At 72.6% G+C, this 230,686-nt stretch carries 185 protein-coding genes, 5 tRNA genes and 3 pseudogenes (1 of these 193 only partly in view); 120 read left to right on the forward strand and 73 right to left on the reverse strand.

Going from position 1 to position 230,686, the window contains the following annotated elements; genetic code table 11:
• Positions 1-700 carry the beginning of an acetyl/propionyl/methylcrotonyl-CoA carboxylase subunit alpha gene (locus ACZ4TG_RS11995; RefSeq protein WP_468161831.1) on the reverse strand. It extends 1,454 nt beyond the left edge of the window, so 700 of the gene's 2,154 nt are visible here — the first part of the coding sequence; its start codon is at positions 698-700; its stop codon lies beyond the left edge, outside the window.
• Between the two features lie 16 nt (positions 701-716).
• Positions 717-2,333 carry a carboxyl transferase domain-containing protein gene (locus tag ACZ4TG_RS12000; RefSeq protein WP_468161833.1) on the reverse strand — a complete coding sequence of 539 codons (1,617 nt, stop codon included), beginning with the start codon at positions 2,331-2,333 and terminating at the stop codon, positions 717-719.
• 99 nt (positions 2,334-2,432) lie between these two features.
• Between ACZ4TG_RS12000 and ACZ4TG_RS12005 the strand changes: the two genes are divergently transcribed.
• The gene (locus ACZ4TG_RS12005; RefSeq protein WP_468161834.1) at positions 2,433-3,011 is read left to right on the forward strand and encodes an SACE_7040 family transcriptional regulator; all 579 of its coding nucleotides are present in this window, start codon (positions 2,433-2,435) and stop codon (positions 3,009-3,011) included.
• A gap of 65 nt (positions 3,012-3,076) precedes the next feature.
• Positions 3,077-3,889: a phosphatase gene (locus ACZ4TG_RS12010; RefSeq protein WP_468161835.1), complete on the forward strand. Its 813-nt coding sequence runs from the start codon at positions 3,077-3,079 to the stop codon at positions 3,887-3,889.
• A 20-nt stretch (positions 3,890-3,909) separates the two neighbouring features.
• On the opposite strand, the gene ACZ4TG_RS12015 is transcribed toward ACZ4TG_RS12010, so the two are convergent.
• Positions 3,910-4,761, reverse strand: coding sequence for an SDR family NAD(P)-dependent oxidoreductase (locus ACZ4TG_RS12015; RefSeq protein ID WP_468161836.1), 852 nt, complete (start codon positions 4,759-4,761; stop codon positions 3,910-3,912).
• A gap of 85 nt (positions 4,762-4,846) precedes the next feature.
• Between ACZ4TG_RS12015 and ACZ4TG_RS12020 the strand changes: the two genes are divergently transcribed.
• Positions 4,847-5,296: a MarR family winged helix-turn-helix transcriptional regulator gene (locus ACZ4TG_RS12020; protein WP_468161837.1), complete on the forward strand. Its 450-nt coding sequence runs from the start codon at positions 4,847-4,849 to the stop codon at positions 5,294-5,296.
• 9 nt (positions 5,297-5,305) lie between these two features.
• Here the strand turns inward: ACZ4TG_RS12020 and ACZ4TG_RS12025 are convergent.
• From ACZ4TG_RS12025 to ACZ4TG_RS12045, 5 genes and pseudogenes are all read right to left on the reverse strand, one after another.
• A pseudogene (locus ACZ4TG_RS12025) lies at positions 5,306-6,024 on the reverse strand (cation diffusion facilitator family transporter).
• Between the two features lie 67 nt (positions 6,025-6,091).
• A complete protein-coding gene (gene tesB / locus ACZ4TG_RS12030; protein WP_468161838.1) occupies positions 6,092-6,970 on the reverse strand; it encodes an acyl-CoA thioesterase II in 879 nt (292 codons plus the stop codon).
• 35 nt (positions 6,971-7,005) lie between these two features.
• Positions 7,006-8,163: an acyl-CoA dehydrogenase family protein gene (locus ACZ4TG_RS12035; protein WP_468161839.1), complete on the reverse strand. Its 1,158-nt coding sequence runs from the start codon at positions 8,161-8,163 to the stop codon at positions 7,006-7,008.
• A gap of 165 nt (positions 8,164-8,328) precedes the next feature.
• Positions 8,329-8,652 (reverse strand): hypothetical protein, encoded by a 324-nt coding sequence (locus ACZ4TG_RS12040; protein WP_468161840.1) that lies wholly within the window; start codon positions 8,650-8,652, stop codon positions 8,329-8,331.
• A gap of 127 nt (positions 8,653-8,779) precedes the next feature.
• Positions 8,780-10,192 carry a PucR family transcriptional regulator ligand-binding domain-containing protein gene (locus ACZ4TG_RS12045; RefSeq protein WP_468161841.1) on the reverse strand — a complete coding sequence of 471 codons (1,413 nt, stop codon included), beginning with the start codon at positions 10,190-10,192 and terminating at the stop codon, positions 8,780-8,782.
• A gap of 111 nt (positions 10,193-10,303) precedes the next feature.
• On the opposite strand from ACZ4TG_RS12045, the gene speB reads away from it, so the two are divergent.
• The 6 genes from speB to ACZ4TG_RS12075 all read left to right on the forward strand — a co-directional run bounded on the left by speB (position 10,304) and on the right by ACZ4TG_RS12075 (position 19,392).
• The gene (gene speB, locus ACZ4TG_RS12050; protein WP_468161842.1) at positions 10,304-11,266 is read left to right on the forward strand and encodes an agmatinase; all 963 of its coding nucleotides are present in this window, start codon (positions 10,304-10,306) and stop codon (positions 11,264-11,266) included.
• Positions 11,267-11,271: 5 nt separating this feature from the next.
• Complete coding sequence (locus ACZ4TG_RS12055; RefSeq protein WP_468161843.1) at positions 11,272-12,939, forward strand: thiamine pyrophosphate-binding protein; 1,668 nt, start codon at positions 11,272-11,274, stop codon at positions 12,937-12,939.
• Between the two features lie 197 nt (positions 12,940-13,136).
• Complete coding sequence (locus ACZ4TG_RS12060; protein ID WP_468162106.1) at positions 13,137-13,343, forward strand: UTRA domain-containing protein; 207 nt, start codon at positions 13,137-13,139, stop codon at positions 13,341-13,343.
• A 108-nt stretch (positions 13,344-13,451) separates the two neighbouring features.
• Positions 13,452-17,285 carry an ABC transporter ATP-binding protein gene (locus tag ACZ4TG_RS12065; RefSeq protein WP_468161844.1) on the forward strand — a complete coding sequence of 1,278 codons (3,834 nt, stop codon included), beginning with the start codon at positions 13,452-13,454 and terminating at the stop codon, positions 17,283-17,285.
• Between the two features lie 198 nt (positions 17,286-17,483).
• Positions 17,484-17,849, forward strand: a complete 366-nt coding sequence (locus tag ACZ4TG_RS12070; protein ID WP_468161845.1) for a hypothetical protein — start codon at positions 17,484-17,486, stop codon at positions 17,847-17,849.
• 109 nt (positions 17,850-17,958) lie between these two features.
• Positions 17,959-19,392, forward strand: coding sequence for an aminopeptidase (locus tag ACZ4TG_RS12075; protein ID WP_468161846.1), 1,434 nt, complete (start codon positions 17,959-17,961; stop codon positions 19,390-19,392).
• A 26-nt stretch (positions 19,393-19,418) separates the two neighbouring features.
• Here the strand turns inward: ACZ4TG_RS12075 and ACZ4TG_RS12080 are convergent, their stop codons facing one another.
• Positions 19,419-21,242 (reverse strand): glycoside hydrolase family 3 protein, encoded by a 1,824-nt coding sequence (locus ACZ4TG_RS12080; RefSeq protein ID WP_468161847.1) that lies wholly within the window; start codon positions 21,240-21,242, stop codon positions 19,419-19,421.
• A gap of 140 nt (positions 21,243-21,382) precedes the next feature.
• Positions 21,383-22,300, reverse strand: coding sequence for a LysR family transcriptional regulator (locus ACZ4TG_RS12085; RefSeq protein ID WP_468161848.1), 918 nt, complete (start codon positions 22,298-22,300; stop codon positions 21,383-21,385).
• Between the two features lie 105 nt (positions 22,301-22,405).
• Here ACZ4TG_RS12085 and ACZ4TG_RS12090 point away from each other — a divergent pair, with 105 nt between their 5' ends.
• On the forward strand, positions 22,406-23,332 hold the full coding sequence (locus tag ACZ4TG_RS12090; RefSeq protein WP_468161849.1) for an EamA family transporter: 927 nt from the start codon (positions 22,406-22,408) through the stop codon (positions 23,330-23,332).
• Here ACZ4TG_RS12090 and ACZ4TG_RS12095 read toward each other — a convergent pair.
• Positions 23,283-23,795, reverse strand: a pseudogene (locus tag ACZ4TG_RS12095) (GNAT family N-acetyltransferase); the annotation flags it as partial. The gene ACZ4TG_RS12090 and the pseudogene ACZ4TG_RS12095 sit on opposite strands and share 50 nt — an antisense overlap.
• 158 nt (positions 23,796-23,953) lie before the next feature.
• Positions 23,954-24,469, reverse strand: a complete 516-nt coding sequence (locus tag ACZ4TG_RS12100; RefSeq protein ID WP_468161850.1) for a DUF937 domain-containing protein — start codon at positions 24,467-24,469, stop codon at positions 23,954-23,956.
• A 276-nt stretch (positions 24,470-24,745) separates the two neighbouring features.
• Here ACZ4TG_RS12100 and recD2 point away from each other — a divergent pair, with 276 nt between their 5' ends.
• The gene (gene recD2 / locus ACZ4TG_RS12105; RefSeq protein WP_468161851.1) at positions 24,746-26,989 is read left to right on the forward strand and encodes an SF1B family DNA helicase RecD2; all 2,244 of its coding nucleotides are present in this window, start codon (positions 24,746-24,748) and stop codon (positions 26,987-26,989) included.
• A 182-nt stretch (positions 26,990-27,171) separates the two neighbouring features.
• Positions 27,172-28,461, forward strand: coding sequence for a citrate synthase (locus ACZ4TG_RS12110; RefSeq protein ID WP_048479416.1), 1,290 nt, complete (start codon positions 27,172-27,174; stop codon positions 28,459-28,461).
• A 426-nt stretch (positions 28,462-28,887) separates the two neighbouring features.
• Here ACZ4TG_RS12110 and ACZ4TG_RS12115 read toward each other — a convergent pair whose 3' ends face one another.
• The 5 genes from ACZ4TG_RS12115 to ACZ4TG_RS12135 form a co-directional block, all read right to left on the reverse strand.
• On the reverse strand, positions 28,888-31,203 hold the full coding sequence (locus tag ACZ4TG_RS12115) for a heavy metal translocating P-type ATPase (protein WP_468161852.1): 2,316 nt from the start codon (positions 31,201-31,203) through the stop codon (positions 28,888-28,890).
• A gap of 147 nt (positions 31,204-31,350) precedes the next feature.
• Positions 31,351-31,584, reverse strand: coding sequence for a heavy-metal-associated domain-containing protein (locus tag ACZ4TG_RS12120; RefSeq protein WP_468161853.1), 234 nt, complete (start codon positions 31,582-31,584; stop codon positions 31,351-31,353).
• A gap of 244 nt (positions 31,585-31,828) precedes the next feature.
• Positions 31,829-32,029 (reverse strand): helix-turn-helix transcriptional regulator, encoded by a 201-nt coding sequence (locus ACZ4TG_RS12125; RefSeq protein WP_468161854.1) that lies wholly within the window; start codon positions 32,027-32,029, stop codon positions 31,829-31,831.
• A gap of 231 nt (positions 32,030-32,260) precedes the next feature.
• Entirely contained in the window at positions 32,261-33,274 is a 1,014-nt protein-coding gene (locus tag ACZ4TG_RS12130) for a Gfo/Idh/MocA family protein (protein ID WP_468161855.1), read from the reverse strand.
• A 22-nt stretch (positions 33,275-33,296) separates the two neighbouring features.
• Complete coding sequence (locus ACZ4TG_RS12135; RefSeq protein ID WP_468161856.1) at positions 33,297-34,211, reverse strand: sugar phosphate isomerase/epimerase family protein; 915 nt, start codon at positions 34,209-34,211, stop codon at positions 33,297-33,299.
• A gap of 118 nt (positions 34,212-34,329) precedes the next feature.
• Here ACZ4TG_RS12135 and iolC point away from each other — a divergent pair, with 118 nt between their 5' ends.
• The 4 genes from iolC to ACZ4TG_RS12155 are packed head-to-tail and all read left to right on the forward strand — an operon-like array spanning position 34,330 to position 39,574.
• Positions 34,330-35,241: a 5-dehydro-2-deoxygluconokinase gene (iolC, locus tag ACZ4TG_RS12140; RefSeq protein WP_468162107.1), complete on the forward strand. Its 912-nt coding sequence runs from the start codon at positions 34,330-34,332 to the stop codon at positions 35,239-35,241.
• Positions 35,242-35,243: 2 nt separating this feature from the next.
• Positions 35,244-36,095, forward strand: coding sequence for a 5-deoxy-glucuronate isomerase (iolB, locus tag ACZ4TG_RS12145; RefSeq protein ID WP_468161857.1), 852 nt, complete (start codon positions 35,244-35,246; stop codon positions 36,093-36,095).
• Between the two features lie 14 nt (positions 36,096-36,109).
• On the forward strand, positions 36,110-38,062 hold the full coding sequence (gene iolD, locus ACZ4TG_RS12150; protein WP_468161858.1) for a 3D-(3,5/4)-trihydroxycyclohexane-1,2-dione acylhydrolase (decyclizing): 1,953 nt from the start codon (positions 36,110-36,112) through the stop codon (positions 38,060-38,062).
• Positions 38,063-38,074: 12 nt separating this feature from the next.
• On the forward strand, positions 38,075-39,574 hold the full coding sequence (locus ACZ4TG_RS12155) for a CoA-acylating methylmalonate-semialdehyde dehydrogenase (RefSeq protein WP_468161859.1): 1,500 nt from the start codon (positions 38,075-38,077) through the stop codon (positions 39,572-39,574).
• Positions 39,575-39,708: 134 nt separating this feature from the next.
• On the opposite strand, the gene ACZ4TG_RS12160 is transcribed toward ACZ4TG_RS12155, so the two are convergent.
• Positions 39,709-40,368: a hypothetical protein gene (locus ACZ4TG_RS12160; protein WP_468161860.1), complete on the reverse strand. Its 660-nt coding sequence runs from the start codon at positions 40,366-40,368 to the stop codon at positions 39,709-39,711.
• Between the two features lie 212 nt (positions 40,369-40,580).
• On the opposite strand from ACZ4TG_RS12160, the gene ACZ4TG_RS12165 reads away from it, so the two are divergent.
• The gene (locus ACZ4TG_RS12165) at positions 40,581-40,757 is read left to right on the forward strand and encodes a hypothetical protein (protein ID WP_468161861.1); all 177 of its coding nucleotides are present in this window, start codon (positions 40,581-40,583) and stop codon (positions 40,755-40,757) included.
• Between the two features lie 142 nt (positions 40,758-40,899).
• Here ACZ4TG_RS12165 and ACZ4TG_RS12170 read toward each other — a convergent pair whose 3' ends face one another.
• The 5 genes from ACZ4TG_RS12170 to ACZ4TG_RS12190 form a co-directional block, all read right to left on the reverse strand.
• Positions 40,900-42,081 (reverse strand): hypothetical protein, encoded by a 1,182-nt coding sequence (locus tag ACZ4TG_RS12170; RefSeq protein WP_468161862.1) that lies wholly within the window; start codon positions 42,079-42,081, stop codon positions 40,900-40,902.
• A 68-nt stretch (positions 42,082-42,149) separates the two neighbouring features.
• Positions 42,150-43,181 (reverse strand): WxL protein peptidoglycan domain-containing protein, encoded by a 1,032-nt coding sequence (locus ACZ4TG_RS12175; protein ID WP_468161863.1) that lies wholly within the window; start codon positions 43,179-43,181, stop codon positions 42,150-42,152.
• Between the two features lie 178 nt (positions 43,182-43,359).
• Positions 43,360-44,652: a hypothetical protein gene (locus ACZ4TG_RS12180; RefSeq protein WP_468161864.1), complete on the reverse strand. Its 1,293-nt coding sequence runs from the start codon at positions 44,650-44,652 to the stop codon at positions 43,360-43,362.
• Positions 44,653-44,930: 278 nt separating this feature from the next.
• On the reverse strand, positions 44,931-46,121 hold the full coding sequence (locus tag ACZ4TG_RS12185) for a S8 family peptidase (protein ID WP_468161865.1): 1,191 nt from the start codon (positions 46,119-46,121) through the stop codon (positions 44,931-44,933).
• Between the two features lie 788 nt (positions 46,122-46,909).
• Entirely contained in the window at positions 46,910-47,647 is a 738-nt protein-coding gene (locus ACZ4TG_RS12190) for a 4'-phosphopantetheinyl transferase family protein (protein WP_468161866.1), read from the reverse strand.
• Between the two features lie 83 nt (positions 47,648-47,730).
• On the opposite strand from ACZ4TG_RS12190, the gene ACZ4TG_RS12195 reads away from it, so the two are divergent.
• A complete protein-coding gene (locus ACZ4TG_RS12195) occupies positions 47,731-48,504 on the forward strand; it encodes an alpha/beta fold hydrolase (protein ID WP_468161867.1) in 774 nt (257 codons plus the stop codon).
• A gap of 28 nt (positions 48,505-48,532) precedes the next feature.
• Here the strand turns inward: ACZ4TG_RS12195 and ACZ4TG_RS12200 are convergent, their stop codons facing one another.
• Positions 48,533-49,057, reverse strand: a complete 525-nt coding sequence (locus tag ACZ4TG_RS12200; protein WP_468161868.1) for a hypothetical protein — start codon at positions 49,055-49,057, stop codon at positions 48,533-48,535.
• A 302-nt stretch (positions 49,058-49,359) separates the two neighbouring features.
• Here ACZ4TG_RS12200 and ACZ4TG_RS12205 point away from each other — a divergent pair, with 302 nt between their 5' ends.
• From ACZ4TG_RS12205 to ACZ4TG_RS12215, 3 genes are all read left to right on the forward strand, one after another.
• On the forward strand, positions 49,360-49,761 hold the full coding sequence (locus tag ACZ4TG_RS12205) for a DnaJ family domain-containing protein (RefSeq protein ID WP_468161869.1): 402 nt from the start codon (positions 49,360-49,362) through the stop codon (positions 49,759-49,761).
• A gap of 146 nt (positions 49,762-49,907) precedes the next feature.
• Entirely contained in the window at positions 49,908-50,378 is a 471-nt protein-coding gene (locus tag ACZ4TG_RS12210; protein ID WP_468162108.1) for a phospholipase, read from the forward strand.
• A 111-nt stretch (positions 50,379-50,489) separates the two neighbouring features.
• Positions 50,490-52,067 carry an alpha/beta hydrolase gene (locus tag ACZ4TG_RS12215; protein ID WP_468161870.1) on the forward strand — a complete coding sequence of 526 codons (1,578 nt, stop codon included), beginning with the start codon at positions 50,490-50,492 and terminating at the stop codon, positions 52,065-52,067.
• A gap of 13 nt (positions 52,068-52,080) precedes the next feature.
• Here the strand turns inward: ACZ4TG_RS12215 and ACZ4TG_RS12220 are convergent, their stop codons facing one another.
• Positions 52,081-52,395 carry a hypothetical protein gene (locus ACZ4TG_RS12220; protein ID WP_468161871.1) on the reverse strand — a complete coding sequence of 105 codons (315 nt, stop codon included), beginning with the start codon at positions 52,393-52,395 and terminating at the stop codon, positions 52,081-52,083.
• A gap of 94 nt (positions 52,396-52,489) precedes the next feature.
• Between ACZ4TG_RS12220 and ACZ4TG_RS12225 the strand changes: the two genes are divergently transcribed.
• Positions 52,490-54,010 carry a NaeI family type II restriction endonuclease gene (locus tag ACZ4TG_RS12225; RefSeq protein WP_468161872.1) on the forward strand — a complete coding sequence of 507 codons (1,521 nt, stop codon included), beginning with the start codon at positions 52,490-52,492 and terminating at the stop codon, positions 54,008-54,010.
• Positions 54,011-54,533: 523 nt separating this feature from the next.
• Here the strand turns inward: ACZ4TG_RS12225 and ACZ4TG_RS12230 are convergent.
• Positions 54,534-54,606, reverse strand: a tRNA-Arg gene (locus tag ACZ4TG_RS12230).
• Between the two features lie 323 nt (positions 54,607-54,929).
• Here ACZ4TG_RS12230 and ACZ4TG_RS12235 point away from each other — a divergent pair.
• The 9 genes from ACZ4TG_RS12235 (at position 54,930) to ACZ4TG_RS12275 (ending at position 66,571) form a co-directional block, all read left to right on the forward strand.
• Entirely contained in the window at positions 54,930-56,546 is a 1,617-nt protein-coding gene (locus tag ACZ4TG_RS12235) for a dynamin family protein (protein ID WP_468161873.1), read from the forward strand.
• Positions 56,547-56,550: 4 nt separating this feature from the next.
• Complete coding sequence (locus ACZ4TG_RS12240) at positions 56,551-58,371, forward strand: GTPase (protein WP_468161874.1); 1,821 nt, start codon at positions 56,551-56,553, stop codon at positions 58,369-58,371.
• A gap of 99 nt (positions 58,372-58,470) precedes the next feature.
• Positions 58,471-58,878 carry a single-stranded DNA-binding protein gene (locus tag ACZ4TG_RS12245; RefSeq protein WP_468161875.1) on the forward strand — a complete coding sequence of 136 codons (408 nt, stop codon included), beginning with the start codon at positions 58,471-58,473 and terminating at the stop codon, positions 58,876-58,878.
• Positions 58,879-59,051: 173 nt separating this feature from the next.
• Positions 59,052-60,197 (forward strand): TQXA domain-containing protein, encoded by a 1,146-nt coding sequence (locus ACZ4TG_RS12250; RefSeq protein WP_468161876.1) that lies wholly within the window; start codon positions 59,052-59,054, stop codon positions 60,195-60,197.
• Between the two features lie 64 nt (positions 60,198-60,261).
• The gene (locus ACZ4TG_RS12255; RefSeq protein WP_468161877.1) at positions 60,262-61,890 is read left to right on the forward strand and encodes a phosphatase PAP2 family protein; all 1,629 of its coding nucleotides are present in this window, start codon (positions 60,262-60,264) and stop codon (positions 61,888-61,890) included.
• A 112-nt stretch (positions 61,891-62,002) separates the two neighbouring features.
• Entirely contained in the window at positions 62,003-63,274 is a 1,272-nt protein-coding gene (locus tag ACZ4TG_RS12260) for an ALF repeat-containing protein (RefSeq protein ID WP_468161878.1), read from the forward strand.
• Between the two features lie 431 nt (positions 63,275-63,705).
• The gene (gene ettA / locus ACZ4TG_RS12265; protein WP_468161879.1) at positions 63,706-65,370 is read left to right on the forward strand and encodes an energy-dependent translational throttle protein EttA; all 1,665 of its coding nucleotides are present in this window, start codon (positions 63,706-63,708) and stop codon (positions 65,368-65,370) included.
• Positions 65,371-65,381: 11 nt separating this feature from the next.
• A complete protein-coding gene (locus tag ACZ4TG_RS12270; RefSeq protein ID WP_468161880.1) occupies positions 65,382-65,855 on the forward strand; it encodes an acyl-CoA thioesterase in 474 nt (157 codons plus the stop codon).
• Positions 65,852-66,571 (forward strand): DUF8010 domain-containing protein, encoded by a 720-nt coding sequence (locus tag ACZ4TG_RS12275; protein ID WP_468161881.1) that lies wholly within the window; start codon positions 65,852-65,854, stop codon positions 66,569-66,571. The genes ACZ4TG_RS12270 and ACZ4TG_RS12275 overlap by 4 nt, the downstream gene beginning before the upstream one ends.
• 161 nt (positions 66,572-66,732) lie before the next feature.
• Here the strand turns inward: ACZ4TG_RS12275 and ACZ4TG_RS12280 are convergent, their stop codons facing one another.
• Positions 66,733-67,137 (reverse strand): globin, encoded by a 405-nt coding sequence (locus ACZ4TG_RS12280; protein ID WP_468161882.1) that lies wholly within the window; start codon positions 67,135-67,137, stop codon positions 66,733-66,735.
• A 148-nt stretch (positions 67,138-67,285) separates the two neighbouring features.
• Here ACZ4TG_RS12280 and ACZ4TG_RS12285 point away from each other — a divergent pair, with 148 nt between their 5' ends.
• Complete coding sequence (locus ACZ4TG_RS12285; protein WP_468161883.1) at positions 67,286-68,290, forward strand: methyltransferase domain-containing protein; 1,005 nt, start codon at positions 67,286-67,288, stop codon at positions 68,288-68,290.
• Here ACZ4TG_RS12285 and ACZ4TG_RS12290 read toward each other — a convergent pair.
• The 14 genes from ACZ4TG_RS12290 to ACZ4TG_RS12355 form a co-directional block, all read right to left on the reverse strand.
• Positions 68,271-69,341, reverse strand: a complete 1,071-nt coding sequence (locus ACZ4TG_RS12290) for an FHA domain-containing protein (RefSeq protein WP_468162109.1) — start codon at positions 69,339-69,341, stop codon at positions 68,271-68,273. The two genes, ACZ4TG_RS12285 and ACZ4TG_RS12290, sit on opposite strands and share 20 nt — an antisense overlap.
• A 47-nt stretch (positions 69,342-69,388) precedes the next feature.
• A complete protein-coding gene (locus ACZ4TG_RS12295; protein WP_468161884.1) occupies positions 69,389-70,717 on the reverse strand; it encodes a vWA domain-containing protein in 1,329 nt (442 codons plus the stop codon).
• A gap of 30 nt (positions 70,718-70,747) precedes the next feature.
• Positions 70,748-72,484, reverse strand: a complete 1,737-nt coding sequence (locus ACZ4TG_RS12300) for a protein phosphatase 2C domain-containing protein (protein WP_468161885.1) — start codon at positions 72,482-72,484, stop codon at positions 70,748-70,750.
• Positions 72,485-72,487: 3 nt separating this feature from the next.
• Complete coding sequence (locus tag ACZ4TG_RS12305) at positions 72,488-75,265, reverse strand: serine/threonine-protein kinase (RefSeq protein WP_468161886.1); 2,778 nt, start codon at positions 75,263-75,265, stop codon at positions 72,488-72,490.
• A complete protein-coding gene (locus tag ACZ4TG_RS12310) occupies positions 75,262-76,575 on the reverse strand; it encodes a hypothetical protein (RefSeq protein ID WP_468162110.1) in 1,314 nt (437 codons plus the stop codon). Before ACZ4TG_RS12310 ends, ACZ4TG_RS12305 begins: the two co-directional genes overlap by 4 nt.
• Before the next feature lie 35 nt (positions 76,576-76,610).
• On the reverse strand, positions 76,611-77,546 hold the full coding sequence (locus ACZ4TG_RS12315) for a glutamate ABC transporter substrate-binding protein (RefSeq protein WP_468162111.1): 936 nt from the start codon (positions 77,544-77,546) through the stop codon (positions 76,611-76,613).
• Positions 77,547-77,734: 188 nt separating this feature from the next.
• Positions 77,735-79,126 carry a hypothetical protein gene (locus ACZ4TG_RS12320; RefSeq protein WP_468161887.1) on the reverse strand — a complete coding sequence of 464 codons (1,392 nt, stop codon included), beginning with the start codon at positions 79,124-79,126 and terminating at the stop codon, positions 77,735-77,737.
• Positions 79,127-79,367: 241 nt separating this feature from the next.
• Positions 79,368-80,369, reverse strand: coding sequence for an N-acetylglucosamine kinase (locus ACZ4TG_RS12325; protein ID WP_468161888.1), 1,002 nt, complete (start codon positions 80,367-80,369; stop codon positions 79,368-79,370).
• Positions 80,360-81,634, reverse strand: coding sequence for a 6-phospho-beta-glucosidase (locus ACZ4TG_RS12330; protein ID WP_468161889.1), 1,275 nt, complete (start codon positions 81,632-81,634; stop codon positions 80,360-80,362). Before ACZ4TG_RS12330 ends, ACZ4TG_RS12325 begins: the two co-directional genes overlap by 10 nt.
• 5 nt (positions 81,635-81,639) lie before the next feature.
• Positions 81,640-82,575 carry a carbohydrate ABC transporter permease gene (locus tag ACZ4TG_RS12335; protein WP_468161890.1) on the reverse strand — a complete coding sequence of 312 codons (936 nt, stop codon included), beginning with the start codon at positions 82,573-82,575 and terminating at the stop codon, positions 81,640-81,642.
• Position 82,576: 1 nt separating this feature from the next.
• On the reverse strand, positions 82,577-83,518 hold the full coding sequence (locus ACZ4TG_RS12340) for a carbohydrate ABC transporter permease (RefSeq protein ID WP_468161892.1): 942 nt from the start codon (positions 83,516-83,518) through the stop codon (positions 82,577-82,579).
• Between the two features lie 6 nt (positions 83,519-83,524).
• Positions 83,525-84,859, reverse strand: coding sequence for an ABC transporter substrate-binding protein (locus ACZ4TG_RS12345; RefSeq protein ID WP_468161893.1), 1,335 nt, complete (start codon positions 84,857-84,859; stop codon positions 83,525-83,527).
• Between the two features lie 79 nt (positions 84,860-84,938).
• Positions 84,939-86,132, reverse strand: a complete 1,194-nt coding sequence (locus ACZ4TG_RS12350) for an ROK family transcriptional regulator (RefSeq protein WP_468161894.1) — start codon at positions 86,130-86,132, stop codon at positions 84,939-84,941.
• Between the two features lie 159 nt (positions 86,133-86,291).
• The gene (locus ACZ4TG_RS12355) at positions 86,292-87,359 is read right to left on the reverse strand and encodes a mechanosensitive ion channel family protein (RefSeq protein ID WP_468161895.1); all 1,068 of its coding nucleotides are present in this window, start codon (positions 87,357-87,359) and stop codon (positions 86,292-86,294) included.
• A 259-nt stretch (positions 87,360-87,618) separates the two neighbouring features.
• Here ACZ4TG_RS12355 and ACZ4TG_RS12360 point away from each other — a divergent pair, with 259 nt between their 5' ends.
• The gene (locus tag ACZ4TG_RS12360) at positions 87,619-88,161 is read left to right on the forward strand and encodes an HNH endonuclease (protein ID WP_468161896.1); all 543 of its coding nucleotides are present in this window, start codon (positions 87,619-87,621) and stop codon (positions 88,159-88,161) included.
• 127 nt (positions 88,162-88,288) lie between these two features.
• Here ACZ4TG_RS12360 and ACZ4TG_RS12365 read toward each other — a convergent pair whose 3' ends face one another.
• A complete protein-coding gene (locus ACZ4TG_RS12365) occupies positions 88,289-91,303 on the reverse strand; it encodes a beta-N-acetylglucosaminidase domain-containing protein (protein WP_468161897.1) in 3,015 nt (1,004 codons plus the stop codon).
• Positions 91,304-91,501: 198 nt separating this feature from the next.
• Here ACZ4TG_RS12365 and ACZ4TG_RS12370 point away from each other — a divergent pair, with 198 nt between their 5' ends.
• From ACZ4TG_RS12370 to ACZ4TG_RS12380, 3 genes are read left to right on the forward strand one after another with little or no spacing between them, the layout of a single operon-like run.
• Positions 91,502-91,720: a hypothetical protein gene (locus ACZ4TG_RS12370; protein ID WP_468161898.1), complete on the forward strand. Its 219-nt coding sequence runs from the start codon at positions 91,502-91,504 to the stop codon at positions 91,718-91,720.
• Between the two features lie 14 nt (positions 91,721-91,734).
• Positions 91,735-93,762 carry a 4-alpha-glucanotransferase gene (gene malQ, locus ACZ4TG_RS12375; RefSeq protein ID WP_468161899.1) on the forward strand — a complete coding sequence of 676 codons (2,028 nt, stop codon included), beginning with the start codon at positions 91,735-91,737 and terminating at the stop codon, positions 93,760-93,762.
• A gap of 20 nt (positions 93,763-93,782) precedes the next feature.
• Positions 93,783-94,022 carry a hypothetical protein gene (locus tag ACZ4TG_RS12380; RefSeq protein WP_468161900.1) on the forward strand — a complete coding sequence of 80 codons (240 nt, stop codon included), beginning with the start codon at positions 93,783-93,785 and terminating at the stop codon, positions 94,020-94,022.
• A gap of 176 nt (positions 94,023-94,198) precedes the next feature.
• On the opposite strand, the gene ACZ4TG_RS12385 is transcribed toward ACZ4TG_RS12380, so the two are convergent.
• Positions 94,199-94,696: a MarR family winged helix-turn-helix transcriptional regulator gene (locus ACZ4TG_RS12385; RefSeq protein WP_468161901.1), complete on the reverse strand. Its 498-nt coding sequence runs from the start codon at positions 94,694-94,696 to the stop codon at positions 94,199-94,201.
• 172 nt (positions 94,697-94,868) lie between these two features.
• Between ACZ4TG_RS12385 and ACZ4TG_RS12390 the strand changes: the two genes are divergently transcribed.
• From ACZ4TG_RS12390 to ACZ4TG_RS12405, 4 genes are read left to right on the forward strand one after another with little or no spacing between them, the layout of a single operon-like run.
• Positions 94,869-96,143 carry an MFS transporter gene (locus ACZ4TG_RS12390; protein ID WP_468161902.1) on the forward strand — a complete coding sequence of 425 codons (1,275 nt, stop codon included), beginning with the start codon at positions 94,869-94,871 and terminating at the stop codon, positions 96,141-96,143.
• Positions 96,144-96,195: 52 nt separating this feature from the next.
• Positions 96,196-97,158, forward strand: coding sequence for an EamA family transporter (locus ACZ4TG_RS12395; protein WP_468161903.1), 963 nt, complete (start codon positions 96,196-96,198; stop codon positions 97,156-97,158).
• 41 nt (positions 97,159-97,199) lie between these two features.
• Positions 97,200-98,129, forward strand: coding sequence for a DMT family transporter (locus ACZ4TG_RS12400; RefSeq protein ID WP_468161904.1), 930 nt, complete (start codon positions 97,200-97,202; stop codon positions 98,127-98,129).
• Positions 98,130-98,139: 10 nt separating this feature from the next.
• Positions 98,140-99,081: a LysR family transcriptional regulator gene (locus ACZ4TG_RS12405; protein WP_468161905.1), complete on the forward strand. Its 942-nt coding sequence runs from the start codon at positions 98,140-98,142 to the stop codon at positions 99,079-99,081.
• Positions 99,082-99,224: 143 nt separating this feature from the next.
• Here the strand turns inward: ACZ4TG_RS12405 and pepN (ACZ4TG_RS12410) are convergent, their stop codons facing one another.
• Positions 99,225-101,807: an aminopeptidase N gene (gene pepN, locus ACZ4TG_RS12410; RefSeq protein ID WP_468161906.1), complete on the reverse strand. Its 2,583-nt coding sequence runs from the start codon at positions 101,805-101,807 to the stop codon at positions 99,225-99,227.
• A 138-nt stretch (positions 101,808-101,945) separates the two neighbouring features.
• Here pepN (ACZ4TG_RS12410) and ACZ4TG_RS12415 point away from each other — a divergent pair, with 138 nt between their 5' ends.
• The gene (locus ACZ4TG_RS12415; RefSeq protein WP_468161907.1) at positions 101,946-102,452 is read left to right on the forward strand and encodes a DUF1203 domain-containing protein; all 507 of its coding nucleotides are present in this window, start codon (positions 101,946-101,948) and stop codon (positions 102,450-102,452) included.
• A 67-nt stretch (positions 102,453-102,519) separates the two neighbouring features.
• On the opposite strand, the gene ACZ4TG_RS12420 is transcribed toward ACZ4TG_RS12415, so the two are convergent.
• A complete protein-coding gene (locus tag ACZ4TG_RS12420) occupies positions 102,520-103,548 on the reverse strand; it encodes an aspartate-semialdehyde dehydrogenase (protein WP_468161908.1) in 1,029 nt (342 codons plus the stop codon).
• Between the two features lie 261 nt (positions 103,549-103,809).
• Here ACZ4TG_RS12420 and ACZ4TG_RS12425 point away from each other — a divergent pair, with 261 nt between their 5' ends.
• Positions 103,810-105,297 carry a M28 family metallopeptidase gene (locus ACZ4TG_RS12425; RefSeq protein ID WP_468161909.1) on the forward strand — a complete coding sequence of 496 codons (1,488 nt, stop codon included), beginning with the start codon at positions 103,810-103,812 and terminating at the stop codon, positions 105,295-105,297.
• A 92-nt stretch (positions 105,298-105,389) separates the two neighbouring features.
• On the opposite strand, the gene ACZ4TG_RS12430 is transcribed toward ACZ4TG_RS12425, so the two are convergent.
• From ACZ4TG_RS12430 to pepN (ACZ4TG_RS12445), 4 genes are all read right to left on the reverse strand, one after another.
• Positions 105,390-108,719 carry a S8 family serine peptidase gene (locus tag ACZ4TG_RS12430; RefSeq protein WP_468161910.1) on the reverse strand — a complete coding sequence of 1,110 codons (3,330 nt, stop codon included), beginning with the start codon at positions 108,717-108,719 and terminating at the stop codon, positions 105,390-105,392.
• Between the two features lie 274 nt (positions 108,720-108,993).
• The gene (locus ACZ4TG_RS12435) at positions 108,994-109,563 is read right to left on the reverse strand and encodes a CGNR zinc finger domain-containing protein (RefSeq protein ID WP_468161911.1); all 570 of its coding nucleotides are present in this window, start codon (positions 109,561-109,563) and stop codon (positions 108,994-108,996) included.
• A gap of 85 nt (positions 109,564-109,648) precedes the next feature.
• On the reverse strand, positions 109,649-110,611 hold the full coding sequence (locus tag ACZ4TG_RS12440) for a hypothetical protein (protein ID WP_468161912.1): 963 nt from the start codon (positions 110,609-110,611) through the stop codon (positions 109,649-109,651).
• 162 nt (positions 110,612-110,773) lie between these two features.
• Entirely contained in the window at positions 110,774-113,329 is a 2,556-nt protein-coding gene (gene pepN, locus ACZ4TG_RS12445) for an aminopeptidase N (RefSeq protein WP_468161913.1), read from the reverse strand.
• Positions 113,330-113,455: 126 nt separating this feature from the next.
• Here pepN (ACZ4TG_RS12445) and ACZ4TG_RS12450 point away from each other — a divergent pair, with 126 nt between their 5' ends.
• Positions 113,456-114,103, forward strand: coding sequence for a mycothiol-dependent nitroreductase Rv2466c family protein (locus ACZ4TG_RS12450; protein WP_468161914.1), 648 nt, complete (start codon positions 113,456-113,458; stop codon positions 114,101-114,103).
• 144 nt (positions 114,104-114,247) lie between these two features.
• Here the strand turns inward: ACZ4TG_RS12450 and ACZ4TG_RS12455 are convergent, their stop codons facing one another.
• The 3 genes from ACZ4TG_RS12455 to ACZ4TG_RS12465 all read right to left on the reverse strand — a co-directional run bounded on the left by ACZ4TG_RS12455 (position 114,248) and on the right by ACZ4TG_RS12465 (position 118,099).
• Positions 114,248-114,904, reverse strand: coding sequence for a superoxide dismutase (locus ACZ4TG_RS12455; protein ID WP_468161915.1), 657 nt, complete (start codon positions 114,902-114,904; stop codon positions 114,248-114,250).
• Between the two features lie 160 nt (positions 114,905-115,064).
• Positions 115,065-116,495: an amino acid permease gene (locus ACZ4TG_RS12460; protein WP_468161916.1), complete on the reverse strand. Its 1,431-nt coding sequence runs from the start codon at positions 116,493-116,495 to the stop codon at positions 115,065-115,067.
• Positions 116,496-116,701: 206 nt separating this feature from the next.
• A complete protein-coding gene (locus ACZ4TG_RS12465) occupies positions 116,702-118,099 on the reverse strand; it encodes an amino acid permease (protein WP_468161917.1) in 1,398 nt (465 codons plus the stop codon).
• A 286-nt stretch (positions 118,100-118,385) separates the two neighbouring features.
• Between ACZ4TG_RS12465 and ACZ4TG_RS12470 the strand changes: the two genes are divergently transcribed.
• Positions 118,386-118,970 (forward strand): biotin transporter BioY, encoded by a 585-nt coding sequence (locus ACZ4TG_RS12470; protein ID WP_468161918.1) that lies wholly within the window; start codon positions 118,386-118,388, stop codon positions 118,968-118,970.
• An 83-nt stretch (positions 118,971-119,053) separates the two neighbouring features.
• On the opposite strand, the gene ACZ4TG_RS12475 is transcribed toward ACZ4TG_RS12470, so the two are convergent.
• Positions 119,054-120,487: an amino acid permease gene (locus ACZ4TG_RS12475; RefSeq protein ID WP_468161919.1), complete on the reverse strand. Its 1,434-nt coding sequence runs from the start codon at positions 120,485-120,487 to the stop codon at positions 119,054-119,056.
• A gap of 219 nt (positions 120,488-120,706) precedes the next feature.
• On the opposite strand from ACZ4TG_RS12475, the gene ACZ4TG_RS12480 reads away from it, so the two are divergent.
• Positions 120,707-121,195, forward strand: a complete 489-nt coding sequence (locus ACZ4TG_RS12480; RefSeq protein ID WP_468161920.1) for a ribose-5-phosphate isomerase — start codon at positions 120,707-120,709, stop codon at positions 121,193-121,195.
• Positions 121,196-121,266: 71 nt separating this feature from the next.
• On the forward strand, positions 121,267-122,073 hold the full coding sequence (locus ACZ4TG_RS12485; protein ID WP_468161921.1) for an Fpg/Nei family DNA glycosylase: 807 nt from the start codon (positions 121,267-121,269) through the stop codon (positions 122,071-122,073).
• 21 nt (positions 122,074-122,094) lie between these two features.
• Here ACZ4TG_RS12485 and ACZ4TG_RS12490 read toward each other — a convergent pair whose 3' ends face one another.
• Positions 122,095-123,330 carry a GNAT family N-acetyltransferase gene (locus ACZ4TG_RS12490; RefSeq protein WP_468161922.1) on the reverse strand — a complete coding sequence of 412 codons (1,236 nt, stop codon included), beginning with the start codon at positions 123,328-123,330 and terminating at the stop codon, positions 122,095-122,097.
• A gap of 117 nt (positions 123,331-123,447) precedes the next feature.
• Here ACZ4TG_RS12490 and ACZ4TG_RS12495 point away from each other — a divergent pair, with 117 nt between their 5' ends.
• From ACZ4TG_RS12495 to ACZ4TG_RS12525, 7 genes are all read left to right on the forward strand, one after another.
• Positions 123,448-124,590 (forward strand): SpoIIE family protein phosphatase, encoded by a 1,143-nt coding sequence (locus ACZ4TG_RS12495; protein WP_468161923.1) that lies wholly within the window; start codon positions 123,448-123,450, stop codon positions 124,588-124,590.
• A 140-nt stretch (positions 124,591-124,730) separates the two neighbouring features.
• Positions 124,731-125,678 (forward strand): ABC transporter ATP-binding protein, encoded by a 948-nt coding sequence (locus ACZ4TG_RS12500; protein WP_468161925.1) that lies wholly within the window; start codon positions 124,731-124,733, stop codon positions 125,676-125,678.
• Positions 125,678-128,074 (forward strand): FtsX-like permease family protein, encoded by a 2,397-nt coding sequence (locus tag ACZ4TG_RS12505; RefSeq protein WP_468161926.1) that lies wholly within the window; start codon positions 125,678-125,680, stop codon positions 128,072-128,074. The genes ACZ4TG_RS12500 and ACZ4TG_RS12505 overlap by 1 nt, the downstream gene beginning before the upstream one ends.
• 540 nt (positions 128,075-128,614) lie before the next feature.
• The gene (locus ACZ4TG_RS12510; RefSeq protein WP_468161927.1) at positions 128,615-130,030 is read left to right on the forward strand and encodes a pyridoxal phosphate-dependent decarboxylase family protein; all 1,416 of its coding nucleotides are present in this window, start codon (positions 128,615-128,617) and stop codon (positions 130,028-130,030) included.
• Positions 130,027-130,482: an HD domain-containing protein gene (locus ACZ4TG_RS12515; RefSeq protein ID WP_468161928.1), complete on the forward strand. Its 456-nt coding sequence runs from the start codon at positions 130,027-130,029 to the stop codon at positions 130,480-130,482. The genes ACZ4TG_RS12510 and ACZ4TG_RS12515 overlap by 4 nt, the downstream gene beginning before the upstream one ends.
• Positions 130,483-130,649: 167 nt before the next feature.
• The gene (locus ACZ4TG_RS12520) at positions 130,650-130,844 is read left to right on the forward strand and encodes a hypothetical protein (protein ID WP_030159386.1); all 195 of its coding nucleotides are present in this window, start codon (positions 130,650-130,652) and stop codon (positions 130,842-130,844) included.
• 330 nt (positions 130,845-131,174) lie between these two features.
• The gene (locus tag ACZ4TG_RS12525) at positions 131,175-131,639 is read left to right on the forward strand and encodes a hypothetical protein (protein ID WP_468161929.1); all 465 of its coding nucleotides are present in this window, start codon (positions 131,175-131,177) and stop codon (positions 131,637-131,639) included.
• Between the two features lie 91 nt (positions 131,640-131,730).
• Here the strand turns inward: ACZ4TG_RS12525 and ACZ4TG_RS12530 are convergent.
• Positions 131,731-131,801 (reverse strand) — tRNA-Gly (locus ACZ4TG_RS12530).
• A 178-nt stretch (positions 131,802-131,979) separates the two neighbouring features.
• On the opposite strand from ACZ4TG_RS12530, the gene ACZ4TG_RS12535 reads away from it, so the two are divergent.
• From ACZ4TG_RS12535 to ACZ4TG_RS12560, 6 genes are all read left to right on the forward strand, one after another.
• A tRNA-Pro gene (locus ACZ4TG_RS12535) sits at positions 131,980-132,056 on the forward strand.
• 165 nt (positions 132,057-132,221) lie between these two features.
• Positions 132,222-133,610 carry a trigger factor gene (gene tig, locus ACZ4TG_RS12540; protein ID WP_468161930.1) on the forward strand — a complete coding sequence of 463 codons (1,389 nt, stop codon included), beginning with the start codon at positions 132,222-132,224 and terminating at the stop codon, positions 133,608-133,610.
• Positions 133,611-133,896: 286 nt separating this feature from the next.
• Entirely contained in the window at positions 133,897-134,514 is a 618-nt protein-coding gene (locus ACZ4TG_RS12545) for an ATP-dependent Clp protease proteolytic subunit (protein ID WP_468161931.1), read from the forward strand.
• Between the two features lie 120 nt (positions 134,515-134,634).
• Positions 134,635-135,288 carry an ATP-dependent Clp protease proteolytic subunit gene (locus ACZ4TG_RS12550; protein WP_468161932.1) on the forward strand — a complete coding sequence of 218 codons (654 nt, stop codon included), beginning with the start codon at positions 134,635-134,637 and terminating at the stop codon, positions 135,286-135,288.
• A 153-nt stretch (positions 135,289-135,441) separates the two neighbouring features.
• The gene (clpX, locus tag ACZ4TG_RS12555; protein ID WP_376661031.1) at positions 135,442-136,728 is read left to right on the forward strand and encodes an ATP-dependent Clp protease ATP-binding subunit ClpX; all 1,287 of its coding nucleotides are present in this window, start codon (positions 135,442-135,444) and stop codon (positions 136,726-136,728) included.
• Positions 136,729-136,915: 187 nt separating this feature from the next.
• On the forward strand, positions 136,916-137,191 hold the full coding sequence (locus ACZ4TG_RS12560) for a hypothetical protein (protein ID WP_468161933.1): 276 nt from the start codon (positions 136,916-136,918) through the stop codon (positions 137,189-137,191).
• Between the two features lie 47 nt (positions 137,192-137,238).
• On the opposite strand, the gene ACZ4TG_RS12565 is transcribed toward ACZ4TG_RS12560, so the two are convergent.
• Positions 137,239-137,970: a hypothetical protein gene (locus ACZ4TG_RS12565; protein ID WP_468161934.1), complete on the reverse strand. Its 732-nt coding sequence runs from the start codon at positions 137,968-137,970 to the stop codon at positions 137,239-137,241.
• A 344-nt stretch (positions 137,971-138,314) separates the two neighbouring features.
• Here ACZ4TG_RS12565 and ACZ4TG_RS12570 point away from each other — a divergent pair, with 344 nt between their 5' ends.
• Together ACZ4TG_RS12570 and ACZ4TG_RS12575 are read left to right on the forward strand one after the other, a co-directional pair.
• Positions 138,315-140,936, forward strand: a complete 2,622-nt coding sequence (locus ACZ4TG_RS12570; protein WP_468161935.1) for a valine--tRNA ligase — start codon at positions 138,315-138,317, stop codon at positions 140,934-140,936.
• Between the two features lie 293 nt (positions 140,937-141,229).
• A complete protein-coding gene (locus ACZ4TG_RS12575; protein ID WP_468161936.1) occupies positions 141,230-142,378 on the forward strand; it encodes a sensor histidine kinase in 1,149 nt (382 codons plus the stop codon).
• A 16-nt stretch (positions 142,379-142,394) separates the two neighbouring features.
• On the opposite strand, the gene ACZ4TG_RS12580 is transcribed toward ACZ4TG_RS12575, so the two are convergent.
• Positions 142,395-143,444 (reverse strand): rod shape-determining protein, encoded by a 1,050-nt coding sequence (locus ACZ4TG_RS12580; protein WP_468161937.1) that lies wholly within the window; start codon positions 143,442-143,444, stop codon positions 142,395-142,397.
• A 117-nt stretch (positions 143,445-143,561) separates the two neighbouring features.
• Between ACZ4TG_RS12580 and folC the strand changes: the two genes are divergently transcribed.
• The 10 genes from folC (at position 143,562) to ACZ4TG_RS12630 (ending at position 156,210) form a co-directional block, all read left to right on the forward strand.
• Complete coding sequence (gene folC / locus ACZ4TG_RS12585; RefSeq protein ID WP_468161939.1) at positions 143,562-145,100, forward strand: bifunctional tetrahydrofolate synthase/dihydrofolate synthase; 1,539 nt, start codon at positions 143,562-143,564, stop codon at positions 145,098-145,100.
• Positions 145,101-145,104: 4 nt separating this feature from the next.
• The gene (locus ACZ4TG_RS12590) at positions 145,105-145,458 is read left to right on the forward strand and encodes a DUF4233 domain-containing protein (RefSeq protein WP_468161940.1); all 354 of its coding nucleotides are present in this window, start codon (positions 145,105-145,107) and stop codon (positions 145,456-145,458) included.
• A gap of 55 nt (positions 145,459-145,513) precedes the next feature.
• The gene (ndk, locus tag ACZ4TG_RS12595) at positions 145,514-145,924 is read left to right on the forward strand and encodes a nucleoside-diphosphate kinase (RefSeq protein ID WP_468161941.1); all 411 of its coding nucleotides are present in this window, start codon (positions 145,514-145,516) and stop codon (positions 145,922-145,924) included.
• A gap of 365 nt (positions 145,925-146,289) precedes the next feature.
• Complete coding sequence (locus tag ACZ4TG_RS12600) at positions 146,290-147,309, forward strand: rod shape-determining protein (protein WP_008738981.1); 1,020 nt, start codon at positions 146,290-146,292, stop codon at positions 147,307-147,309.
• 174 nt (positions 147,310-147,483) lie between these two features.
• Entirely contained in the window at positions 147,484-148,425 is a 942-nt protein-coding gene (gene mreC / locus ACZ4TG_RS12605; protein ID WP_468161942.1) for a rod shape-determining protein MreC, read from the forward strand.
• Positions 148,426-148,437: 12 nt separating this feature from the next.
• Positions 148,438-149,133: a rod shape-determining protein MreD gene (gene mreD / locus ACZ4TG_RS12610; protein ID WP_468161943.1), complete on the forward strand. Its 696-nt coding sequence runs from the start codon at positions 148,438-148,440 to the stop codon at positions 149,131-149,133.
• Positions 149,134-149,146: 13 nt separating this feature from the next.
• Positions 149,147-151,321: a penicillin-binding protein 2 gene (mrdA, locus tag ACZ4TG_RS12615; protein WP_468161944.1), complete on the forward strand. Its 2,175-nt coding sequence runs from the start codon at positions 149,147-149,149 to the stop codon at positions 151,319-151,321.
• The gene (gene rodA, locus ACZ4TG_RS12620; protein ID WP_468161945.1) at positions 151,321-152,520 is read left to right on the forward strand and encodes a rod shape-determining protein RodA; all 1,200 of its coding nucleotides are present in this window, start codon (positions 151,321-151,323) and stop codon (positions 152,518-152,520) included. Before mrdA ends, rodA begins: the two co-directional genes overlap by 1 nt.
• A gap of 70 nt (positions 152,521-152,590) precedes the next feature.
• Positions 152,591-154,162: a CYTH and CHAD domain-containing protein gene (locus ACZ4TG_RS12625; protein ID WP_468161946.1), complete on the forward strand. Its 1,572-nt coding sequence runs from the start codon at positions 152,591-152,593 to the stop codon at positions 154,160-154,162.
• A 119-nt stretch (positions 154,163-154,281) separates the two neighbouring features.
• Positions 154,282-156,210, forward strand: a complete 1,929-nt coding sequence (locus tag ACZ4TG_RS12630) for a TIGR03960 family B12-binding radical SAM protein (protein ID WP_468161947.1) — start codon at positions 154,282-154,284, stop codon at positions 156,208-156,210.
• Between the two features lie 45 nt (positions 156,211-156,255).
• Here the strand turns inward: ACZ4TG_RS12630 and ACZ4TG_RS12635 are convergent, their stop codons facing one another.
• Entirely contained in the window at positions 156,256-157,416 is a 1,161-nt protein-coding gene (locus ACZ4TG_RS12635) for a recombinase family protein (RefSeq protein WP_468162112.1), read from the reverse strand.
• A gap of 396 nt (positions 157,417-157,812) precedes the next feature.
• Here ACZ4TG_RS12635 and ACZ4TG_RS12640 point away from each other — a divergent pair, with 396 nt between their 5' ends.
• The 8 genes from ACZ4TG_RS12640 (at position 157,813) to galE (ending at position 169,332) form a co-directional block, all read left to right on the forward strand.
• Positions 157,813-158,874 (forward strand): hypothetical protein, encoded by a 1,062-nt coding sequence (locus tag ACZ4TG_RS12640; protein WP_468161948.1) that lies wholly within the window; start codon positions 157,813-157,815, stop codon positions 158,872-158,874.
• Between the two features lie 127 nt (positions 158,875-159,001).
• On the forward strand, positions 159,002-159,781 hold the full coding sequence (locus tag ACZ4TG_RS12645) for a TIGR03936 family radical SAM-associated protein (protein WP_468161949.1): 780 nt from the start codon (positions 159,002-159,004) through the stop codon (positions 159,779-159,781).
• A 234-nt stretch (positions 159,782-160,015) separates the two neighbouring features.
• Positions 160,016-164,026: an Rne/Rng family ribonuclease gene (locus ACZ4TG_RS12650; protein WP_468161950.1), complete on the forward strand. Its 4,011-nt coding sequence runs from the start codon at positions 160,016-160,018 to the stop codon at positions 164,024-164,026.
• Positions 164,027-164,318: 292 nt separating this feature from the next.
• Positions 164,319-164,639 carry a 50S ribosomal protein L21 gene (gene rplU, locus ACZ4TG_RS12655; protein ID WP_030159347.1) on the forward strand — a complete coding sequence of 107 codons (321 nt, stop codon included), beginning with the start codon at positions 164,319-164,321 and terminating at the stop codon, positions 164,637-164,639.
• Positions 164,640-164,652: 13 nt separating this feature from the next.
• Positions 164,653-164,907, forward strand: a complete 255-nt coding sequence (gene rpmA / locus ACZ4TG_RS12660) for a 50S ribosomal protein L27 (RefSeq protein WP_030027134.1) — start codon at positions 164,653-164,655, stop codon at positions 164,905-164,907.
• Positions 164,908-165,076: 169 nt separating this feature from the next.
• Positions 165,077-166,522, forward strand: coding sequence for a GTPase ObgE (obgE, locus tag ACZ4TG_RS12665; RefSeq protein ID WP_468161951.1), 1,446 nt, complete (start codon positions 165,077-165,079; stop codon positions 166,520-166,522).
• Positions 166,523-166,652: 130 nt separating this feature from the next.
• Entirely contained in the window at positions 166,653-168,272 is a 1,620-nt protein-coding gene (locus tag ACZ4TG_RS12670; RefSeq protein ID WP_468161952.1) for a glycosyltransferase family 2 protein, read from the forward strand.
• Between the two features lie 58 nt (positions 168,273-168,330).
• Positions 168,331-169,332, forward strand: coding sequence for a UDP-glucose 4-epimerase GalE (gene galE, locus ACZ4TG_RS12675; RefSeq protein ID WP_468161953.1), 1,002 nt, complete (start codon positions 168,331-168,333; stop codon positions 169,330-169,332).
• A 90-nt stretch (positions 169,333-169,422) separates the two neighbouring features.
• Here the strand turns inward: galE and ACZ4TG_RS12680 are convergent, their stop codons facing one another.
• On the reverse strand, positions 169,423-170,616 hold the full coding sequence (locus ACZ4TG_RS12680) for a glycosyltransferase (protein WP_468161954.1): 1,194 nt from the start codon (positions 170,614-170,616) through the stop codon (positions 169,423-169,425).
• Complete coding sequence (locus tag ACZ4TG_RS12685) at positions 170,613-173,498, reverse strand: bifunctional glycosyltransferase/CDP-glycerol:glycerophosphate glycerophosphotransferase (RefSeq protein WP_468161955.1); 2,886 nt, start codon at positions 173,496-173,498, stop codon at positions 170,613-170,615. Before ACZ4TG_RS12685 ends, ACZ4TG_RS12680 begins: the two co-directional genes overlap by 4 nt.
• Before the next feature lie 158 nt (positions 173,499-173,656).
• Here ACZ4TG_RS12685 and ACZ4TG_RS12690 point away from each other — a divergent pair, with 158 nt between their 5' ends.
• From ACZ4TG_RS12690 to ACZ4TG_RS12720, 7 genes are all read left to right on the forward strand, one after another.
• Positions 173,657-174,634 carry a glycosyltransferase family 2 protein gene (locus ACZ4TG_RS12690; RefSeq protein ID WP_468161957.1) on the forward strand — a complete coding sequence of 326 codons (978 nt, stop codon included), beginning with the start codon at positions 173,657-173,659 and terminating at the stop codon, positions 174,632-174,634.
• A 104-nt stretch (positions 174,635-174,738) separates the two neighbouring features.
• Complete coding sequence (locus ACZ4TG_RS12695; RefSeq protein WP_468162113.1) at positions 174,739-175,191, forward strand: GtrA family protein; 453 nt, start codon at positions 174,739-174,741, stop codon at positions 175,189-175,191.
• A 100-nt stretch (positions 175,192-175,291) separates the two neighbouring features.
• On the forward strand, positions 175,292-176,419 hold the full coding sequence (proB, locus tag ACZ4TG_RS12700; RefSeq protein ID WP_468161958.1) for a glutamate 5-kinase: 1,128 nt from the start codon (positions 175,292-175,294) through the stop codon (positions 176,417-176,419).
• An 81-nt stretch (positions 176,420-176,500) separates the two neighbouring features.
• A complete protein-coding gene (locus ACZ4TG_RS12705) occupies positions 176,501-176,926 on the forward strand; it encodes a hypothetical protein (RefSeq protein WP_468162114.1) in 426 nt (141 codons plus the stop codon).
• Positions 176,927-177,158: 232 nt separating this feature from the next.
• Positions 177,159-178,442 carry a glutamate-5-semialdehyde dehydrogenase gene (locus ACZ4TG_RS12710; RefSeq protein ID WP_468161959.1) on the forward strand — a complete coding sequence of 428 codons (1,284 nt, stop codon included), beginning with the start codon at positions 177,159-177,161 and terminating at the stop codon, positions 178,440-178,442.
• Positions 178,443-178,519: 77 nt separating this feature from the next.
• A complete protein-coding gene (locus ACZ4TG_RS12715; protein WP_468161960.1) occupies positions 178,520-179,074 on the forward strand; it encodes an SCO2584 family spore wall biosynthesis protein in 555 nt (184 codons plus the stop codon).
• Between the two features lie 68 nt (positions 179,075-179,142).
• Positions 179,143-180,351 carry an SCO2583 family membrane protein gene (locus ACZ4TG_RS12720; protein WP_468161961.1) on the forward strand — a complete coding sequence of 403 codons (1,209 nt, stop codon included), beginning with the start codon at positions 179,143-179,145 and terminating at the stop codon, positions 180,349-180,351.
• Here the strand turns inward: ACZ4TG_RS12720 and ACZ4TG_RS12725 are convergent.
• Positions 180,332-181,438, reverse strand: coding sequence for a M48 family metallopeptidase (locus ACZ4TG_RS12725; RefSeq protein WP_468161962.1), 1,107 nt, complete (start codon positions 181,436-181,438; stop codon positions 180,332-180,334). The two genes, ACZ4TG_RS12720 and ACZ4TG_RS12725, sit on opposite strands and share 20 nt — an antisense overlap.
• Before the next feature lie 141 nt (positions 181,439-181,579).
• Between ACZ4TG_RS12725 and ACZ4TG_RS12730 the strand changes: the two genes are divergently transcribed.
• The 14 genes and pseudogenes from ACZ4TG_RS12730 (at position 181,580) to ACZ4TG_RS12795 (ending at position 196,037) form a co-directional block, all read left to right on the forward strand.
• Positions 181,580-181,747, forward strand: coding sequence for a hypothetical protein (locus ACZ4TG_RS12730; RefSeq protein ID WP_168724275.1), 168 nt, complete (start codon positions 181,580-181,582; stop codon positions 181,745-181,747).
• A gap of 65 nt (positions 181,748-181,812) precedes the next feature.
• Entirely contained in the window at positions 181,813-182,430 is a 618-nt protein-coding gene (nadD, locus tag ACZ4TG_RS12735; RefSeq protein WP_468161963.1) for a nicotinate-nucleotide adenylyltransferase, read from the forward strand.
• A gap of 29 nt (positions 182,431-182,459) precedes the next feature.
• On the forward strand, positions 182,460-184,205 hold the full coding sequence (locus ACZ4TG_RS12740; protein WP_468161964.1) for an LCP family protein: 1,746 nt from the start codon (positions 182,460-182,462) through the stop codon (positions 184,203-184,205).
• A 128-nt stretch (positions 184,206-184,333) separates the two neighbouring features.
• Positions 184,334-184,780: a ribosome silencing factor gene (gene rsfS, locus ACZ4TG_RS12745; RefSeq protein ID WP_468161965.1), complete on the forward strand. Its 447-nt coding sequence runs from the start codon at positions 184,334-184,336 to the stop codon at positions 184,778-184,780.
• A gap of 74 nt (positions 184,781-184,854) precedes the next feature.
• On the forward strand, positions 184,855-185,475 hold the full coding sequence (locus tag ACZ4TG_RS12750) for a histidine phosphatase family protein (RefSeq protein ID WP_468162115.1): 621 nt from the start codon (positions 184,855-184,857) through the stop codon (positions 185,473-185,475).
• 112 nt (positions 185,476-185,587) lie between these two features.
• Positions 185,588-185,660, forward strand: a tRNA-Ala gene (locus tag ACZ4TG_RS12755).
• A gap of 143 nt (positions 185,661-185,803) precedes the next feature.
• Positions 185,804-186,037 carry a hypothetical protein gene (locus tag ACZ4TG_RS12760; protein WP_008738908.1) on the forward strand — a complete coding sequence of 78 codons (234 nt, stop codon included), beginning with the start codon at positions 185,804-185,806 and terminating at the stop codon, positions 186,035-186,037.
• Positions 186,038-186,203: 166 nt separating this feature from the next.
• Positions 186,204-186,276, forward strand: a tRNA-Ala gene (locus ACZ4TG_RS12765).
• 256 nt (positions 186,277-186,532) lie between these two features.
• Positions 186,533-189,403 carry a leucine--tRNA ligase gene (gene leuS / locus ACZ4TG_RS12770; RefSeq protein ID WP_468161966.1) on the forward strand — a complete coding sequence of 957 codons (2,871 nt, stop codon included), beginning with the start codon at positions 186,533-186,535 and terminating at the stop codon, positions 189,401-189,403.
• Positions 189,404-189,548: 145 nt separating this feature from the next.
• The gene (locus ACZ4TG_RS12775; protein ID WP_468161967.1) at positions 189,549-190,346 is read left to right on the forward strand and encodes a hypothetical protein; all 798 of its coding nucleotides are present in this window, start codon (positions 189,549-189,551) and stop codon (positions 190,344-190,346) included.
• Positions 190,347-190,491: 145 nt separating this feature from the next.
• The gene (locus tag ACZ4TG_RS12780; RefSeq protein WP_468161968.1) at positions 190,492-191,337 is read left to right on the forward strand and encodes a DegV family protein; all 846 of its coding nucleotides are present in this window, start codon (positions 190,492-190,494) and stop codon (positions 191,335-191,337) included.
• Positions 191,338-191,828: 491 nt separating this feature from the next.
• Positions 191,829-192,527, forward strand: a complete 699-nt coding sequence (locus ACZ4TG_RS12785; RefSeq protein ID WP_468161970.1) for a ComEA family DNA-binding protein — start codon at positions 191,829-191,831, stop codon at positions 192,525-192,527.
• Positions 192,528-192,625: 98 nt separating this feature from the next.
• Positions 192,626-195,034: pseudogene (locus ACZ4TG_RS12790) on the forward strand (ComEC/Rec2 family competence protein); the annotation flags it as partial.
• A 121-nt stretch (positions 195,035-195,155) separates the two neighbouring features.
• On the forward strand, positions 195,156-196,037 hold the full coding sequence (locus ACZ4TG_RS12795; RefSeq protein WP_468161971.1) for a YceI family protein: 882 nt from the start codon (positions 195,156-195,158) through the stop codon (positions 196,035-196,037).
• Between the two features lie 17 nt (positions 196,038-196,054).
• Here ACZ4TG_RS12795 and ACZ4TG_RS12800 read toward each other — a convergent pair whose 3' ends face one another.
• Positions 196,055-196,297: a hypothetical protein gene (locus ACZ4TG_RS12800; protein WP_468161972.1), complete on the reverse strand. Its 243-nt coding sequence runs from the start codon at positions 196,295-196,297 to the stop codon at positions 196,055-196,057.
• A 121-nt stretch (positions 196,298-196,418) separates the two neighbouring features.
• Between ACZ4TG_RS12800 and holA the strand changes: the two genes are divergently transcribed.
• Complete coding sequence (holA, locus tag ACZ4TG_RS12805) at positions 196,419-197,411, forward strand: DNA polymerase III subunit delta (RefSeq protein WP_468161973.1); 993 nt, start codon at positions 196,419-196,421, stop codon at positions 197,409-197,411.
• A gap of 333 nt (positions 197,412-197,744) precedes the next feature.
• Here holA and ACZ4TG_RS12810 read toward each other — a convergent pair whose 3' ends face one another.
• Both ACZ4TG_RS12810 and ACZ4TG_RS12815 read right to left on the reverse strand, forming a co-directional pair.
• Complete coding sequence (locus ACZ4TG_RS12810) at positions 197,745-198,194, reverse strand: protein-tyrosine phosphatase family protein (protein WP_468161974.1); 450 nt, start codon at positions 198,192-198,194, stop codon at positions 197,745-197,747.
• Positions 198,195-198,218: 24 nt separating this feature from the next.
• A complete protein-coding gene (locus ACZ4TG_RS12815) occupies positions 198,219-199,667 on the reverse strand; it encodes an MFS transporter (RefSeq protein WP_468161975.1) in 1,449 nt (482 codons plus the stop codon).
• A 93-nt stretch (positions 199,668-199,760) separates the two neighbouring features.
• Here ACZ4TG_RS12815 and ACZ4TG_RS12820 point away from each other — a divergent pair, with 93 nt between their 5' ends.
• Complete coding sequence (locus ACZ4TG_RS12820; RefSeq protein ID WP_468161976.1) at positions 199,761-200,348, forward strand: TetR/AcrR family transcriptional regulator; 588 nt, start codon at positions 199,761-199,763, stop codon at positions 200,346-200,348.
• Between the two features lie 250 nt (positions 200,349-200,598).
• Here the strand turns inward: ACZ4TG_RS12820 and rpsT are convergent, their stop codons facing one another.
• Positions 200,599-200,865 (reverse strand): 30S ribosomal protein S20, encoded by a 267-nt coding sequence (gene rpsT / locus ACZ4TG_RS12825; protein ID WP_327161927.1) that lies wholly within the window; start codon positions 200,863-200,865, stop codon positions 200,599-200,601.
• Positions 200,866-201,065: 200 nt separating this feature from the next.
• Between rpsT and lepA the strand changes: the two genes are divergently transcribed.
• The 3 genes from lepA (at position 201,066) to hemW (ending at position 206,418) form a co-directional block, all read left to right on the forward strand.
• Positions 201,066-202,928 carry a translation elongation factor 4 gene (gene lepA / locus ACZ4TG_RS12830; RefSeq protein ID WP_468161977.1) on the forward strand — a complete coding sequence of 621 codons (1,863 nt, stop codon included), beginning with the start codon at positions 201,066-201,068 and terminating at the stop codon, positions 202,926-202,928.
• 285 nt (positions 202,929-203,213) lie between these two features.
• A complete protein-coding gene (locus tag ACZ4TG_RS12835; RefSeq protein WP_468161978.1) occupies positions 203,214-205,106 on the forward strand; it encodes an AMP-dependent synthetase/ligase in 1,893 nt (630 codons plus the stop codon).
• A gap of 79 nt (positions 205,107-205,185) precedes the next feature.
• A complete protein-coding gene (gene hemW, locus ACZ4TG_RS12840; RefSeq protein ID WP_468161979.1) occupies positions 205,186-206,418 on the forward strand; it encodes a radical SAM family heme chaperone HemW in 1,233 nt (410 codons plus the stop codon).
• Positions 206,419-206,539: 121 nt separating this feature from the next.
• Here hemW and ACZ4TG_RS12845 read toward each other — a convergent pair whose 3' ends face one another.
• Together ACZ4TG_RS12845 and ACZ4TG_RS12850 are read right to left on the reverse strand one after the other, a co-directional pair.
• Positions 206,540-207,337, reverse strand: a complete 798-nt coding sequence (locus ACZ4TG_RS12845) for a DUF3097 domain-containing protein (protein WP_468161981.1) — start codon at positions 207,335-207,337, stop codon at positions 206,540-206,542.
• Positions 207,338-207,365: 28 nt separating this feature from the next.
• A complete protein-coding gene (locus tag ACZ4TG_RS12850) occupies positions 207,366-208,091 on the reverse strand; it encodes an MBL fold metallo-hydrolase (RefSeq protein ID WP_468161982.1) in 726 nt (241 codons plus the stop codon).
• 174 nt (positions 208,092-208,265) lie between these two features.
• Between ACZ4TG_RS12850 and hrcA the strand changes: the two genes are divergently transcribed.
• The 6 genes from hrcA to ACZ4TG_RS12880 all read left to right on the forward strand — a co-directional run bounded on the left by hrcA (position 208,266) and on the right by ACZ4TG_RS12880 (position 213,822).
• Positions 208,266-209,282 (forward strand): heat-inducible transcriptional repressor HrcA, encoded by a 1,017-nt coding sequence (gene hrcA / locus ACZ4TG_RS12855; protein ID WP_468161983.1) that lies wholly within the window; start codon positions 208,266-208,268, stop codon positions 209,280-209,282.
• Positions 209,283-210,422: a molecular chaperone DnaJ gene (gene dnaJ, locus ACZ4TG_RS12860; protein ID WP_463411792.1), complete on the forward strand. Its 1,140-nt coding sequence runs from the start codon at positions 209,283-209,285 to the stop codon at positions 210,420-210,422.
• Between the two features lie 237 nt (positions 210,423-210,659).
• A complete protein-coding gene (locus ACZ4TG_RS12865; protein WP_468161984.1) occupies positions 210,660-211,751 on the forward strand; it encodes a nitronate monooxygenase in 1,092 nt (363 codons plus the stop codon).
• Positions 211,748-212,491 carry a 16S rRNA (uracil(1498)-N(3))-methyltransferase gene (locus ACZ4TG_RS12870; RefSeq protein ID WP_468161985.1) on the forward strand — a complete coding sequence of 248 codons (744 nt, stop codon included), beginning with the start codon at positions 211,748-211,750 and terminating at the stop codon, positions 212,489-212,491. The genes ACZ4TG_RS12865 and ACZ4TG_RS12870 overlap by 4 nt, the downstream gene beginning before the upstream one ends.
• Before the next feature lie 62 nt (positions 212,492-212,553).
• A complete protein-coding gene (locus tag ACZ4TG_RS12875; protein WP_468161986.1) occupies positions 212,554-212,913 on the forward strand; it encodes a histidine triad nucleotide-binding protein in 360 nt (119 codons plus the stop codon).
• A 3-nt stretch (positions 212,914-212,916) separates the two neighbouring features.
• A complete protein-coding gene (locus ACZ4TG_RS12880; RefSeq protein ID WP_468161987.1) occupies positions 212,917-213,822 on the forward strand; it encodes a ribonuclease Z in 906 nt (301 codons plus the stop codon).
• 9 nt (positions 213,823-213,831) lie between these two features.
• Here ACZ4TG_RS12880 and ACZ4TG_RS12885 read toward each other — a convergent pair whose 3' ends face one another.
• The gene (locus ACZ4TG_RS12885) at positions 213,832-215,199 is read right to left on the reverse strand and encodes an MFS transporter (protein ID WP_468161988.1); all 1,368 of its coding nucleotides are present in this window, start codon (positions 215,197-215,199) and stop codon (positions 213,832-213,834) included.
• 243 nt (positions 215,200-215,442) lie between these two features.
• On the opposite strand from ACZ4TG_RS12885, the gene ACZ4TG_RS12890 reads away from it, so the two are divergent.
• The 6 genes from ACZ4TG_RS12890 (at position 215,443) to ACZ4TG_RS12915 (ending at position 221,351) form a co-directional block, all read left to right on the forward strand.
• A complete protein-coding gene (locus ACZ4TG_RS12890; protein WP_468161989.1) occupies positions 215,443-216,537 on the forward strand; it encodes a carbohydrate kinase family protein in 1,095 nt (364 codons plus the stop codon).
• A 986-nt stretch (positions 216,538-217,523) separates the two neighbouring features.
• On the forward strand, positions 217,524-218,570 hold the full coding sequence (locus ACZ4TG_RS12895; RefSeq protein WP_468161990.1) for a PhoH family protein: 1,047 nt from the start codon (positions 217,524-217,526) through the stop codon (positions 218,568-218,570).
• Between the two features lie 13 nt (positions 218,571-218,583).
• Positions 218,584-219,081 carry an rRNA maturation RNase YbeY gene (ybeY, locus tag ACZ4TG_RS12900; RefSeq protein ID WP_468161991.1) on the forward strand — a complete coding sequence of 166 codons (498 nt, stop codon included), beginning with the start codon at positions 218,584-218,586 and terminating at the stop codon, positions 219,079-219,081.
• Positions 219,078-220,385 carry a hemolysin family protein gene (locus ACZ4TG_RS12905; protein WP_468161992.1) on the forward strand — a complete coding sequence of 436 codons (1,308 nt, stop codon included), beginning with the start codon at positions 219,078-219,080 and terminating at the stop codon, positions 220,383-220,385. The genes ybeY and ACZ4TG_RS12905 overlap by 4 nt, the downstream gene beginning before the upstream one ends.
• Positions 220,382-220,735, forward strand: coding sequence for an MmcQ/YjbR family DNA-binding protein (locus tag ACZ4TG_RS12910; RefSeq protein ID WP_468161993.1), 354 nt, complete (start codon positions 220,382-220,384; stop codon positions 220,733-220,735). Before ACZ4TG_RS12905 ends, ACZ4TG_RS12910 begins: the two co-directional genes overlap by 4 nt.
• Positions 220,736-220,997: 262 nt before the next feature.
• On the forward strand, positions 220,998-221,351 hold the full coding sequence (locus ACZ4TG_RS12915; protein ID WP_468161994.1) for a cytidine deaminase: 354 nt from the start codon (positions 220,998-221,000) through the stop codon (positions 221,349-221,351).
• 20 nt (positions 221,352-221,371) lie between these two features.
• Here the strand turns inward: ACZ4TG_RS12915 and ACZ4TG_RS12920 are convergent, their stop codons facing one another.
• On the reverse strand, positions 221,372-222,637 hold the full coding sequence (locus ACZ4TG_RS12920) for an MFS transporter (protein WP_468162116.1): 1,266 nt from the start codon (positions 222,635-222,637) through the stop codon (positions 221,372-221,374).
• A 143-nt stretch (positions 222,638-222,780) separates the two neighbouring features.
• Between ACZ4TG_RS12920 and ACZ4TG_RS12925 the strand changes: the two genes are divergently transcribed.
• From ACZ4TG_RS12925 to era, 3 genes are all read left to right on the forward strand, one after another.
• Entirely contained in the window at positions 222,781-223,803 is a 1,023-nt protein-coding gene (locus ACZ4TG_RS12925; protein ID WP_468161995.1) for a GlxA family transcriptional regulator, read from the forward strand.
• A gap of 138 nt (positions 223,804-223,941) precedes the next feature.
• On the forward strand, positions 223,942-225,225 hold the full coding sequence (locus ACZ4TG_RS12930; protein WP_468161996.1) for a WxL domain-containing protein: 1,284 nt from the start codon (positions 223,942-223,944) through the stop codon (positions 225,223-225,225).
• Positions 225,226-226,286: 1,061 nt separating this feature from the next.
• Positions 226,287-227,237: a GTPase Era gene (gene era, locus ACZ4TG_RS12935; protein WP_468162117.1), complete on the forward strand. Its 951-nt coding sequence runs from the start codon at positions 226,287-226,289 to the stop codon at positions 227,235-227,237.
• 58 nt (positions 227,238-227,295) lie between these two features.
• Here the strand turns inward: era and ACZ4TG_RS12940 are convergent, their stop codons facing one another.
• The 4 genes from ACZ4TG_RS12940 to ACZ4TG_RS12955 all read right to left on the reverse strand — a co-directional run bounded on the left by ACZ4TG_RS12940 (position 227,296) and on the right by ACZ4TG_RS12955 (position 230,454).
• Complete coding sequence (locus ACZ4TG_RS12940; RefSeq protein ID WP_468161997.1) at positions 227,296-228,015, reverse strand: SAM-dependent methyltransferase; 720 nt, start codon at positions 228,013-228,015, stop codon at positions 227,296-227,298.
• 197 nt (positions 228,016-228,212) lie between these two features.
• Positions 228,213-229,025, reverse strand: a complete 813-nt coding sequence (locus ACZ4TG_RS12945) for a GNAT family N-acetyltransferase (RefSeq protein WP_468161998.1) — start codon at positions 229,023-229,025, stop codon at positions 228,213-228,215.
• A 65-nt stretch (positions 229,026-229,090) separates the two neighbouring features.
• Positions 229,091-229,360: a protealysin inhibitor emfourin gene (locus ACZ4TG_RS12950; RefSeq protein WP_468161999.1), complete on the reverse strand. Its 270-nt coding sequence runs from the start codon at positions 229,358-229,360 to the stop codon at positions 229,091-229,093.
• Between the two features lie 29 nt (positions 229,361-229,389).
• The gene (locus ACZ4TG_RS12955; protein ID WP_468162000.1) at positions 229,390-230,454 is read right to left on the reverse strand and encodes a M4 family metallopeptidase; all 1,065 of its coding nucleotides are present in this window, start codon (positions 230,452-230,454) and stop codon (positions 229,390-229,392) included.
• Between the last annotated feature and the right edge of the window lie 232 nt (positions 230,455-230,686).

The raw sequence follows: 230,686 nt of genomic DNA on the forward strand, positions 1-230,686 counted from the left end.
GCCGCTGGAGGGAGCACTCGCGCTCGCCCAGGTGCACCACGTTGCCGTGGGCGTCGGCCAGCACCTGGATCTCGATGTGCCGGGGCCGGTCCACCCACCGCTCCACGAGCAGCGTGTCGTCGCCGAAGGAGGACTTCGCCTCGCGCCGGGCCGCCGCGATCTCCTCGGCCAGCACCGCCGTGTCACGGACCAGCCGCATGCCCTTGCCGCCGCCGCCCGCCGAGGGCTTGAGCAGGACCGGCATGCCGATCTCCGCGGCGGCGGCGACCAGTTCGGCGTCGGACAGCCCGCTGCCGGAGGAGCCGGGGACGACCGGGACCCCCGCCGCCTTCACCGTCTCCTTCGCGCGGATCTTGTCGCCCATGAGGGAGATCGCGCTCGCCGGAGGCCCGATGAAGGCCAGCCCGGCGTCGGCGCAGGCCTGGGCGAAGGCGGCGTTCTCCGCGAGGAAGCCGTAGCCCGGGTGGACCGCCTCGGCCCCGGTGCGGCGGGCCGCGTCCAGGAGCCGCTCCACCGACAGGTAGCTCTCGGCGGCCGCCGCCGGGCCGATGCGGACGGCGGTGTCGGCCTCCCGCACGTGCCGGGCGTCGGCGTCCGCGTCGCTGAAGACGGCCACGGAGCGGATGCCGAGCTCCCGCAGGGTACGGATGACGCGTACCGCGATCTCGCCCCGGTTCGCGACCAGAACAGTGCTGAACATCGAAGAGGTCCTCACGTCACATACGGAAGATGCCGAAAGCGGAGTCGCCCAGCGGGGCGTTCGCGCACGCGGTCAGGGCCAGCCCCAGCACCTGCCGGGTCTCCATCGGGTCGATGACCCCGTCGTCCCACAGCCGCGCGGTGGCGTAGTAGGCGTTGCCCTGCTCCTCGTACTGGGCGCGGACCGGGGCCTTGAAGGCCTCCTCGTCCTCGGCCGGCCATTCCTGGCCCGCGCCCTCGATCTGGTCCCGCTTGACGGTCGCCAGTACCGAGGCCGCCTGCTCGCCGCCCATGACGGAGATCTTGGCGTTGGGCCACATCCACAGGAAGCGCGGCGAGTACGCCCGCCCGCACATCGAGTAGTTGCCCGCGCCGTAGGAACCGCCCACGACCACCGTCAGCTTGGGGACGCGGGTGCAGGCCACCGCCGTCACCATCTTCGCGCCGTGCTTGGCGATGCCGCCCGCCTCGTAATCGCGGCCGACCATGAAGCCCGAGATGTTCTGGAGGAAGAGGAGCGGGATCCCGCGCTGGTCGCACAGCTCGATGAAGTGCGCGCCCTTCTGGGCGGATTCGGCGAAGAGGATGCCGTTGTTGGCGATGATCCCGACCGGGTGGCCGTGGATCCGGGCGAAGCCGGTGACCAGCGTCTGCCCGAACTCCGCCTTGAACTCCTGGAAGCGCGAGCCGTCCACGATCCGGGCGATGATCTCGCGGGCGTCGTAGGGGGTGCGGGAGTCGACGGGAACCGCGCCGTAGAGCCCGTACGGGTCCACCTTCGGCTCCTCGGGAGCCTCGACGGTCCACGGCAGGTCCCCGCGCCCGGGCAGGGTCGCCACGATGTTCCGTACGATCCGCAGCGCGTGCGCGTCGTCCTCCGCGAGGTGGTCGGTCACCCCGGAGATCCGGGAGTGGACCTCGCCGCCGCCCAGCTCCTCGGCCGTGACCACCTCGCCGGTGGCGGCCTTCACCAGCGGCGGGCCGCCGAGGAAGATCGTGCCCTGGTTGCGGACGATGACCGCCTCGTCGCTCATCGCCGGGACGTAGGCCCCGCCCGCGGTGCAGGAGCCTAGGACGGCGGCGATCTGCGGGATGCCGGCCCCCGACATGCGCGCCTGGTTGTAGAAGATGCGGCCGAAGTGCTCCCGGTCCGGGAAGACCTCGTCCTGCATCGGGAGGAAGGCGCCGCCGGAGTCGACCAGGTAGAGGCAGGGGAGACGGTTCTCCAGGGCCACCTCCTGGGCGCGCAGGTGCTTCTTGACGGTCATCGGGTAGTACGTGCCGCCCTTGACGGTGGCGTCGTTCGCGACGATCACGCACTCGCGGCCGCTGACCCGGCCGATGCCGGCGATCACCCCGGCGGCGGGGGCCGCGCCCCCGTACATGCCCTCGGCGGCCAGCGGGGCCAGCTCCAGGAAGGGGGACCCGGGGTCGAGGAGGGCGTCCACGCGGTCGCGGGGGAGCAGTTTTCCGCGGGCGGTGTGGCGGGCGCGGGCCTTCTCGCCGCCGCCGAGCCGGGCCGCGTCGAGCCGGGCGCGCAGGCCCTCGGCGAGCTCGCGGTGGGCGGCCTCGTTGGTCCGCCAGGCCTCGGACGCCGGGTCCGCGGCGCTCGTCAGCACTGGTGCCTGCTGCATCGGTCGAGCTCCCTTGCTCGGTCCACGCTGTTAATGAGCGTTAACGCTTGTGCGCCTTAGGTTAACGAGCGCTAACGGCCCTGTCTAGAATGGATTCCCATGAGCACCAGAGCGGCCGCCCCGACCCGTCGCGAGCAGATCCTCAGTGAGGCCGCTCGTCTTTTCGCCGAGCGCGGCTTCCACGGCGTCGGCGTGGACGAGATAGGGGCCGCGGTGGGCATCAGCGGCCCCGGCCTGTACCGCCATTTCGCGGGCAAGGACGCCATGCTCGCCGAGCTGCTGGTGGGGATCAGCGAGCGGCTGCTGACCGGCGGCCGCCGCCGGGCCGAGGAGGCCGGCGGCGACCCGGCCGCGGTGCTCGCCTCCCTCGTCGAGGGTCACATCGACTTCGCCCTCGACGACCGGGCGCTGATCACCCTGCACGACCGGGAGCTGGACCGGCTGCGGGACGCCGACCGCAAGCTCGTCCGGCAGCTCCAGCGCCAGTACGTCGAACTGTGGGTGGAGGTCGTGCGCCAGCTGCACCCGGGGGTGGGGGAGGCGGAGGTACGGGTCTGCGTGCACGCGGTGTTCGGCCTGCTGAACTCCACGCCGCACCTGGCGGCGCCGGGCCGCGAGGCGACCGAGTCCCTGCTGCGCCGCCTGGCGGACGGGGCGTTCGGGGCGCTGTCGGGGTGACGCCGGGTGTCCGCGGGTCGAAATGGTTCCGGCGTCGGAACGCGCGCGACGGCACAATGGTCGCCATGCCGAAGCCGATAGAGACGCCTGCCCAGTCCGTTGGAACCCCGAGCCGCGCCGAACTCATCGACCACCTGGTCCGCACGCGCATCGCGGGGGACGTCGCGACCCCGCGCGAGAACAACCTGTCCCACTACCGCAAGCTCGCCAACGGGGACCGGCACTACTGGCTGGGCCTGGAGCTCGGCGACCGCTGGACGGACGAGCAGGACGTGCTCGCCGTGATGGCCGAGCGCTGCGGGGTCGTGGACGACGCCGCCTACCGCTTCGGCCAGGACACCATCGACCCGGAGCTGACCGTGGCCGGCCTGGACCGGCTCGCCGCCCGGCTGCGCAAGGCGGTGCTGGACCGGCAGAGCGTGCTGCTGGCCACCGGGCACCCGGGCGGCCTGCTGGACGTCCACCGGGCGACCGGCGAGGCGCTGCGGGCGGCCGGCTGCGAGATCGTGGTCATCCCGCAGGGGCTGGTCGCGGACGAGGGCTCGGTGTGGCAGTTCGGGGACGTCGCCGTGCTGGAGCGGGGTGCCACCCTCTGGCACACCCACTCGCCGGAGCCGATGGCCGCGATCCTGGACGGCCTCGCGGCCGGGAACCGGCCGCAGCCGGACCTGGTCCTGGCCGACCACGGCTGGGCGGGCTGTGCGGCCCAGCGGGGCCTGGACGCCGTCGGCTACGCGGACTGCAACGACCCGGCGCTGTTCCTCGCCGAGGCGGAGGGCACCCTCCAGGTGGCGATCCCGCTGGACGACCACGTCCGCGACCCGCGGTACTACGACCCGATGGTGGCGTACCTGCTGGACGCCGCCGGCCTGCGCTGACCCGGGGGAGTCCCGCGGGCCTACCGCACCCAGCCGGTCGTGAACTCCTGTACGGCCGAGCCGTCGAGGTCGGCCAGCTTGGAGCCGACGAACTCCCGCGCCCAGTCCGAGGTCTGCACCCGGAACGGCATCCGCTCGGCGGTCAGCGCCGCGATGACGGGGGCCGCCGCCTCGGCGGGGGTCTGGGCGCCGGTGAAGGACTGCGTGGCGTGTTCGATGTACGCCTTCAGCGCCGGGGCGTACGGTCCGGCCTCGGTGAGCATGGTCGGGATGTCGAGCCGCAGGCTGGTCACGAACTCGCTGGCCACGGCGCCCGGTTCGACGACGGCCACCTGGACGCCGGTGGTCGCGGCGACCGGCGCGAGCGACTCCATGAAGCCCTCGACGGCGAACTTGGCCGCGCAGTAGGCCTCGTTGAACGGCTGGCCGACCACACCGCCGACGCTCGTCACCGTGATGACCCGGCCGCCCGAGGCGCGCAGGTGGGGCAGGGCGGCCCGGGTGAGCTCGACGACGCCGAAGTAGTTGACCTCCATGGCGGTCCGGACCGGCTCCATGCCCTGCTGCTCCACGGTGCCGACGGACCCGGCGCCCGCGTTGTTCACCACCGCGTCGAGGCGCCCGTGCTCGGCGACGACCTCCGCCACGCAGTCGGCCACGGAGCCGGCGTCCGTCACGTCCAGCCGCTTGACCTGGACGAGGTCGGACACGCCCGCTTCGGCGGCGGCCTCGCGCAGGGCGTCGGCGCGGCCGGTGTCCCGCATGGTGGCGACGGCGTGCCAGCCCGCCCGGGCGGCGGCTACGGCCGCGGCGAGGCCGATGCCGGTGGAGGTTCCGGTGATGAGGACGGTCCTGGTGGCGGGGGTGGTCATGAGGGCTCCCGTGAGGTGATTATTTGTGCGTGCACACACACATTAGCTTTGTGTGCGTGTGCACGCAACGGGGTACCCTGCGGGCATGGCGCACAACGACCTCACCCTGGGCGAGATGACCCCTCGCGACCACGCGTTCTACGGCCTCGTCTGGGCCGGGACCACCCTCAGCGCCCGGGTCGACCAGGCCCTCGCGCGCCGCCACGACCTTCCGCTGTCCTGGTTCGAGGTCATGCTCTGGCTCCACGGGCAGCAGGAGCCGGTCGCCGCCTCCGAGCTGGGGGCCAGGACCCTGCTCAGCCGCAGCCAGGTCTCCCGCGTCGCCGACTCCCTCCAGGCCCGCGGCCTCGTCGAGCGCATACCCTCCCCGACGGACGCCCGCTCCGTCCGGATCGCCCTCACCCCGGCGGGCCGCCGCACCTTCCGGGAGGCCGACGCCACCCGCCGCGAGGCCCTCGCCGAGGCCTTCGACGACCGGCTCGACGACGCCGACATCGCGGCCCTGGAGAGGGTCTGGGCCAAGCTCAAGGCCTAGGGAGCGCCGTCAAAGCGGCGGCGGGGTCGGCGGCGTCGGGGTCGGGTCCAGGTACACGCGCCGGACCGCCGGGAAGCGCTCGCGCAGCTGCGCCTCGGCCAGCTCGCACGCGGTCTCCACCTGCCGGGCCGAGGCCAGGTCGTGGAAGTCCACCTTCGCCGCGATCAGGACCTCGTCGGGCCCCTGCACCAGGGTGGTCAGCTCCAGCACCCCCTCGATGTGGAGCACCGACGGCAGTTCCTCGCGCACCTGCGCCCGCGTCGCGGCCGGCAGCGGACGCCCGATCAGGTACTGGGCGTTCGAGCGCCCCAGCTCCCAGGCCACCCACACCAGCAGCAGCCCGATCAGCAGCGACGCCACCCCGTCGTACACCCCGGACCCCGTCAGCTGCGCCCCCAGCAGCCCGCCCGCCGCGAGCCCGAGTGGATCCCGTCGTAGACGGCGAAGACCGCGCCGCCGACGAAGGTGGCGACGGAGGCGAGGAGCGCCCAGATGTACCGCTCGGGCCCGTAGCCCAGCGGATGCGCCTCGTCGGCCGGCCGGGCGCTGCGCTTGAGGGAGGTCGGCAGCAGGACCTCGGTGACGGTGTCGGCGACGGAGTGCGCGGCCTCGGAGAGCATCGCGCTGGACCCGCTGACCACCCCGCCGACCGCCTTCGCGGCGGCGATGCCGAGGTTGGTGACCACGGCGACGACGACCGTACCGACGCTCTCGGATTCTTCGGACATGCTGCGACGGTATGTCCGGTTTTCGGGCCGCGGGGTCAGTGACACCCGCCCCCGCGCCGCGGGCCGCTCAGGCGCGCGGTACGCGGACGACGCCCTCCTGGATGACGGTGACGGCCAGCCGACCGTCCTGGGTCCAGATGCGGGCCTGCCCCAGCCCCCGGCCGGCGGCCGCCGAGGGGGATTCCTGGTCGTACAGCAGCCACTCGTCGGCGCGGAACGGCCGGTGGAACCACATGGCGTGGTCCAGGGAGGCTCCCACCACGTCCCCGACCGCCCAGCCGCCCCGGCCGTGCGCGAGCAGCACCGAGTCGAGCAGGGTCATGTCCGAGACGTAGGTGGCCAGGCAGGTGTGCAGCAGCGGGTCGTCGCTGTCGAGCTTGCCGGCGGTACGGAACCACACCTGCGAGCGCGGTTCGACCGGTTCCCCGACGCTGCCCCACGGCGGGACCGTCGCGTACCGCAGGTCCACCGCCCCGCGCGCCTCGATCAGCCGCTCCACCGTGCCCGGGTCGCGGAAGATCTCCCGGTACGCGGGCAGGGACTCGGCGGCCGTCGGCAGGGTCTCCGGGTCCGGGGCGGAGGGCATGGCGGCCTGGTGGTCGAGGCCTTCCTCGTACGTCTGGAAGGACGCGGAGAGGTGGAAGATCGGCTGGCCGTGCTGGACCGCGACGACCCGGCGCGTGGTGAAGGAGCGCCCGTCGCGGATCCGGTCCACCGAGTACACGATGGGCGCGCCGGGGTCGCCCGCGCGCAGGAAGTACGAGTGCAGCGAGTGCGCCGTGCGGTCATCGGGCACGGTCCGGCCGGCCGCGACCAGGGCCTGGGCCGCGACCTGACCGCCGAACACCCGCGGTACCAGCGCCGAACGGCTGGTACCGCGGAAGATGTTCTCCTCGATCTGCTCCAGGTCGAGCAGATCGAGGAGCGTCGTCAGTGCCTCGTTCATGGTCGGTGCGCGGCCGTCCCGGTTCCCTCTGGTGGTTACAGGCCCATCGACTTGGCGATGATGGACTTCATGACCTCGCTGGTGCCGCCGTAGATGCGGTTCACGCGGTTGTCGGCGTACAGGCGGGCGATCGGGTACTCGTTCATGTAGCCGTAGCCGCCGTGCAGCTGGAGGCACTTGTCGATGACGCGGTGCGCGACCTCGGTGCAGAACAGCTTCGCGGACGCGGCCTCGGCGGCGGTCAGCTCACCGGCGTCGAGGGCCTCCAGGGCGCGGTCGGCGACGGCCTCGGCGGCGTCCACCTCGGCCTGGCAGGCGGCCAGCTCGAACTTGGTGTTCTGGAAGTGCGCGACCGGCTTGCCGAAGACGGTGCGCTCGGTCACGTACTGCTGGGCGAACCGGATGGCGGCCTTGGCCTGCGCGTACGCGCCGAAGGCGATGCCCCAGCGCTCGGAGGGCAGGTTGGCGCCGAGGTAGTAGAAGCCCTTGTTCTCCTCGCCCAGCAGGTCCTCGACCGGGACCTTGACGTCGACGAACGCCAGCTCGGCGGTGTCGGAGGTGCGCAGGCCCAGCTTGTCGAGCTTGCGGCCGATCGAGTAGCCCTCGGACTTGGTGTCCACGGCGAAGAGGGAGATGCCGAAGCGGCGGTCGTCCTCGCGCGGGGCGGAGGTGCGGGCGCAGACGATCACGCGGTCGGCGTGGACGCCACCGGTGATGAAGGTCTTGGAGCCGTTGAGGACGTAGTGCGAGCCGTCCTCGGAGAGCTTGGCGGTGGTCTTCATGCCCGCGACGTCGGAGCCGGTGCCCGGCTCGGTCATCGCCAGCGCCCACATCTCCTCGCCGGAGACGAACTTCGGCAGGTAGCGCTTCTTCTGCTCGTCGCCGGCCAGCATCTTGATGTAGGGCAGGGCGAGCAGCACGTGCACGCCGGAGCCGCCGAAGTTGACGCCCGCGCGCGAGGTCTCCTCGTACAGGACGGCCTCGAACTTGTGCGTGTCCAGGCCCGCGCCGCCGAACTCCTCGGGGACGTTGATGCCGAAGACGCCCAGCTCACCGAGCTTGTAGTAGAAGTCGCGCGGCGCCTGGCCGGCGGCGAACCATTCGTCGTAGACCGGGACGACCTCGGCCTCGATGAAGGCGCGGATGGTCTCGCGGAACGCCTCGTGGTCCTCGTTGAAAACGGTACGGCGCACAGCCGCCTCCTCGATCCTGTCGCCCGTCGCGCTGTCGCGCCGTGTCTAAGCGCTTGCTCAGACTATTAAGTTACCGGTGGGTTGGGCGAGCTGTCCAGAGTCGGGGGGTGTGCGGCGGGTGCCGCCGCCGGTTCGGGCCGCCGGCGGCACCCCGCGCCGCGGGTCCTACTTGCCGAGGACCGTGCCGGCCCACTGGCCGGCGGCGCGCTGCGTGAGGGCGTCGTTGCTCATGATCTGGGTGCCGGGCATGGACGCCATGCCGATGTCGCCGGCCGGCGCCGCGCCGTTGTGGGAGCCGACCGTGTTGTCGCGGCCGGCGTTGAACACGTCGTCGCCCGCCACCTGGCTCAGGTCGCCGAAGACGATCGAGTACGTGTTGCTGATCGGCGCGTACACGGTGAAGGTGTCGTCGGCGGCCGCGGCGGACGCACCGGCCAGGATCATGGTGCCGGCGGCGAGGGCGGTCAGGGCGCAACGGATCGAACGCACGAGCAGGCCTTTCGTGGTGGGGTGGGGGCACTGAGAAAGTAGGCCGCTTCGCGCCCCGAGGCCCCCCACCCGCCGCCGCGCCGCCCGAGTCCATCCGTACGGCGCAGCCGACCCGGGACCGGCCCGGTCAGGCCCCGGTGTCCCGGGCCAGCGCGAACCACAGCTCCATCCGGGTGTCCGGGTCGTCCAGGTCCCGCTCCAGCAGGGCGGCGCAGCGGGCGACCCGCTGGCGGACGGTGTTGCGGTGGACCCCGAGGGCGGCGGCCGTCCGGTCCCAGCTGCCGTGGTGCCCCAGCCAGACGCGCAGGGTCTCCCGGTGGGCCGGGGTCAGCGGGCCGAGCAGGGCCTCGGCGTGCGCGCGGGCCTCGGCGGGGTCGAGCAGGCCGGCCAGGCCGCCCGGGGTGTGCCGGGCCAGCGGGGTGCGGGCCGCCTCGGCGCGCTGGAGGGCGCGGCGGGCCTGCGCCTCGGCGGCGCGGAGTTCCTCGGGCCGGGCCGGGGCGCTCACCCCGAGGCGCCACCCGGGCTGCGGACCGGGCTCCCGGTCCGCGAGGAGACGTACCTCGGACCCGCGGGCGTCCAGCAGTACGGTGCCCAGCGCTGCCGCGAGGGCCTGCGGGTCGGCGGTGCCCCGGGCGTGGACGGCGTACCAGGGCCCCGGCCCCAGCGCCTCGGCCGGGGAACCGCCCAGCAGCAGCCGGGCCAGCGCCGCGGCCTCGCTCCCGGCGGGCCGTTCGGCGGTGAGCAGGCTCAGCAGGACCGCGGCGATGGAGGCGATGGCGTGGTCCCCCGGCGCCCGGCCCGGGGTGGCGAGGGCCAGCACCCGGCCGCCGCCGACGGCGTGGACGGCGAGGTGGGTCCCGCCGAGCGAGTCGGTGGCGGTGGCCGCCGCCCCGGCCGCCACCCGCCGCGCGAGCACCTCCACGGCATCGAGCGCCCCCTCGCCGGGCGCGGCCCCGGCCTCCCGGATCACACCCCGCCCGGACGGATCCGGGCCGCCCGGGGCCAGCAGGGCCGCCCAGCCGGCCAGGCTCGCCGCCAGGCGGGCGAGTACCGCCGCGGCCGGGTCCGGCCGGGCGGCGGCCGCGGCCAGGGACTGCTGCGCCTCTGTGACCCGGCGCAGCTCGCGGGTCCGGGCCTCGGCCATCAGCCGCCAGACCGTACGGGCCACCGCGGTGAAGGGGGTGCGCTGCGGCACCTCCAGCAGCGGCAGCCCGTGCCGCGCACAGGCGGCGGCCAGCTCCGGCGGCACCTCCTCGTACACCGGCGCCACGCCGAACCCGAGCGCGGCCGCGCCCGCCTCGACGAGCCGCGCCACGTACCCGTCGGCGTCCGCCCCCAGCTGCCCGCCCGCGGTGAGCAGCAGCTCGCCACCGAGCAGGTACGGCGACGGGTCGGCCATCTCGGAGGCGTGCACGGCGTGCACGGCCACCCCCTCGCCCCCGGGGACGAGCGCGCGCAGGCCCAGCTCCCGGTCGGCGAGCAGGGCCGCCAGGTCGACGCCGGGGGTGGGCGGCTGCTGCTCCTGGGGTACGCGCGGCATGGATACTCCGTACACATCGAGAGAGCGGGGTGGATGAAACGTACACTGCGCGACCCCCGGGTGTCCGTCTACGCTCGAAGGACCGCACACCCCCCTCCGGAAGGCCCCCTCATGAGCACGCAGCCGCGCGGACCCGTCGACTCCTCCCGCATCCCGCGCTACGCGGGCCCGGCGACCTTCGCCCGGCTGCCCCGCCTCGACGAGGTCGGCTCCGCCGACGTGGCCGTCGTCGGCGTGCCCTTCGACTCCGGCGTCTCCTACCGCCCCGGCGCCCGCTTCGGCGGCAACGCCATCCGCGAGGCCTCGCGCCTGCTGCGCCCGTACAACCCGGCGCAGGACGCCTCCCCCTTCGCGCTCGCCCAGGTCGCCGACGCCGGTGACATCGCGGTGAACCCCTTCAACATCAACGAGGCCGTCGAGACGGTCGAGGCCGCCGCCGACGAGCTCCTCGGCGCCGGCTCCCGCCTGATGACCCTCGGCGGCGACCACACCATCGCGCTCCCGCTGCTGCGCTCGGTCGCCAAGAAGCACGGCCCGGTCGCGCTGCTGCACTTCGACGCGCACCTGGACACCTGGGACACCTACTTCGGTGCCGAGTACACCCACGGCACCCCGTTCCGCCGCGCCGTCGAGGAGGGCATCCTCGACACCGAGGCGCTCTCGCACGTCGGTACGCGCGGCCCGCTGTACGGCAAGCAGGACCTGGACGACGACGCCAAGATGGGCTTCGGCATCGTCACCTCGGCCGACGTCTACCGCCGCGGCGCCGACGAGGTCGCGGACCAGCTGCGCCAGCGCATCGGCGACCGTCCGCTGTACATCTCGATCGACATCGACGTGCTCGACCCGGCGCACGCGCCCGGCACCGGCACCCCCGAGGCGGGCGGCATGACCTCCCGCGAGCTCCTGGAGATCGTCCGGGGCCTGTCCTCCTGCAACCTCGTCTCCGCCGACGTGGTCGAGGTCGCCCCGGCGTACGATCACGCCGAGATCACCTCGGTCGCGGCCTCGCACACCGCGTACGAGCTGACCACGATCATGAGCCGTCAGATCGCGCAGGCGAAGGGCAAGTAAGCACCGTGACGCACGACCACGACCTGGTACTCCGTCCGACCGAAGCCCAGACGGCGGCCGCGCTCGCGCCGCCGCCGGGGCGGACGGGCGGGGACCTGGTCGTGGAGACGCTGCGTTCGCTGGGCGCCACCACCGTGTTCGGGCTGCCCGGCCAGCACGCGCTCGGCGTCTTCGACGCGGTGGGCCGCTCCGACCTGCGGCTGATCGGCCTCCGTACGGAGAACAACGCCGGCTTCGCCGCCGACGCGTACGGCCGCGTCACGGGCGAGGCCGTCCCGCTGCTCCTCTCCACCGGTCCGGGCGCGCTGATGGCGCTCCCCGCCCTGGCGGAGGCGGCGGCCGCGTCCGCGCCGGTGCTGGCGATCTCCTCCCAGGTGCCGGTGGCGGGCCTGGGCGGCGGCCGCCGGGGTCATCTGCACGAGCTGCGCGAGCAGTCCGCCTCCTTCCGGGACGTGGTCAAGTCCGTCCACGAGGCCCGCACCCCGTCCCAGATCCCGTCGGTCATCGCGCAGGCCTGGGAATCGGCGCTCACCGCTCCGCACGGCCCGGTCTGGGTGGAGATCCCCGAGGACGTCCTGCGGGCCGAGACCCTGGTCCCGCAGGTCACCGGCGTGGACGCGACCCCGCACGAGCTCGCCCCGCGCCCCGAGCTCACTGCGCTGGCCGCGCACTGGCTGGAGAACGCCGCCCGGCCCGTGATCATCGCGGGCGGAGGTGTCGTACGCGCGGACGCGGCGGGCAAGCTCAGGCGGCTCGCGGAACGCCTCAACGCCCCCGTCGTCACCACCTTCGGCGGCAAGGGCGCCTTTCCCTGGACGCACCCGCTGTCCCTCCAGTCCTGGCTGGAGGACCGTCACATGACGGACTTCCTGGAGGACGCGGACGTCGTCCTGGTCGTCGGCTCCGGCCTCGGGGAACTCTCCTCGAACTACCACACGTTCTTCCCCGAGGGCCGGGTGGTCCAGATCGAGGCCGACCTCGGGAAGCTGGAGTCCAACCACGCGGGCCTCGGCATCCACGCGGACGCCCGCCTCGCCCTCCAGGCCCTGCTGGAGACGGTGTCCGAGCGCCAGGACCCGACGGCGCCCGAGCGCGTCCGTGCGCTCCTCGACGCGGTCGCGGCCCGGCTCTCCTCGCAGGACGTCGCCCTGGAGCAGCAGCTGCTGGCCTCGGTCCGCGCGGCCCTGCCCGCCCGCTCGCCGTCGTTCTGGGACATGACGATCCTGTCCTACTGGGCGTGGTCGGCCTTCGACCCGAAGCACCCCAACACCATGCACTCGGCCCAGGGCGCGGGCGGTCTCGGCTACGCCTTCCCGGCGGCCCTCGGTGCGTGCGTCGCGGAACCGGGCACCCCGGTGCTGGCCGTCTCGGGCGACGGCGGCGCGATGTACTCGATCGCGGAACTGGCCACCGCCAAGCAGCACGACCTGGACGTGACCTGGCTGATCGTGGACGACGCCGGCTACGGCATCCTGCGCGAGTACGGCTGCTCGACGGGTACGGACCTCCCGGGCCCCGACTTCGTGGCCCTGGCCGCCTCCTTCGGCATCCCGGCGGCGACCACCACCCCGGACACCCTCCGCGAGGACCTCGCCAAGTCCCTGGCCACCCCGGGCCCCTCGCTCCTGGTCCTCCCGGCCACCCTCAAGATGTTCGCCCCGACCCACCTCTGACCCGACGGCTGCTCAGGCGGCCTCGTGGTCCCGTGCCGTGAAGACCACCGTGGAGGTCTCAGAGCCCCCGAGCGACCTTCCGGTCCCGGGCGAGCCTTCACCGCGCGCGAGCGGGACGGGTACGCGTTGCCATGGCGCCTCACTTATCTAGATACCTTCGTCCAGCCCAGTGAAGCGGGCCGCGGGGGTTCGCCGCAATATTCCGGTCGCGGATGCCCGCGCCGGAGGAGGCCGACCGGCTCGGGCTGGCCGCCGGGACGCCGGTCGTCCTGGTCTGCCGTACGGCCCTCGCCGCCGACGGGCGCGTGGTCGAGGTCAACGAGATGGTGCTCGACGCCTCCGCGTACGTACTGGAGTACGAGTTCGAGGCCCCCTGGAGCGGCGCCGGACACCCGCTCGGGTGAAGCTCGCGCGCCGTCCCCGTACGGCAGTGCGATTGTTGCAGCGGGATGAAATCCGCCGGTCGGCGCGTTGGGGGAGGCGGCAGGACAGGACCGACGGGGAGGCACCACGTGGCGGCGGCAGAGACGGCGACAGGCGGGAAACAGGGCTGGGGCAGGAGGCTGGCCGCCTACACCTGGCGGTACAAGCTCAATGTGCTGCTCGCGCTCGGGTCCTCACTGGCCGGGATGGCCGTCATGGCACTCGTGCCGCTGGTCACCCGGGTCATCCTCGACGACGTCATCGGGGACAAGACCAAGCCCATGGGTCCCTGGGCCGGGATGCTCATAGGCGCGGCCCTGCTCGTGTACGTGCTGACCTACATACGCAGGTACTACGGCGGCCGGCTCGCGCTCGACGTGCAGCACGACCTGCGCACCGACATGTACGACTCCATAGCCCGCCTCGACGGGCGCCGGCAGGACGAGCTGTCCACCGGTCAGGTCGTCGGCCGGGCCACCAGTGACCTCCAGCTCATCCAGGGCCTGCTGTTCATGCTGCCCATGACCATCGGGAACTTCCTGCTCTTCGGGATATCCCTGGGGATCATGCTGTGGCTGTCGCCGCTGCTGACCCTGGTCGCGCTGCTCATGGCCCCGGCGCTGTGGTTCATCGCCAAGCGCAGCCGCAAGAAGCTCTTCCCCGCCACCTGGTACGCCCAGGCCCAGGCGGCCGCCGTCGCCACCGTCGTCGACGGGGCCGTGACCGGCGTACGCGTCGTCAAGGGCTTCGGCCAGGAGGAGCAGGAGACCGGCAAGCTCCGCGAGGCCGGCCGCCGGCTCTTCGGCGGACGGATGCGCGCCATCCGGCTCAACTCGCGCTACACCCCGGCCCTCCAGGCCGTACCCGCCCTCGGGCAGGTCGCCATGCTGGCCCTCGGCGGCTGGATGGCCACCAGGGGGCAGGTGACCCTCGGCACCTTCGTCGCCTTCTCCACCTACCTCGCCCAGCTCGTCGGCCCGGTCCGCATGCTCGCCATGGTGCTGACCGTCGGCCAGCAGGCCCGCGCCGGCGTCGAGCGGGTCTTCGAGCTCATCGACACCGAGCCCGTCATCAAGGAGGGCGGGCACGAGCTCCCCGCCGACGCGCCCGCCACCGTGGAGTTCGAGGACGTCCGCTTCGGGTACGACCCCGAGCGGCCCGTGCTCGACGGGTTCTCGCTGCGCATCGCGGAGGGCGAGACCGTCGCCCTGGTCGGCGCCTCCGGAAGCGGGAAGTCCACCGTCTCGCTGCTGCTGCCCCGTTTCTACGACGCCGACCGCGGCGCCGTCCGCGTCGGCGGGCACGACATCCGCGAGCTGACGTACGCCTCGCTGCGCGGCGCCATCGGCCTCGTGCCGGAGGACTCGTTCCTCTTCTCCGACACCATCCGCGCCAACATCGCCTACGGGCACCCCGGGGCCACCGACGAGCAGATCGAGGCCGCCGCCCGCGCCGCCCAGGCCGAAGGGTTCATCCAGGACCTCCCCGCCGGGTACGACACCAAGGTCGGCGAACAGGGCCTGACCCTCTCCGGCGGCCAGCGCCAGCGCATCGCGCTCGCCCGCGCCATCCTCACCGACCCCCGGCTGCTGCTCCTCGACGACGCCACCTCCGCCGTCGACGCCCGGGTCGAGCACGAGATCCACGAGGCGCTGCGCACCGTCATGGCCGGCCGGACCACCCTGCTCATCGCACACCGCCGCTCCACGCTGGCGCTGGCCGACCGGATCGCCGTACTCGACCACGGGCGGCTCTCCGACATCGGCACGCACGAGGAGCTGGAACGCCGCTCCCCGCTCTACCGCAGGCTGCTGACCGACCCGGACGCGCTGGCGGCCGGCTCGCCGCGCACCCCCGACGCGCCCGCCATGGCCGAGTTCGAGCGGGACATCGAGCGGGACATCGAGCTCGAAGCCGAGATCGACTGCGAGCCCGTCAACGCCAAGCGCCGCGTCGCCGGCGGGATCACGCCCGAGCTGTGGCAGCGCCGGGAGGACACCAAGGCCGCCGGCCCCGCCGCCGTCGGCGACCGCGCCCCCGGAGCCGCGCATTCCATGGCCGGGGCCGTCGCCGGGACGCCCGCCACCCCCGAGCTGCTCGCGCAGGTGGCCGCGCTGCCGCCCGCCGACGACCTGCCCGAGGTGGACGAGACCCGGGCCGCATCCGCCGAGGAGAGCTACGGCCTGCGCCGGCTGCTCCGCGGCTTCTGGGCGCCGCTCGCCGTCAGCCTCGGCCTGGTCGCCGTCGACGCGGGCTCCGGGCTGCTGCTGCCGATCCTCATCCGGCACGGCATCGACAAGGGTGTCGAACAGGCCGCGCTGGGCGCGGTGTGGGCCGCATCGGTGCTCGCCCTCGTCGTCGTCATCGGGCAGTGGGCCGCGCAGTTCGCCGAGACCCGGATGACCGGACGGACCGGCGAGCGGGTGCTGTACGCCCTGCGCGTCAAGATCTTCGCCCAGCTCCAGCGCCTCGGCCTCGACTACTACGAGCGCGAGCTGACCGGCAAGATCATGACCCGGATGACCACCGACGTGGACGCCCTCTCCAGCTTCCTCCAGACCGGGCTCGTCACCGCCGTCGTCTCCGTCTTCACCTTCTTCGGGATCCTGGTCGCCCTGCTCGTCCTCGACGTCGAGCTCGCGCTGATCGTCTTCGCCACCCTGCCCCTGCTGGTCGTGGGCACGGTGATCTTCCGCCGCAAGTCGGTCGCCGCGTACGAGCTCGCCCGCGACCGGGTCAGCACCGTCAACGCCGACCTCCAGGAGTCCGTGGCCGGGCTGCGCATCGTCCAGGCCTTCGGCCGCGAGCGCGACGGCGCGGCCCGGTTCGCGGAGCGCAGCGACTCGTACCGCCAGGCCCGGGTCCGCGGGCAGTGGCTGATATCCGTCTACTTCCCGTTCGTGCAGCTGCTCTCCTCGGGCGCGGCGGCGGCCGTGCTGATCGTCGGCGCGGGCCGGGTGGAGGCGGCGACCCTCACCACCGGTGCGCTGGTGGCGTACCTGCTCTACATCGACCTGTTCTTCGCCCCCGTCCAGCAGCTCTCCCAGGTCTTCGACGGCTACCAGCAGGCCACCGTCTCCCTCGGCCGGATCCAGGACCTGCTGCGCGAGCCCACCACCACCCCGCGCCCCGCTCAGCCGCGCGAGGTGGGGCGGCTGCGCGGCGAGGTCGCCTTCGAGGGCGTCCACTTCGGCTACGGCACCGCGCAGGAGCGGGGCGAGAAGGGCGACGCGCTGGCCGGGATCAGCCTGCGGATACCCGCCGGGCAGACCGTCGCGTTCGTCGGCGAGACCGGGGCGGGCAAGTCCACGCTGGTCAAGCTCGTGGCCCGGTTCTACGATCCGACCTCCGGCCGGGTCACCGCCGACGGAGCCGACCTGCGGGAGCTCGATCTGACGGGGTACCGCCACCGGCTGGGGGTCGTCCCCCAGGAGTCGTACCTCTTCCCGGGGACGGTCCGCGACGCCATCGCCTACGGGCAGCCCGAGGCGAGCGACGCCGAGGTGGAGGCGGCCGCCCGCGCGGTCGGCGCCCACGACATGATCGCCACCCTCGACGGCGGCTACCTGCACACGGTCGCCGAGCGCGGCCGCAACCTCTCGGCCGGCCAGCGCCAGCTGATCGCGCTGGCCCGCGCCGAGCTCGTCGACCCGGACGTGCTGCTGCTCGACGAGGCCACCGCCGCCCTCGACCTGGCCACCGAGGCCCAGGTCAACCTGGCCACCGAACGGCTCGCCGGGAAGCGCACCACCCTGGTCGTGGCCCACCGGCTGACCACCGCCGCCCGCGCCGACCGGGTGGTGGTCATGGACCGCGGCCGGGTCGTGGAGGACGGCACCCACGCCGAACTCCTGGCGCGAGGCGGCCGGTACGCCGAGCTGTGGCGCACCTTCGCGGGGGAGGACGAACGGGCCGCGGCCTGACCGCGCGCCCCGCCCGTTCCCGACCGGAGCCCTTCTCCACCCCCGCTCGACCGCTGGACCGGACCCCCCCCGGATGAACTTGCCCGGTGCAACCATCCGGGGGGTCCGCGCGTCGTACGTACGCGCGTGCGTATGACGTACGACCGATCGGGGGCCAGGGTGTTGCAGGGGTCGAGGGGGCGCGGCCGGGGGCGGACCGTGAGCCTCGGGGTGTTCGGGGCGGCGCTGTGGCTGGGGGTCGGCGGGCTGTTCGCCGCGCCGCCCGCGCAGGCCGCGACCGGAGGGTGCGGGGGCCGGCTGGTCAAGACGCTGCCGCTCGCGTCGGGCGAGGTGCGCGTCTACAAGAGCCGCACGCAGGCCTGCGCGACGACGGTCGCCCTGAACCCGGGCGAGCGCCGCCGGATGGCGGTGAGCATTCAGCCGCGTGGCGGTGTCCCCGTCCGCGACGCGGGTCAATTCACCCGGTACGCGGGCCCCGTCACCGTCGGCGCGATCAACCGCTGCGTGTATGTAAAGGGGAACGTGGCGGCCGGATCGGCCGATTCCGGCTGGATCCTGTGCTGACCGTGGCTTGATCCGTTCGGAGCGTGCCGCGGTCCCAACCAGGTCTGTTCAGCGGCGTGTTGACCCCGCTAGGTTCACGGCGACCGAAGTGAACTCAAGGGGAGGGTGAATGCGCAAGACGCTCGGATGGCTGCTGTCGCTCGTGGTGCTCATCGGCACCATGGGCGCGGCCGGCGCCACGGCACAAGCGGCCACCGCCGCGGGGCCGACCGCCGCCACGGACATCAAGGACCAGATCCTCGGCATTCCCGGGATGAGCCTGATCGAGGAGAAGCCGTACCCGGGGTACCGGTTCTTCGTGCTCAACTACGAGCAGCCGGTCGATCACCGGCAGCCCACGAAGGGCACCTTCAAGCAGCGCCTGACCCTGCTGCACAAGGACACCTCCCGGCCCACGGTCTTCTACACCTCCGGCTACAACGTCAACACCAGCCCGCGGCGCAGTGAGCCGACGACCATCGTCGACGGCAACCAGGTGTCCCTGGAGTATCGATTCTTCACGCCCTCCCGGCCCGACCCGGCCAACTGGGGCAACCTGGACATCTGGCAGGCCGCCAGCGACCAGCACCGCGTCTTCACCGCCCTCAAGAAGATCTACAGCAAGAACTGGATCGCCACGGGCGGCAGCAAGGGCGGCATGACGGCGACCTACTACGAGCGCTTCTACTCGCGCGACATGGACGGGGTCGTCGCGTACGTCGCCCCGAACGACGTCAACAACAAGGAGGACTCGGCCTACGACCGGTTCTTCGCGAAGGTCGGCACCAAGGAGTGCCGCGACAAGGTGAACGCGGTGCAGCGCGAGGCGCTGGTCCGCCGCGCGCCGCTGGAGGCCAAGTACCAGGCCGCCGCCGCCGAGAACGGCTGGACCTTCACCACGGTCGGCAACCTCGACAAGGCCTACGAGGCCGTCGTGCTCGACTACGCCTGGGCCTTCTGGCAGTACAGCCTGCTCTCCGACTGCCCGGCGATCCCGGTCGCCGCGACCGCCTCCGACCAGGAGATCTGGGACTCCGTCGACGCGATCTCCGGGTTCTCGGCCTACGCCGACCAGGGACTTCAGACGTACACGCCGTACTACTACCAGGCGGGTACCCAGCTCGGCTCTCCCGACATCAAGCAGCCGCACCTCAAGGGACTGAGCCGCTACGGCTACCAGCCGCCGCGCAACTTCGTGCCCCGCGAGATCCCGATGACCTTCCAGCCGGGGGTCATGACGGACGTGGACAACTGGGTGCGCGACAACGCCAACCAGATGCTGTTCGTGTACGGGCAGAACGACCCGTGGGGCGCCGAGCCCTTCCACCTCGGGTACGGGGTGAAGGACAGCTACGTGATGATCGCGCCGGGCGCCAACCACGGGGCCAACGTCGCGCAGCTCCAGGAGGGCGAGAAGGCCCTCGCGACCGCTCGGATCCTCAAGTGGGCCGGGGTGGCCCCGGCCGCCGCGCTCGCCGACTCCGCCAAGGCGGCGCCGCTGGCCTCGCCGGACGCGCAGCTCGACCAGCGGGACCTGGAGCGCGAGCCGCAGCTGCGGCCGTAGCCCGGGCGGGCCGCGGGAGGACGTACCTACGGGTACGTCAGCCCGTGGCCCAGCGGGTAGCGGCCCGGCACCGGGACGGGGAGGCGGCCTTCGGGCCGCCGCCCGCCGGTGATCACCCGGGCCGCCGCCCGCAGTTCCACGTCCGTCCAGGAGTACGTCGCCACCTCGGCGGCGCACCGCGGCAGCCGGGCCGGGTCGTAGGGGTTGCGGATCGCCACCACGACCACCGGCACCCCGGTGGCGATCAGGCCGGCGACCAGGGTGCGCTGCGGGCTCTCGCCCTCCGGGACGTTGTACGTGCACACGAGCACCGCGGCGTTGCCCGGCGCGGCCTGCACGGCCCGGCCGGGCGGCACCGCCGTGGCCCGGCAGCCCAGGGCGGTCAGCTCCCGCGCCAGTACGGCCGTAGGGGGCCCCGTGGTACCGGAGGGGGAGTCCGGGTCCGCCCCGGTCACCAGCAGCCGTGGTCCGGCCCCCGGATCGATCGGCAGCAGCCGCACCGGGTTGGCCAGCAGGGTCGTCGTGCCCGCCGCGATGTCGTCGGCGGCGGCCAGGTGCGCGGGCGAGCCGACGGCGGCGTCCACCGCCGCGGGCGTGGTGTACGGATCGTCGAACAGGCCCCGGCGCGCCTTGAGTTCCAGGATCCGCAGCACCGACTCCTCGATCCGGGCCTCCGTCAGTTCGCCCGACTCGACGGCCGCCACCACGCTGCGGTGGGCGAGGCCCAGGTCCGGCGGGTTCAGCAGTTGGTCGCAGCCGGCCTTGAGCGCCAGCACCGGGACCCTGTCGTTCCCGTACTTCTGGCGGACCCCGGCCATGTCGAGGGCGTCGGTGACCACCACCCCCTGGAAGCCGAGGCGTTCGCGCAGGATGCCGGTCACGATCGGCCGCGAGAGGGTGGCCGGATCGCCCGAGGGATCGAGCGCGGGAAAGACGATGTGGGCCGTCATGACGGCGTCGACCCCCGCCTCCACCGCCGCCCGGAACGGCGGCTCGTCCAGCTTCTCCCAGACGGCGCGGGTGTGCCGCATCACCGGGAGCCCGACGTGGCTGTCCGTCTCGGTGTCCCCGTGCCCCGGGAAGTGCTTCGCCGTGGCGGCCACCCCGGCCGCCTGGTACCCGCGGACCTGCGCGGCGGCCAGACCCGCCACCGCGCGCGGGTCGGAGCCGAAGGACCGTACGCCGATCACCGGATTGGCCGGGTTCACGTTCACGTCGGCCACCGGCGCGTAGTCCTGCCGGATGCCCATGGCGGCCAGCTCGGTACCCGCGATCCGCGCGGCCCGGCGGGCCTCGGCGGGCGAACCGCCCGCGCCGAGCGCCATCGCCCCCGGCAGCAGGGCCGCCGGTCTGCCGATGCGGGCGACGGCCCCGTGCTCCTGGTCGGTGGAGAGCAGCAGCGGGATGCCCGGACCGCTGTCCGCGGCGGCCCGCTGGAGGCCGTTGGACAGGGCGGCGATCTGCTGCGGGGTACGGGTGTTGTGGGCCCAGGCGAAGTAGATGATCCCGCCGAGGTGGTAGCGGGAGACCAGCTCGGCGGCGGTGCGCACCCCGAACAGCTCCAGGTTCTTCGCCGCGTCCGCCGGGTCGGGGTCGGTCGCGGAATGCCCGTAGGCCCGGGACACCAGCAGCTGCCCGACCTTCTCGGCGAGGCTCATCCCGGCCACCAGCCCGCGCAGCCGGGCCCGGTCGGGGTAGCGCCCCAGCGGCCCTCCCGGGGCCTGCCCGGGGGCGCGCGGGTCGTCGGGGGCGCGGTGGGCCCCCGAGGCGGTCGAGCAGGCCCCGGCGGCCGTGACGGCGGCCAGGGCGGCAGCGGCGAGCAGGGACCGGCGGGAGGCTTGGTACGGCACCCGCCGGACCCTACTGCCGGGCTACGCCCCGGGAGCCGCGGACACTCTCGGAGTCCCCCGGAAGGGCTGCACCCCGGGCGGTACTCCCGGTACTCCCGCCGGTGCACCGGTGTGCTGGTGCAGCGGCCGCCGGCGCCGGCTCAGGCGAGGGAGCCGCCACCGGCCCCGTCCCAGTGCTCCTGGAGGGTGCGCACCGCCTCGGTGATCGCGGGCCGCCGGGCGGCGCCGGTCCGCCACAAGGCGTACAGCCTGCGTACCGGGCCCGGTTCCAGCCGGACGGCCACCGCCCCCGGCGGCAGCGCCCCGGTCCCCAGGCGCGGCACCACGGCCACCCCGAGGCCGGCGGCGACGAGCGCGACGATCGTGTGGTTCTCCTCGGCGACGTGCGCGATGTCGGGCTCGAACCCCGCCGTGCGCATCGTCCGCACCAGCCAGTCGTGGCAGACCCGCCCGGGCGGCTGGCACACCCACCGCAGCCCGCCCAGATCGGAGCGCCGGACCACGGCCCGCGCGGTGAACGGGTGCCCGGCCGGCACCACCAGGTCGCAGCGGTCGTCCCCGATCACCGCCTGCTCGACGCCCTCGGGGGCCGGCAGCGGGGCGATGTCCCAGTCGTGGGCCACCGCCAGATCGGTGACGCCGCGGGCCACCAGGTCCACCGAGAGGTGCGGGTCCACCTCCGTGAGGCGGACGTCCAGCGCCGGATGCCGGGCGGCCAGATCGGCCAGCACCCCCGGCAGCAGCCCGCGCGCCGCCGACGCGAACGCGGCCACCGTCAGCAGCCCGCTCGGCCGGCCGCGGCGCTCCTCCAGCGTGGTCTCGGCACGCTCCACGATCGTCAGCAACTCCTGGGCGGTGTCCGCGAGGTGCCGGGCCTCCTCGGTGAGCGCGACCCCGCGCCCGCGCCGCTCCAGCAGCGTGGTGCGGGTCTCCCGCTCCAGCTTGGCGATCTGCTGGGAGACGGCCGAGGGGGTGTAGCCGAGTGCGGCCGCCGCGCCCGCGACCGAGCCGTGGACGGAGACGGCGTGCAGGGCGCGCAGCCGGGCCAGATCGAGCATGCGGCCATGGTAGCCCCGGCGGGCGGGGACACGTAAGCAGTGCTTTATCCATCACGGAAGAGATTCGCGCTGGTGCTACATGGTCCGGGGGTCGATGCTCGGACCATGCGTCCCGTACACACCGCACTCGCCGTGCTCGTCGCCGCCGTCTGGGGCTTCAACTTCGTCGTCATCGAGATCGGCCTGGGCCACTTCCCGCCGCTGCTGCTGTCCGCCCTGCGCTTCCTCGTCGCCGCGCTGCCCGCCGTCTTCTTCATCGGACGGCCCAAGGTCGCCTGGAAGTGGATCATCGGCGTCGGAGTGGCCCTCGGGATCGCCAAGTTCGGCCTCCTCTTCACCGGCATGGCCGCCGGGATGCCGGCCGGGCTCTCCTCCCTCGTCCTGCAGATCCAGGCCGTCTTCACCGCCGTCCTCGCCGCCCTGGCGCTGGGCGAGCGGCCCGGCCGGGTGCGGCTGTTCGGCATGGCCGTCGCGCTCGCCGGGATCGTCGTCGCCGCCGTGGACGGGGGCACTTCCGGGCCGGTGCTCGGCTTCTCCCTGGTCGTCGCGGCCGCCGCCTGCTGGGGCGTGTCCAACGTGCTGACCCGCAAGGCCGCCCCGCCCGACGCGCTGAACTTCATGGTCTGGGTGTGCACCGTCCCGGTACTGCCGCTGTTCGCGCTCTCGCTGCTGCTGGAGGGGCCCGACCGGGACCTGGCCGCGCTGCGCGCCCTGGACTGGTCCGGGGTGGCCGTCATCGGCTACGTCGCCTGGGTGTCGACCGTGTTCGGCTTCGGCGCCTGGGGCTACCTGCTGCGCCGCTACCCGGCCTCGTCGGTCGCGCCGTTCTCGCTGCTGGTGCCGGTGTTCGGGATGTCCTGCGCCGCGCTGGTGCTCGGCGAGGGGATCTCGGGGCTGCGCTGGGTGGCTGCGGTGCTGCTCGTGGGCGGGGTGGGGCTCACCTCGCTGGCCCCCGCGCGCGGGGCGGCCCGTACGGCGGCCGTCAGTGCGGGGAGCCCTCCTGAAGCGGCAGTCGCCAGTCCTGCCCGGTGAGGGTGACGCCGTACGAGCGGTGCGGGCGCTCGGCCACCAGGGTGAACCCGGCGCGCTGGTAGAGGGAACGGGCGGAATCCAGCACGTCGTTGGTCCACAGCACCAGCTCGCGGTAGCCGACCGAACGGGCGAAGCCGACGACGGTGTCCACGAGCAGGGCGCCGATGCCGTGGCCGCGGCCCCGGGGATCCACCAGGAGCAGCCGCAGCCGCGCGGTGCCGCTCTGGCCGTCCTCCCGTACGCACATCACCGAGCCGACCGGACGCCCGTCGAGCTCTGCGATCCAGACCCGCTCCAGATAGGGGTCGTGGTCCTCCGCGAAGTCCGCGACGATCCGGGCCACCAGACCCTCGAACTCCTGGTTCCAGCCGTACTCGGCGGCGTAGAGCGCGCCGTGCCGTTCCACGATCCAGCCCAGCTCGCCGGGCCCCGGATCCCGCAGCCGTACCGGCGGCGGAGCGGTGTCGTCAGGGGGCTTCATGGCGCCCGAGGATAGCGCCCGGGCGGGCCGAGGGGGCGGCCCGCGCCGCCGGGGAACGCGGACCGGGGCCTGCCCGGTCCGCCCCGCGCCGCAGGGGTCGCTCTCGCCGCCCTACTGCCCGCGGCCCACTTCGTGCGGGCTCACTTCTTGGCGCCGCCCAGGATCTGGCCCAGGAGGTCGCCCAGGCCGCCGCCGGCCGGGGCTGAGCCGGGGGCGGAGCCCGCGGTGGCCGCGCCCGCGCCCTTGCCGGCCGCGCGCTTGGCGAAGACAGCCAGCAGCACGGGGATCAGCAGCTCGATGACCCGGGAGATGGTGGGCGCCGGGATGCCGGTCTTCTTCGAGACCGCGTTGGCCACGGGCCCGCTCACTTTGGCGAGCACCCCCGCCAGCAGGCCGCCGCCCAGCAGACCGCCGCCGAGCGTGGCAACGCCCTCCAGCGGGGGCTCGGACACCTCCGCGAAGGCCTGGCGGACCTCGTGGCCGTCGTCGTCATCGGCGTCGGCCTTCTGCTGGAGGTCACCGGTCATGGCGCCGACCGTGGCGGCGACCGTGTCGCGCGCACCGTCGGCGTCGGTACCGAGCAGACCGGCGATCTCGGTCAGCCGGTCGTCGCCGAGCTCATGGAGCACGTCGTCCTGGAATGAGGGTTCGCTCATGCCTGAAACGCTACGTCCGTGGTCTTTTGGCGGCATCTCGGATCGTACTCGCGTGCGGCTCGGGTAACGGAAGGGTAAAGCTGTGCATCGGCGTGCAACCCCCGGCCGTTGTGGCGGGTCGTACTTTGCGTCGGCACTTCCGGGAGGGGATCTGGGGGGATCGGGAAGTCCGACGAGGGAGGGGTAACCGTGAGGGGGTCCGGCCGGAAGGCCGGACCCCCTTCCGGTTTTCCACAGGCCGGACGGCCTGTCGGCGGCGACCGGTAGTTTCAGCGCATGACTACCAACGGAGCGGTGCAACTGGCAGTGGTCGAGGGGGTGCTGGAGCGCATCACCTACGCCAACGAGGAGAGCGGCTACACGGTCGCCCGGGTCGACACCGGACGCGGCTCGGGCGACCTGCTGACCGTCGTCGGATCGCTCCTCGGGGCGCAGCCGGGCGAATCGCTGCGCATGGAGGGCCGCTGGGGCTCGCACCCCCAGTACGGCAGGCAGTTCAGCGTGGAGAACTACTCGACGGTCCTCCCCGCGACCATCCAGGGCATCCGCCGCTATCTCGGCTCCGGCCTGATCAAGGGCATCGGACCGAAGATCGCCGACCGGATCGTGGAGCACTTCGGCACGGACACCCTGGACGTCATCGAGGACGAGCCGAAGCGGCTGATCGAGGTGCCGGGGCTCGGGCCCAAGCGGACGAAGCTGATCGGCGCCGCCTGGGAGGAGCAGAAGGCCATCAAAGAGGTCATGGTCTTCCTCCAGGGCGTCGGGGTCTCCACCTCCATCGCGGTGCGGATCTACAAGAAGTACGGCGACGCCTCCATCTCGGTGGTGCGCAACCAGCCCTACCGGCTCGCCGCCGACGTCTGGGGCATCGGCTTCCTCACCGCCGACCGCATCGCCCAGGCCGTCGGGATCCCGCACGACAGCCCGGAGCGGGTCAAGGCCGGACTCCAGTACGCCCTGTCCCAGTCCACCGACCAGGGCCACTGCTTCCTCCCCGAGGAGCGGCTGATCGCCGACGGGGTCAAGCTCCTCCAGGTGGACACCGGGCTGGTCATCGAGTGCCTCGCGGAGCTGGCTGCGGACCCGGAGGGAGTCGTACGGGAACCCGTGCCCGACCCCCAGGGCGGCCCGCCCGTCACCGCGGTCTACCTGGTGCCCTTCCACCGGGCCGAGCTCTCGCTGGTCGGCCAGGTCCGGCGGCTGCTGCACGCCGAGGAGGACCGGATGCCCGGCTTCCAGGACGTGGACTGGGCCAAGGCCCTGGAGTGGCTGGCCGGGCGGACGGGGGCCACCCTCGCCCCCGAGCAGCGGGAGGCGGTCCAGCTGGCCCTCACCCGCCGGGTCGCCGTCCTCACCGGCGGCCCGGGCTGCGGCAAGTCCTTCACGGTCCGCTCGATCGTCGAGCTGGCCCGGGCCAAGAAGGCCAAGGTGGTGCTCGCCGCGCCCACCGGCCGGGCCGCGAAGCGGCTTTCGGAGCTCACGGGGGCCGAAGCCTCGACCGTGCACCGGCTGCTGGAGCTGAAACCGGGCGGGGACGCCGCCTACGACCGGGACCGGCCCTTGGACGCCGACCTCGTCGTGGTCGACGAGGCCTCGATGCTGGACCTGCTGCTGGCCAACAAGCTCGTCAAGGCCGTGGCGCCCGGAGCGCACCTGCTGTTCGTCGGGGACGTGGACCAGCTCCCCTCGGTCGGCGCCGGGGAGGTGCTGCGCGACCTGCTGGCCGAGGGCGGCCCGGTGCCCGCCGTCCGGCTGACCAGGATCTTCCGGCAGGCCCAGCAGTCCGGCGTGGTGACCAACGCCCACCGCATCAACACCGGCGTGCCGCCCATCACGGACGGGCTGCCGGACTTCTTCCTCTTCCCCGAGGAGGACACCGAGGAGGCGGGCCGGCTCACCGTGGACGTGGCCGCCCGGCGTATTCCGGCCAGATTCGGGCTCGATCCGCGCCGGGACATCCAGGTGCTCGCGCCCATGCACCGGGGCCCCGCCGGAGCCGGGAACCTCAACGCCCTGCTCCAGCAGGCCATCACGCCGGCCCGCCCGAACCTCCCCGAGAAGCGGTTCGGCGGCCGGGTCTTCCGGGTGGGCGACAAGGTCACTCAGATCCGGAACAACTACGAGAAGGGCGCCAACGGTGTCTTCAACGGCACCGTCGGCGTGGTCACCGGCCTTGACCTGGACGAACAGCGGGTGACCGTGCGCACCGAGGAGGACGAGGAGATCGGATACGAGTTCGCGGAGCTGGACGAGCTCGCCCACGCGTACGCCGTCACCATCCACCGCTCCCAGGGGAGTGAATATCCGGCCGTCGTGATCCCGGTCACGACCGGCGCTTGGATGATGCTCCAGCGCAACTTGCTCTACACGGCGGTGACCAGGGCGAAGAAACTGGTCGTGCTGGTCGGGTCCCGCAAGGCCCTCGGCCAGGCGGTGCGTACCGTTTCCGCAGGCAGGAGGTACACCGCGGTCGCGCCCAGGCTGTCCGGCCGGATACCGGTGGGAAACATCACCTAGATGATCGATCATTTGGGGTTCCACCACCGGTGCGGAGGGGGCAGGATGAGCAGCTTGACGGCACTCAGTGCCGTCAAAAGCACCAAAGGCCGACCCCGAGTGCACTCTTCTGCGCCAAATGGGGGAAGGTAGAGGCAGTCAGGGCACCTCGAAGAAGAGGCACTACGTCGGTGAGGGATGACGTGAGCGACAACTCTGTAGTACTCCGGTACGCGGACGGTGAATACACCTACCCGGTGGTCGAGAGCACCGTCGGTGACCAGGGCTTCGACATCTCGAAGCTGAGGGCCCAGACCGGGCTCGTCACTCTGGACAGCGGCTACGGCAACACCGCCGCCTACAAGTCCGCGATTACCTACCTCGACGGCGAGCAGGGAATCCTGCGTTACCGCGGCTACCCGATCGAGCAGCTGGCCGAGCGGTCGACCTTCATCGAGGTCGCCTACCTGCTGATCAACGGGGAGCTGCCGACCGTCGACCAGCTCGCGTCGTTCCGCAACGAGATCACCCAGCACACGCTGCTGCACGAGGACGTGAAGCGCTTCTACGACGGCTTCCCGCGGGACGCGCACCCGATGGCGATGCTGTCCTCCGTGGTCAGCGCGCTGTCGACGTTCTACCAGGACAGCCACAACCCGTTCGACGAGAAGCAGCGCCACCTGTCGACGATCCGTCTGCTGGCCAAGCTCCCGACGATCGCGGCCTACGCGTACAAGAAGTCGGTCGGCCACCCGGTGGTCTACCCGCGCAACGACCTCGGCTACGTCGAGAACTTCCTGCGCATGACCTTCTCCGTGCCGGCCCAGGAGTACGACCTGGACCCGGTCGTGGTCTCGGCGCTCGACAAGCTGCTGATCCTGCACGCGGACCACGAGCAGAACTGTTCGACCTCCACCGTGCGTCTGGTCGGCTCCTCGCAGGCGAACATGTTCGCCTCGATCTCCGCCGGCATCTCGGCCCTGTGGGGCCCGCTGCACGGTGGCGCCAACCAGTCCGTCCTCGAGATGCTGGAAGGCATCAAGAACGACGGCGGCGACGTCGACGCCTTCATCCGCAAGGTGAAGAACAAGGAAGACGGCGTCCGCCTCATGGGCTTCGGGCACCGCGTCTACAAGAGCTTCGACCCCCGGGCGAAGATCATCAAGGCGGCGGCCCACGATGTCCTCTCGGCGCTCGGCAAGAGCGACGAGCTGCTCGACATCGCGCTCAAGCTGGAAGAGCACGCGCTGGCCGACGAGTACTTCGTCGAGCGCAACCTCTACCCGAACGTGGACTTCTACACCGGTCTCATCTACCGGGCCATGGGCTTCCCGACCGAGATGTTCACCGTGCTCTTCGCGCTCGGCCGCCTTCCCGGCTGGATCGCCCAGTGGCACGAGATGATCAAGGAGCCCGGCTCCCGCATCGGCCGCCCGCGGCAGATCTACACCGGCGAGGTCCTGCGCGACTTCGTCCCGGTCGAGGCCCGCTGACCCGAGCCCCGCAGACCGAGGCCCAGCGGCCCGAGCCGCTGGCCGGAGGTCAACCGCACCACGGCATACGAAAAGCGCCCCGCCGTCGATCCCCCCACGGGTCGACGGTCGGGGCGCTTTCCTTTCCCCGGAACGGATTCCCCCCACGGGACCCGAGCCGGGGTGTCGGCGAGGAGTGCCGGAGCACTCCAGTGGGGTTCTGCCGGGACCCGTACGGGACGGGAGGGCCGCTCAAAGCTCTCCGTTGAGCACGCGTCCCGGCCGGCTGATGCCCCGGTAGGTCCCCCAAGACCCTCCGCGAACGTCCCCCGAGACGTTCTTTGCATCGCCCCATTAGACCCACGCAACCGCCATATGGTTACGTTCAAATCACTGTGATCTGCGTCTCCCGTGAAGGAGATGTGTGCACAGTGCGAAGGAGATCCACTATCGGAAGGACCTCAACCGGAGGCTGTTGGTCACTACGAACACCGAAGAGAAGGCCATGGCCGCTCCGGCGATCATCGGGTTGAGCAGGCCGGCGGCCGCCAGCGGCAGCGCCGCCACGTTGTATCCGAAGGCCCAGAACAGGTTGCCCTTGATGGTGGCCAGGGTCCGGCGGGAGAGCCGGATCGCATCCGCCGCCACCCGCAGGTCGCCCCGAACGAGCGTCAGGTCGCCCGCCTCGATGGCCGCGTCGGTGCCGGTGCCCATGGCCAGGCCCAGGTCGGCCTGGGCGAGCGCGGCCGCGTCGTTGACCCCGTCGCCCACCATGGCGACCGTACGGCCCTGCGCCTGGAGCCGGCGCACGACGTCCACCTTGTCCTGCGGGAGCACCTCCGCGATCACCTCGTCGATGCCCACCTCGCGGGCCACCGTCTCGGCCACGGCCTTGTTGTCGCCGGTCAGCAGGACCGGCGTGAGGCCGAGTGCCCGCAGCCGGGCCACCGCCTCGGCGCTGGTCTCCTTCACCGCGTCGGCCACCGTCAGCACCCCGCGCGCCTCCCCGTCCCAGGCGACCAGGACCGCGGTGCTGCCCGCAGCCTCGGCGGCGGCCTTGGCCGCGGCCAGCGGCGCCGGCAGCGGGATCGCCCAGTCGGCCAGCAGCTGCTCCCGGCCCACCAGGACGGCGTGTCCGTCCACCACGCCCTGGACGCCGAGCCCGGCCAGGTTCTGGAACCCCTCGGGCACCGGCAGGGCGCCGGCCCGCTCCGCCGCGCCGGTGGCGATGGCCCGGGCGATGGGGTGCTCGGAGGCGTGTTCCAGCGAGCCCGCCAGGCGCAGCAGCAGGCCCTCGTCGGTGCCCTCGGCGGTGTGCACGCCGGCCAGGGTCATCCGGCCGGTGGTGACCGTCCCGGTCTTGTCCAGGACGACGGTGTCCACGCGGCGGGTGGACTCCAGCACCTCGGGGCCCTTGATCAGGATGCCGAGCTGGGCGCCCCGGCCGGTGCCGACCATCAGGGCGGTCGGGGTGGCCAGGCCCAGGGCGCACGGGCACGCGATGATCAGGACGGCCACGGCCGCGGTGAAGGCGGCCGTCGGGTCGTCGGTGATGAGCAGCCAGGTCACCCAGGTGCCGAGCGCGAGCAGCAGGACGACGGGCACGAAGACCCCGGAGATCCGGTCGGCCAGCCGCTGCACCTCGGCCTTGCCGTTCTGCGCGTCCTCGACCAGCTTCGCCATCCGGGCCAGCTGGGTGTCGGCGCCGATCCGGGTGGCCTCGACGACCAGGCGCCCGGAGGCGTTGACGGTGGCGCCCGTGACGGCGTCGCCCACGCCGACCTCGACCGGTACGGACTCGCCGGTCAGCATGGAGGCGTCCACCGCGGAGCCGCCCTCGACGACCGTGCCGTCGGTGGCGATCTTCTCGCCGGGCCGCACGACGAACCGGTCGCCCACCGCGAGCGCGCTCACCGGGATCCGCACCTCGGTACCCCCGCGCAGCACGCCCACGTCCTTGGCGCCGAGTTCCAGCAGGGCCCGCAGGGCCGCGCCCGCCTTCCGCTTCGAGCGGGCCTCCAGGTAGCGGCCGAGCAGGATGAAGCTGACGACCCCCGCGGCGACCTCCAGATAGATGGCGGAGGAGCCGTCGGTGCGGGAGACGGCGCCCCCCTGAACCGTGAAGAGGGTGAAGCCGTGCCGCATGCCGGGCATCCCCGCGTGCCCGAAGAACAGGGCCCACAGCGACCACACGAAGGCCGCCAGGGTGCCGACCGAGACCAGGGTGTCCATGGTGGCCGCGCCGTGCCGGGCGTTGGTCCAGGCGGCCTTGTGGAAGGGGAGGGCGCCCCAGACGACCACGGGGGCGGCCAGGGTCAGCGAGAGCCACTGCCAGTTGTCGAACTGGAGGGCCGGGATCATGGACAGCAGTACGACGGGCAGTGCGAGGGCGGCCGAGACCAGCAGGCGCTGGCGCAGCGCGGCCGACTCGGGGTGGCGCGCGGCGTCGGCATCCTCGGCCGCCCCCGTGGACCCCGTCCCTGCTCCGGGCGCCGGTTCCGGTTCCGGCGGCGGGGGCTCCTCGGCGGTGTACCCGGTCCTGACCACGGTCGCGATCAGATCGGCCACGCTCACCTCGCCCGCGTACGAGACCCTGGCCTTCTCGGTGGCGTAGTTCACCGTCGCGGTGACCCCGTCCATCCGGTTCAGCTTCTTCTCGATGCGGGCCGCGCATGAGGCGCAGGTCATCCCGCCGATGGTCAGCTCGACCTCGCCGGCGTCGGCCGCCGCTATGGGTCCGTCGTGCACTGTGCTGCTGCTCATGTCCGGCTCCAGGGGGAGGGCCGGGTCGTACGGGACCAGTATGAGCTGGCCGGTACGACCCGGCGGGGTACTGCCGAAGTGCTGCCGCGGACCGCGTCCGTCTCGGTCCGCGGTTCCGCGGTCCGCGGTCTCGGGGAGAGGCGGTGCTCAGACCTGGCCGACGAGCTCGTAGCCGGCCTCGTCCACGGCGGCGCGCACGGTCTCGCCGTCGAGCGGGGCGGCGGAGACCACGGTGACCTCGCCGGTCGCGGCGACGGCCTTGACCGAGGTCACACCCGGCAGGGCGGTGATCTCGGCGGTCACCGCGCCCTCGCAGTGCCCGCAGGTCATGCCGGTCACCCGGTAGACGGTGGTGGTCTGGGTGTCCGTCTCGGCGCTCATGTCGTTCTCCTCTTCAAGGGCGTATCCGGTCGCCGGAAGCGGCGGCGCGTCACCCAACCGTCCTCCCGACACTGCGAGACTATACCCCTAGGGGGTATCGATGCGAGTGTTCTCGACCTCTCTTCGACTGTTTCTCGGCCGGAGCGGTGCGGTGGACTGCCGCTGGTGACCTTCGAGATCCTGCCGGGCATCCTCGTCGGGCCGGACGTCCTCGGCGGGGCCCGGCGGGCCCCGCCTGCGTCGGTCAGTCCTCGCGGCGCCCCCGGTTGCCGGGGCGGCGGGCCACCCAGGCGCGGATGGTGTCGGCGTACCAGTAGGGCTTCGCACCCTCCACGTGGTCCGGCGCCGGAAGCAGTCCGTGCTTGCGGTAGGAGCGCACGGTGTCCGGCTGGACCCGGATGTGCGCGGCGATCTCCTTGTACGACCACAGCTGTCGGTCGCTCATCCACGACACCTCCTTGTCCACGCCCGGGGCCGGCCGGGAGGCCGTCGGGGGAGCCGGCGCGTGGACACTGACGATCACTCGCGTTGTGCCCCTAGAACGACGCCCTGTGAGCGCAGGGGAGGGGCTGTCGACCGCCTGTGACGGAAAACCCGCGTAACGCGGATATGCGTGACACGAGGGCGACCCCTGTGACAGATGCGGCACAGGGGTCGAATGGGATGAGATGACCGGTCAGCGGTAGAGGGCGGGCCGTTCCACCAGCTCCACCGGGGTCCGTACGCCGGTCCGCGCCGCGGCGAGCCCCGCTTCGGAGACCGCGGCGGCCGCGTAGCCGTCCCAGGCGTCGGGCCCGTCCACCCGGCCCCGCGCGGCCGCCGCCACCCACCGCCGGACCTGGCGGTCGTACGCGTCGGCGAACCGGGTGAGGAAGTCCTGGGTGATCTCCCCGCCCCACCGGCCGTCCGACTGCACGACCATCGCGTGGCCGTCGCCGATCCGGGCGCTGCCGGACTCGCCGACCGCCTCGCACTGGACCTGGTAGCCGAAACCGCAGTTGACGAAGATCTCCACGTCGACGACGGCCCCGCCGGTGGTCTCCAGCAGGACGAAGCGCGGGTCGCGCAGCCCCTCGGGCGCGGCCGAGGAAGGGGTGGGGGAGAGCACGGTCACCGCGCTGACCTCCTGCCCCAGCAGCCAGCGCGCGGCGTCCACCTCGTGCACCACGGAATCGCTGATCAGCATGTCGCTGGTGAAGAAGGAGGGCGAGGAGGCGTTGCGGTGCCGGCAGTGCAGGAAGAGCGGCCTGCCGATGCCGCCCGCGTCCAGCAGCTCCTTCAGCCGCTCGTACTCGGCGTCGAAGCGCCGCATGAACCCCACCTGGACGAGCCTGCGCCCCAGCCGCCGCTCCGCCTCCATGATCCGCAGGGCGCCCGCCGGATCGGGGGTCAGCGGCTTCTCGCAGAGCACCGGCAACTCCCGTTCCAGGGCGTGCAGGATGGCCTCCTCGTGGGCCGGCCCGGGCGAGGCGATCAGTACGGCGTCCACCCCGGGTGCGGCTATCGCGGCCGCCGGGTCGGTGTGCGCGCTCGCGCCCGCCAGGCCTCCCGCGACCTCCTTGACCCGGTCGCCGTCCGGGTCGGCCACCGCCGCCACCCGGGCCCCGCCGACCGTCCGGCCGATCCGGCGCACGTGGTCGGCGCCCATCCTCCCGGTGCCGATGACGGCGATGCCGAGCGTGCTGGTCATGTCGTACGTCCTCTCAGAGCGGTCAGCGGGCGCCACAGGAGCGCAGGTAGGAACGGGTCCGGCGGGCGATCGGCAGCGGCTGGTCGGGCGGGCACGGGTACATGTCCTGCTCGACGATGGCGAACAGGTCCACGCCGAGCGACTGTGCGGCGGCCAGCACGGGCTCCAGCGCGGGCACCCCCGACGGCGGCTCGCACATCACCCCGCGCGCCACGGCCGGCCCGAAGGGCACCCGGCCCGCCACGACTTCGGCGAGGACGCTCGGGTCCACCTGCTTGAGGTGCAGGTAGCCGATCCGCTCCCCGAAGGTCTCCAGGGCCTTGACGCTGTCCCCGCCGCAGTAGGCGTAGTGCCCGGTGTCCAGGCAGAGGGAGACCAGCGCGGGATCGGTGGCGTCGAGGAAGCGGGCGACGTTCTCCGGGGTGTCGATGTGCGTGTCGGCATGCGGGTGGACGACGATCCGCAGCCCGTACCGGTCCTGGACCTCCCGGCCCAGGCGCTCGGTCTGGGCGGTCAGTTCACGCCATTGACCGGGCGTCAGCACGGGGTCCTCCAGCATCTCGCCCGTCTTGTCGTCGCGCCAGAAGGACGGGATGACGACCAGGTGCCCCGCACCCATGGCCCGGGTGAGCTCCGCGATCCGCGACACGTGCTCCCAGGTCTGCTCCCACACGGCGGGCCCGTGATGGAGTCCGGTGAAGACGGTGCCCGCGGACACCCGCAGGCCCCGCGCGGCGGTCTCGTCGGTGAGGCGGGCGGGATCGGTGGGCAGGTAGCCGTACGGGCCGAGCTCGATCCACTCGTACCCGGCGTCCGCGACCTCGTCGAGGAAGCGGTCCCAGGGGGTCTGCCGGGGGTCCTCGGGGAACCAGACACCCCAGGAGTCCGGAGCCGAACCGACACGGATACGGGTCAACGTGGGCGGGGAGGACGTCATGGCGGCCACCTTAGGGTGCGAGGCTCGAAGGGACGGGGAAGAGCAGTTGGGGGAAGAGGGAGAAGTGGGAGAAGTGCCGGAGACCACCGCGGAGGGGTCCGTGTTCGACCTGATCACGATGGGGCGGATCGGGGTGGATCTCTACCCGTTGAGAAGCGGGGTACCGCTCGCCGAAGCCGACACCTTCGGCAAGTTCCTGGGAGGCTCCCCGACCAATGTCGCGGTGGCCGCGGCGCGGCTGGGCCGGCGGGTGGCGGTGATCACCCGGGTCGGCGCGGACCCCTTCGGGGAGTACCTGCGGGCCGAGCTGCGGGGATTCGGCGTCGACGACCGGTGGGTGGGCGAGGTGGCCGCCTACCCGACTCCCGTGACCTTCTGCGAGATCTTCCCGCCCGACCACTTCCCGCTGTACTTCTACCGCTTCCCCAAGGCCCCCGACCTGGAGATCTGGCCGGCAGAGGTGGACATGGGGGCGGTGCGGGCGGCCCGCGTGTTCTGGATGACCGGAACGGGCCTGAGCGCGGAGCCGAGCCGCGGCGCGACCCTGGCGGCGCTGGAGGCCCGCTCGAAGTCCGGGACCACCGTCTTCGACCTGGACTGGCGGCCGATGCTCTGGTCCGGGGAGCCGGGACCCTGGTACGAACGGGCTCTGGCCCTGGCGACGGTGGCCGTCGGGAACGTGCAGGAGTGCGAGATCGCCACCGGCGAGAGCGAGCCGTACGCGGCGGCCCGGGCCCTGCTGGCGGCCGGGGTCGAGCTGGCCGTCGTCAAGCGGGGCCCGGCCGGGGTCCTGGCCGTCCACCGGGACGGAACCGTCGCGGAGGTGCCCCCGGTCGCGGTGGACGTGGTGAACGGGCTCGGCGCCGGGGACGCGTTCGGGGGCGCCCTGGGCCACGGGCTGCTCGCCGGGTGGGAGCTGGAGCGGGTGATCCGGTACGCGAACGCGGCCGGGGCGATCGTGGCCGCACGGCTGGCCTGCTCGACGGCCATGCCGTACGCCAAGGAGGTCGAGGAGGTGCTGGGGTCTTGACGGTGACCACGACACAGGGGCTGGACCTGACCGCGCTGCGGGTGGTGGCGCTCGCGCCGGGCGGGACGTACGCGCACGCCTGCGGGGACCACGAGTGGATCGTGCTCCCGCTGGCCGGAGGATGCGCCGTCCGCTGTGCGCAGCCCTCGCCCGCGGGGCGGCCCGGTCCGGAGCCGAGCGTGTTCGAACTGCACGGGCGCGAGAGCGTGTTCAGCGGGGTCAGCGACTTCGCCTACCTCCCCCGGGACGCGCAGGCCGAGATCAGCTCCGCGGCGGGCGGACGGTTCGCGCTCGTCGGGGCGCGCTGCGAGAACGTGCTCCCGGCCCGGTACGGGGCGGCCCGTGAGGTTCCGGTGGAACTGCGCGGCGCGGGCACCTGCTCCCGCCAGGTCAACAACTTCGCCGCCGCCGACACCTTCGTGTGCGACCGCCTCATCGCCGTCGAGGTCCTCACCCCCGGCGGGAACTGGTCCTCGTACCCGCCCCACAAGCACGACGAGCACCATCCCGGCGAGGAGTCCCGGCTGGAGGAGATCTACTACTTCGAGATCGCCCCGCACGGCGGCACGCCCGGCTTCGGCTACCAGCGTGTCACCCCCTCCCCGGCCGGGAAGACCGACATCCTCACCGAGGTGAGGACCGGAGACACCGTGCTCATCCCCGACGGCTGGCACGGGCCGTCCATCGCCGCGCCCGGGCACGACATGTACTACCTGAACGTGATGGCCGGGCCCGGCGGGACCCGGGAGTGGCTGATCCGCGACCACCCCGACCACAGCTGGATCCGGGGCAGCTGGGCGGGCCAGGACGTCGACCCCCGGCTGCCCTTCTACCGGGCGGAGGACGGGGCGTGAGCGGAGGAAGGGACATGGCCGGAGCAAGGGACACGGCCGGAGCAAGGGACACGGCCGGAGGGCCGGGCACGAGTGCGGGGCCGGGCACGAGCAGGCTCACCGTCGCGCAGGCCCTCGTACGGTTCCTCGCGCGCCAGTACACCGAGCGCGACGGGCAGCGCCACCGGCTGATCGCCGCCACCTGGGGGATCTTCGGGCACGGGAACGTCGCCGGGATCGGCCAGGCCCTGCTGGAGTCCGGCCCGCGGGAGATGCCCTTCCTCCAGGGGCGCAACGAGCAGGCCATGGTGCACGCCGCCGTCGGGTACGCCCGGCAGTGCGGGCGGCTGTCCGCGCACGCCGTGACCACCTCTATCGGCCCCGGCGCCACCAACCTCGTCACCGGCGCCGCCCTGGCCACCGTCAACCGGATCCCCGTGCTGCTCCTGCCCGGGGACACCTTCGCCACCCGGCCCGCCGACCCCGTGCTCCAGCAGCTGGAAGTGCCCTACGCCGGCGACGTCTCCGTCAACGACACGCTGCGGCCCGTGTCCCGCTACTTCGACCGGATCACCCGCCCCGAGGCCCTGATCCCCGCCGCCCTCCAGGCGATGCGGGTGCTCACCGACCCCGTGCAGACCGGCGCCGTGACCCTGGCCCTGCCGCAGGACGTGCAGGCCGAGGCGTACGAGTGGCCCGAGGAGTTCTTCGCCGAGCGGGTGTGGGGCGTGCGCAGGCCCCGGCCCGGCCGGGAGGAGCTCGCCGCCGCGGCCGAGGCCGTACGGGGCTCCGCGCGTCCCCTGCTCGTGGCCGGCGGCGGGATCCGGCACGGCGCGGCCCAGGCCGCCCTCGCGGAGTTCGCCTCCGCGACCGGGATCCCGGTCGCCGTCACCCAGGCCGGCAAGGGCGCCCTGCCGTACGACCACCCCGCCGAGGTGGGCGGCATCGGGCACACGGGAACCTCCACCGCGAACGCCCTGGCCCGGGAGGCCGACCTGGTGATCGCGGCGGGGACGCGGCTGACCGACTTCACCACCGCCTCCGCGACCCTGTTCCAGAACCCCGCCGTCCGCTTCCTCGGGCTGAACCTCGACCCGTACGACGCCCACAAGCTCGCCGCCCTGCCCTTGGTCTGCGATGCCAGGGTGGGCCTGGAAGAACTCCGGGAAGCGGTCGCCGGGTACCGCGTGGACCCCCTGCACGAGGCCACGTACAAGAAGGAAAAGATCGGCTGGGAGCGGCAGGTCGACCGGGCCTGGGCGACTCCCGACGAGGACGCCGTCCCCACGCAGGTCCAGGTGCTCGGCCTGCTCGACGCCCTCGTCGAGGGCGGCGACGCCTCCGACATCCTGATCAACGCCGCCGGCTCGCTGCCCGGGGACCTGCACAAGCTGTGGCGGCCCCGGTCCTCCGACCAGTACCACGTGGAGTACGGCTACTCCTGCATGGGCTACGAGATCCCCGCCGCGATCGGGACGGCGCTCGCCGCACCCGGACGGCCGGTGTGGGCGCTGGTCGGGGACGGGACGTACCTGATGAACCCGACCGAGCTCGTCACGGCGGTGCAGGAGGGCATCCCGGTCAAGGTGGTCATCCTCGACAACCACGGGTACGCCTCCATCGGCGGCCTCTCGGGGGCGGTGGGCGGCGAGGGATTCGCGACCGCCTACCGCTTCCGGGGGGAGGACGGTGGGTACGGGGGCGCGCCGCTCCCGGTGGACCTCGCGGCGAACGCGGCCTCCCTGGGGATGGCCGTGATCTCCGCCCGGACCGTGCGTGACCTGCGGAAAGCCCTCGCCGAGGCCAGGTCGGCGGACCGTCCCACATGTGTCTACGTGCAGACCCGAACACCCGACACTGTGTCGGGCCCACCCCCGGCACAGGCGTGGTGGGATGTTCCTGTGGCCGAGACCGCGACCCGTACGTCGGCGATCGAGGCCCGCGAAGAGTACGACCGGCAAGCCGCGCAGCGACGTCGCCATCTGTGAAGGAGCAAGGCAATGAAGACCGTCAACCACTGGATCGGTGGCAAGACCGTCGAGGGCGCGTCGGGCAACTACGGCCCGGTCACCGACCCGGCCACCGGCGAGGTCACCACCCAGGTCGCCCTCGCCTCGGCCGATGAGGTCGACGCGGCGGTACAGGTCGCCCAGGAGGCCTTCCAGACCTGGGGCCAGTCCTCGCTGGCCGCCCGCACGAAGGTGCTGTTCGCCTACCGCGCCCTGCTGGACGCCAACCGCGACGCGATCGCCGAGCTGATCACCGCCGAGCACGGCAAGGTCCACTCGGACGCGCTGGGCGAGGTCGCCCGCGGCTTGGAGATCGTCGAGCTGGCCTGCGGGATCACCACCCAGCTCAAGGGCGAGCTGTCCACGTCCGTGTCGAACCGCGTGGACGTCTCCTCGATCCGCCAGCCGCTGGGCGTGGTCGCGGGCATCACCCCGTTCAACTTCCCGGCCATGGTGCCGATGTGGATGTTCCCGCTGGCCGTGGCCTGCGGAAACACCTTCATCCTCAAGCCGAGCGAGAAGGACCCGTCGGCGTCCAACAAGCTGGCCGAGCTGATGAGCGAGGCCGGTCTGCCGGCGGGCGTGCTGAACGTCGTCCACGGTGACAAGGCCGCCGTCGACGCGCTGCTCGCGCACCCCGGCATCGCGGCGGTCTCCTTCGTCGGCTCGACCCCGATCGCCCGCCACATCCACACCACCGCCTCCGCCAACGGCAAGCGCGTCCAGGCCCTGGGCGGCGCCAAGAACCACATGCTCGTCCTCCCGGACGCCGACCTGGACGCGGCCGCCGACGCCGCGGTCTCGGCCGCCTACGGATCCGCCGGCGAGCGCTGCATGGCGATCTCCGCCGTCGTCGCCGTCGGCTCGATCGCCGACACCCTGGTCGACAAGATCCGCGAGCGCGCCGAGAAGATCAAGATCGGCCCGGGCAACGACCCGACCTCCGAGATGGGCCCGCTGATCACCGCCGCCCACCGCGACAAGGTCGCCTCGTACGTCAGGGGCGCGGCCGCGCAGGGCGCCGACGTGGTCCTGGACGGCACCGGCTACACGGTCGAGGGCAACGAGAACGGCCACTGGATCGGCCTCTCACTGCTGGACAACGTCAAGACCGACTCCGACGCCTACCGCGACGAGATCTTCGGCCCGGTGCTGTGCGTGCTGCGCACCGAGACGTACGAGGAGGGCGTGGCCCTCATCAACGCCTCGCCGTTCGGCAACGGCACCGCCATCTTCACGCGGGACGGCGGCGCGGCCCGCCGCTTCCAGCTGGAGATCGAGGCGGGCATGGTCGGCGTCAACGTCCCGATCCCGGTGCCGGTGGGCTACCACTCCTTCGGCGGCTGGAAGGACTCCCTCTTCGGGGACCACCACATCTACGGCAACGACGGCATCCACTTCTACACCCGCGGCAAGGTCGTCACCACCCGCTGGCCCGACCCGGCCGACGCCCCGTCGGGCGTGGACCTCGGCTTCCCGCGCAACCACTGACGCCCGACCCCGACCCTCCGGACAGCAGACCCCGGACAGCAGACCCCCGGACAGCAGACCCCCGGCCAACCCTCACCGGCCGGGGGTTCCTGCTGGACCACGGGTGACGTGACTACCGGGTGACTACCGGTCGACTACTGGGTGCTCCACTTCCAGCTGTCCAGCTTCATGAACTCGGCGGGCGTCCGCGCGTCTTCGCCGTTCCAGACCAGCCGGGCGGGCGGCTTGGCGGCGGTGCCGATCCAGACCGAACACCGGGTGCGGGTCTCGCCGATGTCCCAGCCGAGGTAGACCTCTGCGACGGGGCAGCCGCCCTCCTCGTAGCCGGAGATGATGACCGGCATCTTGGCCGCCTCGTTCCCCTTCTCGTCGAGGATGTGGATGGGCAGGTTGAGGTTGGCGTTCGGGTGGTCCACCTTCCCTGTCTTCAGGGTGTACGTCACGAAGACGTAGTAGGGGGTGTCGCCCAGTTCGGGGTGCTGGTCGTAGTAGCCCGCCTTCATCTGCTTCGGGCCGCCCTTGACGATCTTCTGCACGGCCACCTGGAAGGTTCCGCCGTCGGGGCCCTCGATGAGCTTCGGCGCCGGCTGCCCCAGCGACAGCGCGGGACCCCACGTGGCCTCCGGGCTCGGGCTCGGGCTCTGGCTCGGGGCGGCCTGCCCGCCCGCGGTCTTCGCCCCGGAGAGGGCGGGAACGGCCGGCGAGCCGCCTTCGCCGCCACTGCCGCAGGCGGTGAGCGTGACGCCCAGTACGGTGGCCAGGAGCCCGTGAACGGCTATGGAATTGCGACGCATGAGTTTCTTTCCCCGTGGAGATCTCCGGGGGAGAACAGGCCTTGACCACGACGGAGTCCCCCAGGCCACGCTGCGCGTGGCCTGATCATGTTAAGGGCCGGGGCCCAGCTCTGGTCTTGCTCAACTCCGGTTGGGCCGCCCGCGCGAGCGGGCATCGTCCCGGCACACGCGATGTGCCGACGACGTGTGAACCGAGACCCACGGGGGACGACTTGACCGACTTCCTGATCATCGCGGGCTTCGCCCTGATCGTGATCCTGGCCGTTGGAGCGGGCGGGAACAACAAGACCAAGCGCCGCGGCGGCGGCGACGGTGGCGGCTACGGCTGCGGGGGAGGAGACGCCTCCTGCGGCGGCGGCTCCTCCTGCGGCGGCGGTGGCGGCGACTGAGCCGCCCGCCGCGCCGCCGGGCGTGCGGCGCCGCCGAGGAGGCCGCAGGGCGGACGGACGACGACCGGCACGCCGACGCGGCCATGAGGGGCTCGGAGGCTTCCGCCCACAGAGGGCGGCCATCGACCGAGCGCGCCTCGCATCAGGGGTGGAACAGGGGCCAGACGTCGGTCGGGGCCTTGGTGCTCCAGACCGCGTCGCCGTGGCCGTAGGAGGGGACCGTGGTGAAGGTGACGCGGGTGTTGCCGGCGGCGCGGATCAGGTGGGCGCCGTGGGGTTCGTCGCCCCGGCCCAGCTCCATGTTGACCCACACCACCTCGGCGCGGACGCGGTCCCAGGCGATCGGGTACGTCGCCGCGTCGCCCGCCCAGATCGCCGCGAGGTCCCGCATCAGGGCCGTCGGGAGCAGCCCGCTGCCCAGGGCGGCGGTCGCAGCGTGCCAGGTGGCGAGCGGGGTGTGGGTCAGCGCGAAGCGGTCCTCGGCCGGGGTCGCGCCGAAGCGGTACTCGCCCGCGCTGTGGCCCTGCTGGTAGATCCAGTTCGCCGGACCGGGGAGGGCGGCGGTGCGGATCAGCGCGAAGTGGGCGAGCCCGGCGTTGGTGAAGCGCCGGGCCGGGTCCGGCGGCCACGGGACGGGGGAGGGGGCGTCCGGTTCGGCCACCGCCCGCGCGATCAGGGCGGCCAGGCCCGGGTCGGTGGCGTACCGGCCCTGAGCGAGCTGGTCCGCGTACGCGTCCCGCGTCAGGGCCGCCCGTACCGCCAGGTCCCCGGCGTACGGGCCGGTGGTGTCCAGGACGAGCACCCGGCGCAGCCGCGGCGAGGCGTCGTACGAGGCGGCGTCCAGGGCGAGGGCGGCCCCGGCGGAGTGGCCGGCGTACTGGTACGGCAGGCGCAGTACGCAGTCCAGCGCCGAGACCACCTGCTCCAGGTCCCGGCGGTGCGCCGCGAGACCCCACTCGGCGGTGATGTCGGCGGCCGTCGCGGCGTCCTCGCGCGGGGTGACGCCGACGACCAGCAGGCCCTGGCGGCGCAGGTGGTGGGCGAGGCCGCCGCCGTCGTGGCCGTCCGGGGCGAGGAACTCGGCGGCGAAGTTCAGACCCCCGCCCGGCAGGAGGTACGCGATCCCGTGCGGGGCCCGCGTCGTGTCCGCGACCACGTCCACCGTGAGCGGGGCCGGACCGCCGTCGTCGAGCGGGAGCGTGAGCCGGATCCAGCCGTTCCCGGGCAGGTAGGCGGCGGTGCCCGTGCTCAGCGCGCGCTCGATGCGGGTCAGCAGCCCGGCGCCCTTGACGGCCGGACCGGGCTCGCTGTGCGTTGGTTCCATCGCTCGTGCCTCCCCGTGGCCGGCGATGGCCGAATGCCGCCGCCGTCAGCTGGGGACACCCTCGCCCGTCAGCGGGTCCGCGCCAAGGGCGGGGCCGGTTCCGCCCGTTCCGGGCCGGCGAGCCGGCGCCGGCGCAGCGTCCGGAAGACGAGTCCGGCGCCCGCCAGCACCAGGACGGCGCCCACCGCGGGCCACGGGACGGCGAGGAAGTCCGTACCGGACTCCGAGACCAGCTCCGGGTAGGCGGCGGCGCCCGCGGCCACCTTGACGGTCACCCAGTCCAACTGCGGGGCGTCCGGCCACGGTTCCATCAGCTCGATGCGCTGCCCGGGCAGCAGCACCAGCCGCAGCTCACGGGCCGGCCGGTCCAGTACGTCCCGCCCCAACAGCCCCTCGGCGGACACCGTCACCTTCGGCTCGACCACCACGTTGCCCCGGTTGACCAGGGTGTACGAGACGGTGGCGCGGGCGTCCTTGATCCAGGGCAGCACCGGCGCGCCCCGGCTGACCCGCACGTCCTCCACGCTCAGTCCCGGGGTCAGCGGCCCGGGTACCCGGAAGTACAGCCGGGCGCCCACCGAGCGCTTCACCCCGACCTGCACCTTGCCCTCGGGCTGGACGCCCTCGACCGCCGTGTTGAGGGCGACGATCCCTCCGACGTGGTCACCGGGCGTCGCGTCCTCGGGGACCTTCACCGTGAACGGGATGTCCTTGCGGCCCTTGGGCGGCACGGTGACGGTGGCACCGGTCTCCGCAGGCAGCACCGTCCAGCTGCCGACGTCCTTCGGCTTCGTCTCGACGGGCAGCAGCGCGAAGGCGCCGCCCGCGGGGGTGTTCACGGCGTCGGTCGCGAAGACCTGGAACGTCAGCTCCTTGTCGGAGGAGTTCAGGATCGTCACGCTGTCGCTGACCGTGGTCCCGGCGGCGCCCTGGTGGAAGAAGTACGCGCGGTCGGTCATCGCCGCACCGGCCGGGGGCGTCGGGAAGACCCCCCAGGTGCCGTTGTCCGCGGCCGTGGCGGCGGTGGCGGGGAGGAGCAGGCCCGCGCCCAGCAGGAGCAGGCCGAGGAGCAGACCGTACGGGGAGATGCGGGTGCGCATGGGCGGGTCTCCAGACGGGACGGGCAGGACGGAGCGGGGGGCCGGTGCGTCGGCGCGGGGGCGTGGGGGTGCGGCGCGGGGACGCGGGGGTGCGGCGCGGGGCCCGGGCGTGGTGCGGGGGATGCGGGAAGGTGGTGCGGCGCCGGGGAGCGCCGCACCACCCTGGGGTCCGGCCCGGTCAGGCGATCGAGAAGGTGACGACCGTCTGGTAGGTGTCGGCGAACATGAACGGCGGGAGCTGGATCATCCCCGCGCCCCCGACGGCGAACTCACCACCGGTCAGCTCCTCCCCGCCGGCGGCCTGCGAGGCCACCTTCATCGGGGTGTCGGAGATCGCCCCGGGCGTGCCCGCGGTGCAGGTGCTCGGGCTGTCCGGGTTGGTGACGGTGCAGGACGGCTGGATGCCGATCTGCGCCTTCGCCATCGAGTGGCCGGTCGTGGTGTTCAGGAACGGCGTACGGGTCGCCGTGACGTCCCAGCCGAGCGAGCCGCCGCGGAAGTCCTGGACCGTCGCGGCGTTGAAGACGCCGACCACCGACTGGGACTTGCCGTTGATGGTGACCGCGCCGAAGTCGACGGCCGGCTGGCCGTCCTTCGGGCCGAGGGCCAGCGGCCCGGGGAGGACCTCGACGTCGACCGGGTTCTTCACGCCCGCCTGGTCCTCCAGGTACACGAAGGACTTGTACGGGGTGATCGAGCCGTCGATCTTCAGGGCGTCGGCCTTCTTGGTGACCGTGATGTCGCAGGTCGCGGCGCCCGACGCGTCGGCCGAGCCGGTACCGGTGTCACCGGTCGCCACGCCCGCGAGCAGGGCGGAGCAGGTGACGGCGCCGGCCGGGAAGTTGGCGCCGGTGACGACGACGGCGGTGCCCGCCTTGCCGCTGTTCGGCGTCAGCTTGGTGGTGACCGGGTCCTTGGGCAGGGCCTCCACGGCCACCGAGCCGAGCGGGGCGCTGGGCCGCGGAGCCGGGACACAGGTGGTGGTGAAGACCGAACCGCTGAGGTCCGCGTCCGTGACCGCCAGGTCCAGCGCGACGGAGACCGAGGTGCCCTCGGAACCGTCCGGGATCTTCACGGTCCCGGAGAACGCCTTCGGGTCGAGCGGCTGCCCGGCCACGACGCTGACGGTCTCCGGAGGGCTGGTGACCACCTGGGTGGTCGTCCCCACCTTGAGGGTGATCTTGGTGGTGTTCACCGTGGTGACGGAGAAGCCCGGGACCAGCGGGCTCGCGCCCGGATCGATGGTGATCGGGACGACGTCGCCGGCCTTGGCGTTGTCGGGCAGGGTGACCGTGAAGTTCTGGTTGCCCGAACCGTCCGGCTGCGGCGCCGGAGCGTCGCAGTTCACGAACACCGAGGTGGTCTTGGTCGCGGCCTGCGCCGTCCCCGCCAGGCCCACGGCGCCACCCGTCAGGGCCAGGGACAATGCGCCCGCCCCGGCCAGAATTCTTCGTCGGAACGTAGTACTCACTGGGTCGCGACTCCTTCGTCAGACGAACCCCTCCCCCCACCCGCTGTGTGGGGGAGGCCGAGCCGGTGCGGAGGCCGACATTGACGCGTCGCGGTGATGAGAAGTCAATGACTTGCTTTCGCCCGAAGCACACAGAAATTGATGTCCCATCAGGACGGGTCCGACGGGACACCGGGTACCGACCGGTCGGTGGGCGGGGCGGGTGGTGCGCGCGGTATTCCGGGCGGTATTCCGGGCGGTATTCCGGGAGGGCTCCGGGCAGGTCCGAGCGGGGCGGCTCAGCGGTCGGTCGGGGCGTGCAGCAGCAGGTTCGGGGTCCCGGGAACGAGGCCGGTGATCCGGTCCGTCACGGCGCTGTGCAGCAGCGACCGGGTGACCTGGGCGGGGGTCTTCGCCGTCCCGCCGGCCAGGATCAGCGCGGCGACGCCCGCCGCGTGCGGGGCCGCCATGGAGGTGCCGGAGGCCCGCGCGAGGGCGGTCGGGGAACCCTTCCAGGCGGAGACCACGGACACGCCCGGTGCCGAGAGGTCCACGCAGCGGCCGTGGCTGGAGAACGGCGCCCTCCGGTCGGCGGCGTCGGTCGCGCCGACCGTGATGGCCTGGCGGACACGCGAGGGGGACCCCGTGCAGGCGTCCTCGGCGGTGTTCCCGGCGGCCACGGTGAAGGTGATCCCGGAGGCGACCGCCCGGGTGACCGCCGAGTCGAGGGCGAAGCTGCGGCCGCCGCCCATGCTCATGTTGGCGACGGCGGTGGCCTTGCTGCGCTTGGCGTCCCGCACCATCCAGTCGAGGCCGCGCACCATCTCCGACAGGCGGCCGCTGCCCCGGCAGTCGGCGACCTTCACGGCCACGAGCGAGACCCCCTTCGCCACGCCGTACGTCGCCCCGCCGATGGTTCCCGCCACGTGCGTGCCGTGGCCGTTGCAGTCGGTCGCGGACTCCAGGAACACCGCGTTGTAGCCGAAGCGGGCCCGGCCGCCGAACTCCTGGTGGGCGGTGTTGATCCCGGTGTCCACGACGTACGCGGTGACGCCCTCCGCCTTCGAGCCGTACGTGTACGAGCCGTCGAGCGGAAGGTCGCGCTGGTCGATCCGGTCCAGCGGCCACGGCGCCAGGGACTGGGCACCCCCGGCGCGTTCCCCGTCGACCGGGGCGTCGTTGATCCGGAACGCCGCGTCCGGCTCCACGGAGGCGACCCGCGGGTCGGCGGCGAGCGCGGCCGCCCGGGCGGCGGTGGTGCGCAAGGGGAAGCCGTCGAGCACGGTGTCGTAGACGGCCCCGACCTCGTCGCCGGCCCCCGCCGCCTCGGCGGCAAGGGCGCGGGTGGCGGCCGCGGCGCGCGTGCCGGCCTTGAGGACCACGACGTAGGGGGCGAGGGTTTCGGCGGCGGCTTCGGAGGCGGGCGCGGTCGACAGGGCGGCCGTCGCCAGCAGGGCGGCGGCCGGGAGCAGCGCGGTGAGTGCGGTCATGCGGCCGATGCTCGGCGAGGTACGGGGCGGGCGCGCGGAGGGTGCGCCGAGTGGGCGCACGACACGCCCCCGGAGGGACTACCCGGGTCCCGGGCCGTTGCCCTGGCCGGGCCGTTGACGGGGTTCGGGCTGCCCCTGCCCTGGCCGGGCGGGGGTCGGGTTCGGGGTGCCCCTGCGGGGCGGGGCTCGTTTGCAGCTCGGCTGCTGCGGGCGCCTCAAGCGCCGGCGGGGCTGGGTTTGGCTGCGGGTTGGGCGGGGTGCCGGGGGCGCCGCCGGGGTGGGGTGTGGTCCGGGGCGGGCATGATTTATGGCGCCCCAGCCGAGCCCCCAGTCGCGGGGCGGTACGGGGCGCCAACAAATCACGTTTTAGCCCCGGACAACACCCCACCCCGACACCGCCCCCGGCCACGAAGCCCAACCCCCGCGGTAGGGGACATTTATCCGACCACCGGGGTCGGTGACGGGGCCGGGGTGGGGTGTCGACCGGGGCTAAAACGTGATTTGTGGCGCAGGGTCGGTCCAGCCCGTCAAGTCCGGAACGGGCGCCATAAATCATGCCCGCCCCGGACGACACCCCACCCCGGACACGGCACCGACCCACCACCCCAGCCCCGCCGGCGCTTGAGGCGACACGCAGCAGCCGAGCTGCAAACCGGCCCCGCCCGGCACGGGACAGCCCGAACCCCGGAAATCGCCCGGCCAGGGCAACGGCAGCCGAGCTGCAAACAGGCCCGGGGCACCGGGGACACCCCGAACCCCGCCACCCGCCCGGCCAGGGCACCGGCAGATCAGGCCCGGCCCGGCCGGGACAGCCCGAACCCCGTCAACCGCCCGGCCAGGGCAACGGCGGCGGCGTATTCCTCCGGCGCCGGCACGTCGTTCAGGGTCCAGCCCGGGACCGGGGCCGGGGTGGGGCCCGAGCCGACGTAGGGGTCGGTCAGGCCGAGGGCCAGGCCCGTGCCGGTGGCCTTGAGGTAGGCCTCCTTGCGGGACCACAGCCGCGCCATCGGCACGCGCCGTTCCGCTTCCGGGAGCGCGAGGAGCTCCGCCGTTTCCGCCGGGTGCAGGGTCCGCAGTACGTCCGCCACCGCCTGCCGGCTCGGGATCCTCTCCACGTCGACCCCCACCGGCACCCCGGCGAACGCCAGGTACGCCAGGTCCCCGCTGTGCGACAGCGAGAAGTGCACCGCGCCCCCCGCCACCGCGGGCCGGCCGTGCGGGCCGCCGCAGCAGGGGCAGTCCTCGCGCACCAGCGTGACCTTCTCCGGGGCCAGCCCCAGGTAGCCGCCGAGCAGCACCCGCAGCCCCAGGTGCGAGGCCACGTAGCGGTGTCGGTCCCCGGGGCGCAGCAGCCGTCCCGCGCGATCCCGTTCGCTCGCGTCGAGCACGGCCGAGGCCCCGTCGACCTCGTGGCCGCCGACCACGTCACGCGTGGTGTCCAGGGACCACACGGTCACGGCCGGGCCCACAGGGAGCGCGCCGATGTGCGGTGCTTCACCGCCGAGTTGGTTCACGTACTCGGTCACCTGATGAGGGTAGACGAGGCCCCCGCGGACCCGGCTAACCTCATCCCGGAATTGTCATACCGCAGCTCCAGGGGGAACACACCGTGCGCAGTGCCGTCGTGACGCCGGAAGGCGACCGGATCCGTTGGGTAGAACTCCCCGGGGACGTGGAGGTGCCTGCCCGCGTGTACCTGCACGGGCTCGGCTCCACCTCGCCCGCCTACTTCGCGGCCGCCGCCGTGCACCCCCTGCTGGCCGGACGGCGATCCCTGCTGGTCGACCTCCTGGGGCACGGGCACAGCGACCGGCCCGAGGGGTTCACGTACACGCTGGAGGCACACGCCGACGCCCTCGCGGAGGCGCTGGCCGCGGCCGACGTCGTCGGGGCCGAGGTGATCGCGCACAGCATGGGCGGTGCCGTCGCCATCGTGCTGGCCGCCCGGCATCCCGCGCTGGTCTCCCGCCTCGTGCTGGTGGACGCCAACCTGGATCCGGCGCCGCCCGTCCCGACGGCCGGCAGCAGCAGGATCGCCTCCTACACCGAGGAGGAGTTCCTGGCCGACGGCTGGGCCGAGGTACGCGAGCGGGTCGGCGCGCACTGGTGGTCCACCATGCGGCTGACGGGCCGTACCGCCCTGTACCGCACCGCCGTACACCTCGCCGCGGGAACCACCCCCACCATGCGGGAACTGCTGGTGGAGCTGAAGATCCCGCGCAGCTACCTGCTGCCGGAAGCGGACGGACCGCTGCCCGGCACCGAAGCGCTGGAGGCGGCCGGGGTCGCCGTCGTCCCGATCCCGGACTGCGGGCACAACATCATGCTGGACAACCCGGACGGCTTCGCCCGGGCCACCGCCGCAGCCCTCCTGCGCGACTAGCGGCAGCCAGGAGGAGACGGGCCGGCTCTCAGCCCTTCGTCCTCACCGCGCGTACCGCCGGGGTGCCGTCCTGCGCCTGGGCGCCGGGGGACGGGGTCCCGTCGGTCCAGGCGTAGACCTTCTTGCCCCGCACCGAGACCTGGTACTGGTAGAAGTCCCGGCACTCGGGCCGCTCGTCGGTCCGGGTGTCGCGCGGCCACCAGCGGGCGCCGAGGTGCGGGCTGCGCACCCGCTCGGGCGGGCCGGCGGCGCACTGCGGGCCGTCCAGCGGGGTCTCGCCGAGGGTGAACCGGATCAGCCGGGCCCCGCTGGTGGTGCGCGCCTGTATTCGGACGTCGGTCGCGTCCTTGGGTATCCAGCCGGGCAGGGTGAAGGCCCGTTCCCCTCGGGTGGGCGCGTCCGCGGCGGTCGCGAAGCGCTTGCCCTTCTCCTTGAACACGCGGTCGTTGAGGGTGTCGGTGACCGGGTTGGGCGGGAGGTTCGGCAGCGCGAAGGCAGCGGTGGCGAGGGCTCCCACGGTGGCGGCGGCGATGACGAGAGGACGGCGTTTCATAGAGACCAGTGTTCGTGGCGGAGCGTCTTCGCGCGTCCCTCCGCAGAACGAACCGAAGCTCTGCCGGAAGTCTTACAGGGCCTCATACCTGAGAGCGGGTCGGTCTCTCCCGGCAGAGCCCGGCATCCCCCGCGAAGCGCGGCGGGCAGCGGGGATAGGCTGGTTGTACGACGAGTTCGTCCCGTGCGAGGGAGCCCGTGCGAGGGAGCCCAGCGGAGGCCCCTGCGCATGGCCGTGCGCATGGCCGTGCGCATGGCCGTGCGCATGGCCGTGCGCACGGGCCGTACGTCCGAGGAGGGAACGTGACCGAGCGCAAGCCGCCGGGGGTCAGCTTCGAGTCCTGGGTTGACCGGCAGATCAGGGAAGCCGCCGAACGCGGCGAGTTCGAGGCCCTCCCGGGGTACGGAAAGCCGCTGGCCTCGCTCGACGCACCGTACGACGAGCTGTGGTGGATCAAGGGCAAGATGCACCGCGAGGGGTTCTCCTCCCTCCCTCCGGCGCTCGCCCTGCGCAAGGAGGCCGAGGACGCGATGGAAGCGGTCCGGGCGGCGCGCTCCGAGCGCCAGGTCCGGGACATCCTCACGGAGATCAACGAGAAGATCGGCGCGGCGCTGCGCATGCCCCCGCCCGGGCCGCCGCTCAACCTCACCGCGTTCGACGTCGAGGCCGTGCTGACGACGTGGCGCGAGGGACGCACCGGCTGAGCACCGGCGCCCAAGAGATCCGCGGGGCGCCGTTTCACCCCACCCCCGGCACCGGGGGTGGGGTGCGGCGTTAGAGGGGCTGAGGGCCGTCGAAGGGCCCCTGTCTCGGGTCCCGGAGGATCGCCGTGCCGCTTCGCCTCGCCCCGCTGCTCGCGTCGGCGTCCACGTCCCTGGCCGGGCTGCTCGCCCTCGCGGCCACCGCGTCCGCGCTCCCGGCCGTGCCGGCGGACAAGCCGCAGGTGCTGATCGGCTGGACCCAGACCAGCGCGGCCAGTTACACCACCTGGCTCGCGGCGCGCGGAGACCGGGCCAAGTGGTCGGCGTACGGGTTCGACTGGTCGACGGACTACTGCACCACCTCCCCGGACAACCCGTTCGGCTTCCCCTTCCGGACGGCATGCGCCCGCCACGACTTCGGATACCGCAACTACAAGGCGGCGGGCACCTTCCCGGCCCACAAACCCCGCCTGGACCAGGCCTTCCACGAGGACCTGAGGCGGGTCTGCGCGCAGTACCCACCGGTGAGGAAGGCCTCCTGCGACAGCACGGCCTGGACGTACTACCAAGCAGTCCGGGCCTTCGGGATCTCGGACTCCGGCCGGGGGCGCCTCGACTGACCGGGGGTGGCACCAGCACCACCCCGGATCCGGATGGCAGGGCCATCGAAGGCAGGAGGCGAACCCGCGACGATCAAGGGGACCGATGGACCGGAGCGGGGAGACAGACAGATGCGTGTGTTCAGCAGGTCCGCGCGGTGGGCCGCGGCCGCCGTCTGCGGGCTGGTCGTCGCGGCGGCCCTGCCCGCCGTCCCGGCCGGCGCGGCGGAGACGGCGCAGGCGCCTCCGGTGCCGGAGCGGTACCGGAACCAGCGGCTCGACTGGCATCCGTGCCCGGCCCCTTCGGGGTCCGCGCCCGGGTCCGCGCCGGCCGGCCTGGAGTGCGCCACGATGGCCGTGCCCCGGGACTGGTACCACCCGGGCGGCGCACGGGACCTCGACATCGCGGTGTCCCGGCGGCTCGCCCCGGACCAGGCGAAGCGCCGCGGGGTGCTGATGATGGCGGCGGGCGGCCCCGGGGCGTCGGGGCTGCTGCGCCCGGCGGGCCTGGCCTCGTACAGCCCGAAGCTGGCGGAGGCGTACGACATCGTCAGCTTCGACCAGCGGGGTGTCGGCGCGAGCACCCGCGTCGAATGCTCCGGCCAGGACGCGGTCGACGCGTTCTTCGGCAGCGGCGATCTGCGCGACCGGTCCGCGGCGGCCGTCCGGCGGACCTTCGACCGGGCGCGCGGCTTCGTACGGGACTGCGTACGGGAGTCCGGCGACCTGCTGCCGTACATCACCACCGATCAGGCCGTGCACGACATGGATCTGTACCGGCAGTTGCTCGGAGAGGAGAGGATCTCCTACTTCGGGCCGTCGTACGCCACCTTCCTCGGGGCGTACTACGCCACACGGTTCCCCCGCCGGGTGGAACGGGTCGTGCTCGACAGCAACATCGATTTCACCGGAACGTGGCAGTCCTTCCTGACGGGCCAGCCGATGAGCTTCCAGCGGAGGTTCGAACAGGACTTCCTGCCGTGGCTGGCCGAGAACGACGCGACCTACCACCAGGGCAGCACCCCCGCCGAGGCCCAAGCGGCCTACGAACGGCTGCGGGCCGCCCTGCGCGAGCGTCCGCTGGACATCGAGGGGACGCTCATCACCCCGAACCACCTCGACGCGGCGGCCACGGACGCGATGTACGACGCACAGGGGAAGTTCCGGGGCTTCGCCGATCTCCTCGGCATCCTCCAGCACCCGGAGGCGGCGTCCCCGGAGGCGAGGACGTACGTGGCGAAGAGCTTCAAGCACGTCATGCAGGCCGGCTTCTTCGCGGACTTCTTCGCCGTCACCTGCTCGGACACGCCCTGGAACCGCGACAGCCGGTACTGGGTGGAGCGCAGTGCGCGGGACACCGCGTCCCATCCGCTGGCGGGGGCGCGCGAACTGACGTTCGCGTCGATCTGCGCGAACTGGCCCCGGTCCAAGGCGCCGCAGGTCAAGGTGACCGGCAAGGGGCTGCCGCCGGTGCTGATGCTCAACTCGCGCAACGACCCTGCGACGTACTACGAGGCCGCCGTGCGCGCCCACCGGGGCCTGGCCGGCTCCCGCCTGATCACGGTCGAGGGCGGCGACCACGGCCAGTTCCAGAACCACAACCCGTGCGTCGACGCCCACGTCGAGGCCTACCTCCTCACCGGCGCCCTCCCGCCCGAGGACACCGGCTGCCCGGGCACCCCGCTGCCGACCCCGGCCGCCGCGGGCTGACGGCCGCGCTTCGTCAGTGGCTCCGGCCGGCGTCGGTCCCCGCAGGGCCGCGCGACTGCGGCGCGCCGGGGCGGGGGCCGGTGCCGGGGCCGGGGCCGGTACCGGGGTCGGCGGGCTCGGGCTCGGCGCGTTCCCGTTCGGCGGGCTCGGGCTCGGCGCGTTCCCGTTCGGCCGGAGGCGGGCTGCTCTGGCGCCAGGCCGTGTAGAGCCCGGCCAGGGCGGAGGCCAGCAGGGCGATTTGATCGGGCGACACGTCCAGGGCGATCAAGGCCACCACCGCCGCGAGCATGGCGACGAAGGCGCAGAGACCAGTGGTGCGCTGACGCATGTACTTCCCTTCGGAGCGAGTCGGGTGACGTGCTCATCAGCGTGCTCCACGGCCCCCGGACCCAGAAGATTGATCATTAGGTCGCCTCGATCAAATGGCACAATGGGTAAATCAAACAGGGGGGATGATGGCTGGTCGGCGCGGAAGGCGAGGGCGCCCGTGGGCATCCATCGCCCACCTGGACGCCGACACCGCGGCGCTCGTGGTGTTCCTGCGCGGGCTGGTCGACGGCACCGAAGGCGGGCTGCGGGGCCTCAGCGAGCGACTGACTGCCGAGCACTACGGGGCTGTTCCGCCGGGGTACACCACGCTGTCCGCCCGGCTGAAGGGAAAGGGGCTGGCTCGCGACGGTGCGCTGGCGGTCGCCATAGTCACCGTGTGCGCGCCGCCGGAACGCAAGGCGGAGCTGCTCGAAGAAGTGAGCGGGCTCCTGCACCACGCCCGCCACAAGGCCGGCGCGAATGCCACTCGGTCGGCGCCGAACCCGGAGGGCGAAGCGCACCTGATCGCCGCGCAGCGCCGCATCATCGCGTTGCAGGACGAGTTGGCCCGTGTCCGCAAGTCGGAGTCGAAGGCGCGGCGGCGGCTTGCGGAGGCCCTCGACCGGCTCGCCCGGCCGGAGGTCGCCGATCCGGATGGGCCCGACCGCGATGCGGTGCGGGATTCACCCTGGGTATATGAGTGGGGGGACACGGAATCCGGCCCCCCGGACGCGACCCCGGACGCGACCCCGAACGCGACCCCGGACGAGGAAATCGGACGCGTCGCCCGCGCCCTGCTCGACGTCGACCCTCACGGCGGGCACGCCGCCCAAGCGCTCCGGGCCGCCATCGACGAGGTCCTGGACGGCCAGCGGACCGGCCGCTACGACTGGGCCGAACTGTCCCGGAGCGAGCGCGCGTACCTCGGCGCGAAGGTGGAACACACGCTGCGGAGCGCATGGCAGGCCGGCAGCGGGCGGCAGACGGACTTCTCCCTCGCCGGCACGGACGTCGAGCTGCGCTTCAGCACCACGGGCAGGTGGATCCTCGGTCGGGAGCACATCGGACGGGTCTGCGTTCTCGTGACGGCCGACGACGCCAGGTCCTCTTGGAGCGCAGGTCTTGTCCGCATCACCGAGGATCTGCTCACCCCGGGATCCAACAGGGACGGCAAGCGTGCCCTGACCAGCGTCGGGAGACGTTCGGTCCACTGGATCTTCGAAGACGCGCCGCTTCCGGAAAACCTGCTCCTCCACCTGCCGCGCACGATCGTGGACGAGGCGCTCTCCCACCGTGTGTCGCAGTTCCGGATCAGCGCCCTCTTCCGGAGCGTCCGCGAGCAGCTGATCAGCCGTACCGCCCTGGCGACCGTGGCCATGCGGTCCGATGCGGCGAAGCGGGTACGGGACTCCCGGCGCGCGCTGGCCCAGGAGGGGATCGTCGTCCTCGGGGATTTCCCCGAAGACCGGCAGGTCGCCAGGGCGCTGGGCCTGCCGGTACCGGCCCAAGGGCAGTGGCTCAGCGTGGGATTGACCCCGCTGCGGCCCGATCACGGCGACGTCCCTTCCGTCGTGTACAAGGGAAGGTCCTGGACGCTCGCCACTCCCGGCGACCCCGTCGAGCCTCTCGGGTGACCGCAACCGGCCGTGGTGCGGGGTCGGCCGGCGTGGCCGCCGCGGCGGTCTTCCGGCGCGTCTGGAGCAACGCCCGCTCGGCCGTACCCGCCGAACGCGCGTACGTCTCCCCGGCGGTCGGGCGTGTGTGCGAACTGCGGCGCGCCCGCCCGGCGGCCTGGCCGAACAACGGCGTGCTTTCGTCGCGGTTCGGCGTGCCGCACAGAGCGGAATCCCTGTGTGACTTGCAGCTTATGGGTGAAATGTGATGGTTCGGCCGGTCGGTGGTCGGGCGCGCGCCGACGGTCCGCAGGAGCCGTCCGGCGTGGGGGCCGAGGGTGGCGCGGGCGGCGGAGCCCCGGGCCGGTCTTCCGGGGAGAACGCCCGGCGGGAGTCGTGCGCAGCCGGGTCCCGGCGGACCGGCGGGGCTGCCGGCGGGGCCGGTGCGGGGGCTTGCGCCGTCGCTGCGCTGAGCCCGTCAAGGTGCCGCTGACCTGCACGAAAGCCCTCCCCGAGGGGAGGGCTTGAGGTGGGACGTGGAGAGTGCCCCCGGCAGGACTCGAACCTGCGGCCAAGTGCTTAGAAGGCACCTGCTCTATCCACTGAGCTACGGGGGCCGGAAGGTGGCCGTGGTGGCCTGGAGCCCCGAGGTGGGGGTGGGACTGTGGTCCGTGCCGGGTCAAGGATAGGGCTCCGGTTGCCTTGTCCCGGTTGCTTCACCCGCGTGCCACGATGTGGAGGTTCGGTGAAGCGGTCCCGATAATCGCAGGCAGGTGCGATTCTCGCATCGCTTTTGCGCCGCGTCGCCCTGGGTGTTGTGCACTCGTTATGCCTGCGTCCCACTCGTCCGCCGTGTCCAGGATGTCCCAGTGGAGTCGCGGTCGGCGCGCAGAGGACGTATAAGCTTCAAAAATGGTCCCAAATTGGGCATTCTTCGCATGTGGTGACCTTGGATGTTCGGCCTCAGCTGCTCGATGCCCTGTCCGCCCTGCGCGACCGGGTCGCGTCCGTGCGTCTGCCGCTGCCCCTGCCCGGCGCTCCGCGCGCCCGCCAGACCAGAGCCGAGCTGCTCGCGCAGCTCGACGACTACCTCGTACCCCGGCTGAAGGCGCCCGAGGCGCCGCTGCTCGCCGTAGTCGGCGGGTCCACCGGGGCCGGCAAGTCCACCCTCGTCAACTCCCTCGTGGGGAGGCAGGTCAGTGAAGCCGGGGTGCTGCGCCCCACGACACGCACCCCTGTGCTCGTCTGCCATCCGGATGATCATCACTGGTTCGCCGGGATGCGCGTCCTGCCCGACCTGATGCGCGTCTGGGTGCCGCACGGGGAGGACGATGCCCCGCCCGCCCCGGGCCGCAGGACCCCGCGCGGGAACACCCACGCCACCCGGGAACTGAGGATCGAGACCGTCTCGACGCTCCCCCGCGGCCTGGCCATCCTCGACGCCCCCGACATCGACTCCCTCGTCGTCGAGAACCGCACCCTGGCCGCCGAGCTCGTCTGCGCCGCAGACGTCTGGGTCATGGTCACCACCGCCTCCCGGTACGCCGATGCGGTCCCCTGGCACCTGCTGCGCACCGCCAAGCAGTACAAGGCCACCCTGATCATCGTGCTCGACCGGGTCCCGCACCAGGTGCTCACCGACGTCTCCCGGCAGTACGGGGCCCTGCTCAAGCGCGCCGGACTGGGCGACGTACCGCGGTTCACGGTGCCCGAGCTGCCCGAATCGGCGGGCGGTGGCGGGCTGCTGCCGGCCAGCGCCGTCGCGCCGCTCTACGCGTGGCTCAGCCACCACGCCCAGGACCCCGCCGCCCGGCAGCACGCCGTCGGGCGGACCGCGCTGGGCGCGCTGGACTCCCTCGGCCGCCGGATGCCGGAGCTCGCCTCCGCCGTCGCCGCCCAGCACGCCGCCGCCGTACGGCTGACCTCGGCCGTCACGGACGCGTACCGCCAGGAGGGCAAGCGGGTCCGCAACCGGCTCGACAAGGGCGCCGTGCTCGCCGGGGACGCGCTGACCCGCTGGCGGGGCTACCCCCTCGACACCACCGCCGACGAGCTGCTCGACTCGCTGGCCGAATCCCTCGCGGCCCTGCTCCAGTGCGCGGTGGCCGCCGCCGACGAGCGCATCGCGCAGGCCTGGCGGCACGAACCGGCCTCGGGGGCGGTCCCGGTGCCGGTGCCCGACCGCGAGGCGGCGGAACGTATCGGCATGGCCGTACGGCGCTGGCGGCGCGTACTGGAGGAACTCGCGGAGGAGGAGGTCTCCCGCCTCGACAAGCAGCCCGCGCCCGACCCCGACGGCGTCGCCGCCCTGCTGGTCGCCGCCCTCCTCGGCGGCAAGCGGGCCCGCCCGGCGGGGGAGAAGCTCGCCGAACGGATCGGCGTACAGGCCGCCGTACGGCTGCGCGACCGGGGCGGCGAGCTCGTCGCCGAGCACCTGGACCAGGTACTGCGCGCCGAACGCGACCGCCGTCTCGCCCCCCTGGAAGCCCTCGAAGTGAGCCCCGAACCACAGGCCGAGCTGATCGCCGCGTTGTCCGTACTGCAGAAGGAGAGGTGACACGGTGACCGCCTTGACCGACCGAACCGACGACCGCTGGGACGACGGACTCATCGCGAGATCGCGCCACCCGGACGGACTGGAGGAGGACGGCGCCGGCGAGGACGGCGACGAAGCCCTCGTACGGGCCGTCTCCGGCGCCGGCAACGACGGCGGCAAGTCCCCCGCTCCGCCGCTCAGCCCCGAGGCACAGGCCCTGCGCACCCGCCTCGAAGCGCTCCGCCAGCTGGTCGGGCTGTCGCGCACCCGCATCCTCGACGGCAAGAGCCTCGCCGAGGCCGGCCGGGTGCTGGACGAGGCGGCCGCCCGGCGCGGGCTGTCCGCGCAGCACACGGTCGTCGCGATCGCCGGAGCCACCGGAAGCGGCAAGTCCACGCTCTTCAACGCCCTCGCCGGGGTGCAGATCTCCGAGACCGGCCTGCGCCGCCCCACCACCGCCGCCCCGATCGCGTGCAGCTGGGCCGACGGGGCCGCCGGACTGCTGGACCGGCTGGAGATCCCCGGCAGGCTGCGGCGCAGGCCCCGGGAGACCTCGGAGGCGGAGGCCCTGCGCGGGATGGTCCTCGTGGACCTGCCCGACCTGGACTCGGCGGTGGGCGCGCACCGGGACCACGTGGACCGGGTGCTGGCGCTGGTCGACGCCGTCGTGTGGGTGGTGGACCCGGAGAAGTACGCGGACGCCGTGCTGCACGAGAAGTACCTGCGGCCGCTGGCCGGGCACGCGGAGGTGACGTTCGTCGTCCTGAACCAGGTGGACCGGCTGCCCGGCGAATCCGCGGACCTCGTACTGGACGACCTGCGCAGGCTGCTGGACGACGACGGGATCGCGCTCGGGGAACACGGCGAGCCCGGGGCCACCGTCCTCGGACTTTCCGCCCTGACGGGTGAAGGCGTCGGGGAACTGCGCGAACTCCTCGGACAGTTCACCCAGGAGAAGGGGGCGGCGACCCGGCGGATCTCCGCCGATGTCGACCGGGCCGCGCTGCGCCTGCGGCCGCTGTACATCGCCGACGGGCACGCCGGGCCCGAGATCGGGGAGGCGGCGCGCGCCGAGTTCGAGGACCGGCTGGCCGAGGCCGTCGGGGCGTACGCGGCCGGGCTCGCCGCCGAGCGGGCCTGGCGGCGCAATGCCGGGAAGGCGTGCGGGACGCCGTGGCTGCGGCTGTGGCGCTGGTACGAGAGCCGGCGCGCCCCGCGCTCGCTGGCGGGTCTGGCCGCGCTGGCGGCGATCGGGCGCAACCCGACGGCCGCCGACCAGCCGGTGGAGGAGGAGGTCACCGCCCGGCAGCGGGTGGAGCAGGCCGTACGGACGGTCGCGGACGAGGCGGTCGTCGGCCTGCCCGAACCGTGGGCCCAGGCCGTCCGGGAGACCGCGGTGCGCGGCGCCGAACAGCTGCCGGAGGCGCTGGACGAGATCGCGGTGACCCTGGGCACCGCGGTGACGGTTCCCCGGGTCAAGCCGCCGCGGCCCACGTGGTGGCCGGCCGCGGTGCTCGCCCAGGCGGCCATGACGCTGCTGCAGATCTACGGCGGGCTGTGGCTGGTCGGGCAGATCGCCGGGGTCCTGGAGCCGCGCCTGCTGCCGCCGGTGCTGCTGATGGTGGCGGGCATCGTCGGCGGGCCGCTGGTGGAATGGGCCTGCGCGATCGCCGCCCGCGGCCCCGCCAGGCGGTACGGACAGGACGCGGAGCGGCGGCTGCGGCAGGCCGCCGCCGGATGCGGCCGGGCCCGGGTTTTGGAGCCCGTCGCGGCGGAGCTGCTGCGCTACCGGGAGGTGCGCGAGCAGTACGCGGCGGTGGCGAAGTTTTCCACAACCCGTCAGTAATCCACAGGCTGGAGCGGGATCCCGGGCACCGGGCCAGCATGGTCGTACCTCGTGCGGATGGTCCGTACGGGTGCGGTATGCGGGGGAGGTGCGGCCGGGATGAACGACACCCTGGTGACGCTGGTGGGCCATGTGGCGACCCGGATCGACTTCAAGGAGACGCCGACCGGGCCGTCGGCGAGGTTCCGATTCGCGGTGACGCCCAGGTACTTCGACCGGCGGACGGATACCTGGACGGACGCGGCCACCAGCTTCTACACCGTGTGGGCGCGGCGGACGCTGGCGGTGAATCTGGCCAGTTCCGTGTCCGTGGGCGAACCGCTCGTGGTGCACGGACGGCTGCGGGTCCGCGAGGACCCACCCGACGGGGACGGCGTCCGCTGGTTCTCCGCGGACATCGACGCCATGACCATCGGACACGACCTGAACCGGGGGACGGCGGCATTCCGGCGGGTCGTCAAAACCGATACCCCGCTGATGTCCACTCAGAAGGCGGCGGTGGTCTGAGTGTTCGAGGCGGCTAGGATTCCCCGGTACTCACGGGCACCTGGGTCTTCGACCCGGAGGGGAAGACTGTGTCGATCGCTGTTCCCGCATCCTCCGTTCCTGATTCCGCTCCTGCCTCTGCTGTTCCTGTACGGGGCGCCGCCGTTTCCGTACGGGGCTCCGCGCGAAGGCCGTTGGCGGTGGCGCTGCTGGCCGCGGCCCTGGCCGCCGCGCCCGGAGCCCGGGCCGCGGCGGACTCCGGCCCGGCTGCGGGCCGGGCCCCCGAGGGCGCGAGCGCCGTGCTGGACGGGCTGAAGACCTACGGGCAGGCCGTCCTGCGCACCGGGGACGGCGCCGTGCGGCAGATCCCGGCCGGGCTGTACGAGATGCGGGTCGACGGCGGCGGCATGCTCCAGACGTACGGCGTCGGGGTCGCGGGCTACGCGCAGCCCCAGGCCCGGTACACCGAGAGCGGGTGGGGTGCCAGCCCCCTCGCCGGGAACAACGAGGCGGGCCGGATCCGCTGGGTGCTGGAGCACTCCTACCCGCAGCTCAACGACCTCGCCGGGCTGGCGAAGGCGGCCGGCGCCGATGCGCTGACCGCGGAGAGCGCCGCGGCCGGGACCCAGGTGGCCATCTGGCGGCTGGCGGACGGCGCGCAGGTGGAGGCCACCGACCCGGCGGCGGAGAAGCTGGCCGACTACCTCCAGCGGGAGGCGGGCCGGATGCCGGAGCCGCCGGCCTCGCTGGGGCTGGACCCCGGTGAGGTGTCGGGCCCGGTGTCGGGGCCGGTCGGCACCCGGCTCGGCCCGGTCACGGTCCGGACGGGGGCGCAGAGCGTCACGGTCACCCCGGACGCGGCGGCCGTGGCGATGGGGGTGCGGGTCGTGGACGCCGAGGGGCGGCCGCTCACCGCCGCCGCCAACGGCAGCCGGCTGTACTTCGAGGTGCCCCCGGGCACGGCGGACGGGCTGGCCTCGGTCACCGTGCAGGGCTCCACCAAGGTGCCGGTCGGGCGGGTCTTCGCCAACGGGATCCCGGACCAGGCGCAGATCGTGGCCGGATCCAGCGAGTCCGCGACGGCGGCCACGGCGAGGGCGGTCTGGCCGGAGCCCCAGGTGGTTCCGATGGGCGGTGTGTCCGGTCCGGCCGTGTCGGAGGCGGGCGCCGGGTCCGCCGCGGCGGCCGAGGACTCCCCGGACGGGGAACGCCTGGCCACCAGCGGCAGCTCGGCGGCGACCCCGGTGATCGCCTCCCTGGCGGTGGGCCTGGTGGTGCTGGGCGGCATGGTGGTCCTGCTGCTGCGCAAGCGGCCGCTGGAGGGCGAGGAAGAGGCGTAAGCCTCGTAGCCCTTGTGGCGGGTGGGACTGGTTCCGGATCCAGGGCGCGGGGTAGGCGCTGGAAATGGCTGAACAGGAACTGACCTGGCAAGGCACGGTCGCGCGATGGGACCGGCAGCTCTTCGACGCGGTGGCCCGCCGGCACTGGCCCGGCGCCGACAAGGTGCTGCCCAGGCTGGGCCGGGCCGCGAACCACGGCGTGCTGTGGGGCGGGACCGCCGCCGCGCTGGCCGTCTTCGGCTCGGCGCGGGCCCGGAAGGCCGCCGTGCGCGGGGCGGCCTCCCTCGCGCTGGCCTCGGCGACGATCAACACCGTCGGGAAGTGGTCGGTGCGCCGCCGCCGGCCGCTGCTGGAAGGGGTGCCGGCGGTACGGCAGCTGACCACGCAGCCCCACACCACCTCCTTCCCCTCCGGGCACTCGGCGTCGGCCTTCGCCTTCACCGCCGGACTCGCCCTGGAGGACCCGCGCTGGGGCGCCGCACTGGCCCCGGTGGCCGCGTCGGTGGCGTTCTCCCGCGTCTACACCGGGGTGCACTACCCGTCCGACGTGGTGGTGGGCGCGGCGCTCGGGGTGGCGGCGGGGCTCGTCGTACGCAGGCTCGCGCGCGGGGTGGAGGAGGCCAGGGTCGTGCCGGGCGACGAGCGGCCTGACACCGGGGCGCCCGCGCTGCCGGACGGGTCCGGGCTGACGGTGGTGGTGAACACCGGGTCGGGTACGGCCACCGCCGCACTGCTCGACGGGCTGCGCAAACGGCTGCCCAAGGCGGAGGTGGTCGAGTGCGGCGGCCCCGAGCTGGCGGACGCACTGGCCGCCGCGGCCTCCCGGGCCACGGTGCTCGGGGTCTGCGGCGGCGACGGCACCATCAACGCGGCCGCCACCGCGGCGCTGCGGGCGGGGGTGCCGCTCGCGGTGTTCCCCGGCGGCACCCTGAACCACTTCGCGCTGGACCTCGGACTCACCGGAGTGGAGGACACCTGCCGGGCGGTGGCCGAGGGCCTCGCCGTCCGCGTCGGCGTCGGCCGCTTCACCCCGGGCCCGCTGCGCGAGTCCGGCGCGGGCCCGGAAGCGGGGTCCGGTTCCGGGGCCGTCTCCGGGGCCGGCTCTGGGGCCGAATCTGGCTCCGGCTCGGGTGCCGAATCTGGCTCCGGCTCCGGCTCCGGCTCGGGTGCCGGGGTGGCGCGGGAGGAGTCCGGGTACTTCCTGAACAACTTCAGCATCGGCGCCTACCCCGAGCTGCTGCGGCACCGGCTGCGCTGGGCGCCCCGGATCGGCGGTGGTCCGGCCGCGCTGCTGGCGGCATGGCGGGTGCTGCGCGCCGAGCGGCCCGTACGGCTGAGCCTGGCCGGGCGTCCGCGCAGCGTCTGGCTGCTGTTCGCGGGCAACGGCACCTACCACGGGACCGGCCCCACCCCCCGCCGCCGCGACAGCCTCGGTGAGGGCCTGCTCGACGTACGGCTCGTCCTCGGCGGTGGCCGTCCCGGCCCGCGGCTGCTGGCCGCCGCCTTCGCCGGGCCCCTCAGCCGGTCCCCGGTCCACGTCGCCACCCGGCTGCGGAGCCTGCGCGTCTCGGAGGTCCCGGACGGGACCCCGCTCGCCTACGACGGCGAGTACGCCAAGGCGCCCAGGGCCTTCGTCCTCGACGAACTGCCCGACGCCCTCACCGTCTACCGCCCCCACCGGGCCCAGAGGTGACGAATGTGGCGTAAGTCAAGCGAACTTGACGAACCCTAGATAATCGGTCGTCCGGTCCGGGTCCGCCTCGTAGAGTGTGCGCACAAATGATCATCGGTTTGATGAAGAGTGGGTGCTCTCTGTGAAGTTGTCCCGGATCGCTGCCGCGGTCACCGCGGCCGCCATTGCTCCGGCCGTCCTGCTCTCCTCGCCGGCGTTCGCCGACGACTCCGCCCCCGCCCCGGTCGCGCCCCCGTCGCCGACCGCGCCGGACGCGGCCCCCGCCACCCAGGCCGCCGGGGACACCGCGGCGAAGCCGGCGCAGCAGCAGGACGCGAAGCCGGCGGCCGACAAGCCGGCGGGCGACAGGGCGGCGGCCGACAAGCCGGCGGGCGACAAGGCCGCGGACAAGGAGCAGCAGGCCGAGGACGACCGGATGGAGATCCTGCGGCTGATGGCCGCGGCGAAGCCGGGCTCGGCCGTCCGCAGGCACGGCAGCAAGGCCATCGACGAGGGCGCGGCCGCCATGCGGGCCTTCCTGGAGACGGGCCAGCACAAGGCCCGCGCCTCCGACGACCGGGTCGAGACCGTCCGGATCATCTCAGCCCCCGGCGCCGGCCGTATGGTCCGCGAGGAGGGCGAGAAGGCTCTGGGCGGCACCCCCGCGCAGCTGCGGGCATTCGTCGAGACGGGCCAGCACAAGGCCCGCGCCTCCGACGACCGGGTGGCGATCGTCCGCATGATCTCGGACCCGAAGGCGGGCAACGGGGTGCGCGAGGAGGGCGAGAAGGCCCTGAACGGCACCCCCGCCGAGCTGCGCGCGTTCATGGAGAAGGGGCAGTATCTGGCCCGCGCCGACGACGACCGCGTCGAGATGGCCCGGATGTACGAGGGCGCCGGTCCCGGCCTGCGCGCGGCGATCAAGGCGATGTTCCGCGGCAGCCCGACCGCCGCCGAGCTGCGCCGCTTCGTCGAGGTCACCCAGCACGAGCTGCGCGACGAGGACAACCAGGTCCTCATCTCGAAGATCATCAACGATGGCGGCCCCGAGGTCGCCAAGGCCGGCAAGGCCGCGCTCAAGGGCACCGCCCAGGACCGCGCCGACTTCCTCAAGACCGGGCAGCACGAAGCCCGCGCGAAGGACAAGGCCGCCGAGGCCGGTGGCAAGCCCGTGCAGGGCGGCGGCAGCACCGGGAACAACGGCGGCGGCAGTGGCAACGGCTCCGGCGTCCAGCCCGCCGTCGCCACGGGCGGCAACACCGTGACCGCGAACGGCGCCGGCTCCTCGCTGGCCGCCACCGGCACCGACAGCGGCTGGGCCGCCGCGGGCGCCGGCACCGCGCTCACCGCCGGCGCGGGCCTCCTGCTCGCCGCCCGCATGCGCCGCCAGGGCTCCCGGGCCTGACGACAGCCCCGCGCGGCCCCGGCCCCCGGTTGCCGCGCGGCCCCGGCCCCCGGTCGTCCGCGCGGGACCGGGTCAGGGTTGCCGCCCATAGGCCGGAGGCGATGCGCTTCCCACGGAACCCCCTGATCGACTGGGCAGGTCACCTCAGCGGCATCCTGCCCGGCCCGGGGCGGCGGCGGGCGGTGTTCGCGTGCCGCGGACGGCATGGCCGGGGCGGCGCAGCGCCCGGATCCGGGCCCCGTCACCTGCGGGAACGGCTCCCGGGCCGGCCCTCGCCGGGGCCGTCCGGAGGCCGTCCGGAGGCCGTCCCGAGGCCGTCCGCGGCCCGCGGCCGGTTCAGGGGCCCTGACCATACGCGTTTCCCCCACGGGGTGGACGTCAGGCAAGATGGGGTGTATCTGCCCACCCATCGATCTGCCGGACGGTTTCTCTTGGCTGAGTTCATCTACACCATGCGCAAGACGCGCAAGGCGCACGGCGACAAGGTGATTCTTGATGACGTCACCCTGAACTTCCTGCCCGGCGCGAAGATCGGTGTGGTCGGCCCGAACGGCGCCGGTAAGTCCACCGTTCTGAAGATCATGGCGGGCCTGGAGCAGCCGTCCAACGGCGACGCCTTCCTGTCGCCCGGCTTCACCGTCGGCATCCTGATGCAGGAGCCCAAGCTCGACGAGTCCAAGACGGTCCTGGAGAACGTCCAGGACGGCGCGGCCGACACCATGAAGAAGCTCAAGCGCTTCAACGAGGTCGCCGAGCTGATGGGCGTCGAGTACACCGACGCGCTCATGGACGAGATGGGCAAGCTCCAGGAGGACCTGGACCACTCCAACGCCTGGGACCTCGACGCCCAGCTGGAGCAGGCCATGGACGCCCTGGGCTGCCCCCCCGGCGACTGGCCGGTCACCAACCTCTCCGGTGGCGAGAAGCGCCGCGTGGCGCTCTGCAAGCTGCTGATCGAGGCCCCTGACCTGCTCCTCCTCGACGAGCCCACCAACCACCTCGACGCCGAGTCGGTGAACTGGCTGGAGCAGCACCTCTCGAAGTACGCGGGCTGCGTCATCGCCGTCACCCACGACCGGTACTTCCTGAACAACGTCGCCGAGTGGATCCTCGAGCTCGACCGCGGCCGGGCGATCGCGTACGAGGGCAACTACTCCACGTACCTGGAGAAGAAGGCCACCCGTCTCAAGGTCGAGGGCCGCAAGGACGAGAAGCGCCAGAAGCGCCTCAAGGAAGAGCTGGAGTGGGTCCGCTCCAACGCCAAGGGCCGCCAGACCAAGTCCAAGGCCCGTCTCGCCCGCTACGAGGAGATGGCGGCCGAAGCGGACAAGATGCGCAAGCTGGACTTCGAGGAGATCCAGATCCCGCCGGGCCCGCGTCTGGGCTCGATCGTGGTCGAGGTCAACAACCTCTCCAAGGCGTTCGGTGACAAGGTCCTCATCGACGACCTGTCCTTCACGCTGCCGCGCAACGGCATCGTCGGCATCATCGGTCCGAACGGTGCCGGCAAGACCACGCTCTTCAAGATGATCCAGGGCCTGGAGACGCCGGACTCCGGCGCCATCAAGGTCGGCGACACGGTCAAGATCAGTTACGTCGACCAGAGCCGCGCCAACATCGACCCCAAGAAGACCCTCTGGGCGGTCGTGTCGGACGAGCTGGACTACATCAACGTCGGCCAGGTCGAGATGCCGTCCCGCGCGTACGTCAGCGCCTTCGGCTTCAAGGGCCCGGACCAGCAGAAGCCGGCCGGCGTCCTGTCCGGTGGTGAGCGCAACCGTCTGAACCTGGCGCTGACGCTCAAGGAGGGCGGCAACCTGCTGCTCCTCGACGAGCCCACCAACGACCTCGACGTCGAGACCCTGTCCTCGCTCGAGAACGCGCTGCTGGAGTTCCCCGGTGCGGCCGTGGTCATCTCCCACGACCGCTGGTTCCTCGACCGGGTCGCCACGCACATCCTGGCGTACGAGGGCGACTCCAAGTGGTACTGGTTCGAGGGCAACTTCGAGTCGTACGAGAAGAACAAGATCGAGCGTCTCGGCCCGGACGCGGCTCGTCCGCACCGTGCCACCTACAAGAAGCTCACCCGAGGCTGAGGCCGACCACCATGGCCAGACACCACTACCGGTGCCCCCTCCGCTGGGCGGACATGGATGCCTTCGGGCACGTCAACAACGTCGTCTTCCTCCGCTACCTGGAGGAGGCGCGCATCGACTTCATGTTCCGCCTGGCGCCGGGGGAGGGCAGTGAGTCCTTCACGGGCGGCTCCGTCGTGGCCCGCCACGAGATCGACTACAAGCTGCCCCTCGTGCACCGCCACGAGCCGGTCCTCATCGAGTCGTGGGTGACCCGGATAGGCGCCGCGTCCCTGACCATCCGCTACGAGGTCAAGGACGAGGCGACGCAGGAGACGCCCGAGACGGTCTACGTGCGCGCCGAGACCGTCGTCGTGCCGTACGACCTCGCCGCGGGGCGGCCCCGCCGCATCACGGCCGAGGAGCGGCGCTTCCTCGAGGAGTACCTGGACGAGCCCCACGACGCCAAGCGCGCCAAGGGTTCGGAAGGACGCCTCGCGGCATGACCGACCAGCTGCACTTCGCCGACTCCGGGGAGGCGGCGGACCTCGCCGCCTTCCTGGGCCGGCTGGTGCACTACGACCGCGCCGCCGCGGTCCGCCTGCAGGCGCAGGCGGGCGGCGGCGCGCTCGCCGTCTTCGGGCGGCCGCCGTCCTTCGAGGTCCTGGCCATCCGCACGGTGCGGCTCGCCGCGCCCGTCGGGACCCCGCTGGACCTGACGGTGTCCGCCGGTGAGCTGCTGGAGTCGGTGGACGAGAGCGGCGCGAGCGCCGTCGTGCCCGGGCCGGTCACCGGGCCGCCCTGGGCGGGGGTGCTGCCCCCGCGCGGCGGCTGGGAGCCGGTGGCCGGACTGCCGGGTCCCGAGGCGATACGGGCGGCCGTGGCCGCCTCCGTCGCCGAGTTCCGGGCCCGCGACGAGGCCCTGCCCCCGCAGCACCGGACCCGTTCCGAGCGCGACCGCATCGGCCGCGACATCTGGTCCCGGACCCTGGGGGACACCGAACTCCCGCTGCGCGCCGTGCACGCCGCGCAGTCCCTGGGCTTCCTGCGGCCGGTCCGGGCCGCCGTGCCCGCCGCCGCGAGCGCGTCCGGGGCCGCGGCGCCGGTGGCGCTGTTCACCTCCGGCGGATGGCTGCGGCTGCGCACCCCGTACGGGTCCGTCGCCATGCGGCGTCCCGGCGGAGCCGGGGGCCTCGGCGCCCTGCTGGTCCGGCCCGTCTAGGCCGGCTCTTTCCCGTACGCGGCCCCGTATCCGGCCCGTACCCGGCTCCCCGTACCCGGCTTCCAGTAGCGGCGGCGGCCCCGGGGAGGCCTCCGGGCCGCCGCAGCCGCTGCCCGCCGCCGCCCCGCCGCCGGATTCCGGCGCGCGGGGCCTCGTACGCCTCAGCCCGCGGTGTTGATCATCGACGCGGCGGCGTACGTCAGGTAGCGCCACAGCTGCGCCTCGTGCTCCGGCGCCAGGCCCAGCTCGTCCAGCGCCACCCGCATGTGCCTCAGCCACGCGTCGTGCGCGGCCGCGTCCACCTGGAACGGCGCGTGCCGCATGCGCAGGCGCGGGTGGCCGCGGTTCTCGCTGTAGGTGCTCGGCCCGCCCCAGTACTGGATGAGGAACAGGGTGAACCGCTCCTCGGCGGGGCCCAGGTCCTCCTCCGGGTACATCGGGCGCAGCAGCGGGTCCTCCGCGACACCCTGGTAGAAGCGGTGGACCAGACGGCGGAAGGTGTCCTCGCCGCCCACCAGCTCGTAGAAGGTCTGCTCCTGGACCGTGCCCTGCGGATCGTCATTCACCCGACCATCGTCTCAGACGCCCGGACCCAGGACCGGGGTCCTAGGACCTCCCCGCATCCCGCGCGGAACGCGGCGGACACGCCGGGACACGCGGGAACACGCCGGTGCACCGCTCGCCTTCGCCGGTGGCGGGCAGGACAGTGGAGACATGGGCGCAGATGCAGAAGTACGCGACCTGCGCGAGACCGCGCACGCCGCCCAGGTCCGCGAGCTGACCGCGGCCGGGGCGCTGGACGACCCCCGCTGGCGGTCGGCGTTCGCGGCGGTGCCCCGGCACATGTTCGTACCGTACTTCTGGATCAACCGCGGAGCCGGCCACGAGCGGCTCTGGGGCGAGGATCCACACCCCGAGCAGCGGGCCCGCTGGCTGCGCGGGGTGTACGCGGACACCCCGCTGGCGACCCGGCTGCGCGACGGCGAGCTGGTCTCCTCCAGCAGCCAGCCCTCCCTGATGGCGAAGATGCTGGAGGCGCTGGACGTCCGCGACGGGGACAACGTGCTGGAGATCGGCACGGGGACCGGCTACAACGCCGCCCTGCTCTGCCACCGGCTCGGCGAGGACCTGGTCACCACGGTGGACCTGGACGAGGAGATCACCGAGTCGGCCCGGTCCCACCTCGCGCGGCTCGGCTACCGGCCGACGGTGGTCACCGGGGACGGGGCGCGCGGGGTTCCCTCCCGCGCCCCCTTCGACCGGATCCTGGTGACCTGCACCCTGCCGCTGATCCCGGACGCCTGGCTGGGCCAGTGCAGTCCCGGGGCGCGGATCCTGGGGCCGCTGTCGACCGGGCTGATCGCGCTCACGGTCCGCGACGCCGACTTCGCGGAGGGGCGCTTCCTGCACACCTCCGCGTACTTCGTGCCGCTGCGCGGGGCCAGCGCGGCCGCGCACTTCCCGGGGCCGCCGCAGCACGGAATCCCGTACGAGCTGGTGGACAACGAGCGCTTCCAGTTCCTGCTGATCCTGACCGCGGGCGTGCTGCACCCGCGGGAGGCGCTGGACCTGTGGCGCCGCGAGGACCGGCCGCCGCGCGAGCGGTTCGGCGTCACGGTCACGCCGGAGGGCCAGTGGTCCTGGCTCGACGACCCCCAGGGCCCGTACGCGTGGCCGCTGGGGGAGGCCGGACCGGCGGCTAGCCGCGGCGGACGGTGATGGTGGTCCAGGCGCCGACGTGGACCCGGTCGCCGTCGGCGAGGGGGATCGGCACGTAGGGCTGGATCGGTTCCTCGCCGCCGTTGATGGTGGTGCCGTTGGTGGAGTTCTGGTCCACCACCGCCCAGCCGCCGTCGGGCTGCTGCACCAGTACCGCGTGCTGGTGCGAGACGCCCGGGTCCTCCGGCGGCACCGAGAGGTCGATGTCCGGGGACTCCCCGGTGGAGGCGCGGCGGCGGCCGATGGTGATCTGGCCGCCGGAGAGCGGGAGGTGCTGCTCGGGGGAGTACGCGGGCAGGTTCAGCCCGGCCGCCTCGGGGCCGCTGCGCTGCATCATCGCCATGAAGTACGAGCGGTCGGGGCCGATCGTCGCGCTCCAGGGGCCGCCGGCGTGGGACGGGGGCTGGGGCGGGGACTGCGGGGGGAAGGGCTGGTGCTGCTGCTGGGGCGGCTGGTTCTGGTACTCGTGCTGCTGGGGCTGCTGGTACTCCTGCTGCGGCGGAGGCTGCTGCTGGTACTGGGGCTGCTGGTACTCCGCCTGCTGGTACTCCTGCTGGTACTCCTGCCGCAGGGGCTGCTGCTGGTGCTGCGAGGGCTGCTCGTGCGCGGGCGGCGGCAGCAGCCAGTCGTCCTCGCGCTGGAGCGGCTCGGCCGGCCGGTTGACCCGGGACGGCCGCGAGCCCTGGTAGTCGAAGTGGTCCTGCGAGAAGGTCGGCGGCGAAGGCACCGGCGGCGGCGGGGTGGCCCCGGCCCCCGTCCCCGCCCCGGGGCCGGTGGCGTTGCCCGGCTCCGGCGAGAGCGGTGTGTACGAGGTCGCCGTCCGCGTCAGGAAGTTGTACCGGCACTCCTCGCAGAACGGGGCCATGGCCTCGCGCGGGGTCCGGCACTGCGGGCAGAGCTCGGCCTGGGCGGTCGGCTCACCGGCGGTGGGAGGGTAGCCGTAGCCGTAGGAGGGCGCCGCGGGGGCGCTCGTAGCGGCAGCCATGCGGTGGCCGCAGACCTCGCACCAGTCTTCGGAGGCGGACTGGTGTCCGTTCGGGCAGGTCGGCATGGCGACGCTTCCCCCTTCTCCCTGCGTCATCGCGTCAGGTCTTCTTGTCAGGTCTTCTTCACTCGGACGGTCTGCGTCGAACGCGTTTCAAGGGTCATCTCGTCGGCATCGGCGACCTTCGCTTTCAGCCGCACAGTACCCGCCGCGGCGTCCACGACATCCACCACCTTGGCGAGCAGTTTGGCAGTGTCCGCGTTCCCTGACACGCTCGCCAGCTGCACGGCGCGTCCGAGTTTGGCCGTGGCACCGTCCACATCACCCGTTTTGCGGGCTTCCAGTCCCAGCAGGATGGCCTGAGCCAGTTCCGCCTGCCCCGTGTAGTGGGCCACCTGAGGGTTGATGGCGGTGGAGGCCGCGAGGTCGTTCGTCCACACCGCCCGGACCAGGCCCTGCGCGAGGGTGGCCGGCGGCTCGCCCGCCGCTCCCGGCATGATCAGGGTCGCCCGGGCCGCGAGCATCTCCTGGCCGACGGCCGCGCCGGGCACCCGTACGCACACGTGGTACTCGCGGGACTCGTCGCCCCACGAACCGGTCGGGTAGTCGCCGGCGCGCGGGCCCGCCTCGGTGCGGCGGTCGGTGAGGTCGTGGACGGTGGGTGCGACCTGCTTGACGTACTGGATCTCCACGCCGACCGGGGTCCACAGGCGCAGTGCGACGTCCGCGACCTCCTTGCCCATGACGTTCTCCATCATGCGGGTGAAGTCCTCGGTGAGGTGGGCCGGATCGGCCACGATGTCGGCGGAACCGAGCAGCGCGCTCGCGATGCCGGTCACCTCCTTCACCTCCCAGTCGGTGCCCACGCCGCGCGCGTCGCAGGTGAACCGGCCGGCGCAGGCGTCGAGGGTGGCGCGCAGCACGGCCGGGTCCTCGTGCTCGTTGCGGCCGTCGGTGAGCAGGATGCCGTGCCGGATCGTGGCGGTGGACCGGCGCAGCAGGCCGTCGGCCAGCCGCAGCCAGGTGCCGATGGCGGTGCCGCCGCCGGAACTCAGGGCCCGCAGGGCCTCCTTGGCCTGGGCGCGGGTCACCGGGTCGGCGGTGGCGAGGCCGCCCTGGCCGGGGTAGACCTCCTTGGCCACGTGGGTGCCGGCGATCACGGCGAAGCTCGTCCCGTCGCGCAGGGTGTCGATCGCGGCGGCGGTGGCCTCGCGGGCGCCGCGCATCTTGTCCGGCGGGTACTCCATGGAGCCGGAGCAGTCGACCATGATCACGACGGCGGCGCCGCCGGGGGCCGGCGCGGCGGCGCGGGTCGCGGTGGCCCCGCCGGTGGAGGTGACCGTGACGATGGCGTGGACGTCGCGGCCGCCCTCGGGAAGGAACTCGTTCTGGTACACCTCCACGCTGAAGCGCGGGGCGCTCGGCTTGGCGAAGTTCGCCATCGGTTGGACTCCTAGGAGGTCGGTCGAGAATCAGGCCTGAGCGCGCGGTTCCGCATCCGCTTGCGGTTCCGCTTGTGCTGCCGGGGTCGGTTCCGGTTGGGCCGCGAACGGCACGACGGCGACGGTGACGTTGTCGTGGCCGCCCCCGTCGAGGGCGTGCCCCACCAGGACCTGCGCGCTGTGCAGCGGGCGGTCCGCCGCGTCGGCGGGCAGCACCTGGGCCATCTCCCGCGCGGACTCGGCGTAGTTCCAGAGGCCGTCGGTGCAGACCACGACCACGCCGGGGTGGTCCGGCTTGAAGGTCGCGGTGTGCGGTTCGAGGTCGTACGCGTCCGCCCCGAGCCAGCCGGTGATGGCGTGCGCCCGGACGTCGGCGTAGGCCTCGGCCTCGCCCATCAGGCCCGCCGCGACCATCTGGGCGGCCCAGGAGTCGTCCTCGGTGAGGCGGCGGGGGAGGGCGGCGCGGTCGTCGGGGACCCAGTACGCGCGGCTGTCGCCGACCCAGCCGATGGTCAGCAGGCCGCCGCTGACGACGGCGCCGACCAGCGTGCAGGCGGGGGCGTTCTGGGCGCCGGGCACCTCCGGGGCCAGGGCGTTCACGGCGGCGGCCGCGGCCAGGATCGCCTCGTGCATGGCCTCCTGCGGGTGCGCGCCGCGGGGGAGGGCTTCGAGCAGTGCCTCGTTGGCGGCGCCGGCGGCGGCGGCCGAGGCCTCGTCGGGGCGGCTGGCGGAGGAGACGCCGTCGCAGACGATGGCCACGGTGGCGGCGGAACCGTCGGGGAGGGCGGTGGCGGCCACCGCGAAGGAGTCCTCGTTGCGGTGGTGGCGCAGCCCGCGGTCGCTGACGGCGGCGACACTGCCGAGCTCCTCTTCGAGGTGGTCGCGCTCACGGGGCTGAGCGTGGCCGCAGTGCTCGCAGTACCCGTCGGTGTCCACCTGGCCGGCGCGGCAGGCGACGCAGGTCTTGCCGTCGGCGGCGGGGGCCGGGACGGGCGGGTCGTACCGCTCGGCCGGGCCGCTCGGCAGCCCGCCGCTCGGCTGCCCGCCGCTCGGCTGGCCGCCGGGGTACGGGGGCTCCTGGGCGGGGCCGCTTCCCTGCGGGCCGCCCCCGCTCGGCCGGCCTCCGGGGTACGGGCCCTGCTGGCCGGAGCCGCCGCCGGCGGCCGGGACCTCGGCGGGACCCCAGGGGGTGCCTTCGGGCGGCGTGCCGGTGTTCGCGTACGCCGGGCCGTGCTCGTCCGGCGAGCCGGAGCCGGCGGACCCGGTCCGGGGGGCGTCCGGCGTGTCGGTGTTCGCGATCGCCGGGCGGTGCCCGTCGGCCGTACCGGTGCTCGGGTACGCCGGGCCGTGCGGGTCGGCCGTGCCGGGGCGCGGGTACGCCGGGCTGGGCGCGTCCGGCCGGCTCTGCGGCGCGGCGGGTGTCGGCTCGTGGCCCGGGGGCGTGCCGTGCGGCGCTTCGCCCGGGCCCCAGGGAGCGGTCGGAGGCGGCCCCGCCGGTGCGGGGGTCCAGGCGGCCGGGTCGCCGACCAGCGTCGGGGCGGCGCCGGTCGCGCTGCCCCACCCGGGCGCGGGCACCCCGGCCGGGACCGGGGCCGGGTAGCCGTAGCCGCCGGCCGGGGCCTCGGCAACGGCCATCGGGAGGGTCGGATCGGGGTCCGCAGCCGGAGTTGGGGAGGAGAGGGCGTAACCGCAGACGCCGCAGAAACGGTCGCCCTCCTCCAGGGGCTCAGCGCAGCTGGGGCAGCCCGACAGCCGATGCATCGACATCAATCACACCCACGTCCGGGGACGGAAACGGTTTGCCCGTTCCACCAGTTCGATCCTCTCCTCGCCCCGCTGCGCCAGCCGAGCGAGGACGCGGTACGAGCGCTCCAGGCCCAAGCGCAGCCCCCGCTCGTCCAGTTGACTGCCGAGCAGCGAGGTCCGGCCGGGGTCGGCACCCCGGCTACCCGACAGTACCCAGTCCAGGGCCGAGCCCAGAACCTCCGTCGACAGCCGTTCGTGCCGCTCCGCGTCCAGCCCGAGCCGCGCCAGCGCCTCCACCTGCGCCGCGGCGGCGGTGAGGTCGGCCACCAGGGCCTCCTCAGGGGACCGGTCGCGCAGGCGTGCCCGTACCGCCGCCACCCGGGCGGCGGTGTAGTGGATGGACGCCTCCGGCACGGATTCCAGGGTGCGCACCGCCCCGGCCCGGTCACCGGCGGCCAGTTGTACGCGGGCCAGTCCGAACGCCGCGCTCACGAAGCCGGGGTCGGTGCTCCACACCAGCCGGTAGTACTCGGCGGCGTTGTCCAGCTGCCCCAGGACCTCGGCGCACAGGCCCAGCGCCAGCTTCGGCGCCGGTTCGCCGGGGAAGGCATCGTAGATCGCGTCGAAGGACAGGGCCGCTATCTCGTCGTCCCCGGTGGCCAGCGAGGCGATACCGCGGGCCCACACCACCCGCCAGTCGTCCGGGTGCCGGACCTCCAGCTCGGCCAGGGCCTGCCCGGCCACGGACAGTTCGCCCAGTTCGAGCCGGGCCCGCAGTTCCCGCAGCCGCAGCTCGGCGGAGTCGGCGGGCGCCGAGCCCAGCGCGCCCAGCAGGTCGGCGGGTGCGGAGGCGAGGAGTCCGGCGAGGAACCCGGCATTGGGGTCGGCCGGGTCCACCAGCGGCACCGGCAGGGCCAGTGCCGTGCTCCGGGCGTCCAGCGCCGCGAGCCCGCTGCCGCTGTGCCGCAGCTCGGGGGCCTGCCGGGGGGCCGGCAGCGGCGTGGCCGCGGGCACCGGCCCGGTCACCGCGCCGATCGCGGCGGCCTGCCGGGGGCCGGGCGGCCCGGCCGCGACATGGGTGGCGGTGCTGCCGAGCGCAGCCACCGGAGCCACCGGAGCCACCGGAGCAGCCTCCCGAGCGCCGCCCGCGCCGCCCGCCGGGGCGACGGCCGCCACCGCGGACGGAGCCACCGGCACCGCGGCGCCCGCGGTCACGGCCGCCGCCCGTACCTGCCGCCCCGGCAGCCCGCGGCCGGTGACGGGCCGTGCCCCCAGCCGGGACACCTCGGAGCCCGGCCGGTCCGCGTACAACTGGGTGTCGGGCACCCGCAGTTCCGGCCCGAACAGGGTCGACAGCTGCGGCCGCGGCTTGCCCGTCTGGAGCGCCACGACCTCCCGCAGCACGCCCGTCAGCTGGTCCGCCATCTCCTGCGCGGAGGCGAACCGACGGCCCGGGTCCGGGTCGGTGGCCCGTACCAGCAGCCGGTAGAAGGACTCGTACCGCCCGAAGACCTCGATGTGCTCGGGATCCGGCAGGGAATCCGCGAACACGTTCGTGTAGCCCTGGAAGTCGAAGGTCAGCACGGCCAGCGTGCGCGCCACGGTGTACAGGTCGGAGGCCACCGACGGGCCCAGCTCCGCGACCTCCGGCGCCTGGTAGCCCACCGTGCCGTAGATGGCGGACTCGTCGTCGTCCATCCGCCGGACCGCGCCCATGTCGATGAGCTTGAGCTGGTCCTGCTGCTGGATCGCGTTGTCGACCTTGAAGTCGCAGTACAGAAGGTTTCTGCTGTGCAGGTGCCCGAGGGCCTCCAGCGCCTCGATCCCGTACGCGCACGCCTGCTCCACCGGCAGCGGATCACGCCGCCCGTCGGGCCGGCGCCGCTCGTTGGCGATCTCCTTCAGCGATTTGCCGCCCACGTACTCCATGACGATGTACCCGTCCAGCGAACCGGTCCGCTGGTCCAGGTGCTCCACGAAGTTGTAGATCCGCACGATGTTGGAGTGCTCGATCTCCGCGAGGAACCGCCGCTCGGAGATCGCCGCCTCCATCGCGTCCTGGTCCCCGGTGTCCAGCAGGCCCTTGAGCACCACCCAGCGGTCCGAGACCGCCCGGTCGACCGCCAGGTACACCCAGCCCAGGCCGCCGTGCGCGAGGCAGCCCGCGACCTCGTACTGGCCGCGCACGACGTCGCCCGCGCGCAGCTTGGGCACGAAGGAGTACGGGTGCCCGCACTTGGTGCAGAAGCCTTCCGTCCGGCCCGGCCGGTCACCCCGTGCGCGCCCCACCGGCGCCCCGCAGTCGGAGCGCGAGCAGAACCGCTTGCGCTCCGGCACCTCGGGGTTCTCCAGTACCGCGGCCGAAGGGTCGGGGCGGGGCACCTCCGGGACGTTGACCAGCCCGGCCCCGAGCCGGCCGCGCCCCGAGGCCGAGGCGGCCGAGCCCGAACTGCGCACCGACACCGAGCGGGTGGAGGCGGCCCCCGACAGGGAGCGCGACAGCCGCCCGGACACCGAGCGCCGCGAGGAGGAGGAGCGGGAGGAGCGGGAGGAGCGCGCCGAGGCCGCCGAGGAGGAGGACGAGGAGCGGCCCGAGCCGTGCGAGCCCGCCGAGCCCGGGGAATCACCGCGGCGCGCCGCGCTCGTCATGCCCGTCGGCGGCGACACCAGTTCCTCCGCGCCCGCGGCGACGGAGCCGATCGGCGCCAGCCCGCAGGTGTCGCAGTACAGCTCGCCGCCGCCCATGTCCTCGTACGTCCCCGGGCAGCCGGGGCGAACGCACGCCGTTCCGCTCAGGCTCATGCGTCATCCTTCCCCGGCCGCTGGGGCCAGTGTTCGTCGGGCCGGTCCTGCTGCGCGGCCAGTGACTCGGCCGTCGCCTGCTGGTAGCGCAGGACGGCCTGTTCGGCGGCCCGCAGGTCGCAGGGCGCGCTCCACAGCATCCGGCGGGCGGTGTCGTACCGCTCGATCAGCAGCGGGTCCTCCGCCATGCCGTGCCGGGCCACCTTGGCCTTGTACGCGTCCAGCCGGCCGCGCAATTCGGCCCGCACCGCGAGCGGAGCCGTCACCGCGGTCAACGATTCGCGGGCCCTGTGCAATTCCTCCTCGGCCCGCTCCTCCAGGGATTCCAGCAGCGGGGACAGCCGGTGCCACTGGGACTGCCGCCGGTACTCGGCCGCCGCCGCCAGCTGCTCCTGCAGGGCGGTCGGCGGTCCGCTCACCGCCGGAACCTCCGAGGCCGCGATCTTCGCCAGCACCTCGCCGCGAGCCGTCCGCGCCTCCGCCAGCGTCCGGTCGGCCCGCGAGAGCACGTCCCGCAGGCTGATCAGCCGCTGCTCGGCGTCCTGCCGTACGTCCAGGACCGCCTCGATCTCCCGCCGTACGTCGTCCAGCGCGCGCGCCGCCCGGTCGTAGCGGCCGGTGTCCGGACGGCCCCCGCCTGGAGCGGAACTCGCCGTCGAGGGAACCCAGAACGCCAGCGGGTCCGCGATCACCTGCTCCCGCAGCTCCGTCAGCTCGGCGGTGATCTCCTCCAGGTCGTCCCCCGAGGGGTGCTCGCCCGGCCGCACCCCCACCGAGCGCGCCAGCGAGCGCGTCCGGTGCAGTTCGGCGGCGAGCAGGTCGATCCGGGCGGGCAGCGCCGACCACACCGCGTCGGCGGCGACCACCACGTCCAGGGAGCTCGCGTACAGCTCGTTCATCCGGGCCACCAGCTCCGCCAGGGAGAACCGCTCCGCCAGCGCGACGCCCTCGGCCCCGGCCCCGGCGATCATCACCCCCTGCCCGCGCAGCCGCTCGGTCAGCTCCACCAGGTCCTCGCGGCTCGGCCAGCGGCGCCGCTCGCGGATCTCCCGGGCGGCCGCCAGCGCCCCGCTGTAGGCGTCGAAGTACGTCCACAGCCGGGTGACCGCCGTGTCGGCGGCGGCCCAGCGCTCCTTGGTGACCCCGGTCAGCGCGGCGCCCTCCAGCAGCCGGCGCCCGGCGTGGTCCTGGAGCGCGAGCAGGGAGGTCTCGACGGCCTCGTGCTCCGCGCCGAGGCGGGTCAGCGCCCGGTCCACGTCGTCCCGGTCCATCACTGCCGGCCCCGCCCCCGGACGGCCCACCCGGCTCATACCGCTCACGTACGGCTCCGATCCCGCCACCGGCCTCAGCCGTCCCGGTACTTGGGCGCGGGCGGCGCGGTGACCTTGGGCAGCACGGCCTCCAGGTGCAGCCGGTACGACTGCATCCAGGGGCTGTTGTCACCGCCCGCGCGGTAGTTCTCCAGCACCTTGTTGACCCGGCGGACCAGATCGGTCGCGTCCTTGTTCATCGCGACGCCGTAGAACTCCCGGGTGAAGGGGGAGCCGACCAGCTGTACGGACGGGTCCTGCGCGGCCTGCCCGGCGGCGAGGGCGTTGTCCGTGATGATGCCGTCGACCTCGCCCAGCTGGAGCCGCACGAGGCAGTCGAGCTGGTTGGAGACGTAGACCGGCTCCGAGCCGTACGACTGGGACTTGAGGGCCGCCTCCGCCGTGGAGCCGGCGGCCGTGCAGATCCTGCGGCCGTTCAAGGAGGTGTCGTAGCCGGTGATCGCCGAGCCCTTGGGGGCCAGCACCTGCTGCCCGGCCTCGAAGTAGGCCGTGGAGAAGGCGACGTCCTCCAGCCGCTTGCAGTTGATCGTCATGGTCCGCACGACGACGTCGACGCGGCTGTCCTGGAGCGCCGGGATGCGCTGGCTGGTGGGGATGGCCCGGTAGATCACCGCGTTCTCGTCGCCCAGGATGTCCTTGGCGATGGCCTTCACCAGGGCGATGTCGAAGCCGTCGAGGTGGCCGTCGGGGTTGCGGTAGCCCCACTTGAAGCTGTTCTGGTCCACGCCCGCGACGAGTTTGCCCGCCTTGCGGATCCGCTCGATCGTCGGCCCGTCCACGCCGGACGGGCGCAGGCTGGCGTCCGGGTCCTGGCAGGTGTCGGCCGGGGCCGCGGGAGCCGCCGCCATCGTGGCGGGCTCGCGGACCGTCCCGGCGCGGCCGGTGTCCGGGGTCGCCCGGGCCAGCGGCAGCAGCACGGCGGCGGCGGTGACCGCGCAGGCGGCGGCCATCGCGCTGACCCCGCCCCAGCCGCGCAGCCGGCGTGCCACCCGCCGCAGCCCCGGCGCCCCGGACGGCGCGGTCGCAGCGGACAGCGCCTCCCCGGACAGCGCCTCCCCGGACGCCCCGGCCCGGCCGCCGGCGGGGCTGCCGTCCGCGTCGTACCCCTGGGCCCGTCCCGCTCGTATCCGCATCGATCTCACCTGTACTCCGAAAGCCTGCGACCGATGCCGAGCAGTGCCGCCGCCGCGCCGACGACCGCCAGGGCCGCCGATCCCGTCGCCAGCCCGCCCAGCGCCCCGAGTCCGCCCCGGGCCGCCTGAGTGAACTCCCGCTGCTCGTGTGCCACGGCCTGTTCCAGGGAGGCGTCCACCGTGTCGAACGAGGCCCCGCTGCTGTCCTTGTGGTCCTTGTCGCCGATCACCTGGACGAGGGCGAGGTCGTAGTCGCCCCGCACATCGCTGTCCCGGGCCGCCGTGTGCCGCTGCTTCCACTGCGCCACGCCCTCGGCGGCCCGGGCGACGGGGTCCTCGCCCTTCGCGTCGTCGGCCAGACCCAGCGCCGTCGCCAGCCCGGCGTCCAGGTCCTTCATGTTCTTCGCGTAGTCCACGTCGTACTTGTCGGACTTCTTGTCCTCGGCCAGTACGGCGCCCCGCGCGATCAGGGTCAGATTCTCGTTGGCCCGCGCCTGGAGGGAGGCGATCCGTGCGTCGTTGAGCACCTTCAGCGACTCCTGCCCCTGCGACCGGGCCTCGCTCAGCCCCGACCGTGCGACCGCCTGCCCGACGGCCAGCCACAGGAGGACCACCACGGCCGCGGCCGTCGCCGCGACGAGGCCGTGGTTGAAGACGCGGTTGGTCCGACGGTAGTTGCGCCGCTGCGCCCACGCCAGGGCGCCGATGGCGAGCACCCCCGTACCGACCGCGGCCAGCGGCCAGGAGCGGGCGTCGTCGTAGTCCGTGTAGAGCCGGCCCGTCTCCGCCTCGTACAGCCGCTGGGCGGCCGGCAGCATGACCGTGCTCATCCGCTCGTTGGCGTACCGCAGATAGGCGCCGCCGAGCGGCAGCCCCTGCCGGCTGGTGGCCCGGGCCTGCTCGATCAGCCCCGAGTAGCGGGGCAGTTCCTCGCCGAGGAGGGCTATTTCCTTGCGGGACTCGTCACCGGCGCCCGTGTTCGCCGCGGCGCTCACCAGCAGCCGGGAGGCGTTGGCGATGTCCTTCTCGTAGCGCTGGCGGACCTCGCGCGGCTCCTGCGCACCCGCGAGGAATCCGCTGGAGGAAGCCGTGTCGGCGTCCGCGAGGGAGCGGTAGATGCTCGCCGCGTCCGCGCTCAGCGGCTGGCTGCGGCCCACCACGTCGTCCGCGGCGGAGGCCCGGCCGGAGATCTCCCACACGGTCACCGCGCCGAACAGCACGACCAGGGCGGCCAGCACGGCCCCGATGATCCGGAGCCGGCCCGGCTCGGTGGTCGCCGCGGCGCGCAGCTGCTCCACGCCCTCGGCCCAGGCGGTACCGCGCTTGGGCTGCCCGGGCCCCACGGGCGGCCCGGTGACGCCGCTTTCGGGCGCGGGCGCGCGTGATGTGATGGCCACCGTGACCTCCCCCTCGGTCCTGACATCCCCCAGCAGCCGCTGGGAGGTACCCCTTGCGCAGCAGTATGGCCGTAGTGACGGGCAACCACAGCACCCGGTGCCGGATCTGGGGGGATACCTGCCGCGGCCGTCCCCGAGGCCGCTTCCCGGACCACCACCGGGGCCGCTCCCGCCACCCCTTCACCGTCAATACGTCCGCACGACCGCCACGGTTCCAGACGGGACGCCCCCGGGGGCGGGTTCACCCGAAATGAGCACGGAGTTTTTCGTGGGCCCCGGCCGGCGCCCCCAGCGCGTCCAGCCCCAGCAGCCCGGCGCCCAGCACCGGCGGGGCCACGACCACCGCGACCCGGGCCAGCGGCGCCCGTTCGGCCAGCCGGGCCTCGATCCGCCCGTTCAGCTGCGGATGCCCGGCCGCGAGCACACCGCCGCCCAGCACCACGGGCACCTCCTCGTCCAGCAGTCCGAGCCGCCCGAGCGCCACCGAGGCCAGCGCCACCACCTCGTCCGCCTGCCGCTCCACGATCGCCGAGGCCACCGGATCGCCCGCCGCGGCCACCGCGAACAGCACCGGCACCAGCTCGTGCGTCCGCCGCTGCCCCAGCGCGCCCAGGTGCAGCGCCTCGATCAGCTCGTACATGGAACCCAGCCCGAAGTGCCCGGGCAGCGCCCCCGCCAGCTCCGTCGGCCCGCCGCGGCCGTCCTCGGCGCGGGCGGCCCACCACAGGGCCTCCCCGGCCAGCCCGCCCCCGCCGCCCCAGTCGCCGGAGATCTGCCCGACCGCCGGGAACCGCGCGGTCCGCCCGTCGGGCAGCATCCCCACGCAGTTGATCCCGGCCCCGCACACCACCGCGACCCCGCGCGGCGCCCCGGCCGCCGTGAGGCCCGCCCGCAGGATCGCGAAGGTGTCGTTGCGCACCGAGGTCGCCTCCCCCCAGCCGCGCGCGCCGATCGCGTCCGCCAGCTGCCGCTCCTCCACCGGCAGGTCCGCGTTGGCCAGACAGGCCGAGACCTGCCCGGCGTACGGGGACCCGGGTCGCAGCCCGGCGGCCTCGGCGGCCTCCGCGACGGCCTGCCCGAGCACGTCCACGGCCGCCTCGACCCCGACGCGGGGCGGCTGGAAGCCCCCGGACCGCCCGGTGCCGAGGACGGTGCCGTCGGCGCCGATCAGCGCCACGTCGGTCTTGCTGTTGCCCGCGTCGACGGCCAGGACGGCGGGCGGGCCGGGCGGGTTCAGGCCCATGCCAGGTGCTCCTTGTTGTGCGCGAGGAGCCGGTCGGTCAGCCCCTCGGCCAGGTCGAACTGCCCGACCAGCGGGTGCGCCAGCAGCGCCTTGAAGACCCGCTCGCGCCCGCCGCGCAGCGCCGCGTCCAGCGCGAGGTCCTCGTACGCCGTCACGTGCGAGATCAGCCCCGCGTACAGCGGGTCCAGGCGGGGCACGGCCAGCGGCACCGGCCCCGAGCGGTCCGTGCCGTGGACGCGTGCCTGCACCTCGATCACCGCGTCGTCCGGGAGGAACGGCAGGGTGCCGTTGTTGAGCGTGTTGACCACCTGCACCGGCGATCCGCCGTCGCCGAGCAGGGCCGCGGCCAGGTCCACGGCCGCCTCCGAGTAGAAGGCCCCGCCCCGCTTCGCCAGCAGCGCCGGCTTCTCGTCCAGCGCCGGATCCCCGTACAGGGCCAGCAGTTCCTTCTCCATGGCCGCGACCTCGGCGGCCCGCGAGGGCTTGTGGCCGAGCTCCCGGACCACCTCGTCGTGGGCGTAGAAGTAGCGCAGGTAGTACGAGGGGACCGCCCCGAGCCGGTCCAGCACCGCGCGCGGCAGGCGCAGGTCCGCGGCGACCGCGTCCCCGTGCTCGGCCAGCAGCCGCGGCAGTACGTCCGTGCCCTCGGGGCCGCCGAGCCGTGCGCCCAGCTCCCAGGTCAGGTGGTTGAGCCCGACGTGGTCGAGGTGGATCTCGGCGGGGGCCACGTCCAGCAGCGCGGCGAACTTCCGCTGGAAGCCGATGGCCACGTTGCACAGCCCCACGGCCCGGTGCCCGGCCCGCAGCAGGGCCCGGGTGACGATCCCGACGGGGTTGGTGAAGTCGATGATCCACGCGTCCGGGCTGGCCCGCCGGACCCGCTCGGCGATGTCGAGGACCACCGGGACCGTGCGCAGCGCCTTGGCGAGGCCGCCCGCGCCGGTGGTCTCCTGCCCGACGCAGCCGCACTCCAGCGGCCAGGTCTCGTCCTGGAGCCGGGCGGCCTGCCCGCCGATCCGCAGCTGGAGCAGCACCGCGTCGGCGCCCGCCACGCCCGCGTCCAGGTCGCAGGTGGTGGTCACCAGGCCCGGGTGCTCCTGCTTGGCGAAGATCCGCCGGGCCAGGCCGCCGACCAGCTCCAGCCGCTCGGTGGCGGGGTCGATCAGCACCAGCTCGCTGATCGGGAGCGTGTCGCGCAGCCGGGCGAAACCGTCGACCAGCTCGGGGGTGTAGGTGGAACCGCCGCCCACCACTGCGAGTTTCATCGTCGTCAGCCTTTCACTCCGGTCAGGGTGACTCCCTCGACGAACGCCTTCTGGGCGAAGAAGAAGAGGGCGATCACCGGGGCCATGACCAGCACGGTCGCGGCCATGGTCAGGTTCCAGTTGGTGTGGTGCGCGCCCTTGAAGGACTCCAGGCCGTAACTGAGGGTCCAGGCGGCCGGGTTGTCGGAGGCGTAGATCTGCGGGCCGAAGTAGTCGTTCCAGGCGGAGAAGAACTGGAACAGCGCGACGGCGGCGATGCCCGGCTTGGCCATGGGCAGCACGACGCGCAGCAGCGCCCGCACCTCGCCGCAGCCGTCGACGCGGGCCGCGTCCAGGTACTCGTCGGGGATGGTCAGCAGGAACTGGCGGAGCAGGAAGATGGAGAACGCGTCGCCGAAGGCCATCGGGACGATCAGCGGCCACAGCGTGCCGGACAGGTCCAGCTGCTTGGCCCAGAAGAGGTACATCGGGATGACGACCACCTGCGGCGGCAGCATCATCATGGCGATCACCAGCAGCATCGACAGCCGCCGCCCGCGGAAGCGGAACTTGGCGAGCGCGTAGGCGACGGGCACCGAGGACACCACGGTCAGCAGTGTGCCCAGACCCGCGTACAGGAGGGTGTTGCGCCACCAGGTCAGGAAGCCCGGGGTGTGCCACACCTTCGCGTAGTTGCCCCACTCCCAGGTGCGCGGCCACAGATCGCGGGTCAGCGCCTGCTGGTCGCTCATCAGGGAGGTCAGGAAGAGGAAGACGAAGGGGAGGACGAAGAACAGGGCGGCGGCCACCCCCAGCGCGTGCACGGCGACCCAGTGCAGCAGCGCCTTGCGGCCCCAGGGGAAGGCGGCCGTTCCGGCGGTCGCTCCCGCGACGTCGGCGGTCGCGGCGGTCGTGCCGGTCGTGCCGGTCGTGCCGGCCGGGCCGGCGGTCGTAGGGGCCATGTCAGTCACCGGATCCGATCAGTCCACCACGGCGGCGCATCAGCAGTGCGGTGAAGGCCATGGAGAGGGCGAAGAGCACCAGCGCGACCACGCACGCGCTCCCGTAGTCGAAGCGCTGGAAGCCGACGTTGTAGACGACCTGGGGCAGGGTCAGCGTGGACTTGTCGGGGTAGCCGGGCTCGAACTGCTGGCCCGATCCGCCGATCACGCCCGCCGCGACCTTCCCGGCCACCAGGGGCTGCGTGTAGTACTGCATGGCCTGGATGACCCCGGTGACGACCGCGAACAGGATGATCGGCGAGATGTTCGGCAGCGTGATGTGGCGAAACCGCGCCCACGCCCCGGCCCCGTCCAGCTCGGCGGCCTCGTACTGTTCCCTCGGTACGTCGAGCAGCGCGGCCATGAAGATCACCATCAGGTCGCCCACCCCCCACACCGCGAGCGCGGTCAGCGCCGGCTTGGACCAGTCGGCGTCGGTGAACCAGCCGGGCGTGGGCAGCCCGACCGCGTCCAGCAGCACGTTCGCCGGTCCGGTGCCGGGGTTGAGCAGGAAGACGAAGGCCAGGGTCGCGGCCACCGGCGGGGCCAGGTAGGGCAGGTAGAACAGGGTCCGGAAGACCCCCGCCCCGGTCCTGATCTTCGTGATGAGCAGTCCGACGCCGAGGCCGAAGACGACCCGGCAGCTCACCATCACCACGACCAGCCACAGCGTGTTGCGCATCGCCGGCCAGAACAGCGGATAGTCGGAGAAGACGTACGTCCAGTTGTCCAGCCCGTTGAAGACGGGCGGGCGGAAGCCGTCGTACCTGGTGAAGGAGAAGTACGCGGTGGACAGCAGCGGATAGGCGAAGAAGAGGGCGAACCCGATCAGCCAGGGCGACATGAAGGCGGCGGTGCGCAGCCGCGCCCCGCGGCGCTTGGCCCGCAAGGTGTGGGTGGTCATCGGGGGCTACTCGGCCTTCGCGATGTCGGTGTCGATCTGCCGGGCCGTCCTGGCGAGACCGGCCGGGATGTCGGCCACGTCGCCCTTCTCCACCGCGTAGGCGAAGTCCTCGAAGGTCAGCTGGTAGGTCCCGCCGTCGGCCTGGGCCGGGGTGGTGCTGGACCTGGGGTGGCGCGCGATGTCGATGAAGGTCTTGAACTCGGGGGTGACGTGGAGCTGCGGGGAGTCCAGCGCGGCCAGGGTGGAGGGCACGTTGTGGATGGCGTTGGCGAAGGCCACCACCGCCTCGGTGTCGGTGGTCATGTACTTCACCAGCTCCCAGGCGGCGTTCTGCTTCCGGCTCGCCGCGGAGACCCCCATCACGGTGCCCGAGACGTACCCCTTGCCGTAGTCCGCGATCCGGTCGTCCGGCACGGGCAGCGGAGCCGTGCCGATCTCGAACGTCACCCCGGCCTCCCTGGCCATCGCGGGCCGCCATTCGCCGTCGATCTGCATGGCCACCTTGCCGGTGTGGAAGGGGTGTTCGGCGCTCCACTCGTCGCCGAAGGTGTTGCGGAACCGCTCCAGCCGCTCGTAGCCGCCGAGCTTGCCGACGAGGTCCTTCTGCGCGGTCAGCATCTGTGCGAAGGCCGGGTCCTCGGCGAGGTTCGACCTGCCCCGGGCGTCGAAGTAGCTGCCGCCCCACTGCGCGGCCAGCCGGGTGGGCTTGGTCTCGTAGCCGTGGAAGGTGGGCATGATGCCGACCTGGGCGTACGAGTCCCCGTCGGTCTTGGTCAGCTTCTGCGCGGCCTCCGTGAACTGGCTCCACGTCCTGGGAGGTTCGGTGATCCCGGCGGCGGCGAAGGCGGTCTTGTTGTAGACGAGGCCGTACGCGTCGTGCAGCAGCGGGAGCGTGCACTGGTTGCCGTGGAACTGGGTGTACTCCAGCAGGGTCTTGGGGAAGACCTTCGTCTTGTCAATCCCGGACTTGGCGAGGAAGGGGTTCAGGTCGGTGAAGGCGCCGGAGTTGCAGAACTTGCCGACGCTGTCGGTGGTGAAGGACGAGACCACGTCGGGGGCCTTGTCCCCGCCCGCGCGCAGCGCCTGGTTGATCTTGTCGTCGGTCATGTTGCCCGTGACCTGGACCCTGATGTTCGGGTGCGCGGCGCGGAACCGGGCGAGGTTCTCCTCGATCGCCTTGACCTCGCCGGGCGCGGACCAGCCGTGCCAGAAGGTCAAGGTGACCTCCGCCTTCGGGTCGTCCGCGACGGCCGTCCCGTTCTGGCCCGTGCAGGCGGTGGCCAGGACTGATATCGCGGCGAGGAGGGCGGCTGCGGTGGTCAGGCGTCCGGTTCTGGGCATGGCGGGGCTCGCTCTCTGCGTGAGGAACTTCCGTGGGGGGTGCCAGGGGTGCCAGGGGCGGAACGGGGGCTGGCGGGAGCTAGTGGGAGGTGTCGAAGACCTCTTCGCGGGTGGCGGCCAGGGCGCTCTCCAGCGCGCCGCGCAGGACGGGCCGCTCGCGCACCTCACCGAGGACCAGGCGGGGCCGGGATGGGGCCAGTTCGGCCAGTTCGGCCTCCAGCAGCGCGCGCAGCGGCTCGCCGCCCGCGGCGATCACGGCCCCCGACAGCACCACGATCTCCGGGTCGAGTACGGAGACCAGCGAGGCCAGACCGGTCGCGAGGACGGTGGCGTACGACTGGAGGAAGCCCAGGTACGCGCCCTCGGGTTCGGCGGCGGCCCGCTCCAGCAGGGCGACGCCGACGGCGACCTGCGGCCCGTCCGGGGCCTGGACGCCGAGCTCGGCGGCGAGCCGGGGCAGCACCTGCACGCCGGCCAGCTCCTGGTAGCCGCCGGTGTTGGCGCGGGCGACCTGCCGGACCAGGGGGTGGCCGGGAACGGGCAGGAACGCCACCTCGCCCGCGCCGCCGGTCCAGCCGCGGTGCAGCCGGCCGCCGAGCACCAGGGCGGCGCCGAGGCCCTCCTCGTTCCACAGCAGGACGAAGTCCTCGTGGCCGCGGGCCGCGCCGAGCCGCTGTTCGGCCATGGCGGCGAGGTTCACGTCGTTCTCGTACTCGACCGGCATCGGCAGGGCCGCCGCCAGCTCGTCGAGGAGGGTCGGCGAGTGCCAGCCGGGGAGGTGGCTGGCGTAGCGCAGCTGGCCGGTCTGCGGGTCGAAGGCGCCGGGGGTGGCGATGACCAGCCGGTGCAGGTCGCCGCGCTGGAGTCCGGCGGCCTTGACGGCCTCGCCGAGCGCCTCGGTGACCTGCTCGACGGCGCCGGTGCCCTCCGCGTACGGGAGCTCGAAGCTGCCGACCACCTCGCCCGCGAGGTCGGCGACGGCCGCGACGACCCGCTCGGGGGTGACGTCCAGGCCGCCGACGTGGGCGGCTCGGGCGTTGAGGGTGTAGAGCTGTGCGCTGGGGCCGGGGCGGCCGCCGTCGGTGCCGGTGGCCACGACCAGCCCGGCCTGCTCCAGGCGGGCCAGCAGCTGGGACGCGGTGGGCTTGGACAGCCCGGTCAGGTGGCCGATCCGGGTCCGTGACAGCGGTCCGTGGGTCAGCAGCAGTTCGAGGGCGGCCCGGTCGTTCATGGCGCGCAACAGGCTGGGCGTTCCGGGGGTGGCGGCGGGCATGGAGCGTCTCTCCCTCACCGAGGTGACTGTTAGGTAAGTTTCCTATCACCCTCTGAGCCGTGTCAATGGAACTGCCCCGCGGGTCCGGTTCCGTACGAACGGATGACCTGCGGGGCAGTGGGGGCGAGCGCCGGGCCCAGGAAGGGAGGACCTAGGCGATCACTTGGTGATGCGGGGGCTGCCGGGCGAGGCCGGCGGCGGGATCGGGGTGGTGGCCATGGACTGCGGGGAGGCCGGGTTCGCCAGCGCCGACGGCGCCGCCACCGAGGCCGCCGGATCGGCGCTCTCCTCGGCCTCGTCGGCGGCCGGCAGACCGCCGATGATCCGGATGCCCGCCGTGTCGAAGGCCTCCTTCATCCGCCAGCGCAGCTCGCGCTCCACGGCGAACTGCTGGCCCGGCATCGTCTTCGCGGACACCTTGACCGTCATGGAGGCCAGCAGCACCTCGTCCAGGCCCAGCACCTCCACCGGGCCCCACAGGCGCTCGTCCCACGGCGACTCCTTCGCCATGGCGTCGGCGACCTCCTGGACCACCTCGCGGATGTGGGCCAGGCTCTCCGTCGGCTTGACCTGCACGTCCACGCCCGCCGTGGCCCAGCCCTGGCTGAGGTTGCCGATCCGCTTGATCTCGCCGTTGCGGACGTACCAGATCTCACCGTTGTCGCCGCGCAGCTTCGTCACGCGCAGGCCGACCTCGACCACCTCGCCGGAGGCGACACCCGCGTCGATCTTGTCGCCCACGCCGTACTGGTCCTCGAGGATCATGAAGACGCCGGACAGGAAGTCCGTCACCAGGTTGCGCGCGCCGAAACCGATCGCGACACCGGCCACACCGGCACTCGCCAGCAGCGGCGCGAGGTCGATCTGCAACTGGGCGAGCACCATCAGCACGGCCGTGCCGAGGATGAGGAACGAGGCCACCGAACGCAGCACCGAACCGATCGCCTCGGAACGCTGGCGCCGCCGCTCCGCGTTGACCAGCAGCCCGCCGAGGGCCGTGCCTTCGACGGCCTCGGCACCGCGGTTCATCCGGCTTATCAGCTTGGTCAGCGACTTGCGGATCACCGAGCGGAGGGCGAAGGCGATGACCAGGATGAGGACGATCCGCAGCCCCATGGCCAGCCATCCGGCCCAGTTCTTCTCGATGAAGTCCGCGGCGTTCGTGACGCTCTCCGTGGCGTCGTCGGTGGTCGCTGCCAGCGGTAGCAGGGTGGCGGGCGAGGGCACGGCGGGAACCTCCAGGTATAGCGGCCTGCCCGCGGGGGTTGTGCGGGACAGACCAACCACACTAACGGGGCATTGGCCCGACCCCGTTGTCGTGTTCGAGGGAGAGACCAGGCTCACCCGGGGATGAAGCGGGTGTGGTTGAAAACACCTCGGACCCGTTACGGGCGCGTGGTGGCGCTTCGACCTGCCGTAAGGGGAGACTGGAGAGCAGATCGTCCCGGCGCGAGCCACGCGCCGCCGGCGTACAAGGAGGCAGTCCGTGCCGCACGTCCTGGTCCTCAATGCGTCGTACGAGCCGCTCGGCGTCGTACCGCTCCGCCGCGCGCTCGTCCTCGTACTGGAGAACAAAGCAGTCTCCCTCGAGGAATCCGGCGCCTTTCTGCACAGCGCGACGAGAGCCGTCCCCGCGCCCAGCGTGGTCCGGCTCAAGCGCTTCGTGCGGGTCCCCTACCGGGGGCCCGTTCCGCTCACCCGCCGCGCGCTGTTCGCCCGCGACGGCGGCCGCTGCATGTACTGCGGGGCCGTCGCCACCAGCGTCGACCACGTCGTCCCGCGCAGCCGGGGCGGCCAGCACGTGTGGGACAACGTGGTCGCCGCGTGCCGCCGCTGCAACCACGTGAAGGCGGACCGCCACCTGCTGGAACTCGGCTGGCGCCTGCGCCACCAGCCGGCCCCGCCGTCGGGCCTGGCCTGGCGGATCATCGGCACGGGCCACCGGGACCCCCGGTGGATGCCGTACCTCGAACCGTACGGCGCCGAGGACGCCCTCGACCGCATCGGCGCGACCGCCGCCGCCTCCTAGGCCGTCTCTTGCGGAGCTTGCCGCGCCCGCGCCCCCGTCCGGCGACGGGGGCGCGGGCCGGTCCCGCAGCCGGGGGCCGGGCACGCGCGGGCGGCCGGGCGGGGGGTTCCTCAGGGGCGGGGGTGCCTCAGGGGGTGACCGCCAGGGCCGTCGCCGACCAGAGGCTGCAGCCGAAGCGCGTCGCGCGGGTGTCGCAGGTGACGCGGACGAAGCGCGTCCCCGGCGCGTCCAGGCGGACGGAGTCCGTGCCGCCGCGCGAGGTGACCGAAGCCGCCGGGTGCCAGGAGCGGCCGTCCGGTGAGGTCTCCACCCGGTACGCGGACGGGTACGCCTCCTGCCACTGCAGGGTCAGCAGGCCGATCCGGGCCGGGGCCGCCAGTTCGGCCTGCCACCACGCGCCGTCCACCGCGGGCGAGGACCACCGGGTGGCGGCGGAGCCGTCCAGCACCGCCGAGGCCGGGAAGGCCGGGCTCTCGTCCGCGGACGAGGAGGCCTTCGCACCCTTCAGCAGATCCGGGCCGCCGGTGCGCGGGACCGCCCGGACCGTGAGGGTGCGGGACTCCCCGGCGAAGGTCACCGGGACGGAGTACACCCCCGCCGGTGTGGTCGCGGGAATGCTGACCTCCAGCGGGACGCTGACCCGGGTGCCCCGCGGCGCCCGTACCTCGGCCGGGACCCGGACTTCGACCCCCGGCGGCGGGGCCGCCGCCAGCGGGCCCCGGACCTCGCCGGGCCGCAGGGCGGAGAGTTCCGCCGAGACCCGGCGCGGGGCTCCGCCGATCTCCGCGTCGGTCCGCCCGCCGTCCGCCAGCTCGAAGCGGGCCTGGGGCCCGTCCCCGAACCACGGCACGACGTGGTGGACCCTCGGCGCGTCGCCCGCCCAGGCCAGCCGGACCGCGTCCGCGCTCAGCCCGGGGAGGTCGGCCTGGGTCCAGCCCGAGGCGCCCGCGTCGGCGACCTTGCGCCATCCCTCGCCCGGTACGTGCGCCTCCACCGAGGCCCGGGTCCCGGCGGGCAGCGGGTCCGTCATGACGGTCACCGCCGACACCGGCCGTACGCCGTCCAGCCGGACGGTCCACGCGCCGGCCTCCTGCGACACCGTCCCCGCCGTCCGGGCCGCGCCCGTCCAGGCGTCCGACTCCGCCGCCGCCTTCGTGAGGAAGGGGTCCAGTACGGCCGTGTCCACCCGCGTGCCGGCCTTCTCCGCCAGCCCGCCCCGGGCCGCCGCCAGGGACCGGGAGGCCTGCCAGGCGGCCGCGCCGTCGCCCCGGGCCTGGGCCCGGAGCACGTCCACCGCCAGCTCGCCCGCAGCCCCGTAGCGCGAGAGCCGCTCCAGCCACGGCCCGGCCTCGCCGGACAGCCCGGGCAGTCGCGCCGGGGCCTCCCGCAGCACCGTGAAGGCCGCGCGCAGCCGCTCGCCGGCCGCCGGGTCGCCGGCGGCGCGGGCCCGCCAGAACTCCTCGGCCAGTGCCCCCAGGTAGGCGGACTCCTCCACCTTGAGCCCCGACGAGGCGGTGTTCCCGGCCAGGGCGGCCAGCGCCTGCCGGGTCCGGGGGTCCGGGCCCGCCAGATCGCGCACCGCCGCGGCCCAGGACTCGCCCGCCCGGTAGCCCCGCGGGTTCCAGGCGTAGTCCGCCGCGGTGAAGACCGGGATCCGCGAGAGGGTGCCCTGCGGCATCGCGTTGAGCAGCAGCCCCGCCGAGCCGCCCGCCACCACCGGGTCGCGGCCCGCGTACGGGCCGAGGAAGATCCGGCTCGGGTCCCAGTCGTTCACCGGGTAGTTGTCCATGGTGACCAGCGGATGCTGCCCGAAGGCCGCCCGGGCCCCGGTCAGTTCGGGGCCCGTGATGGTGCGCGGCACCACGCCGACGCCCGTCCACGCCACCTCGACCCGCGCGTCCAGGGCCCCGGACAGCGCGGTGCGGTAGGTGGTGGCGCCGTCCTGGAAGTACTCGGTCGGCAGCAGGGACAGCGCGGGCGCGCCCGGATAGCGGGCGGCGAGGTGCGCGGCCAGCTCGCCCGCGACCTCCGCGTGCGCCTTCGCGGCGGCCGCGGGCCCTTTGCCGTACCGCTCCTGGTCCGCCCGGCAGCCCCACTCCGTGTAGCTGACGTCCTGGAACTGGAGCTGGAACGCCCGGAAGCCGAGGTCCCACATCGCGTCCACCTTGCGGGTGAGCGCGGCCCGCTCGGCCGCCGAGGACAGGCACATCGACTGCCCCGGCGCCACCGCCCAGCCGAGCACCACCCGTCCGGCGCGGGCCCGTTCGGCCAGCGCCCGGAACTCCTCCTGCTGCTCGCGGGGGTAGTCCTCGCGCCACCGGGTCGTGCGGTACGGGTCGTCACCGGGGGCCAGCAGCAGCCGGTTCTGCTTGGTGCGGGCCATGAAGTCGAGCTGCGCGAGCCGCTGTTCCCGGGTCCAGGGCTGCCCGAAGAACCCCTCGGTGACCCCGCGCACGGGCGCGGACGGCCAGTCCCGCACCAGCACCCCGGGGACCTTCGAGGCGCCCTGCGGCAGGAGCTGACGCAGCGTCTGTGCCGCGTGGAACAGCCCGTCCTCCCCCACGCCGGCCAGCGCGACCGTGTCCCGTCCGCCGGTCCTGCCGACCGCGAGCCGGTAGCCCCCGGCCGGCAGGTCGCCGGGCTCGGGCGCGCCCAGTGCCCGCAGCGCGGCGAGGGCGTCCTGGCCCTGGAGCCGTACGACGAGCCCGTGTCCGGGCAGCGAGGCCCCCGGGGCGCGCTCGTGCAGGGTCTTCACGCCGGCCCCGCGCAGGGTGGCCCGTACGGTCTCGGCGGCGTACGGGTCCGCGTCGCGCGGCAGCACCAGCACGGCCTCGGCGGTGACCGCTACCGCGCGCGCCGGATCGGCGGTCAGCGACTGCGGGCGCGGCCATACGGCGGGCCCCTCGGCGGCGGGTCGCGGAGTGTCGGAGCCCGGGTCGAGCACGGGCCCGTTCGCGGAGGCGGGCGCGGGGCCGGACCCGGAGGAGGAGCCCGTGGCGCTGCCCGGGCCGCTCTTGGGAGTGACGGGCGCCGAGGGCGAGGAGAAGACCCCCAGTTGCTCTGCCACGGCCGCGCCGCCCAACAGCGATCCGATGGCGGCGACCGCCGCCGCCGTGGCCCGCTTCCTGCCCCTGAGCTGCACGGAGCCCCCCGTCCCGATTCGTCCCCCGCTCGTACGAACGAGCCAGAGCCCACCATCCGTACGGCTGGAGTGTCAATGTGAGTGGGTGATCTGACGCGGATTCGCCAGGAATGCGCGGCGGCCGACTGGGTATGGCTGCGGTGTTCCCCGGGGGTGTTCCATGGGCTTTCCGATCAACTCGCACAAAGGAGTGCTCCCATGAACACCCGGACCGTCCGCATACCCGCGAAACGCCCCGCCGCCCCGCTCGCCCACCTGCCGGCCCAGACCGGGCTGGGGGAGGGCACCCTCACCAGCGAGCCCTCGCTGGCCGACACCGCGCACGCGCCGCTGACCAGCGAGCCTCCGCTCACCGACGAGGCGCCGCTGACGAGCGAGCCGACCACTCCCGCCACGGCCGCGGCCGCGGGCGACTAGAGACAGGGACTTCCATGGACGACCTCGCCCGGCTCGCGGCCCTGCACGGCGTCGCCACCAGCTACCAGCCCGCCGAGGACGTCACCGTCCGGGTCCCGGAAGCCACCGTGGCCGCCGTGCTCGGGGAGTTGGGGGTCGAGGCGGGGCAGCCCGCGGCCGTACGGGACCACCTCGCGGCGGCGGACCGCGCGGCGCGGGAGCGGCTGCTGCCGCCCGTACTGGTGAGCTGGGCCGGGCGGGCGCCGGACGGGCTGGAGGCACTGCCGCCGGGGACGGCGGTCCGGGTCACGCTGGAGGAGGGCGGTGAGCTGCCGTGGGGCCCCGGCCTGCCGTTCGGCGTCCACCGGCTCACCGCCGAGGCACCCGGCGGCCGGGTGGCGGAGGCCGCCCTGATCGTGGCCCCGGACCGGGCCCCGGCCGCGCCCGACCGGGCCCACGGGCTGCTCGTCCAGCTGTACTCGCTGCTGTCCGAGAGCTCCTGGGGCATGGGCGACCTCGGGGACCTGGCGGAGCTGGCCCGCTGGGCCGGCCGCACCCACGGCGCCGGGTTCATCCAGGTCAACCCGCTGCACGCGGCCGTCCCCGGGACCCCGACGGACCCCTCCCCGTACCGGCCGTCCTCCCGCCGCTTCCCGGACCCGGTGCACTTGCGGATCGAGGACGTCCCCGAGTACGCGGGCTGCCCCGACCGGGAGGCCCTCGCGGAGCTGGCGGCGCGGGGCGGGGAGTTGCGCCGCGAGGTGCTGGAGAAGGGCGCGCTGATCGACCGGGACGCCGTGTGGGCCCTCAAGCGGGCCGCCCTGGAGCTGCTGTACGCCGTCCCGCGCGATCCCGAACGGGACGCCGCGTACGAGGCCTTCCGTGCCGGGGGCGGGGCCGCGCTGGCCCGGCACGCCGCCTGGTTCGCGCTGGCCGAGCGGTACGGGGCCGACCGCGCGCGCTGGCCGCAGGACGCCGCGGCCGCCCCGGAGGCCGTCGCCTTCCACTGCTGGCTGGCCTGGCTGACCGACGCCCAGCTGGCCGCCGCCCAGCGCAGCGCCCGGGAGGCGGGCATGGCCGTCGGCCTGGTCCACGACCTGGCGGTCGGGGTGCACCCCGAGGGCGCGGACGTCTGGGCCGCGCCCGGCACCCACGCGGCCCGGACCACGGTCGGCGCCCCGCCGGACGCCTTCAACGCGCGCGGCCAGGACTGGGGGCTGCCGCCGTGGCGGCCGGACGCGCTGGCCGCTTCCGGGTACGCCCCCTTCCGGGAGCTGCTGCGCGGGGTGTTCCGCCATGCGGGCGCGCTGCGCATCGACCACGTCATGGGGCTGTTCCGGCTCTGGTGGATCCCGGAGGGCACCCCGCCCGCGGAGGGCACGTACGTCTCCTACGACGGCGAGGCGATGCTGGCGGTGCTGGTGCTGGAGGCCCACCGGGCCGGGGCCCTGGTCATCGGGGAGGACCTCGGGACGGTGGAGCCGCGGGTCCGCCGCGCCCTGGCCCGGCGCGGGGTGCTCGGCACCTCCGTGCTGTGGTTCGAGCGGGACTGGGAGGGCGGTGGAGCCCCGTTGGAGCCCGCGGCCTGGCGGGCGGACTGCCTGGCGACGGCCACCACCCACGATCTGCCGCCCACCGCCGCGAAGCTGGCCGGGGCGCACGTCCAACTGCGGGACCGGCTGGGTCTGCTGGCCCGCCCGGTGGAGGTGGAGCGGGCCGAGGACGAGGCCGACACCGCGCAGTGGCTGGCCGTACTGGACCGGCTGGGGCTGGAGGCGAAGGACGAGGAGGCCGCCGTACGGGCCCTGTACGCGTTCCTGCTGCGCACCCCCGCCCGGCTGGTCGGCGTATGGCTGCCGGACGCGGTGGGGGACCGGCGGCCGCAGAACCTGCCGGGGACCTGGGACCAGTACCCCAACTGGCGGCTGCCGGTCGCCGACGCGGCGGGCCGGCCGCTGACCCTGGAGGCGCTGACGGCCTCACCCCGCGCGAACGCGCTGCTGAGCGCCGTGCGGGAGGGCGCGCGGACCCGTACGGCACCCCCGGGCGCGCGCTCCGTTTAGGTGTTCGCTACTTTTGCACCGTGGACAAGAAGAACGCTCTGCGCGCCGGCGCCGTCACGGCCGGAACGACGCTGATGATGCTGCTGATGACGTCTCCCGCCCTCGCGGCCGCCCGCGACGACGGCGACGACCCGGGTCCGGGCCTGAGCATTGGCGAGACGCTCGGCCTTTTCGTGGCCACGCCGATCGTGCTGTTCCTGGTCATCGCGGGTCTCGTGATGGTGGGCGACAAGTCGCGCAAGCAGTCCTCCGCCGGCTGAGACCGGCCGGTACACCGGCTCACCGACACCGCATGACGCCTGCCGGCGTCGGGCGGGTCGCTCCGATGCGGCTGTGGCCGCGCGGGGAAAGCCACTTCATATGACTTCCGGGGCGCCGGGGGTCCGCAGGCCGACGACCGTCGGCAACGTTGCGGACCCCCGGCGCCCCGTCGTGTTCACGGGGTGCCGGCCAGCAGCTTCCTGAGCAGGCCGCTGAGCACCTCGACCTCCTCCGGACTGAGCCCGGTGAGCGCGGCGCGCTGCACCTCCACGCCCGCGGTGACGGCCTCGTCGATCAGCGCCAGCCCGCGGTCGGTGATCGTCACCTGGAGGCCGCGCCGGTCGTGCGGATCGGGGCTGCGGGACAGCAGCCCGGCCTTCTCCAGCTTGTCCAGGCGCCCGGTCATGCCGCCGGTGGTGAGCATCAGGGTGGCGGACAGCTCCCGGGGCGAGAGGGTGTACGGGATTCCGGATCGCCGCAGGGTGGCGACGACGTCGAACTCCCCGCGGGAGATGCCGTAGCGGTTGTAGGTCCGCTCCATCTCGTCGCCCATGGCCTTGGTGATCCGGTAGATGCGGCCGAAAACGGCCATGGGCGTGGTGTCCAGGTCCGGTCGCACGGCGTACCACTGGGCGGTGATCGCGTCGACGGCGTCCTTGTTGGCCTCGGTCATGAGCGCAGTATCCGGCTTCCACTTGTTTGATCGCAAGAAAGTTGCTTGACGGCAAGTAGCTTAGCGGTAAGCTACTTGCCAGCAACCTAATCGGGGGGAAGTGATCACGGTGATCAAGGACCGCAGGCAAGAGCGCAGGCAAGAGCGCGGAGAAGAGCGCAGAGAAGAGCGCGTGGCGGGGGAGCGGTCCCTGCTCGTCGGAGTCGGGATCAGTGCGATCGGGATCGGCATGTACGTCCCCTTCTCGCTCGTCTTCTTCCACCACGTCACCGGCCTCTCCTTCGCCCTCGTCGGCGCGGTGCTGACCGTGACCGGCCTGATCGGACTGGCCTTCATGCCGCTCGCCGGCTCGGCCGTCGACCGGTTCGGCGCGAAGAAGGTCAACCTGGCGCTCTACGCGGTACGGGCCCTCGGCTTCGCCCTCTACCCGTTCGCCGGGGCGCTTGCCGCCTTCGCCGCCGTCGCCCTGGTCACCGCCCTCGCCGACCGCTCCTTCTCCGTCGTCCAGCAGTCCCTGATCGGGGAAGTGGCGCACGGCGCCGCCCGGGACCGGCTCCAGGCCTCCATCCGGGCCCTGCAGAACGCCGGGATGGGGGCGGGCGCCCTGCTCGTCTCCGGGGTGCTGGCCGTCTGGGGCACCGGCGGGTTCACGTACACCGCCTGGGGCAACGCGGCCGCCTTCGCCCTCGCCGGGCTGCTCGTCTCCCGGGTCAAGCCGGTGCGGGGCGCTTCGGCCGCCCCGGCCGCCGTCGCCGGCCGGCCGGCCGCCGGATACCGCATGGTGCTGCGCGACCGCCCCTTCCTCGGCCTGACGGCCGCCAACTTCCTGACCGCGCTGGGCTACTCGGCCCTGTCCGTGCTCTTCCCGCTCTACATCGCCACCTGGCTGCACGGCCCCGACTCCCTCACCGGGGCGGCCTTCACCGTCAACACCGTCCTCTGCGCCGGGATCGGGGTCCTGGTCGCGAGCCGGGTGCGCCGCTCCGGAGCCCGCCGCACCCGCGCCGCCGCCCTCGGCTCGCTGCTCTTCGCCGCCGCGTTCGCCGGTCAGATCGTGCTCGGTACGGTCCGCCCCGGACAGACCGCGACCCTGGTCGCCCTGCTGGCGATCGTGGTCGTCTACACGCTCGGCGAACTGGTGCACAGCCCCTCGGGCGGCGCCCTGTCGGTCTCGGCCGCCCCCGAAGCCGTACGAGGCCGCTACCTGGCCACCTACCAGCTCTCCTACTCCCTGGCCATGGCCCTGGCGCCCTCCCTGTTCACCGTCCTGCTCTCCGTCGACGGCCGGCTGCCCTGGGCCGTCCTCACGGTCGCCGCGCTCGGCGCGGCCCTGGCCCTGACCCGGCTGGAGCGCCACCTGCCGGCCGAGGCCGTGCACGCCGAGCCGCCGGCGCCGATGCCGGTCGCCGGCACCGCCCCGCGCGACCCGGCCGCCGTCGCCGCCTGAGCCGCGCCCCGTCTCCCCCTCCCCAGCCCGCCCTCCTTCCCGAGGAGTCACCGTGAACCGCCTCGCCACCGTCGCCCTGACCGCCCTGGCCCCCATCTCCTGGGGCTCCACCTACGCCGTGGCCACCGAACTGCTGCCGCCCGACCGGCCGCTGTTCACCGGGGTCATGCGGGCCCTGCCCGCCGGACTGCTGCTCGTCGCCCTGTCCCGGACCCTGCCCAAGGGCGAGTGGTGGTGGAAGTCCGCCGTCCTCGGCACCCTCAACATCGGCGCCTTCTTCCCGCTGCTCTTCCTCTCCGCCTACCGGCTCCCCGGCGGGGTCGCCGCCGTACTGGGCTCCGCCGGACCGCTGTTCGTCGTCGGGCTCGCCGCCCTCGTCCTCGGGGAGCGGGCGCGGCTGAGGACCGTACTGGCCGCCGTCACCGCCGCCTTCGGCGTGAGCATGGTGGTCCTGACCGCCGAGGCGAAGCTGGACCTCATCGGGATCATCGCCGGAGTGGTCTCCTCCGCGTCCATGGGCGCCGGCACCGTGATGACCAAGCGCTGGGGCCGCCCCGAGGGCGTCGGCCCGCTGGCCATGACCGGCTGGCAGCTCACCGCCGGCGGGCTGGTCATCATCCCGATCGCCGCCATCGTGGAGGGGGCGCCGCCCGCCCTCGACGGCAAGGCCTTCCTCGGCTACGGCTACATGATGCTGATCAACACCGGGATCGCCTACTGGCTCTGGTTCCGCGGCATCGGCAAGCTGACCGCCACCTCCGTCACCCTGCTCGGCCCGCTCTCCCCGCTCACCGCCGCCGTCATCGGCTGGGCCGCGCTCGGCCAGGCGCTCACCCCCGTCCAGCTGCTGGGCATGACGATCGCCTTCGGGGCGACCGTGGCGGGGCAGCTCGCCCAGCGGGCGCCCGAGGCGGCCGGTGAGAGCGAAGCCACCCTCCTGGAACCGTTCAGTTCTGCTGAAGAGACTGATCGAAATGTTTCGATGGACCTGGGCAATGATGGAGTGCGACGCTGACCCGACGAACAACGCACCCGACCCCGAGGGGGAGACACACAGTGGCCGTCACGGACCGCGCCCGTACCGTTCCGCAGGCACAGCAGCTCAGCACCACCGGGAAGAGGGGGGCCGCCGGACTCGGCGTACTCCTCGCCCTGGTCGCGACGGTCGTCTGGTCCGGCAGCTTCATCGCCACCCGGGGGATGGCCGAGTCCGTCCCGCCCGTCCAGGCCGTCTTCTGGCGCTGGGTCATCGCCGCCGTGGCCGTCACCCCCTTCGCCGCCCGCCAGGCCTGGCGGCAGCGGGCCCTGATCCGGGCGCACCTCGGCTACATATCCCTGGCCACCCTCTTCGGGGTCACCCTCTACAACACCCTCGTCCACCAGGCCGGCCTGACCACCTCCGCCTCCAACATGGGCATGATCATGGCCGCCTCGCCGGTCATCATGGCCCTGTACGCCCGCCTCGGCGGCGAGCGGCTCGGCATCCGCCGCACCTTCGGGATGCTGCTCGCGGCCTTCGGGGTGCTGCTGCTCGTCGGGGACGGCTCGCTCGGCTTCGACTTCAGCGCCGGCGACCTGTGGATGTTCGCCGCCGCCCTGTCCTTCGCCACGTACAGCGCACTGCTCAAGCGCAAGCCCGCCGAACTGGGCGGACTCGCCTTCCTGATCACCACCTTCGTGCTCGGCGCGCTGATGCTGGCCCCCGCCTACGCCGTCTCCGTCAAGGTCCAGGGCGGCTTCGCCCTCACCCCCGGCACCGGCGGCATGCTGCTCTACGTCGGCGTGATGTCCTCCGCCGTCGCCTTCTTCGCCTGGAACAAGGCCATCTCGGTCATCGGCGCCGCCCGCGCCGGCGTCGTGTACTACCTCCAGCCGGTCTGCGTCGCCGGGCTCGGCCTCCTGCTGCTGGGCGAGCGGACGGGCCCCGCGCAGCTGCTCTGCATGGCGCTCATCCTCGGCGGTGTCAGCCTCGGTGCCCGCCGGTAGGTTCGGTCCCATGACCGAGTGGGACATCAAGAAGCTGCGGATCCTGCGGACCCTGGCCGATCAGGGGACCGTGACCGCGACGGCCGAGGCGCTGCACATGACGCCCTCGGCCGTTTCGCAGCAGCTGACCAATCTCGCCCGGCAACTGGGGGTGCCGCTGCTGGAGGCCCAGGGGCGGCGGGTCCGACTCACCGACGCCGCCCACCTGGTCCTGCGGCACGCCGAGGCCGTGTTCACCCAGCTGGAACGGGCCGACGCCGAACTCGCCGGCTACCTGTCGGGGGACGTCGGGGAGGTGCGGATCGGGGCCTTCTCCACCGCCGTGCCCGTGCTGGTGGTCCCGGCCGTCGCCGCCCTGCGCCGGAGTCACCCCGGCGTGGAGGTACGGGTCCAGGAGACCGAGGCCGCCGAGTCGTACGAGCTGCTGTCCGCCGGGGCCGTCGACCTCGCCCTGTCCCTCGCCGCCCACGCCCCGACCGCCCGGGACCCCCGCTTCACCCGGGTCACGCTGCTGGAGGACCCGCTGGACGTGGCCCTGCCCCCCGACCACCCCCTGGCGGCCGCGCCGGCCCTGCGGCTGGCCGACCTGTCCGGGGACCGGTGGATCTACGGCGGCAGCGGCCCCTGGTCGCAGATCACCCGGAGCGCGTGCGAGGCGGCCGGGTTCGTCCCCGAGCAGGCCCACTCCGCGTCCGGCTGGACGGCCATCCTGGCCATGGTGGAGGCCGGCATGGGCGTGGCCCTCGTCCCCCGCATGGTCACGGGCCGCGCCTCGGGCGTCGCCGTCCGCGTCCTGGCCCACGACCGGCCCACCCGGCACGTGGTCGCGGCCCTGCGCCGCGGCTCCGAATCCGCCCCGGCGGTGGCCCACGTCCTGGCCGCGCTGCGGGCGGTCCCGGCAGCCGGCCGGGCGGGGGACGAGGCCGGCCGGGCGGCGCACGGGGCCGGCTGAGCGGGAGAGGCCCGCGCGGCCGGCGTACGGCCCGCAGCAGGAGCCGGCGTACGGCCCGCGGCAGGAAGCCAAGCCCCCGGCAGCGGAACGCCCCCCGGTGCGCGATGCACCGGGGGGCGTCCCGTACGTACCGCGGTCCGGCGTCAGGACGCGGCGGCCGCGTCCGCCGCCTGGGCCTTCAGCGCGCGCTCGATGCCCGCACGGGACTCCGAGACCAGACGGCGCAGGCCCGCGGTCGGCTCGGCCGAGGCCAGCCACGCGTCCGTCGCCGCCAGGGTCTCCTCGGAGACCTGGAGCGAGGGGTACAGGCCCACCGCGATCTGCTGGGCGATCTCGTGGCTGCGGGTCTCCCAGACCTCCTTGAGCGCCGTGAAGTACTTCTCCGTGTACGGGGCGAGGAGCTCGCGCTGGTCGGTCTGGACGAAGCCGCCGATCACCGCCTCCTGCACCGCGTTCGGCAGCGAGTCGCCCTCGACGACCGAGGCCCACGCCTGCGCCTTGGCCTCCGCCGTCGGGCGCGCCGCCCGGGCGGTGGCCGCGTGGCGCTCGCCCGCGGCGGTGGCGTCCCGCTCCAGCTCGGCCGCGACGGCCGGCTCGCCCGCGACACCCGTCGCGACCAGGCGCTCCAGGAACGCCCAGCGCAGATCGGTGTCGACGGCCAGGCCCTCGACCACCGCGGTGCCGTCCAGCAGCGCCGACAGGTGGGCCAGCTGCTCCTCGGTACGGGCCGTCGCCGCGAAGGCACGGGCCCACGCCAGCTGGTGGTCGCTGCCCGGCGCGGCCGCGCGCAGGTGCTCCAGCGTGGCCTCGGTCCAGACGGCGAGGCCCTGCTCGCGCCAGGCCGGGTCGGCGTACAGCTCGACGGCCAGCTTCACCTGGCGGTGCAGCGACTGCACCACGCCGATGTCCGACTCCTTGCCGATGCCCGACAGGACCAGCGACAGGTAGTCGCGGGTGGCCAGTTCGCCGTCCCGCGTCATGTCCCAGGCCGATGCCCAGCACAGCGCGCGCGGCAGCGACTCGGTGAAATCGCCCAGGTGGGCGGTGACGTTGGCCAGCGAGACCTCGTCCAGGCGGACCTTCGCGTAGGACAGGTCGTCGTCGTTCAGCAGTACGACCGCCGGACGGGTCCGCCCCTCCAGCTCCGGTACCGCCGTCAGGCCGCCGTCGATGTCCAGCTCGATCCGGTCCGTGCGCACCAGCCGGCCGTCGCGCAGGTCGTACAGGCCGACCGCGATGCGGTGCGGGCGCAGTACGGGCTCTCCCTTGGCACCCGCGGGCAGCGCCGGGGCCTCCTGGCGGACGGCGAACGCGGTGATGACGCCCTGCGCGTCCGTCTCGATCTCCGGGCGCAGGATGTTGATGCCGGCCGTCTCCAGCCACGCCTTCGACCAGGCGGTCAGATCGCGGCCCGAGGTCTCCTCCAGGGCGCCCAGCAGGTCGGACAGGCGCGTGTTCCCGAAGGCGTGCGCCTTGAAGTACGCCTGCACGCCCTTGAAGAAGGCGTCCATGCCGACGTAGGCCACGAGCTGCTTGAGCACCGAGGCACCCTTGGCGTACGTGATCCCGTCGAAGTTGACGAGCACGTCGTCGAGGTCACGGATGTCCGCCATGATCGGGTGCGTGGACGGCAGCTGGTCCTGCCGGTACGCCCAGGTCTTCATGGAGTTGGCGAAGGTGGTCCACGCGTGCGGCCACTTCGAGCCCTCGGCGTACGCCTGGCAGGCGATCGAGGTGTACGTCGCGAAGGACTCGTTCAGCCAGAGGTCGTTCCACCACTCCATGGTGACGAGGTCGCCGAACCACATGTGCGCGAGCTCGTGCAGGATCGTCTCGGCGCGCACCTCGTAGGCCGCGTCCGTCACCTTCGAGCGGAAGACGTACTGGTCGCGGATGGTGACCGCGCCCGCGTTCTCCATCGCGCCGGCGTTGAACTCCGGCACGAAGAGCTGGTCGTACTTCGCGAAGGGGTAGGCGTAGGCGAACTTCTCCTGGAACCAGTCGAAGCCCTGCCGCGTCACGTCGAAGATCGCGTCGGCGTCGAGGAACTCGGCGAGCGAGGGCCGGCAGTAGATGCCGAGCGGGACGGACTGACCGTCCGGGCCCTCGTACGAGCTGTGCACCGCGTGGTACGGGCCGACGATCAGCGCGGTGATGTACGTCGAGATCCGCGGGGTCGGCTCGAAGGACCAGACGTTGTCCTTGACGTCCGCGGCCTTCGGCGTCGGGGAGTTCGAGATGACCGTCCAGCCCTCGGGGGCCGTCACGGTGAACTGGAACGTCGCCTTCAGATCGGGCTGCTCGAAGCTGGCGAAGACCCGCCGCGCATCCGGCACCTCGAACTGGGTGTACAGGTAAGCCTGCTGGTCGACCGGGTCGACGAAGCGGTGCAGGCCCTCACCCGTGTTGGTGTACGCGCAGTCCGCGACGACACGGAGCTCGTTGGCCCCGGCGGCGAGGTGCGCCAGCGCGATCCGGGAGTCCCGGAAGACGGCGGCCACGTCCAGCGACCGGCCGTTCAGCACGACCTCGTGCACGGCCGGGGCGACCAGGTCGATGAAGGTCTCGGCACCCGCCTCGGCCGACCGGAAGCGCACGGTCGTCACGGACGGGTAGGTGCCGCCCTCCTGCGCACCGCTGAGATCGAGTTCGACCTCGTACGAGTCGACGGTGAGCAGCTTCGCCCGCTGCTGAGCCTCTTCACGGGTGAGATTCGTGCCTGGCACGCGTTCATCTCCTTCGATGGTGACGTTCCGGGCCATCCTTCCACGCGTCCCGGGTCACCGCTCCGGAGAATTTCTCCCACGAACGCGATGTCCGATTTCCGCCAGCCTTTCGGGATGTGGACGCCCACCCTGGACCTCATGACCACCGCGACGAACCACGCCGTCCTCCCGATCGCCCCGGCCGCCCTGGCCTCGCTGCGCCTGCGCGACGACGCGGGCCGCCCCTGCCTGCCCTACGAGGACCCCGAGGGCGGCGCCCCGCTGCGCTGCTGCCTGCGCCCCAGCCGCCCCGGAGAGCGGATCGCCCTCGTCTCCTACGCCCCGCTGCGCCGCTGGGCCGCCGCGACCGGCACCGACCCGGGCGCCTACGACGAACAGGGCCCGGTCTTCGTACACGCCGCCGACTGCGGCGGACCGGCCCCCGCACCCGGCTTCCCCTTCGCCCACGCGGGCGCCCTGCGCGTCGCCCGGCGCTACGACGCGGGCGGCCGCATCCTCGGCGGCCGGTTGCTCGCCCTCGGGGAGGACCCGGCCGCGCCGATCGCCGACGCCTTGGCGGAGGCCTTCGCCGACCCGGCCACCGCCCTGGTGCACGTACGGGCGGTCGAGTACGGCTGCTTCCTCTTCGAGGTCCGGCGCGCCTGAGCCCCGGGTCCCGAACGACGGGAGGGCGGCGCCGGCACGGCACCGCCCTCCCCTCTCGTCGGCCGGATCAGCCGCGCAGCTCCTCGGCCACCAGCTCCGCGATCTGGACGGCGTTCAGGGCCGCGCCCTTGCGGAGGTTGTCGTTCGACAGGAACAGCGCCAGGCCGTTCTCGGCGGTCTCGTCGGCGCGGATGCGGCCCACGTACGAGGCGTCCTTGCCGGCCGCCTGGAGGGGGGTCGGGATCTCGGAGAGCTCGACGCCCGGGGCGTCCTTCAGCAGCTCGTAGGCGCGCTCGACGCTGATCGGGCTCGCGAAGCGGGCGTTGACCTGGAGCGAGTGGCCCGAGAAGACCGGCACGCGCACGCAGGTGCCGGACACCTTGAGCTCCGGGATCTCCAGGATCTTGCGGGACTCGTTGCGGAGCTTCTGCTCCTCGTCGGTCTCGAAGGAGCCGTCGTCGACCAGGTTGCCCGCGAGCGGGACCACGTTGTAGGCGATCGGGCGCTTGTAGACGGCCGGCTCCGGGAAGTCCACGGCGCCGCCGTCGAAGGTCAGCTGGTCGGCGGCCTCGGAGACGGCACAGGCCTGGCTCTTGAGCTCGGCGACACCGGCCAGGCCCGAGCCGGACACGGCCTGGTAGGTGGTGGCGACCAGCGCGGTCAGACCGGCCTCGTCGTGCAGCGGGCGCAGCACCGGCATCGCGGCCATGGTGGTGCAGTTCGGGTTCGCGATGATGCCCTTGGGGCGGTTCTTGATCGCGTGCGGGTTGACCTCGGAGACGACCAGCGGCACCTCGGGGTCGCCGCGCCAGGCCGAGGAGTTGTCGATCACGACGGCGCCCTGGGAGGCCACCTTCTCCGCGAGGGCCCTGGAGGTGGCCCCGCCCGCGGAGAAGAGCACGATGTCCAGGCCGGAGTAGTCGGCCGTGGAGGCGTCCTCGATGGTGATGTCCCGGCCCTGCCACTCCACGGTCGTACCCGCCGAACGGGCCGAGGCGAACAGCCGCAGCTCGTCCACCGGGAACTTGCGCTCGGCCAGGATGCCGCGCATGACTCCGCCGACCTGTCCGGTGGCTCCGACGATTCCGACCCTCACGGTGACTCCTCTTGGTACGTACGACGCGGGCGCGCGTGAAGCCATCATGCGTTCGACCCCACGAGCCTTGTCCAATCCATTGTCCGAGGTACGGACGGTGTCGTGGATGTGAACCCCCGTGACGAGTCCGTGACGGGGGTGTTGCGGCCCTCTCAAAGGTCCGTTTTGCCTGGTCAGAGCCGGTTAACGTCCGATCTGCCGTGTCCGTTTTCCGGACGCGGCGTACCAGGAATCGAAACGACTGACTCGGGGAGAACCACCGTGCGCGCCATCCGCCACCGCCGCCGGTCCATACCGGCGCTCGCCGCCCTCGCGGCCGCCGCCGTCGCCGCACCCGTCCTGCTGACCGCCACTCCGGCGGCCGCCCACGGCCCGCGCGAGGGCAGGCTCGCCAAGGAGCTGGTCGAGGAGGTCACCGCGCGCGGTGCCTACCGCCACCTGGCGAAGTTCCAGCAGATCGCGGACGCCAACGGCGGCAACCGGGCCGCCGGCACACCGGGCCACGCGGCCTCCGCCGCGTACGTCCACGACACCCTCAAGAAGGCCGGGTACCAGGTCTCGTACCAGGACTTCGACATCTACCAGGCACACACGAAGACGGAGAAGGCGACGGTCCTCGGCGGCGCCGACACCCGCGAGCTGGCCACCGCCGCCTTCACCTTCACCAAGTCCACCCCGGCCGGGGGCCTGGCCGCCCCGCTCGCCCTCGCGCGGGTCGACGAGACCCCCGGCTGCGAGGCCGAGGACTACCCGGCCGGCGCCTTCACCGGCAAGATCGCCCTGGTCAAGCGGGGCGCCTGCACCTTCTTCGAGAAGGAGAAGGCGGCTGCCGCGGCCGGCGCGGTCGGGGTCATCGTCTACAACCACAGCGGCACCACCCCGGTGCGCGGCACGTTCGGCTCGCCCGCCGAGGGCCTCATCCCGAGTGCGGGCATCACCCTGGCCGACGGCGAGGCGCTGACCGCGGCCGCCGCCAAGGGCGAGGTGAAGGTACGCCTGGACCTGGACCAGGAGCACGTCAAGAAGACCACCCGCAACGTGATCGCGGAGACGAAGGGCGGCCGGTCCGACCGCGTCGTGACGGTCGGCGCCCACCTGGACTCGGTCCCCGAGGGCCCGGGCATCAACGACAACGGCTCCGGCTCGGCGGGCCTGCTGGAGGTGGCCCTCAAGCTCGCCGACGAGGGCGCCAACAAGAAGGGCAAGGGACCCGCCAACAAGGTGCGCTTCGCCTGGTGGTCGGCGGAGGAGCTGGGCCTGCTGGGCTCCGAGCACTACGTGGCGCAGCTGTCCGAGAAGCAGAAGAAGGACATCGCGCTGTACCTGAACTTCGACATGATCGCCTCGCCGAACCCGGTGCAGTTCGTCTACGACGGCGACGACTCGGACAAGACCGGCGAGGGCGCGGGCCCGGCCGGCTCGGCGCAGATCGAGTCCCTGATCAACGGCTTCCTCGACAGGAAGCACAAGCCGCACGAGGGCAGTGACTTCGACGGCCGCTCCGACTACGGCCCGTTCATCGCGAACGGCATCCCGGCCGGCGGTACCTTCACGGGCGCCGAGGGCGTCAAGACCGCCGAGCAGGCCAAGCGGTACGGCGGCACGGCCGGCGCCCCGTACGACCCGAACTACCACGGGGCGGGGGACACCCTGAAGAACCTGGACCTCAAGGCCTTCGACACGAACCTCGACGTGATCGCGTACGCGGTGGGCACCTACGCCGAGGACCTGCGGTCGCTGGGCAAGTAGGCCCGTAGCCCGCCCCGGCCCGAGGGGCGGGGGCGGAGGGGGAAAGCCCGAAGGGGCGGTGCTCGGCAGAGCACCGCCCCTTCGGCTTCGTACTACGGCAGGACCTTCTCGATCTGCACGCTGCCGGTGCCGGCGGCGGTGCCGCGGGCGTTGAGCAGCTGGACCTGGCCGAAGAACTGACGGCCCTCCGGGGCCGCGCTGGCGACCAGGACGTTCGCCGAGACGGACGCCGAGGCGCCGGTGGCGAGGTTCACCGCGGCGGCCTCGTCGACCTGGACGGAGCCCAGGGCGGCCGAGAAGTACACGTCGCGGTAGTCGTACGTGGTGGTACCGGCCGGGATCGCGTAGCCGATGACCTTGATGCTGTAGGTGCCCGCGGCCGGGTTGACCAGGCTCACGGCCTCCTCGGAGTCGCCGTCGGCGGAGGAGCCGACCTTGACGCCGTCCTTGTAGACCTCCAGGTCGAGGTCCGCACCGGTGTCGGAGACCTTGCCGATCGCGACGTCGAGGCGCGAGACGCCCTCGCCGACCGTGACCTCGGTGGTCTGGGTCTCACCGGCGGCGATGGTCGGCTTGGCGACCTTCGCGGAGCCGAGCGGGCCGCCCTTGAGCTTGCCGCCGGAGATGGCCGCGGCCTCGTTCTTGATGGTCCACTGGACCGGAGCCGGGGTGCCCTGCTTGACCTCGGGCAGCACCTTGACCGCCGGGTCGAAGCCCGCGCCGAGGACGGAGACGTCCAGCTTGAACGGGTTGTCGAGCAGCGGCGACGTACGGCGCGACTCGACCTCGATCTCCCAGACGCCCGGGGTCGGCTCGGCGTACGAGCGCAGGTCCGGGCGGCAGGTGTTCGCCGGGTTGTCGTAGTTCGGGTAGCACATGGTGGTGGCGCTGTCCTCGACGCCCACACCGTACGGGTGGATCGAGATGAAGCGCGTCTGGCTGCCCGGCTTCAGACCGCCCAGGGCGACCTCAAGGGTCTTGGCGCCCTGCGGGACCGTCACGAAGTACGACTTGTGGCTGTTGCGCTGCACCGAGGAGGTGTCCGACAGCGTGAACGACGGCTTCGTCAGCGGGGTGGCGGCGACGACCGTGGTCAGGATCTGCTTGTCGATCCCCTCGGTGGTCTCGTCGTCCAGCTGGAGGATGCCGCTGTGGACGCCGGCCGACTTGGCGTTGGCCTCGACCTTGATGGTGACGGGCTTGTTCAGCGGCAGCGTGACGTAGTCGTAGCCGCCGATGACCTTGAAGGTCCCGTCGTTGTTGCGCCAGCTCAGGTTGTGCCGGGTGCCGTACTTGACGCCCGTGGTGCGGGTGACGACGACGTCGTAGACCTTCTTCTGGCCGACCTTCAGGCCGCCCTCGCGGTCGTAGACGCCGGTGCCGAAGCCCGGGGTCTTCAGGAACTGGTCGATCGCGGTGTCCACCGGCGCCTTGACGGTGAACTCGTTCGCCTTGGCGTCGCGCTGGACGGACTCCCACGCGCCGACGACGTCGATCAGACCGGAGCCCTGGGCGTGCGCCGGGACGCCGTCGATCTTCTTCGCGGTGCTGGTGAGCGCCACGCGCAGGCTCGCCGGGGTCAGCGCGAGGTGCTGCTGCTTGGCGGCCGAGATCAGCAGGGCGCTGGCGCCCGCCGCCTGCGGCGAGGACATCGAAGTGCCCTGGAGCATGCCGTAACCGGCCGGCAGGGTGTAGCCGGCCTCCTTCACCGGGGCGCCGGGCAGCCAGGTCTGGATGGTGTTGATGGCCGCGCCGGGGGCGGTGATGGTGGGCGTGAAGCCGCCGTCCTCACGCGGACCGCGCGAGGAGAACGGGAACATGTCGTACTTCTTGCTCACGCCGGAGCCGTAGTTGGCGGCCCAGGTCTCCTTGGAGACCGCGGCACCCACGGAGATGACCTTGTCCGCGAGACCGGGGTCACCGATGGTGTTGACACCGGGGCCCTCGTTGCCCGCCGAGATGACGAGCTGGACACCGTAGGTGTCGATGAGGTTCTTGTAGAGCTCGGAACGCGCGTTGTTGCCGTCGTTCAGCGCCGGCAGGCCGCCGATCGACATGTTCACGATGTCCACGCCGCGGTTCACGACGAGGTCGATCATGCCCTCGGTCAGCGCGATGTTGGTGCAGCCGCCGGACCAGGAGCAGGCGCGCGAGGAGACGATCTTGGCGCCGGGCGCCTCGCCGTTCATCTTGCCGCCGAAGAGGCTGTTGGCGGAGGTGATGCCGGCGACGTGCGTGCCGTGCTCGGACTCGATGATGCCGACGTTGACGAAGTCGACCTTCTTGCCGACCCAGTCACCGCCCAGCGGGTCCATCGGGACGTCCTTGCGGATCTCGATGGTGAACGGGATCCGCTCGGCCACGTCGGTCGCGGGGTTGTCCGTACCGAAGTAGCCGATCTGGAAGCCGTCCTTGTAGGGCTTCATCGGCTCGTTGTTGGTGAAGTCGCCGTCCTGGTCGGTGTCGACGCGGACGGTCCCGGCCACCGGGTCGTAGAGCAGGCCGAACCGGTCGGTGGTGTCGCCGTCCCGGTTGACGTCGCCCTTCATGTCACCGGTGGCGGTGATCGACTCGGTGAAGCGGCTCCACTGGAACGAGCCCTCCGGGGCCTTCCAGTTCTGCCCGCCCGCGGCGAAGGTGCCGCCGGCGACCGGGGTGACCTGCGCGCGCCAGGTGGCGTCGGCGTCCGCGATCGGGTCGGTCGCGGTGACCCAGTCGACGATCTTGCGCTCGCCGGTGGTGGTCTTCTGGAGCGCCGGGTGGCTGACGTCGACGCCCGAGTCCAGGATGCCGATGGTCACGCCGCGGCCGTCGGCCTGCGGGTTGTTCTTGACGAAGTCCACCGCGCCGGTCTCGAAGGACGGGTTGTACGGGTTCTTCGCGGGGGTGTTCTTGTCCGGCGCGGGGTAGGTCTCCGCCGCCGTCTTCTTGACCGTGCCGGTCTCGCGGCCCGAGGAGGGGCGCGGGTCCGGCAGCTGGATCTCGTGCCGCAGGTCGATGCCGTGGACCGAGGTCAGCTTGGCGGCCGCCTTCAGCGCGGCCTCGGCCTTGTCGGTCGGCAGGGTGGCGCGTACGTAACCGAGCTTGTCGTACGTCTGGCCCACCGACGCGCCCTGGACGGCGGTGAGCTGCTGGGCGACCTGCTTGGTCTCCCCGGGGGCGGTGGCGACCATGACGGTGACGTTCTTGTCACCCTTGGTCCTGGCCTCCTGCAGCAGCTCGGCGTCGGCCGAACCGAGCTTCTGGTCGGCCGACTTGACCGGCGGGGAGACCCACGGGTCGTCGGTGCTGCCTGCGGCGAAGGCGGGCATCGCTCCGGCCGCGCAGAGCGCGGCCACGAGGCCGGCCGCTGCCGCGACACGGGCCACGCGTCTGGTGGCCGGTGCGGCCCCAGATATGGAGCTGGGGGATTCGAGGGTCATCAGCATCCCTGGCTAAGTGAAAGATACGGTCCGGATTTCGGTGCCGGATGACCGGTCAGCCTTGCGCAAGTGACAGCTGTTTGGGGAGTGTTGTCATTGACCGAGACCTGACATGGCGGACTCTCGCCAGCGCGGGGAACATGCCAGTGGGACCGGACCTGGGTATACCGGGGCGAACCGCAGCGGTCATTCAGTGGATTTATCGACTTTGCGACGACAAGTGAGTGCCGGGGCGGGCTTTCGCCGTGTGGCGGGTGTGACAACTTTTGCGCGTTCAGCGCTCGCGCGTGCGCGCGTAGTGGCGCGAGGCCTTGGCGCGGTTTCCGCAGGCGGCCATGGAGCACCAGCGCCGCGTGCCGTTGCGCGAGGTGTCGTGGAAGTGCAGCGCGCAGGTCTCGGAGGCGCACGTGCGGATCCGGCCGGGCGCGGAGCCCAGCAGTTCCAGGTAGTCGCGGGCCGCGGTCCAGGCCGGACCCCAGGCGGGATCGGCGAACTCGGTCCGCTCGCCGGGGCCTTCGGCGGTGAGCGTGGCCCGGATCCGGCCGTGCTCCAGGACGGCGTCGATCAGGGCGCGCGCGCTCTCGTCGGCCGGGTCCGCGACGGCCCGGGCCAGGGCCTCGCGGGCGGTCAGCAGATGGACGAGGGTCGACGCGTCGGCGCGGAAGCGGGTGGCCAGGCCGGTGCTCTGCAGCCACACGGCGAGCCCCTCCACCCGGGTCAGCCCGCCGGCTCCCGCGAAGAGGTCCAAGGGTTCGCCGTCCTGCGTCCAGCGCGTGTTCAGCAGATCGAGGGAGACCGGCTCGCCGGTCAGTGGGCGCGGGTCCGCCGTCGTCCGGTCCGCCATGTTCCCGCCTCTGCCGCCGCTCGCTAACCGCTCAAGGGTACGTGACCGGTTGGCGGGCGGCGCCGCGCCCGGGTTCCACGCCGCCTCACCGGGGGAGTACGACCAGGTAGGCGGCGGGCTCCCGGTCGCCGGAGGCCGTCAGTGCGGTCCGGACGACCGAGGCCTGCTGCTCGGGCCAGTCGCGGAGCTTGCGCGGGGTCAGGTGCAGCACGGTCACCCCGAGCCGCTCCAGGGTCTCGCGCTTGCGGACGCACTCCGACCACTCCTCGTCCTCGCCCTGGCGCGGTGCGCGCGTGTCGATCTCCACGGCGACCGCGTGCTCGGGCCAGTAGGCGTCGACTCCGCCGAGGTGGGGGCCGCCGGGCAGCCGGAGGTCCACGTTCCAGACGGGCTCGGGGAGGTCGTAGCCGCGTACGAGCTGGTACAGCCGCTCCTCGGCGATGGCCCGGCCCTCGGCGAGGAGGGACTCGACGGCGTCGACGACGTGGGGCCGGTTCAGCAGCCGGGCCACCGTCAGCTCCCGTACGACGGCCGCCGGTTCGCAGTGCCCGCCGCGCACGGCCTCGCTCAGCAGGCGGCGCACCACTCCGGCGTCGGAGAGCTGGGCGACGGCGTCGGCGACCGCCCGCGCGACGGGGGCGACCGGGAGGCCGGTCACCTCCTGGGACCGGGGCGGGGTGTGCGTGCGGACGATCCGGACGCCGCCGGTGGACCGCAGCCGGCGGGTGCCGGGCACGAGCACGTCGATCTGCGGGAGCCCGAGCAGCGCGGGGGCCGAGTGGAACCGGTACAGCGCGAGGGCCGCCAGCCCGGTGATCATGACCTCGCCCGTGCCGCGCCGGCCGGCGTACAGCAGCGCCGCGTGCAGCCGCTCCTCGCTGGTCGCGGGGCCGGAGTGGAGCAGGAACACCCCGGGCAGGAGCTGCTGCCAGGGCCGCTCGGCGGCGTCGGAGGCGGTGATGCCGTGCTCGCGGAGCTGCGCGAGGGTGAGCACGCGGGGGCGGCTGCCGGTGAGGTGGGCGAGGGGGAGGGGCGCGTTGTGGTTCATGTGGCGGAGATTCCCGCGGGACGGGGGCCCGCTAACCCCTGTTACGTTCCCGTCGACAAATCGGGACAAGCCCGCACTAAAGTACGGGCGTTCGACTGCCGATAGCGCCGTTCGCCTTCGAAGGCGCGGGGTCCGGTTCCGCGGGAACCGGACCCCGCGGACTCACTCGGCGGCGGCCGCGTCGCAGGCCTGGGCGCGCAGGGCGCGGGCCAGGTCGTCACGCGACTCCAGCACCAGGCGGCGCAGCGCCGGCGGAGCACTCTCGTGGGCCGCCAGCCAGGCGTCGGTGGCGTCCACCGTGGCCTGCGAGTCCTGCAGCGACGGGTACAGCCCCTTCACCACGTCCATGCCGATCTGGATCGACCGGTCCGCCCACACCCGCTCGATGACCTCGAAGTAGCGTCCCGCGTAGGGGGCCAGCAGCTCCCGCTGCGAGGACTGCTGCATGCCCGCGATCGTCGCCTCGGCCAGCGCGTTCGACAGCGCGTCCGATTCCACCACGGCCGCCCACGCCTGGTCCTTGACGGCCGCCGACGGCCGCGCCGCCAGGCACCGCACCTGGTGCCGCTTGCCCGACGCCGTGTCGTCGCGCGCGAGTTCCGCGGTCAGGGCGCCCTCGTCCACGGCGCCGTGCGCCGCCAGCGGCAGCAGGAAGTCCCAGCGCAGCTCCTGGTCGATCTCCAGCCCGTCGATCCGGGCCGAACCCTCCAGCAGCCCCAGCAGCAGCTGGAAGTCGCCCTCGCTCGCCGCGCTCGCCGCGAAGAACCGGGCCCACGTCAGCTGGGACTCCGAACCCGGGTCCGCGAGGCGCAGCTCGTGCAGCGCGACCGCCGACAGGGCCCGGTCGCCCTGCTCGCGCCACTCGGGCGCCGCGTAGTGGGTGACCGCGGACAGTGCCTGCGCGTGCAGCATCTGGAGCACGCCGACGTCGGTCTCCCGGCCCGCGTGGGCCATCACCAGCGAGACGAAGTCCCGGGCCGGCATCAGCCCGTCGCGGGTCAGGTTCCACAGCGCCGACCAGCACAGGGCCCGCGCGAGCGGGTCCGTCAGGTCGCCCAGGTGGGCCCGCAGGGTGGCCAGCGAGCCCTCGTCGAAGCGGATCTTGCAGTACGTGAGGTCCTCGTCGTTGACCAGGACCAGGTCGGGCCGTTCCCGCCCGGCCAGTTCGGCGACCGTGGTGCGCGCGCCCGCCACGTCGGCCTCGGCCCGCGCGTAGCGCACCAGCGCGCCGTCCTCGACCCGGTACAGGCCCACCGCGACCCGGTGGGGCCGGAGCTCCTCGCCCTCCTGGACCACGGCCAGCTCGGTGATCCGGCCGCCCGCGTCGTACGTCGCCACGGGGGTCAGCGCGTTCACGCCGGCCGTCTGCAGCCAGGCCCGCGACCACTCGGCCATGTCCCGCCCGGAGACCTCGGCGAGCACCGACAGCAGGTCGTCCAGGGTGGTGTTCCCGTACGCGTTCGCCTTGAAGTAGCGCCGCGCGCCCTCCAGGAACGCCTCCCGGCCCACGTAGGCGACGAGCTGCTTGAGGACCGCCGCGCCCTTGGCGTAGGTGATCCCGTCGAAGTTCAGCTTCGCGTCCTCCAGGTCACGGATGTCGGCCGTGATCGGGTGCGTGGACGGCAGCTGGTCGGCCCGGTAGGCCCACGCCTTGCGGTTGTTGGCGAAGGTGACCCAGGCCTGGTCGAAGCGGGTGGCCTCGACGAGCGCGAAGGAGCCCATGAAGTCCGCGAAGGACTCCTTGAGCCACAGGTCGTCCCACCACTTCATGGTGACGAGGTCGCCGAACCACATGTGCGCCATCTCGTGCAGGATGACGTTCGCGCGCCGCTCGTACGAGGCCTGCGTGACCTTGCCGCGGAAGATGTACTCCTCCCGGAAGGTCACCATCCCCGGGTTCTCCATCGCGCCCAGGTTGTACTCCGGCACGAAGGCCTGGTCGTACTTCCCGAAGGGGTACGGGTAGTCGAACAGCTCGTGGAAGAGGTCGAACCCCTGCTTCGTGACCAGGAAGACGTCGTCCGCGTCGAAGTGCTTCGCCAGCCCCTTGCGGCACATCGCACCGAGCGGGATCGTCAGGTCCCCGCGGGTGTAGGTGTCCGTCACGTAGTGGTAGGGGCCCGCCACCACACAGGTGATGTACGTGGAGATCGGGGCGGTCCGCGCGAACCGGCGGGTCTGCCCCTCGCGGGACTCCTCGGCGCCGTTGCTCCACACCTGCCAGCCTTCGGGCGCGGTGACCTCGAAGCGGTAGGGGGCCTTGAGGTCCGGCTGCTCGAAGTTGGCGTACACCCGCCGGGCGTCCGCCGGCTCGTACTGGGTGTAGAGGTAGACCTCGCCGTCCTCCGGGTCGACGAAGCGGTGCATGCCCTCGCCGGTCCGGCTGTACGCGCAGTTCGCGTCCACGACCAGGACGTTCTCGGCGGCCAGGCCGTCCAGCGCGATCCGCGAACCGTCGAAGACGGCGGCGGCGTCCAGCTCCGCGCCGTTCAGGGTCACGCTGTTCACCGAGGGGGCGATCAGGTCGGCGAACGTGGCGGTGCCGGGGGCGGCGGCCCGGAAGCGGATGGTCGTCACCGAGCGGAAGGTCCGGGGACCCTCGGCCGGTTCGGCCTCGTCCACCGCGGACCTCAGGTCCAGGACCACCTCGTACCCGTCGACGGACAGCAGCTCGGCCCGCTCGCGGGCCTCGTCACGGGACAGATTCTCTCCGGGCACGTGCACTCCTTCGTGCGTGATCGTGTTCTTCCGTCGAATCCTCGCATGAGGGGAATGCGGGCGGCCCCGGGCTGGTTGGCGAGGGGGAACATGACCAGAGACGCCTTATGTGACTTGAGGAGAGACATGGCCGACACGCAGGTGCGCGAGAAGACCCCGGTCGATTTCTGGTTCGACCCGCTCTGCCCCTGGGCCTGGATGACGTCCCGCTGGATGCTCGAGGTCGAGAAGGTCCGCGATGTCGAGGTCCGCTGGCACGTGATGAGCCTCGGCGTGCTCAACGAGAACAAGCTGGACGAGCTGCCCGAGTCCTACCGCAAGCTCCTCGGCCCCGAGGCCTGGATCCCGGTCCGCGTGGTCATAGCGGCGCAGCAGAAGCACGGCTCGGAGATCACCGGCAAGCTCTACACCGCGCTCGGCACCCGCATCCACAACGAGGGCCGCGGCAACACCCCCGAGGTGATCGCCGAGGCGCTGGCCGAGGTCGGCCTGCCCGTGGAGCTGGCCGCGTACGGCACCTCCGACGAGTACGACGAGGTGCTGCGCGCCTCGCACAACGACGGCATCGACCGGGTCGGCCAGGAGGTCGGCACCCCGGTGATCTCCGTCCCCGGTGACAACGGCAAGGACGTCGCCTTCTTCGGACCCGTCGTCACCCCGGCCCCGCGCGGCGAGGACGCCGCCCGGCTGTGGGACGGCACCCTCCTCGTCGCCTCCACCCCCGGCTTCTTCGAGATCAAGCGGACCCGCGACAAGGGCCCGTCCTTCGAGTAGCCCGCAGCCCTTCGAGCAGCCCGCGGCGAACGGCAGCACGGGAAGGCCCCCGCGAGTCACGTCCTCGCGGGGGCCTTCCTGTGGACACGCCCGCCGGTGAAGGTTGAGAAGACGATCACGAGGCGGACGGGCTGGTGGCGGCGATCAGCCCTTGGCCGGGATCAGCAGCGGGGTGTTCGCCTTGGCGTCGGCGTAGCGCTTGGCCACGTCCTGCCAGTTGACGACGTTCCACATCGCCTCGATGAAGTCCACCTTCTGGTTCTTGTACTGAAGGTAGAAGGCGTGCTCCCAGGCGTCGAACACGAGGACCGGCACGGAGGCCTGGCCGACGTTGCCCTGGTGGTCGTAGACCTGCTCGACGATCAGACGGCCGCTGATGGGCTCGTACGCGAGCACGCCCCAGCCGGAGCCCTGCGTGGCGGAGGACGCGAAGGTCAGCTGCTTCTTGAACTTGGCGAAGGAGCCGAAGGACTCGGTGATCGCGTCGGCCAGGTCGCCCAGGCCGTCGGCCGCGGTGGGCTCGCCGCCGCCCTCGCCGGTCTTGGGGCTGGCCATGTTGTGCCAGTAGATGCTGTGCAGGATGTGGCCGGAGAGGTGGAACGCGAGGTTCTTCTCCAGGCCGTTGAGGGCGCCCCAGTTCTCCTTCTCGCGCGCCTCCTCCAGCTGCTCCAGCGTGTTGTTGGCCCCCGCGACGTAGGCCGCGTGGTGCTTGTCGTGGTGCAGCTCGATGATCTGCGGGTTGATCACCGGCTCAAGCGCCGCGTAGTCGTAAGGAAGCTCAGGAAGCGTGTAGATGGCCATGCGTGTTATCCGGTCCCCTCGGCGTGCCAACTGCTTATTGCAATCAATGCGCAACTGCACGCTAGCAGTATCTATTCCGGCTCACACGTAAGGGTCACCTACGCAAAACGAAGGCGCGCCCCATGCCATCGCATGAGGCGCGCCCTGCGTCGCGGACCGGTCAGGCGCCGGATCCGTCCCCGCGCCCGGCGCGGCGCTGGCGTACGTACCCGGCCGCCGCGAGGGCCGCGGTCAGCCCGCCCGTGAAGATCACCTGGACCCGGGTGTCCTCGCCCATGACCATGAGCACCAGCACCCCGGCGACCCCGGCCAGCGCCACCCACGTCAGGTACGGGAAGCCCCACATCCGCACGACCAGCTTCTCGGGCGCCTCCCGCTCCAGCCGGCGGCGCAGCACGAACTGCGAGACGGCGATGAAGCCCCAGACGACGAGGATGACCCCGCCGACCATGTTCAGCAGCCAGGCGAACAGGGTGTCCGGGTACCAGTACGACAGCAGCACGGTGACGAAGCCGAAGCCGCAGGAGGCGAGCACCGCGCGGCGCGGGACGCCGCCGGATGCCTTGCCGAGCGCCCGGGGGCCCTGGCCGCGGGAGACCAGCGAGTAGGCCATGCGCGAGGAGCCGTAGATGTTGGCGTTCATCGCGGACAGCAGGGCGATCAGGATGACCACGTTCATGATCTCGCCGGCGGCGGGGATGCCCAGGTGGTCCAGCGTCGCGGCGTACGGGCCGTCCTCGGCCACCGCCGGGTCGTTCCACGGCAGCAGGGTCACGATGACCAGCATCGAGCCGACGTAGACGACCGCGATCCGCCACATGGTGGTCTTCACGGCCTTCGCCACGCCCTTGACCGGGTCCTGCGACTCGGCGGCGGCGATGGTCACCGTCTCCAGCCCGCCGTACGCGACCACGGACGCGAGCAGGCCGACCAGCAGCCCGTCCACCCCGTTGGGCAGGAAGCCGCCGTCGTGGACCAGGTTCCCGGCGCCGGGGGAGGAGGTGCCGGGCAGCAGGCCCATGACGGCCAGCACGCCCAGGCCCAGGAACAGCGCGATCGCGCCGATCTTGAGGGCGGCGAACCAGAACTCGAACTCGCCGAAGTTCGAGACGGCCGCCAGGTTGGTCCCGCAGAACAGCGCCATGAAGGCCAGCACCCACATCCACGAGGGCGTGCCCGGGAACCATCCCGTCATGATGTGCGCCGCGCCGATCGCCTCGATGGCCACGCCCACGCACAGCAGGGTCCAGAACATCCACCCCGCCGTGAAGCCGGCCCACGGGCCGATGGCCCGGTCGGCGTGCACGGAGAAGGAGCCGGAGGCGGGATTGGCGGCGGACATCTCGCCGAGCATCCGCATCACGAACATCACGAGCAGCCCGGACGCGGCGTACGCGACCACGATGGAGGGGCCCGCGGCGGCGATGCCGGCCCCGGAGCCCACGAAGAGGCCGGCGCCGATGACCCCGCCGAGGGCGATCATCGAGAGGTGGCGCTGCTTGAGGCCGTTGCCGAGGGGCGAGGACCCCGGGTCGCTCGGCGTCGCCGGCGGCGACTGCCGGCCGGGCTGGGTCTGGGTGCTCTGGCTCATGGGGGTGATGCCTTGTCCGGTGTGCGGTGGGACGGAACGAGGTGCTCCAGTCTGCCCAGCGTCCGGTAATCGGACGTCGGTCGTCCAGCATCCGGACGCCCGCCTCACCGGGCGTGATCACTCCCGCGCACAAGCGGCACGGGCCCGGGACCGAAGTCCCGGGCCCGTGCCGCACACCATCCGTCCGCGTCCCCGCCTGCGGGGGCTCAGGACCGGCGGGCCCTGACCTCCCGGACCCCCGCCACGACCAGCACCGCGGCGGCCGCGCCCGAGGACCACAGCAGCTGCGGCCGGGCCGAGTCGTCGAACAGCATCAGGACCAGCACCACGGCCATCCCGATCAGCGCCGCCCACGTCAGGTACGGGAAGCACCACATCCGCAGCGTCAGCCGCTCCGGCATCTCCCGCTCCAGGACGCGCCGCAGCTTCAGCTGCGAGACCGCGATCAGCGCCCATACGAACAGCAGGACCGCGCCGACCGCGTTGAGCATGTAGAGGAAGACCGTGTCCGGCCACAGCAGGTTCAGCACCACCGAGACGAACCCGAAGGCCACCGACGCGAACACCGCCCGGCGCGGCACCCCGCCCGGGGAGACCTTCAGCAGCGCCTGGGGCGCCTCGCCCCGCTCGGCCAGCGAGAACACCATGCGCGAGGACCCGTACAGGTTGGCGTTGAGCGCGGAGAGCAGCGCCACGAACACCACGATGTTCATGATCTGGCCCGCCGCCGGGATGCCGATGGAGTCCAGGACGGCCACGTACGGGCTCTGGCCGGGCTCCAGCGAGTCCCACGGCAGCAGGGTCACGATGACCACCATCGAGCCGACGTAGAAGAAGAGGATGCGCCACACCGCGCTGCGCACCGCGCGGGCCACCGAGCGGGCCGGGTCGTCGGACTCGGCGGCCGCGATGGTGACGACCTCCAGGCCGCCGAAGGCGAACACCACGGCCAGCATGCCGGCGACCACCCCGCCCATGCCCTCGGGGAAGAAGCCTCCGTGGCCGCTCAGGTTGGCCGCGCCGACGGGGTCCGTGTCCGGCAGCCAGCCGAAGATCGCCAGGGTGCCCAGGATCAGGAAGAGGACGATCGCGCCGACCTTGAGGGCGGCGAACCAGAACTCGAACTCGCCGAAGTTCTTCACGGCGGCCAGGTTGGTGACGGTGAAGACCACCATGAAGATCAGCACCCAGACCCACTGGTCGACCGAGGGCACCCAGCCGTTCGCGATCTTCGCGGCGCCGGTCGCCTCCACGGCGAGCACCACGACCAGCAGGAACCAGTAGAGCCAGCCCGCCGAGAAGCCGGCCCAGCGGCCCAGCGCCTTCTCCGCGTACACGGAGAACGAGCCGGACGCGGGCATCGCGGCGGACATCTCGCCGAGCATCCGCATCACCAGCATCGCGAGCACACCCGCGAGCAGGTACGAGCAGATGATCGCGGGGCCGGCGATGCCGATGCCGGCGCCGGAGCCCACGAAGAGCCCGGCACCGATCACGCCGCCGAGGCCCAGCATCGTCAGGTGGCGCTGTTTGAGGCTGTGGCTCAGGGGTTCGGGGGGCAGCTCGCCCGTGCGGGAGAGCGGTTCGGGCTGGAGGTCGCGCATGAGGGGTGCTCGTACTCTCGTTCGGCCATGCGGCGGTGGGGGCTCCGCAGAGGATTGGAGGGACCCTACAGTCTCCCTGGAGGGTGCCCATCAGTGCAAAAAGGGCGTGCTGTTGGATCTGGCTCGTGATGCGGATCACTGCAACTCGGATGGCGTAGGGGTCCTTTGTGAACTCCCCACCAAACCGCGCAGTACGGCTTTGTCCCGGGCGGCGGTGGGTCGGCGCCGCGCCCCGGGCTAACGTCGGTGATCGTCCTGTCGACCACCCCCCTTTCCGGAGCCCCCGATGAGCACTGCTTCCGTATCCTTCCGGCCCGGCGCCGTCCTCGCCGACCTGCTGCCCGTCGGCCGGGTCCGCGACATCGCGCTCGTCGTCGGCGGCGCCGCGCTGACGGGCATCGCCGCGCAGGTGGCCGTCCCCGTCCCCGGCTCCCCGGTCCCGGTCACCGGCCAGACCTTCGCCGCCCTGCTCGTCGGCACCGCCTTCGGGGCCCGCCGCGGGTTCCTCTCGCTCGCCCTGTACGCGCTCGTCGGCATGGCCGGCGTGCCGTGGTTCGCGGACGGCACCTCCGGCGCGGGCGGCGCCTCGTTCGGCTACGTGCTCGGGATGCTGCTGGCCGCCACCGTCGTCGGCGCCCTCGCGCGGCGCGGCGCCGACCGCTCGGCGCCGCGTACGGCGGGCACGATGGTGCTCGGCTCGGCGCTCGTCTACGCCGTCGGCGTCCCGTACCTCGCGCTGTCGACCGGGATGTCCTTCGGCGCGGCCGTGGCGGCGGGCCTGACCCCGTTCCTGCTCGGCGACGCGCTCAAGGCCGCGCTGGCCGTGGGCGCCCTGCCGGCCGCCTGGAAGCTGGCCGGCCGCCGCGGCTGAGCCCGTACGCCCCTCCTGTACAGCAGCCCCCGGACCGCGAGCGGTGGTCCGGGGGCTGCTGCCGTTCACGGGCGGGTACGTACTCAGACGCGTGCGGCGGCCTTGCGGCGGATGTCGCGCACCACGCCGATGATCAGGACCACGGCCGCCACCAGCAGCGACAGCATCACGGTCTTGCGGTTGCCCTCGTCGTAGACCATGTAGGCCAGGACGAAGGTGATCATCGCGGCGGTGGCCCAGGTCAGGTACGGGAAGAGCCACATCTTGACCGTGAGCTTCTCCGGGGCCTCGCGCACCAGGATCTTGCGCATCCGCAGCTGGGTCAGGCAGATGACCAGCCACACGAAGAGCGCGATGGCACCCGAGGAGTTCAGCAGGAAGTCGAAGACGGTGTCCTTGTAGGCGTAGTTGAAGTAGACGGCGACGAAGCCGAAGACCACGGAGCCCAGGATGGCGGCCGTCGGGACGCCCCGCTTGCTGACCTTCGCGAAGGCCTTGGGCGCGTCGCCGCGCTCACCCAGCGAGAACGCCATGCGGGAGGCGGTGTACAGGCCCGAGTTCAGGCAGGACAGCACGGCCGTCAGGACGATCACGTTCATGATCTGGCCGGCGTGCGCGATGCCGATGGAGTCCAGGGCGGCGACGTACGAGCCCTTCTTGACGATCGACGCGTCGTTCCACGGCAGCAGGGTGAGCACGATGAAGATTGAGCCCAGGTAGAAGACGCCGATGCGCCAGATCACCGAGTTGGTGGCCTTGGTGACCGCGCGCCGCGGGTCCTCGGACTCGCCGGCGGCCAGGGTGACGATCTCGCTGCCCATGAAGGAGAAGACGACCATCAGCACACCGGTGAGGATGGAGCCCCAGCCGTTGGGCATGAACCCGCCGGCGTCGGTGAGGTGGGCGAAGCCCGCGCCCGGGTTGTCCGAGCCCGGCAGCACGCCGAAGACGGCGAGCATGCCGACGACCACGAAGGCGCCGATGGCGACGACCTTGATGCCCGCGAACCAGAACTCGAACTCGCCGTACGAGGCGACCGAGCCGAGGTTGGTGACCGTGAGGACCGCCATCACGATGAGCGCCCAGGCCCACTGCGGGACGGCCGGGATCCAGCCCTCCAGGATCGACGCGCCCGCGGTGGCCTCCACGGCCAGGACGACCACCCAGAAGAACCAGTACAGCCAGCCGATGGAGAAGCCGGCCCAGCGGCCGAGCGCACGGTCGGCGTAAGCGGAGAAGGAGCCCGAGTTGGGGCTCGCGGCGGCCATCTCGCCGAGCATCCGCATCACGAAGACGACCATGGCGCCGACGAGTGCGTACGAGACGAGGATGGCGGGGCCGGCCTTGGCGATGCCACCGCCGGAGCCGACGAAGAGGCCGGCGCCGATGACGCCGCCGATGGCGATCATGGACAGGTGGCGGTTCTTGAGACCGGCCTTCAGACCTTCTGAGGACTGGGCAGACCCGGGTTCACCGGAAGAGTCGCCTGTCTTCTGCAGGGTCGTCGTGGAGCTCATGGACGGATCCTTAGGTTCTCGGGTTGCGAGCCCCGGCATTCAAACCTGAGATGAACGCAGGGCGGAAGACCTCAATCCGGATCGTTGCGTTGGGACGAACGTCCAGGACCTCGGTCCTGCCGTGTCCCATCTGCGTTCTTTGGGTTTACTTGAGCTTTAGAAGTGACTTACGCGACACCTGCTGCGGGCCCCCGAGCCCTCACATGCCACACTCGACCCATGCGCGTGTATCTCGGATCCGACCATGCCGGCTTTGAGCTCAAGAACCACCTCGTGGACTGGCTCAAGGACAACGGCCACGAGCCCGTCGACTGCGGGCCCCACATCTACGACGCGGTGGACGACTACCCGCCGTTCTGCCTGCGCGCCGCGGAGAAGACCGCCGCGGACGCCGACGGCCTCGGCATCGTGATCGGCGGCTCCGGCAACGGCGAGCAGATCGCCGCGAACAAGGTCAAGGGCGTCCGCGCGATCCTCGCGTGGAGCGTCGAGACCGCCAAGCTCGGCCGTGAGCACAACAACGCCAACGTCATCTCCGTCGGCGGCCGGATGCACACCCAGGACGAGGCCGTGAGCTTCATCGAGGCCTTCCTCGCGACCCCGTACTCGGGCGAGGAGCGCCACACCCGCCGCATCGACATGCTCTCGGCCTACGAGCAGACCGGTGAGCTCCCCCCGATCCCGGCCCACCACCCGCAGGACCAGTAGGACCCACCGGTGCCGCCGGACCCGCGTCCGGCGGCACCGGCACGTCCGGCCCCAGAGCAGGAGAAGCCGCCGTGCCCGAAGGGCATACGATCCACCGCCTCGCCCAGGACCACACCGAGCGCTTCGCCGGCCGGACCGTACGGGTGAGCAGCCCCCAGGGCCGCTTCGCCGAGAGCGCCGCCCTGCTCGACGGGCGCGAGCTGGAGGGCGCCGAGGCACACGGCAAGCACCTCTTCCTGGAGCTGGGCGACGCCTGGATCCACATCCACCTCGGCCTCTTCGGCAAGCTCGGCTTCGGCCCCGCCCCGGCCCCGCCCGCCGCCGACACCGTCCGGTTGCGCCTGCTGAACGAGGACCACTGGGCCGACCTGCGCGGTCCCACCGCCTGCGCGCTGATCGGCGAGGGCGAGAAGAAGGCGGTCCACGACCGCCTGGGCCCCGACCCGCTGCGTCCGGCCGACGACCCGGACCGCGCCTGGCGGCGGATCTCCCGCTCCCGCACCACCGTCGCCGCGCTGCTCATGGACCAGAAGGTGATCGCGGGCGTCGGCAACGTCTACCGCGCCGAGGTCCTCTTCCGCCACGGGATCGACCCGTACCGGCTCGGCAAGGACCTGACCCGCCGCGAGTGGGACGCGATCTGGGCCGACCTGGTCCTGCTCATGCGCGAGGGCGTACGGAACAACCGCATCGACACCGTCCGCGCCGAACACCTGCCCGAGGCCATGGGCCGCCCGCCCAGGGTGGACGACCACGGGGGCGAGGTGTACGTCTACCGGAGGGCGAACATGGCCTGCCACATCTGCGGGGGCGAGATCCGCACCGCCGGTCTCGCCGCCCGCAACCTCTTCTGGTGCCCGGCCTGCCAGCAGCGCTAGGAGAGCCCGGTTCCGCTCCTGCTAGAACCCGTGCGGCAGCCAGGGGGCCACGTCCCCCGCGAAGGCGCGCGAAGCCTGCGTCAGGGCTCCCGGGCGCAGCTCGCGGACCCGCCCGGCGGCGGCCAGCGCGCTCAGCGTGATCCCGCCCAGGTAGGCCGAGCCGAGCTCGCGGACGGAGAGCTCCAGTCCGGCCGGCTCGGCGGTCCGCACGCACGCCGCCGCGCCCGACCCGTCGGAGGTCAGCCGCCACCGCCCCTCGTTCCACGGGCAGAACGCGTCCTCCACCTCCAGGACCACGTCCAGCGGGCCCGCGTACGCCCGCGCCTCCAGCGCCCCCGGCAGGTCGACGAGCCGCACGTACAGCGCGTCGCGCGGGGTGGGCCGCGACCGCCGGATGTCGCTGACCAGGTGCAGCACCGGATCGTCCGCCGGGCGCTTGGAGGCCCGTACGGAACAGGTCAGGTCGAGCTCGAACAGGTAGCGCCACAGCGCGGCCGTCGTGGCCGGGTCCAGCGCGTCGAGGTCGGCCAGCTCGACCGAGCCCTGCGCGCCGGTCAGGTCCCAGTCGGCCCTGACCCGGTAGCGGGCGTACCCGGCGATCTGGCCGTCCGGCCGCTCCGCGACCACGCACTTCAGCGGGGACATCCCGTCCCGCCTGCTCTCCGGGTCCAGTACGGCCTGCCGCTCCCAGCCCGCCTGCCGGGCGAGCATCCCGGGCCGCCGGGGGACGAGCGCGGCGTACACCTGCTCGCAGTCGGGCAGCGCCTTCTCCGGGTCCACGAGGCGCAGCCGGACCTCGTCCGTCCCCGGCGGCACGGAAAGCCGTACCCGGGCGGTGTCGATGTCCACGCTCAGGCTGTACGTCCCGGTGCCGTAGCCGAACCGGCCGTAGATCGCCGGCTCCGAGGCCGTCAGCACGGCGAGCGGTTCACCACCCGCCCGGATGTCATCCAATTGGCGGCGCATCATCGAGGTCAGCACCCCGCGCCTGCGGTGGGTCGGGGCCACACCGACCATGGTCACCCCCGCCGCGGGCACCAGTGCGCCGCCCGGGACGGAAAGCCGGAAGCTGAAGGCGCCGGACGAGCCGACGCAGGTCCCCCCGTCCCAGACGCCCAGCGAACGCGGCAGCTCCGTCAGGGACTTGTAGAGTTCCCGCTGCGCGGACAATTCGGGCACACCGCCGAACGCCAGTTCCAGGTTGTCGTACCAGGAATCCCACTCATCAGCCTTCAACACGCGCGTCTCAAGAGCCATATGACCATCCTTACCAGGGCATTCCCTCCCAGGCGAAATGATTTCGACCGCCGATCGCCCTCAGGTCCGGGGGTACCCCTGCGCACGCACAGCCAGGATGGATAAGGTCCCGAAGCAATGGCCGGAGCACGTGTGGAGACGCTCATGGCCCGGACGCGCATGCTGTCGCACCGGGCCCGCACCGCCCTGCGCAAATCCGCCGTCGACTACTTCCGCGGCGACGCCTCCGACTGGCTCGCCTTCGCCGGGCTGCTCCTGAGCGTGCCCGCGATCGCCTGCGGCACGCTCATGATGCCGGTCTGGTTCTCCCCGGCGGCACTGGTCCTGCCCATCGTGGCGGGCGGCCTGCTGCTGCGGCCCGCCAGCCTCCTCGCCCTGTACGCGGCCTCCGCCGCGGCCCTGATCGTCGAAGCCCTCGTGCTCGGCCCCTACACCCTGGGCCCGGCCCGGGTCACCCCCGGCACCGTGCTCGTGGTGGCGGCCTGCGGGTTCTTCGGCCTGGTCATCGCCCAGTTCCGCAGCCGCGTCGGCGTGCCCTGGCGGCGCGGCGGCACCATGCTGTTCGACCTGCGCGAACGGATCCGCGTCCAGAGCAAACTGCCCTCCCTGCCGGCCGGCTGGCACCGCGAGATGGCCCTGCGCCCCGCCGGCGGCCAGTCCTTCTCCGGCGACTTCGTCGTCGCCGCGCGCACCAACGGCGGCCGCACCCTGGAGATCGTCCTGACCGACGTCTCCGGCAAGGGCATGGAGGCCGGCTCGCGCGCCCTGCTGCTGTCCGGGGCCTTCGGCGGCCTGCTGGGTGCGCTCCCGCCGCACGGCTTCCTGCCCGCCGCCAACGGTTACCTGCTCCGCCAGGACTGGGAGGAGGGCTTCGCCACCTCCATCCACCTCGTCCTCGACCTGGAGACCGGCGACTACGAACTGCTCTCCGCGGGCCATCTCCCGGCCCTCCAGCTCTCGGCCGGCACCGGCCGCTGGCAGGAGGTCTCCGGCGAGGGCCCGCTGCTCGGCGTCTACGACGGAGCCGAATTCGAGCCCGCCCGCGGCAACCTCCGGCGCGGTGACGTCCTGATGCTCTTCACCGACGGCCTCGTCGAGACCGCCGACCGCGACATCAGCGAGGGAATGGACCGCCTCACCGGCGAAGCCGACCGCTACGTCGCCGCCGGCTGGGAGGGCGCGGCCTGGCACCTGATCGAGAAGGTCGCCAAGGACGTCAACGACGACCGCGCCCTGCTGCTGATCCGCCGCTCCATGTGAGCCGGTGGCGGGTGAGCCGGTGGTGGGGTTTACCCCACCACCGGTCCGCCAGGTTCCGCCATGGCCCGCGCCCCGCCCCGCTCCGTAGCGTCGAAGACACGATCAGCACGTGATCGGCGGACACGGAAGACGGGCACACCATGGGGATCCTGCGGAGGAAGCGGCGCGAGGAGCAGCGGCCGACGGCCTACGGGACGGCGGGCGAAAGCGCGTACGGCACGGCGCACGACGGTACGTACGCCGGGCCGTCCGACGGCGTCCACGGGACGCGCGGCGGCGCGGCGTACGACGCACCGCCCTCGCCGGGCGACGCCCCGCACGCCGGCGCGCACCCCGCCCCGGCCGCCGTCGAACTGCGCGGCGTACGCCGCCGGTACGGGCGCGGCCCCGGCGCCGTGCACGCCCTGCGCGGCATCGACCTCAGCCTCCCGCGCGGCAGCTTCACCGCCGTCATGGGCCCCTCCGGCTCCGGCAAGTCCACGTTCCTCCAGTGCGCCGCCGGGCTCGACCTGCCCACCGAGGGCTCCGTCCGCCTCGGCGGCACCGAGATCACCGGCATGAACGAGAACCAGCTGACCGAGCTGCGCCGCAGCCGCCTCGGCTTCGTCTTCCAGGCCTTCAACCTGCTGCCCTCCCTCACCGTCGAGCAGAACGTCCTGCTCCCGATGCGCCTCGCCGGCGGGCGCCAGGACCGGGCCCGCGCCGCCGACCTGCTCGCCCGCGTCGGCCTGGAGGGCAAGGGCCGGCGCCGCCCCGCCGAGCTCTCCGGCGGCCAGCAGCAGCGCGTCGCCATCGCCCGGGCCCTCGTCACGCGCCCCGACGTGGTCTTCGCCGACGAGCCCACCGGCGCCCTCGACACCACCACCGCCGCCGAGGTCCTCGGCCTGCTGCGCTCCGCCGTCGACTCCCTCGGAGCCACCGTCGTCATGGTCACCCACGACCCCGTCGCCGCCACCCACGCCGACCAGGTGCTCTTCCTCGCCGACGGGCTCATCGCGGACCGGCTGCCGCGCAGCTCCGCCGCCACCGTCGCCGCCCGGATGTCCGCCCTCACCGCAGCCCCGGTGCTCACGGGAGCAGCCGCCTGATGTTCACCCCGAACGGCCTGGCCCGCGCCGCCCTGCGGCTGCGGCCCGCCGCCTTCGCCGGCACCTTCGTCGCCCTCCTCATGACCGTCGCCATCGTCTCCGCCTGCGGGATCCTCCTGGAGAGCGGACTGCGGGCGAGCGTCCCTCCCACCCGCTACGCCGGGGCCCCCGTCGTCATCGCCGCCGACCAGCAGGTCCGCCTGCGAGTGGGCAGCGGCGAGGGGGCCTACGAGGCCTCGGCCGGCGTTCCCGAGCGGGCCAGGGTCGACGCGGCCCTGCTGGAGCGGCTGGCCCCGCTGGGCCGGGCCGTGCCCGACGTGGTGTTCCCCGTACGGGACGACGCGGGCGCCACCGTCGACGCGTACGGCTGGGGCTCCACCGCCTTCACCGGTACGAAGCTCAGCGCGGGCCGTGCTCCGGCGGGCCCCGGCGAGGTCGTCCTGGGCGCCGCAGGACCGGACCGCGTACGGCTGGACACCCCGGCCGGGCAGCGGGAGTTCCGGGTCGTCGGGCGCACCGAGCGGCCCGGGGCCTGGTTCTCGGACGCCGAGGCGCGCGCCCTGTCCGGGCACCCCGACGCGCTGGACGCCATCGTGCTCCTCGGTGCCGGTGCCGGTGCCGGTGCCGCTACCGACCCCGGTACCGATGCCACCGCCGCGGCCGCCCGCGCGGCCGTCGACGGCCGCGCCCGGGTGCTGACCGGCTCCGCCCGCGTCATGGACCCCCAGCTGGAGGGCGCCAAGCAGCTGCTGGCCGGACTCGGAGGCTCCTTCGGCGGCACGGCCACCCTCGTCGCCGTGTTCACCGCCGCCGGTACCGTCGCCCTCTCCGTGGGCCAGCGCTCCCGCGAGTTCGCCCTGCTGCGCGCCGTCGGAGCCACCCCCCGCCAGATCCGGCGCACCGTCGCCACCGAAGCCCTGCTCGTCGCACCGGCCGCCGGGGTGCTGGGCTGCGTACCCGGCATCGCCCTGGCCTCCTGGTGGTTCGGGCAGCTCAAGGCCAAGGGGGCGATCCCTGCCCCCGTCGAGCTCGCCGTCTCGTGGATCCCGCTGGCCTCCGCCATCGGCATCGGGCTCGTCACCGCCCTGGTCGCCGGCTGGTCCGCCGCCCGCCGGCCCGCCAGGATCCGGCCCGGCCAGGCCCTCGCCGCGGCCGCCGTGGAACGCCTGCGCCCCGGGTGGATCCGTACCCCCCTGGGCCTCGCCGCCCTGGCCGGCGGCGCCGTCTGCGCGGGCCTGGCCGCCAACGCCACGGGGGAGGACGCCGCCAACGCCGCCCTCGGCGTGGTCATGCTCTTCATGCTCGCCGTCGCCCTGCTCGGCCCGCTCGTCGCCCGCGCCTGCGCGGCCGTCCTCGGCCTCCCGCTGCGCGCCGCCGGTCCGGCCGGCTCACTGGCCGCCGCCAACTCCCGTACCAACGCCCGCCGACTGGCCTCCGCGATCACCCCGATCGTGCTCGCCATGGCCTTCTCCTCGACCCTGGTCTTCCTGCACACCAGCCAGGACCGGGCCACCCGCCAGCAGCAGGAGGCGGGTCTGCTCGCCGACCACGTCGTCACCGACCCACGGGCCACCGAGGGCGGGGTCGCGCTCACCCGGACCTCCGTCCTGGCCGTGCTCGGTTCCGGCGGCGGCCGCCACTTCGAAACCGCCTCCGCCCAGGGCGTCACCGGAGACCTCGCCTCCGTCCAGGACCTGGGCGTCCGCGCCGGTTCCCTCGCGAACCTGCGGCCCGGCACGGTCGCGGTCGACCGCACCCTCGCCGATTCCGCCGAGGCCTCCGTCGGAGACCGCATCGACCTGCGGCTGCCCGACGGCGCCGCGGCCCGTCCCGAGATCGTCGCCGTCTACACCCGCGGCCTCGGCCTCGGCCAGGTCACCCTCCCGGCCGCCGACCTGGCCGGACACACCACGGCCGGCCGCCCCACGGAACTCCTGATCCGCGGACCCGTCCCGGCGGGCGCCGGCCCGGCCGTACCGGCTTCGGCGTGGACCTCCGCCGAGGACCTCGGCCGGGCACTCAACGCCTGGGCGAACACCACCATGGCGGCCGTCCTCGGCGGCTTCGCGGCCGTGGCCGCCGCCAACACCCTGGTGATGACCGTCCTCGACCGCCGACACGAACTGCGGATGCTCCGGCTGGTCGGCTCCACCCGCCGCCAGGTGCTGCGGATGCTCCGCTGGGAGGCCCTGCTGATCACCGGCGCGGGCATCGGACTCGGCTCGGCCATCGCGCTGGCCACGCTGGTCCCGCTGACCAACGTCCTCACCGGCGCGGACCCGTACATCCCGCCCCTGCTCTACGGGTCCTTCGCGGCCGCCGCCCTCGCCCTGGGGCTGGCCGCGACGACCCTCCCGGCGCGCCTCCTCACCGCCCGGCCGTCATCCCCGGCCTGAGAGCCGCCCGAGCCCCCCGGTCGGCCGATCGAAGCCTCGAGGACCGCCCGGGGCACGCCCGGCCGGGGAAGCCCGGCCCATCACCCACCCGTCCACCGCGGCCCCGGCCGCGCCGGTGACCAGGTTGCGCCCCAGCCCCCCACCGCCGCGGCCCGCCCCGGCCGGAGCCCGACCGACGGCCACCTCCACCGGACGCCGCTGCTCGCCCAGGACCCAGAGCCCCGGACAGCCCCCCGGTACGACCGGCTCCGCGCCGCAGTCGACCAGCCGGCCGTCCGCGACGCCATCCGGCCTCGTCGGGCCGGCACCGGGCCACATGCGGCCTCGCCCGGCCTGCACCCGGCCATATTCAGCCTCGCCGGCGTTTGGGGCGCGGGGTCTGGGGCGGAGCCCCAGGAAGCCCGGCGCAGCCGGGGCCGCTCGCGCGACGGCGCCGCACCCGGCAACCCCCGGCCCGGGGGCCAGGCCCGGGGCCGGACCTGGGCCAATCACCCCCGATTGGCCCGTCCCCCGCGCCGCCGGACGGCCTACCGTGCCCCCATGGACCGCACGCTCGCCGCCGACCTCGCCGCCCTGCCCGACCTCCTCGACGCCACCCGCCGCGCAGCCGCCGAGGCCCTCGCCACCCTGGACACACGTCCCGTCGTACCGCCCACCGCGGACCGGCCCACCGCGGACCGGCCCCCCGGCGACGGGACCCCCGACCCCCTCCCCACCCACGGCACCGGCACGGCCGCCGCCCTCGCCGCCTTCCAGCACCGCTGGGCACCGCGCCTGTCGGCCTCCGCCGGCCCCCGCTACCTCGGCTTCGTCACCGGCGGAGCCACCCCCGCCGCCCTCGCCGGGGACTGGCTGACCGCCGCCCACGACCAGAACTCCAACTCCGCCCTCGACGGCGCCGGCCAAGCCCTCGAATGCGAGACCGTCACCTGGCTGCGCGACCTCTTCCACCTCACCCCCGCCCACACCGGCACCTTCGTCAGCGGCGCCACCATGTCCAACACCACCGGCCTCGCCATCGCCCGCGAATGGCTCGGAGAGCAGCGCGGAATCTCCGTCTCCGAAGACGGCGCCGCCGCCCTCGGCCCCGTCAGGGTCCTCTCCGGCGCCCCGCACTCCTCCATCGCCAAGGCCCTCTCCGTCCTCGGCCTCGGCCGCAGCGCCCTGGTTCCCGTCCCCACCCTCCCCGGCCGCGAGGCGGTGGACCCCGCCGCCCTCGACCGGGCCCTCGCGGACACCCCCGGCCCGGCCGTCGTCGTCGCCAACGCCGGCACCGTCAACACCGTCGACTTCGACGACCTCACCGCCATCGCGGCCCTGCGCGACCGCCACACCTTCTGGCTGCACACCGACGCGGCCTTCGGCGCCTTCGCCGCCCTCTCCCCGGAACACGCCCACCTCACCGACGGCCTCGACGCCTCGGACTCCGTCTGCGTCGACCTGCACAAATGGCTGAACGTCCCCTACGACAGCGCCGTCCAGTTCACCCGTCGCCGCGATCTGCAGGCCCGCGTCTTCCAGAACGCCGCCGCCTACCTCGGCCCGCTCGGCGAGCACCCCGACCTGGTCCACCTCACCCCGGAGAACTCCCACCGGCTGCGCGCCCTCGCCGCGTGGTTCACCCTCCGCGCGTACGGCCGAGAAGGCCACCGGGAGATCGTCGAGCGCGACATCGCCTGCGCCCGCTCCCTCGGCGCCGAACTCGACGCGGACCCGGCCTTCACGGTCCTCGCCCCGGTCCGCCTCAACGTCGTCTGCTTCACCCTCGCCGAGGCCCCCACCCAGGCCCGTCTGACCGCCCTGCGCGAGGCGGTCCAGCCGGAGGTCTTCGTCACGCCCACCGTCTACGCGGGAACCCCGGCCCTGCGCGCCGCGTTCTCCAACTGGCGTACCACGCAGGCGGATGTGCGCCGAGCCGCGCAGGCTCTCCGTACGGCAGCAAGGGAGCTCACATGACGGACCGCGCCCTGACTCTCCTCGAGGTCGAGGCCCTCGCCCGCAGGGCGCACGAGGGCCAGACCGACAAGGCCGGCCGGCCGTATGCCGAGCACCTCGCGGCCGTGGCCGAAGGGGTCCGCCTGCGCGGCGGCACGCCCGAACAGCAGGCGGCGGCCTGGCTCCACGACTCGATCGAGGACGACGCCCTGACCGCGGCCTGGCTCGAATCGGCCGCTCTGCCCGCCCCGGTGAAGGCCATGGTGCTGGCCCTCACCAAGATCCCGGGCGAGCCGGTCGAGCAGTACGCGGCCCGCATCCTCGCCACCCCCGGCGCCCTCCTGGTCAAGGAGGCGGACCTGGCGCACAACGCCGACCCCGTACGCCTGTCCGTACTCGACGCCCCCACCCGCGACCGGCTGTCCGCGAAGTACGCCTATGTCCGCTCCCTTCTCGGCCTCACGGCCCCGTGACACGGCAATCGCGCCCCGAAATATGCCTCCCGCACGTCGGGTCGGCGTGAAAGAAGCCGCGGCGATTCGTCACGAGACGGATAGCCAGGCCCCGTTGGTGGGAGGATGGTGCATGTGGGGGCGTGGGCCCCAGGCCGACCAGGGGACGACCGAAGGTGTGATCAGTAGTGGCCATTTCGCTGTCAGTGGTGGTTCTGTTGGCGGTCATCCTGGTGGTGCTGATCCGCGGCAACCACATCAAGGCCGGCCCCGCGATCGTCGCGGTCCTCTTCGGCTTCTTCCTGGCGTCCAGCTCCATCGCCCCGGACGTCAACCGCTTCCTGAACTCCCTCGCGGACACCATCGCCGGCATCAAGCTCTAGGGGGCACGCCCCCGGCTCTCGGGGAACCTCACGAGCGGGCCCGGGCCGACCTCGGGACGGGCGACCCCTTCCGCCCGGCGTAGACCGGCGGGGAAGCGGGCAGGCGCGCGGCTCGGGGCACCCCCCGATCGGACGGCTGTTTGCTTGACAGGACCGCAGGGCTGGGAACGAGACTCATACGATGCCTCCTCATGGGCGTCCTGCCGTCCGCACCGTGTCAGGGGCCAACCTCATCGGTGCGGGCGGTACTTGGCTGCCCTGCCAGGTTCCCCAGTCGCGGCCTTCGTGAAGTCAGCAAAAAGCTGACGGTTCTCCGTCATGCTGACCGCTATGGGGAACTCCTTCGAAGCGAACATGCGCGAGCTGTTGGTTCTGAGGTCCAGCACGGCACTGGGGGTCGCCAGCTCCCTCGCCGGACTGGCCGATCCCACCTCGGAGATCGCCAACTCTCCTGCCGCGTGCGCCAAGCTCAGGAACGAGATGTCGGCCCTCGAAGCGCAGACCTGCGCCGTCCTGCGCCAGGGCGGGGTGTCATGGGACGCGCTGGCCGGCTTCTACGGGGTGACCAAGCAATCACTCCACCGCAGACTGGCCGGCCGGGTGGACCAGGCGGTCGCGCTGGCCCACGACTACTCCGCATCGCACGAGCAGGACCTGCACATGCGGCTCTCGTTCCTCGCCGGAGCCCATCGCAGGCTGCAGGGCGGCCTGGAACCCAAGCTGGACACCTCGGCCGAGCTCTGGGGCAGGCGGCGCAAGGAAGCCGGCTGGTGGTGGAAGCCCGCCCCGGAATGACCGGGGAACCCCCGGAATGACCGGGGAACCCCCGGAACGCATCAGGGCCAGGTCGAGGAAACATCCTCTGACCTGGCCCTGAGCCATCAAGAGCGGGTGACGGGAATCGAACCCGCGTAGCTAGTTTGGAAGACTAGGGCTCTACCATTGAGCTACACCCGCAACGCTCGCGCCGCAGGTCCGGGGACCGTGGCACGAACAGCATCCTAGCGGGTCGGGGGAGGGGATCGCACACCCCTTTCCGTGCCCGCGCCGTGTCCGCGGTCACGCGCGCGCCCGGCTCCGCGGGAAACGCGCGTGTCGGAGGGTCTCCGGGCATGTACCCTACGTGTCGCACCGACGGGGTGTGGCGCAGCTTGGTAGCGCGTCCGCTTTGGGAGCGGAAGGTCGTCGGTTCGAATCCGGCCACCCCGACCATCACCAGCCGCGCCTTCACGAAGATCGCGTTGTGGGCTGATTGCCGCTTGCGGTTACTATGCAAGCTGCGTGCCCGTGTGTCTGATGCCGGGCCGAATCCGCTGAACCGCTGAATCGCAGCGCGACGGCAGAACCCCCAGCAGTCAGCCACAAGGAGACCGAACCGTGAAGAGCGCCGTGGAGACCCTGAACCCGACTCGGGTTCGGCTCACTGTTGAGGTGCCCTTCGAGGAGCTCAAGGACAGCCTCGACGCGGCCTACAAGAAGATCAACCAGCAGGTCACGGTGAAGGGCTTCCGCAAGGGCAAGATCCCGGCCCGCGTCATCGACCAGCGCTTCGGCCGCGGTGCGGTGCTGGAGGAGGCCGTCAACGACGCCCTCCCGAAGTTCTACACCGAGGCCGTCAACGAGGCCGACCTGAACCCGCTGGGCCAGCCCGAGGTCGACATCACGGAGCTGAAGGACGGCGAGCTGCTGGCCTTCACCGCCGAGGTCGACGTCCGCCCCGAGATCGAGATCCCGGACTACGCGGGCATCGAGGTCGAGGTCGACGCCATCGAGGTCTCCGACGAGGACGTCGAGGAGTCGGTCGAGCAGCTGCGCGGCCGCTTCGCGTCCACCAAGGACGTCGAGCGCGCCGCCCAGGACGGCGACGTCGTCACCATCGACCTTGAGGCCAAGGTCGACGGCGAGGTGCTCGAGGACGGCGTCGCTCAGGACGTCTCCTACACCATCGGCTCGGGCGAGCTTCTCGAAGGCATCGACGAGGCCGTCAAGGGCCTGGAGGCCGGTGGCGAAGCCACCTTCACCTCCCAGCTGAAGGGCGGCTCCGCCGAGGGCAAGGACGCCGAGGTCACCGTCAAGGTCACCAAGGTCTCCGCCAAGGAGCTCCCGGAGCTGGACGACGAGTTCGCCCAGATGGCGAGCGAGTTCGACACCCTCGAAGAGCTCAAGGCGGACAGCCGCAAGCGCCTCGAGAACATGAAGCAGTACGACCAGGCCACCCAGGCCCAGGAGCGCGTCCTGGAGAAGTTCCTGGAGCTCGCGGAGATCCCGGTCCCCGAGAAGCTGCTCGCGGACGAGGTCCAGACCCGCAAGCACAACCTGGAGCACCACCAGCTCGGCCAGATGGGTCTGACCATCGAGAAGTTCCTGGAGATCCAGGGCAAGACGGTCGAGGAGTTCGAGGCCGAGACCGCCGAGCAGGCCGTCAAGGGCATCAAGACCCAGTTCCTGCTGGACGCCCTGGTCAACAAGGAGAAGCTGGGCGTCAACCAGGAGGAGCTCACCGAGCACCTCATGCGCCGCGCGCAGTCCTCCGGCATGTCCCCCGACCAGTTCGCCCAGGCGGTCGTCGAGGGCGGCCAGGTCCCGATGCTGGTCGGCGAGGTCGCTCGCGGCAAGGCCCTCGCGGTCGTCGTCGAGAAGGCCAAGGTCACCGACACCAACGGTGAGGTCGTCGACCTGTCCGACGAGGACGAGGACGAGACCACCGAGACCGTCGAGGCCGTCGAGGGTGACGCCGCCGAGGCCGAGGCCGACGAGGCCAAGTAACACCCCGGGCGGCGCCCCGCGCGCAGCCCTGAGCCAAGTCCCGGAGGGCCCGGACGCAGTCGCGTCCGGGCCCTCCGGCACGTCCCGCCGAAGGGCCCCGGACCTTGCGCTCCGAGCGAACAGTTCGGGAAGCGGGATGGCGTTGTCCTACCTGCGCGTTAGGGTCCATGAATACGAGGGCACGGGAGTACCCGAAGCCGGCGGACATCGTCCGTACCGGTTGGTCCGCGCCCCAGAACGAGACGCTGAGACGGCATGTGGCCGTCGGAGACGAGCAGGTGGATACGTGACGAATCTGAAGCCTTACGCCGCGGGTGAGCCGTCCATCGGTGGCGGCCTCGGCGACCATGTCTACAACCGGCTGCTCGGCGAGCGCATCATCTTCCTCGGCCAGCAGGTCGACGACGACATCGCGAACAAGATCACGGCGCAGCTCCTGCTCCTGGCCGCCGAGCCGGAGAAGGACATCTACCTGTACATCAACAGCCCCGGTGGCTCCGTGACGGCCGGCATGGCGGTCTACGACACCATGCAGTACATCCCGAACGACGTCGTCACCATCGGTATGGGCATGGCGGCCTCGATGGGCCAGTTCCTGCTCACCGGCGGTACCGCGGGCAAGCGCTTCTCGCTGCCGAACACCGACATCCTGATGCACCAGGGCTCCGCCGGCATCGGCGGCACCGCCTCGGACATCAAGATCCAGGCCCAGTACCTGCTGCGCACCAAGCAGCGCATGGCTGAGATCACCGCCCTCCACTCCGGCCAGACCGTCGAGGCGATCATCCGCGACGGCGACCGCGACCGCTGGTTCACGGCGGAGGAGGCCAAGGAGTACGGCCTCATCGACGAGATCATCTCCGCCGCGTCGCTGGTCCCGGGCGGTGGCGGCACCGGGGCCTGATCCCGGCCCGCGGCGCGCGGGAGGCCCTACGACACCTCGTACGGCGCCCCGTACGCCCGCCCGCACCAGGCAAGCCACAGCCCGCAGAACGCCACCAGGACGGTGAACACCCAGATGTACATGAACAACCTCTCTCCCGCGAGCGGCCTCCACACCGGCGCTCAGGTGGACAACCGCTACGTCATCCCGCGCTTCGTCGAGCGCACCTCGCAGGGCGTGCGCGAGTACGACCCCTACGCGAAGCTCTTCGAGGAGCGCGTGATCTTCCTCGGCGTGCAGATCGACGACGCCTCCGCCAACGACGTCATGGCGCAGCTGCTGTGCCTGGAGTCGATGGACCCGGACCGCGACATCTCGATCTACATCAACAGCCCCGGTGGCTCCTTCACCGCGCTGACGGCGATCTACGACACCATGCAGTTCGTGAAGCCGGACATCCAGACGGTCTGCATGGGCCAGGCGGCCTCCGCCGCCGCGGTCCTGCTCGCCGCCGGTACCCCCGGCAAGCGCATGGCCCTGCCGAACGCCCGCGTGCTGATCCACCAGCCGTCCGGCGGCACCGGCCGCGAGCAGCTCTCGGACCTGGAGATCGCGGCCAACGAGATCCTGCGCATGCGCGACCAGCTGGAGACCATGCTGGCCAAGCACTCGACGACGCCGATCGAGAAGATCCGCGACGACATCGAGCGCGACAAGATCCTGACGGCCGAGGACGCGCTCGCGTACGGCCTGATCGACCAGATCGTCTCGACCCGCAAGAGCAGCGCGGTCTGATCCTTGCCGCCAGTTGGCGTGGAGCGCCGTCGCACGAAGGCGATGTGAACCACGTCAAGGGGGCCCCGCACGGGGCCCCCGGCAAGGTACCGTCGGATATGAGGCACCAGGAGCGCTGAACCAGGCGTCTCCCAGGCGAAGGGGAAGCACCTCGTGGCACGCATCGGTGACGGCGGCGACCTGCTCAAGTGCTCGTTCTGCGGAAAGAGCCAGAAGCAGGTGAAGAAGCTCATCGCAGGACCCGGTGTGTACATCTGCGACGAGTGCATCGACCTCTGCAACGAGATCATCGAAGAGGAACTCGCGGAGACCTCCGAGGTCCGGTGGGAGGAACTCCCCAAGCCCCGTGAGATCTACGAGTTCCTGGAGAGCTACGTCGTCGGCCAGGAGCCGGCGAAGAAGGCGCTCTCCGTAGCGGTCTACAACCACTACAAGCGGGTCCAGGCCGGCGAGAACGGCGGCGCGCAGGGCCGGGACGACGCGATCGAGCTCGCGAAGTCCAACATCCTGCTGCTGGGCCCGACGGGCTCCGGCAAGACCCTGCTGGCCCAGACGCTGGCCCGCATGCTCAACGTCCCGTTCGCCATCGCCGACGCGACGGCGCTGACGGAGGCCGGGTACGTCGGCGAGGACGTCGAGAACATCCTGCTCAAGCTGATCCAGGCGGCCGACTACGACGTCAAGAAGGCCGAGACCGGGATCATCTACATCGACGAGATCGACAAGGTCGCGCGCAAGAGCGAGAACCCGTCGATCACCCGCGATGTGAGCGGGGAGGGCGTCCAGCAGGCCCTTCTGAAGATCCTGGAGGGCACGACCGCCTCCGTCCCGCCGCAGGGCGGCCGCAAGCACCCGCACCAGGAGTTCATCCAGATCGACACGACGAACGTGCTCTTCATCGTGGGCGGCGCCTTCGCCGGCCTGGAGAAGATCATCGAGTCGCGCGCGGGTGCCAAGGGCATCGGCTTCGGGGCGACGATCCGCTCGAAGCGCGAGATCGAGGCGAGCGACCAGTTCCACGAGGTCATGCCGGAGGACCTGGTGAAGTTCGGGATGATCCCCGAGTTCATCGGCCGCCTCCCCGTACTGACCTCGGTGCACAACCTCGACCGCGAGGCCCTGCTCCAGATCCTGATCGAGCCGCGCAACGCCCTGGTGAAGCAGTACCAGCGGCTGTTCGAACTCGACGGCGTCGAGCTGGACTTCGAGCGCGAGGCGCTGGAGGCCATCGCGGACCAGGCGATCCTCCGCCAGACGGGCGCGCGCGGCCTGCGCGCCATCATGGAGGAGGTCCTGATGTCGGTGATGTACGAGGTCCCGTCCCGCAAGGACGTGGCCCGCGTGGTCATCACCGCCGACGTGGTCCGCTCCAACGTCAACCCGACGCTGGTCCCGCGGATCGTCCCGAAGGACCAGGGCCCGCACGAGAAGTCGGCGTAGCCGGTACCGCTACACGTACGAGAAGGGGCGCCCCCGGCCGGTTGGCCGGGGGCGCCCCTTCTTGTATGTCGAGAACCAGTCGACAGGGCATGATATTCGGTCATAAGTCTTATTTCTGTGGACTCTATGCGAGTCGTCCGATCAACTACTGATCGGTAATGATCCACAGTGGGTAAGGAGCGGGCGCATGATCAAGGCGCGCCGGATGATCGGACTCTTCGCGGCAACGGCGATGGCGGGCGCTCTGCCCGTTCTCGCGGCGTCACCCGCCCAGGCGACGGCCACGGACTGCACCAACTACATGCGCAACCTGAGCTACAACGTCGGGCCCAACGTGATAAGCGCGTGCCAGCACGGGCAGGACGGCTTCATAGGTGAGCAGATCTGCTTCAACCTCTTGGTGTCGGTCTCCGTGAAGTTGGACGACGCCCGCGAGGCCTGCAATCAGGCCGCGCGCCGCTGAGCCTGCGCCGTATGGGGCCCAGTACCGTTCCGGGCCCCATGCGTCGTTCAGGCCTTGGTGCGCGAGGTGTTGTACAGCTTGGCGGCCAGCTTGGAAACGTCCTCCTGGGTGCCGCTGCTGCTGCCGAGCAGGGCTGCGGCCTGGTCGACGAGGGCGACGTTCGTCAGGGTGGAGTGGTCTCCCCAGGTGCAGGACGGGACCACGATCTGCTTGGGAGCTCCGGGCTTGGTGGCCTTCGTGAAGGTCGTCTTGACCTCGGCGCACTTCATGACGCCGCCCTTGAACCCGGCAGGGGTGAACGCCTTGGGGGCACCGACCAGTTCCTGCTTGATCCCCAGGGCCTCGGTCTCCTTGTTGCCCACGCCGACGGCGGCGAAGTAGGCGTCGACCGCCTTCTCCGGGTCGGAGATGTCGCCCCACAGCCCGTTGGCGTTGAGGACCTTGCCCTTGCCGTCGGGGGTGTTCGAGTACGCGGCGGCCGAGCTGTGCGGGTTCTGCACCCCGAGGGCTTCGGCCTTCGCCTTCTTCTCCCCTTCCAGGGGGACGTCCGGCACCGGCGACTTGTCCGGCGGCTGCGCGAACGAGTCGACCGACGCGGGGAACGTCAGCTTGTAGCCCTTGGTATCGGCGGCCACGCCACCGCCGCCCTTGCCCAGGAAGTAGTAGCCGCCGCCCGCGATGGCCGCTACCAGGACCACCGCGAGGATGACCACGCCGGCCTTGGACTTCTTCGGCGGCTGCTGCGGGGGCATGCCGCCGTACGGGGCCTGCTGGGGCATGCCCGGCTGCTGGTAGCCGTAGCCCGGCTGCTGGCCGGGCTGCGGGGGGTAGCCCTGCGCCGGGACGCCCGGCGGGGGCGGCTGCTGGGGGTAGCCGTAGCCGGGCTGCGGAGCGGGCTGGCCGTAGGGGCCGGGCTGCTGCGGCGGCGGACCCCCGTAAGGTCCAGGCTGCTGCGGCTGCTGGCCGCCGTACGGTCCCGGCTGGTTGTAACTCATGCCCGTGTCCCCCTTCAGGAATCTTTATGCGCTCCAGACATCCTGGCGGAAGCCGAACGGACCCACGGCGCCGGGCCCCTGGATTACCGGTTTCATGACTGGACTGTTACCGCTCTAAACTGTGCCCCGTGACCGAGAACACGCAGACACCCAGCAGCCCCGACTCCGAACTGCCGACCCAGTACGCGCCGGCCGAGGTAGAGGCGAAGCTCTACGAGCGCTGGGTGGAGCGTGGGTACTTCACGGCCGATCCCGCGAGCGAGAAGCCCCCGTACACCATCGTCATCCCGCCGCCGAACGTCACCGGCTCCCTGCACCTGGGGCACGCCTTCCAGCACACGCTCATGGACGCCCTGACCCGCCGCAAGCGGATGCAGGGGTACGAGGCGCTGTGGCTGCCGGGCATGGACCACGCCGGTATCGCCACCCAGAACAAGGTCGAACAGCAGCTCGCCGAGGAGGGCAAGTCCCGCCACGACCTGGGCCGCGAGGAGTTCGTCGAGCGCGTCTGGCAGTGGAAGGAAGAGTACGGCGGCAAGATCCTCGGCCAGATGCGCCGCCTCGGTGACGGCGTCGACTGGTCCCGTGAGCGCTTCACCATGGACGAGGGGCTGTCCCGCGCCGTCCAGACCATCTTCAAGAAGCTGTACGACGACGGCCTGATCTACCGGGCCGAGCGCATCATCAACTGGTGCCCCCGCTGCCTGACCGCCATCTCGGACATCGAGGTGGAGTACCAGGAGGACGCCGGCGAGCTCGTCTCCATCCGGTACGGCGAGGGCGAGGACAGCCTCGTCGTCGCGACGACCCGCGCCGAGACGATGCTCGGGGACACCGCCGTCGCCGTCCACCCGGACGACGAGCGCTACAAGCACCTCGTCGGCACCCGCATCAAGCTGCCGCTGACCGACCGGACCATTCCGATCGTCGCCGACACGCACGTCGACCCGGAGTTCGGCACCGGCGCGGTCAAGGTGACCCCCGCGCACGACCCGAACGACTTCGCGATCGGCCAGCGCCACAACCTCGAATCCATGACGATCATGGACGAGCACGGTGTCATCACCGTCCACGGCCCCTTCCTCGGCCTGGACCGCTTCGAGGCGCGCTCGGCCGTCGTCGGCGCGCTGCGCGAGCAGGGCCGGATCGTCGCCGAGAAGCGTCCGTACACGCACTCCGTCGGACACTGCTCGCGCTGCCGCACCACGGTCGAGCCGCGCCTGTCGCTCCAGTGGTGGGTCGGCGTCAAGCCGCTCGCGAAGGCCGCCGGTGACGCGGTCCGCGACGGCCGGGTCGCCATCCACCCGCAGGAGATGGAGAAGCGCTACTTCGACTGGGTCGACAACCTCAACGACTGGTGCATCTCGCGCCAGCTGTGGTGGGGCCACCGGATCCCGATCTGGTACGGCCCGGAGGGTCAGATCGTCTGCGTCGGACCGGCCGACGAGATCCCGACCGGCGAGGGCTGGACCCAGGACACCGACGTCCTCGACACCTGGTTCTCCTCCGGCCTGTGGCCGTTCTCCACGCTCGGCTGGCCGGAGAAGACCCCGGACCTGGAGAAGTTCTACTCCACCGACGTCCTGGTCACCGGCCACGACATCATCTTCTTCTGGGTCGCCCGGATGATGATGTTCGGCCTCTATGCCATGGACGGCGAGGTCCCCTTCAAGACGATCGCGCTGACCGGCCTGGTCCGCGACGAGCGCGGCAAGAAGATGTCGAAGTCCTTCGGCAACGTCGTCGACCCGCTGGACTGGATGGACAAGTACGGCTCCGACGCCGTCCGTTTCACCCTGGCCAAGGGCGCCAACCCCGGCACCGACGTCCCGATCGGCGAGGACTGGGTCCAGGCCTCCCGGAACTTCGCCAACAAGATCTGGAACGCCACGCGCTTCGCGCTGATGAACGGCGCCACCATCGAGGGCGAGCTGCCGGCCCCCGAGCAGATGTCGGCGACCGACCGGTGGATCCTGTCCCGGCTGAACAAGACCGTCTCGCAGGTGGACGTGTACTACGAGGACTTCCAGTTCTCGAAGCTCAGCGAGGCCCTGTACCACTTCGCGTGGGACGAGGTCTTCGACTGGTACGTCGAGCTCTCGAAGACGACCTTCTTCGCGGGCGGCGAGGGCGCCAAGGTCTCCGGCCGGGTCCTCGGCGAGGTCCTCGACGTCACCCTGCGCCTGCTGCACCCGGTGGTCCCCTTCGTCACCGAGACCCTGTGGACCACCCTGACCGGCGGCGAGTCCCTCGTGGTCGCCGACTGGCCCAAGGACAGCGGCTTCCGCGACGAGGCCGCCGAGGCCGAGATCGGGAACCTCCAGGCCGTGGTCACCGAGGTCCGCCGGTTCCGCGCCGACCAGGGTCTGCAGCCGGGCCAGAAGGTCCCGGCCCGCCTGGACCTGGCCGGTACCGCGCTGGCCGCGCACGAAGGCGCCATCCGGCAGCTGCTGCGCCTTCAGCCGGAGGGCGAGGAGTTCAGCGCCACCGCGACCCTCCCGGTCGGCGGCGCCACGGTCGCGCTGGACCTGTCGGGCACCATCGACGTGGCCGCCGAGCGCAAGCGGCTGTCGAAGGACCTGGCCGCTGCCGAGAAGGAGAAGCAGCAGGCCGAAGGCAAGCTCGGCAACGAGGCCTTCCTGGCCAAGGCCCCCGACAACGTCGTGGACAAGATCAAGGGCCGACTGGCCAAGGCCGAGGCGGACATCGCCCGGATCCAGGCCCAGCTGGCCTCGCTGCCGGCCGCTTAGCCCGTAAGCCCCAGCGGCCGCAGAGTCCCAGCGGCCGAAGAGTCCCAGAGGCCGCAGAGTCCCAGCGGCCGCAGAGCCCCAGCGGACTCGGAAGTCCCCGAGGCGAAGGCCCCCACACCGTCGGTCGATGTGGGGGCCTTCGCCATATCCCTACCCCGCGGACGGGGCGGCGTCACGGCCGACGGCCGGCAGGGCCGTCCGGCCCTGCCGGTATCCATCCGGAGTGCCGCATATCACTTTTTATGCCCCGCCGAGCGATTCGATGGGCACCGCTCACCACGGATGATGGGGACATGCACGTCAAGCCCGTCGCCTCGGCGGTCCACCGGGTCGTGGCCGCCGGCCGCCGGCTCACCGAGGGCTGGGCCGGCTCCCCGCGGGCGCTGGACATCCTCACCGCCCTGAGCTGCCTCGCCCTGATGGCGCTGGACCTGCCGGGCCTGGCCGCCGCCGACAACTCCCTCAACGGCTGGATGGCCGCCGCCGTCCTCGCCGTCGGCTGCGCGAGCCTGCTGGTCCGGCGCCGGATGCCCTGGCTCGCGTACCTCACCGCACTGCTGTTCGTCGGCTGGCTGCACGAGCTGACCCTGATCCAGTTCGCCCTCTACTCCGTCGGCCGCTACCGGGGCCGCCGCGCCGGAATCCTGGCCACCATCGGGTACGTGGCCTTCGCGCTCGCGGTGTTCAGCGTGCCCGGCTGGCCCGAGCCGGCGGCCGGCACCCTCAGCGCCTTCCTCAGCCTGGTCGTGCCCATCGGGGTCCTCGCCTCGGCCGTCGGGATCGCCGCCTACCGGCACGACCTGGTGCGCGAGCTCGACACCCGGCGGGCCGAGTCGGCGGTGCTGCAGGCCGTCCAGCAGGAGCGCACCTCGGTGGCCCGGGACGTGCACGACTTCGTCGGACGGGAACTGACCCTGCTGACGGTGCGTTCCGAGGTGCTGTCGATGCGGGCGCGCGAGACGTCGTACGGATCGGACTTCGAGGAGCTGGCCGACACCGCGCGACGGGCCCACCTGGTGCTGAACGAGATCATCGTGCAGCGCGGGGACCCGTCCGCCACCCCCGGCGTGGACGGGCTGGCGGCGCTCGCGGAGGAGAGCGGGCGCGCCGGTTCACCCGTACGGCTGGTCATGGACCCGCAGGTGCACGGGGTGTCGCCGCTGCGGCAGGCGGCCGTCTACCGCGTGGTGCAGGAGTGCCTCACCAACGCCGCCAAGCACGCCCGGGGCGAGACCATCGAGGTCTCGGTGCGGGCGGACGGCCCCGAGCTGCGGATCGCCGTCAGCAACGGCCTCCCCGACCGCAACCCGACGCGCGCCCCCGTCTCGGCGGGCTCCGGCACGGCGAGCATGTCCGAACGGGTCCGCAGCCTCGGGGGAAACCTGACGGCGACCCGCACCGAGGACTCCTACCTCGTCGTGGCGACCCTGCCGCGTTCCTAGGGGGTCGCCGCGCCGGTCAGGCCTTCGCCGGGGCCAGCAGGCTGTTGAGGGTGTCCAGGTCCTCGACGCACTTGCCGGATCCCAGGGCCACGCAGTCCAGCGGGGAGTCCGCGACGAAGACCGGGATGCCGGTGGCGCAGGCCATGCGCAGGTCCAGGCCCGGCAGCAGGGCGCCGCCGCCGGTGAGGACGATGCCGTGTTCCATCACGTCGCCGGACAGCTCGGGCGGGCACTCCTCCAGGGTGGTGCGCACGGCCGCGATGATCGCCTCGACCGGTTCGTCGAGCGCGGCCCGCACATCGGCCGCGTTCAGCTCCAGGGTCTTCGGCATGCCGCCGACCTTCTCGCGGCCCCGGACGGTGAAGGTACGGGTCTCCAGCTCGGGGCGGTCCGGGACGGGCCAGGCCGAGCCGATGCCGACCTTGACGTCCTCGGCGGTGCGCTCGCCGATGAGCAGGGAGTGCTCCTTGCGCACGTAGTCCATGATCGCGCCGTCCAGCCGGTCCCCGCCGACCCGCAGGGACTGGGAGGTGACGATGCCGCCGAGCGAGATGACGGCGACCTCGGAGGTGCCGCCGCCGATGTCCACCACCATCGAACCGCGCGGCTCGGACACCGGCAGGCCGGCTCCGATCGCCGCCGCCATCGGTTCCTCGATCAGGTGCACGGCCTTGGCCCCGGCCCGGGTGGAGGCGTGGACGATGGCCCGGCGCTCGACGGGGGTGACCCCGGACGGTACGCAGACCACCATGCGGGTGCGCGGCCGCCGGCCCGGGACGGCCTTGCGCACGAAGTGCCGGATCATCTCCTCGGCGGCCTCGTAGTCGCAGATCACCCCGTCCTTGAGGGGGCGGATCGCGGTGATGGAGCCGGGGGTGCGGCCGATGGTCTCCTTGGCCTCCGTCCCGACGGCCAGGGCGGTGGTCGTGCCGGCCTTGACCGCGACCACGGACGGCTCATTGAGGACGATTCCGTGGCCCCGGGCGTAGACGAGCGTGTTGGCGGTTCCCAGGTCTATCCCTATGTCGCGGCTGGACGTCGTCTTGTTGCTGCTGGCCTGCGGCATTTGTTCCCCAATCTCCTGCCCGCAAGGCTTGCATAACGATCCGGTCGCTTTCGCTGCCGAAGGTCCTGAAACGGCCGGGCCGAAAGTCCTACGGGTCCTCGTCCGTAGACTGGCCCCGTGAGTGAGCAGCAGCCCGAGAGCCATGGCCCCGACGACGCCGGCCGACCCTTCGACGCGGCCGACGAATTCGACCAGATCATCGCGGAGGAGTCGGACCGCGACCCCGACCTGGCGGTGATCGAGGCCGGCAGCCGTACCTTGCGCGCACACGGCGGGGGACCGCAGGGGGACCAGGTGCCGGCCGCCCCCACGGACCCGGAGGTGGCGAAGGCGCTCCAGGAGGTGGAGCAGGAGCTGGCCACCCGCTGGGGCGAGACGAAGCTGGAGCCGTCCGTCTCGCGGATCGCCGCGCTGATGGACGTACTGGGCGAGCCCCAGCACGCGTACCCGACGATCCACGTCACCGGTACCAACGGCAAGACCAGCACCGCCCGCATGATCGAGGCCCTGCTGAACGCCTTCGAGCTGCGCACCGGCCGCTACACCAGCCCGCACGTCCAGTCGATCACCGAGCGCATCAGCCTGGACGGGGCGCCGATCAGCGCCGAGCGCTTCGTGGAGACCTACCACGACATCAAGCCGTACGTGGAGATGGTCGACGCCGCCGAGGAGTACCGGCTGTCGTTCTTCGAGGTGCTCACCGGGATGGCCTACGCGGCCTTCGCGGACGCCCCCGTGGACGCGGCCGTGATCGAGGTCGGCATGGGCGGCTCCTGGGACGCCACCAACGTGATCGACGCCTCGGTGGCGGTGGTCACCCCGATCAGCCTGGACCACACCGACCGGCTCGGCTCCACGCCCGGCGAGATCGCCCAGGAGAAGGGTGGCGTCATCAAGCAGGACGCCACCGTCATCCTGGCGCAGCAGCCGGTGGACGCGGCGCAGGTGCTGCTGAAGAAGGCCGTCGAGGTCGATGCGACCGTGGCCCGCGAAGGCATGGAGTTCGGGGTCGTCTCCCGCGAGGTGGCGGTCGGCGGCCAGATGCTGACGCTGCGCGGTGTGGGCGGCGAGTACGACGGCATCTTCCTCCCGCTGTACGGCGCCCACATGGCGCACAACGCGGCGGTGGCCCTGGCCGCGGTCGAGGCGTTCTTCGGCATCGGCGCGGAGCACGCGCGGGAGCTGGACGCGGACACCGTACGGAAGGCCTTCGCCTCGGTGGCCTCGCCGGGCCGCATGGAGGTCGTCCGGCGCAGCCCTACCGTGGTCCTGGACGCGGCGCACAACCCGGCGGGCGCCCGGGCCACCGCGGAGGCGGTCACCGAGGCCTTCGGCTTCAGCCGGCTGATCGGGGTCGTCGCGGCGAGCGAGGGCAAGGACGTCAAGGGGGTCCTGGAGGCCTTCGAGCCGATCTTCGCGGAGGTCGTCGTCACGGAGAACTCCAGCCACCGGGCGATGTCCGCCGACGAGCTGGCGGCCGTCGCGGTCGAGGTCTTCGGCCCCGACCGGGTGCAGGTGGAGCCCCGGCTGGACGACGCCCTGGAGGCGGCGGTCACCCTTGCGGAGGAAGAGGCCGAGTACGGAGGGGCCGGGGTCCTGGTGACCGGGTCCGTGATCACGGTGGGCGAGGCCCGCCTGCTGTTCAAGAGGGGCTGAGGGAATGCGCACGCTCTGTGCTTCGACGCTGATCGGCGAGTTCTTCGTGATCGGCTTCGCCGGGCTGGTGGCCATGAAGGACCCGGACCTGACCCAGGCGACCGTGTGGACGGTGTGCGGGGTCGCGATGCTGCTGTCGGTGCTGCTGTGCGGGATGCTGTCGCGGCCGGGTGCGGTGCAGCTGGGGTGGGCCCTCCAGGCGGGCCTCGTCCTGAGCGGGTTCGTCGTGCCGACGATGTTCTTCCTCGGGGCGGTGTTCGCGGGGCTGTGGTGGTGCTCGGTGCACTACGGGCGGCGGATCGACGAGGTCAAGGCCCGCTGGGCGGCCGCGCACGCGGAGCCCGAGGCCCGGGCCTGAAGCCCGGGCCGGTAGATTCGTCCCACCGCACCCGTATGCCGCAAGGAGTTAGAACATGACCCAGCGCACGCTCGTCCTGCTCAAGCCCGACGCCGTCCGTCGTGGCCTGATCGGCGAGATCATCGGCCGGATCGAGCGGAAGGCCGGCTGGACCATTCCCGCGCTGGAGCTGCGCACGCTGGACCAGGAGACCCTGGAGACGCACTACGGCGAGCACAAGGGCAAGCCGTTCTACGAGCCCCTGATGGGCTTCATGTCCAGCGGCCCGGTCGTCGTCCTGGTGGTCGAGGGGGAGCGCGTCATCGAGGGCGTCCGCCAGCTGGCCGGCCCCACCGACCCGATCGCCGCGGCGCCGGGCTCCATCCGGGGCGACTTCGGTTCCATCACCCGGGAGAACCTGATCCACGCCTCGGATTCCGAGGAGTCCGCCGAGCGCGAGCTGAAGCTGTTCTTCCCCGCTCTCTGAGCCGGTCTCTGACCCGCTCTCCGAGCCGGTCTCCGAGCCGGTCCCGCACCGAAGCGGAACCTGCCCGGGCGGTCCTCTGCGCCGCGGGATCAGCCAAATAGCGCTCACGACCTGGGGCGACCGAAGTAATTTCGGTCGCCCTTCGGTATTACCGGCGCGGACCGGGAACGCATGTGCAGGACACGACGTCACCACTAAGGGGGCGGGTATCCGTTCCGGCGGGATTGCCGGGAGTCCCGTCGCGCGATGTCCGTACGTGCGGCACTACGATGGGGCCTCCACCCACACACCCACCTCGCCGACCTGACAGCAGCCGCTATCAACTGGAAGGCCAGACGCTCCTCATGGGGAACAAGGGGAACAACATGTCGTTCATCGGCCGTGACATGGCGATCGACCTCGGGACCGCCAACACGCTGGTGTACGTGAGGGGCCGGGGGATCGTCCTGAACGAGCCGTCCGTGGTCGCCATCAACACGAACACCGGTGGCATCCTGGCGGTCGGCTCCGAGGCGAAGAAGATGATCGGCCGGACGCCCGGCAACATCGTCGCCGTAAGGCCCCTCAAGGACGGCGTGATCGCCGACTTCGAGATCACCGAGCGGATGCTCCGGTACTTCATCCTCAAGATCCACAAGCGCCGCTACCTGGCCCGTCCGCGCGTCGTGGTCTGCGTACCCTCCGGCATCACCGGAGTCGAGCGCCGCGCCGTCATCGAGGCGTCCACCCAGGCCGGCGCCCGCCAGGTGCACATCATCGAGGAGCCCATGGCCGCCGCCATCGGCTCGGGCCTGCCCGTCCACGAGGCCACCGGCAACATGGTCGTGGACATCGGCGGCGGCACCACCGAGGTCGCCGTCATCTCCCTCGGCGGAATCGTCACGGCGCAGTCCATCCGGGTGGCCGGCGACGAGCTCGACAACGCGATCATCCAGCACATCAAGAAGGAGTACTCGCTCCTCCTCGGCGAGCGCACCGCCGAGCAGATCAAGATCACCATCGGGTCGGCGTACGACCTCGACAAGGACGAGCACACCGAGATCCGCGGCCGGGACCTGGTGTCCGGGCTGCCGAAGACGGTCGTGATCTCCGCCGCCGAGGTCCGCAAGGCCATCGAGGAGCCCGTCAACGCCATCGTCGACGCGGTCAAGACCACCCTCGACAAGTGCCCTCCGGAGCTCTCCGGCGACATCATGGACCGCGGCATCGTCCTGACCGGCGGCGGCGCGCTGCTGCGCGGTCTCGACGAGCGGCTGCGCCGTGAGACGGGCATGCCGATCCACATCGCGGAGGATCCGCTCGACTCGGTCGCCCTCGGCTCCGGCAAGTGCGTGGAGGAGTTCGAGGCGCTCCAGCAGGTCCTGGACGCCCAGCCCCGGCGTTGACCAGATCCCCGTCGACGGGGCATGCGGAACACAAGGATCCGCCGTACGGGTGCTACCGCGCCTGTGCGGCGGATCGTTGATATACAGGCAACAGTCCGGTGCGATCACAGCTTCGCGTCTCACCGGAGCGGCTTCGCCGCACGGGTTACTACGAGGAAGGCACGGCCGCCGCACGTGAGGGACACACGAGAGAGCCGGCTGCTCCTGGTGCTTCTGATCGCCATCGCGTTCGCATTGATCACGGTGGACATCAGAGCGGGCGAGGAGTCACCGGTCGACGGTGCCCGGCAGGCCGCCGCAGCGGTCTTCGGCCCCGTCGAGAAGGGCGTGGCGACCGCGGTGGACCCGGTCGCCCACGCCATAGGGGCGGTACGCGACTCCGGCGAACGCCACAGCCGGATCGAGATCCTGGAGCGCGAGAACGCCACGCTCAAGGCCAAGCTGGGCAGCGACGACCAGAACCGCAGCCGGATCCGCGAGCTCGACGAGATGCTCAAGCGGGCCGGCGCCGGACAGTACGGGATCAAGGGCGCCGAAGTCATCGGAATAGGAGCGGCCCAGGGCTTCTCCTGGACCGTCACGATCGACGCGGGCAGCAAGGACGGCATCGAGCGCGACATGACCGTCCTCAACGGCGAGGGCCTGGTCGGCCGGGTCGCCACGGTCGGCCCCGACACCGCCACCGTGGTGCTCGCCAACGACCCCGACTTCACCGTCGGCACCCGCCTGGAGAAGTCCGGCGAACTCGGCTTCGCCACCGGACAGGGCGACCGCGCCCTGTCCGTGCAGATGCTCAACGGCAAGGCCAAGATCAGCCCCGGGGACCGGCTCGTCACCTTCGGCTCCCGCGGCAACCGGCCCTTCGTGCCCGGCGTCCCGATCGGCGAGGTCGTCAAGGTCGACCCCTCGCGAGGCGACCTGACCCGCACCGTATGGGTGCGCCCGTTCGTCGGGTTCTCGCGGCTGGACATCGTCGGCGTCGTGGTCATGCCGCCGCGCGAGGACCCGCGCGACGCGGTCCTGCCGCCCAAGCCCGAGGCCCCCAAGCCCATCCCGACGGTAACCGTCACGGTCACCCCGTCCGCCAGTGTGCCCGGCAAGCCGGCCGACGAGTAGGAGCTGACCGCCATGCGCTTCAACCGGATCCTGCTCTCGGCGACGCTCGTCGTGGTCGCCCTCGTCATCCAGGTCACCGTCCTCGGCCGGCTCCAGCTGCCCGGCGCGGTACCCGACCTGGTCCTGCTCACCGTCGTCGCGCTCGCCCTGGTCTACGGCCACCTCAGCGGCGCCTTCATCGGCTTCGGCGCGGGCCTGCTCGCCGACCTCGCGCCGCCGGCCGACCACGCCGCCGGCCGGTACGCGCTCGTGCTCTGCCTCATCGGCTACCTCGTCGGCCTGGTCCGCCCCGACAACGGGCGGTTCCGCTCCGCCTGGGGGCCGCTGCTCACCGTCGTCGCCGCCGCGATCGGCTCCACCCTGCTGTACGCGGGCGTGGGCGCCCTCGTCGGGGACACCGCCGCCCGGCACGTGGGCCTGACAGGCCTGCTGTTCACCGCGACCCTCTACGACCTGCTCCTCGCGCCCTTCACGGTGCCGTTCATCATGGCGCTGGCCCGGCGCGCCGAGAACGACCCGATGGCCGTCGAAGCGGGCGGCGGCCCGCCCCAGGGCAAGGACGTGTCATCCGGCTGGCTGGCCGGCGGCACGGGGCTGCGCATCGGCAGCCAGCGCGGCGGACTGCGGCTGAAGACGGCTCGCGGCCGTGCCAACCGGGCCGGCCGGATAAAGGGCGTCAAGGGTGTGAAGAGCGTCAAGAAACTGTGAGGGAGGAGCAGGCGTGAGCAACATTCAGGAGAGCGGCCGCACCTCCCGGGTGCAGATCCGGCTCGTGATCATCCAGGTGCTCGTCTTCTCGTTCCTCTTCACCCTCGGCGGGCGCCTTTGGTACCTCCAGATCCGCAACGGCGACGAGTACGCCCACGAGGCCAAGAACAACCACGTCCAGCAGGTCGTCCAGCCCGCCGTGCGCGGATCGATCCTGGACGCCCGCGGGGTCGCGCTCGCCGACAACGAGACCCGGCTGGTCGTCTCCGCCAGCCGCACCGAGCTGATGAAGATGAAGGACAAGGGCAAGGGCGTCCTGACCCGGCTCGGCAGCGTGCTCGACATGAAGCCGCAGGAGGTCATGGACAAGGTCCGGCTCTGCGACTCCGTCACCCCGCAGCCCTGCTGGAACGGCTCCCCCTACCAGCCGATCCCGGTCACCGACGAGGCCACCACCCAGCAGGCCCTGCAGATCCGCGAGCGTCCGGAGGACTTCCCCGGGATCACCGCCGAGCCCACCGCCGTACGCCGCTACCCGGCCCCCGGCGGTGCCAACACCGGCCAGGCCCTGGGCTACCTCTCCCCGGTCACCGACGACGAGATCACCAAGGCCAAGGACACCAACTCGCCCTTCCTGCGATCCGACCAGGTCGGCCGCTTCGGGCTGGAACGCACGTACGACAAGGCGCTGCGCGGCAAGTCCGGCGTCACCCGCTACGAGGTGGACAACCTCGGCCGGGTCATCGGCCTGGCCCGCAACGATCCGACGATCCCCGGCGCCAACCTCGTGACCAGCCTCGACGCCCGGGTCCAGGCGGTCGCCGAGTTCGAGCTGAACGCCGCCATGGTCGAGGCGCGCAAGCAGATCGACCGCAACACCGGCGTCCCGTACAAGGCCGACGCGGGCGCCATCGTCGTCCTGGAGTCCAAGACCGGCCGCGTCGTCGCCATGGCCTCCAACCCGACCTACGACCCGAACGTCTGGGTCGGCGGGATCTCCGCCAAGGACTACGCCAAGCTGACGGCCAAGGAGTCCAACGTCCCGCTGATGAACCGGGCGATCCAGGGGCAGGCGGCCCCCGGCTCCATCTTCAAGGTCATCTCGACCGCCGCCGCGGTCAACGCCGGATACAAGTTCGACGGCAACTACCCCTGCCCCAGCTCGTACTCCATCGGCGGACAGGTCTTCAAGAACTTCGAGTCGCAGGGCCACGGATCGATCACCCTCGGCCGGGCCCTGGAGGTCTCCTGCGACACCGTCTTCTACGCCCTGGCCCACCAGCAGTGGCAGAAGGACGGCGCGCTCAAGCCGGTGAAGAAGCCGGCGGACTGGTTCTACAAGACCGCCCACCAGTTCGGGCTCGGCGCCGAGACCGGCGTGGACCTGCCGGGCGAGGAGAAGGGCCGGGTCCCCGACCGCCAGTGGAAGCAGCGGTTCTGGGAAGCCAACAAGGACATGTGGTGCAAGACCGGCAAGAAGGGCGGCACCTACGTCGAGCTGCTGTCCTACGAGAACTGCCTGGAGGGCAACCTCATGCGCGCCGGTGACTCCGTCAACTACTCCATCGGGCAGGGCGACACCCTCGTCACGCCCATCCAGATGGCCACCATCTACTCGGCCATCGCCAACGGCGGCACCATGTGGAACCCCACCCTCGGCAAGGCCATCATCAGCGCCGACGGCAAGCGCGTCGAGAAGATCGCCCCGCGCTCCCACGGCAGGCTGCCGTTCACCGAGGAGACCCGCCGCAAGATGGACCAGGCCCTGGCCGGCGTGGCCACCGAGGGCACCGCCGCCTGGCGCTTCGGCGGCTGGCCGCAGGAGCAGATCCCGATGCACGCCAAGACCGGCACCGCCGAGGTCTACGGCAAGCAGACGACCTCCTGGTTCGCCACGTACACGCAGGACTTCACCATCGTCATGACGATCTCCCAGGGTGGTACCGGTTCCGGCGCCTCCGGCCCCGCCGTACGCAACGTGTACAACGCCATCTACGGTCTGGACATGGCCGGCAAGCAGGACCTGAAGAAGGCGCTGCTGCTCAAGCCGGAGGCGAACCTGCCGACCATCCAGCCCGACGGGTCCATCGACGCCCCCCAGATCAGGCCGTACGTACCGCCGTCCCCGGAGGAGGTGCCGCCCGTGCTCGCCGGGCCGCCCGCACCGCCCGCAGCAAGGCAGGACTGATGCAGACCGCGAACAAGTTCTCCGTATCCCGGTACGCGCCGGAACGCGGAGCCATGGCCAGGCTCACCGCCCGCGACTCGGTGGTGCGCCGGCTCGACTGGCCGATACTGCTCTCCGCGCTGGCGCTGTCCCTCATCGGCTCGCTGCTGGTGTGGTCGGCGACCCGCAACCGGACCTCCCTGAACCAGGGGGACCCGTACTACTTCCTCTTCCGGCACGCCATGAACACCGGCATCGGCCTGGTGCTGATGATCGGCACGATCTGGCTCGGCCACCGCACCCTGCGCGGCGCCGTCCCGATCCTGTACGGGCTCTCGCTGCTGCTGATCATCGCCGTGCTCACCCCGCTCGGCGCGACCATCAACGGCGCGCACGCGTGGATCGTGATCGGCGGAGGATTCTCCCTCCAGCCCTCCGAGTTCGTGAAGATCACGATCATCCTGGTCATGGCGGTCCTGCTGTCGGCCCGGGTGGACGCGGGCGACCTCGCCCACCCGGACCACCGCACCGTGGTCAAGGCGCTGTGCCTGGCCGCCGCCCCGATGGGCATCGTCATGCTGATGCCCGACCTGGGCTCGGTCATGGTCATGATCGTCATCGTGCTCGGCGTCCTGCTGGCCTCCGGCGCCTCCAACCGCTGGGTGCTCGGGCTCCTGGGCACCGGCGCGGGCGGAGCCGTCCTCATCTGGCAGCTCGGCGTCCTCGACGAGTACCAGATCAACCGCTTCGCGGCCTTCGCCAACCCCGAGCTCGACCCGGCCGGCGTCGGCTACAACACCAACCAGGCGCGCATCGCCATCGGATCCGGCGGACTGACCGGCTCCGGGCTCTTCAAGGGCTCGCAGACCACCGGCCAGTTCGTGCCGGAGCAGCAGACCGACTTCGTCTTCACGGTGGCGGGGGAGGAGCTGGGCTTCGTCGGAGCCGGGCTGATCCTGGTGCTGCTGGGCGTGGTGCTGTGGCGGGCCTGCGTCATCGCCCGCGAGACCACCGAGCTCTACGGGACGATCGTGTGCGCCGGGATCATCGCCTGGTTCGCCTTCCAGTCCTTCGAGAACATCGGGATGACCCTCGGGATCATGCCGGTGGCCGGACTCCCGCTGCCGTTCGTGTCCTACGGAGGGTCGTCGATGTTCGCCGTGTGGGTGGCCGTGGGGCTGTTGCAGTCGATCCGGGTCCAGCGACCGCTTTCGGCCTGATCCCGGCCGAATGCCGGAACCCCTTCCGTTCGCCTTCACGTCACGATCCGTTCAGGACTAAGTTCGGTTCATGGCGGACACGAAGCGCGAGATCGAGCGGAAATTCGAGTTCACCGGGGGCAAGGCGAAGAAGGTGCCGGACCTGACCGGAACGGCCGGCATCGCGGCCGTCGTCGACCGGGGCACCGCGCACCTCGACGCCGTCTACTACGACACCCCCGACCAGCGGCTCGCCGCCGACGGCCTGACGCTGCGGCGCAGGACCGGCGGCGAGGACGCGGGCTGGCACCTCAAACTGCCCGTCTCCCCAGGCGTCCGCGACGAGATCCGGGCCCCCCTCGGCGACACCGTCCCCGGCTCCCTCGCCGCCCTGGTCCGCTCACGGGTCCGCGACGCCGCCCTGGAGCCGCAGGTCAGGCTGGTCTCCGCGCGCAGGGTCGGACACCTCCTCGACGCCGACGGAAACCTGCTCGCGGAACTGTCCACCGACGAGGTCCGGGCGGAGCGCGGCGAGGCCACCGCCGCCTGGACCGAAGTCGAGGTGGAACTGGAGGACGGGGTCGACCCGGCGCTCCTCGACGCCGTCGAGAAGAAGTTCCGCAAGGCCGGGCTCAAGGTCTCCGACGCCCCCTCGAAGCTCGCCCGCGCCCTCGCCGAGACCGGCGCCGAGCCGCCCGCCCGGGACCGCTCCGGCGCCGGCTCGGGCGCCGACTCGGCCCCCGGCTCGGACCCCGGCTCCGGCTCCGGCCCCGGCGAGGGCACGGCGGGCGCGTACGTCCTGTCGTACCTGCGCGAACAGCGCGACGCCCTGATCGCCCAGGACCCCGCCGTACGCCGCGACCTGCCCGACTCCGTCCACCAGATGCGGGTCGCCACCCGCCGCCTGCGCAGCGCCCTCACCACCTACCGCCGCGTCCTGGACCGCGACGCCACCGACCCGCTGCGCGAGGAACTGCGCTGGCTGTCCGGCGAACTCGGCGTCGACCGCGACCAGGAGGTCCTCCTGGAACGGCTGCGGACCCGGCTCGCGGAACTCCCGCGCACCCTGCTGCTCGGCCCCGTGCGCGGCCGGCTGCGCACCTGGCACACCGCCCGCCGGACCGGCTCCCGGCGCCGCGCCGTGGCCGCGCTCGACAGCAAGCGCCACCTCGCCCTCCTGAACTCCCTCGACGCCCTGCTGGCCGACCCCCCGCTGCTCAAGGCCGCCGCCCGGCCGGCCGCGCCGACCCTGTCCAAGGCGGTCCTGCACGACTACGACCGCCTCGCGACCCGGGTCGGCCGGGCGCTGGCCCTGGACGCCGGGCACGAACGCGACCTGGCCCTGCACGACGCCCGCAAGGCCGCCAAGCGCGCCCGGTACGCCGCGGAGGCGGCCGCACCGGCCCTCGGGAAGCCCGCCAAGCGCCTGGCCAAGGCCGCCAAATCGGTCCAGAGCCTGCTCGGGGACCACCAGGACAGCGTGGTCGCCCGCGAAGCCCTGCACGGCCTCGCCGTCCAGGCGGCCGGAGCGGGGGAGTCCGCCTTCACCTGGGGCCTGCTCTACGGCCACGAGGAAGCACTGGCACAGCGGCGCGAGCAGGAGCTGCCCGCGCTCTGGGAGAAGGCCTCGGACCCACGCCTGCGGGCCGCCCTGGGCGGCTAGCTCCGCAAGGGACGGCCAAGGCGGGCGGGCCGGGAGCCGGTGATGATCACCGCGGCGGGCGGCGGCCGAGCCTCGCGGTACGCTTGAGAGTCGCCCCCTGCCCGCTTCACGAAAGACGCGTGATGTCCGAGTCGGTCTTCCCACAGCTCGAAGCTCTGCTCCCGCATGTGCAGAAGCCCATCCAGTACGTCGGTGGTGAGCTCAATTCCACCGTGAAGCCCTGGGAGAGCGCGGACGTCCGCTGGGCGCTCATGTACCCGGACGCGTACGAGGTCGGCCTGCCCAACCAGGGCGTCATGATCCTGTACGAGGTGCTGAACGAGCGGGAAGGCGTCCTCGCCGAGCGCACCTACAGCGTGTGGCCGGACCTCGAAGAACTGATGCGCGAGCACAAGGTGCCGCAGTTCACCGTCGACTCCCACCGCCCGGTCGGAGACTTCGACGTCTTCGGGCTCTCCTTCTCCACCGAGCTCGGCTACACCAACATGCTGACGGCGCTGGACCTCGCGGGCATCCCGCTGGAGGCCCGCAACCGCACCGTCGACCACCCCATCGTCCTCGCGGGCGGCCACGCGGCCTTCAACCCCGAGCCGATCGCGGAGTTCATCGACTGCGCGGTCATCGGCGACGGCGAGCAGGCCGTCCTCGACATGACCGAGATCATCCGCGCCTGGAAGGCCGAAGGCCGCCCCGGCGGACGCGAGGAAGTGCTGCTGCGCCTCGCCAAGACCGGCGGCGTCTACGTCCCGGGCTTCTACGACGTCGAGTACCTGCCGGACGGCCGCATCGGCCGCGTCGTCCCGAACCGCTCCGGCGTGCCGTGGCGCGTGTCCAAGCACACCGTCATGGACCTCGACGAATGGCCCTACCCGAAGCAGCCCCTGGTCCCGCTCGCCGAGACCGTCCACGAGCGCATGTCCGTGGAGATCTTCCGCGGCTGCACCCGCGGCTGCCGTTTCTGCCAGGCCGGCATGATCACGCGCCCCGTGCGGGAGCGAAGCATCACCGGCATCGGCGAAATGGTGGAGAAGGGCCTCAAGGCCACGGGCTTCGAGGAGGTCGGCCTCCTCTCGCTCTCCTCCGCGGACCACACCGAGATCGCCGACATCGCCAAGGGCCTCGCCGACCGCTACTCGGACGACAAGGTGGGCCTGTCCCTCCCGTCGACCCGCGTGGACGCCTTCAACGTGGACCTGGCCAACGAGCTGACCCGCAACGGCCGCCGCTCGGGCCTCACCTTCGCCCCCGAGGGCGGCTCCGAGCGCATGCGCAAGGTCATCAACAAGATGGTCTCGGAAGAGGACCTGATCCGCACCGTCGCCACCGCCTACGGCAACGGCTGGCGCCAGGTGAAGCTGTACTTCATGTGCGGCCTGCCGACGGAGACCGACGAGGACGTCCTCCAGATCGGTGACATGGCGGTCAACGTCATCGCCAAGGGCCGCGAGGTCTCCGGCCAGAACGACATCCGCTGCACGGTGTCCATCGGCGGATTCGTACCTAAGCCGCACACCCCCTTCCAGTGGGCGCCGCAGCTGTCGGCCGAGGAGACGGACGCGCGGCTGACCAAGCTCCGCGACAAGATCCGCGGCGACAAGAAGTACGGCCGCTCCATCGGCTTCCGCTACCACGACGGCAAGCCCGGCATCGTCGAGGGCCTGCTCTCCCGCGGCGACCGCCGCATCGGCGACGTCATCCGCGCCGTGTACGAGTCCGGCGGCCGCTTCGACGGCTGGCGCGAGCACTTCTCGTACGACCGCTGGATGGAGGCCGCCGAGAAGGCCCTGCCCGCCTACGGCGTGGACGTGGCCTGGTACACCACCCGCGAGCGCACCTACGAGGAGGTCCTGCCCTGGGACCACCTGGACTCCGGTCTCGACAAGGACTGGCTCTGGGAGGACTGGCAGGACGCCCTCGACGAGACCGAGGTCGAGGACTGCCGCTGGACCCCGTGCTTCGACTGCGGCGTGTGTCCTCAGCTCGACCTCGACATCCAGATCGGCCCCACCGGCAAGAAGCTGCTGCCGCTTTCGGTGGTCAACAAGTAGCAGTCCCGATGCCGTCGGCCCCGTCCTGGAACGGGGCCGACGGTGTCAGTGGGAGCTGTCCGGAAATATGTCCTGCTTGACGATCAGGCGCTCCTCGACATCCGGCGGGACGGCCAGCTCCAGAACGACCTCGGGCGCCCTCTGCCTGGGAATCTTCGTCCTGCGGACACGACAGGTGATCCCAGCGCGGCGCAGGTCTTCGGCCATCGATTCCGCACCGCCGCGTCGCCAGCGGTCGCCGAAGGTGTCGCCGACGAGGGACAGGCCCCACCGCGGCGCCGCAGGCCCGTGCCCGCCCGTGCCCGCCACGTACTCCCGCATTCGGACGGGCTGCGCGCCCAGTCTGGTCATGACCTCGGCGGAGAGTTGCTGGTACACCGATTCCGGTAGCGGCGCTCCCAAACCGCCGCCTGGACACTTTCGGCAGCGCAGGTAGGTGTAGGCGCGCTGTTTCACCGTGGTGGTGTGGACCGTCATGTTGGTGCCGCAGTCGGTGCACACCAGTACGCCCAGGAACTCGGTCGCACCCTTCGGCCTCCGGCGCGGCTGGTTCCTCGCCCTGCGGTCGAGAGCCGACTGCAGGGACTGCCACTCATCCCTGGTGAAGACCGGATCGGCCACCCGGACGGGCGCGCCGTCCCGGTCGTGGACCACTCTCGACCGGCGGACTTCCGCGTTCCTGTCCCCTTCGACGCGCAGCCCCATCAGTGCCGGATTCCGCAACCGCCGGAGCAGTGTCGCGGTGGTCCATCGACCGCCGCCGCCTGTAGGAATCCCTGCCCGGACGAGGACGGTCACCATCCGACGGGCCGGGACTCCACGCAGTGCCGCGCGGCGGCACCAGCGCAGAACGCGGCAGGCGCCAGGCTCGATGACCAGCTTGCCGCAGGGGTCGGTCGTGTAGCCGTAGGGAGGCTTCCCCACGAGCCAGTCCGATTGGGTCTTCGCGTAATTCCACAAGCTGGTGACGCGCGTGCTGGTGCCACCGGCCTCGAGTTCGGCGACACTGCCGATGACTCGCGCCATCTCTTTCCCCGCCGTGGTGGACAGGTCGATGGGCTCGTGCTTCGAGACCAGGTTCTTCCCGTGCCGTACGCACCACTCGATCATGACGCTGAGGTCGGTCAGGCGGCGGACGAAGCGATCCAGCCTCCAGAAGAGCAGTACGTCGAAATCGGGTGCCCGCTCGCTCAGCCAGTGTCCCAGTTGTCTGCTGTCTGCGCTTCCACGGTGGTACCCGGGTCGCGGAGACGTTCAGGTCGCTGGCCACGCCGACAATGCGGAAGCCTCTTTCCCGCGCCAGCAGTCGCAGATCGAGCTCTTGGCGCACGGGTGACGTGGTCTCGGCCGTGAGGGTCGAGAGCCTCACCGACAGGAGGGCGCGCGGGGCGTCCTGCGGCAGTGACCGCTCGTCGGCCCGCAGCTCGGCAAGGAGCGCGAGGTCGTTCTTCCGCCACTGGACACGCGGTGTGGTCCGCGCAGGTTCTGTGCTCACAGCTCTACCAACGAGGTACTGGGCCATTGGCGCTGACCGGGTAACACCTGGGTATCGAGAGGCCCCCGCCCGCAACGGTGGGGGCCTCTTCGCATGTCTTGGGGAGCATGGAACTCGACAAGACCCACCCGGCGGGCGGCGGCGAGGGCTGCCTCGTCGGCGTCGTCCGGATTCCCGTGAAGATCGTGGCCGTGCTCGTCGTACTGCCCGTACGGGTGGTCTGGGATCTCCTCGTCGCGTTCGGGCGCATGCTGCACCGGCGGGTGCTCGGGCCGGTGGGGCGGGGGCTGGGCTGGTTCTACGGGGCGGCCGTGCGGCCCGTGCTGCGCGGGCTGGGCCTCGTCGCCGCGACGCTGCTGCGGCTGGTCTTCGTGTGGCCCTGGGTCGGGCTGTGGCGGTACGTGCTGGTCCCGGTCGGCGGCGCGCTGCTGCGTTACCTGATCCGGCCCGTCGGGCAGGGCATCGCCTGGCTGCTCGGCTGCGCCTGGCGGTACCTGCTGCTGCCGCCGGCCCGGGGGATCGCCTGGCTGGCGGTCGCCCTCTACACCGCGGTGCTGACCCCCGCCGGGCACGGGCTCGCCTGGTTCCTGCCGCGGCTCCTGCGGGCCCTCGTCTGGCCCTTCGCCGCGCTGTGGCGGTACGTGCTGGTCCCGGTCGGGCAGGGGCTCGCCCAGCTGGGCCGCTGGATCCGGACCGCCCTGACCTGGCTGGGCAAGGCCCTCTTGGTGTGGCCCTGGGCCGCTCTGTGGCGGTACGTCGTGTCCCCGCTCGCGGTCGCCGCGTACCGCCATGTGCTCGCCCCCGTCGCCCGCGGACTGTACGCCTACGTACTCACCCCCCTGGGACACCTGCTGCTCGGAGCCTGGCAGCTGGCCGGCCGGATCAGCCGGGCCCTCGGGCGCGGGCTCGTCCTGCTGTGGCGCGCCCTCGTCGCCCGGCCCGCGAGGTGGGTCTACCGGTGGGTCGCCACACCCGTCGGGCACGTGGTCCGCGAGGTCTGGCGGACCTCCCGGGCCGCGGTGCGCGAGGCGCGGGCCGAGGTCAGGCGGGCGCTGTTCGGTACTCCTCCCCGGGAACCGGGGAGGTCACGGGCGCGTACTCTGGGTAGTACGACAGCCGCAGGCAACACGCCCGCCCCCGAGATCTCCCTGCACAAGCGGCAGGGGTGAGCCGGCCGGTGGGGCGTGGCCGGCAGGCTCACCAGACCTCAGGGCGACGCGCGAGCCGCGGAGCCCCGCACAAGGAGAAGAACCACTGGGCAAGCGACAGCCCGAAGGCCCGCCTCCCGCACCGGTGGTGCAGCGCATCCGACTGCGCTACACCAAGCGCGGCCGCCTCCGGTTCACCAGCCACCGAGACTTCCAGCGTGCCTTCGAGCGGGCCCTGCGCCGCTCGGAGGTCCCGATGGCGTACTCGGCCGGCTTCACCCCGCACCCCAGGGTCTCGTACGCGAACGCCGCGCCCACCGGCACCGGCAGCGAAGCCGAGTACCTGGAGATCGCCCTCGCCGAGGCCCGCGACCCCGAGAAGCTCCGCGAGCTGCTCGACGAGTCGATGCCGGTCGGCCTCGACATCGTCGACGCCGTCGAGGCCAGGACGTCCGGGCTCGCGGAACGGCTGACCGCCTCCGTCTGGGAGCTGCGCCTGGACGGCGTCGAGCACGCGGACGCCGAGACGGCCGTGGCCGCCTTCCTCGCGGCCGAGACCGTGGAGGTCCAGCGCCGCACCAAGAACGGCATGCGCACCTTCGACACACGTGGTGCGGTGGTCAGCCTCGAAGCACATCCTGCTCCGGCTGATAGGCCACTGGACAATGCCTGTGCGATACTGCGGCTGGTTGTTCGGCATTTGACACCTGCCGTGCGACCCGACGACGTCCTGTCCGGTCTCCGAGCTGTGGCCGACCTGGCGCCGCCGGTCCCCGCAGCGGTGACCAGGCTGGCGCAGGGGCTCTTCGACGAGGAGTCCGGCACGGTGACCGACCCGCTCGCGCCCGACCGCGAGGCTGTCACGGCCGCCCCACCCACGGCCGCCGTAGCCGCCGACGCGAAGGCGCCGGAAGGTCCCGCCGCGTAGGGATCGTCGTCGTCGCGCCGCCCTGGCACTCGGGAGCCACCTGGGTCGGGCAGCGCACAGACCTGAAGACTTCCGCCAGGCCGTACGGACAACACGTACGGAACCGGCGGCCATGAACTGAGCTCCCGTGTGGCGAACGCGCCCCGGAGGCCGGCTCCGCGCTCATTACGCGGAGCCGTGCCGGACCGGACGTCAGCCGCGGCGCCCGGGAGCGTGACGGGAGAACCGCCCGCAATGCTCAACAACGAAACTTCTGAGAACACCGCCGCCGGCAACGCCGACAGCGGAAGCCCGAGCGACAACCTGCCCCCGCGCAGGCGTCGCCGCGCCGCATCCCGGCCCGCTGGGCCGCCCGGCGCCACCGCCGCTGCCGCCGAGGTCGCGGCAGAGGCCCCGGCCGCCGCTCCGGCCGAAGAGGCCGCCCCGGCCGCCGCCCCGGCCCGTCCCCGCCGTCGTGCGACCCGCGCCGTCGCGGCTCCCGTCGCTCCTGAGGCCGCTGCCGTCGAGGCCGCGCCCGTGGTGGAGGCTCCGGCCGCCGCCCCTGCTGCTGTGGAGGAGCCGGCTGCTCCGGCTCCGCGTGCTCGTCGTCGTGCGACCCGCGCTGTCGCGGCTCCGGTCGCTCCCGAGGCCGCTGCCCCCGAGGCCGCGCCCGTGGAGGCTCCGGCTGCCGCCGCCCCTGCTGCTGTGGAGGAGCCGGCCGCTCCGGCTCCGCGTGCCCGTCGTCGTGCGACCCGTGCCGTGACCGCCCCGGCCGCTCCTGAGGCGGTCGTGGCTGAGGCCGCCCCCGTGGTGGAGGCTCCGGCCGCCGCCGCCGTGGAGGAGTCGGCCGCTCCGGCTCCGCGTGCCCGTCGCCGTGCCACCCGCGCGGTGACCGCCCCGGCCGCCGAGACCGAGGCCGCTGCCCCGGCTCCGGCCGCAGCTGCCGCCGTCGCCGAGGAGCCGGCCCCGGCCGCCAAGGCCACCGTGACCGTCGCCGACGCCGTGGACTCCCCGAAGCGCGGCGGCCGCCGCCGCGCCACCCGCTCCACCGCCGCGCCCGCCGCCCCGGCGGCTCCCGCCGCGCCCGCCGCCGAGGCCGAGGCGCCTGCCGCCGCGGCTCCGTCCCGGGCCGGCCGCCGTGCCGCGCGTCCCGCCGTGGCCGTCTTCCAGGCCCCGGTCTTCGCCGAGCCGATGTTCCAGACCCCCGAGACCGCGGCCATGGCCGCGGCGGCCGCCCGCGCCGCCGCCCCCGCCGACGAGGTCGAGGAGGAGGAAGAGACCGAGGTCGCGGCCGAGGCCGTCCAGACCCCCGCCGCTCAGCCGGCCGGCCGTCGCCGCCGCCGTGGCCGTGGCGCCGCCGAGCCCGCGGCCCCGGCCGCCGAGTCCGGCCCCGTGTCGCTGGCCGACGTAGAGCTCCACGAGGCCGAGGAGACCGAGGCCGAGGCCGAGGCCGCCGACCTCGACGAGGAAGAGACCGACGGCGAGCGCCCGTCGCGCCGCCGCCGCCGCGGTGGCCGTCGCCGCCGTCGCGGTGAGGCCGCCGACCTCGACGAGTCCGCCGAGGAGGAGGCCGAGGCCGAGGCCGAGTCCGCCGAGCAGGAGGCCGACGAGGAGGCCGCCGACGAGGACGAGGAGTCCGACGAGGCCGGCGCCCTCGGTTCCAGCTCCAGCCGTCGCCGCCGTCGTCGTCGCCGTCGTAGCGGTGACGGCGGTACGGACGCCGACGCGGCCGAGGAGGAGGGTGTGCGCACCGTCGTCAAGGTCCGCGAGCCCCGCCCGGCCCGCGAGCGCGCCGAGTCCCTCTCCACCTCCTCCGACGAGGTCCAGTCCATCAAGGGCTCGACCCGCCTGGAGGCGAAGAAGCAGCGCCGCCGCGAGGGCCGCGAGCAGGGCCGCCGCCGCGTCCCGATCATCACCGAGGCCGAGTTCCTGGCCCGCCGTGAGGCCGTCGAGCGCGTGATGGTCGTCCGCCAGGCCGGCGAGCGCACCCAGATCGGCGTCCTCGAGGACAACGTGCTCGTCGAGCACTACGTCAACAAGGAAGAGGCCACCTCGTACGTCGGCAACGTCTACCTGGGCAAGGTCCAGAACGTGCTGCCGTCGATGGAGGCCGCCTTCATCGACATCGGCAAGGGCCGCAACGCGGTCCTGTACGCCGGCGAGGTCAACTTCGAGGCGCTCGGCATGGCCAACGGGCCGCGCCGCATCGAGTCCGCCCTCAAGTCCGGCCAGTCGGTCCTGGTGCAGGTCACCAAGGACCCGATCGGCCACAAGGGCGCCCGCCTGACCAGCCAGGTCTCGCTGCCCGGCCGCTACCTGGTCTACGTGCCCGAGGGCTCGATGACCGGCATCAGCCGCAAGCTGCCCGACACCGAGCGCGCGCGTCTGAAGACCATCCTCAAGAAGATCGTCCCCGAGGACGCGGGCGTCATCGTGCGCACCGCCGCCGAGGGTGCGAGCGAGGACGAGCTGCGCCGCGACGTCGAGCGTCTGCAGGCCCAGTGGGAGGACATCCAGAAGAAGTCGAAGCAGATCTCGACCTCTTCGCCGAGCCTGCTGTACGGCGAGCCGGACATGACCGTCCGTGTCGTGCGCGACATCTTCAACGAGGACTTCTCGAAGGTCATCGTCAGCGGTGACAGCGCCTGGGAGACCATCCACGGCTACGTGAACCACGTGGCCCCGGACCTGGCCGACCGGCTGTCGCGCTGGACCTCCGAGGTCGACGTCTTCGCGACGTACCGGATCGACGAGCAGCTCGCCAAGGCGCTCGACCGCAAGGTGTGGCTGCCCTCGGGCGGCTCGCTTGTGATCGACAAGACCGAGGCGATGATCGTCATCGACGTCAACACCGGCAAGTTCACCGGTCAGGGCGGCAACCTCGAGGAGACCGTCACCAGGAACAACCTGGAGGCGGCCGAGGAGATCGTGCGCCAGCTGCGGCTGCGCGACCTGGGCGGCATCGTCGTCATCGACTTCATCGACATGGTCCTGGAGTCCAACCGCGACCTGGTCCTGCGGCGCATGCTGGAGTGCCTGGGCCGTGACCGTACGAAGCACCAGGTGGCCGAGGTCACCTCGCTGGGCCTGGTCCAGATGACCCGCAAGCGGGTGGGCCAGGGTCTGCTGGAGTCCTTCTCCGAGACCTGCGTCCACTGCAACGGCCGCGGTGTCATCGTGCACATGGAGACCCCGACCGTGGTCGGTGGCGGCGGCAACGGCAAGCGCTCCAAGCGCCGCGGTGGCCGTGGCCACGAGCACGACCACGAGATCGACTCCGTGGACAACGGCGAGGTCCTGGACGTCGAGGTCATCGAGTCCGAGACCGAGGAGGAGCTGGCCGCCGAGGTCGCCGCGCCGCGTGCGCTGCCCGAGCCGGAGTTCGTCGCGGACGAGGAGCTGTACAGCAGCCCGGCCGAGGCGGAGGCCGCGGCCGGTGTGAGCGGGCGTCGCAACCGCCGCCGCGCCACCCGTAAGGCGACCGCTCCGGCGGGCGCCCCGCGCGGTGCCGCCGCCGAGCGAGTGGCCGAGCCCCAGCCGGAGCGCGTGGCCGAGCCCGTGACCGCCGCCGCCCCCGAGCCGGTCGCTCCGGTGGCCCCGGCCGAGCCGGTGGCCGAGCCCGTCGCCGAGCCGGTGGCGGAGGAGGCCCCCAAGGGCCGTACGCGTCGCCGTGCGACCCGTAAGGCCACCGCCCCGGCGGGTGCCCCGGCGGCTGCCGCCGAGGCCGCCCCGGAGCCGGTGGTGGAGGCCGCCGCGCCCGTCGTCGAGCCCGAGCCGGTCGTGGAGGCCGTGGCCGAGCCCGTCGTCGAGCCGGAGCCGGCCGTCGTCGAGGCCCCGGCCGAGCCCGTGGCGGACGCCGCGCCGGCCCGTCCGCGGCGCCGTGCCACCCGTAAGGCCACCGCACCCGCCGGTTCCCCGGCAGGCGCGGCCGAGGCGGCCGTCCTGGTCGTCGAGGCGGCCCCGGTGACGGCCCCGGAGCCCGAGGCCGCCCCGGCCGAGCCCGAGGCCGAGGCTGACGCCGAGGTCCCGGCGAAGAAGGCGGCCCGCAAGGCCCCGGCCAAGAAGGCGGCCACCGCCGCGAAGAAGGCCCCGGCCAAGAAGGCTCCGGCGAAGAAGGCGACGGCCACCAAGGCCGCCGCGAAGAAGACCGTCGCCAAGAAGGCCGCCACCACGGCCAAGAAGGCGCCGGCGAAGCGGGCCACGAAGAAGACCGCGGCGGCGGAGCAGCAGACGCTCCCGTCCGTCTCGGCTCCGACCGAAGCCTGATCCGCGTCAAGGCAGTGGGCCCCGCCGAGCGGCGGGGCCCACTGCCCTGCGGGGCCCGGTTTGACCCTCCGGAACCGGCCCCGTAACCTAGACCGTCGGCATGTCCTAGATGATTTTCCGTCTAGTGCGCGTCGCGCTCCTGAGCACCTTCCTCCCTCGCACGACCGTGTACGCGTCTTCGCGTGCGCGTCGCAGGGGAGAGGCCGCTCGTCCAATCCGGATCACCGTGGGCCCCGGCCCGCGTGAGCGGCTGGCTTCAGGAGCATCCGTCCCGAGTGAGAGAGAGATCCGCGTGTACGCCATCGTGCGCAGCGGTGGTCGCCAGCACAAGGTTGCTGTTGGTGACATCGTTGAGGTTGACAAGATTTCCACTGCCAAGGTTGGCGACACGGTCGAGCTCTCGACCCTGCTCGTTGTCGACGGCGACGCCGTGACCAGCGACCCGTGGGTGCTGGCCGGGATCAAGGTTCAGGCCGAGATCGTGGACCACCACAAGGGCGCCAAGATCGACATCCTGCGCTACAAGAACAAGACCGGCTACCGCCGTCGCCAGGGTCACCGCCAGCAGTACACGGCGATCAAGGTCACCGGTATCCCCACGGCTGCGAAGTAAGAGGGACTGAGACATGGCACACAAGAAGGGCGCATCGTCCACCCGGAACGGGCGCGATTCCAATGCTCAGCGGCTCGGCGTGAAGCGCTTCGGCGGTCAGGTCGTTTCCGCTGGTGAGATCCTCGTTCGCCAGCGCGGCACCCACTTCCACCCGGGTTCGGGTGTCGGTCGTGGTGGCGACGACACGCTGTTCGCGCTGCAGGCCGGTGCCGTGCAGTTCGGCACGCACCGTGGCCGCAAGGTCGTCAACATCGTTCCGGCCGCCTGATCCAGCTCCTGCTGATCTGAAGCGTTCGTAACACCCCGAGGGCGGATCTCAACTCTTCCCGGCGCGAGCCGGGAAGAGAGGTCCGCCCTCGGCGCGTTGTCACATAGACACGTTTAATGGGCAGCAAGGCCTGCCCGGGACATTCCCGTATGTATCTGGAGGAACACCCATGACCACCTTCGTGGACCGCGTCGAATTGCATGTCGCCGCGGGTAACGGGGGCCACGGCTGCGCCTCCGTTCACCGGGAGAAGTTCAAGCCGCTCGGCGGCCCCGACGGCGGCAACGGCGGCCGCGGCGGCGACGTCATCCTCGTGGTGGAGCAGGCGATCACCACCCTGCTGGACTACCACCACAGCCCCCACCGCAAGGCCACCAACGGCAAGCCCGGCGAGGGCGGCAACCGCTCCGGCAAGGACGGCCAGGACCTGGTCCTGCCCGTCCCGGACGGCACCGTCGTCCTCGACAAGGAGGGCAACGTCCTCGCGGACCTCGTCGGCCAGGGCACCACGTACGTGGCCGCCGAGGGCGGCCGCGGCGGTCTGGGCAACGCGGCCCTGTCCTCCGCCCGCCGCAAGGCGCCCGGCTTCGCCCTGCTCGGTGTGCCCGGTACCACCGGCGACATCGTCCTGGAGCTCAAGACCGTCGCCGACGTGGCGCTGGTCGGCTTCCCGAGCGCCGGCAAGTCCTCGCTGATCTCGGTGCTCTCCGCCGCCAAGCCGAAGATCGCGGACTACCCCTTCACCACCCTGGTCCCGAACCTGGGCGTGGTCACCGCCGGCTCGACGGTCTACACGATCGCCGACGTCCCCGGCCTCATCCCCGGCGCCAGCCAGGGCAAGGGGCTCGGCCTGGAGTTCCTGCGCCACGTCGAGCGCTGCTCGGTCCTCGTGCACGTCCTGGACACCGCAACCCTGGAGTCCGACCGCGACCCGGTGGCCGACCTCGACGTGATCGAGGAGGAGCTGAAGATCTACGGCGGCGGTCTGGAGAAGCGCCCCCGCCTCGTCGTCCTGAACAAGGTCGACATCCCGGACGGCCAGGAGCTCGCCGACATGGTCCGCCCGGACCTGGAGGCGCGCGGCTACAAGGTCTTCGAGGTCTCCGCGGTGGCCCGTACGGGTCTCAAGGAGCTCTCGTACTTCCTCGCGGAGGTCGTCGCCAAGGCCCGCTCCCGCAAGCCGAAGGAGGAGGCGACCCGTATCGTCATCCGCCCGAAGGCCGTGGACGACGCCGGCTTCACCGTCACCTACGACGAGGTCGAGGACGTCTACCAGGTGCGCGGCGAGAAGCCGGAGCGCTGGGTGCGCCAGACCGACTTCAACAACGACGAGGCCGTCGGCTACCTCGCGGACCGGCTGAGCCGCCTCGGTGTCGAGGACGCGCTGAAGAAGGCCGGTGCCCGCGCGGGTGACGGCGTCGCCATCGGATCCGACGAGAACGCGGTCGTCTTCGACTGGGAGCCGACCATGATGGCCGGTGCCGAGATGCTGGGCCGCCGCGGTGAGGACCACCGTATGGAGGCTCCCCGTCCGGCCACCCAGCGCCGCAAGGAGAAGGACGCCAAGCGCGGCGACTCCGCCCAGCAGGAGTACGACGAGTTCCGCCCCTTCTAGAAGCCCCTTCCGGAAGCTCCTTCCGGGCGCCCCTTCCGGAAGTCCGCCCTTCCGGAAGGAGCCCCGGCCGTCAAGCGGGCGGACGGGGCCCTTGAGGCCATCTTTACCCGGGTCGCCTAGGATCCACCGGGTGACCAGCACCAATCCCGCCACCGTCTCCGTCGTGGTGATCGCGTACAACGACGCCGGGCTCGTGGGCGAGGCCGTTTCCTCGGCCCTCGCCCAGGGCCCGGTCGTCGAAGAGGTCATCGCGGTGAACGACGCCTCGTCCGACGGCACAGGGCGGGTGCTGGACGAGCTGGCCGCCCGCCACCCCCGCCTCAAGGTCGTGCACCGCACGGAGAACAGCGGCGGCTGCGGGACCCCGCGCAACGACGGGATCGCGGCCGCCACCGCCCCGTACGTGCTCTTCCTCGACAGCGACGACGTCCTGCCGCCGGGAGCCGCCGAGGCCCTGGTGCGCGCCGCCGAGTCGCACCGCGCCCCGGTCACCGTCGGCGCGTGCGTACGGCGCGAACTGCCGCAGCATCAGGACGTGCCCTGGGTACCGGGGTTGTACACGCCCGGCGACGTGATCGAGCGGCCCGCCGACCGGCCCGAGCTGGTCCGGGACACCCTGTGCGTCAACAAGCTGTACGAGCGCGCCTTCCTCGACGAGCACGCGATCCGCTTCCCGGACGGCCGCTTCACCTACGAGGACTTCGTCTTCACCGCCCGCGTCCTGGCCGCCGCCCCGCGCATCGCGGTGATCGGTGACCTCGTCTACGTCTGGCACGTGCGCCGCGGCGCCGCGCAGGTGTCGATCTCCCTCGACCGCAAGGACGTCGGCAACTGGCGCTCCCGGATCGAGGCCCACCGCACCGCCTCGCGGATCATCACCGGGTCCTCGCCGGAGCTGGGCCGGGCCTGCCAGGTGAAGTTCCTGGAGTACGACCTGCGCATGTACCTGCGCGAGCTCGGCAAGGACCCCGAGTACCAGGCCGCCTGGTGGACGGCGACCCGGGAGTACCTCGCCGGTTTCTCCGAGGCCGACGTCGAGGCCGCCGGGGCCCACGCGCGCTGGATCGTACGGCTGCTGCGCGCCACCCCGGTCCCGCCCGCCGACGTGGAGCGGCTCACCCGCTTCGCCGCCGAGCCCCCGCGCCTGCTGCCGCCGTACGCGACGGGCCCCGACGGGCGGCCGGTGTGGAGCGAGGACCTCCCGGTGGAGCTGGACCGGCTGGCGGAGCTGCCGACCGGCGAACTGCCGGTCACCGTCGACGCGCGGCTGACCGGTACGGCCGGGCTCCGGATCCGCGTGCACGACCTGTACGGGCGGCTGGCCGCGGCCGGGCCGCACACCGCCCAGCTGCGGTTCCTGGCCCGTTCGGGCGGGGACCCGGAGCTGGTCGATCCGGTGGAGCTGGGCCCCGCCGCGGACGGCGACGGCTGGACCGCCGAACTGCCGTTCCGCCTCACCGCCCTGGCGGCCGCCGGGCGGCGGCACGGCCGGCGCGGGATGCAGGCCTGGAGCGTGCAGATCGGCGTGCGGTGCGCCGACGGGAGCTCCCTGGTCACCTCTCCGCGCCCCCTCGACGACCTGCTGCGCCGTCGCGCGCTCGTCAGCAGCCGGTACGGTGTTCTGCTGGCGCAGCCGTACCGCACGGCGGCGGGCTCGCTGGGAGTGCGGCTCGCGCCGGGCGCGGCCGGGGCGCTGAGCTTCGTACGCAACCGGCTCGGCAGGGCAAGGGCAGCCCTGCGGTCGGACTGACAGCACGACGCCGGCCGGAGACGGCCGGCGGAATCGGACAGGACTCAGGAGACACGGCATGACTTTTCTGATCACCGGTGGTGCCGGGTACATCGGCGCACACGTCGTCCGCGCGATGATGCTCGCGGGTGAGAAGGTCGTCGTCCTCGACGACCTCTCCACGGGCAACGAAGACCGCGTCCCGGAAGGCGTTCCGCTGGTGATCGGCTCGGTCCTGGACCGGCTGACCCTGGACGAGACCCTCGCCCGGCACAAGATCACCGGCGTGGTGCACCTCGCCGGCAAGAAGCAGGTCGGCGAGTCCGTCGAGAAGCCGACGTACTACTACCACGAGAACGTGCAGGGCCTCACGGTCCTGCTCCAGGCCGTGGCCGCGGCCGGCATCCGCAACTTCCTCTTCTCCTCCTCCGCCTCCGTCTACGGGATGCCCGACGTGGACCTGGTCACCGAGGACACCCCCTGCCTGCCGATGAGCCCGTACGGGGAGACCAAGCTGGCCGGTGAATGGCTGGTCCGCGCCGCCGGCAAGGCGCACGGCATCTCAACCGCCTGCCTGCGCTACTTCAACGTGGCGGGCGCCGCCACCCCCGAGCTCGCGGACACCGGGGTCTTCAACCTCGTCCCGATGGTCTTCGAGCGCTACGACGCCGGCGAGGGCGCCCGGATCTTCGGTGACGACTACCCGACCCCGGACGGCACCTGCATCCGCGACTACATCCACGTCGAGGACCTGGCGGACGCCCACGTGGTGGCGGCCCGCAAGCTCGCCGAGTGGGGCGCGGCCGGGGAGTACAAGGACCTCACCGTCAACATCGGCCGCGGCGAGGGCGTCTCCGTACGGGAGATGGCCGAGCTGATGAACGAGACCACGGGCCACACCTACCCGCCCGTGGTCACCCCCCGCCGCCCCGGCGACCCCGCCAAGGTCGTGGCCTCGGCCGACAGGATCGCCGCCGAGCTGGGCTGGAAGGCGCGGCACGACGTCCGCGAGATGATCACCTCGGCCTGGGCGGGCTGGGAGGCCAACCGCAAGGGCGCCCTGCACCAAGCCGAGCGCTGACGGCCCCAGGGCCGCAGCCGCACGCGGCGAAGCCGCCCGCCCCCGGATCCGATCCGGGGGCGGGCGGCTTCGTACGTCCGGTGGCGCAGGTCAGCGCTCCAGGAAGGAGAACAGCTCCTCCCACCGGTCGGTGATCTCGGCGCTGGAGTACCGCTGAACGCGGTGGAAGGCGGTGTCCCCGAGCCGGTCCCGCAGTTCCCGGTCCGACATCAGGGCGTCCAGGTGGGCCGCCAGCTCCATGGTGTTGCCCAGCCGGGCCAGCAGCCCGTCCTCACCGTGCTGCACGATCTCCCGTACGCCCGGCGCGCAGTCGAAGGCGGCCACCGGCACGCCCGCGGCCATCGCCTCCAGCAGCGTGATCGGGAAGCCCTCGGCCCGCGAGGCCTGCGCGAAGACCGAGGCCTCGCGCAGCGCGCCCAGCACGTCGTCCGTGCTGCCCATCCACTCCACGGACTCGTCCAGGCCGAGCGAGGTGCAGTGCGCCCGCAGCGCGGGCGCCTCCACGCCCGCCCCGTAGACCCGCAGGACCCAGTCTGGGTGGCGCGGCGCGGCGTCCGCCCACGCGTCGAGCAGCAGGTCCATGCCCTTCTCGAAAGCGAGGCGGCCGACGCTCGCGACGACCTTGGCGGTGCGCGGCGCGGGGGAGTCCGGCATGAACGGCAGCGGGTTCGGCATGCTGTCGACGTTCTCCATGCCGGACCGGATCCACAGGTCCGCGTCCTCCGGGGTCAGCACCAGCAGCCGGTCGACCTCCGGGTAGAAGCGGCGGACCCGCTCGCCCCGGGTGGACTTCTGGCTGGCCTCGAAGGACTCGTGGCTCATGCCGATGACGCTGAGCCCCTTGGTGTCGGCCAGCGCCACCCACTCCATCGCCCAGACCTGGGTGACGATCACCACGGCACCCGGGCCGGCCGCCTGGAACAGCGAGCTCAGCACCTCGGCCTTGGCCCGCATCTTCGCGCGGCGGGCCGCCTGCCGGCGCCGCTCGGGCGCGTTCAGCCGGCCCTTGATGCCGTTCAGCCGGCGCGCCTTGGGCGGGTGCGCCTCGTACAGCGTCGTCGTCGCGTACGGGAGGTCGCGCGGCAGCTGCTGGCGGATCTCGTCGGCGACCGGCGCGATGCCGACGATGTGCACCCGGTGCCCGCGGTCGGTGAACAGCCTGGCCATCTGGTGCGACCAGGTGGTCACGCCGCCGAGCTCGTCCACGCTGTTGGAAACGAGGAAGATGTCACGGCCGCCCGCTGTCCCCACGGCAGCCTGCTCGTCGGCGCTCTGCTGGCTCACTTGCCGCTCCTGGTGAAGAACTTCTCGACGATCTGGCGGGCCGCGTCCCCGCGGTCGTACTCGCCGAACTCGGTCAGGAAGCGCTGGCGCGCCTCCGCGTACTTGGCGTCGGCCTCGTCGAAGGCGGCGAGGGCCTGCATCAGCTCGTCCGCCGTGGCCACGACCGGCCCCGGTGCCTTCTCCTTGAGGTCGAAGTACGTGCCGCGGATGTCGGTGGAGTACTTCTCGTAGTCGTACGCGAAGAACAGCATCGGACGGTCCAGCACGGCGAAGTCGAACATCACCGACGAGTAGTCGGTGATCAGCCCGTCGGCGAGCGCCAGCAGCGGGGTGATGTCGTGGTGCCGGGACACGTCGATCACCCGGCCGGCGACCGACGGCGGCAGCGAGACGCTGTTCAGGTAGTGCGTGCGCACCAGCAGGGTGAAGCGGTCACCGAGCCGGTCCGCGAACTCCTCCACGTCGAAGGGGAACTCGAAGCCCTCGACCGTGCCGTCGGTGTTCGCCCGGAAGGTCGGCGCATACAGCAGCACCTTCTTGTCCGGGTCGATGCCGAGCTCCGCCGCGAGCGGCCCGCGGATCCGCTCCCCGGTCTGCGCCTCGGCGCTGTGCGCCGCGACCAGGGCGTCGTTGCGCGGGTAGCCGGTGCGCAGCAGCACCTCGTCGCGCAGCCGGAAGCCCTTGGCGAGGGTGCGGGTGTCGTGCTCGGAGCGGATCAGGAAGTGGTCGAAGCGGTCGACGGCCGCCTGGAAGCGGTCCTGGCCCGCCTTGCCCTGCGCCTTGGTGCGGGGCTCGTGGAAGCCCATCCGCTTGAGCGCGGAGCCGTGCCAGGTCTGGATGTACGTGGTCCCCGCGCGCTTGGCCAGCGCCAGCGGGAAGCCCTGGTTGTCGACCCAGTACTCGGCCTGGGCCAGCGCCCGCAGGTACGGCCAGCTCCAGCGCCGGACGAGGGTGGCCTCCTTGGGGAAGCCGGTGGGCTTGCCCGCGTACGACCAGATCGCCTCGAAGGGGACGCCCTGGCGGACCATCTCCTCGTAGATCGCCTTCGGGCTGTCGCTGTACTGCTTGCCCATGTGGCTCTCGAAGACGACCGTGCCCTTCTTGACGGGCAGCTTCGAGAAGACCTCGTGGTAGACCTTCACCTTCTGCTCGCCCGAGCCGAGGTTCCGGCGCGCCTTCAGGGCCCGGCGCAGGCTGCGCTTGACCACGCCGGCGGCCTTGCCGTGCATCGCGCTGTTGATCAGCGTCTGGGTGCGCACGGCGGCGGCGCCCTCGGCGGTCAGGACGTAGGAGAGGTTGCCCTTCTTGGTCACCTCCGGCTCGAAGCGGTCGGAGACCAGCCGGGTCAGCCGCGGGCGCACGCGCAGCCGGGCCGCCGACTCCATGTCGACCCCGCCGACCGAGACCCGGGTGGTGATCCGGTCGCGGCCGGCCGTCAGCTTCAGCCGGACGTCCCACACGGCGTCGATGATTCCGAGGGGGCGGACGGTGCTGCCGACGTCGGCCTTCACGGTCCACTCGATCGTGTCACCGGCGTGGCGCACGGTTGTCACCGGGAAGCTGAACGAGCGCACCCCGATCTGGCGGCGGGCCCGGAACTCCAGCGAGGCCTTCAGCTCGGCACCGGCCTCGATCCGGCCCAGCGGGTTCACGAGCGCGCCGGAGAGCGTGACGGTGCCGCGCCCGTCGTCCTCGTACGAGGTGAGGCGGTTGCCCAGGGTCAGCGAGCCGAGAGGGGTGGTGTGGAAGCCCTGCTCGGTGACATCCAGTATCCGGCGGGCCTCGGCGGCGTCGGCCAGGTCGGGGCCGTCGATGTGTTCGGCGCACCAGTAGACGCGCCCGTCGCGCTCCGCGAGCGGGGACGACAGCCGGCCCTTGTTGGTCATCGCGTCGGCGGCCGGGAGCAGGTTGTCCCAGTCCTCCTTGCCCAGCAGGTAGGCGCAGATGGCCTGGAGGTAGGTGACGTTCTCGTACGCCGCAGGGTCGATCCCCGCCAGATAGCCGTTGGCGAGGCGGGCGAACTCCTGGCGGTAGGCGTCACCGAGCAGCGGCAGGTCGCGCAGGTGCAGCACCAGGTCGTGCTTGAGGAACTTGGCGTCCTTCGCGGACTTGATCTCCGCGTGGCCCTTGGCGGCGAGCAGCTCGTCGACGCGGCGGTGGATCTCCATCCGGTGGACGAAGTTCGCGATCTCGTGGCGCCGGTTGCTGATCGACTTCGCTTCGGCCTTCTCGACCACGTTCCAGAAGTACACGTGGTTCGGGATCAGCGTGATGCGGCGGGCGGCCACGTAGGCCTGCGCGGAGAACAGCAGGTCCTCGTAGTGGATGCCCACCGGGAACTCCAGGCCCTGCTCCAGCAGGAACGAGCGCCGGTAGCACTTGTTCGTGGAGAGGGTGTCGTACACCAGCAGGTCGGGGTACTCGGTGATCGACTCCAGGGTGCGGGTGTGCGAGTAGATCCACGGGTACCACTCGGTGGTCTTGCCCCACCGGTTGTCCAGGTGCACACGGACGCACATGCCCGACACCAGGTCGGAGCCGGTGCGCTCGGCGGCGGCCAGCATGTTCCGGCAGGCGTTTCGTTCCAGCACGTCGTCGCTGTCCAGGAACATGACGTACGTACCGGTGGCCTGCTTGATGCCGTGATTGCGCGGCGCGCCGCAGCCGCCGCTGTTCTCGGGCAGCTGGAAGGCGCGCACTCTCCCCGGATGCGCCGTTTCGAGTTCCTTGGCGACCGAGAAGGAACGGTCCTTGCTGCAGTCGTCCACGATCACGACTTCGACCCCGTGCAGGGTTTGGTCCAAAACCGACTGGACGGCTGTCGGCAGACGCTCTGCGTCGTTGTAGACGATGACGACCACGGAGACGTCAGGCACGTGCACCTCGATCCCTAAGTTCCATTCCGCTTATCCCGTCAAAGCTACCGTGTACCGCACGCGACTCAGGCAGGCCGACCCTCGGCGTGCATACTTCTAAGGAAGAGGTGAGTGGCGGGTCCGGTCGTCGACAATCACCCGTTCGGATCCAGCAGGAAGTGTTCATGACGAAGCTGTCCGTAGTTGTCCCTTGCTACAACGAAGAGGCCGTCATCGACAGCTTCGACGTGGAGATCCGCAGGGTTCTGGACGCCCTGCCCATCGAGTACGAGGTCTGCTACGTCGACGACGGCAGTCGCGACGGCACCCTCGAAAAGCTCCGCAAGATCGCCGCCGCGTACAGCGACCAGACGCGCTACGTCTCCTTCAGCCGGAACTTCGGCAAGGAGGCGGGCATGCTCGCCGGGCTCCGCGAGGCCACCGGCGACGCCGTGGTGATCATGGACGCGGACCTCCAGCACCCGCCCGAGCTGATCGCCACCATGCTCGACTACTACCGGCAGGGCCACGACCAGATCATCGCCCGGCGCACGCGCGAGGGCGACAAGAAGGTCCGCTCAGCGCTCAGCCGCCTCTACTACCGCGGCGTCAACCGCTGGGTCGACGTCGAGCTCACCGACGGCGTCGGGGACTTCCGCTTGCTGTCGCGCCCGGCCGTGGACGCCCTGCTGTCGCTGCCGGAGTACAACCGCTTCTCCAAGGGGCTCTTCTCCTGGATCGGCTTCGACACCGTCCACTTCGACTACCGCAACGCGCAGCGCGAGGCCGGCGAGACGAAGTGGAAGTTCGGCTCCCTGCTGAACTACGCCATGGACGGGCTGATCTCCTTCAACAACCGGCCGCTGCGGATCGGGATCTGGCTCGGCGTGTCGCTGGTGGCCCTGACCGGCCTGTACGCCCTGTGGATCACCGTCATGGCGATCACCAACGGCGTCGAGTCCCCGGGATACGTCACTCTCGTGGCGCTCATCACGGGGCTGGGCGGCGTACAGATGATCATGCTGGGGCTGATCGGCGAGTACATCGGCCGCATCTACTACGAGACCAAGCGCCGCCCGCACTTCCTCGTCAAGGAGGCGCACGGCGCGGAGCACGTCCCGGGCGTGTCCGAGGCCGTCGTCGCGGAGCGCAGCCCCCGATGACCGAGAAGACCCCGGTGACGGAGAACACCCCGGCGACCGAGGATCCTGCGGTGACGGGGAACACCCCGGCGACCGAGGACCCTGCGGTGACGGGGAACACCCCGGTGACCCCGGACACCGCGCCGGCCCCGAGCAGCCGGCGGGACCAGCTCGGCCAGATCGTCCGCTTCGCCCTCGTGGGCGGGGTCAACACCGGCACCTTCTTCGGCATCTACCTGCTCCTGCACCCGTGGATGCCGTACTTCGCCGCCTACACGCTCGCCTTCCTGCTGTCGATGGTCGGCTCGTTCTTCATGAACACCTACTTCACCTACCGGACCCGGCCCACGTGGAAGAAGTTCGCGCTCTTCCCGCTGACGAACATCACCAACTACGTGATCCAGTCGGTCGGCCTGTACGCCCTGGTCACCTGGGCCGGGATGGACACCCGGATCGCGCCGCTGGTCGCCGCCGTCGTGGCCATCCCGTTCACCTTCCTGCTGTCCCGCAAGATCCTGGTCCCGGGTACCGCCCGGGCCGCGGAGCCGGAGCCGGTCCGCGGCTCGTCCACGCTCTGAAACCCGCGAGCGGCCCCGCCGGGCCACCCCGTAGATTGAGGTCCCGGCACCTCCCGCAGAGGTGCCGGGGAACCATCAGGCAAGGGGCAAGGGGACAGACGTGTCAGCGGCTAGGCAGAGCGTCGTGGACGCCCGCAGGATCGTGGTCAAGGTCGGCTCCTCCTCCCTGACCACCGCCGCCGGAGGGCTCGACGCGGACCGGGTCGACGCGCTGGTCGACGTACTGGCCAAGGCCCGCAGCGGCGGCGAGAAGGAGATCGTCCTGGTCTCCTCCGGCGCCATCGCGGCCGGACTCTCCCCGCTCGGCCTGCGCCGTCGCCCCAAGGACCTGGCCCGTCAGCAGGCCGCCGCCAGCGTCGGCCAGGGCCTGCTGGTCGCCCGGTACACCGCCTCCTTCGCCCGCTACGGCGTCCGCGTCGGCCAGGTGCTGCTGACCACCGACGACACCAGCCGGCGCGCGCACTACCGCAACGCCTACCGGACTCTGGACCAGCTCCTCGACATGGGCGCCCTCCCGGTCGTCAACGAGAACGACACCGTCGCCACGGACGAGATCCGCTTCGGCGACAACGACCGGCTCGCCGCCCTCGTCGCCCACCTCGTCCGCGCCGACCTGCTGGTGCTGCTGTCGGACGTGGACGGCCTCTACGACGGGGACCCCTCCCTCGCCGGCACCACCCGCATCGACGAGGTGCACGGCCCCGAGGACATCGCCCACGTCTCCATCGGCAGCGCCGGAAAGGCGGGCGTGGGCACCGGCGGCATGGTCACCAAGGTCGAGGCCGCCCGCATCGCCGCGGCCGCCGGCATCCCCGTGGTCCTGACCTCCGCCAGCTACGCCGCCGACGCCCTGGCGGGACGCGCGACCGGCACCCTCTTCCACTCCACGGGCCGCCGCTCGGCCGACCGGCTGCTGTGGCTCCAGCACGCGTCGACCCCGCAGGGACACCTCGTACTGGACGACGGGGCGGTCCGCGCCGTCACCGAGCGCGGCAGCTCGCTGCTGCCCGCCGGAATCGCCGCCGTCGAGGGCGAGTTCGTCGCCGGGGACCCGGTCGAACTGCGCTCCGCCGACGGCCGGGCCGTGGCCAGGGGCCTGGTCAACTTCGACGCCAAGGAGCTCCCGCAGCTCCTGGGCCGCTCCACCCGAGAGCTCGCGCGGGAGCTCGGACCCGCGTACGAGCGCGAGGTGGTCCACCGTGACGATCTGGTCCTGCTGCAGGGCTGAGGTTCGGCAAAACCGCCGCGCGGTCGGCCAAGGACTGGTCAACTGTGAGGGGCGGACACGCGTAGCGCAGACAGGAGGCGGCTGGTGAGACGAGCGCTGACCAGCGTCGGCACCGGGGACGGTGACGGCGGCGTTGGCGGGGGCGGATGCGGGGACGAGCCGGACGCCTCCCGCCTCTGGCACGTCACCCTGAGCGTCTCCGGCAAGCCGGCGCCGCTGTCCGAGGTCCGGCGCGGGCTGGAACAGCTCGCCCACGACCACCCCTTCCTGCTGACCAGCCGGTACGCCGACGACCACGCCGAGATCCGGTACTGGGAGGAGGCCCGCGACCTCCACGACGCGGCGGCCGTCGCCCTCCGGCTCTGGGGCGAACACCGCTCCTCGGCGCAGCTCCCGCCGTGGGAGATCGTCGGCCTGGAGGTCATCGACCGCGCGACCTACCACCAGCGCGTGGCCGAGGGCTACGGCCCGCCCCCGGCCCACCCGGTGGGAGTGCACCCGTATTAGACGCGCCGCTCGTGCATTACGCGCGCCGCTCGTGTACTACGCGCGCGGCTCGGCGCGGGGGCGCCTCCCCGGCTTCGCGCCGCTGCGCCGGACTCCGTCCGTCGTGCGCGGGGCGGGGCCGGTGCGTGTGGCCAGTCCGTCGTCTGCGGGTGGGGGAGGGCTCCGCGCAGCGGGGTGTCTCGGGGGGTGGAACCCCCTCGGGGCCGGGGCGGGAGGGGCTTACCCTGGCGGCATGACCTCGCTCGACGACGCCACCGCCACCTCGCCCGTTCTCGCCACCGCGCAAGCCGCCCGGACGGCGGCCGCGGCCATCGCCCCGCTCCCGCGGTCCGCCAAGGACACGGCCCTGCTGGCCATCGCGGACGCGCTGGAGGCCCGTACGGCCGAGATCGTCGAGGCCAACGCCGTCGACACCGGCAAGGCCCGCGAGGCCGGCACGAGCGAGACCGTGATCGACCGCCTCACCCTCACCCCGGAGCGGGTCCGCGCCATCGCCTCCGACGTCCGCGACGTCGCCGCCCTGCCCGACCCCGTCGGCGAGGTCGTCCGCGGCTCGACCCTCCCCAACGGCATCGACCTGCGCCAGATCCGGGTCCCGCTCGGTGTAGTCGGCATCATCTACGAGGCCCGCCCCAACGTCACCGTCGACGCCGCCGCGCTCTGCCTCAAGTCCGGCAACGCCGTTCTCCTGCGCGGCAGTTCCTCCGCCTACGCCTCGAACGCGGCCCTCGTCGCCATCCTCCGCGACGCCATCGAGTCCGCCGGGCTGCCCGCCGACGCGATCCAGCTCGTCCCCGGCGAGTCCCGCGACTCCGTCCGCGAGCTGATGCGCGCCCGCGGCCTGGTCGACGTACTGATCCCGCGCGGCGGAGCCTCCCTGATCAAGACCGTCGTCGAGGAGTCCATCGTCCCGGTCATCGAGACCGGTACCGGCAATTGCCACGTCTACGTCGACGCCCAGGCCGATCTCGGCATGGCCGTGGACATCCTCATCAACTCCAAGGCGCAGCGGCCCTCCGTCTGCAACTCCGCCGAGACCCTCCTGGTCCACCGGGACATCGCCGCGGCCTTCCTGCCGCTGGCCCTGGACGCGCTCGCGGACGCCGGGGTGACCGTCCACGGTGACGGCGAGGTGCTCGCCTACGCCGAAGGGACCAAGGTCACCGCGCTGCCCGCCACCGACGAGGACTGGGCCGCCGAGTACCTCTCCTACGACATCGCCGCCGCCGTCGTGGACTCCCTCGACGACGCCGTCACCCACATCCGCCGCTGGACCTCCGGACACACCGAGGCGATCGTCACCACCTCGCAGGCCGCCGCGCGCCGGTTCACCCAGCTGGTCGATTCGACCACTGTGGCGGTGAACGCATCCACCCGGTTCACGGACGGTGGCCAGTTCGGCTTCGGCGCGGAGATCGGGATCTCCACCCAGAAGCTGCACGCCCGGGGCCCGATGGGCCTTCCCGAGCTCACCTCCACCAAGTACATCGTCACCGGTGACGGTCACGTTCGGTAGTCGGCCCCCGGACGTGGTGTGGCCGGATTTCGGCGCACACCCTGCCCAAAGCGGCCCCCCAGGTCTACGCTGGTCCCGTGCCGGACGACGTGGGGGGCAAGCCGTTCCCGGACGACGGGGAGCCCGACGACGACCGCGGAGGCGCGGATCAGGACTTCGCCTCCGTGGTGTTCGACGAGGCCTTCGTCCGGAACGCCGAGATCCATGAACCGAGCGCGGCCGAGCGCCAGCGGGCCGCCGACCGGGCGCGCGCCGAGGCCGAGGCCGCCCGTGTCGCGGGCGGCTGGACCGCCGACGACGACTACGACGGTTACGGCTACGGCCATCCCGACGGGTACGGCATCGACGAACCCGGCTGGGAACAGGGCCACTACGGCTACGGCTACGCGGAAGGCCCCTACGGCGCCTACGGCGGCAGCCTGCGTCCCTACCGCGGCCGGGCCCCCTGGCTGCGCCCCGTCGCCTGGGTGCTCGCCTTCGTGATGGGCCTCGGCATGATCGCGCTCGCCTTCAGCGCCGTCTACCGCAGCGCCTCGGGCGGCTCCGAGCCCGCTCCGGCACCGGCCAGCACCCCGCTGCGCGAAGTCACGGGCGCCGGAGCGTTTACGTACCCCGCGGGCCGCCAACCCTGAAGGTACGACCCCACTCGCGTTCTTCGGAGCCGGGGGCTTCTCTGAAGCGGGGACAGCGGGGAGAAGCGATGGCCGTTCCAGGAGATCCACCCAACGGCACCCCCGAGAACATCGGCGGTGGCGACGACGAGTTCCGCACCGACGAGTACCGCTCGGTGGTCTTCGACGAGGACTTCGTGCGGGCTGCCCGGCTCCAGGAGTACTCCGCCGAGGAACGCATGGGCGAGCACGCCCGGGCCGTACGCAGCCGTTCCATCTGGTCGGGCGGTGGCGGATCGGGGCACCGCACCGGGGCCCCGGGCCGGGGTGCCCGGCAGGGCATGCTGCTCGTGCTGCTCATCGCCACGGCCTTCGCGGCCGCCGTCTACATGGGCCTGCGCAACCCGTACGTACCCCGGGCGGGCGGCGCCGCCGAACCGCTCAGCAGCACCGTCGTCCCGCTCGCACCGGCCGCCGCCGTGCCCGGCGGGCGCCCGGCCGACCTGATCGCGAACAGCCCGGCGGCCGAGTACCGCGTCGGGGCCGCCGGGATCACCCTGCCGGCCGTACGCCGCACCCACCACTTCACCGAGAGCCAGATCATCTCCGCGCTGTCCGTCGCCAAGGACTACCTGGTGCAGTCCTCGCTGGACCCGGACGTGCTGGCCGGCAGCGCCTCGCGGCCCGTCCGGGTCCTGCTCGACCCCGACCAGCTGGCGCAGTTCGACCGGAGCATGACGGCGCCGGCCGGAGACGGCCGGCACGCGGCCACCGGCTGGCTGGTCCGCTTCGACCCCGGCACCGCCCTGGCCGAGTCCAGGGTCCGGGTGAGCGGCACCCTGAACTACCAGGAGGTGACCCCCGACGTACTGGAGGTGACCACCGACCACACCTTCGTGTACGTCGTGCGCCCGGCGGCCGGACAGCCCTCCGCGGCCGACGGGGCCTCGCTCTTCACCGTCCGCCGCGAGCTGCGGCTGCGCTTCGACCGCGACGACCTCACGGCCCGCCGGGCGGAGCTGGTCTCGGCCTACGTGATGGCCGGGCCGCAGGACTGCTCCGCCGACCCGGCGCCGGGCTTCCGCCCGCTGCCGGCCGGGGCCGGACCGACCACCGTCGGCCCGGCCGCGAGCGACCCGTACGCCAGCGGCCACCCGAGGCGGACCGCCGGGCTGTGCGGCGTCCTGGCACCGGCCACGGGCCCGCCGGCGACCCCCATGCCCCCGGAGCCCCCGGTGGAGCCCGCGACGCCCCCGCTGGAGCCCGCGCCGGGCGTCGTCAGTCCTGCTGCCCCGTAGCGCCGCCCCGGGCGTCCTTGCCCTCGCCGGCGCCGCCCGCGGTTCCGCTGCCCGGTGCACCGCCCCCGGCTCCCGTGAACCGGTCGCGGAGCTTGCCGCCCAGGTCGCCCGCTCCGCCGGCGATGTCGCCCACCAGCTTCATCAGCGGGTCCTTGCTGGTGCGCACCGAATCGGCGTAGTGCGAGGCGGACTGCCGGAAGGAGTCGCTCACCGAGGTGTCCTTGTCCTCGTCCCGCCGCGGGTAGTGGCCGTCCATGATCCGCTGGTAGTCGCGGTGCTGCGACCACTTCTTCAGCTCGGCGGCGCGGACCGTGGTGAAGGGGTGCGTACGCGGCAGCATGTTGAGGATCTTGAGCACGGAGTCGCGCAGATCACCGCTCGCCTCGTACTCCTCGGCCTGGGCCAGGAAGGCGTCCACATTCATCTCGTGGAGGTGGTTGCCGCCCGCGATCTTCATCAGCCCGCGCATCGAGGCGTTCACGTCCTGCCCCACCAGCAGCCCGGCCCGGTCCGCCGAGAGCTCCGACTTGCGGAACCACTCGCGCAGCGCGGTGACCAGCGCCATGATCGCCACATTGCCCAGCGGGATCCACGCCACCTTCAGCGCCAGATTCGTCAGGAACAGCAGGATCGTGCGGTACACGGCGTGCCCGGACAGCGCGTGGCCCACCTCGTGGCCCACCACAGCCCGCATTTCCTCCTCGTCGAGCAGCTCCACCAGGGCCGTCGTCACCACGATGATCGGCTCGTCCAGCCCGATGCACATGGCATTGGGCTTCGGATCCTGCTGCACGTACATCTGCGGGACCTTCTCCAGGTCCAGGATGTAACAGGCGTCGCGGAGCATCTCGTGCAGATGCGGGAACTGGGTCTCGCCCACGCGCACCGACTCCGACAGGAACAGCAGCCTCAGGCTGCGCTCCGGCAGCAGCCCGCTCAGCGCCTTGAACACCGTGTCGAAGCCGCTCAGCTTGCGCAGCGCGACCAGCGCCGAGCGGTCCGCCGGATGTTCGTACGCCCGCGAGGAAATACCGGGGAACCTCCTGCGGTTCCGCGCCGGTACCTTCTCGAAACCCGTGTCCGTCATAGCGCCCTCCCCCTTGATCGACCTGTCCGCTTCTGCGTCTATCCTCTCCAACGCCTGAGTCGGCATGAGCGTGCCCCAGGCCCCCGCATACGATGTGAGCGAAGTCTCCGCTCGCTCCCCGACTCGATAGGTACCTGCCTGATGAGCCTCTCCACCACCGCCCACAACCTGGTCGTTCTCGCCTCGGAGGGTGCCGAGCAGCACGGCGGCAACCACGACAGCCTGAGCCCGTACCTGACCGGTGGCGGCGCGTTGTTCATCCTGCTGCTGATGCTGTGGGTGACCACGCGCCTGAACCGCGACCGCTAGAGCGCTCGCGCAGGCGCTCGAATGCGGGTCCTCACCGCTCCACCGGGCCAGTAGGCTCTGCGCTCATGGGAGAGCAGGAAATGCCTACCGGTCCGGTCAAGCGCCGGCTCGGCGTGATGGGCGGGACATTCGACCCGATCCACCACGGACACCTGGTGGCCGCCAGCGAAGTGGCCGCGCTGTTCCACCTCGACGAGGTGGTGTTCGTACCGACGGGCCAGCCGTGGCAGAAGTCGCAGAGGGCCGTGTCGCCCGCCGAGGACCGCTACCTCATGACGGTCATCGCGACGGCCTCGAACCCCCAGTTCTCGGTCAGCCGCATCGACATCGACCGGGGCGGTGCGACGTACACGATCGACACCCTGCGGGACCTCAAGGCGCTGAACGACGACGCCGACCTGTTCTTCATCACCGGCGCCGACGCCCTCGCGCAGATCCTCACCTGGCGCAACGCCGAGGAGCTCTTCTCGCTCGCGCACTTCATCGGAGTGACCCGGCCGGGCCACGTGCTCACCGACGACGGCCTGCCGGAGGGCGGCGTCTCCCTCGTGGAGGTGCCCGCGCTGGCGATCTCGTCCACGGACTGCCGTGCGCGGGTCGCCCAGGGGGATCCTGTCTGGTACCTGGTACCGGACGGTGTCGTGCGCTACATCGACAAGCGTGAGCTGTATCGGGGAGCCTGAGCTTCCGCTTCGGAGAGAGGGGCCCCGCGGTGAACGACCGACAGGATCCGCACGACCGGTACGATCCGCACGCAGCCCAGGAGCAGCAGCTCATCGGCTACGACGCGTACGGGCAGCCGGTGTACGGCCAGGCGCCCGCGCAGTCCGCCGCCACGGCTCCTCAGTACGGACAGCAGCCCGCTCCCTCGTACGAACAGCAGCAGTACGACCAGCAGTACGACCAGCAGTACGGCTACGACTACCAGGCGTACGGCCAGCAGCCCCAGCAGCAGTACTACCCGCAGCAGCAGGCCGCCCCGGGCTACCCGCAGCAGGACTACGGCCAGGACCAGTACGCCCCCGCCGCGGCCCCCGGGTACGGGTACGACACGCAGCAGACCCAGCAGTGGATCCCGCAGCAGACCGCCCCGCAGGCGCCGCCGGCCCCCGCACCGGAACCCGAGCCGGCCCCGGAACCCCGTACGGCACAGGTCCCCGAGCCGCGCAGGCCCGACGACGGCTCCGAGGCGGGCCGCGACTACCGCACCGAGATGTTCGCCTTCATCGACCAGCCGGACGAGGAGTCCGAGGACGTCATCGACTGGCTCGCCTTCACCGAGAGCCGCACCGAGCGCCGCGAGGAGATCCGCCGCCGCGGCCGCAACAGGGTGGTCGCGCTGATCGTTGTCCTCGCCCTGTTCGTCGTCGGCGGCCTCGGCTACCTCTGGTACGCAGGCAAGCTGCCCTTCCTCGACGGCCCGGGTACGAAGAAGAGCCCCGCGTCCGCCGCCGGCGCGCAGAAGCGCGACATGATCGTCGTGCACGTCCTCAACACCAAGAAGGGCGGCACCTCGACGGCGCTGCTCGTCGACAACGTCACCACCGAGCAGGGCGCCACCGTCCTGCTGCCGAACACCCTCGGCGTCCCCAAGGCGGACGGCACGGGCACGGCCCTCGGCAAGTCCGTCGAGGAGGGCGGGCTCGGCACCCGCGAGGCCCTCGACTCCGTCCTGGGCACCCACATCGGCGGCACGTGGCGCCTGGACACCCCCTTCCTGGAAAGCCTGGTCGAGCTGGTCGGCGGCATCGAGGCCGACACCGACACCGCCGTCCCGGCCGACGACCAGGCCAAGACCCCGGCCGTGGGCCAGGGCCCCAAGCAGAGCCTCAACGGCGCGATGGCCGTCGCGTACGCCACCCACCGGGGGCAGGGCGAGCCGGAGGCCAAGCAGCTGGAGCGCCTCGGCAAGGTGCTGTACGCCGTCCTGCGCAAGATCCCGAGCGACCCGAAGGCGGCGGCCACCACGATCGACAGCATGGGCCAGATCCTGGACCCGGCGCTGAACGCACAGAACCTCGGCGGCCTGCTCTCGCGGATCGGAGCGCACGCCAAGGTGGGCGCCTACCGCACCGACGTGCTCGGGGTGAAGCCCGACGGCGGCCTCACGGACGAGGCCAACAAGAAGGTCGTCAACGAGGTCCTCGGCGGCTCCTTCACCGCGGCGCAGCCCGGCGCCAGCCCCCGCGTCGGCCTCAAGGACGCCACCGGGGACGAGAAGACGCAGCTCGCGGCGAAGGCCGTGCTGCTGAACGGCGGCTACACCTTCGTCGACGGCGGCAAGGCCGACAAGACGGCGGCGGCCTCGCAGATCACGTACCAGGACGACGCCCAGCGGGACCGGGCCGTCGAGGTGGCCAAGACGCTGGGGCTGCCGGAGACCGCCGTCAAGAAGGCGGAGAACGTCGTGAACGCCGACGTCGTGGTGGTCCTCGGCAAGGACTACAAGGCGTCCTGAGGCCCCGGAGAGGGCCGGGAGACGTCCCTGAGCTGTGATTTCGCCCGCGCGGAACGTTCCGCGCGGGCGGTGTCGGCGGTACATGAGACCCTTGTAAGGATCTGCCCGCCAACCCGAAAGCATGGCCAGTGACCGCCACGGACCGCTCCATCGAGCTCATCACCGCCGCCGCCCAGGCCGCGGCCGACCGGCTCGCGCACGACATCATCGCGTACGACGTCAGCGACGTGCTGTCGATCACCGACGCCTTCCTGCTCGCCTCCGCGCCCAACGACCGTCAGGTCAAGTCGATCGTCGACGAGATCGAGGAGCGCCTGCTCAAGGAGCTCGGCGCCAAGCCGGTGCGCCGTGAGGGCGACCGCGACGCCCGCTGGATCCTGCTCGACTACGTCGACATCGTCGTGCACGTCCAGCACAGCGAGGAGCGTGTCTTCTACGCGCTGGAGCGCCTGTGGAAGGACTGCCCCGAGATCGAGCTTCCCGAGGACGCCAAGCTCACCATCGGCAAGGCCGAGGAGCACGCCAAGCTGCGCGCGACGGCCGGTGACGACGAACTGGACGGTGATCTGTTCTGAGCGCGACCGACACGGGCACGACCGCATCGGCCGGGGCGGCCGGGTCGTCCGGCTCCGGCAGGACCGGCAGGAAGATCGTCCTCTGGCGGCACGGCCAGACCTCGTGGAACCTGGAGCGCCGCTTCCAGGGGTCCACGGACATCGAGCTGACCGAGACGGGTGTGGCGCAGGCGCGCCGCGCCGCACGGCTGCTCGCCTCGCTGAAGCCGGACGCCATCGTGGCCTCCGACCTTCTGCGGGCCTCCGCCACGGCGGCCGAGCTGGCCGCGATCACGGGCCTCCCGGTGCTGCACGACGCGGCGCTGCGCGAGACGTACGCGGGCGAGTGGCAGGGCCTCACGCACGACGAGATCCTTGGGAAGTACGGCGAGCAGTACGCGGCGTGGAAGCGCGGCGAGGCCGTCCGCCGCGGCGGCGGTGAGCTGGAGACCGAGGTCGCCGACCGGGCCGCGCCGCTGGTGCTGAGCCACGCCGACCGGTTGCCGGAAGGCGGCACGCTGGTGGTGGTCAGCCACGGCGGGACCATCCGTACGACCATCGGCCGCCTGCTGGGCCTGGACTCGTACCACTGGGAGGGTCTCGGCGGGCTCTCCAACTGCTGCTGGTCCGTCCTCGGCGAAGGCGCGCGCGGCTGGCGTCTGATGGAGCACAACGCCGGCACGCTGCCGGAACCGGTGCTCGGCGACGACGACTGAGCGCTGCTCGCGGAGGCTCCCACCCGGATTTCACTTTCCGGCTGGTCACAGGCTAGAGTTCTTCTTGTTCGCAGCGCAGAACACCGGAAACGGGGGGAGCGTCGCGGAGAGCGGGGCTATAGCTCAGTTGGTAGAGCGCCTGCATGGCATGCAGGAGGTCAGGAGTTCAATTCTCCTTAGCTCCACAGTGAAGGATCCCGTCCCCAACAGGGGGCGGGATCCTTGCGTTTGTCCCCTCTGTGCTTGCTGACCTGGCCCGTACCGGCATGGCAGAATCGGACGGCCGGAGGGGACACTACGGCCCGATGCGGGAGGGAGTCGCTGACGGATGGGTGCACACCGGCGGCGGTGCGACTGGTGCAACAACGGCACGCCGATCGTGCGGGACATGGACCCGGTCAATCCCGACTACCAGTACTGGTGCGAGGAATGCGCCCGGGCGCTGATCATAAAAGGCGACCCGATCGAGACCTACCGCGAACTGGAAGGGGAGCCGATCTACGGCCGGCTGCTCGACGAGCACTGCACGCTCAAGCGGTTCTACCAGTTCGCGAGGGCGTGACGGCCGCGCCGACCGCGACAACGGCGAGAGCGTGACGGATCGGGTGTTTTCGGACATGGCCCCGGAGTCGGTGAAACCGATTTTTGGACCAGGGCCATGACCGTGTAATGTTTGGGACGTCGCCAAGGGGAACCGGCAAGGGAAACCGAAGCGGCAGGCAGAACAAGGGGCTATAGCTCAGTTGGTAGAGCGCCTGCATGGCATGCAGGAGGTCAGGAGTTCAATTCTCCTTAGCTCCACAGTGAAGAAGCGGGCCACCCGGATCGGGTGGCCCGCTTCTCGTCGTGCCCGGACCGTGGAACGACCGAGCGCCCCTGGGGGCCGCTGCGGTACCCTGACGCCATGCGTGCCGTACGCCTTCTGCTTACCGAGCCGCGCTGATCAGTACCGACCCTTCGAGACGGTCGGCATCGGCGCGGCGCCCCCTCCTGTGCGAGGGGTTTTTTCGTTTGGGCAGCAGAGACGGCAGAGACGATCGATGGAGCTTCAGAAATCATGAGCGAGACGAACACCCCGGCCCCCGAGGCGGCCGAGGCGCACCGCTACACGGCTGCCATGGCCGCCGACATCGAGGCACGCTGGCAGGACGTATGGGACGCGCAGGGCACGTACGAGGCCCCCAACCCCACCGGTGACCTGGCAGGGGACGCGGCGGTCGTCGCGCGTCCCAAGAAGTTCATCATGGACATGTTCCCGTACCCGTCCGGCGCGGGGCTGCACGTCGGCCACCCGCTCGGGTACATCGCCACCGACGTGTACGCGCGCCACCAGCGGATGACCGGCCACAACGTCCTGCACACCCTGGGCTTCGACGCCTTCGGCCTGCCGGCCGAGCAGTACGCCGTGCAGACCGGCACGCACCCGCGGGTCTCGACCGAGGCCAACATCGAGAACATGAAGGTCCAGCTGCGCCGGCTGGGTCTGGGCCACGACCGCCGCCGCTCGTTCGCGACGATCGACCCGGACTACTACAAGTGGACCCAGTGGATCTTCCTGCAGATCTACAACTCCTGGTACGACGCCGACGCGAAGAAGGCCCGCCCGATCGCCGAGCTGGTCGCCTCCTTCGAGGACGGCTCCCGCGAGGTGCCCGGCGGCCGCGCCTGGGCCGGCCTGACCGCCGGCGAGCGCGCGGACGTCCTGAACGACTTCCGGCTGGCCTACGCCTCCGACGCGCCCGTGAACTGGTGCCCCGGGCTGGGCACCGTACTGGCCAACGAGGAGGTCACCGCGGACGGCCGGTCCGAGCGCGGCAACTTCCCCGTCTTCAAGTCCAAGCTGAGCCAGTGGAACATGCGGATCACGGCCTTCGCCGACCGCCTGCTGGACGACCTGGACGCGCTGGACTGGCCCGAGGCCATCAAGCTGCAGCAGCGCAACTGGATCGGCCGCAGCGAGGGCGCGCGCGTCGACTTCGCGGTCGGCGACGACGCCATCACGGTGTTCACCACCCGTCCCGACACGCTGTTCGGCGCCACGTACATGGTGCTGGCGCCCGAGCACGAACTGGTCGAGAAGATCGTCCCGGCCGAGTGGCCCGAGGGCACCCGCCAGGTGTGGACCGGCGGAGCCGCGACCCCCGGCGAGGCCGTCGACGCGTACCGCAAGCAGGCCGCCTCCAAGTCGGACGTCGAGCGCCAGGCGGAAGCCAAGGACAAGACCGGCGTCTTCACCGGTGCGTTCGCGATCAACCCCGTCAGCGGCGAGCCGGTCCCGGTCTTCATCGCCGACTACGTCCTGATGGGCTACGGCACCGGCGCGATCATGGCCGTCCCCGCGCACGACACCCGCGACTTCGCGTTCGCGCAGGCCTTCGAGCTGCCGATGCGCTGCGTCGTGGCGCCCTCCGACGACCGCGACGCCGACCCGGCGGAGTGGGACGACGCCTTCTCCTCGTACGACGGCACGATCGTCAACTCGACGGGCGACGGCATCTCCCTGGACGGCCTGGGCGTCGTCGAGGCCAAGGCCGCGATCACCGACTGGCTGACCGGGCGGGGCATCGGCGAGGGAACCGTCAACTTCCGGCTGCGCGACTGGCTGTTCAGCCGCCAGCGCTACTGGGGAGAGCCCTTCCCGGTCGTCTACGACGAGGACGGCGTCGCGCACCCGCTGCCCGAGTCGATGCTGCCCCTGGAACTGCCGGAGGTCGAGGACTACTCCCCGCGCACCTTCGAGCCCGACGACGCCACGTCGAAGCCGGAGACCCCGCTGTCGCGCAACGAGGCGTGGGTCAACGTGGAGCTGGACCTGGGCCGCGGCGAGGGCGTCAAGCGCTACCGCCGCGAGACCAACACCATGCCGAACTGGGCCGGTTCCTGCTGGTACGAGCTGCGCTACCTGGACCCGACCAACTCCGAGGCGCTGGTCGACCCGGCGGTCGAGCAGTACTGGATGGGCCCCAGCGAGAACGCCCCGCACGGCGGCGTCGACCTGTACGTCGGCGGCGCCGAGCACGCGGTGCTGCACCTGCTGTACGCGCGCTTCTGGTCGAAGATCCTGTTCGACCTGGGCCACGTCTCCTCGGCCGAGCCGTTCCACAAGCTGTTCAACCAGGGCATGATCCAGGCGTACGCGTACACCGACGCGCGCGGCGTCTACGTCCCGGCGGCCGAGGTCGAGGAGCGCGACGGCGGGTACTTCTACCAGGGCGAACCCGTCAAGCGCGAGCACGGCAAGATGGGCAAGTCCCTGAAGAACGCCGTCACGCCCGACGAGATCTGCGAGGAGTACGGCGCGGACACCCTGCGCCTGTACGAGATGGCGATGGGCCCGCTGGACGTCTCCCGGCCGTGGGACACCCGCGCCGTGGTCGGCCAGTACCGCCTGCTGCAGCGCCTGTGGCGCAATGTGGTGGACGAGGAGACGGGCGCGGTCACGGTCGTCGACGCGGAGCCCGCCGAGGACACCCTGCGGGCGCTGCACAAGGCGATCGACGGAGTCGGCGCGGACCTGGCCGGCCTGCGCTTCAACACCGCCATCGCGAAGATCACCGAGCTGAACAACGCCCTGACGAAGGCGGGCCGCCCGCTGGAGCGCTCCGTCGCCGAGCGGCTGGTGCTGCTGGTGGCGCCGCTGGCGCCGCACATCGCGGAGGAGCTGTGGCACCGGCTGGGCCACAGCGACTCGGTGGTCCACCAGGACTTCCCGGTGGCCGACCCGGCGTACGTCGTGGACGAGACCGTGACCTGCGTCGTGCAGGTCAAGGGCAAGGTCAAGGCGCGCCTGGAGGTGCCGCCGACGATCTCGGACACCGAGCTGGAGCAGCTGGCCGTGACCGACGAGGCCGTCGTCGCGGCGCTGGGCGGCGCGGAGATCCGCAAGGTGATCGTGCGCGCGCCGAAGCTGGTGAACATCGTCATCTGACGCGGCCCGCCCGGCGTGGGCGCTGCCTGGGGGCTCCGACTAGGGGTGTTCCCGTACGGGCAGGTTGGGGGTTCGATTGGAACCCCCGGCCTGCCCGTGGCGTTTACGGTGGAGGGGACGGAAGAAGCAGGGGAAAGGGAACCTCATGGAGGCGGGCGCAGTGCTCATCATCTTGGCCCTGTTCATGCTGTTCGCCTTCCTGGGGCTGGGTGCCTGGGCCACGGTGAAGGCGGTCGGCGCGGCGAAACGAGGCGTGGACCGGACGATCACGCAGGCCCGGCGGACCGTGGAGGACACCACCTTGAAGGCCAAGAGCCTCGGCCAGGTGGGCGTCCCGGCGGCGCTGGCACAGCTGCGGCTGGACCTGCGGACCTCGATGCGGGCCACGCAGCAGGCGCTGTACCGGGGAGTGCAGGAGGACGGCTCGCTCAGGGAGTCGATCGCGCTGTTCGAGCGTCTCAGTGCCCACGGGTACGAGCTGGACGACGAGCTGAAGCGGCTGGAGCAGGAGCCGGACCGCAAGCGGATCGCCGAGCGCCTTCCCGAGCTGCGGGAGCGCACCGCCAAGATCACCCAGTCCGCGGACTCGCTGCGGTGGGCCGCGCGTGACCGCGCGCGCCGGTTCGCGGAGGACGACCTCTCCGCCCTGTCGGCACAGATCGAGGTCGAGTCGGGGGCGCTGCGGGACTGGTCCCGCGAGTCGGTGGACGACCTGACGGCCGCCGCCGCGGCCTGGGACGCGGCTGAGGCGCGCTCCGCGAAGCCGACCGGGCCGTCGGCTGCCGCGGAGGCGCCGCCGGCCTCGGGGGCGCCGGCTTCGGGGGCGCCGGCTTCGGGGGCGCCGGCTTCGGGGCCGGCCGCCGAGCCGGCGGCGCTGAACCCGGCAGCACGGGCGGAGCGGTATCCCTGGCAGAAGACGGCCAGGCCGGAGCCCACCACCTGAGTCGGGGCGTGGCGGGGCGGAGCGTGGCGGGGCGGGGTCGCCGGTCGGGGGCCGCACCGCAGATCGGGGCCGCAGGTCCACCCGCAAGGGCCTGACACGGGCCCCAGGCTGCCGGAGTGCCTGCTCTGGCGGTAACCTCCGGCTCATGTCCCGCCATGTCGCGATCGTCACCGATTCCACGGCCTACCTGCCTCAAGCGGCGATGGCGCGGCACGGGATCACCTCCGTCCCCCTGACCGTGGTGCTCGGCGACGAGGCACTGGAGGAGGGCACCGAGATCTCGGCCCGCAGCCTCGCCCAGGCCCTGCAGAAGCGCCGCTCGGTCACCACGTCCCGCCCCAGCCCGGAGGAGTTCGTCCGGGCCTACCGGGCGGCCGCGGACGCCGGGGCGACCGGCATCGTCAGCCTGCACCTCTCCGCCGAGTTCTCCGGTACCTACGACGCGGCCGTGGTCGCCGCCAAGACCGCACCCGTGCCCGTGCGCGTCGTCGACACCGGCATGGTCGCGATGGCCCTCGGCTTCTGCGCACTGGCCGCCGCCGAGGTGTCCGAAGCCGGGGGGACCGCCGACGAGGCCGTGGCCGCCGCCGAGAAGCGGGCCGCGGAGATGTCGGCCTACTTCTACGTGGACACCCTCGACTACCTCCGCCGCGGCGGCCGGATCGGGGCCGCGCAGGCGCTCCTGGGATCGGCCCTCGCCGTCAAACCGCTGCTCACGCTGGACGGAGGGCGGATCGAGATGCTGGAGAAGGTGCGCACGGCGTCCAAGGCCATCGCGCGCCTGGAGGAGCTGGCCGTCGAGCGGGCGGGTTCCGGCAGCGTCGATGTGGCGGTGCACCACCTGGCGGCGCCGGAGCGGGCCGAGAAGCTGGCGCAGCGGCTCCGGGAACGGATCCCCGGGCTGGTCGAGCTGCACGTCAGCGAGGTCGGGGCGGTGATCGGCGCGCACACCGGGCCGGGGCTGCTGGCGGCGGTCGTCTCGCCGCGCTGATCACCGGAACGAGTGGCGGGGTTATCCACAACGGGCCGTTCATCCACCGGAATTGATGCCTCCGAACGGGGATCGGGGGAGGCCCATACCGTCATGGCATGACTACTCGAACGCGAACGCGAACGCGAACTCGAACGCGAAGTTGGATCCCGGCTCCGACTCCGACTCGGACTCGGACTCGGACTCGGACCCTGACTGGGACTGCTGGCGGGCCCGGCCGGGCCCGGGGTTCCGACGGCCGCTTCCGGCATCGGGCCGACGGCAGGCTCCGGGACCGGCGGCGACCGCAGCCGGATCCTGTGGTCGTGCGGCGCCGGGCCGAAGCGATCCTGACGGCTCCGCCTGATGGGGTGGTGTCGGGGCCGGGGCCGGTGGCGGAATTACCACCGGACTTGGGGGTGGTGCCGGTTCCGGAGCCGGTGGTGGCGTCGTTGGCGGGGCTTTCTTCGCGGTCTGTGGTGGGGGGCCAAGCGAGGGTCGGGCTCGGGGGCGTGGACGAGGCCCCGGAGGAGCCCTTGGAGGGGCCGGCTGACGGGGTGGCCGGGGTCGTCGGCGGGCTGGAGGGGCGGGACGCGCGGCGGCTCGCGGTGCGGGAGCGGTTGCCGGGGTGGCTCCAGGCGCGGTGCGCGGTGGAGCCGAGGACGCTGGCCGCCGTGGCGGTGGTGCTGGTCGCGGCGGTCGGCTTCGCCGCCCAGCAGTACTGGTCGGCCAGGCCGCGTCCGGTGACGGCGCCCGCCGTGGTGGCTCCGGCTCCGGCGCCCTCCGCGGCAGCGGGTGCCGCCCGGGTGGTGGTGGACGTCAGCGGCAAGGTCCGGGATCCGGGAGTGCGGCGGCTGCCCCAGGGATCCCGGGTGGAGGACGCGCTGGCTGCCGCCGGGGGAGTGCGGCCGGGCACCGACACCTCCGGGCTCAACCGGGCCCGGGTGCTGGTGGACGGCGAACAGGTGGTGGTGGGCGTTCCGGCGCAGCCGCCGCCGGGCGGTGGGGGACCGGGTCCCGGTCCGCTGAGCCTCGGCAGTGCCACGGTCGCGCAGCTGGACGGGCTGCCCGGGGTCGGGCCGGTGCTCGCGCAGCACATCGTCGACTTCCGCACGGCGCGCGGCGGCTTCCGCTCCGTGGAGGAACTCCGGCAGGTCAACGGCATCGGTGAGCGGCGGTTCTCCGACCTGCGTGCGCTGGTCCGGCCGTGACCGGGCGCGAGGGGGCCGGGCGCGAGGGGGCCGGGCGGCTGGGGTCGGGGCGCGAGGGGGCTGGGGTTGTGGTGTCGGGGCCTGAGGGGGTTGGGCGGCTGGGGTCCGGGCTGGTCGTGGGTCTGCGGTCCGTGGAGTCCGGGCCGGTGGATCTTCGGTTGGTGGGGCCGGCCGGGGCCGCGTGGGCGGCGGCTGCCGTCGCGCTCGGGGTGCCGGGCGGGTGGACCGTCGCCGGGGTGGGCCTGGCGGTGGCCGGTGCGGGGTTGCTGCTGGCGGCCGGGTGGAGGCGCCCGGAGCGGCTGTGGGGGGTCGGCACGGCCGTGGCCGCCGCCCTGCTGTGCGCGGCCGCCGGGGCCGGGGTGGCAGGGCTCCAGCGCGCCGAGGCGCGGGCCGGGCCCGTGGTGGGGCTGGCCGGGGAGCACGGCCGGGTCTCGGTGGAGCTCACCGTCGGCTCGGACCCCCGGACCGTCCGCAGCGGGAGCGGGCCGCCCGCCGTGGCGCTGGACGCGGTGGTGACCCGGGTGACCGGCCCCGGGGGTGTGCCGACCCGCGTGCAGACACCGGTCCGGGTACTGGCCGGGCACCCGGGCTGGGCCCGGCTGCTGCCCTCGACCCGGGTCGAGGTGGAGGCCCGGCTGGCGCCGGCCCGGGAAGGGGAGCGGGCTGTGGCACTGCTCCGACCGGCCGGTGACATCCCGCCGAGGGTGACCGGCGGCCCGGATGCCGCGCAGCGGGTCGCCGGGGCCCTGCGGGCGGGGCTGCGGGAGGCCACCGAGGGGCTGGCGCCCGATGCCAGGGCGCTGCTGCCCGGCCTGGTGGTCGGGGACACCTCCCGGGTGCCGTCCGACCTGCACGAGGCCTTCCGGGCCACCGATCTGCTGCATCTGCTGGCCGTCTCCGGATCGAACCTGACGGTGGTGCTGTTCCTGCTCATCGGGCCCCCGGCCGGCGCGCAGCGTGCGGAGCGGCGGGGGCTGGCGCCCCGGCTCGGGCTGTCGTTGAGGGCGACGGCCCTCTGCGGGGCGGCCCTGACCCTGGGGTTCGTCGTGGTGTGCCGGCCGGAGCCGAGCGTGCTGCGGGCCGCGGCCTGCGGAGCCGTCACCCTGCTGGCCATCGCCACCGGGCGGCGCAGGTCGTTGATCCCGGCCCTCGCGGGCGCCGTCCTGCTGCTGTTGCTGTACGACCCCTGGCTGTCCCGCAGCTACGGGTTCCTGCTCTCGGTGCTGGCCACCGGGGCTCTGCTGACGCTCGGGCCCCGGTGGAGCGAAGCGCTTCAACGGCGCGGGGTGCGGGCCGGGATCGCCGATGCGGTCGGGGCGGCTGCCGCTGCCCAGGCGGTGTGCGCGCCGGTGGTCGCCGTGCTCTCCGCCCGGGTGAGCCTGGTGGCGGTGCCGTGCAACCTGCTGGCGGAGCTGGCGGCGGGTCCGGCCACGGTGCTCGGCTTCGCGACGCTCGCGGCGGCCCCGGTCTGGATGCCCGCCGCGGAGCTGCTCGCCTGGTGCGCGGGGGTGCCCGCCGGGTGGATCGCCGCGGTGGCGCGGGCCGGGGCGGGGCTGCCGGGCGCGGAGCTGCCCTGGCCCGACGGGTTGTTCGGCGGGCTGCTGCTGGCCGCCGCCACCCTGGCCGTGGTGGGGCTGTGCATCAGGTGGGGGCGCCGGCGGTGGCTCTGCTCCGCCCTGGCCGTGCTGCTGCTCCTCGCCGTGGTGCGGCCGCCACTGCTCATCCGTACATTCAAAAGCTGGCCCCCGCCCGACTGGACGTACGTCCAGTGCGCGGTCGGCCAGGGGGACGCCGCCGTGCTCGCCGTGAGCCCCGGTACGGCCGTGGTCGTCGACGCCGGACCGGACCCCGGGCCGGTGGACGACTGCCTGCGCACCCTGGGTGTGAGCAGGATCCCACTGCTGTTGCTGACGCACTTTCACGCCGACCATGTGGGCGGAATCTCAGGGGTGCTGCGGGGGCGCACCGTGGGTGTGATTCAGACCACCACCTTGAACGAACCTGCGGCGCAGGCCGAGTTCGTGCGCCGGACCGCCGCGGCCGCCGGGGTGCCCGTCGTCACCGCCGCGCCGGGGGAGCGGCGGCGGGCCGGTCCGCTGGACTGGCAGGTGCTGTGGCCGGCCGCCGGTGGTCCGCCGCCCGAGGGGCCCAACGACGCGAGCGTGGCCCTGTTGGTACGTACCTCCGGAGTGACCCTGCTCCTGCTGGGAGACCTTGAACCACCCGCCCAGCAAGCTCTTTTGAGGGATCATCCGGAGCTGGGTCCGGTGGACGTCCTCAAGGTCGCCCACCACGGCTCCGCGCACCAGGACCCGGGGCTCCAGGACCGGGTCCGGCCCCGGATCGCGATTGTGCCCGTAGGTACAAAAAACCGCTACGGACACCCCGCGCCCGATACGCTCGCGCGGCTGCGGTCGACGGGAGCGACCGTGCTGCGGACCGATACCGACGGGTCGGTGGCGGTCTCCGGGAGCGGCCCGCGGATGCGGGCATTTCCGGCCGGACGGCGTCGGAAGCGGCGCGGGCATACCGGGCGCAGCCACTCTGTTTGCCCGCAACCCGACAGCATGATCGAATGCGTCTTCGCCAGAGCGGTCCAAGTCCACACAGCACGGGGGTGCATCAACCATGTTCGGTCGCCGACGGGGGTTGGAAACGGCCGGAAGTGCCGGCTCACAGACGTCCGCCACGCTCACCCTGCCGGCCACGGCGCGGCTGTTGAGCTGTCGCGTTCTCGACACGGTCCATCAGCCCATCAGGCAGGCGAAGTTCGAGGTCACCGACCCGATCGGCCGACGGGTCGTCAGCGGGGAGACCGACCCGTACGGCGGGTTCACCGCGGCCATGCCGGAGGGCGAGTACCGGCTCTCCGTCACCGCCGAGGGGTACGCGCCCTTCCACGGGGCCACGCTGGTGGGGGACCCGGCGCAGCCCGGCACCGCGGAGATCCTGCTGGACGCCGTGGAGCCGCCGCTGTTGCCGGCGCCCGGCCACTGGGAGCTCGATCCGACGCACTCGTCGATCGGTTTCACGGCCCGGCACATCGGCTTCGCCCGGATCCACGGCCGGTTCAGCACCTTCGCGGGGGCGGTGCGGATAGCCGAGCGCATGGAGGACTCCTCCATGCACGTGATCATCGACGCGGCGAGCATCGACACCGGACTGCGGATGCGGGACGACCACCTGCGCTCCGCCGACTTCCTGGACGCGGCCCGGTACCCGACGGTGGAGTTCTACAGCGAGCGGTTCATCCACCGCAGCGGCAGCCGCTGGGCGGTCGCGGGCGCGCTGACCCTGCACGGGGTGAGCCGCACCGTCACCCTGGACACCCAGTACCTGGGCCACGGCACGGGGCTGGAGGGCGAACCCCGGGCGGCGTGCCGGGCCACGGCCGAACTGCAGCGCGAGGACTTCACGCTGAACTGGCAGTCGATGCTGGCCCAGGGGATCGCCGCGATCGGTTCGAGCGTGGAAGTGGAGCTGGACGTCCAGATCGTGCACAAGGCGTAGGGCCCGGACGGCGGGGCTCAGGGAGCCTCCAGCCAGCCTTCGTACTCGGCGGCGAGGTCGTCCAGTCCGGTCGCGTCGAACCGCTCGTCCGGGTCTTCGACGACCACCAGCCACTGGGCGTCCTCGGCGTCGTCCTCACCGGCGAGGGCGTCGCGCACGAGTTGGGGTTCCTCGGGCAGCCCGAAGCGGTCCACGAGTTCCTGCGCCACTTCCTCGGCGGTGTCGCGGTCGGGCAGGACGAGTACATGTCGCACGTTCACCCGACCATTCTCAGGTATGTGGTGAGAGGGGCCGGGGCGAGGGGGACCGCGGCCGGGGGGACTGCGGCTGGGGGGACTGCGGCGCGGGGGACTGTCGGTGCGGCGTGGGATGCTGGAGGCGATGGCCACCAGGAAGAACTCCACCGACGATCCGCTCGCCCCGCTCACCCTCGCGGTGGGGCAGGAGGATCTGCTGCTCGACCGTGCCGTGCGGGAAGTGGTGACGGCGGCCCGTGCCGTCGATGCCGACACCGACGTGCGGGACCTAGCCTCCGAGCAGCTGCAGCCCGGCACGCTCGCCGAGCTGACCAGTCCCTCGCTCTTCTCCGAGCGCAAGGTCCTGGTCGTGCGCAACGCGCAGGACCTGTCCGCCGACACGGTGAAGGAGGTCAAGGCGTACCTCGCGGCGCCCTACGAGGAGATCATCCTCGTCCTCCTCCACGCCGGCGGCGTCAAGGGCAAGGGGCTGCTGGACGCGGCGCGCAAGGCGGGTGCGCGGGAGATCGCCTGCCCGAAGATGACGAAGGCCGCGGACCGGCTGTCGTTCGTGCGGGGGGAGTTCCGCACGCTGGGGCGTTCGGCCACCCCCGAGGCCTGCCAGACCCTGGTCGACGCGATCGGCAGCGACCTGCGGGAGCTGGCGAGTGCCGCGGCGCAGCTGTGCGCGGACGTCGAGGGCACGATCGACGAGGCCGTGGTCGGCCGTTACTACACCGGCCGGGCCGAGGCCTCCAGCTTCACGGTCGCCGACCGGGCCGTGGAGGGCCGGGCGGCCGAGGCCCTGGAAGCCCTGCGCTGGTCCCTGTCCACCGGGGTGGCCCCGGTCCTGATCACCAGCGCCCTGGCCCAGGCGGTCCGGGCGATCGGCAAACTGGCCTCCGCCCCGCGCGGGGCCCGCCCGGGGGACCTCGCCCGGGACCTGGGCATGCCGCCGTGGAAGATCGACCGGGTCCGGCAGCAGATGCGGGGCTGGTCGGCGGACGGCGTCGCGGACGCCCTGCGCGCGGTGGCCGCGGCCGACGCCGGTGTGAAGGGCGGCGGCGACGACCCCGAGTACGCACTGGAGAAGGCGGTGGTGGCGGTGGCCCGCGCCGCCCGCCCCAACCAGCGCTAGGCCGTCTCTTTCGGGTCTTGCCGGTGAAGCCCGCGTCCGTCCGGTGCCATGGGGTCTCCCCAGGCGGCCCGGAGGGCCGAGGGGAAGCCTCGCGAGGCGGAGGGCGCCTGCGTGCTGGACGTACCGGGGCGCCCCGACGACCGCGGCGCGGTGAGGGCCGGGCAGCGCGGGCCCTGGGGCACCTTCCGGGGGTAGTTGGGGGAGCGACTTCGGCGACAGGGCCTCGGCCGTGTCGTCGCAGCCCGGCTTGTCCGGTGCGGTGCGGTGCCGTGCGGTGCGGTGCATCGCCGTTGTCCGGCGGCCGCTGATTCGGGCCGAGTGGTACGGGACGGCCTACGCCGGGTGCCCGGGCGGGGGCTCGAAGCCGCGGACGTAGCGCTTCTGCCACGGGGTTTCCACGGCCCGGGGGTGGTAGTTCCGGCGCACGAAGTCCACCGCGTCGCCGGGCGGGACCCCGTCCAGGACGGCCAGGCAGGCCAGAGCCGTGCCCGTGCGGCCGCGTCCCCCGGCGCAGGCGATCTCGACGCGGTCGGTGGCGGCGCGCTCCCAGGCCCGGGCGAGGACGGCCCGGGCCTGGGGGCGGTCGGCGGGGAGGCGGAAGTCCGGCCAGCGCAGCCACTCGGCCTGCCAGGGGACGGCGGGCGGCCGCGCCCCGAGCAGGTACACGGCGTAGGCCGGCTCCGGCCCGGGCGGAAGGGGCCTGCGGAGCGCGCGGCCCCGCACCAGCCGCCCCGAGGGAAGCCCTAGGACACCCGCGTCGGTGGAGTTCCAGGTACCGGTCACCGACCCACCCTAGGCAGGCCCGGGTCAGTGGGCCATGGCGCGCGGGGCCGAGGGATCCGGGCGGCCCGGCGGGAGCAGGAGGGCGGCGGCCAGGGCAAGGGCCAGGGCGGGGACGGCGACCACGGGGAACCCGGTCGAGGCGAGGGCGGCCACGCCGACGGCGGCGCCGAGTTCGTGCGAGGTGGAGACCAGGCCGGAGGCCAGGCCCGTCTGGTCCGGGGGCACTTGGCTCAGGGCGGCCGTCGTCGCGCAGACGAACGCGGCGCCCAGACCCAGGGCCAGCAGGGCGAAGCCGGGGACCAGCCCCGACCACAGCCCCCCGGTCCCGGCCAGGGCCGCGCCGGCCGCAGCCAGGGCGAAGGCCGTGACCCCGGTCGGGCGCCAGCCGAAGCGGCCGACCGCGCCCGAGCCGAGATGCGCGCCCGCGGTGACCGCGACCGCGACGGGGAGGAAGGCCAGCCCGGTGACCAGGGGGCTGCGCCCCAGGGTGTGCTGGATGTGCAGGGAGCTCAGGTAGAAGCCCGCCACCAGCAGGCCCGCCGCCCCCAGCATCACGGCGCTGCCGCCCAGCAGGGCGCGGCGGCCGTGCGGGGAGGCGGGCAGCAGGCCCTGGGGGGAGTGCGGATCCCGGGAGCGGCGTTCGGTCGCGGCCAGCAGGAGTCCCGCCGCCGCGGCGCCCGCGAGCCAGGGCCAGGAGCCTTCGGTGAGGCCGTACACCAGGCCGGCCGAAGCCGTGGTCAGCAGGAACGCTCCCGGCACGTTCAGGGGGCGCCGGTGTGCTCCCCAGGCGCCGGGGGAGCGCAGCGGGCGGCCGAGCAGCAGCGGGACGCCGATCAGAGCGAGCGCCCCGGCCGGGAGGTTCACGTAGAAGATCCAACGCCAGCCGGGCCCGTCGGTGAGCACCCCGCCGAGCAGGACCCCGAGCGCCGCGCCGGCGCCGCCGATCGCCGCCCAGACGCCGAGGGCGCGATGCCGGGACGGGCCCTGGAACAGGGTCATGACCAGCGACATCGCCGCGGGCGAGAGCAGGGCCGCGCCGATGCCCTGGGCGGAGCGCGCCGCGATCAGGGTGCCTGCGCCGGCCGCGAGGGCGGAGGCCGCCGAGGCGGCGGTGAAGACCGTCAGCCCGGTCAGGAACATCCGCGCGGCCCCGAAGCGGTCGGCCAGCCGCCCCCCGACGAGCAGCAGGCTGCCGAAGAACAGGGTGTACGCGGTGACCACCCAGGTGAGGCCGGAGGAGGAGAGCCGGAGGTCGCTGCCGATGGCGGGGAGCGCCACGTTCACCACCGTCACATCGGCGATGAGCATGAACTGGGCCATGCAGAGGAGGGCGAGCAGCCCCCGGCGGTGCGGGTGCGCCGGGTCGGCCGGGGCCGCGGGGCCGGACGGGCCGACTGCGTGGGGCGGGCCGGCTGAGGGGGACGGGCCGGGGGACGGGTCGGCCGCGTGGGGCGGGTGGTGGCGTTCGGGCATGGCAAGGCCGCCTTAGAAGGTTAACAGTGGTGTTAGGGATCGAGTATGCAGGCCGACCGCTCGAATGTGAACAGGGGTGTTAACTTTGAGGGCATGGTCTCCGACGCCCACCGACCCCGCCGCCGCGCCGACGCGGAGCGCAACACCGCCGCGATCGTCGACGCCGGCCTGGACTGCTTCCTGGCCGATCCGCAGGCGAGCATGACCGCCATCGCCCGCGCCGCCGGCGTCAGCCGGGTCACGCTGTACTCGCACTTCCCGACCCGCGAAGCCCTCCTCGACGCCGCGCTCGACCGCGCGGTCGACGAGGCCGCCGCCGCCATGGAGGGGGAGGGGGAAGGGGAGGGCGAGCCGGACCTCGCACGGCTGATGCGGACCTCGTGGCGGCTCCTCGACCGGCACTCCGCCGTCTTCTCCGCCGTCTCCGCGGCGCTCCCGCCCGAACGGCTCCGCGAGCGCCACGACCGGATCCTGGCCCCGGTGCGGCGCCTGATCCTGAGCGGGCGGGAGGCGGGCGAGGTGCGGGCGGACCTCTCCGCGGACTGGCTGGTCAGCGTCGTCTACAGCCTCGTCCACGCGGCGGCCGCCGAGGTCCAGGCCGGGCGGATGACCCCCGAGGAGGCCCCGGAAGCGCTCACGGCCACCGTTCTCGCGGCCCTCGCCCCGCCGCGAGAACGGTGAGCCCGACCCCGCGCGCGGGGTCGGCCCGGAAGGGGGCGACGAACGGCAACGCACGGACAACGCACTGCCACCGCACGGGCAAGACGAAGGCCCCGGCCACCACCCTGGGGAAGGGTGGAGGCCGGGGCCTTCGGATACTTCTTGGTTGCGCCGCACCCGCGTGGCGAACGCTTCGCGTGCGGCGCGGAGTGCCGGTCAGGAGCGGGAGAGAGGGCCCGCTTGATCCCTACCCGGCGATCACATCAGGAGCTCAGCCCTGGAGGGTGGCAACCTTGGTGGCCAGCGCCGACTTCTTGTTGGCGGCGGCGTTCTTGTGGATGACACCCTTCGAGACAGCCTTGTCGAGCGCGCGGGAGGCGGCGCGGGAAGCCACGGTGGCCTTCTCGACGTCACCCGCGGCGACGGCCTCGCGGGCCTTGCGGATCGCGGTCTTGAGCGAGGACTTGACGGCCTTGTTGCGCAGGCGCGCCTTCTCGTTCGTCTTGTTCCGCTTGATCTGGGACTTGATGTTCGCCACGAAAGAGCCTTTTCAGGTTCAGAGTTTGATCTTCGGATTGTGTCCCGGACGGTGAGAGGCCATACGAGACACAGCTGCTCAGGCTACCAGGCACGCTCGGGACAGCCCAAACCGAGCGCACTGCCCTGTCCATGGGACCATGGGAGTCTGCACATATAGAGACTTCGTTTCCGACTGAGACCCGAGAATCAGGACACTGCGTGCCCGCGATCCCCAGCCACGTGCCCGAGCCGAGCCGTACCGACCCGGCGCTGATCCGCAACTTCTGCATCATCGCGCACATCGACCACGGCAAGTCGACCCTCGCCGACCGGATGCTCCAGCTGACCGGCGTCGTCGACCAGCGGCAGATGCGCGCCCAGTACCTCGACCGCATGGACATCGAGCGTGAGCGCGGCATCACCATCAAGTCGCAGGCGGTCCGCCTGCCCTGGGCGCCCACCGAGGGCCCGGGCAAGGGCAGCACGCACATCCTGAACATGATCGACACCCCCGGTCACGTCGACTTCACGTACGAGGTCTCGCGCTCCCTCGCCGCGTGCGAGGGCACGGTCCTCCTGGTCGACGCGGCCCAGGGCATCGAGGCGCAGACCCTCGCCAACCTGTACCTGGCGATGGAGAACGACCTCGCGATCGTCCCGGTCCTGAACAAGATCGACCTGCCGGCCGCCCAGCCGGAGAAGTTCGCCGAGGAGCTGGCGAACCTGGTCGGCTGCCAGCCCGAGGACGTGCTGCGGGTCTCGGCGAAGACCGGTCTCGGCGTGGACGCGCTGCTCGACAAGGTCGTCGCCACCGTGCCGGCCCCGATCGGCGTCAAGGAAGCGCCCGCGCGCGCGATGATCTTCGACTCGGTCTACGACTCGTACCGGGGCGTCGTCACGTACGTGCGTGTGGTCGACGGCCAGCTGAACAAGCGCGAGCGCATCCGGATGATGTCCACCGGTGCCACCCACGAGCTGCTGGAGATCGGCGTCTCCTCCCCGGAGATGACCCCGTCCGACGGCATCGGCGTCGGCGAGGTGGGCTACATCATCACCGGCGTGAAGGACGTCCGTCAGTCCAAGGTCGGTGACACCATCACCAGCCTCCACAACGGCGCGACCGAGGCCCTCGGCGGCTACAAGGACCCGCGGCCGATGGTCTTCTCGGGCCTGTACCCGCTCGACGGTTCGGACTACCCCGACCTGCGCGAGGCCCTGGACAAGCTCCAGCTCAACGACGCCGCGCTGGTCTACGAGCCGGAGACCTCGGCGGCGCTGGGCTTCGGCTTCCGCGTCGGCTTCCTCGGCCTCCTGCACCTGGACGTGGTGCGCGAGCGCCTGGAGCGCGAGTTCGGCCTCGACCTGATCGCCACCGCGCCCAACGTGGTCTACCGGGTCGTCCTGGAGGACGGCAAGGAAGTCACCGTCACCAACCCGAGCGAGTTCCCCGAGGGGAAGATCTCGGACGTGTTCGAGCCGGTCGTACGGGCCACCGTGCTCGCGCCCACCGAGTTCATCGGCGCGATCATGGAACTCTGCCAGACCCGCCGCGGCACGCTCCTCGGCATGGACTACCTCTCCGAGGACCGGGTCGAGATCCGCTACACGCTGCCTCTCGCGGAGATCGTGTTCGACTTCTTCGACCAGCTGAAGTCCAAGACGCGCGGCTACGCGTCGCTGGACTACGAGCCCACGGGCGAGCAGGCCTCCAGCCTGGTCAAGGTCGACATCCTGCTGCACGGCGACAAGGTCGACGCCTTCTCCGCCGTCACGCACAAGGACGCCGCCTACGCCTACGGTGTGCGCCTGGTCGCCAAGCTGCGCGAGCTCATCCCGCGGCAGGCCTTCGAGGTGCCGATCCAGGCGGCCGTCGGCTCCCGGGTCATCGCCCGCGAGACCATCCGCGCCATCCGCAAGGACGTGCTGGCCAAGTGCTACGGCGGTGACATCTCCCGTAAGCGGAAGCTGCTGGAGAAGCAGAAGGAAGGCAAGAAGCGCATGAAGATGGTCGGCTCCGTGGAGGTCCCGCAGGAGGCCTTCATCGCCGTCCTCTCCAGCGACGAATCCGGCAAGAAGAAGTAGCCGCGGCGGCCGCCCGACCAGGCGGACGCAAAGGGCGGGTCAAGAAGCACCCCTGCCCCAAGTCGTGACAAACGGGCCCACATGCGCACGCATGGGGGCCCGTTTCGTTATGAAGCGGCCGCTCGCCGCCTCTTACGTGTCGGGCGGGCGGCCTCTAGTCTGATCACTGCTTGATGGTTACTCGCCAGTCACAAACTCGCCAGCCGTAACGCGCAGGTCCCCACCCCGCCAGTCCCAAGCGCCCCACGCCCACGCACTGCCGCGTGGACCGGTCCGGAGGATGTCGTGAGCGACACACAGACCTTGATCGAGAACCGCCCGCCCACCGTGGCGGCCCTCTTCCTTGAGCGCGTCGCGGCCACGCCGAACGCCGAGGCCTACCGCTATCCGGTGACCGCGGCCGGCGCCGCGGGCGGACCCGACGACTGGAAGTCGCTCAGCTGGGGACAGGCCGCCGAGCGGGTGTTCGCCATCGCCGCGGGTCTCGCCGACCTCGGCCTCCGGTCGGAGGACCGGGTCGCCCTCGCCTCCAACACCCGGGTCGAGTGGATCCTGGCCGACCTCGGCGTGATGTGCGCCGGCGCCGCGACCACCACCATCTACCCGAGCACCAACGGGGAGGAGTCGGCGTTCATCCTCGCCGACTCCGAGAGCCGGGTACTGATCGCCGAGGACGCCAAGCAGCTCGCCAAGGCCCGCGCGCACCGCGCCGACCTGCCCCGCCTCCAGCACGTCGTGGTCATCGACGGCGAGGACGCGGTCGCGGCGGACGGGGACCCCGAGGGCTGGGTGCTCTCCCTCGCGGACCTGGAGGCGCGCGGCAGGGAGTACCTCGCCAAGCACCCCGAGGCGGTGAAGGAGCGGATCGCGGCCATCACCGCCGACCAGCTCGCCACCCTGATCTACACCTCCGGCACCACCGGCCGCCCCAAGGGCGTGCGGCTGCCGCACGACAATTGGTCGTACATGGCCAAGGCCACCGTGGCGACCGGCATGATCTCCGCGGACGACGTCCAGTACCTGTGGCTGCCGCTGGCGCACGTCTTCGGCAAGGTGCTCACCTCCGGCCAGATCGAGGTCGGGCACGTCACCGCCGTCGACGGCCGCATCGAGAAGATCATCGAGAACCTGCCGGTCGTACAGCCGACCTACATGGCGGCCGTACCGCGCATCTTCGAGAAGGTCTACAACGGCGCCGCCGGCAAGGCCCGGGCCGCGGGCGGGGCCAAGTACAAGGTCTTCAAGTGGGCGGCGGGCGTCGCCCGCGAGTACGCCAAGGTCCGCCAGGACAACTACCGGCGCACCGGCAACGCCACCGTCCCCTTCGGCCTCGCCACCAAGCACAAGGTCGCCGACGCCCTCGTCTACTCCAAGCTCCGCGAGGCCTTCGGCGGGAAGCTGCGCGCCGCCGTCTCCGGCTCCGCCGCCCTGGCCCCCGAGATCGGCTACTTCTTCGCCGGCGCGGGCATCCACATCCTGGAGGGCTACGGCCTGACGGAGTCCAGCGCGGCCTCCTTCGTCAACCCCGGCGAGGCCTACCGCACCGGCACCGTCGGCAAGCCGCTCCCCGGCACCGAGGTCCGCATCGCCGACGACGGCGAGATCCTGCTGCGCAGCCCCGGCATCATGCAGGGCTACCACGGGCTCCCGGACAAGACCGCCGAGGTGCTGGAGGCCGACGGCTGGCTGCACACCGGAGACATCGGCGAGCTCTCGCCCGACGGCTACCTGCGCATCACCGACCGCAAGAAGGACCTCATCAAGACCTCGGGCGGCAAGTACGTCGCCCCGGCCGAGGTGGAGGGCCAGTTCAAGGCGATCTGCCCGTACGTCTCCAGCATCGTGGTGCACGGCGCCGACCGGAACTTCTGCTCCGCGCTGATCGCCCTCGACGGGCCCGCCATCCTGGGCTGGGCGGCCGAGCACGGGCTGGAGGGCAAGACGTACGCCGAGGTCGTGGCCGCGCCGGAGACGGTCCGGCTGATCGAGACCTACGTGCAGACGCTCAACGAGGGCCTCCAGCGCTGGCAGACGATCAAGCAGTTCCGGCTGCTGCCCCGCGACCTGGACGTGGAGCACGGCGACCTCACCCCGAGCCTCAAGCTGAAGCGGCCGGTCGTCGAGCGCGAGTTCAAGTACCTCATCGACGAGATGTACGCGGGCGCGAACGAGGCGTAGCGGACGGGGGCGGGCGGTCGGGGCGGACCCCGCGCCCGGCCCCGTAAACGACCTTGGGGCAGTGCGGGACAATGGGCCCATGCCTTCCGCACTGCCCGACGGTGACCCCATGCCCGAAGACGGCTCGCTGCCGTCGCACGCCCTGGCGGGTGCCGGGGACCGGCCGCTCGGGTTCTACCTGCACGTCCCGTACTGCGCCACGCGCTGCGGGTACTGCGACTTCAACACCTACACGGCCACCGAGCTGCGGGGTACCGGCGGCGTGCTCGCCTCCCGGGAGAACTACGCCGACACGCTGATCGACGAGGTCCGCCTCGCGCGCAAGGTCCTCGGTGACGACCCCCGCGCCGTCCGGACGGTGTTCGTCGGCGGCGGCACGCCCACGCTGCTGCCCGCCGGGGACCTCGTACGGATGCTCGCGGCGATCCGCGACGAGTTCGGGCTGGCCGAGGACGCGGAGATCACCACCGAGGCCAATCCGGAGTCGGTGGACCCGCGGTACCTGGCGGAGCTGCGCGAGAGCGGGTTCAACCGGATCTCCTTCGGCATGCAGAGCGCGAAGCAGCACGTCCTGAAGGTGCTGGACCGCACGCACACCCCCGGGCGGCCCGAGGCGTGCGTCGCGGAGGCGCGGGCGGCCGGGTTCGAGCACGTGAACCTGGACCTGATCTACGGCACGCCCGGCGAGTCCGACGAGGACTGGCGGGCGTCCCTCGCCGCCGCGCTGGGGGCGGGGCCGGACCACATCAGCGCCTACGCGCTGATCGTGGAGGAGGGCACCCAGCTGGCCCGGCGGATCCGTCGCGGTGAGGTCCCGATGACGGACGACGACGTGCACGCCGACCGGTACCTGATCGCGGACTCGGTGATGGCCGAGGCGGGCTACCACTGGTACGAGGTGTCGAACTGGGCCACGACCGAGGCCGGGCGCTGCCTGCACAACGAGCTGTACTGGCGCGGAGCCGACTGGTGGGGCGCCGGGCCCGGTGCGCACTCGCACGTGGGCGGCGTGCGGTGGTGGAACGTGAAGCACCCCGGCGCGTACGCGGCCGCGCTGGCGCAGGGGCGGTCCCCGGGCGCGGGCCGGGAGCTCCTGTCGGACGAGGACCGGCGGGTCGAGCGGATCCTGCTGGAGCTCCGGCTGGTGGACGGCGTCCCGCTGTCCCTGCTGGCCCAGGCGGGCCTGGAGGCCTCCCGGCGGGCCCTGGCGGACGGCCTGCTGGCCCCCGGCCCGTACGAGGCCGGCCGCGCCGTACTGACCCTGCGGGGGCGGCTCCTGGCCGACGCCGTGGTCCGGGACCTGGTCGACTGACCCGCCGGTGCGGGGCCGCCGCAGGCTGCGGCGGCCCCGCACCGGCGGTCACGGGGCCGGCCAGGCCGTGACGTGGCCGGTCCAGGCGGACGTGGTGGGTCCCAGGCCGTGTCGTGGCCGGTCAGGCCGTGACGTGGTCGATCAGGTGCTCCACCGCGCCCAGCAGGGTGGGCTCCAGATCGCGGTACGAGGTCACCCGGGACAGGATGTGCTGCCAGGCGGCGCCCGTGTTCTCCGGCCAGCCCAGCTCGCGGCAGATGCCCGTCTTCCAGTCCTCGCCGCGCGGGATCACCGGCCAGGCCGCGATGCCCAGCGCGGACGGCTTCACCGCCTGCCAGACGTCCACGTACGGGTGGCCCACGACCAGGACGTGCGGGGAGGCCACCGAGGCCGCGATCCGGGACTCCTTCGAGCCCGGCACCAGGTGGTCCACCAGCACGCCCAGCCGGGCGTCCGCGGCCGGGGCGAACTCCGCCACGATGGCCGGGAGGTCGTCGATGCCCTCCAGGTACTCCACGACCACGCCCTCGATGCGCAGGTCGTCGCCCCAGACCCGCTCCACCAGCTCGGCGTCGTGCCGGCCCTCCACGTAGATCCGGCCCGCCCGCGCCACCCGCGCCCGGGCCCCGGGGACGGCGATCGACCCGGACGCGGTGCGGGCCGGAGCCGCCGGTCCGCGCGACGGGCGGACCAGGGTGACGACCGCCCCGTCGAGGAGGAACCCGCGAGGCTCCATCGGGAAGACCCGGCGCTTGCCGAAGCGGTCCTCCAGGGTCACCGTGCCCGCCTCGCAGGCCACCACCGCGCCGCAGAAGTCCGTACCGGCCACCTCGACCACCAGGTCGGGTTCCGCCGCCACCTCCGGCACGGCCTTGGGGCGCTTCCACTGGGGGGTCAGGTCGGGGGAGTACTCGCGCATCCGGCCGACACTAGGAGAGGCGCGGCCGTCATGCCTCCGACACGCCGAAACGCGCTGCCAGTGTGGCGCGTTGCGCACGTACGAAGCCCGCGTCGACCACCGCTCCGTGACCCGGCACGTACAGCGCGTCCTCCCCGCCCAGCGACAGCAGCCGGTCCAGGGCCGCGGGCCAGCGGGCCGGCACCGCGTCGCGTCCCGCCTGCGGCTCGCCGGACTCCTCCACGAGGTCCCCGCAGAAGACCACCTCCCGCTCGCCCGGCACGAAGACCGCCAGATCGTGGCCCGTGTGCCCCGGCCCCACATTGGCCAGCAGCACCTGGACCCCGCCCAGCTCCAGCGTCCACTCGCCCGACACCGGGTGGCGGGGGAGCACGAGCAGCTCCACGGCCTCCGTGGCCTGCGCCTCGTCCAGCCCGTGCCGTACGGCGGACTGCCGCAGGGCCTCCCGGCCCCCGGCGAGCAGGGAGTCCAGTCCGACCGCCCCGTAGACCTCGGCGCCCGCGAAGGCCGCCCCGCCCAGCACGTGGTCGAAATGTCCGTGCGTGAATGCGATATGGGTCACGCGCCGGCCCGTCAGCCGCTCCGCCTCGGCCCGCACCAGCGCGCCTTCCCGCAGGCACGAACCGGGGTCGATCAGCAGGACGGACTCGTCCCCCACCACCAGTCCCACCGTGCAGTCCCACACCGGCAGTCGGCGCCGGCCCGCCCGCTCGCCGAGCCGTTCCCAGCCGGCCTCTTCCCAACGTACGTCCATGCCGCGACGCTACCCTGGCGGGCCGCCCTTGCCCCCGGCGTACTACCCGGCCGTACACTGACCGGGGGGTCTCTGGCACTCGGGTGCGCAGAGTGCCAGCAAGGCCCGCGACGGGCCGGGCGAATACCGACCGGAAACCGACCGACGACCGACAGCATCAGGAGGGTGTGCGCGATGCTCAGCGAACGCAGACTCGAGGTGCTGCGCGCCATCGTCCAGGACTACGTCGGGACGGAGGAGCCGGTCGGCTCGAAGGCGCTCACCGAACGGCACCGCCTCGGCGTCTCGCCCGCCACCGTGCGCAACGACATGGCGCTGCTGGAGGAGGAGGGCTACATCGCCCAGCCCCACACCAGCGCCGGCCGGATCCCCACGGACAAGGGCTACCGCCTCTTCGTCGACAAGCTGGCGGGCGTCAAGCCGCTGTCGACCCCCGAGCGGCGGGCCATCCAGAACTTCCTCGACGGCGCCGTCGACCTCGACGACGTCGTGGGGCGCACGGTGCGGCTGCTCGCGCAGCTCACCCGGCAGGTCGCCGTCGTCCAGTACCCGAGCCTGACCCGGTCCACCGTCCGGCACGTCGAGCTGCTGTCACTGGCGCCCGCGCGCCTGATGCTCGTGCTGATCACGGACACCGGCCGGGTCGAGCAGCGGCTGGTCGACTGCCAGACCCCCTTCGGGGAGACCTCTCTCGCGGATCTGCGGGCGAGGCTCAACAGCCGGGTCGTCGGCCGTCGGTTCACCGACGTGCCGCCGCTCGTACAGGACCTTCCGGAGTCCTTCGAGACCGAGGACCGGGCGACGGTCAAGGCCGTCCTCGCGACCCTTCTCGAAACGCTGGTGGAGGAGGCGGAGGAGCGGCTGATGATCGGCGGCACCGCCAACCTCACTCGATTCGGACATGACTTTCCCCTGACGATCAGGCCGGTGCTGGAAGCGCTGGAGGAGCAGGTCGTGCTCCTCAAGCTGCTCGGCGAGGCCAATGAGTCGGGGATGGCCGTGAAGATCGGGCATGAGAATGCCTACGAGGGACTGAACTCCACGTCCGTCGTCTCGGTCGGCTACGGTTCGGGCGGCGAAGCAGTCGCCAAACTCGGCGTGGTCGGACCGACCCGCATGGACTACCCCGGAACGATGGGAGCGGTACGCGCAGTGGCACGTTACGTCGGACAGATCCTGGCGGAGTCGTAAGTGGCCACGGACTATTACGCCGTTCTCGGCGTGCGCCGCGACGCATCGCAGGACGAGATCAAGAAGGCCTTCCGCCGACTCGCGCGCGAACTCCACCCGGATGTGAATCCGGACCCGAAGACGCAGGAGCGCTTCAAGGAGATCAACGCGGCGTACGAGGTGCTCTCGGACCCGCAGAAGAAGCAGGTCTACGACCTCGGCGGCGACCCGCTGTCCTCCTCGGGCGGCGGTGGTGGCGCGGGCGGATTCGGTGCGGGCGGCTTCGGCAACTTCTCCGACATCATGGACGCCTTCTTCGGCCAGGCCTCGCAGCGCGGCCCGCGCTCGCGGACCCGCCGCGGCCAGGACGCCATGATCCGTCTGGACCTGGAGCTGGACGAGGCCGCCTTCGGGACCACCAAGGACATCCAGGTCGACACGGCCGTGGTCTGCACCACCTGCTCCGGCGAAGGCGCCGCCCCCGGCACCTCGGCGCAGACGTGTGACATGTGCCGCGGCCGCGGTGAGGTCTCGCAGGTCACCCGGTCCTTCCTGGGCCAGGTCATGACCTCGCGGCCCTGCCCGCAGTGCCAGGGCTTCGGCACCGTGGTCCCCACCCCCTGCCCCGAGTGCGCGGGCGACGGCCGGGTCCGCTCCCGCCGCAGCCTCACGGTCAAGATCCCGGCCGGCGTGGAGAACGGCACCCGGATCCAGCTCGCGGGCGAGGGCGAGGTCGGCCCCGGCGGCGGCCCCGCCGGCGACCTGTACGTGGAGATCCACGAACTGCCGCACCCGACCTTCCAGCGGCGCGGGGACGACCTGCACTGCACGGTGACCATCCCGATGACGGCCGCGGCCCTGGGCACCAAATGCCCGCTGGAGACGCTGGACGGCATGGAGGAGATCGACATCCGGCCGGGCACCGGCTCCGGCCAGGCGATCCCGCTGCACGGGCGCGGTGTCACGCACCTGCGCGGCGGCGGCCGCGGCGACCTGATCGTCCACGTCGAGGTCACCACCCCGGGCAAGCTGGACGCCCAGCAGGAGGACCTGCTGCGCCAGCTGGCGAAGCTGCGCGGCGAGGAGCGGCCGATGGGCCAGTTCGCGCCGGGCCAGCAGGGCCTGTTCAGCCGCCTCAAGGACGCGTTCAACGGTCGCTGACCGCCGCTCGCGGAAGTCGCGTACGAGCCCGGCCCGGGGAAAGACCCGGGCCGGGCTCGGCTGTTCCCCCAGCTGGTCCACGGGACCTCCGGCGCACCCCCTCCAGGCGCTTTCCGGGCACTCCCGGGGCCCGTTCCGGGCGGGCTCCAGGCCGGTTACCGACGGCCGCGGAAGCGGACTATGCCAGGCGAATGCGATGATTCGGCCCCGTGCGCGGGACGTGGCACGATGCAGTCCATGTCCTCCGCGCCGAACGGTCTCACCCCTTACCCGATCGTGCAGGCCCCCATGGCGGGCGGCGCCTCCTGTCCGCCGCTCGCCGCCGCCGTGTGCGAGGCGGGCGCGCTGGGATTCCTGGCCGGCGGCTACAAGACCGCCGACGGCATGTACCAGGAGATCAAGCGGCTGCGCGCGCTCACCCGGCGTCCGTTCGGCGTCAACCTCTTCATGCCGCAGACCGGCTACGTGGACCCGGCCGCCATCGAGACGTACCGGGGGCAGCTCGCCGGCGAGGCGGCCTGGTACGAGGTCTCCCTGGCCGAGGACGACATCATCGGCACCTCCGACGACGGCTACGAAGCCAAACTCGCCATCCTCCTGGAGGACCCGGTACCGGTCGTCTCCTTCACCTTCGGCTGCCCCCCGGCGGCCGTCTGCACCCGGCTGCGCGAGGCCGGCACGTACACCGTCGTCACCGTGACCTCGGTCGACGAGGCCCGCACCGCCCAGGCGGCCGGCGCCGACGCCGTCTGCGTCCAGGGCGTCGAGGCGGGCGGCCACCAGGGCACCCACCGCGACGACCCGGAGACCGACGGCACGGCGGCCGTCGGACTGCTCGCGCTGGTGGCGCAGGTGCGCGAGGCCGTGGCCCTCCCGATCATCGCGGCGGGCGGGCTGATGCGCGGCTCGCAGATCGCGGCGCTGCTCGCGGCGGGCGCGGAGGCCGCGCAGCTCGGTACGGCCTTCCTGCCGTGTCCGGAGTCGGGCGCGCACCCGCTGCACAAGAAGGCGCTGACGAACCCGCTGTTCCCGCACACGGAACTCACCCGGGCCTTCTCCGGCCGCCCCGCCCGGGGCCTGGTCAACCGCTTCATGCGCGAGCACGGCCCCTACGCCCCGGCCGCGTACCCGCAGGTCCACCACCTGACCTCGGGGCTGCGCAAGGCGGCCGCCGCCGCCGGGGACCCGCAGGGCATGGCCCTGTGGGCGGGACAGGGGCACCGGCTGGCGCGGGTGCTGCCGGCCGGGGAACTGGTGGAGGTGCTGGCGGCCGAACTGGCCGAGGCGCAGAGCGCGTTGAAGATGTTGCAGATGAGGAGAGCGTCATGACGGCCCCCGTGTTCGTGGTCGAAGAGGTCCCCGCGGGGCCGGAGTTCACCCTGGAAGGCCCCGAAGGCCGGCACGCGGTGTCGGTCAAGCGGCTCAACCCCGGCGAGGAACTCGTCCTCACGGACGGCCGCGGCCGCTGGGCCGAGGCCGTCGTGAAGTCGGCCGAGGGCAAGGACCGGCTCGTCGTCTCCGTCTCCGGGGTCTTCGAGGAACCGGAGGCCGCCGTCCGCATCACCGTCGTACAGGCGCTGCCCAAGGGCGACCGGGGCGAGGTCGCCGTGGAGACGATGACGGAGACCGGGGTCGACGCGATCGTGCCCTGGCAGGCCTCCCGCTGCATCACCCAGTGGCGCGGCGACCGGGGCGCGAAGTCCCTGGCCAAGTGGCGGGGCACCGCCCGGGAGGCGGGCAAGCAGTCCCGCCGCGTGCGCTTCCCGGAGGTGGCCGAGGCCCTGTCCACGAAGCAGGTCGCGGCGCTGCTCGCCGAGGCCGACCTGGCGGTGGTCCTCCACGAGGACCGCGACACCCCCTCGGGGGCCCTGGCCACGGCCGAGCTGCCCGCGTCCGGCTCCATCGTCCTCGTGGTCGGCCCGGAGGGCGGGGTCTCGCCGGAGGAGCTCGCCGCCTTCGCGCAGGCCGGGGCCCACCCGTACCGGCTGGGCCCGTCCGTCCTGCGCACCTCGACCGCCGGCACCGCCGCCGCCGCGGTCCTGCTGGCCCGCACCGGCCGCTGGGGCTGACCCGGGGCGGTCGGGCGCCGGATACGATGCCCGGACCGATCAACGTCACGGGAGGCTCAGCAATGGCCGGGGAACCGCAGGCGGACTGCCTGTTCTGCAAGATCGTCGCTGGTGGCATCCCGGCGACGGTGGTCCGGGAGACCGAGACGACCGTCGCCTTCCGGGACATCAACCCGAAGGCGCCCACGCACGTGCTCGTCATCCCGAAGGTGCACTACCCCGACGCCGCCTCCCTGGCCGCCGCCGAGCCGGGCATCGCCGCCGACGTGCTGCGCGAGGCCGGCCGGATCGCCGCCGACGAGAAGATCGACGGCCAGGGCTACCGGGTCGTCTTCAACACCGGCGCCGGCGCCGGCCAGACCGTCTTCCACGCGCACGCGCACGTCCTCGGCGGCCGCGGCCTCGAGTGGCCCCCCGGATAAGCCGTGTCCGTACGCGAGTTCGTGGTCCTGGGCACCGCCAGCCAGGTCCCCACCCGGCGCCGCAACCACAACGGCTACCTGCTGCGCTGGGACGGCGAAGGCATCCTCTTCGACCCGGGCGAGGGCACCCAGCGCCAGATGCTGCGCGCCGGGGTCGCCGCCCACGACATCAACCGGATCTGCATCACGCACTTCCACGGTGACCACAGCCTCGGCCTGGCCGGGGTGATCCAGCGGATCAACCTCGACCGGGTCCCGCACCCCGTCACCGCGCACTACCCGGCCTCGGGGCAGAAGTTCTTCGACCGGCTCCGGTACGCCACCGCCTACCGGGAGACCGTCCCGCTCAGGGAGGAGCCGGTCGGCGCGGACGGGACGCTGGCGCGCGGGGCCTCGTACGCCCTGGAGGCGCGGCTGCTCTCGCACCCGGTGGAGGCCTTCGGCTACCGGATCACCGAACCGGACGGCCGCCGGATGGTGCCCGGCCTGCTCGCCGAGCACGGGATCAAGGGGCCGGACGTGGGACGGCTCCAGCGCGAGGGGGAGCTGAACGGCATCACCCTGGACGACGTCAGCGAGCCCCGGCCGGGGCAGCGGTTCGCCTTCATCATGGACACCCGGCTCTGCGAGGGCGTGTACGCGCTCGCGGAGGGCTGCGACATGCTGGTGATCGAGTCGACCTTCCTGGACGAGGACGAGCAACTGGCCACCGACCACGGCCACCTCACCGCCGGTCAGGCGGCGCGGGTGGCCCGCGACGCGGGCGTCCGCCACCTGGTGCTGACGCACTTCTCGCAGCGCTACTCCGACCCGTCGGAGTTCGAACGGCAGGCCCGCGCGGCCGGCTACGAGGGCGAACTCACCATCGCGGACGACCTCGCACGGGTCCCGGTGCCGAAGCGGGCGTAGGGACGGCCCTCAGACCCCGGCTTCCTCGGCCGTACGGGCACGGGCCCGCCGGGCCGCCGGGGAGAGCAGCAGGATCCGGCGGGGCAGGCGGCGCAAGGGGCGAACCGAGATCTCCGCGACCTCCAGCTCCTGCGCGCCGACCCGCGGCACGGCGCCGGTGGGAGCGCCCGCGCCGGCGGCCAGCACCGCCGCCGGGGCCCCGCCGCGGCGCCGGACCGAGCCCGGGACCAGCGGGCGGCCGCCCGCGTGCAGCGCGACGGCCGTCATCGGCGCCGCCACGGCGAGCAGCAGCGCCCCCAGGGCCAGGCCCATGCCCGGGAAGCCGACGGCCTCCGCGAGCAGGCTGCCGGTGACGGGCCCGCAGGCCACCCCGAGGGAGGAGGCGGAGCCGGCCAGCACCGCCCAGCGGCCGCGCGGGTCCAGGGCCGCCGCGAGACCGATGACGTACGAGAGCACGATCGGGTAGACCGCGTTCCACAGGACCTCCCCGGCCGCGAAGCCGGCGAGGCCGTGCGCGGAGGTGGCGACCACCACGCAGCCGGCGATCACCGCCGTGCCCGCGCCGATCGGGACCGCCCGGCCCAGCCGGGCGCCGAGGGCGGAGGCGCCCGTGACCCCGAGCAGGCCCCCGCCCAGGGCCGCCGCGAAGACCATGCCGAGGGTGACTTCGGACAGTCCCGCCTGCTCGGCGCCGATCCGGCCGCTGACCCCCCACAGGGCGTTCTGGGCCAGGGACCACAGCATCAGGCCGCCCGCCAGGACCACCCCGGCGCGCGGGTAGGGCAGCCGCCCGGAGGCCCGTACGGCGGGGCCGGGGCGGGCCGGGCCGCCGAGCCGGGCCGTCGCGGGCCAGACGGCCGCCGCGATCAGCGCGATCGCGGCGAACGGCAACCCGTGCCCGCCGCCGAGCCGGGGCAGGGTCAGGTAGAGCGCGCCCGCCGTCGCCGACACCGACAGCAGCCCGAGCGCGGAGGTGCGGTGCGGGTCGCGCTGCCCGGCGATCCCGGCGGCGGCCACGGCGGTCGCGGTCCCGGAGCCGAAGCCGCCGACCACGGCCCCGACGACGACCAGCGGGAGCAGGGAGGTCGCCGCCGCGGTGCCGTAGCCGGCGACGGCCAGCAGCAGCCCGGTCCGGGCCGGGGTGCGGGGCCCGAGGCGGGCGATGCGGGAGGCGAAGACGAACCCGGCGGCGGCGGATCCCAGCAGCAGGGCCGAACCGATCAGGCCGGCCTGGGCGGGGCTCAGCGGCAGGTGCGCGTCGAGCCGTCCGACCACGGTCGGGAGCAGGTACGGGGCGGAGTAGCCGGCTGTGAAAAGCGCCACCAGGGGCCAGGCGGCGGGGTGTGCGGAGGTCGCCGCGGGGGAGGTGTTCGACACGGGTGTTCCCGGTGGTGCGCGGGTGGAACGAGGAGATCCGCAGGGTGGGCGGTGCACCTGTTTATCAAGCGGCGGGAGCCGAGCAGAAGAGCGACCCGGTGGTGATGTGCGTCACACTGGGTTTTGGTCCCGCCGGACCGGGGCAGGGGTGCCAGCTTTCCACCGCAATCCTGCACGCAGAAACGACTCTTCGACACTTCTACGAGACTTCGATCCAGACACGCGCGAAACGGGGAGCACACCGTGACCAGTCGGGACAGCCGCACCAGCCGCTCCGGAAAACTGGACCCACTCGGTCCGGTCCGGGATCCCCAAGAGCCGGGCTGCGACGTCTTCCTGACGGGGACGGTCTTCCTCGACATCATCTTCACCGGCCTCGACTCGGCCCCGGTCCGCGGTACGGAGTCGTGGGCGCGCGGCATGGGCTCCAGCCCCGGCGGCGTCGCCAACATGGCCGCCGCGCTGGCCCGGCTCGGCCTGCGCACCTCGCTCGCCGCGGCCTTCGGGGACGACCACTACGGCGAGTACTGCTGGGACGCGCTGGAACAGGGCGAGGGCATCGACCTGTCGATGTCGCGCACCATCCCCGGCTGGCACAGCCCCGTCACCGTCTCGATGGCGTACGAGGGCGAGCGCACGATGGTCTCCCACGGGCACGAGGCCCCGCCCCCGGCGGGCCCCGACCGCTTCCCGCAGTGCCCGCCGCGAGCCAGGGCGGCCGTGGCCTCGCTGGGGCCCGGCCGGGGCGAGGAGTGGATCGCGGAGGCCGCCCGGCAGGGCTCGCGGGTCTTCGCCGACGTCGGCTGGGACGAGAGCGGGCGGTGGGACCTGGGAGCGCTGGGCGACCTGGAGCACTGCGAGGCCTTCCTGCCGAACGCGGGCGAGGCCATGCGGTACACGCGGACCGACTGCCCGCGGGCGGCGGCCCGGGCGCTGGCGGAGAAGGTGCCGGTCGCGGTGGTGACGATGGGGGCGGAGGGCTCGTACGCCGTCGACGGGCGGACCGGGGAGACGGCGGAGGTCCCGGGGATCACGGTGGAGGCGCTGGACCCGACGGGGGCCGGGGACGTGTACGTGGCGGGGTTCGTGACGGGCACCCTGGCGGGGTGGCCGCTGGCGGACCGGCTGGCCTTCGCGGGGCTGACGGCGGCGCTGTCGGTACAGGAGTTCGGCGGCTCCCTGTCCGCCCCCGGCTGGCCGGAGGTGTCCCACTGGTGGCACAGCGCCCCGGCCGAGCTGCGGGGACGGTACGGGTTCCTGGACGCCCTCGTCCCCGCGGGGGCGGCCCCGGGGCCGCGGCGCCGGGCGGTTCCGACGATCGGCTTCCGAGCCCCTTAGCCCTGGCCGGGCGTTTACGGGGTTCGGGGTGTCCCCGGTACCCCGGGTTGGTTTGCAGCTCGGCCGTTGCCCTGGCCGGGCGGTTTCCGGGGTTCGGGCTGCCCGTGCCGGGCCGGGTCGGTTTGCAGCTCGGTTGCTGCGGGTCGCCTCAAGCGCCGGCGGGGCTGGGGTGGTGGGTCGGTGCCGTGTCCGGGGTGGGGTGTCGTCCGGGGCGGGCATGATTTATGGCGCCTGTTCAGGACCTTGAAGTTCGGGCTTCTGTGCGCCACAAATCACGTTTTAGCCCCGGTCGACACCCCACCCCGGCCCCGTCACCGACCCAGGTGGTCGGGTGTCTTTTTCCCCTCACGGTGGGGGTTGGGCTTCGTGGCCGGGGGCGGTGTCGGGGTGGGGTGTTGTCCGGGGCTAAAACGTGATTTGTTGGCGCCCTGTACCGCCCGGCCACTGGGGACTCGGTTCGGGCGCCATAAATCATGCCCGCCCCGGACCACACCCCACCCCGACACCGCCACCGGCACCCCGCCCAGACCGCAGCCAAACCCAGCCCCGCCGGTGCTTGAGGCGCCCGGGCGCAGCCCGGGGCCGGAAGCAACGGCGCCGCAGGCGACCAACTCAACCGCCCGGCCAGGGCACCGGCCGGCGCTTGAGGCGCCCCGCAGCAGCCGAGCTGCAAACGAGCCCCGCCCCGCAGGGGGCAACCCACCCCCGCCCGGCCAGGGCACCAGCAGCCGAGCTGCAAACAAGCCCCGCCCCGCAGGGGCAACCCGTTCCCCGCCCGGCCAGGGCACCGGCAGCCGAGCTGCAAACCAAACCCCGCCCCGCAGGGGCACCCCGAACCCCGTCAACCGCCCGGCCAGGGCAGGGGCGGCTCCCGGAGGGAAAACCCCTCGGGGAAGGCCCTGGGGAGACGTACCCTTGGTAGTCCGGAGGTCGACGATCCGCGCGACCCCTCAGTGGGAGGTATGCGCAGGCCACAGTGCCGGCCCATGACTCAGACACCGACAGCCCGCACCCCCGCGCCGGGCCAGGCGCGAGCCCACTTCACCGTTCCGGCCACGCACCCCATGGTGACCGTGCTCGGTTCCGGTGACGCCCTGTTGCGCGTGATCGAGAAGGCCTTCCCGAAGGCCGACATCCATGTTCGGGGCAATCAGGTCAGCGCGATCGGCGAAGCGGCGGAAGTCGCCCTGATCCAGCGCCTGTTCGACGAGATGATGCTGGTGCTCCGCACCGGGCAGTCGATGACGGAGGACGCAGTGGAACGCTCGATCGCCATGCTCAAGGCGAACGGCAACGGCAGCCGCGAGGACGAGACGCCCGCCGAGGTGCTCACGCAGAACATCCTCTCCAGCCGCGGCCGGACCATCCGTCCCAAGACCCTCAACCAGAAGCGCTACGTCGACGCGATCGACAAGAACACGATCGTCTTCGGCATCGGTCCCGCCGGTACCGGCAAGACCTACCTCGCCATGGCCAAGGCGGTCCAGGCCCTGCAGTCCAAGCAGGTCAGCCGGATCATCCTGACCCGTCCCGCCGTCGAGGCGGGCGAGCGGCTCGGCTTCCTGCCGGGCACGCTGTTCGACAAGATCGACCCGTACCTGCGTCCGCTCTACGACGCGCTGCACGACATGATCGACCCGGATTCGATTCCGCGGCTCATGGCCGCCGGGACCATCGAGGTGGCCCCCCTGGCGTACATGCGCGGCCGGACGCTCAACGAGGCGTTCGTCGTCCTGGACGAGGCGCAGAACACCAGTCCGGAGCAGATGAAGATGTTCCTGACCCGGCTCGGCTTCGACTCGAAGATCGTGATCACCGGTGACGTCACGCAGGTCGACCTGCCGGGCGGCACCAAGAGCGGTCTGCGCCAGGTCCAGGAGATCCTCGACGGGGTGCCGGACATCCACTTCTCGCGGCTCACCTCCGAGGATGTCGTCCGGCACAAGCTGGTCGGCCGTATCGTCGACGCGTACGAGAAGTACGACGACAGCCAGGACTCCAGGCAGTCCCGGAACGGCTACCAGCGGAAGTAGAACCCAGCGCACCATGTCGATCGACGTCAACAACGAGTCCGGAATCGAGGTCGACGAGCAGGCGGTCCTCGACATCGCCCGCTACGCGCTCACCCGGATGCGGATCCACCCGCTCTCCGAGCTCTCCGTCATCGTGGTGGACGAGGAGGCGATGGAGCAGCTCCACATCCAGTGGATGGACCTGCCCGGACCCACCGACGTCATGTCCTTCCCGATGGACGAGCTGCGTCCGCCGACGAAGGACGACGAGGAGCCCCCGCAGGGGCTCCTCGGCGACATCGTCCTGTGCCCCGAGGTGGCCAAGCGCCAGGGCGAGGAAGCGCCTACGCGGCACTCCATGGACGAGGAGCTCCAGCTCCTGACCGTCCACGGGGTGCTGCACCTGCTCGGGTACGACCACGAGGAGCCGGACGAGAAGGCCGAGATGTTCGGCCTCCAGGCGGCCATCGTCGACGGCTGGCGCGGTGAGCGCGGCCTGACCGGTCCGTCACCCGCGCCCACCGTCTCGTGAACGCGTTCCAGCTGATCACCGGGGCGGTCCTGCTGGTGGTGGTCGCCTGGTTCGCGGCGTGTGCCGAGTCCGGGATCGCCCGTATCTCCGGCTTCCGCGCCGAGCAGGCCGTACGGGAGGGCCGGCGCGGCAGCGCGAAGCTCGCGCAGGTCGCCGGCGACCCCACCCGCTACCTCAACGTGGCGCTGCTGGTCCGGGTGACCTGCGAGATGGCGGCGGGGGTGCTCGTCACGTACGTCTGCCTCGACGAGTTCGGCGAGAACTGGACCGCGCTGCTCGTGGCCATCGCGGTGATGGTGCTGGTGTCGTTCGTCGCGGTGGGGGTCTCGCCGCGCACCATCGGCCGGCAGCATCCGCTGAACACGGCGACGGCCGCGGCGTACGTCCTCGTACCGCTCGCCCGGGTGATGGGTCCGATCCCGCAGCTGCTCATCCTCATCGGCAACGCGCTCACGCCCGGGAAGGGCTTCCGCAAGGGGCCGTTCGCCTCCGAGGCCGAGCTGCGCGCGATGGTGGACCTGGCGGAGCGGGAGTCCCTGATCGAGGACGACGAGCGCCGGATGGTGCATCAGGTCTTCGAGCTGGGTGACACGCTGGTGCGCGAGGTGATGGTGCCGCGTACGGACCTGGTGTGCATCGAGCGGTACAAGACGATCCGTCAGGCGACCACGCTCGCCCTGCGGTCCGGCTTCTCGCGCATCCCGGTGACCGGGGAGAACGAGGACGACATCGTCGGGATCGTGTACCTGAAGGACCTCGTCCGCAAGACGCACATCAGCCGGGAGGCGGAGTCGGACCTGGTCTCGACGGCGATGCGGCCGGCGCTGTTCGTGCCCGACACCAAGAACGCGGGCGATCTGCTGCGGGAGATGCAGCAGGTGCGCAACCACGTGGCCGTCGTCGTCGACGAGTACGGCGGCACGGCCGGCATCGTCACGATCGAGGACATCCTGGAGGAGATCGTCGGCGAGATCACCGACGAGTACGACCGGGAGCTCCCGCCGGTCGAGGACCTGGGCGCCGACCGCTACCGGGTCACGGCGCGGCTCGACATCACCGACCTCGGCGAGCTGTTCGGGGTCGAGGACTTCGACGACGAGGACGTGGAGACGGTCGGCGGGCTGCTGGCGAAGGCGCTGGGGCGGGTGCCGATCGCGGGTGCCTCGTCGGTCGTGGAGCTGCCGGACGGGCGGCCGCTGCGGCTGACGGCCGAGTCCCCGGCGGGGCGCCGGAACAAGATCGTGACGGTGCTGGTGGAGCCGATGGCCACGGCCTCCGGTGACGACGGGGAGGGTGTGGAGTGACTCCGGAGCAGTTGCGGGCGTTCTGTCTGGGCTTCAACGCGGCGGTGGAGGAGTTCCCCTTCACGCCCGAGACCTCGGTGTTCAAGGTGCTGGGGAAGGTGTTCGCGCTGTCGGCGCTGGACGCGGAGCCGTTGAAGGTCAACCTCAAGTGCGAGCCGGAGCTGGCGGTGCGGCTCCGGGCGGAGCACGAGGCGATCGTGCCGGGCTGGCACATGAACAAGCGGCACTGGAACACCGTGACGGTGGGCGGACTTCCGGACGCGATGGTGCGGGAGCTGGTGGAGGACTCGTACGACCTGGTGGTCGCCGGGCTGCCGAGGGCGGAGCGGCTCCGCCTCGACCGGCCGTGAGGCCCGGCCGTGAGTCCCGGCCGTGAGGGCCGGCCGTTTTTGTATCTCAGGCACCAAGGATGGAATCAAGTAGGGTCCAAGGTCACGTATGCCCGGGACCTTTAGATCATTGGTTGTTCTTACTCTCCGCTTAGGTTTGGCGGTGCCGAGCAAGATCCGTTCTGCTGGGTGCCCCGTGTTCGGGGGGACACGGGGACGGAGGGGAGAGCGTCTCGGCGGGGTCGTTGCGCGGCCCCGCCGAGGTGCTCCATATGCTTCGCCCATGACCGAAAGCACCGGGATCGACCCCGAGGACAGCAAGATCATCACGCTGGCGCGCAGCGCCCGGGCCCGCAACGGGGTGCCCGAGGGCGCGGCGGTCCGGGACGAGACGGGCCGTACGTACGTCGCCGGGACCGTGGAGCTGGACTCCCTCAAGCTGAGCGCGCTCCAGACGGCCGTCGCCATGGCGGTGGCGAGCGGGGCGCAGTCCCTGGAGGCCGCCGCCGTGGTCAGCGCGGCCGACGCCCCGGCGGAGGCCGACCGCGCCGCGGTCCGCGACCTCGGCGGCCCGGACGTCCCGGTGTTCCTCGCGGCCCCGGACGGCACCCTCAGGTCCACCACCCAGGCCGGCTGACCCGCGCCGCGGCCCGACGGTCAGGCCGTCGCGGGGGCGGTCCCGCGGCGGATCACCATCGCCATCAGCGCGGCCATCGCGCACAGGCCGCCCGACGCGTACCAGACCAGGTCGTACGAGCCGAAGGCGTCGCGCGCCAAACCGCCCAGGAAGGCCACCAGGGCCGCGCCCACCTGGTGCGAGGCCAGGACCCAGCCGAAGACGATCGCGCTGTCCTCTCCGTAGTGCTCGCGGCACAGCGCGATCGTCGGCGGGACGGTGGCGACCCAGTCCAGGCCGTAGAAGATGATGAAGAAGACCATCGGCGGGTGTACGGACGGCGCCAGCAGCATCGGCAGGAACATCAGCGAGATCCCGCGCAGGGCGTAGTACACGGCCAGCAGGCGGCGCGCCTCGAAGCGGTCCGTGAACCAGCCGGACGCGATCGTGCCGACCACGTCGAACACGCCGATCACCGCGAGCAGTCCGGCGGCCGTCGTCACCGGCATGCCGTGGTCGTGGGCCGACGGCACGAAGTGGGTCCGGATCAGCCCGTTGGTGGAGGCCCCGCAGATCGCGAAGGTGCCCGCCAGCAGCCAGAACGGCCCCGTCCGGGCGGCCTTGAACAGCACCGTCACCGCCCGGCGCGCGGCCCCCCGGGCCGGTGCGGGCTTCTCCGCGTACGTGCCCCCGTACGGGGCGAGCCCCACGTCCGCCGGGTGGTCGCGCAGCAGCAGCCACACGAACGGGACGACCGCCAGCGCCGCCAGCGACACCGTCACCGCCGCCGGACGCCAGCCGTGGCGCTCCACCAGCCAGGACAGCAGGGGCAGGAAGATCAGCTGGCCGGAGGCCCCGGCGGCGGTCAGGATGCCGGTGACGAGCCCGCGCCGGGCGGTGAACCAGCGGTTGCTCACCGTCGCCGCGAAGGCCAGCGCCATCGAGCCGCTGCCCAGGCCCACCAGCACGCCCCAGAACAGCACCAGCTGCCAGGACGCGGTCATCCAGAGCGTGGCCACGGTGCCGCCGGATATGACCAGCAGGGCCAGGGCCACCACCTTGCGGATGCCGAAGCGGTCCATCAGCGCGGCGGCGAACGGCGCGGTGAGCCCGTACAGGGCGAGGTTGACGGAGACGGCGAGGCCGATCGTGCCGCGCGACCAGTCGAACTCCTCGTGCAGCGGCTCGATGAGGAGTCCGGGCAGGGAGGCGAAGGCGGCCGCGCCGATGATCGTCACGAAGGCGACGGCCGCGGCGAACCAGGCGCGGTGTACGCGCCCGGGCTTCTTCGGGGCCACGGGTGCCACCGGGGCGGATGCGGGGGTGGGTGCGGGAGTGGAGGCGGGAGTGGGAGCGGGAGTTGGGGCTGTCTGCGTCACACCGACAGCTTCCGGCCCGGGGAGGACCGTACGACAGTGGCCTGACTGACATGCTTCGATATGATCGGGCCATGGAGCATCGCGCGCACCGGATCGTCGTCCTCGCCCTCGCCGGACTGCTGCCCTTCGAGCTCGGCATCCCGCACCGGATCTTCGGCCGCGCCAAGGACTCCGCCGGACGGCCGCTGTACGAGATCCTCACCTGCGGGCTCGCCCCCGGGCCGGTGCAGACCGACGCCGACTTCGCGATCCAGGTCGGCCACGGCCCGGAGCTGCTGGCCACGGCCGACACCGTCGTGGTGCCCGCCTCGTACGAGCTGGGGCCGGTGCACGAGCACGGGCGGCTGACCGAGGAGCTCGCCGGCGCCCTCGCCCACATCCGGCCCGGTACCCGGCTGGTCTCCATCTGCACGGGCGGCTACGTACTCGCCGCCGCCGGGTACCTCGACGGCCGCCGGGCGACCACCCACTGGGCCTCCGCCGAGCACTTCCAGCAGATGTTCCCCGCCGTACGGGTCGACCCGGGCGTGCTCTACACCGACGACGGGGAGGTGCTGACCTCCGCCGGAGTCGCCGCCGGCATCGACCTGTGCCTGCACATCGTGCGCCGCGACCACGGCGCGGCCGTCGCCAACGAGGTGGCCCGGCGGACCGTCGTGCCGCCCCACCGCGACGGCGGGCAGGCGCAGTTCATCGACCGTCCGGTGCCCGAACCGCAGCTGGCCAGCACCACGGCGGCGCGCGCCTGGGTGCTGGACCGGCTGCACGAGCCGCTCCGGCTGAGCGACATGGCCCGGCAGGAGGCCATGTCGGTACGGACGTTCACGCGCCGCTTCCGCGAGGAGTCCGGGGTCAGCCCCGGGGAGTGGATCGTCGGGCAGCGGGTGGAGCGGGCGCGGCGGCTGCTGGAGCGGACGGACCTGCCGATGGAACGGATCGCGCGGGAGGCGGGGTTCGGGACGGCGCAGTCGCTGCGCAAACACGTGCAGGCGGCGCTGGGGGTGAGCCCGACGGCGTACCGGCGGACCTTCCGGGAGGTGGGCACCCTCCCATCTCCTGATGGGCCATCAGTTGGTGCCGGGTCCGTGCATTGACTTCTTCCGCCGCCCGCTCGTGAATGGCCCCCTGCCGGGGTGACGTGACGCAGGGGGCGGACAGTGCGAACAGGCCGGACGGGGCGCACGCGGGCGCACAACAGGAGATGGTCGGCAGCCGTCGGCGCGGCAGGCAGCATGGCCCTGCTCGCGGCCGCAACGGGGGGCGCGCTCAGTACGACGGCCGCCGCGGAGGGACAAACTCCCCCCGGGCAGGTCGAGTTCCCCACCCAGTGCCTGCCGCCGCAGGAGGCCGGACTGCCGCCCGCCGACGGGCCGACCGCGGCACGGCTCACCGTCGACAACCCGGCCCCGCGCGTCGGGGACACCGTCACCGTGACCTACCGCGTCGCCCGCACCCCGGCCGTGAACCCCGTCGCGGCCGAACTGCCCGCCGACGTGCTGACCCCGACCGGGCGGATCGTGCTCGCGGGAGCGCAGAGCGGCGAGGTGACCGTCGTCGGCGCCACGCGCAACGAGCCCGTACCGGCGGGGGCGGCGCTGGCGGGCGTGACCATGACCGGCACCTTCACCGTCACCGCCCCCGGCGAGATCACGCTGGCCCCGGGCGGCTACACCCTGCACACCAGCCACCTGCTGGACCTGGACACCGTGTGTACCGCCGCCGGAGCCCCCGTCTCCGAACGGCTCACCGCGACCCCGCTGCCCACGGCCAACCTGCGCGCCCTCGCCCTGGGCGCGGCGTACGGGAAACCGGGCGCGAAGGTCCGGGTCACCGGCTCCGGCTTCGCCCCGGGCGCGGCCGTGACGGTGGCCGGCCGGGCCGGCGCCGCCGAGACCGCCGACCGGGTGGCGGCCACGGCCGACGAGCGGGGGGCGGTCACCGCGGAACTGCCGGTCACCGACAGGGCCACGACGGGGGTCGCGGCGTACGAGGGCACGGCCTGGTCGGCGCAGCGGGGGTCGGGGGCGGCCGCCTACACCGTCATCGACCCCGCGCCGCTGCCGCCGGGCACGCTGCGGGTGACGGCCGTGGTGGAGCCGGGGGCGCTGGCGATGACCCAGGCGGGGGAGTCGGTGCTGCTGGGCGCGGTCCCGTACGGGGAGGGCGGCGCTGCGGGCGGCCGGATCGGCACCGTCACGGTCAAGGACGAGCGGGGCGGCCCGGCGGGGTGGTCGCTGGTCGGCAAGGTCACGGACTTCACGGGGCCGGGCGGGGTGCGGATCCCGGGGGCCTCGCTGTCGTGGACCCCCTCCTGCGCGGCGGCGGCCGGGAGCCCGAGCGCCTGCCGGGCGGGCAGCGCGGGGGAGGTCGGGCCGGAGGGGGCGGTGCTGGCGTCGACGGCCGACGCCGCACTGGTCGGGGGCACGTTCACGATCGACGCCGGCGTCGTGCTGAAGGTCCCGCCGTACACCCCGCCGGGGGCCTACACGGCGGTCCTGACCCTGACCCTGACATGACGCCGGGCGCGGCGCGGTTCTGCGGACCGCGTGCGGGGCGGGGGCGGGGCGCTGCCGAGCGGGGCGCCGCCGTGCGGATCGGGGCCGCGCGGATCGGGGCCCGGCCGTGGCGGTCCGCGGCCGTCCGGGCCGGCCGGCGGTGGGTGGCCGTGGCGGCGGCCGTGGTCGTGGCCGTGCTCGGGACCGGGATCGTGCTGCTCGGGACCCCCGGGACGGCCCGGGCCGCGGACAACGGGCAGTGGTCCGTGCTGCCCGCCGCCAGCGCCGTCGGACAGCGCCCGTACTTCTACCTGGCCGCCGCTCCCGGCGCCGCCGTCCGGGACACCGTCACCGTCGCCAACCGCACCGACCGGCCCCGCACCTTCCGGCTCTACCCCGCAGACGCCTACAACACCGCCCGCGACGGCGGCTTCGCCCTCCGCGGCCCCGAGGAGCCGCGCCGCGCCACCGCGGCCTGGGCGCGGCTCGCACAGGAGCGGGTCACGGTGCCGGCCCGGGGCGCGGTCGACGTCGCCTTCACCGTCACCGTCCCCGACCGGGCCGAGCCCGGGGACCACCCCGGGGCCATCGTGGCGGTGGAGGACCAGCCCGCCGCCACCGCGCAGGGCATCGGCGTGCGGCAGGCCGTCGCCGCCCGGCTCTACCTCCGGGTCAGCGGCCCGACCGCGCCCGCCCTCGCCGTCCGGGACGTGCGGATCTCGGCCGGCGGGAAGGGCCGGGGCGCGCAGGTCACGTACACGCTCCACAACCTCGGCAATGTCACCCTCCGCCCCCGCGCCACCCTCACCGCCACCGGAGCCCTCGGCCGGCCCCTGTCCGAGCGCACCCTCACCGGCCTGCCGACCGAGCTGCTGCCCGGCCAGCAGATCCGGCTCAGCAGCAGGTGGGACGGCCCGCCCGCCCTGGAGTGGGCCCGGGTGACGGTGCGCGCGGGCGACGCCGGAGCCGGCGCCGAGGGCGCCGCCGACCACGCCGCGCACCCCCTCCTGGCGGCCCTCCTCGCGGCCGCTTCGGTCCTCCTGGCCGCGGCCTGGTCGGCGCTGGGACCCGCATCGGGGAGAATGGCCCGTATGAGCGATCGTTCCCCCGAGCCCACCGCCCCGCACCGCGCGGGCTTCGCATGCTTCGTCGGCCGCCCCAACGCGGGTAAGTCGACCCTGACCAACGCGCTCGTGGGCACCAAGGTCGCGATCACCTCCAACCGGCCGCAGACCACCCGCCACACGGTCCGCGGCATCGTGCACCGCCCGGACGCCCAGCTCGTACTGGTCGACACCCCCGGCCTGCACAAGCCGCGCACCCTGCTCGGCGAGCGCCTGAACGACGTCGTCCGGACCACCTGGTCCGAGGTCGACGTCATCGGCTTCTGCCTGCCGGCCGACCAGAAGCTCGGCCCCGGTGACAAGTTCATCGCGAAGGAGCTCGCGGGGATCAAGAAGACCCCCAAGATCGCCATCATCACCAAGACCGACCTGGTCGAGTCCAAGGCGCTGGCCGAGCAGCTGCTCGCCGTCCACCAGCTCGGTGCCGAGCTGGGCTTCGAGTGGGCCGAGATCGTCCCCGTCTCGGCGGTCGGCGACAGCCAGGTCCAGCTGCTGGCCGACCTGATCGCGCCGCTGCTGCCGGAGAGCCCGCCGCTGTACCCGGAGGGCGACCTCACCGACGAGCCCGAGATGGTGATGGTCGCGGAGCTGATCCGCGAGGCCGCGCTGGAAGGCGTACGGGACGAGCTCCCGCACTCCATCGCCGTCGTGGTCGAGGAGATGATCCCCCGGGAGAACCGCCCGGCGGACCGGCCGCTGCTCGACATCCACGCGAACGTCTACATCGAGCGCCCCAGCCAGAAGGGCATCATCATCGGCCCGAAGGGCTCCCGCCTCAAGGAGGTCGGGATGAAGTCGCGCAAGCACATCGAGGCCCTGCTCGGCACGCCGGTCTTCCTCGACCTGCACGTGAAGGTCGCCAAGGACTGGCAGCGCGACCCCAAGCAGCTGCGCAAGCTGGGCTTCTGATCCCCCGGCCGCGCGGCGGGCCCCACGGCCCGGCCCGGCGCGGCCTCCTGGGTGCGGCCTAGGCGGCCTCGCCCAGTCGGCGCACCTTCACCGCGTTGTCCGTCCGGGTCCCGGGCCGGCCGTCAGGCTGGTTCTGGACCCGTTCGTGTTCCTCCGCCAGCAGCACCTCCCACGTGCCCTCGGGGAGCTCCAGCTGCTCGACGACCTCCTCGGGGGTCGGGAACTCCACCCCCGGGACCGGCGCCTCCTGCCAGGGGGCCCAGCCCGCGTGGCCGACGACCAGCAAGATCCCGCCGGGGGCCACGGCGGCGGCGGCCCGGCGCAGGATCCGCGCGCGCGGGAAGTCCCCGTACGAGTGCAGGAAGCAGGCGGAGACGAGGTCGTACTCCCCGGCCGGGAACGACTGCGCGAAGTCGTGCCGCTGCCACTCCACCCGGTCGCCGACCCCGGCGTCCGCCGCGTGCGCGGCCGCCCGCTCCAGCGCCACCCCGGAGATGTCGGTCCCGGTGACCCGCCAGCCCTGCCGGGCCAGCCAGACGGTGTCGCCGCCCTCGCCACAGCCGAGGTCGAGGGCCCGGCCGGGGGCGAGGCCGGCGGTCTCGCGGACCAGGGCGGCGTTGGCCTCGCCGCTCCAGATCCGGTCGCTCTCCCGGTAGCGGCCGTCCCAGAACTCCTCGCCGGTGACTCCGGGCTCGGGCGCTTGGGGCCGCGCGTGGGCGTGGGCCTGGGTGTGGGCCTGGGCGTGCGCGGGGGCGGGCTGGTGCTGCTGGTCGGACATCGGGGCCTCTTCCTCGACGGCGGCGGGTGCCGGCTGGCTGTACCGCCGATGCTCCGCCCGCGCCCCGCGTACCGCCAAAGACTCTTGCCGTTCCGGCAAAACGCCGCGCCGACCTCCGGCGGGCACCTCCGGTACGTCCGGCACCCGGCCGGGAAGCGGATCCCCAGGTCCCGCTCCGCCCAGGCCACCTCGGCCTCCTAGGCCCCGGTCTGCGGCGGCTCCGCGATCAGGGCCGTTCCCACCCGGCGGAAGCCGGCCCGGCCGTAGATCCGGGCCACGTCCTCGTCCCCGGCCGAGAGGAACACCGTCCGGGCGCCGCCCGCCAGGGCCTGCGCGATCAGGGCCGCCGTCACGCCGAGGGCCAGGCCCTGCCGTCGCGCGGCCGGGAGGGTGCCGACCCCGACGACCTCCGCCACGTCGCCGACCGGGTTGTACTGTCCCGAGCAGAGGACCACCCCGTCCCGTACGGCCGCGGCCATCCCCGTGCGGCCCGACGCGAGCATCCCGGACACCCGTGCCCGGCGCGGTTCCACCGCCGGGTCCGTCAGTGCCGCGGCCAGCTCCGCCGCCCCGGCCTCGCCCGGGGCGGTCCCGGGCGCCGCGAACGCCAGCATCGGCACCGTCACGGACGCCGCCAGCAGCGGGTCGCCCGCGCCGAGGGCCCGTACCTCCGGATGCGGCGGGAGGGTCTTCGCCGCGTCCAGCACCATCAGCGGGTGGGCGTGGACGTGCAGCCCCGCCTCTTCCACCGCACCCCGCAGGGAGGGGCTGTTTTCGGCCACCCATTCGAACGCCTCGGGTATGTCCAGCTCGCGCTGGCGGGCCAGGACCCGCCGCACATCGGCGACGGAGGCCTCGGGACCGCCGAGCGCGGGCCGCGCGTAGTACGGCCAGCCCGCGCCCTCCTGCACGAACAGGGTCAGCGGCCCGAAGTCCTCGGCCCGGGCGCCACCCGCCCGGGGAGCGGAGTCGTAGTACCGCTCAAGGGCAGCCAAGATGGTCGTCGTCATGCGGCAATCCAAGCAAGACGGCAGCTCCCGGCGCACCCCCTTTGCGCGCGGGCGTCACCCGGCCCTCACGCGCCCTCCTTCAGCACCCGCGAGATCAGGCTGCGCTGCGCCGACGACAGGTCCGGCTCCGCGCAGCACACCGTCCGCCCGTCCACGGTGATCCGGTACGAGAATCCGTCCCGCACCCGGTCCGCTCCGCGCCCCGGCGGGGCGGGCCGCAGCGCCAGCTGGGCCAGCGCCTGCCACTCTTCCTCGTCGGGCAGGCCCGAGGTGTCCACCTCGGCCCGCCGTTCGATGCCCGCGAAACCGCCCGTCCGTACCACCTGAATCCGCATGCCCGGCTCTCTACCCCGGCCCGTGGGCGCTATCCGAGGCCCACCGCCGACCAGGCCTTCTGGAGCGCCTGGTGCTCCGCGCCCCCGTCCCCGTACCGGGCGACGGCCGCGGCCGTCGTGAGCCGGGCGAAGTCCGCGAACTCCGCGTCCGCGGCGAGCTCGCCGCCGGTCAGGGTGTCGTACCAGATCCGGCCCGCCCGCTCCCAGGCCTTGCCGCCCAGCTCGGTGGCCACGATGTAGAAGGCGTGGTTCGGGATGCCGGAGTTGATGTGCACACCGCCGTTGTCGCTGTGCGTCTGCACGTAGTCGTCCATCGTCGCCGGCTGCGGGTCCTTGCCGAGCTCGTCGTCGTCGTACGCCGTGCCCGGCGCCTTCATCGAGCGCAGCGCGACCCCGCTGACAGCGGGGCCCAGCAGTCCGGCCCCGATGAGCCAGTCCGCCTGCTCCGCCGTCTGCTCCAGCGAGTACTGCTTGATCAGCGAGCCGAAGACGTCCGACATCGACTCGTTCAGGGCGCCCGACTGGCCGCGGTACTCCAGGTTGGCCGTGTACTGGGTCACTCCGTGGGTCAGCTCGTGTCCGATGACGTCCACCGACACGGTGAAGTCCAGGAAGAGGTCCCCGTCCCCGTCGCCGAAGACCATCTGGCGGCCGTCCCAGAAGGCGTTGTTGTAGTCCTCGCCGTAGTGGACGCTCGCGTCCAGCGCCAGTCCGGAGTCGTCGATCGAGTGCCGGCCGAAGCCCTTGAGGAAGAGTTCGTACGTGGCCCCCAGACCGGCGTACGCGCGATTGACGGTGGCGTCCTTGGTCGCAGCGTCGCCCTCCCCGCGGACCTTCTTCCCGGGCAGCCGGGTGCGGTGCAGCGCGTCGTAGATCGTCCGGCGCGGTTCATCGGTCACGGGTGCGCCCAGTGCGGGGGCGATCCCCCTGACGGTGGTGACCCGTCGACGCGTACGCAGCAGGGAGTCCCGTTCGAGGGTGCGCTGCGCGGTGTCGGCACGGCGGGTGTCCTCGGACTGGGCGATCTTGTCGAGGAGATGGGGAGGTACCACCGTGCAGAAGACGGGGTGGGCGTGCTGGTGAGAGGCATCCATCCCGGCAATGTGGCAGTGCGTTATGCCGGTGTCACTAGCTGCAACCATGATTCATTCGGTTGTCTGAAAGCCGTCGCGCCGCGTTGACGGATCACCCGGACCTCGCGCCGGTCCGACCGTAAAAGAAGAGTCATAGCTCACATAGGGTGCAAATCGGACCCCGAGGTCTTGCATACTGAAACAGGTCCTCGCGATACGGGGCGGCTCGGTTAGGCTCGGCCCATCATGCGTT

The sequence above is a fragment of the Streptomyces sp. NPDC028314 genome (assembly GCF_055565795.1).

What these genes read in the sequence shown, in the direction of transcription:
- ACZ4TG_RS12000 (WP_468161833.1), bottom strand. Translation starts at nt 2,333, where the DNA reads ATGCAGCAGGCACCAGTGCTGACGAGCGCCGCGGACCCGGCGTCCGAG.
- ACZ4TG_RS12005 (WP_468161834.1), top strand. Translation starts at nt 2,433, where the DNA reads ATGAGCACCAGAGCGGCCGCCCCGACCCGTCGCGAGCAGATCCTCAGT.
- ACZ4TG_RS12010 (WP_468161835.1), top strand. Translation starts at nt 3,077, where the DNA reads ATGCCGAAGCCGATAGAGACGCCTGCCCAGTCCGTTGGAACCCCGAGC.
- ACZ4TG_RS12015 (WP_468161836.1), bottom strand. Translation starts at nt 4,761, where the DNA reads ATGACCACCCCCGCCACCAGGACCGTCCTCATCACCGGAACCTCCACC.
- ACZ4TG_RS12020 (WP_468161837.1), top strand. Translation starts at nt 4,847, where the DNA reads ATGGCGCACAACGACCTCACCCTGGGCGAGATGACCCCTCGCGACCAC.
- tesB (WP_468161838.1), bottom strand. Translation starts at nt 6,970, where the DNA reads ATGAACGAGGCACTGACGACGCTCCTCGATCTGCTCGACCTGGAGCAG.
- ACZ4TG_RS12045 (WP_468161841.1), bottom strand. Translation starts at nt 10,192, where the DNA reads ATGCCGCGCGTACCCCAGGAGCAGCAGCCGCCCACCCCCGGCGTCGAC.
- speB (WP_468161842.1), top strand. Translation starts at nt 10,304, where the DNA reads ATGAGCACGCAGCCGCGCGGACCCGTCGACTCCTCCCGCATCCCGCGC.
- ACZ4TG_RS12075 (WP_468161846.1), top strand. Translation starts at nt 17,959, where the DNA reads ATGCGCAAGACGCTCGGATGGCTGCTGTCGCTCGTGGTGCTCATCGGC.
- ACZ4TG_RS12085 (WP_468161848.1), bottom strand. Translation starts at nt 22,300, where the DNA reads ATGCTCGATCTGGCCCGGCTGCGCGCCCTGCACGCCGTCTCCGTCCAC.
- ACZ4TG_RS12090 (WP_468161849.1), top strand. Translation starts at nt 22,406, where the DNA reads ATGCGTCCCGTACACACCGCACTCGCCGTGCTCGTCGCCGCCGTCTGG.
- ACZ4TG_RS12100 (WP_468161850.1), bottom strand. Translation starts at nt 24,469, where the DNA reads ATGAGCGAACCCTCATTCCAGGACGACGTGCTCCATGAGCTCGGCGAC.
- recD2 (WP_468161851.1), top strand. Translation starts at nt 24,746, where the DNA reads ATGACTACCAACGGAGCGGTGCAACTGGCAGTGGTCGAGGGGGTGCTG.
- ACZ4TG_RS12115 (WP_468161852.1), bottom strand. Translation starts at nt 31,203, where the DNA reads ATGAGCAGCAGCACAGTGCACGACGGACCCATAGCGGCGGCCGACGCC.
- ACZ4TG_RS12120 (WP_468161853.1), bottom strand. Translation starts at nt 31,584, where the DNA reads ATGAGCGCCGAGACGGACACCCAGACCACCACCGTCTACCGGGTGACC.
- ACZ4TG_RS12125 (WP_468161854.1), bottom strand. Translation starts at nt 32,029, where the DNA reads ATGAGCGACCGACAGCTGTGGTCGTACAAGGAGATCGCCGCGCACATC.
- ACZ4TG_RS12130 (WP_468161855.1), bottom strand. Translation starts at nt 33,274, where the DNA reads ATGACCAGCACGCTCGGCATCGCCGTCATCGGCACCGGGAGGATGGGC.
- ACZ4TG_RS12135 (WP_468161856.1), bottom strand. Translation starts at nt 34,211, where the DNA reads ATGACGTCCTCCCCGCCCACGTTGACCCGTATCCGTGTCGGTTCGGCT.
- iolC (WP_468162107.1), top strand. Translation starts at nt 34,330, where the DNA reads ATGGGGCGGATCGGGGTGGATCTCTACCCGTTGAGAAGCGGGGTACCG.
- iolD (WP_468161858.1), top strand. Translation starts at nt 36,110, where the DNA reads ATGGCCGGAGCAAGGGACACGGCCGGAGCAAGGGACACGGCCGGAGGG.
- ACZ4TG_RS12155 (WP_468161859.1), top strand. Translation starts at nt 38,075, where the DNA reads ATGAAGACCGTCAACCACTGGATCGGTGGCAAGACCGTCGAGGGCGCG.
- ACZ4TG_RS12160 (WP_468161860.1), bottom strand. Translation starts at nt 40,368, where the DNA reads ATGCGTCGCAATTCCATAGCCGTTCACGGGCTCCTGGCCACCGTACTG.
- ACZ4TG_RS12170 (WP_468161862.1), bottom strand. Translation starts at nt 42,081, where the DNA reads ATGGAACCAACGCACAGCGAGCCCGGTCCGGCCGTCAAGGGCGCCGGG.
- ACZ4TG_RS12175 (WP_468161863.1), bottom strand. Translation starts at nt 43,181, where the DNA reads ATGCGCACCCGCATCTCCCCGTACGGTCTGCTCCTCGGCCTGCTCCTG.
- ACZ4TG_RS12185 (WP_468161865.1), bottom strand. Translation starts at nt 46,121, where the DNA reads ATGACCGCACTCACCGCGCTGCTCCCGGCCGCCGCCCTGCTGGCGACG.
- ACZ4TG_RS12200 (WP_468161868.1), bottom strand. Translation starts at nt 49,057, where the DNA reads ATGAAACGCCGTCCTCTCGTCATCGCCGCCGCCACCGTGGGAGCCCTC.
- ACZ4TG_RS12215 (WP_468161870.1), top strand. Translation starts at nt 50,490, where the DNA reads ATGCGTGTGTTCAGCAGGTCCGCGCGGTGGGCCGCGGCCGCCGTCTGC.
- ACZ4TG_RS12220 (WP_468161871.1), bottom strand. Translation starts at nt 52,395, where the DNA reads ATGCGTCAGCGCACCACTGGTCTCTGCGCCTTCGTCGCCATGCTCGCG.
- ACZ4TG_RS12225 (WP_468161872.1), top strand. Translation starts at nt 52,490, where the DNA reads ATGGCACAATGGGTAAATCAAACAGGGGGGATGATGGCTGGTCGGCGC.
- ACZ4TG_RS12245 (WP_468161875.1), top strand. Translation starts at nt 58,471, where the DNA reads ATGAACGACACCCTGGTGACGCTGGTGGGCCATGTGGCGACCCGGATC.
- ACZ4TG_RS12255 (WP_468161877.1), top strand. Translation starts at nt 60,262, where the DNA reads ATGGCTGAACAGGAACTGACCTGGCAAGGCACGGTCGCGCGATGGGAC.
- ACZ4TG_RS12270 (WP_468161880.1), top strand. Translation starts at nt 65,382, where the DNA reads ATGGCCAGACACCACTACCGGTGCCCCCTCCGCTGGGCGGACATGGAT.
- ACZ4TG_RS12275 (WP_468161881.1), top strand. Translation starts at nt 65,852, where the DNA reads ATGACCGACCAGCTGCACTTCGCCGACTCCGGGGAGGCGGCGGACCTC.
- ACZ4TG_RS12285 (WP_468161883.1), top strand. Translation starts at nt 67,286, where the DNA reads ATGGGCGCAGATGCAGAAGTACGCGACCTGCGCGAGACCGCGCACGCC.
- ACZ4TG_RS12290 (WP_468162109.1), bottom strand. Translation starts at nt 69,341, where the DNA reads ATGCCGACCTGCCCGAACGGACACCAGTCCGCCTCCGAAGACTGGTGC.
- ACZ4TG_RS12295 (WP_468161884.1), bottom strand. Translation starts at nt 70,717, where the DNA reads ATGGCGAACTTCGCCAAGCCGAGCGCCCCGCGCTTCAGCGTGGAGGTG.
- ACZ4TG_RS12300 (WP_468161885.1), bottom strand. Translation starts at nt 72,484, where the DNA reads ATGTCGATGCATCGGCTGTCGGGCTGCCCCAGCTGCGCTGAGCCCCTG.
- ACZ4TG_RS12305 (WP_468161886.1), bottom strand. Translation starts at nt 75,265, where the DNA reads ATGAGCCTGAGCGGAACGGCGTGCGTTCGCCCCGGCTGCCCGGGGACG.
- ACZ4TG_RS12310 (WP_468162110.1), bottom strand. Translation starts at nt 76,575, where the DNA reads ATGAGCCGGGTGGGCCGTCCGGGGGCGGGGCCGGCAGTGATGGACCGG.
- ACZ4TG_RS12315 (WP_468162111.1), bottom strand. Translation starts at nt 77,546, where the DNA reads ATGGCCGCCGCCTGCGCGGTCACCGCCGCCGCCGTGCTGCTGCCGCTG.
- ACZ4TG_RS12325 (WP_468161888.1), bottom strand. Translation starts at nt 80,369, where the DNA reads ATGGGCCTGAACCCGCCCGGCCCGCCCGCCGTCCTGGCCGTCGACGCG.
- ACZ4TG_RS12330 (WP_468161889.1), bottom strand. Translation starts at nt 81,634, where the DNA reads ATGAAACTCGCAGTGGTGGGCGGCGGTTCCACCTACACCCCCGAGCTG.
- ACZ4TG_RS12335 (WP_468161890.1), bottom strand. Translation starts at nt 82,575, where the DNA reads ATGGCCCCTACGACCGCCGGCCCGGCCGGCACGACCGGCACGACCGGC.
- ACZ4TG_RS12340 (WP_468161892.1), bottom strand. Translation starts at nt 83,518, where the DNA reads ATGACCACCCACACCTTGCGGGCCAAGCGCCGCGGGGCGCGGCTGCGC.
- ACZ4TG_RS12345 (WP_468161893.1), bottom strand. Translation starts at nt 84,859, where the DNA reads ATGCCCAGAACCGGACGCCTGACCACCGCAGCCGCCCTCCTCGCCGCG.
- ACZ4TG_RS12350 (WP_468161894.1), bottom strand. Translation starts at nt 86,132, where the DNA reads ATGCCCGCCGCCACCCCCGGAACGCCCAGCCTGTTGCGCGCCATGAAC.
- ACZ4TG_RS12370 (WP_468161898.1), top strand. Translation starts at nt 91,502, where the DNA reads ATGAACACCCGGACCGTCCGCATACCCGCGAAACGCCCCGCCGCCCCG.
- malQ (WP_468161899.1), top strand. Translation starts at nt 91,735, where the DNA reads ATGGACGACCTCGCCCGGCTCGCGGCCCTGCACGGCGTCGCCACCAGC.
- ACZ4TG_RS12385 (WP_468161901.1), bottom strand. Translation starts at nt 94,696, where the DNA reads ATGACCGAGGCCAACAAGGACGCCGTCGACGCGATCACCGCCCAGTGG.
- ACZ4TG_RS12405 (WP_468161905.1), top strand. Translation starts at nt 98,140, where the DNA reads ATGACCGAGTGGGACATCAAGAAGCTGCGGATCCTGCGGACCCTGGCC.
- ACZ4TG_RS12415 (WP_468161907.1), top strand. Translation starts at nt 101,946, where the DNA reads ATGACCACCGCGACGAACCACGCCGTCCTCCCGATCGCCCCGGCCGCC.
- ACZ4TG_RS12430 (WP_468161910.1), bottom strand. Translation starts at nt 108,719, where the DNA reads ATGACCCTCGAATCCCCCAGCTCCATATCTGGGGCCGCACCGGCCACC.
- ACZ4TG_RS12435 (WP_468161911.1), bottom strand. Translation starts at nt 109,563, where the DNA reads ATGGCGGACCGGACGACGGCGGACCCGCGCCCACTGACCGGCGAGCCG.
- ACZ4TG_RS12440 (WP_468161912.1), bottom strand. Translation starts at nt 110,611, where the DNA reads ATGAACCACAACGCGCCCCTCCCCCTCGCCCACCTCACCGGCAGCCGC.
- ACZ4TG_RS12450 (WP_468161914.1), top strand. Translation starts at nt 113,456, where the DNA reads ATGGCCGACACGCAGGTGCGCGAGAAGACCCCGGTCGATTTCTGGTTC.
- ACZ4TG_RS12455 (WP_468161915.1), bottom strand. Translation starts at nt 114,904, where the DNA reads ATGGCCATCTACACGCTTCCTGAGCTTCCTTACGACTACGCGGCGCTT.
- ACZ4TG_RS12460 (WP_468161916.1), bottom strand. Translation starts at nt 116,495, where the DNA reads ATGAGCCAGAGCACCCAGACCCAGCCCGGCCGGCAGTCGCCGCCGGCG.
- ACZ4TG_RS12465 (WP_468161917.1), bottom strand. Translation starts at nt 118,099, where the DNA reads ATGCGCGACCTCCAGCCCGAACCGCTCTCCCGCACGGGCGAGCTGCCC.
- ACZ4TG_RS12470 (WP_468161918.1), top strand. Translation starts at nt 118,386, where the DNA reads ATGAGCACTGCTTCCGTATCCTTCCGGCCCGGCGCCGTCCTCGCCGAC.
- ACZ4TG_RS12475 (WP_468161919.1), bottom strand. Translation starts at nt 120,487, where the DNA reads ATGAGCTCCACGACGACCCTGCAGAAGACAGGCGACTCTTCCGGTGAA.
- ACZ4TG_RS12480 (WP_468161920.1), top strand. Translation starts at nt 120,707, where the DNA reads ATGCGCGTGTATCTCGGATCCGACCATGCCGGCTTTGAGCTCAAGAAC.
- ACZ4TG_RS12490 (WP_468161922.1), bottom strand. Translation starts at nt 123,330, where the DNA reads ATGGCTCTTGAGACGCGCGTGTTGAAGGCTGATGAGTGGGATTCCTGG.
- ACZ4TG_RS12495 (WP_468161923.1), top strand. Translation starts at nt 123,448, where the DNA reads ATGGCCGGAGCACGTGTGGAGACGCTCATGGCCCGGACGCGCATGCTG.
- ACZ4TG_RS12500 (WP_468161925.1), top strand. Translation starts at nt 124,731, where the DNA reads ATGGGGATCCTGCGGAGGAAGCGGCGCGAGGAGCAGCGGCCGACGGCC.
- ACZ4TG_RS12505 (WP_468161926.1), top strand. Translation starts at nt 125,678, where the DNA reads ATGTTCACCCCGAACGGCCTGGCCCGCGCCGCCCTGCGGCTGCGGCCC.
- ACZ4TG_RS12510 (WP_468161927.1), top strand. Translation starts at nt 128,615, where the DNA reads ATGGACCGCACGCTCGCCGCCGACCTCGCCGCCCTGCCCGACCTCCTC.
- ACZ4TG_RS12515 (WP_468161928.1), top strand. Translation starts at nt 130,027, where the DNA reads ATGACGGACCGCGCCCTGACTCTCCTCGAGGTCGAGGCCCTCGCCCGC.
- ACZ4TG_RS12525 (WP_468161929.1), top strand. Translation starts at nt 131,175, where the DNA reads ATGGGGAACTCCTTCGAAGCGAACATGCGCGAGCTGTTGGTTCTGAGG.
- ACZ4TG_RS12550 (WP_468161932.1), top strand. Translation starts at nt 134,635, where the DNA reads ATGAACAACCTCTCTCCCGCGAGCGGCCTCCACACCGGCGCTCAGGTG.
- ACZ4TG_RS12560 (WP_468161933.1), top strand. Translation starts at nt 136,916, where the DNA reads ATGATCAAGGCGCGCCGGATGATCGGACTCTTCGCGGCAACGGCGATG.
- ACZ4TG_RS12565 (WP_468161934.1), bottom strand. Translation starts at nt 137,970, where the DNA reads ATGCCCCAGCAGGCCCCGTACGGCGGCATGCCCCCGCAGCAGCCGCCG.
- ACZ4TG_RS12575 (WP_468161936.1), top strand. Translation starts at nt 141,230, where the DNA reads ATGCACGTCAAGCCCGTCGCCTCGGCGGTCCACCGGGTCGTGGCCGCC.
- ACZ4TG_RS12580 (WP_468161937.1), bottom strand. Translation starts at nt 143,444, where the DNA reads ATGCCGCAGGCCAGCAGCAACAAGACGACGTCCAGCCGCGACATAGGG.
- ACZ4TG_RS12590 (WP_468161940.1), top strand. Translation starts at nt 145,105, where the DNA reads ATGCGCACGCTCTGTGCTTCGACGCTGATCGGCGAGTTCTTCGTGATC.
- ndk (WP_468161941.1), top strand. Translation starts at nt 145,514, where the DNA reads ATGACCCAGCGCACGCTCGTCCTGCTCAAGCCCGACGCCGTCCGTCGT.
- ACZ4TG_RS12600 (WP_008738981.1), top strand. Translation starts at nt 146,290, where the DNA reads ATGTCGTTCATCGGCCGTGACATGGCGATCGACCTCGGGACCGCCAAC.
- mreD (WP_468161943.1), top strand. Translation starts at nt 148,438, where the DNA reads ATGCGCTTCAACCGGATCCTGCTCTCGGCGACGCTCGTCGTGGTCGCC.
- rodA (WP_468161945.1), top strand. Translation starts at nt 151,321, where the DNA reads ATGCAGACCGCGAACAAGTTCTCCGTATCCCGGTACGCGCCGGAACGC.
- ACZ4TG_RS12625 (WP_468161946.1), top strand. Translation starts at nt 152,591, where the DNA reads ATGGCGGACACGAAGCGCGAGATCGAGCGGAAATTCGAGTTCACCGGG.
- ACZ4TG_RS12640 (WP_468161948.1), top strand. Translation starts at nt 157,813, where the DNA reads ATGGAACTCGACAAGACCCACCCGGCGGGCGGCGGCGAGGGCTGCCTC.
- ACZ4TG_RS12650 (WP_468161950.1), top strand. Translation starts at nt 160,016, where the DNA reads ATGCTCAACAACGAAACTTCTGAGAACACCGCCGCCGGCAACGCCGAC.
- rpmA (WP_030027134.1), top strand. Translation starts at nt 164,653, where the DNA reads ATGGCACACAAGAAGGGCGCATCGTCCACCCGGAACGGGCGCGATTCC.
- obgE (WP_468161951.1), top strand. Translation starts at nt 165,077, where the DNA reads ATGACCACCTTCGTGGACCGCGTCGAATTGCATGTCGCCGCGGGTAAC.
- galE (WP_468161953.1), top strand. Translation starts at nt 168,331, where the DNA reads ATGACTTTTCTGATCACCGGTGGTGCCGGGTACATCGGCGCACACGTC.
- ACZ4TG_RS12690 (WP_468161957.1), top strand. Translation starts at nt 173,657, where the DNA reads ATGACGAAGCTGTCCGTAGTTGTCCCTTGCTACAACGAAGAGGCCGTC.
- ACZ4TG_RS12710 (WP_468161959.1), top strand. Translation starts at nt 177,159, where the DNA reads ATGACCTCGCTCGACGACGCCACCGCCACCTCGCCCGTTCTCGCCACC.
- ACZ4TG_RS12720 (WP_468161961.1), top strand. Translation starts at nt 179,143, where the DNA reads ATGGCCGTTCCAGGAGATCCACCCAACGGCACCCCCGAGAACATCGGC.
- ACZ4TG_RS12725 (WP_468161962.1), bottom strand. Translation starts at nt 181,438, where the DNA reads ATGACGGACACGGGTTTCGAGAAGGTACCGGCGCGGAACCGCAGGAGG.
- ACZ4TG_RS12730 (WP_168724275.1), top strand. Translation starts at nt 181,580, where the DNA reads ATGAGCCTCTCCACCACCGCCCACAACCTGGTCGTTCTCGCCTCGGAG.
- nadD (WP_468161963.1), top strand. Translation starts at nt 181,813, where the DNA reads ATGGGAGAGCAGGAAATGCCTACCGGTCCGGTCAAGCGCCGGCTCGGC.
- ACZ4TG_RS12760 (WP_008738908.1), top strand. Translation starts at nt 185,804, where the DNA reads ATGGGTGCACACCGGCGGCGGTGCGACTGGTGCAACAACGGCACGCCG.
- leuS (WP_468161966.1), top strand. Translation starts at nt 186,533, where the DNA reads ATGAGCGAGACGAACACCCCGGCCCCCGAGGCGGCCGAGGCGCACCGC.
- ACZ4TG_RS12775 (WP_468161967.1), top strand. Translation starts at nt 189,549, where the DNA reads ATGGAGGCGGGCGCAGTGCTCATCATCTTGGCCCTGTTCATGCTGTTC.
- ACZ4TG_RS12780 (WP_468161968.1), top strand. Translation starts at nt 190,492, where the DNA reads ATGTCCCGCCATGTCGCGATCGTCACCGATTCCACGGCCTACCTGCCT.
- ACZ4TG_RS12795 (WP_468161971.1), top strand. Translation starts at nt 195,156, where the DNA reads ATGTTCGGTCGCCGACGGGGGTTGGAAACGGCCGGAAGTGCCGGCTCA.
- holA (WP_468161973.1), top strand. Translation starts at nt 196,419, where the DNA reads ATGGCCACCAGGAAGAACTCCACCGACGATCCGCTCGCCCCGCTCACC.
- ACZ4TG_RS12815 (WP_468161975.1), bottom strand. Translation starts at nt 199,667, where the DNA reads ATGCCCGAACGCCACCACCCGCCCCACGCGGCCGACCCGTCCCCCGGC.
- ACZ4TG_RS12820 (WP_468161976.1), top strand. Translation starts at nt 199,761, where the DNA reads ATGGTCTCCGACGCCCACCGACCCCGCCGCCGCGCCGACGCGGAGCGC.
- hemW (WP_468161979.1), top strand. Translation starts at nt 205,186, where the DNA reads ATGCCTTCCGCACTGCCCGACGGTGACCCCATGCCCGAAGACGGCTCG.
- ACZ4TG_RS12845 (WP_468161981.1), bottom strand. Translation starts at nt 207,337, where the DNA reads ATGCGCGAGTACTCCCCCGACCTGACCCCCCAGTGGAAGCGCCCCAAG.
- ACZ4TG_RS12850 (WP_468161982.1), bottom strand. Translation starts at nt 208,091, where the DNA reads ATGGACGTACGTTGGGAAGAGGCCGGCTGGGAACGGCTCGGCGAGCGG.
- hrcA (WP_468161983.1), top strand. Translation starts at nt 208,266, where the DNA reads ATGCTCAGCGAACGCAGACTCGAGGTGCTGCGCGCCATCGTCCAGGAC.
- ACZ4TG_RS12865 (WP_468161984.1), top strand. Translation starts at nt 210,660, where the DNA reads ATGTCCTCCGCGCCGAACGGTCTCACCCCTTACCCGATCGTGCAGGCC.
- ACZ4TG_RS12870 (WP_468161985.1), top strand. Translation starts at nt 211,748, where the DNA reads ATGACGGCCCCCGTGTTCGTGGTCGAAGAGGTCCCCGCGGGGCCGGAG.
- ACZ4TG_RS12875 (WP_468161986.1), top strand. Translation starts at nt 212,554, where the DNA reads ATGGCCGGGGAACCGCAGGCGGACTGCCTGTTCTGCAAGATCGTCGCT.
- ACZ4TG_RS12895 (WP_468161990.1), top strand. Translation starts at nt 217,524, where the DNA reads ATGACTCAGACACCGACAGCCCGCACCCCCGCGCCGGGCCAGGCGCGA.
- ybeY (WP_468161991.1), top strand. Translation starts at nt 218,584, where the DNA reads ATGTCGATCGACGTCAACAACGAGTCCGGAATCGAGGTCGACGAGCAG.
- ACZ4TG_RS12915 (WP_468161994.1), top strand. Translation starts at nt 220,998, where the DNA reads ATGACCGAAAGCACCGGGATCGACCCCGAGGACAGCAAGATCATCACG.
- ACZ4TG_RS12925 (WP_468161995.1), top strand. Translation starts at nt 222,781, where the DNA reads ATGGAGCATCGCGCGCACCGGATCGTCGTCCTCGCCCTCGCCGGACTG.
- ACZ4TG_RS12930 (WP_468161996.1), top strand. Translation starts at nt 223,942, where the DNA reads ATGGCCCTGCTCGCGGCCGCAACGGGGGGCGCGCTCAGTACGACGGCC.
- era (WP_468162117.1), top strand. Translation starts at nt 226,287, where the DNA reads ATGGCCCGTATGAGCGATCGTTCCCCCGAGCCCACCGCCCCGCACCGC.
- ACZ4TG_RS12940 (WP_468161997.1), bottom strand. Translation starts at nt 228,015, where the DNA reads ATGTCCGACCAGCAGCACCAGCCCGCCCCCGCGCACGCCCAGGCCCAC.
- ACZ4TG_RS12945 (WP_468161998.1), bottom strand. Translation starts at nt 229,025, where the DNA reads ATGACGACGACCATCTTGGCTGCCCTTGAGCGGTACTACGACTCCGCT.
- ACZ4TG_RS12950 (WP_468161999.1), bottom strand. Translation starts at nt 229,360, where the DNA reads ATGCGGATTCAGGTGGTACGGACGGGCGGTTTCGCGGGCATCGAACGG.
- ACZ4TG_RS12955 (WP_468162000.1), bottom strand. Translation starts at nt 230,454, where the DNA reads ATGGATGCCTCTCACCAGCACGCCCACCCCGTCTTCTGCACGGTGGTA.